This window comes from Flavobacterium azizsancarii (assembly GCF_027980145.1).
GTDB classification, from domain to species: Bacteria; Bacteroidota; Bacteroidia; order Flavobacteriales; family Flavobacteriaceae; genus Flavobacterium; species Flavobacterium azizsancarii.
The window spans coordinates 54,600-223,727 of record NZ_JAMZNK010000004.1; the positions used below are offsets into that span (position 1 = coordinate 54,600).

General features: G+C 33.1%; 152 protein-coding genes, 1 tRNA gene and 1 pseudogene. 113 read left to right on the top strand and 41 right to left on the bottom strand.

The genetic code is table 11. The annotated features are described in order from the left end of the window. Nucleotides 1-30: 30 nt before the first annotated feature. From NJT12_RS03620 to NJT12_RS03655, 8 genes are all read right to left on the bottom strand, one after another. The gene (locus tag NJT12_RS03620) at nt 31-939 is read right to left on the bottom strand and encodes a TIGR01777 family oxidoreductase (protein ID WP_271334567.1); all 909 of its coding nucleotides are present in this window, start codon (nt 937-939) and stop codon (nt 31-33) included. A gap of 71 nt (nt 940-1,010) precedes the next feature. Further along, nucleotides 1,011-1,397: a hypothetical protein gene (locus NJT12_RS03625; protein WP_271334568.1), complete on the bottom strand. Its 387-nt coding sequence runs from the start codon at nt 1,395-1,397 to the stop codon at nt 1,011-1,013. A gap of 401 nt (nt 1,398-1,798) precedes the next feature. Next, nucleotides 1,799-2,536, bottom strand: coding sequence for a YqjF family protein (locus NJT12_RS03630; protein ID WP_271334569.1), 738 nt, complete (start codon nt 2,534-2,536; stop codon nt 1,799-1,801). Next, on the bottom strand, nt 2,533-2,880 hold the full coding sequence (locus NJT12_RS03635; RefSeq protein WP_271334570.1) for a hypothetical protein: 348 nt from the start codon (nt 2,878-2,880) through the stop codon (nt 2,533-2,535). Before NJT12_RS03635 ends, NJT12_RS03630 begins: the two co-directional genes overlap by 4 nt. A 68-nt stretch (nt 2,881-2,948) precedes the next feature. Further along, on the bottom strand, nt 2,949-3,452 hold the full coding sequence (locus NJT12_RS03640) for a GbsR/MarR family transcriptional regulator (RefSeq protein WP_271334571.1): 504 nt from the start codon (nt 3,450-3,452) through the stop codon (nt 2,949-2,951). 101 nt (nt 3,453-3,553) lie between these two features. After that, nucleotides 3,554-4,042 (bottom strand): hypothetical protein, encoded by a 489-nt coding sequence (locus NJT12_RS03645; RefSeq protein WP_271334572.1) that lies wholly within the window; start codon nt 4,040-4,042, stop codon nt 3,554-3,556. 2 nt (nt 4,043-4,044) lie between these two features. Continuing rightward, entirely contained in the window at nt 4,045-5,211 is a 1,167-nt protein-coding gene (locus NJT12_RS03650; protein ID WP_271334573.1) for a hypothetical protein, read from the bottom strand. 16 nt (nt 5,212-5,227) lie between these two features. Then, a complete protein-coding gene (locus NJT12_RS03655; RefSeq protein ID WP_271334574.1) occupies nt 5,228-6,640 on the bottom strand; it encodes a hypothetical protein in 1,413 nt (470 codons plus the stop codon). A gap of 360 nt (nt 6,641-7,000) precedes the next feature. On the opposite strand from NJT12_RS03655, the gene NJT12_RS03660 reads away from it, so the two are divergent. After that, complete coding sequence (locus tag NJT12_RS03660) at nt 7,001-7,414, top strand: DUF1842 domain-containing protein (protein ID WP_271334575.1); 414 nt, start codon at nt 7,001-7,003, stop codon at nt 7,412-7,414. Nucleotides 7,415-7,756: 342 nt separating this feature from the next. Further along, nucleotides 7,757-9,019 (top strand): cation:proton antiporter, encoded by a 1,263-nt coding sequence (locus tag NJT12_RS03665; RefSeq protein WP_271334576.1) that lies wholly within the window; start codon nt 7,757-7,759, stop codon nt 9,017-9,019. 110 nt (nt 9,020-9,129) lie between these two features. Here the strand turns inward: NJT12_RS03665 and NJT12_RS03670 are convergent, their stop codons facing one another. Both NJT12_RS03670 and NJT12_RS03675 read right to left on the bottom strand, forming a co-directional pair. Next, a complete protein-coding gene (locus NJT12_RS03670) occupies nt 9,130-9,789 on the bottom strand; it encodes a SanA/YdcF family protein (RefSeq protein WP_271334577.1) in 660 nt (219 codons plus the stop codon). Nucleotides 9,790-9,919: 130 nt separating this feature from the next. After that, entirely contained in the window at nt 9,920-11,947 is a 2,028-nt protein-coding gene (locus tag NJT12_RS03675; RefSeq protein WP_271334578.1) for a M3 family metallopeptidase, read from the bottom strand. Nucleotides 11,948-12,180: 233 nt separating this feature from the next. On the opposite strand from NJT12_RS03675, the gene NJT12_RS03680 reads away from it, so the two are divergent. Further along, nucleotides 12,181-12,849: a hypothetical protein gene (locus tag NJT12_RS03680; protein WP_271334579.1), complete on the top strand. Its 669-nt coding sequence runs from the start codon at nt 12,181-12,183 to the stop codon at nt 12,847-12,849. 108 nt (nt 12,850-12,957) lie between these two features. Here the strand turns inward: NJT12_RS03680 and purE are convergent, their stop codons facing one another. Further along, nucleotides 12,958-13,440 carry a 5-(carboxyamino)imidazole ribonucleotide mutase gene (gene purE, locus NJT12_RS03685; RefSeq protein ID WP_271334580.1) on the bottom strand — a complete coding sequence of 161 codons (483 nt, stop codon included), beginning with the start codon at nt 13,438-13,440 and terminating at the stop codon, nt 12,958-12,960. A gap of 118 nt (nt 13,441-13,558) precedes the next feature. Further along, on the bottom strand, nt 13,559-14,713 hold the full coding sequence (locus NJT12_RS03690) for a 5-(carboxyamino)imidazole ribonucleotide synthase (protein WP_271334581.1): 1,155 nt from the start codon (nt 14,711-14,713) through the stop codon (nt 13,559-13,561). Between the two features lie 212 nt (nt 14,714-14,925). Here NJT12_RS03690 and NJT12_RS03695 point away from each other — a divergent pair, with 212 nt between their 5' ends. The 4 genes from NJT12_RS03695 (at nt 14,926) to NJT12_RS03710 (ending at nt 23,903) form a co-directional block, all read left to right on the top strand. Then, nucleotides 14,926-15,984, top strand: a complete 1,059-nt coding sequence (locus NJT12_RS03695; protein ID WP_271334582.1) for a helix-turn-helix domain-containing protein — start codon at nt 14,926-14,928, stop codon at nt 15,982-15,984. A gap of 16 nt (nt 15,985-16,000) precedes the next feature. Next, nucleotides 16,001-17,062, top strand: coding sequence for a helix-turn-helix domain-containing protein (locus tag NJT12_RS03700; RefSeq protein WP_271334583.1), 1,062 nt, complete (start codon nt 16,001-16,003; stop codon nt 17,060-17,062). A gap of 505 nt (nt 17,063-17,567) precedes the next feature. After that, nucleotides 17,568-22,991, top strand: a complete 5,424-nt coding sequence (locus tag NJT12_RS03705; RefSeq protein ID WP_271334584.1) for a T9SS type B sorting domain-containing protein — start codon at nt 17,568-17,570, stop codon at nt 22,989-22,991. Between the two features lie 24 nt (nt 22,992-23,015). Next, a complete protein-coding gene (locus NJT12_RS03710) occupies nt 23,016-23,903 on the top strand; it encodes a PorP/SprF family type IX secretion system membrane protein (RefSeq protein WP_271334585.1) in 888 nt (295 codons plus the stop codon). Between the two features lie 106 nt (nt 23,904-24,009). Here the strand turns inward: NJT12_RS03710 and NJT12_RS03715 are convergent, their stop codons facing one another. From NJT12_RS03715 to NJT12_RS03725, 3 genes are all read right to left on the bottom strand, one after another. Next, complete coding sequence (locus NJT12_RS03715; RefSeq protein WP_271334586.1) at nt 24,010-24,567, bottom strand: hypothetical protein; 558 nt, start codon at nt 24,565-24,567, stop codon at nt 24,010-24,012. 21 nt (nt 24,568-24,588) lie between these two features. Next, a complete protein-coding gene (locus tag NJT12_RS03720; protein ID WP_271334587.1) occupies nt 24,589-26,688 on the bottom strand; it encodes a TonB-dependent receptor in 2,100 nt (699 codons plus the stop codon). A 211-nt stretch (nt 26,689-26,899) separates the two neighbouring features. Further along, the gene (locus tag NJT12_RS03725; RefSeq protein ID WP_271334588.1) at nt 26,900-28,174 is read right to left on the bottom strand and encodes a PQQ-dependent sugar dehydrogenase; all 1,275 of its coding nucleotides are present in this window, start codon (nt 28,172-28,174) and stop codon (nt 26,900-26,902) included. 184 nt (nt 28,175-28,358) lie between these two features. On the opposite strand from NJT12_RS03725, the gene hpt reads away from it, so the two are divergent. The 5 genes from hpt (at nt 28,359) to NJT12_RS03750 (ending at nt 34,543) form a co-directional block, all read left to right on the top strand. After that, the gene (gene hpt, locus NJT12_RS03730) at nt 28,359-28,889 is read left to right on the top strand and encodes a hypoxanthine phosphoribosyltransferase (RefSeq protein ID WP_271334589.1); all 531 of its coding nucleotides are present in this window, start codon (nt 28,359-28,361) and stop codon (nt 28,887-28,889) included. Nucleotides 28,890-28,962: 73 nt separating this feature from the next. Next, nucleotides 28,963-29,535 (top strand): adenylate kinase, encoded by a 573-nt coding sequence (locus tag NJT12_RS03735; RefSeq protein ID WP_271334590.1) that lies wholly within the window; start codon nt 28,963-28,965, stop codon nt 29,533-29,535. A 229-nt stretch (nt 29,536-29,764) separates the two neighbouring features. Further along, on the top strand, nt 29,765-31,039 hold the full coding sequence (locus NJT12_RS03740; RefSeq protein WP_271334591.1) for a hemolysin family protein: 1,275 nt from the start codon (nt 29,765-29,767) through the stop codon (nt 31,037-31,039). 179 nt (nt 31,040-31,218) lie between these two features. Further along, on the top strand, nt 31,219-32,220 hold the full coding sequence (obgE, locus tag NJT12_RS03745) for a GTPase ObgE (protein WP_271334592.1): 1,002 nt from the start codon (nt 31,219-31,221) through the stop codon (nt 32,218-32,220). A gap of 178 nt (nt 32,221-32,398) precedes the next feature. Next, complete coding sequence (locus NJT12_RS03750; protein ID WP_271334593.1) at nt 32,399-34,543, top strand: S46 family peptidase; 2,145 nt, start codon at nt 32,399-32,401, stop codon at nt 34,541-34,543. Between the two features lie 160 nt (nt 34,544-34,703). Here NJT12_RS03750 and NJT12_RS03755 read toward each other — a convergent pair whose 3' ends face one another. Continuing rightward, nucleotides 34,704-41,078: an alpha-2-macroglobulin family protein gene (locus NJT12_RS03755; protein WP_271334594.1), complete on the bottom strand. Its 6,375-nt coding sequence runs from the start codon at nt 41,076-41,078 to the stop codon at nt 34,704-34,706. 204 nt (nt 41,079-41,282) lie between these two features. Between NJT12_RS03755 and NJT12_RS03760 the strand changes: the two genes are divergently transcribed. From NJT12_RS03760 to NJT12_RS03775, 4 genes and pseudogenes are all read left to right on the top strand, one after another. Then, nucleotides 41,283-42,638, top strand: coding sequence for a UDP-N-acetylmuramate--L-alanine ligase (locus tag NJT12_RS03760; RefSeq protein WP_271334595.1), 1,356 nt, complete (start codon nt 41,283-41,285; stop codon nt 42,636-42,638). A gap of 169 nt (nt 42,639-42,807) precedes the next feature. Then, a pseudogene (locus NJT12_RS03765) lies at nt 42,808-43,254 on the top strand (JAB domain-containing protein); the annotation flags it as partial. 3 nt (nt 43,255-43,257) lie between these two features. Then, nucleotides 43,258-43,944 carry a YjjG family noncanonical pyrimidine nucleotidase gene (locus tag NJT12_RS03770; RefSeq protein WP_271334596.1) on the top strand — a complete coding sequence of 229 codons (687 nt, stop codon included), beginning with the start codon at nt 43,258-43,260 and terminating at the stop codon, nt 43,942-43,944. A 2-nt stretch (nt 43,945-43,946) separates the two neighbouring features. Further along, nucleotides 43,947-44,687, top strand: coding sequence for a hypothetical protein (locus NJT12_RS03775; RefSeq protein WP_271334597.1), 741 nt, complete (start codon nt 43,947-43,949; stop codon nt 44,685-44,687). Nucleotides 44,688-44,702: 15 nt separating this feature from the next. Here the strand turns inward: NJT12_RS03775 and NJT12_RS03780 are convergent, their stop codons facing one another. Next, nucleotides 44,703-45,980 (bottom strand): replication-associated recombination protein A, encoded by a 1,278-nt coding sequence (locus NJT12_RS03780; RefSeq protein ID WP_271334598.1) that lies wholly within the window; start codon nt 45,978-45,980, stop codon nt 44,703-44,705. 227 nt (nt 45,981-46,207) lie between these two features. On the opposite strand from NJT12_RS03780, the gene NJT12_RS03785 reads away from it, so the two are divergent. Both NJT12_RS03785 and NJT12_RS03790 read left to right on the top strand, forming a co-directional pair. Continuing rightward, nucleotides 46,208-46,972, top strand: coding sequence for a rhomboid family intramembrane serine protease (locus NJT12_RS03785; RefSeq protein ID WP_271334599.1), 765 nt, complete (start codon nt 46,208-46,210; stop codon nt 46,970-46,972). 69 nt (nt 46,973-47,041) lie between these two features. Next, on the top strand, nt 47,042-47,548 hold the full coding sequence (locus NJT12_RS03790; RefSeq protein WP_271334600.1) for a hypothetical protein: 507 nt from the start codon (nt 47,042-47,044) through the stop codon (nt 47,546-47,548). A 3-nt stretch (nt 47,549-47,551) separates the two neighbouring features. Here NJT12_RS03790 and NJT12_RS03795 read toward each other — a convergent pair whose 3' ends face one another. The 9 genes from NJT12_RS03795 to NJT12_RS03835 form a co-directional block, all read right to left on the bottom strand. Continuing rightward, nucleotides 47,552-48,289 carry a DUF2490 domain-containing protein gene (locus NJT12_RS03795; protein WP_271334601.1) on the bottom strand — a complete coding sequence of 246 codons (738 nt, stop codon included), beginning with the start codon at nt 48,287-48,289 and terminating at the stop codon, nt 47,552-47,554. Between the two features lie 105 nt (nt 48,290-48,394). Further along, complete coding sequence (gene rlmB / locus NJT12_RS03800; protein ID WP_271334602.1) at nt 48,395-49,129, bottom strand: 23S rRNA (guanosine(2251)-2'-O)-methyltransferase RlmB; 735 nt, start codon at nt 49,127-49,129, stop codon at nt 48,395-48,397. 174 nt (nt 49,130-49,303) lie between these two features. Next, a complete protein-coding gene (locus NJT12_RS03805; RefSeq protein WP_271334603.1) occupies nt 49,304-50,737 on the bottom strand; it encodes a SusD/RagB family nutrient-binding outer membrane lipoprotein in 1,434 nt (477 codons plus the stop codon). A 16-nt stretch (nt 50,738-50,753) separates the two neighbouring features. Next, nucleotides 50,754-53,936, bottom strand: coding sequence for a SusC/RagA family TonB-linked outer membrane protein (locus tag NJT12_RS03810; protein ID WP_271334604.1), 3,183 nt, complete (start codon nt 53,934-53,936; stop codon nt 50,754-50,756). Between the two features lie 862 nt (nt 53,937-54,798). Then, complete coding sequence (locus tag NJT12_RS03815) at nt 54,799-55,683, bottom strand: hypothetical protein (RefSeq protein ID WP_271334605.1); 885 nt, start codon at nt 55,681-55,683, stop codon at nt 54,799-54,801. A 17-nt stretch (nt 55,684-55,700) separates the two neighbouring features. Next, nucleotides 55,701-57,410 carry a SusD/RagB family nutrient-binding outer membrane lipoprotein gene (locus NJT12_RS03820; RefSeq protein WP_271334606.1) on the bottom strand — a complete coding sequence of 570 codons (1,710 nt, stop codon included), beginning with the start codon at nt 57,408-57,410 and terminating at the stop codon, nt 55,701-55,703. Between the two features lie 10 nt (nt 57,411-57,420). Then, complete coding sequence (locus NJT12_RS03825) at nt 57,421-60,585, bottom strand: SusC/RagA family TonB-linked outer membrane protein (RefSeq protein ID WP_271334607.1); 3,165 nt, start codon at nt 60,583-60,585, stop codon at nt 57,421-57,423. 977 nt (nt 60,586-61,562) lie between these two features. Beyond that, the gene (locus tag NJT12_RS03830) at nt 61,563-63,065 is read right to left on the bottom strand and encodes a SusD/RagB family nutrient-binding outer membrane lipoprotein (protein ID WP_271334608.1); all 1,503 of its coding nucleotides are present in this window, start codon (nt 63,063-63,065) and stop codon (nt 61,563-61,565) included. Between the two features lie 11 nt (nt 63,066-63,076). After that, nucleotides 63,077-66,289: a SusC/RagA family TonB-linked outer membrane protein gene (locus NJT12_RS03835; RefSeq protein ID WP_271334609.1), complete on the bottom strand. Its 3,213-nt coding sequence runs from the start codon at nt 66,287-66,289 to the stop codon at nt 63,077-63,079. A gap of 1,283 nt (nt 66,290-67,572) precedes the next feature. Here NJT12_RS03835 and rpsL point away from each other — a divergent pair. From rpsL to ctlX, 37 genes are all read left to right on the top strand, one after another. Beyond that, complete coding sequence (gene rpsL / locus NJT12_RS03840; RefSeq protein WP_007136570.1) at nt 67,573-67,956, top strand: 30S ribosomal protein S12; 384 nt, start codon at nt 67,573-67,575, stop codon at nt 67,954-67,956. Between the two features lie 119 nt (nt 67,957-68,075). Beyond that, nucleotides 68,076-68,552 (top strand): 30S ribosomal protein S7, encoded by a 477-nt coding sequence (gene rpsG / locus NJT12_RS03845; protein ID WP_007803600.1) that lies wholly within the window; start codon nt 68,076-68,078, stop codon nt 68,550-68,552. Between the two features lie 10 nt (nt 68,553-68,562). Continuing rightward, a complete protein-coding gene (gene fusA, locus NJT12_RS03850) occupies nt 68,563-70,719 on the top strand; it encodes an elongation factor G (protein ID WP_271334610.1) in 2,157 nt (718 codons plus the stop codon). Between the two features lie 11 nt (nt 70,720-70,730). After that, complete coding sequence (gene rpsJ, locus NJT12_RS03855) at nt 70,731-71,036, top strand: 30S ribosomal protein S10 (RefSeq protein WP_007803605.1); 306 nt, start codon at nt 70,731-70,733, stop codon at nt 71,034-71,036. 405 nt (nt 71,037-71,441) lie between these two features. Continuing rightward, nucleotides 71,442-72,059, top strand: coding sequence for a 50S ribosomal protein L3 (rplC, locus tag NJT12_RS03860; RefSeq protein ID WP_007803612.1), 618 nt, complete (start codon nt 71,442-71,444; stop codon nt 72,057-72,059). Beyond that, nucleotides 72,059-72,688 (top strand): 50S ribosomal protein L4, encoded by a 630-nt coding sequence (rplD, locus tag NJT12_RS03865; protein WP_271334611.1) that lies wholly within the window; start codon nt 72,059-72,061, stop codon nt 72,686-72,688. The genes rplC and rplD overlap by 1 nt, the downstream gene beginning before the upstream one ends. Before the next feature lie 7 nt (nt 72,689-72,695). Further along, nucleotides 72,696-72,986 carry a 50S ribosomal protein L23 gene (gene rplW, locus NJT12_RS03870; RefSeq protein WP_007803621.1) on the top strand — a complete coding sequence of 97 codons (291 nt, stop codon included), beginning with the start codon at nt 72,696-72,698 and terminating at the stop codon, nt 72,984-72,986. A 9-nt stretch (nt 72,987-72,995) separates the two neighbouring features. Further along, a complete protein-coding gene (rplB, locus tag NJT12_RS03875) occupies nt 72,996-73,820 on the top strand; it encodes a 50S ribosomal protein L2 (RefSeq protein ID WP_007803623.1) in 825 nt (274 codons plus the stop codon). 6 nt (nt 73,821-73,826) lie between these two features. Next, a complete protein-coding gene (gene rpsS, locus NJT12_RS03880) occupies nt 73,827-74,105 on the top strand; it encodes a 30S ribosomal protein S19 (RefSeq protein ID WP_007803626.1) in 279 nt (92 codons plus the stop codon). A 6-nt stretch (nt 74,106-74,111) separates the two neighbouring features. Next, nucleotides 74,112-74,525: a 50S ribosomal protein L22 gene (gene rplV, locus NJT12_RS03885; RefSeq protein ID WP_007803631.1), complete on the top strand. Its 414-nt coding sequence runs from the start codon at nt 74,112-74,114 to the stop codon at nt 74,523-74,525. 5 nt (nt 74,526-74,530) lie between these two features. Then, the gene (gene rpsC / locus NJT12_RS03890; RefSeq protein WP_007803635.1) at nt 74,531-75,292 is read left to right on the top strand and encodes a 30S ribosomal protein S3; all 762 of its coding nucleotides are present in this window, start codon (nt 74,531-74,533) and stop codon (nt 75,290-75,292) included. A gap of 19 nt (nt 75,293-75,311) precedes the next feature. Continuing rightward, the gene (gene rplP / locus NJT12_RS03895) at nt 75,312-75,737 is read left to right on the top strand and encodes a 50S ribosomal protein L16 (RefSeq protein ID WP_007803637.1); all 426 of its coding nucleotides are present in this window, start codon (nt 75,312-75,314) and stop codon (nt 75,735-75,737) included. Nucleotides 75,738-75,750: 13 nt separating this feature from the next. Beyond that, entirely contained in the window at nt 75,751-75,942 is a 192-nt protein-coding gene (gene rpmC / locus NJT12_RS03900) for a 50S ribosomal protein L29 (RefSeq protein ID WP_007803639.1), read from the top strand. 17 nt (nt 75,943-75,959) lie between these two features. Next, entirely contained in the window at nt 75,960-76,220 is a 261-nt protein-coding gene (rpsQ, locus tag NJT12_RS03905) for a 30S ribosomal protein S17 (RefSeq protein ID WP_007803646.1), read from the top strand. A gap of 2 nt (nt 76,221-76,222) precedes the next feature. Further along, nucleotides 76,223-76,591 (top strand): 50S ribosomal protein L14, encoded by a 369-nt coding sequence (gene rplN / locus NJT12_RS03910; RefSeq protein ID WP_007803649.1) that lies wholly within the window; start codon nt 76,223-76,225, stop codon nt 76,589-76,591. A gap of 12 nt (nt 76,592-76,603) precedes the next feature. Continuing rightward, nucleotides 76,604-76,918, top strand: coding sequence for a 50S ribosomal protein L24 (rplX, locus tag NJT12_RS03915; protein ID WP_007803650.1), 315 nt, complete (start codon nt 76,604-76,606; stop codon nt 76,916-76,918). A 2-nt stretch (nt 76,919-76,920) separates the two neighbouring features. Beyond that, a complete protein-coding gene (gene rplE, locus NJT12_RS03920) occupies nt 76,921-77,472 on the top strand; it encodes a 50S ribosomal protein L5 (RefSeq protein ID WP_035619635.1) in 552 nt (183 codons plus the stop codon). Nucleotides 77,473-77,475: 3 nt separating this feature from the next. After that, complete coding sequence (gene rpsN, locus NJT12_RS03925) at nt 77,476-77,745, top strand: 30S ribosomal protein S14 (protein ID WP_007803655.1); 270 nt, start codon at nt 77,476-77,478, stop codon at nt 77,743-77,745. 104 nt (nt 77,746-77,849) lie between these two features. Then, nucleotides 77,850-78,248: a 30S ribosomal protein S8 gene (gene rpsH, locus NJT12_RS03930; protein WP_017495014.1), complete on the top strand. Its 399-nt coding sequence runs from the start codon at nt 77,850-77,852 to the stop codon at nt 78,246-78,248. A gap of 18 nt (nt 78,249-78,266) precedes the next feature. Beyond that, nucleotides 78,267-78,809 (top strand): 50S ribosomal protein L6, encoded by a 543-nt coding sequence (gene rplF, locus NJT12_RS03935; RefSeq protein ID WP_213300745.1) that lies wholly within the window; start codon nt 78,267-78,269, stop codon nt 78,807-78,809. A gap of 11 nt (nt 78,810-78,820) precedes the next feature. Further along, nucleotides 78,821-79,171, top strand: a complete 351-nt coding sequence (gene rplR / locus NJT12_RS03940) for a 50S ribosomal protein L18 (RefSeq protein WP_271334612.1) — start codon at nt 78,821-78,823, stop codon at nt 79,169-79,171. A 3-nt stretch (nt 79,172-79,174) separates the two neighbouring features. Further along, nucleotides 79,175-79,699, top strand: a complete 525-nt coding sequence (rpsE, locus tag NJT12_RS03945; RefSeq protein WP_140507259.1) for a 30S ribosomal protein S5 — start codon at nt 79,175-79,177, stop codon at nt 79,697-79,699. A 12-nt stretch (nt 79,700-79,711) separates the two neighbouring features. Continuing rightward, nucleotides 79,712-79,894, top strand: a complete 183-nt coding sequence (rpmD, locus tag NJT12_RS03950; protein WP_017495010.1) for a 50S ribosomal protein L30 — start codon at nt 79,712-79,714, stop codon at nt 79,892-79,894. A gap of 11 nt (nt 79,895-79,905) precedes the next feature. After that, nucleotides 79,906-80,358 carry a 50S ribosomal protein L15 gene (gene rplO, locus NJT12_RS03955; protein ID WP_007803667.1) on the top strand — a complete coding sequence of 151 codons (453 nt, stop codon included), beginning with the start codon at nt 79,906-79,908 and terminating at the stop codon, nt 80,356-80,358. Nucleotides 80,359-80,371: 13 nt separating this feature from the next. Further along, nucleotides 80,372-81,718 (top strand): preprotein translocase subunit SecY, encoded by a 1,347-nt coding sequence (gene secY / locus NJT12_RS03960; protein ID WP_072960632.1) that lies wholly within the window; start codon nt 80,372-80,374, stop codon nt 81,716-81,718. Nucleotides 81,719-81,725: 7 nt separating this feature from the next. Further along, complete coding sequence (infA, locus tag NJT12_RS03965) at nt 81,726-81,941, top strand: translation initiation factor IF-1 (RefSeq protein ID WP_007136545.1); 216 nt, start codon at nt 81,726-81,728, stop codon at nt 81,939-81,941. Nucleotides 81,942-81,953: 12 nt separating this feature from the next. Beyond that, the gene (ykgO, locus tag NJT12_RS03970; protein ID WP_072945378.1) at nt 81,954-82,070 is read left to right on the top strand and encodes a type B 50S ribosomal protein L36; all 117 of its coding nucleotides are present in this window, start codon (nt 81,954-81,956) and stop codon (nt 82,068-82,070) included. A 2-nt stretch (nt 82,071-82,072) separates the two neighbouring features. Beyond that, complete coding sequence (rpsM, locus tag NJT12_RS03975) at nt 82,073-82,447, top strand: 30S ribosomal protein S13 (RefSeq protein ID WP_056245953.1); 375 nt, start codon at nt 82,073-82,075, stop codon at nt 82,445-82,447. Nucleotides 82,448-82,455: 8 nt separating this feature from the next. Next, nucleotides 82,456-82,839: a 30S ribosomal protein S11 gene (gene rpsK / locus NJT12_RS03980; RefSeq protein WP_007803677.1), complete on the top strand. Its 384-nt coding sequence runs from the start codon at nt 82,456-82,458 to the stop codon at nt 82,837-82,839. A 94-nt stretch (nt 82,840-82,933) separates the two neighbouring features. After that, nucleotides 82,934-83,539, top strand: coding sequence for a 30S ribosomal protein S4 (gene rpsD, locus NJT12_RS03985; protein WP_026982953.1), 606 nt, complete (start codon nt 82,934-82,936; stop codon nt 83,537-83,539). A 21-nt stretch (nt 83,540-83,560) separates the two neighbouring features. Continuing rightward, entirely contained in the window at nt 83,561-84,553 is a 993-nt protein-coding gene (locus NJT12_RS03990; protein ID WP_026109818.1) for a DNA-directed RNA polymerase subunit alpha, read from the top strand. A 36-nt stretch (nt 84,554-84,589) separates the two neighbouring features. Then, nucleotides 84,590-85,078, top strand: a complete 489-nt coding sequence (rplQ, locus tag NJT12_RS03995; protein WP_271334613.1) for a 50S ribosomal protein L17 — start codon at nt 84,590-84,592, stop codon at nt 85,076-85,078. Between the two features lie 251 nt (nt 85,079-85,329). After that, nucleotides 85,330-86,448 carry a glutamine-hydrolyzing carbamoyl-phosphate synthase small subunit gene (gene carA / locus NJT12_RS04000; RefSeq protein WP_271334614.1) on the top strand — a complete coding sequence of 373 codons (1,119 nt, stop codon included), beginning with the start codon at nt 85,330-85,332 and terminating at the stop codon, nt 86,446-86,448. Between the two features lie 100 nt (nt 86,449-86,548). Continuing rightward, nucleotides 86,549-87,841 (top strand): phosphopyruvate hydratase, encoded by a 1,293-nt coding sequence (gene eno / locus NJT12_RS04005; protein ID WP_271334615.1) that lies wholly within the window; start codon nt 86,549-86,551, stop codon nt 87,839-87,841. A 157-nt stretch (nt 87,842-87,998) separates the two neighbouring features. Next, nucleotides 87,999-89,276, top strand: coding sequence for a citrate synthase (locus tag NJT12_RS04010; protein WP_072960644.1), 1,278 nt, complete (start codon nt 87,999-88,001; stop codon nt 89,274-89,276). Between the two features lie 65 nt (nt 89,277-89,341). After that, complete coding sequence (locus NJT12_RS04015) at nt 89,342-90,256, top strand: dimethylarginine dimethylaminohydrolase family protein (protein ID WP_271334616.1); 915 nt, start codon at nt 89,342-89,344, stop codon at nt 90,254-90,256. A gap of 79 nt (nt 90,257-90,335) precedes the next feature. Continuing rightward, the gene (ctlX, locus tag NJT12_RS04020; RefSeq protein WP_271334617.1) at nt 90,336-91,271 is read left to right on the top strand and encodes a citrulline utilization hydrolase CtlX; all 936 of its coding nucleotides are present in this window, start codon (nt 90,336-90,338) and stop codon (nt 91,269-91,271) included. 93 nt (nt 91,272-91,364) lie between these two features. Here ctlX and NJT12_RS04025 read toward each other — a convergent pair whose 3' ends face one another. Further along, nucleotides 91,365-91,994, bottom strand: a complete 630-nt coding sequence (locus NJT12_RS04025; protein ID WP_271334618.1) for a MarC family NAAT transporter — start codon at nt 91,992-91,994, stop codon at nt 91,365-91,367. A 152-nt stretch (nt 91,995-92,146) separates the two neighbouring features. On the opposite strand from NJT12_RS04025, the gene NJT12_RS04030 reads away from it, so the two are divergent. The 38 genes from NJT12_RS04030 to NJT12_RS04215 all read left to right on the top strand — a co-directional run bounded on the left by NJT12_RS04030 (nt 92,147) and on the right by NJT12_RS04215 (nt 133,085). Continuing rightward, nucleotides 92,147-92,512, top strand: a complete 366-nt coding sequence (locus tag NJT12_RS04030) for a CoA-binding protein (protein ID WP_271334619.1) — start codon at nt 92,147-92,149, stop codon at nt 92,510-92,512. A 156-nt stretch (nt 92,513-92,668) separates the two neighbouring features. Further along, on the top strand, nt 92,669-93,289 hold the full coding sequence (gene recR / locus NJT12_RS04035; RefSeq protein ID WP_271334620.1) for a recombination mediator RecR: 621 nt from the start codon (nt 92,669-92,671) through the stop codon (nt 93,287-93,289). 13 nt (nt 93,290-93,302) lie between these two features. After that, nucleotides 93,303-94,286 (top strand): SDR family oxidoreductase, encoded by a 984-nt coding sequence (locus NJT12_RS04040; protein ID WP_271334621.1) that lies wholly within the window; start codon nt 93,303-93,305, stop codon nt 94,284-94,286. A 22-nt stretch (nt 94,287-94,308) separates the two neighbouring features. Beyond that, complete coding sequence (locus NJT12_RS04045; RefSeq protein WP_271334622.1) at nt 94,309-95,700, top strand: UDP-glucose 6-dehydrogenase; 1,392 nt, start codon at nt 94,309-94,311, stop codon at nt 95,698-95,700. 80 nt (nt 95,701-95,780) lie between these two features. Next, nucleotides 95,781-96,248, top strand: coding sequence for a UpxY family transcription antiterminator (locus NJT12_RS04050; RefSeq protein WP_271334623.1), 468 nt, complete (start codon nt 95,781-95,783; stop codon nt 96,246-96,248). Nucleotides 96,249-96,518: 270 nt separating this feature from the next. Continuing rightward, nucleotides 96,519-97,832: a nucleotide sugar dehydrogenase gene (locus NJT12_RS04055; RefSeq protein WP_271334624.1), complete on the top strand. Its 1,314-nt coding sequence runs from the start codon at nt 96,519-96,521 to the stop codon at nt 97,830-97,832. Nucleotides 97,833-97,863: 31 nt separating this feature from the next. Then, on the top strand, nt 97,864-98,871 hold the full coding sequence (locus tag NJT12_RS04060; RefSeq protein WP_271334625.1) for a mannose-1-phosphate guanylyltransferase: 1,008 nt from the start codon (nt 97,864-97,866) through the stop codon (nt 98,869-98,871). 12 nt (nt 98,872-98,883) lie between these two features. Next, nucleotides 98,884-99,930, top strand: a complete 1,047-nt coding sequence (gene rfbB, locus NJT12_RS04065) for a dTDP-glucose 4,6-dehydratase (protein WP_271334626.1) — start codon at nt 98,884-98,886, stop codon at nt 99,928-99,930. A 46-nt stretch (nt 99,931-99,976) separates the two neighbouring features. Beyond that, the gene (locus NJT12_RS04070; RefSeq protein ID WP_271334627.1) at nt 99,977-102,415 is read left to right on the top strand and encodes an SLBB domain-containing protein; all 2,439 of its coding nucleotides are present in this window, start codon (nt 99,977-99,979) and stop codon (nt 102,413-102,415) included. A 6-nt stretch (nt 102,416-102,421) separates the two neighbouring features. Further along, nucleotides 102,422-103,492 carry a lipopolysaccharide biosynthesis protein gene (locus NJT12_RS04075; protein WP_271334628.1) on the top strand — a complete coding sequence of 357 codons (1,071 nt, stop codon included), beginning with the start codon at nt 102,422-102,424 and terminating at the stop codon, nt 103,490-103,492. An 18-nt stretch (nt 103,493-103,510) separates the two neighbouring features. Next, nucleotides 103,511-104,542 carry a ferredoxin--NADP reductase gene (locus tag NJT12_RS04080; protein ID WP_271334629.1) on the top strand — a complete coding sequence of 344 codons (1,032 nt, stop codon included), beginning with the start codon at nt 103,511-103,513 and terminating at the stop codon, nt 104,540-104,542. Nucleotides 104,543-104,564: 22 nt separating this feature from the next. Continuing rightward, the gene (gene rfbF / locus NJT12_RS04085) at nt 104,565-105,341 is read left to right on the top strand and encodes a glucose-1-phosphate cytidylyltransferase (RefSeq protein WP_271334630.1); all 777 of its coding nucleotides are present in this window, start codon (nt 104,565-104,567) and stop codon (nt 105,339-105,341) included. Continuing rightward, a complete protein-coding gene (gene rfbG, locus NJT12_RS04090; protein WP_271334631.1) occupies nt 105,335-106,426 on the top strand; it encodes a CDP-glucose 4,6-dehydratase in 1,092 nt (363 codons plus the stop codon). Before rfbF ends, rfbG begins: the two co-directional genes overlap by 7 nt. Continuing rightward, nucleotides 106,419-107,330 (top strand): NAD-dependent epimerase/dehydratase family protein, encoded by a 912-nt coding sequence (locus NJT12_RS04095; RefSeq protein WP_271334632.1) that lies wholly within the window; start codon nt 106,419-106,421, stop codon nt 107,328-107,330. The genes rfbG and NJT12_RS04095 overlap by 8 nt, the downstream gene beginning before the upstream one ends. Nucleotides 107,331-107,333: 3 nt before the next feature. Continuing rightward, complete coding sequence (locus tag NJT12_RS04100; RefSeq protein ID WP_271334633.1) at nt 107,334-109,052, top strand: thiamine pyrophosphate-binding protein; 1,719 nt, start codon at nt 107,334-107,336, stop codon at nt 109,050-109,052. A gap of 34 nt (nt 109,053-109,086) precedes the next feature. Continuing rightward, nucleotides 109,087-110,391, top strand: a complete 1,305-nt coding sequence (gene rfbH / locus NJT12_RS04105; protein ID WP_271334634.1) for a lipopolysaccharide biosynthesis protein RfbH — start codon at nt 109,087-109,089, stop codon at nt 110,389-110,391. Nucleotides 110,392-110,393: 2 nt separating this feature from the next. Then, a complete protein-coding gene (locus tag NJT12_RS04110; RefSeq protein ID WP_271334635.1) occupies nt 110,394-111,221 on the top strand; it encodes a glycosyltransferase in 828 nt (275 codons plus the stop codon). Nucleotides 111,222-111,279: 58 nt separating this feature from the next. Next, nucleotides 111,280-112,701, top strand: coding sequence for an O-unit flippase-like protein (gene wzx, locus NJT12_RS04115; RefSeq protein ID WP_271334636.1), 1,422 nt, complete (start codon nt 111,280-111,282; stop codon nt 112,699-112,701). A 120-nt stretch (nt 112,702-112,821) separates the two neighbouring features. After that, nucleotides 112,822-113,751: an O-fucosyltransferase family protein gene (locus NJT12_RS04120; RefSeq protein ID WP_271334637.1), complete on the top strand. Its 930-nt coding sequence runs from the start codon at nt 112,822-112,824 to the stop codon at nt 113,749-113,751. A gap of 392 nt (nt 113,752-114,143) precedes the next feature. Continuing rightward, entirely contained in the window at nt 114,144-114,884 is a 741-nt protein-coding gene (locus tag NJT12_RS04125) for a glycosyltransferase family 2 protein (protein ID WP_271334638.1), read from the top strand. A 4-nt stretch (nt 114,885-114,888) separates the two neighbouring features. Beyond that, nucleotides 114,889-115,704: a glycosyltransferase family 2 protein gene (locus NJT12_RS04130; protein ID WP_271334639.1), complete on the top strand. Its 816-nt coding sequence runs from the start codon at nt 114,889-114,891 to the stop codon at nt 115,702-115,704. A 1-nt stretch (nt 115,705) separates the two neighbouring features. Then, nucleotides 115,706-116,545 (top strand): glycosyltransferase, encoded by an 840-nt coding sequence (locus tag NJT12_RS04135; RefSeq protein ID WP_271334640.1) that lies wholly within the window; start codon nt 115,706-115,708, stop codon nt 116,543-116,545. 46 nt (nt 116,546-116,591) lie between these two features. Beyond that, nucleotides 116,592-117,905 carry an O-antigen polymerase gene (locus NJT12_RS04140; RefSeq protein WP_271334641.1) on the top strand — a complete coding sequence of 438 codons (1,314 nt, stop codon included), beginning with the start codon at nt 116,592-116,594 and terminating at the stop codon, nt 117,903-117,905. A 58-nt stretch (nt 117,906-117,963) separates the two neighbouring features. Then, on the top strand, nt 117,964-118,689 hold the full coding sequence (locus tag NJT12_RS04145; RefSeq protein WP_271334642.1) for a glycosyltransferase family 2 protein: 726 nt from the start codon (nt 117,964-117,966) through the stop codon (nt 118,687-118,689). Then, complete coding sequence (locus NJT12_RS04150) at nt 118,686-119,264, top strand: DapH/DapD/GlmU-related protein (RefSeq protein ID WP_271334643.1); 579 nt, start codon at nt 118,686-118,688, stop codon at nt 119,262-119,264. Before NJT12_RS04145 ends, NJT12_RS04150 begins: the two co-directional genes overlap by 4 nt. A gap of 10 nt (nt 119,265-119,274) precedes the next feature. Continuing rightward, nucleotides 119,275-120,408, top strand: coding sequence for an NAD-dependent epimerase/dehydratase family protein (locus NJT12_RS04155; protein WP_271334644.1), 1,134 nt, complete (start codon nt 119,275-119,277; stop codon nt 120,406-120,408). Next, nucleotides 120,405-121,445: a WaaS/CpsH family glycosyltransferase gene (locus NJT12_RS04160; protein WP_271334645.1), complete on the top strand. Its 1,041-nt coding sequence runs from the start codon at nt 120,405-120,407 to the stop codon at nt 121,443-121,445. Before NJT12_RS04155 ends, NJT12_RS04160 begins: the two co-directional genes overlap by 4 nt. Before the next feature lie 25 nt (nt 121,446-121,470). Beyond that, nucleotides 121,471-122,589 (top strand): GDP-mannose 4,6-dehydratase, encoded by a 1,119-nt coding sequence (gene gmd, locus NJT12_RS04165; RefSeq protein WP_271334646.1) that lies wholly within the window; start codon nt 121,471-121,473, stop codon nt 122,587-122,589. A gap of 46 nt (nt 122,590-122,635) precedes the next feature. Continuing rightward, nucleotides 122,636-123,568: a GDP-L-fucose synthase family protein gene (locus NJT12_RS04170; protein WP_271334647.1), complete on the top strand. Its 933-nt coding sequence runs from the start codon at nt 122,636-122,638 to the stop codon at nt 123,566-123,568. 11 nt (nt 123,569-123,579) lie between these two features. Beyond that, nucleotides 123,580-124,545, top strand: a complete 966-nt coding sequence (locus NJT12_RS04175) for an MraY family glycosyltransferase (protein WP_271334648.1) — start codon at nt 123,580-123,582, stop codon at nt 124,543-124,545. Continuing rightward, entirely contained in the window at nt 124,542-124,967 is a 426-nt protein-coding gene (locus tag NJT12_RS04180; RefSeq protein ID WP_271334649.1) for a WxcM-like domain-containing protein, read from the top strand. Before NJT12_RS04175 ends, NJT12_RS04180 begins: the two co-directional genes overlap by 4 nt. Continuing rightward, the gene (locus tag NJT12_RS04185) at nt 124,960-126,099 is read left to right on the top strand and encodes a DegT/DnrJ/EryC1/StrS family aminotransferase (RefSeq protein WP_271334687.1); all 1,140 of its coding nucleotides are present in this window, start codon (nt 124,960-124,962) and stop codon (nt 126,097-126,099) included. Before NJT12_RS04180 ends, NJT12_RS04185 begins: the two co-directional genes overlap by 8 nt. Before the next feature lie 14 nt (nt 126,100-126,113). Continuing rightward, on the top strand, nt 126,114-126,662 hold the full coding sequence (gene rfbC / locus NJT12_RS04190; protein WP_271334650.1) for a dTDP-4-dehydrorhamnose 3,5-epimerase: 549 nt from the start codon (nt 126,114-126,116) through the stop codon (nt 126,660-126,662). After that, nucleotides 126,662-127,507: a dTDP-4-dehydrorhamnose reductase gene (rfbD, locus tag NJT12_RS04195; protein WP_271334651.1), complete on the top strand. Its 846-nt coding sequence runs from the start codon at nt 126,662-126,664 to the stop codon at nt 127,505-127,507. Before rfbC ends, rfbD begins: the two co-directional genes overlap by 1 nt. An 89-nt stretch (nt 127,508-127,596) precedes the next feature. Beyond that, the gene (gene rfbA / locus NJT12_RS04200; protein WP_271334652.1) at nt 127,597-128,481 is read left to right on the top strand and encodes a glucose-1-phosphate thymidylyltransferase RfbA; all 885 of its coding nucleotides are present in this window, start codon (nt 127,597-127,599) and stop codon (nt 128,479-128,481) included. 84 nt (nt 128,482-128,565) lie between these two features. Then, on the top strand, nt 128,566-130,533 hold the full coding sequence (locus NJT12_RS04205; RefSeq protein ID WP_271334653.1) for a polysaccharide biosynthesis protein: 1,968 nt from the start codon (nt 128,566-128,568) through the stop codon (nt 130,531-130,533). A 234-nt stretch (nt 130,534-130,767) separates the two neighbouring features. Then, nucleotides 130,768-132,201 carry an MBOAT family O-acyltransferase gene (locus tag NJT12_RS04210; protein WP_271334654.1) on the top strand — a complete coding sequence of 478 codons (1,434 nt, stop codon included), beginning with the start codon at nt 130,768-130,770 and terminating at the stop codon, nt 132,199-132,201. Then, nucleotides 132,201-133,085 carry a hypothetical protein gene (locus NJT12_RS04215; protein ID WP_271334655.1) on the top strand — a complete coding sequence of 295 codons (885 nt, stop codon included), beginning with the start codon at nt 132,201-132,203 and terminating at the stop codon, nt 133,083-133,085. Before NJT12_RS04210 ends, NJT12_RS04215 begins: the two co-directional genes overlap by 1 nt. A 297-nt stretch (nt 133,086-133,382) precedes the next feature. Here NJT12_RS04215 and NJT12_RS04220 read toward each other — a convergent pair whose 3' ends face one another. Further along, a complete protein-coding gene (locus NJT12_RS04220; RefSeq protein ID WP_271334656.1) occupies nt 133,383-134,519 on the bottom strand; it encodes a lipoprotein N-acyltransferase Lnb domain-containing protein in 1,137 nt (378 codons plus the stop codon). A 292-nt stretch (nt 134,520-134,811) separates the two neighbouring features. Here NJT12_RS04220 and NJT12_RS04225 point away from each other — a divergent pair, with 292 nt between their 5' ends. Both NJT12_RS04225 and NJT12_RS04230 read left to right on the top strand, forming a co-directional pair. After that, complete coding sequence (locus tag NJT12_RS04225) at nt 134,812-135,534, top strand: CDP-alcohol phosphatidyltransferase family protein (protein ID WP_271334657.1); 723 nt, start codon at nt 134,812-134,814, stop codon at nt 135,532-135,534. A gap of 4 nt (nt 135,535-135,538) precedes the next feature. Beyond that, nucleotides 135,539-136,390 carry a glycoside hydrolase family 25 protein gene (locus NJT12_RS04230; RefSeq protein ID WP_271334658.1) on the top strand — a complete coding sequence of 284 codons (852 nt, stop codon included), beginning with the start codon at nt 135,539-135,541 and terminating at the stop codon, nt 136,388-136,390. Nucleotides 136,391-136,452: 62 nt separating this feature from the next. On the opposite strand, the gene NJT12_RS04235 is transcribed toward NJT12_RS04230, so the two are convergent. The 5 genes from NJT12_RS04235 to NJT12_RS04255 all read right to left on the bottom strand — a co-directional run bounded on the left by NJT12_RS04235 (nt 136,453) and on the right by NJT12_RS04255 (nt 139,700). Continuing rightward, a complete protein-coding gene (locus NJT12_RS04235; protein ID WP_072960800.1) occupies nt 136,453-136,674 on the bottom strand; it encodes a DUF5808 domain-containing protein in 222 nt (73 codons plus the stop codon). Nucleotides 136,675-136,745: 71 nt separating this feature from the next. Continuing rightward, a complete protein-coding gene (gene lptB, locus NJT12_RS04240) occupies nt 136,746-137,486 on the bottom strand; it encodes an LPS export ABC transporter ATP-binding protein (protein ID WP_271334659.1) in 741 nt (246 codons plus the stop codon). Between the two features lie 87 nt (nt 137,487-137,573). Continuing rightward, nucleotides 137,574-137,927 (bottom strand): carboxymuconolactone decarboxylase family protein, encoded by a 354-nt coding sequence (locus tag NJT12_RS04245; protein WP_271334660.1) that lies wholly within the window; start codon nt 137,925-137,927, stop codon nt 137,574-137,576. Next, the gene (gene tatC, locus NJT12_RS04250; protein ID WP_271334661.1) at nt 137,920-138,735 is read right to left on the bottom strand and encodes a twin-arginine translocase subunit TatC; all 816 of its coding nucleotides are present in this window, start codon (nt 138,733-138,735) and stop codon (nt 137,920-137,922) included. The genes NJT12_RS04245 and tatC overlap by 8 nt, the downstream gene beginning before the upstream one ends. Beyond that, a complete protein-coding gene (locus NJT12_RS04255) occupies nt 138,735-139,700 on the bottom strand; it encodes a KpsF/GutQ family sugar-phosphate isomerase (protein ID WP_271334662.1) in 966 nt (321 codons plus the stop codon). The genes tatC and NJT12_RS04255 overlap by 1 nt, the downstream gene beginning before the upstream one ends. A gap of 86 nt (nt 139,701-139,786) precedes the next feature. On the opposite strand from NJT12_RS04255, the gene recQ reads away from it, so the two are divergent. After that, on the top strand, nt 139,787-141,982 hold the full coding sequence (gene recQ / locus NJT12_RS04260) for a DNA helicase RecQ (RefSeq protein ID WP_271334663.1): 2,196 nt from the start codon (nt 139,787-139,789) through the stop codon (nt 141,980-141,982). Between the two features lie 102 nt (nt 141,983-142,084). Here the strand turns inward: recQ and NJT12_RS04265 are convergent, their stop codons facing one another. Next, complete coding sequence (locus NJT12_RS04265; protein WP_271334664.1) at nt 142,085-142,324, bottom strand: hypothetical protein; 240 nt, start codon at nt 142,322-142,324, stop codon at nt 142,085-142,087. Nucleotides 142,325-142,611: 287 nt separating this feature from the next. On the opposite strand from NJT12_RS04265, the gene NJT12_RS04270 reads away from it, so the two are divergent. The 3 genes from NJT12_RS04270 (at nt 142,612) to NJT12_RS04280 (ending at nt 146,057) form a co-directional block, all read left to right on the top strand. Then, on the top strand, nt 142,612-144,171 hold the full coding sequence (locus NJT12_RS04270; protein WP_271334665.1) for an NAD(P)/FAD-dependent oxidoreductase: 1,560 nt from the start codon (nt 142,612-142,614) through the stop codon (nt 144,169-144,171). A gap of 74 nt (nt 144,172-144,245) precedes the next feature. Continuing rightward, on the top strand, nt 144,246-144,944 hold the full coding sequence (locus tag NJT12_RS04275; protein ID WP_271334666.1) for an SMI1/KNR4 family protein: 699 nt from the start codon (nt 144,246-144,248) through the stop codon (nt 144,942-144,944). 21 nt (nt 144,945-144,965) lie between these two features. After that, nucleotides 144,966-146,057 carry a DUF6630 family protein gene (locus NJT12_RS04280; RefSeq protein WP_271334667.1) on the top strand — a complete coding sequence of 364 codons (1,092 nt, stop codon included), beginning with the start codon at nt 144,966-144,968 and terminating at the stop codon, nt 146,055-146,057. Nucleotides 146,058-146,440: 383 nt separating this feature from the next. On the opposite strand, the gene NJT12_RS04285 is transcribed toward NJT12_RS04280, so the two are convergent. From NJT12_RS04285 to msrB, 3 genes are all read right to left on the bottom strand, one after another. Beyond that, nucleotides 146,441-147,400, bottom strand: a complete 960-nt coding sequence (locus NJT12_RS04285) for a quinone oxidoreductase family protein (protein ID WP_271334668.1) — start codon at nt 147,398-147,400, stop codon at nt 146,441-146,443. 227 nt (nt 147,401-147,627) lie between these two features. After that, on the bottom strand, nt 147,628-148,245 hold the full coding sequence (msrA, locus tag NJT12_RS04290) for a peptide-methionine (S)-S-oxide reductase MsrA (RefSeq protein WP_271334669.1): 618 nt from the start codon (nt 148,243-148,245) through the stop codon (nt 147,628-147,630). 7 nt (nt 148,246-148,252) lie between these two features. Beyond that, nucleotides 148,253-148,807, bottom strand: a complete 555-nt coding sequence (msrB, locus tag NJT12_RS04295) for a peptide-methionine (R)-S-oxide reductase MsrB (protein WP_271334670.1) — start codon at nt 148,805-148,807, stop codon at nt 148,253-148,255. 293 nt (nt 148,808-149,100) lie between these two features. Here msrB and idi point away from each other — a divergent pair, with 293 nt between their 5' ends. The 7 genes from idi (at nt 149,101) to NJT12_RS04330 (ending at nt 152,896) form a co-directional block, all read left to right on the top strand. Further along, nucleotides 149,101-149,628 carry an isopentenyl-diphosphate Delta-isomerase gene (gene idi, locus NJT12_RS04300; protein WP_271334671.1) on the top strand — a complete coding sequence of 176 codons (528 nt, stop codon included), beginning with the start codon at nt 149,101-149,103 and terminating at the stop codon, nt 149,626-149,628. Between the two features lie 21 nt (nt 149,629-149,649). Further along, nucleotides 149,650-150,060: a 6-carboxytetrahydropterin synthase gene (locus NJT12_RS04305; RefSeq protein ID WP_271334672.1), complete on the top strand. Its 411-nt coding sequence runs from the start codon at nt 149,650-149,652 to the stop codon at nt 150,058-150,060. A 3-nt stretch (nt 150,061-150,063) separates the two neighbouring features. Beyond that, a complete protein-coding gene (locus tag NJT12_RS04310) occupies nt 150,064-150,522 on the top strand; it encodes a peroxiredoxin (protein ID WP_271334673.1) in 459 nt (152 codons plus the stop codon). A gap of 54 nt (nt 150,523-150,576) precedes the next feature. Next, nucleotides 150,577-151,545 (top strand): type I phosphomannose isomerase catalytic subunit, encoded by a 969-nt coding sequence (locus NJT12_RS04315; RefSeq protein WP_271334674.1) that lies wholly within the window; start codon nt 150,577-150,579, stop codon nt 151,543-151,545. Between the two features lie 56 nt (nt 151,546-151,601). Further along, nucleotides 151,602-151,868, top strand: coding sequence for a hypothetical protein (locus NJT12_RS04320; RefSeq protein WP_055093243.1), 267 nt, complete (start codon nt 151,602-151,604; stop codon nt 151,866-151,868). Between the two features lie 78 nt (nt 151,869-151,946). Then, a tRNA-Thr gene (locus NJT12_RS04325) sits at nt 151,947-152,020 on the top strand. A 417-nt stretch (nt 152,021-152,437) separates the two neighbouring features. Beyond that, nucleotides 152,438-152,896 carry a hypothetical protein gene (locus NJT12_RS04330; RefSeq protein WP_271334675.1) on the top strand — a complete coding sequence of 153 codons (459 nt, stop codon included), beginning with the start codon at nt 152,438-152,440 and terminating at the stop codon, nt 152,894-152,896. Nucleotides 152,897-153,055: 159 nt separating this feature from the next. Here NJT12_RS04330 and NJT12_RS04335 read toward each other — a convergent pair whose 3' ends face one another. Then, the gene (locus NJT12_RS04335) at nt 153,056-153,775 is read right to left on the bottom strand and encodes a DUF4369 domain-containing protein (protein ID WP_271334676.1); all 720 of its coding nucleotides are present in this window, start codon (nt 153,773-153,775) and stop codon (nt 153,056-153,058) included. 190 nt (nt 153,776-153,965) lie between these two features. Further along, nucleotides 153,966-155,864 carry a molecular chaperone HtpG gene (htpG, locus tag NJT12_RS04340; protein WP_271334677.1) on the bottom strand — a complete coding sequence of 633 codons (1,899 nt, stop codon included), beginning with the start codon at nt 155,862-155,864 and terminating at the stop codon, nt 153,966-153,968. A 202-nt stretch (nt 155,865-156,066) separates the two neighbouring features. Here htpG and NJT12_RS04345 point away from each other — a divergent pair, with 202 nt between their 5' ends. The 3 genes from NJT12_RS04345 (at nt 156,067) to NJT12_RS04355 (ending at nt 158,340) form a co-directional block, all read left to right on the top strand. Then, complete coding sequence (locus NJT12_RS04345; protein ID WP_271334678.1) at nt 156,067-156,570, top strand: lipocalin family protein; 504 nt, start codon at nt 156,067-156,069, stop codon at nt 156,568-156,570. An 18-nt stretch (nt 156,571-156,588) separates the two neighbouring features. Continuing rightward, entirely contained in the window at nt 156,589-157,284 is a 696-nt protein-coding gene (locus NJT12_RS04350) for a YiaD family glycine zipper/OmpA-like lipoprotein (protein ID WP_271334679.1), read from the top strand. A gap of 105 nt (nt 157,285-157,389) precedes the next feature. Beyond that, nucleotides 157,390-158,340 (top strand): ABC transporter ATP-binding protein, encoded by a 951-nt coding sequence (locus NJT12_RS04355; RefSeq protein WP_271334680.1) that lies wholly within the window; start codon nt 157,390-157,392, stop codon nt 158,338-158,340. Between the two features lie 191 nt (nt 158,341-158,531). Here NJT12_RS04355 and NJT12_RS04360 read toward each other — a convergent pair whose 3' ends face one another. Then, the gene (locus NJT12_RS04360; RefSeq protein ID WP_271334681.1) at nt 158,532-160,943 is read right to left on the bottom strand and encodes a S9 family peptidase; all 2,412 of its coding nucleotides are present in this window, start codon (nt 160,941-160,943) and stop codon (nt 158,532-158,534) included. Nucleotides 160,944-161,205: 262 nt separating this feature from the next. Here NJT12_RS04360 and NJT12_RS04365 point away from each other — a divergent pair, with 262 nt between their 5' ends. Together NJT12_RS04365 and NJT12_RS04370 are read left to right on the top strand one after the other, a co-directional pair. Then, entirely contained in the window at nt 161,206-162,213 is a 1,008-nt protein-coding gene (locus NJT12_RS04365; RefSeq protein WP_271334682.1) for a 3-oxoacyl-ACP synthase III family protein, read from the top strand. A gap of 296 nt (nt 162,214-162,509) precedes the next feature. Continuing rightward, a complete protein-coding gene (locus NJT12_RS04370; protein WP_271334683.1) occupies nt 162,510-163,181 on the top strand; it encodes a copper homeostasis protein CutC in 672 nt (223 codons plus the stop codon). A 92-nt stretch (nt 163,182-163,273) separates the two neighbouring features. Here NJT12_RS04370 and NJT12_RS04375 read toward each other — a convergent pair whose 3' ends face one another. Then, nucleotides 163,274-165,688, bottom strand: coding sequence for a TonB-dependent receptor (locus tag NJT12_RS04375; protein ID WP_271334684.1), 2,415 nt, complete (start codon nt 165,686-165,688; stop codon nt 163,274-163,276). Nucleotides 165,689-166,015: 327 nt separating this feature from the next. Between NJT12_RS04375 and argS the strand changes: the two genes are divergently transcribed. Further along, a complete protein-coding gene (gene argS / locus NJT12_RS04380) occupies nt 166,016-167,794 on the top strand; it encodes an arginine--tRNA ligase (RefSeq protein ID WP_271334685.1) in 1,779 nt (592 codons plus the stop codon). A gap of 350 nt (nt 167,795-168,144) precedes the next feature. Then, nucleotides 168,145-168,855, top strand: a complete 711-nt coding sequence (locus NJT12_RS04385; RefSeq protein ID WP_271334686.1) for a hypothetical protein — start codon at nt 168,145-168,147, stop codon at nt 168,853-168,855. Nucleotides 168,856-169,128 lie beyond the last annotated feature (273 nt).

Genomic DNA, 169,128 nt, shown 5'->3' on the forward strand with positions numbered 1-169,128 from the left:
TAAAAAAAATCCAATCTGAATTTTGTGCTTTCATTTGTGTAATAAATCTTTAAAAGCCTCATCAATATCTCCAAACTTAAATGTAAATCCATTTTCTAAAAGTTTTTTCGGAATCACATTTCTACTTTTCAACACTAATTCAGTTTCTGTTCGAATAAAGAAAGATCCGATTTCTAATAAAAATTTATTCACCGGAATCCCGAATGGGCAACCAACTGCTTTTCGAAGTTTTTTCATAAAGTCAGTATTACGAGCGGGTTTCGGAGAAACGACATTAATAACTCCTGTGATTTCTTTATCAATAACAAGACCAACTGCATTTGCAAAATCTTCTTCATGAATCCAGCTTATAAACTGATTTCCTTTTCCCTGTTTTCCTCCAAAGCCTATTTTTGCCAAAGTCTTTAAAGGAATAAAAGCGCCACCGTTTTTACCTAAAACGATCGAAGTTCGCAAAGCCGTTTTTAAAGTATTTGGAGTTTCGGTTTTAAAAAATGCTTTTTCCCAAGATAAAGCGACATTTATAGAAAAGTCATTCCCTATTTTACCATTAATTTCATCCATTTGTTTGTCTAAAGAAAATCGATATATGGTTGAGGTTGATGAATTCAGCCAATGTTTAGGAGGATTTTTACAATTTAAAACCGCTTTATTTAAAACTTTTGTACTTTCAATTCTGGATAAAAGAATCTCTTTTTTGTTTTCTTTAGTATAACGGCAATCGACAGATTTTCCTGCCAGATTAATCAAAACGGTACTATTTTCCAATTCATTTTCCCAGCCTGAAAAAGTCTTTGCATTCCAGTTTACGTATTTTATTCCGTCAATTGTTTGAGATTTTCCTCGCGTAAGAATTACAATTTCGTCAAACTTATCTTTGAAACGATGGACTAAAGTTTGTCCTAAAAAACCTGTTCCGGCTGCGATTATGAGTTTCATGGTTTTTTTTTTGATTTTGTGAGTATTAAAACCTAACAGGTTTTTAAAGCCTGTTAGGTTTAGGCTGAAAATTATGCGTTAAAAACCAATCGTTCTTCTTCCTGAGCTTCTTTTGCTTTTCTTTTCCCTCTAAAGAAGAAATATAAATTGAAGAATAGCATGATGCCAAGATAAATAGAAAAACCTCCAATTTTGTAACTCAGTCTTTCAATCAATTCCTGATAACTATTTTGCCCGATTTGCATTTTTAGGATCATTAGCGCAAAACCAATATTTAATAGATAAAATCCGGTTTCAAAAAGCTTATTTGTTGCTTCTGCAATATCTTCACGGCCTTTAAAAATGTCCAGCATAAATATTTTTCCGTTTTTGAAAAGAGTTTTAGAAACATAATAAGTAAGAAATAGGGCAATTGGTAAATAAACACTGTAACCGATTAAGATTTTTGTAGTTTCCATGATATTTAATTTAAGATGTTATTTAATTAATTTATGAATGTACTTGGTTAGAATTATAATGTTGAGGTAATGTAAAATTGAAATGATGAATATTATTATAGCTGTTTTGATTCCAATGGTTTCAATAAGTTGAGTTGATGACAGTATCTTTTGCCAGGAAATCAGAGTCATTGCACAATACCCAATATTTAAAAGATAGTAGCCTAAAAGTAAAACCTGATTGATTTTTTGACAGATATCAGCATGATTGGGAATTAGTTCTTAGACATAAATATTTCCGTTTTTATAGCAGATTTTTCCAACTTTTAGAATGATCAAAATTGTAATGCTGAGGTAAATAAAATACCCTATAATATTTAGATTCATAATTGCCGATTTATAAATTATTGATTGCGAATTTATTATGCCATTTCCTCTAATGCTTTTACAAATTCTAGTTTTCTTTTATTCTTGACTGTAATTTTTGAACCTTTTGCCAGAAAGACAGAAGCTGGTTTTATGTTTTGAAGAAATTTAAAATCCTCTCCATATGTTTTATCAAAATCAATATCAACGTTATGATTTAAAACTTCTAACTGTTCCCATCGTGGATGCTGAACTTCATATTCGAAAATTTTACCGGCATCAATTTTAGTATAACCAAAATAATGTTCTGTAATGAATTCAGCTTCAGAATCAACTTTAATTTCTAGTGGAGTTTTCTTTGTTTCTAATTGAATAGTATTCCACTTTTTATCATTTTTCCATTGATATATAAAAATGTTTGTGTTTTCATTTTCAATGATTTCATGTCGCATTTTCTGAGTTTCATAATGTTCCTGATACAAAGTATTTGCAATAAAAGTGATGGCACTTTTAGGAACAATTTCTTTGATGAAAACAACGCCGCGTTTCCATTCGCCATTTTCAAAACGTTTTACGTAGAATCTTAAATTCACTTCTTCAAAATCTACATGAAAAGGAACTTTAATTCCTAATACTTTTGTGTTTTTGAACATAAAACCAACCAGACTCACATAACATTTGTTGTTCCAGGTATCTATTTCAGTTCCGGCGGGAACATATTTTTCTAATATTCCGGCATCAACTTCATAATTGAAAAGTGCCAGGTTTTTCCATTCTGCTTTTAAGAAATTCATTGTTGTGCTTTTTTATAAGTTATAGTAGAGAAGTAGATTGCAAGAATTATTGGAATTGGAAACAAGATGAAGTAAATAAACTCAAAATGGAGTATTAGACCATTAACAAACCATAAAAGGAAAAAGAAAATGACGCCACTTATATAATGTTGAAGATCTTTATCTTCAGGTTCATCCAACAGCATTTTGATCCCAAAAATTAATTGAAATAAACCGGTAAGTATGGTTGATAAAACACCACAAAAAGCGAATTCGGCTCCATTATTAGGTATCACTGCTGCGATTAAAACTAGTAATATTGGCATACCAACAAAAAAATAATTAAGGTAATTTATGGCTTTCATAGTTATAGATTGTTTTAAACTTTCAGAAAAAAATGAAAGTTTTAATTAAATTTTTTTTGTTTGAAGATCTACTTCATGATTTTCATGACCAAACGTCCCAACCAGTTATCATTAAATTCAGTCATTTTGTCTAACATATTGTCTGCCTTTAATACGAAATCATATAATTTTGAGGTCTGATCTACAAAGTGTTTTTCTTCTGCAGAATCTTTTGCTTCGATTGTAGAAACTTCTTTTAAGATTTTAAGAGCAGGTTTAATTTCTCTTTTACTTCTTTCTTTTGCAATTTTTACAGCCAATTCATCTAAATCTTTTTCGGCAGTAAAAAACTCTCTTCTTTCTCCGGCTTTGTATTCTTTATATACAATTCCCCAATCCATTAAAGCTTTTAGATTCATGCTCGTATTTCCACGGGAAATTTGCAATTCGTCCATAATGTCTTCCATCGAAACAGGTTCGTTCGAGATCATTAATAAAGCATGGATCTGTGCCATGGTTTTATTAATTCCCCATTGAGAACCTAATGCTCCCCATGTTTGTACGAACTTATTTTTTGCTTCTTTGAATTCCATGAAACAAATGTAAGTAAAAGTTTTTAAACTTTCAAAAATAAATGAAAGTTTATTTTGAGTAAAAAAAGAATTGACAAAAATGGTTTCAAAAAATGATATTCTTACTTTCTTAAAACGATTGATATACCACTATTATAAAAGGAGTCAGAATCGGATTTTGTCAGCTTGAAATCAAATGTGTATTTGCCATCTTTTGGAGCAGTAAATTTTTTATTTTCAAGTTCAAATTCAAAATCTTTCTTGTGTATTATAGTGTCTTTTTCTTCAAAAGTCTTTTCAGTAATGATTTCAGAACTTGCCTTAGCATTTATTATGTGATTTGTTTCAGAAGAAAATCTAGTAATACTGTCAAATTCAACCGTTTTTTTGTTTTCTTGAATGAGATATTTAATAGTGTATTCAGGATATGGGGAATTGCTATTTATTTTCGTCCAGAATACGATGGTTTCTCCTTTTTTCAAACTAATCTCGCCTGAAGAGGTAATTTCATCTTTACCTACGGGTACTTCAATTAAATCTTCGCCAGCAGAATGGCAACCGTAGAATGTTAGCAGGGCTATTAATGCAATGATTTTTTGTATAATTTTCATATTTATTTTTTTATGGCAGGAATATCTAATGTCTTATTTTTTGAATAATAATTGAACATTTTAATGTAAAAGTCTCTTGTAAGATCTGAGATCTCATTTGTAGTCAAGTAAAAAATTTTCCCGTCATATTGTACTTTACAAATTAATTTTTCGAAAACACGATTATTATATCCTGAATCTGTAATTTTTAAATCTGTGACATTATCTATTTGGGAATAGCTATATTTATTTGCTAGTGAATATCTGTAACTAAAAAAAATCTTTTCAAAGTCTTTGCTGATTTTCTCCGGTATTTCGAAACTTTCTATTGTGTTTGTTTTTACAGCATTTAGAAAATTAAGATAAGTACGTTCTATCGCGTCATTTGCTCTGTAAAAGGTTACATAGTCGTAGTTTCCTTCTGATCTTGGCGAAACGTATTGATTAGGCTCTAAGAAAGCCTGCATTTCCTTATCTAATTTGTTAAAAATAGAACTGAACAAATTAATTTCAGCTTTAGGAGAATTCAAAACATATTCTTCCCAGGAGTTGAATGGAACTTTTATGAAATCCTTTTTTAATAAATTTTTACCATTTTTAAGCATGTGAAGAGCAAGATTTTCTTTTTCAGGAAATTTTGCAAAGTGATCGATTTCTCCATTGTAAATAATATAGCTTTTTGCGGCAGCATCGTACTCATAATGTATGACAGTAAAATTTTCGCCGTAAATAATACTATTAGAATCTTCAAAGTAAATATAATTTTCTTTTACAAGCTGTTTCTTGATTTCCGGGATGCTAATCAGGTTAGGGTTTTCTTCCTTGATGACATAAACGCTTTGTGAGCAAAGCCTTTCACGGGGAAACAAAGCGGTGGTTAACTCAATTGCTACTACATCTTTTCGATTTGCAAAATCTATTTTTCCAAACACCAAATCAATATTGCCTTCTTCATAGACTGTAACTTGATACATATAATTGTCCGGAATAGAAATGTTGTATTTACCTGCTTCAGATAAAGGAGTCAGGTTTACTTTTGAATTGAAAATCTTTTGAGCTTCTTGTTTGTTGATTTTTGTTTCTTGTGCAATTAATTCTGTATTGTCTTTATTTTCTTCGACATTATATCTTTTGCAACTTGATATTGATAAAAGCAATACCAGTAAATATATTATTTTGATATTTTTCATAAGGAGCATTTATTTGTTAATTAAACTTATCAATATTTACCGCTAAGTCTTCTTCGTTTTCAATGTCTGAGTACTCAACATAAAATGATTTATGCAAGACATAATAAAGAACATAATAAAGAATAAAAACGCCAAAGCTAGAGAGCCATAGAAAGGAGAAAATCTTGTCTTTGAAAAAAACGAGATAACCATCGGTAAAATCAAAAAAGAATTTTATGTGTTTAAAATATAAAAACAGAACTACTGCAAAAGGAACAATTTTGGTCATGATCTTATAATAGGCAACCAAAAGTATTGCTAGTATAAAAACGGGAATTTTTATGAGATCATTTATGGTTTTTACTTCATTTGTAAAATATTCATATACCAGAAAAGCGGTTAGTAAAAGGCAATAAATAGCTAAGTGAAGTTTTTTGTTTTTCTTTAGATTAAGAAAATATTGAGTTGCGTTTTCTGTTTTTTTTGTTAGAAGTAAAACAAAAAAAGTAAAAATATTTAATATAGGAGCAAGTGCAAAAACATTTATAACTCCAAAATATTTTTTTAAGGAATAACCTCGAAACTGGATTAGATTGCCTAAAAATCTTCCTGAGTAGAGTAATAAAAAATAGCTTGATATTAACTTGCAGATTTCAGCAAAATCAAATTTTGAAGAAAAAATCGAAATTGTAAGTATTGATTGAGCCAGATCTAAAACTGTCAGAATCAAAATAAAAAAGCTGATTATAAATCCCCACTTGAAGAAATTTTTATCAATAAATTGCTCGTCTATAGGCTTGCGGATACTTTTAATTCCTCCAAATCTATTGGTAATGTAGAAGAAACCAATCAGACCAAATAAAATTTTAAACGTATTGATAAACTCAATAATCGTTATCAATATATCCTGCATATAAGGTTCGCTGAAATTTAAAAATGCAAAATTTCCAAATGTATCCCTGGCTTCTATATCAATAACAATGAGTAAAACTATAGAAATTAGTACCGGAAAGAACCATTTTGTTTTTTTGGAAATATTAAAGTTTTCCAGTGCAAAATAGTATTTAACAAAATAAAAAAAAGGAATTATAAGCGTCAAAAAACTGATGATTTTGTTGATATAGATGCTTTCATACCAGGTGAAATTATAAAGGTAGTGTGTGAAATTATAATCTAAAAAAAATGAAATGTCATTTTTGAAAAAATATGGCAGACTCAATAATTGCAGGATGATACCGGTTTTTATTTTATTGTTTTTATAAAAATACCACGAAAGAATTAATGTGTTGAAAAACCAAAAAAGTACACGCCAAAGCTGTGTAAATATAAAAGTGTTCGGTGTAAAAACTTCGATGTAATAGAGAATCATACTTAGAGAGAAAAGTATAATTCCGAAAACCCAAATTTTATTAATCACATTATTTTGAGTTTCGCTAAAAATTGATTTCATAATAGTGGTTTTAAGTAAAAGCGTACAAACATATTATTTTTAAAACGATATCAAAGTTTTTATTTAACATTTATATTCTTCATAATTATTAGGAATAGGTGTTTTTACGTGTTTAATTTTCTTGTGGCATTCTTTTATCTTGTTCATAACTAGTAATTTCCGTTTTATAACATTTTATTCATAATGCCTATGTATTTGATATAGTTTTGAAATAGAAATAAATTTTAATGTATTATTTAAGATGTTTTTTTAGATGTTAAATAACACAGTGAAGAAGTCAAACATGTGGAGCAGAAACCACTTAAAAAAACGAGGCGTTCCCGAAAAGCCTTATGAGTAGGAAACCTAAATCAAAAAGTTATGTCAGATTTATTAGCAGGTGCTTATTTAGCGAAAGGCACAATTGGAAATGTTGGAACACCAGGTGCTCCAATAGCAACATTTAGTTTAGTAGTAGTACCATCACAAAATTCAGTGTCTGGTACTGTAGTAGTTACTCAGGCAATACAAGGTCCCGATAGCCATATTGTTGTTCAGGTAAAAGGAAGAATTCATTCGACCGGATTTGGAGAATTTACTAAAGTAGTTAGTCTGCACGGGCAATACATTCACTCTGTTCCTCCGCCGGCAATTGGTTCTTTTTTAGCTGATTTTGACGCTAACTTAGCGATCAATGATTCCTGGAATGGAACTGGAGGTTTTTCATACTACAAACATCAAATTGAAAAAGTGCCGGTAGCAGCAATAAAAAATCTAAAAGAAGAGTTAGTTTAGAAATTAATTTCTCCCCAAAAACAAATTCAACAGGATAATAAAAATTTCCTGACTCAATTAGAGTTTTGATTTAAAAAGATCGTCTGGTTAGGCGGTCTTTTTTGTTGGAAATATTCGTTGCCTAAATAATTAAACCTATAAAAAAATAAAATAACCATTTTTCAATTTTACAAATCATCAATAAAGTATAAAAATTTGATTCTTTGAGTTTATTGTTGAATAAAGTGGGAAATTTTAAGAATAATTCAAAGAGTTGTTTTAGGAATTGTAAAGTTATGTTAATTTAGGAAATGAAATTTTGTATTAGATAATGGAAATATATTTTTGTAAAAATCACTTTTTATGGAATTATACTATACTTTTTCGGTACTAATTGTACTGGCCTCTTTCTTCGCTTATTTAAATTTAAGATTTTTAAAACTCCCGGGAACTATTGGAATCATGATTATTGCAATGTTGGTTTCAGTAGGTATTCGTCTGTTGGGTGATTCTTATTTTCCAGATACAACCAAACATTTTTTTGAATTGATTAAAGAATTTGACTTCAACGAAATCTTAATGGGAGCGATGTTAAATTTTCTTTTGTTCGCAGGTGCTCTGCATGTTAATATGTCTGATCTTAAAGAGCAAAAAGTTCCTATTATGATTTATTCTACGGTTAGTGTGGTGTTGTCAGCATTAATCATTTCTGTACTTCTTTATTATATAGCACCAATTATGGGAATAAAGATTCCTTATATATTCTGCTTGGTTTTTGGTACATTAATTTCTCCAACCGATCCTATTGTGGTGTTGGGTGTTTTGAAACAGGCAAAAGTTCCTAAAAGAATTGAAACCAAAATTGTTGGTGAATCCTTGTTTAATGATGGGGTTGCAGTAGTAATGTTTGCTGTTGTTTTAAAAATGGCTACAGATCCAACATTTGATATGACTTTTGGTTCTATCGCCTTGTTATTTGCAGAAGAAGGATTAGGCGGACTTTTATTAGGAGCTGTTTTAGGATATACTGCATCAAGGGTTATGAAGAAAATTGACGATTATAAAGTTTCTGTTCTAATAACGCTTTCTATCGTTATGGGAGGATTTCTGATTGCACAGAGTTTACATGTTTCAAGTCCGTTGGCAATGGTAGTTGCAGGATTGATTATAGGTAATTATGGCAAAAAAGTAGCGATGAGTGAAGTAACAAAAGATTATTTAGGTAAATTCTGGGAACTTATCGATGAGATATTAAATGCTATTTTATTCTTGTTTATCGGCTTTGAGTTGTTATTATTGCCAGATTTAAACAAACAATTGCTAACTGGTTTTGTGGCTATTTTTATAGTGTTGTTTGCAAGAATTGCGTCTATAGTTTTACCTTGGAAATTCTTCGATATATTTAAGATTTTCGGTATAAAATCTGCCTATAGCAAAGGTTCTTTGATGGTGTTGGTTTGGGGAGGAATTCGAGGAGGAGTTTCTATTGCATTAGTGCTTTCTATGCCAGAAGGAGAATATAAAAACCTGTTGCTGGAAGTAACTTATATTGTCGTACTATTTTCAATTGTGGTACAAGGACTGACCGTTGGGAAATTAGCGAAAAAGGTTTTAGAGAAAGAGTAGAAAATAGAATAAAAAGAATAGAATAAAGAGTGAAAAATGAAGATTTTTTATCTTTAAAATTATTTGACCGGAAGAAAAAAAGCCTGCAAAAATATTTTTGCAGGCTTTTTTTATCGTTTGTCTTCTTTAGAATAGTTAGAAGGACCGTTGATATCAATGGGAGTTCCTAAAAAACGAGGTTCTCTATTTCTTAAAACATCAAAGAACGATTTAAAAATAGAACCATATTCTCTAAAAGTAACATATTGGTATCCCAAATACTCACCCTTATTAGCAGAGTATCCGGCAGATTTTATTCCAAGTTTTTGCCCGATATAAATGGCTCGGTTTAAATGGTATTCCTGAGAGATTAATGTCGCTTTTTTGATGTTGAAAATATGTTTGGCGCGATACATGGTTGAATAGGTGTCGAATCCGGCATAATCAATAAAAATCTTTGTAGTATCAACTCCGTGTTTATAACAATAGTTTTTCATTACCGTTAGTTCATCATATTCATCACGGCCGTTATCTCCCGAAAGTAAAATTTTATTAATACGGTTTGCTTTGTATAAAGAAATACCAGCATCCAAACGGTCTTTTAAATATTTGCTTGGCTGATCTCCATTTATTCCGGCACCAAAAATAATTCCAACATCATTCTTTGGGAATTTTTTCAGGGAATAATAGATGTTTTTTTTGGTAGAATACTTCACATAATAGTTTACGGAAATGATAGCGATCAATCCTAAAATGAAAAGATAAAGGATTATTTTGAAATATTTTTTCAAGATGTATTTGTAAGATTAAGATTTAAAAAGCGAAGATACTTAAAATTCCCGTTAGTCAAAATCAAATTAAAAAACCGAAGTATTTCCACTTCGGTTTTAAAATATCTAATAATCTAAGAAGTCCAATAATCTATAAAAGTCCCGCTCTTTTCAATAAAGCCTCCGGTTTAGGTTCCTGGCCTCTAAAACGTTTGTATAAAATCATAGGATGTTCTGTTCCTCCTTTTGAAAGTACATTGTCTTTGAATTTTGTTGCCACTTCGTGATTGAAAATTCCCTTTTCCTGAAAATATTCAAAAGCATCAGCGTCCAGAACTTCAGCCCATTTGTAACTGTAATATCCGGAAGAATATCCGCCTTGAAAAATATGAGAAAAAGCTGTACTCATTGCATTTTCTTTTACATCAGGATACAATTGCGTATTGGCAAATTGTTCTGTTTCGAAAGTTTTTAGATCCGTAATATTTGTTGGATCTTGTCCGTGCCACGCCATATCTAATAATCCAAAACTCAACTGGCGCAAAGTGGCCAAACCTTCCTGGAAACTCGCACTTTCTTTAATTTTCTGAACATACTCAATTGGGATAATTTCTCCGGTTTCGTAATGATTCGCAAACAAAGCCAAAGCTTCAGGCTCGTAACACCAGTTTTCCATAATCTGACTTGGTAATTCTACGAAATCCCAGAAAACGGAAGTTCCTGATAAACTTGGGTAAACCGTATTGGCTAACATACCGTGTAATCCGTGACCAAATTCGTGAAACAAAGTAGTTACTTCATTAAAAGTCAATAACGATGGTTTCGTTTCTGTTGGTTTGGTAAAATTACAAACGTTCGAAATGTGTGGTCTTTCGTTAACGCCGTCTTTTTTATATTGATGTTTGAATGAAGTCATCCAGGCGCCGTTTCTTTTTCCTTTTCTTGGAAAAAAATCTGCGTAGAAAATTGAAACTAGATTGTTTTCAGAATCTGTTACTTCATAAGTTGTTACTTCTTCGTGGTATTTGTCGATATCAAAAACTTCAGTAAACGTTAATCCGTATAATTTTTTGGCAACTGTAAAAGCGCCATTTAATACTTTTTCTATTTGAAAATAAGGTTTCAGTTTTTCATCGTCTAAATTAAAAAGCTGTTGTTTTAATTTTTCCGAATAATAAGCACCATCCCATTTTTGTAATTCTTCGATTCCGTCCAGTTCTTTTGCGAAAGCAGTTAATTGGGCGAATTCTTTTTGAGCTGCCGGTTTTGCTTTTGCTAATAAATCATTCAGGAAAGAGAAAACTTTCTCCGGGCTTTCGGCCATTCTTTCTTCTAACACAAAATTTGCATGGGTTTTATATCCTAACAAGTTGGCTCTTTCGAAACGTAATTTGGCAATTTTCAAGACATTTTCCTGATTGTCGAATTCATTATTCTGAAACGATCTTGCTCCAAAAGCGATTGCCATCTTTTTACGCAATTCGCGATTATCGGCATAAGTCAAAAACGGAAGATAACTTGGATGATCTAAAGTAAAAATCCAACCTTCTTTTTCCTGGTTTTTAGCCAATAACCTTGCCGCTTCGATGGTTCCTTCCGGCAAACCTGCTAAATCTTTTTCGTCAGTCAAATGCAATTCGAAGGCATTGGTTTCTGCCAAAATATTCTCTTCAAATTGTAACTTTATCTTCGATAATTCCTTGTCGATTTCGCGTAATTTATCTTTTTTGTCTTCAGGTAAATTGGCGCCATTTCGAGAGAAGCTTTTGTATTTTTTATCTAAAAGAGTAGTCTGCTCCGGATTTAGATTTAATGTTTCTTTTTGATCGTAAACAGTTTTTATTTTAGCAAATAAAGCAGCGTTTAGCGTAATATCATTCCCGAATTCTGATAACAAAGGCGAAACTTCCTGAGCGATATTTTGCATTTCGTCACTCGTTTCTGCTGAATTCAAATTGAAGAAAACACTTGATAGGCGATCTAAAATATCTCCTGAAAAATCCATAGCTACAACGGTATTTTCAAAAGTTGGTGCTTCAGGATTGTTTACGATAGCATCGATTTCGGCTTTAGCCAAAGTAATTCCCTCCTGAAAAGCAGGAAGATAATCTTCGATTTTAATTTGAGAAAAAGGAGCAGTATTATGTTTGGTTGTGAATTTTGAAAGTAAAACGTTCATTATGATGTAATTTATTTTTATTAATTGAAGTCGATATTTTCGAATCCCAAAGATAGCAATTTATAAAAATCCAACGACCTAAACAAGGTTGATTCTCAGTATTAAAACCTTCTTAAAATGTGTTATAGATATGTTATTTATTGGTGCAGGAGATTTAAAAATCTTAAATTGTGAAAAACAGGATTACAACTGAAAAAAAAACTAATCAAAAATAATTGTAAAATAAAAATAGGATGAACTACCAAGTTATAATAAAACGTATTGATACTGTGAATGAAGTTGAAGGATATTGGTCTGATGAAGATTTTGTTCAATTATTAGAAAAATTCAATTATCCTGAGGGAGCAACAGCAGACAAAGCGAGTTTACCGGAATTACTGGAAATGGCTATTTCTGATTATGAGCCTCATGAAGCTGCAGAAATCGTTTTGAAATATAAATTTGCTGATCGATTAGGCGATGGGCAAATAGAGCAAATAGCACACAACATGTTAATTGATAAGGTTTGCGAGGAATATCCTGAAATAGATATGCAGGGAACTTTGTTTCATATCAATCAATTGCTTTTTAAAGCATACAACGGAAAATTTCCAAACGCAAAAGCATCTATCGTTCATTTTTCAATGACGCCAACAAATGGTGAAGTACAAAAGCTGTCAGCTGAAAACGTGCTAAAATTATTGAACAATGGCTTGTCTGACAGAAATCTTATTAAGAGATTATTTGAAAATCAGATTTCAGGAAATATTCCATTTCCTGAAGCCGAAGGAATTGTTTGGGAATTAACAACAAAGGATAATATAAATTATGATCTGGTTACTTCAGAAAATTGGATAAATAACGATGATATTACGGATTCTGAATTTGAAGCTGTTCTCGAGGATATCGAAGAGGAAGCGTAATTTTAAAAAGCTATAAAGTAAGAAAGGCTTCCGTAACGGGAAGCCTTTCTTGTTTTGTATTCTATTCAGTGGCAGCTTATACTGAAAACTGCGACTGAAAACTGAAAACTATTTCAAACTTTCAGCCGCTTTGTTAACTGCTGCTTTCAGTTCTTCTTTATATGAAATAATAGTTTCTAAAACTTTTTTATCATGGCTTCCGATGATTTGTGCGGCTAAAATACCCGCATTTTTCGCTCCGTTTAAAGCTACAGTGGCAACTGGAACTCCGCCTGGCATTTGCAGAATCGACAAAACTGAATCCCAGCCATCTATAGAATTACTTGATTTTACAGGAACTCCAATTACAGGAAGCGGTGACATCGACGCGACCATTCCAGGTAAATGTGCAGCGCCTCCGGCTCCTGCAATAATTACCGAAATACCGCGAGTATGCGCGTTTTTACTGAAATCGAATAATTTTTCAGGTGTTCTGTGTGCCGAAACGATATCAACTTCGGTTTCGATATTAAATTGTTTTAGTATGTCGATGGCATCCTGCATGACTGGCATGTCTGAGATACTTCCCATTATAATGGCTACTTTGCTCATAGGTTTTTGTTTGTTTCAAGTTTCAAGTTTCAAGTTTGAGGTTTCACGTTTTTGGTGAGACTGAAAACTGCGACTGTTTATTTTGTTTCAGGTTTTAAACTGTTACTGCGACTGAAAACTATATACTAATCACTCTAATTGTATTCTTAACATCCTCAGCAATTCGTCTTGCTTCGGTCATGTCTTCATTAACAATCGTAACGTGACCCATTTTTCTAAACGGACGTGTTTGTTTTTTACCGTAAATGTGTGGTGTAACACCGTTCCAGCCTAAAATGGTTTCGATATTTTCGTAAACTACATCTCCCGAGAATCCTTCGGCGCCTACTAAATTTACCATAACTCCGGCAACTTTACTGTCTGTATTTCCTAACGGAAGATCAAGAATAGCGCGTAAATGATTTTCGAATTGTGAGGTATAACTGGCTTCGATAGAATAATGACCAGAATTGTGTGGGCGAGGAGCGACTTCGTTTACCAGGATTTCATCTTCATGGGTTTGAAACATTTCAACGGCAAGAAGACCGACATGATTAAATTTTTCCGAAACATTCAAGGCAATAGCTCTGGCTTTTTCGGCAACTTTTTCATCGATTCTGGCTGGGCAAATTACATATTCTACCTGATTGGCTTCAGGATGAAATTCCATCTCGACAACCGGATAAGTTTTAATCTCTCCTGAAGGGTTTCTTACTACAATAACGGCCAATTCATTCTTGAACGGAACCATTGTTTCAGCGATACATTCTACGTTTGGTAAATCATCCATGTCTGAAATCTGACGAATAACTTTTACGCCATTTCCGTCATAACCAAATTCGGTACATTTCCATACAAACGGAATGGTGATTTCATTATCTCCAACAGATTTTTGCAAATGTGCAGGACTGTCAAATCTTAAATAAGCGGCTGTTGGAATCTTACTTTCTGTATAAAAATCTTTCTGAACTCCTTTATTCTGAATTCCTTTTAGGGTTTTTGGAGAAGGATATACTTTTAGACCTTCTTTTTCAAGCTGCGTTAAAGCTTCAAGATTGACCAATTCGATTTCGAAAGTCAGAACGTCGACTTGTTTCCCAAAATTATAAACTGTTTCATAATCCATCAAATCGCCTTTGAAGAATTTATTGCAGGCAATTTTACTGGGAGCTTCGTCGCTTGGATCTAAAACATAAGTTTGTATGTCAAATTTTCGAGTGTCAGACAATAGCATTTTGCCTAATTGTCCGCCACCTAATATTCCCAATTTAAAATCAGAAGAAAAATAGTTCATTGTAGTTGTGTTTTTGCAAAGATACTTGATAAAATAGAAATGCCAATTTATTGTCTATTGAATTGCTATTTTTTCATATAAGTAAGGTTGAAAAAAAGGATTGATTCAAATGTTAAAATTTTTAAAATAACTGGTTTTAAAATTTTGTTTTGTGGATATGAATTGCGTAGGTTTGACCAGAATTTTAACATCCATACATTTTAATAAGGTACATGACCACAAACGATTGGGCAAAACATATTCAAAAGTTTCTTTTTCTGTTAAAAGATGACTTTTTCGAATTACCATACCTGTCAAATTCTCCTCAGGTGATGTTAGACAGTCTTATAAAAATCCCTATAATAAAACATAACGCTCTGAAGCAAGTAATTTCTTCAGACAATGCTTTTTGGAAAGGTAAAATGCGTTACAGAAAAATAGAAGAGGGTTTCTGGATTTTAGAAACGAACATTCATCTAAAAGAAAATGTTCTTGCAAAAGCAACTTATACAAAAGACCATCTAAGAGACTATTATATTTTATCGTTTTCAGTTTTTGAATATAAATTTCCTTTTAAGGATTCTGAACCTATTACTTTACTAAGTACATGTTGGACTTTTTATAAACCGGATACTGAGGTCGCTACTTATTTTTATAAAGGAACCGAGGGCAAATTTTTTAATATCGCCATAAATAAGGAATGGGTAGATCAAAATATTAAGTCTGGTAAATTCTGTGGGAAAGGAGTATTGGAAAGTTTTTTTAATGCTCAAAAAGGATTTTATACCTGGCTGGATATTGCTCCAAATGCACATGCTTTGTCAAAAAAAATATCGAAAATATTAGAAGCTGAAGATGATATTCAGTTTAATACTTTGGAGTTAAAAAAAAACTGCGTGAAATTGATTACGGAATTTTTCAATAACTCTTTTGAAGACAGTCGTATTACAGATAATATTTCGTTGAGTAACTTAGATTACTATAATGTAGCCAAAGCAGAGAAAATGATTCTGCACAATCTCCAGTCTTCTTTTATAGGAATAGATCAAATTGCGTATGAGGTAAATACATCGCCAACAAAATTAAAGACTAATTTTAAAATTGTATTTGGCTTCTCGATGCTGCAATACCATAAAGAAAAAAATATGCTTCTTGCCAAACAATTACTTCAAAACTCTGAAGTCGAAATTCAGATTATTGCGGCAATTACAGGTTATGAAAGTGCCAGTAAATTTACTGCTGCGTTTAAGAAACGATTTGCTGTATTACCTTCTGTTTTTAGGGAGAATTAAATTGGAGCAGCATAATATGAATATAGGTAGGTGGATTGATTTTATAAAAGGAAATAATGCCTTTTATAAAGATGGTTTTTTCGAATTGCCTTATTTGTATAATTCTCCTCAGATAGTCGTGCAAAGTATCGTGAACTCTCCTTCTGCTAAACATGTCGAAGAAGAACAGGCTGTTTATATCAATAATCCTTTTTTTAATGGAGTTATGCGATATCGTGAAATCGAAGAAGGTTTCTGGATTGTTGCTACAAGTATCACTTTTAAGAAAAATGTTATGCTTAAAGCTATTTATGATCGGGAATTTCCACTTGACTATTATATGCTTACATTTTCAGTTTTTGAAAGCAACGTAAAACTTCAAAATACATTTGCCGATAAAAGTCCTTTTTCAAGTAAATATTGGGGTTTCAAAAGACCGGGAACAGAACTTGGTGCTTATTTTTATAAAGGTTCTGTGTGCGAATTTTATTTGTACGGATTTAGCAAAGAATGGGCAGAACGCAATTTTTCTTTTGAAAGCTTACCGGTAGAGAATCAGATTAAAAAGGTTCTTACCTCTGATGAAGGTTTTATTACCTATCAGGATATTGTGCCTAATGCAGCAGAATTATCTAAAGAAATTTTGATTAATTTAGAAAAGAACAATCACGATTTGTTGAGTAAAGCAATTTTAAAAACGCAGACTTTTCAATTGATTTCTACCTTTTTTAAAAATGCTTACATAGAGCAACCTATTGGTAATTATACTCCAAAAGAAACTCCTGATTATAAAAAAATAGCTGAAGCCGAAAAGTTGCTTTTGGATACAGTAACAAATCCTTTTTTAGGAGTAGACTATATTGCCAAAAAGGTAGATATGTCTCCAACAAAACTCAAACTAACTTTTAAATTGGTTCACGGTATTTCGATGATGCAATACCATAAAGAGAAAAAATTACTTCTCGCCATGCAGCTGCTTCAAAATACCGATATGCAGATAAAAAATATCGCCTTGGCAACCGGTTATAAAAGTTCCAGCAAGTTTACGGCGAATTTCAAAAAACGTTTTGGAAAAATGCCTTCTGAAATTCGATTATAATCAGTGTAAAATTCTTTCTTTTCAGCTGTTTAAGTTTTCTTTTTTGTGTTTTTTTTATGTTTTTATTAACACCGTATTTATACCTGTTTTTGTTTTTAACTTGTTGTTTTATAGTTTTTTAATTGTGTTGTTCTTCAAGTTTTAAACATTGTTTTTTACATGGTAAATTGTGTTGGTCGTTTCGGGCTATAGATGTGTCCGAATGGGCTATTCGACGTTTGGATTTCGATATAATTTTGTTTGGTAATTCTAAACCAGTCAAATGATAACAAAACTACTTTACTTCGCGAATGTGTTTCGCAACTTTCAAAAAACTCTTTATTGCCAATTTGCATATTAAATGATGCGAATGATTTTTTCAGCAGTTTTTAATTTTCCTTTTAGTACATAATTTATCTCCTGATGAATAAAGATTCCATTGTTTTTAACAATTTGGAACAAATAAATATTGCTGTTTATCAAAAGTTTAAAATAAAGTGATAATAATTAATTAACCAAACAATTAATGAAAAAAAAGACAACTTATTGGTCAAAGATTTCTATAGAAAATTTACTAATAAAAAAAAATATGATACTTACGATGTTAGCGCTGCTATTTCCGTTAGTGTCTTTTTCGCAAACCATTTATACATTTACAAATGCTGGGGCAACCGGACGTTTTGGTCCAACACAGTCTCAAGTTACTACTGCTTATACAGCAACGACACTTGCCGGAGCAGTTACCGTTAACACTCAGGGGATTCAAGAATGGATTGTGCCTGTCACGGGTAATTATAGAATTAGAGTGGCGGGTGCATCTGGTCAAAATTCTAGTAATGGTGTTGGTGGACAAGGAATGATTGCTCAATCTGATTATCCGTTAACAGCTGGTACAGTTTTAAATATTGTTGTTGGGCAACAAGGTTTACCCACTGTTTTAACAGGCTCATATAACGGCGGAGCAGGAGGCGGGGGCTCATTTGTTTATACTGGTGCAATCGGTGGCGGTGGATTATTGTCTGCAGCTGGCGGCGGCGGCGGCGCTTTGGCGTCAATTTTAAATGTTGTTCCAAATACTAACAATGCAAATTTCGGACCTAATGGTTATGATATTACCGATGCTGGAGGATATTTGTCTTTAGGTGGTACTGCTGGCAATGGCGGTGGATTTTCAAATCGTAATATGTTATCTGGAGGACCTGGAGCTGGCTGGTTATCTGATTATAATCCTGCATTTGGAGGAGGTTCTGCTACGATTGGTGGGACTAGATTTGTAGGAGGTACAGCAACATCTAATGCTAAAGATGGTGGTTTTGGTGGTGGTGGTGCTTCTGGAGATAGTACTAATTCTGGTTATGCATGGGCAGGCGGCGGCGGCGGATATTCTGGAGGAGCTGGCGGACATAATGGAGGAAATGGCGATGGACAAGTTGGCGGCGGCGGTGGTTCCTTTTTAAGTGGGACCAGTAAAACAAACGTTGGCTTCAGTACTGGAAATGGATCTGTTGTGATAACAAGTTTATACTCCGCATCTATATCTCAAACTGCAAATGTTGTATGCAGTGGTGATTTAACAGGAGCACTTTCTGTTGCTGTAAGTGGAGGTACTGTGCCTTATACATATGCGTGGTCACCAAATGTCAGCAGCACTTCAACAGCTTCAGGTCTTGCAAAAGGGCCTTATAGTGTAACTGTTACCGATGGGAATAGTTTAACAACGACAGCGTCTTTTACCATTGTTGCTTCAGATAATACGGCTCCAGTTATTACTACAAACGGAGCTAAAAATGTAAATACAAGCCCAGGCGTTTGTGATGCAATTGTAACAGTTTCTGCAACAGCTACGGATAATTGTAGTGTTGGAACTCCAGTGGGAGTACGAAGTGATGCAAAATTACTTTCAGATGCTTATCCTTTGGGAATCACAACAATCACTTGGAATGTAACAGATACTAATGGAAATGCTGCAGTTGCGGTAAATCAAACAGTAACTGTAGTAGATAATGTAAAGCCAACTGCAATCTCGAAAAACATTACAGTGCAATTGAACGCAAGTGGAAGTGTAACTGTAAATGCGAGTCAGCTAAGTAATGGAAGTACCGATAATTGCGGAATTAATAATTACAAATTCTCTGCCGGAAGTGTAGGCACAGTTTGTAATGTTGCCGGTGAAGGAACTTTTTTAAGACTTAATGCACCTGCGGGAAGTGTTTTTAAAAATATAGTTTATGCTAATTATGGAAACTCTACAGGAACTTGTGGGAATTTTGTTAATGGTAGTTGTAGTGCATCAAATAGTTTAAGTTTAGTAACAGCTGCTTTCCTTAATAACAATAGCGGAATTATTTATTCTAGCAATGATACTTTTGGAGACCCTTGCAATGGAACACAAAAGCGACTAGCCGTACAAGCTAACTATGCTCCGGCAACGGCAGAAACGACTTCAATAACATACTCTTGTGCTGATGTAGGCGTAAAAAATGTTGTATTATTTGTTACTGATAATAGTGGAAATGTTTCGTCAGTGAATGCAACAATAACAATTCAGGACAATATTGTCCCTGTAATCACTTCGAACGGAAATAAAAGTGTAAATGCAGATTCAGGAGTTTGTGGGGCTAACATAATAGTTTCGGCATCTGCAACAGATAATTGTTCAGTAGGAACTCCAACGGGAGTAAGAAGTGATGCGAAAGCACTTACAGCTCTTTATCCTGTAGGAACAACAACAATAACTTGGAACATAACCGATGCTAATGGAAATGCAGCAACAGCAGTAACTCAAACGGTTACGGTAGCTGATAATCAAATTCCGGTACTTGCTTCAAACGGAGATCAAAATGTAAATACAGATTCAGGAGTTTGTGGTGCAAACGTAACCGTTTCTGCAACAGCTACAGATAATTGTACAGTTGCAACTCCAACAGGAGTAAGAAGCGATGCCCAATTGCTTACAGATGTTTATCCAATAGGAGTTACAACCATAACGTGGAATGTAAGTGATGCTAATGGAAATGCAGCAGTTACAGTAACTCAAACGGTAAGTGTAACAGATAATCAAATTCCGGTAATTGCTTCAAACGGAGATCAAAATGTAAATACAGATTCAGGAGTTTGTGGTGCAAACGTAACCGTTTCTGCAACAGCTACAGATAATTGTACAGTTGGAACTCCAAGTGGAGTAAGAAGTGATGCAAAATTATTGACAGATGTTTATCCTTTAGGAGCAACAACCATAACATGGGATGTAAACGATGCTAATGGAAATGCTGCAGTTACAGTAACTCAAACTGTAACAGTAACAGATAATGAAATTCCTGTAATTGCTTCAAACGGAGATCAAACAGTAAATGCTGATTCAGGTATTTGTGGCGCAGTTGTTTCAGTTTCAGCAACGGCTACTGATAATTGTACAGTTGGAACTCCAACAGGAGTAAGAAGTGATGCAAAATTATTGACAGATGTTTATCCTTTAGGAGCAACAACCATAACATGGGATGTAAACGATGCTAATGGAAATGCTGCAGTTACAGTAACTCAAACTGTAACAGTAACAGATAACGAAATTCCTGTAATTGCTTCAAACGGAGATCAAACAGTAAATGCTGATTCAGGTATTTGTGGCGCAGTTGTTTCAGTTTCAGCAACGGCTACTGATAATTGTACAGTTGCAAATCCAACAGGAGTACGAAGCGATGGAAAATTGCTTACAGATGTTTATCCTGTAGGAACTACAACAATCACTTGGAATGTAGTAGATGTGAATAGAAATACTGCTGCTGAAGTTATTCAAACTATAACAGTAACAGATAACGAAATTCCTGTAATTGCTTCAAACGGAGATCAAAATGTAAATACTGATATCAATGTTTGTGGTGCAAGCATAACGGTTTCGGCAACAGCAACGGATAATTGTACAGTTGGAACACCAACGGGAGTAAGAAATGATGGAAAATTACTTTCAGATGTTTATCCAGTTGGAAGTACAAAAATCAAATGGAATGTAAAAGACGTAAATAGTAATGATGCTGTTGAGGTAATTCAAACCGTAACAGTAATCGATAACCAAATGCCGGTGATTTCTTCAAATGGTGATCAAAACGTAAATGTTGATGTCGCTACTTGTGGTGCAAACGTAACAGTTTCGACAACGGCTACAGATAATTGCACAGTTGGAACTCCAATAGGAGTGAGAAATGACGCAAAATTACTTACAGATGTTTATCCTGTAGGAATTACAGAAATCAAATGGAATGTAAAAGATGTTAACGGAAATGATGCAGCTGAGGTAATTCAAATAGTAACAGTTGTAGATAATATTGTACCAACAGTAATTACAAAAAACATAACAGTTCAACTTGATGCAACAGGAAATGCTATAATTCTCGCTTCTGACCTTGATAATAATTCATCTGATAATTGTACAATCGATACAATCGAAATTGATAAAACATCATTTACTTGTGCTAATATTGGATCAAATATTGTAAAACTTACGGTAACAGATAAGAATGGGAATTTTGATACTAAAGAGGCAACTGTAATAGTTGAAGACAATATCAAACCAATCGTAATTACAAAAAATATCACCATTCTTCTTGATGCTTCTGGTGTTGCTACAATCCAGGCTTCTGATGTTGATGATAATTCAACTGATAATTGCGAAATCGCAGTAAGAGAGTTAGATAAGACAGAATTTACTTGTGCTAATATCGGACCTAATACGGTTAAACTAAAAGTTACCGACAAAAACGGAAACTTTGATGTTAAAGAAGCTATTATAACTGTAGAAAACAAAATTGTACCAAAAGTATTGACAAAGAATATTACACGACAACTTAGTACATTAGGAAATGTATCTATTGTTGCATCTGATATTGATAATGGATCAATATATGCTTGTGGAACTCCAACTTTGGTAGTTTTTCCAAATGTCTTTACCTGTGCTAATATTGGGATCAATAATGTCACGTTGACTGCTACAGATGCCTACGGTAATGTTTCAGTAAAAGCGGCAACAGTAACTATCGAAGATAAAGTTGCGGCGACTGTACTTACTAGAGATGTAACCGTTCAGCTGGATGCTTCCGGGAATGCGTCAATCACCGCAGCCCAAATCGATAACGGAAGTTTTGATTTTTGCGGAATTGCTTCACTTACAGTTAGTCCAAATAGTTTTAGTTGTAATGCTATCGGAGAAAATGAAGTAACGCTTACTGTTACTGATGTGCACGGAAATATTTCTACAGAAATCGCAATCGTGACGGTTCAGGATCATGTTCTCCCAACGGCTAAAACGAAAGATCTCACAGTAGAACTTGATGCGTCAGGCAATGCATCAATTACAGTGAATCAAATCAATAACGGAAGTTCTGATAATTGTGGTGTCGTATCAGTAAGTCTTGATAAGCTTTCTTTTGATTGTACCAATGTTGGTATCAACGCGGTTCTTCTGACTGTAAAAGACAAAGCTGGAAATACGGCAACAGCTACTGCGAAAGTTACAGTTGTAAATAAATTTGGAGATAATGATAATGACGGAATTTTAGACAATTGTGACGATGATGATGATAATGATGGAATCAAAGATTGGTTAGACAACTGTCCAATTACTGCTAATCCTTATCAGGAAGATCGCAATAATAATGGTATTGGTGATGCCTGCGATAAAGACCAGATGAATATTTCTGAAGCTTTTACTCCAAACGGAGATGGTATCAATGATACATGGGTTATTTCGAATATCGAAAATCATCCTAATTCAATTGTACGTGTTTTTAATCGTTGGGGAACAGAAGTGTTTGTTGCTAAAAATTACCAAAATGATTGGGATGGACATTACAAAGGAAGTTCCAGTTCTCTGCCAGAGTCAAGTTCATATTACTATCAAATTGATTTAGATGGTGATGGTACTATCGAAAGACAAGGATGGATCTATATTAACAGGTAATTGAAATAAAATAAAATTTTAGAAATGAAAATAATTAAAAATATATTGGCGGGAGCATTACTACTTTTTAGTAGTATGCTTTTTGCCCAGCAAGAAAGCCTTTTTACAACGTATCGTTACCATATGAATGTTGTAAATCCGGCTTATGCAGGTGTTGATGGAGAAACTGTTTTAATGAGCACAATTCGCCAGCAATGGACAGGGATTAAAGATGCACCGCAAACGCAAGCAGTCTCTTTTGGTACATCGGTAGGGAATCATTTGGGATTAGGGGTTTCTATGGTTTATGATAAAACTTTTATCGAAAAACAAACACAATTAGGAATTGACTTTTCATACAAAATTCAGGTTGGAGCTCTTACTGATTTGTATTTAGGAATAAAAGCAGGAGGTAATTTCTACAATGTAAATACCTCTGGACTTGAGACCTATTCGCCTCAATCAGATCCATCTTTGATTACGATAAATCATTTTAATCCAAACGTAGGTATTGGAGCTTTATTGAAAAATGATAAATTTTTTGTATCCCTTTCTGTTCCAAGAATGTTAAATACGGAGCGTGCAAAAAACAAAGACGGTTATACTTCTGTTGCAACAGACAGAGCACATGTTTATTTGAGTAGTGGTTATGATTATGATTTTAATACAGCTACAGAATTGGTGCTAAAACCATCATTTATGATGCGTTATGTAAATGGTTCGCCACTTTCAGTAGATGTTAATTTGATGCTTCAGATAGAGAAATTTTTGGAAATAGGAGGAAGTTACAGAGTTGATAACGCTTATGCCGCAATAGCAGGTTTAACAATTACTGACCATCTGACAATTGGTTATGCTTACGAAACCAGTACAGGTAAAGTAATGGCAAGTGCTAAACAATCAAACGAGTTTTTTCTTCGCTTTAAATTTTAATAAAAGGCAAATACAATAATCGAAACAACGTTTTTTTTATTTTTTTGAGTAGTAAAAAAGAGGACATCTATCTGCAGATGTCCTCTTTTGATTTTATATAAATCATTTAAGGTCTTTCTATTTTTCTTAAAACTTCTTTTGCGACAGCTTTATAAGCTGCAGAATGATCTGCATAATCTTTGTTTAGGATAATTTGCAATTCGGGATGAATCCAATCATAGTGATTTCCTAATATATATAAAGTTCTGATCGAATAGGCTTTTGTCGCCACTTTTACATCATTAATTAGCCAGTCAAAAGAAGCTTCAATACAATCTTGTAAATTTTCTCCTGACAGTAAAATGCTGTTTTCGTTTTTCTTATAATGTGATTTTACCAGAAGCTGAACCACTTTTGCAATTGGCCTGATAGAACTTTCATCTTTTAAAACCTTCAGATTAGAACAGAAAAAATTAAGATAAGGTTGCAGCCAGATTAATTCTTCGTAAGATATAAATTCTAAAATCCAGCATGCTTTATGATTGTTTTTATCTAAGGGAGAAAAACAAATTTGAACCAATTCATCAAATAAATGTTGATTTTCTAAAATGTACTGAGCTCCCATTAGCCGGTTTTCTCGGTAAGCATTTACATAATCCAGTTTTAGATGAAGTTCAGACGACATTTTTTTACATTTAATACACATCTAAAATAAATAATTTAATGCAATAGTTCCGTAATAATTTATTGGAAGTCCAGGATAATAATATCTTGGACTTGCGTTTCCAACCGCAACGGCATTAGGCAAAATCATAGAGGCATATTTTTCGTCAGTGACATTATTAATGCCAAAAGCCAGGTTTGTGTTTAGATTAGGAAGAATTTGAAAACGATAACCTGTTTTTAAATTAATGATATGATAAGAATCTGAATAAAGAGAATTAGCATCATTTAAGGGGATTTTATCTGTAAACTGAAAATCAGCAGAAAAATATAAACCCAAAACCATATTTAAAATTATTCCTGCATTTACTTTATTTGCGGCGACCCCGGTTAATTTATTTCCTGAATAATCATTTCCGTTATCGACAAAATCGTTAAACTCATATTTCCCCAGGGAAGCAGTGATGTAAGAGTTTAAATTGAAAAACCGATTAATAGGCCAATTGTGTTTTGCTAAAATTTCGATTCCTTCATGAAATGTTTTACCGGCATTTATACCTTCATACTGGTCATCACCAATTCTTTTTGCCACTAATAAATCTTTTATTTCCATTCGATAAACAGCAAATTCTGTATAGAGATTTTTATTGAAGAAATAGAATTTTCCACCCGCTTCAAAATTATAACCGCTTTCAGGTTTTATATCCGGATTAATATTGCCTGAACTTGTAAGTGTTTCTTCGGTGGCCGGCAATGAAAATCCCCTACTTATCGAAAAGTACAAAGTTTTTTGCTCATTGGGTTTAAAGAGAAAAGACAATTGTGGCGAAAAGATTCCGTCATAACTGTATTTTTCAGTTGAAGAAGTATTGTTAGGAAGAGAATTCGTTAGCTCAAAATGAGTTTCATTATAATTCAATCCGGCTTGTAATTCGAATTTATCCGAAAGCAAAGTTCTGATTTGAGAAAAAATATTATAAAAATGTCTTTTTTGGTCTGTTTCAGTAAGTTGATTGCCTTGTAAACTTCCTTGACCATTATTGGTTTTGTATAGATTTTCAAAAGTGTTTCCGTTATAATTATCTGTGAAATATTCAATTCCGGCAATAAATTGATTCTCGATTTTACTAATTTTAAAATCTCCCGAAAATTGCGTTCTTCCGCCAGTTCCAAAAGTATATTGACGTAAAATATCAAAAGGACGAGGTTCATTACTATCCTTATAATTAATAAAAACCGAAGTTGAATTGCGCAGATGATCATTAATTTTAAAATCATAAGCCAATCCACCTAAAGTCGATTTGTATTCCTTATATCCTTTTGAAGCCACCCATGTTGGAGCACCTAGTTTTGGATTATTATCAAAAACTTCTTTACTAATCGAACTTGGAATGAAAGCTTTCAAATATGTGTAATTCGAAAAATAGGTCAACTTGCTATTTTTCTTTTTAAATAATTCTCCGGCGAGCGTTATTCCTTCCCGATTATACGAACTGTTTTCTCGCCATCCGTCCGTTTTAAGATTATGATAACTGATATTCAAACTAGAACTTTTCTCATTCAGGCTGTAATTCAAGCTGTTTTTGAGTAATCCAAACGAACCAAAGACACTGCTGACACCGGCATTTTCTCCATTTGACTTTGAAAGTTGAGGTGAAATCAAAATTGCACCGCCCAAACCGGCTCCGTAAATACTAGAAAGCGGACCTTTGATAACTTCAATTTGTCCGATGTTTTCCAGATCAATATCATCAATAACCGTTTCGCTATTTCCGGAAGTCAGGGGAATACTGCCATAAAAAGCCCTGATTTTATTAGTTCCATAAGGAGATCTTGCGCCAATACCCCGAATCGAAATTCGGGTTGTAGTAAAATTAGAAGATTGCATAAAAACTCCTGGAATTGTATTAATGACAGTGCTAATATCTGTGGCATTATTTTGCAAAAGGTCTTTTTTAGATAAAATTCCAATAGAAGCAGGAGTGTTTTGCAATCGATCATTAACATGAAGTGAACTAATGACAACTTCATCCAGTTTTTGGGTTTTTAAAGAATCAATAGTTTTGTTTTCTCTTTTTTGTGCCTCGATGTTATGGAAACATAAAAACACAAGAAGAAGAAAACAATATTTTTTTAAAATCATAAAAGAGTTTGTTGAGCAGTTTCTGGATGAAAAAAAAATTAACCGCAAAGAACGTTAAGATTTATACCCTATGTTAACTTTATAAAACACAAAGTTCGCAAAGCTAGTTCGATACAAAGCTTTGCGAACTTTTCATTTTATAAAACTACAAAAAAACTTAGCGTTCTTTACGGTAAAATTAATTATGTTTCTAAGAAACCTAATTTGGAATTTATTTTTTAGCCGTTACCTTCCAAATTGTATTTCCGCTATCATCATTAACCAAAAGAGACCCGTCTTGCATGACAGTTACCGCAACCGGACGTCCGTAAACTTCAGCTTTGTCAGCATTAGAAATAAAACCAGTTAAGAAATCTTCCGGTTTCCCGGAAGGTTTTCCGTTAGCAAAAGGAACGAAAACAACTTTATATCCTGATATTTTAGCACGATTCCAGGAACCATGTTGTCCTACGAAAGCCCCGTTTCTATATTTTTCAGGAAAAGCAGTTTTGTTATAAAATGCCAATCCCAAAGATGCTGTATGAGCGCCAACCGGAACGTCAGGAACAATAGATTTGGCCGCAAGATCTTTGCGCTCACCTTTCATTCTTGGATCAAGATTGTTTCCGTAATAAGAATATGGCCAGCCATAAAAAGCATCTCGTTTTACACTTGTAATATAATCAGGAACCAAGTCATCACCCAATTCATCACGTTCGTTAACCGCAGTCCAAAGTTCCTTATTTACAGGATTCCAATCCATTCCAACAGGATTTCTAAGACCGGCAGCATAGATTTTTTCACCGATTCCGTCAGGATTAATTTCTAAGATATCAGCACGGCGCACCTCTTTGTCCATTCCGTTTTCACCAACATTACTTCCGGAACCTACCGAAACGTAAATTTTTGTTCCCTCAGGATTAGCAATTATATTTCTTGTCCAGTGATTGTTGTAGCCTCCGGCAGGAAGTTCAAGAATTTTGGTTCCTTTTGTTTCTAATTTTAAAGGAGCATTTTTATAAGGATAACGATATAAGCCGTCAGTATTGGCAACATAAAAAAAGTCTTTAAGAACTAACATTCCAAATGGTCTGTTGAGGTCTTTTAGAAAAACTTCACGAGTTTCAAATTTTCCGTCCTTGTCTTTATCGCGAAGAATTATAATTTGATTTTTACTTGTTCTCGTGCCGCTTTCCACAACAAAAATATCGTTGTTTGGTGCAATGTAGGTCCAACGTGGATTCTCAAAACCATCAGCAAATTTCGTAACTGTAAAACCTTCCGGTGCAATTGGTGTTTTGCCTTCCGGCCAGCCAATCACTTTGCTATTATTCGTTTTCGATTCGGTTGCGTACGGTGGAGGTAAAGTGAGATCGCCAATAGCAGTTTTTACAATAATATCAGGTTGTTTTGCCAGAGCTTCTTTTTCTTCTTTTTTTACCTGCCCGTTGCAGGCTGTCATTATTGCCAGTAGGGATATCGAAAATATTTGTGCAGTAGTTCTCATTTCGGTTTAGGGTTAAATGTTTATAGAACAACAATTTAGTAAAATTAAAAATAGTTGCAAGAAAATATTTGTAAATATTATGTGATATTTAACATTCTTAAAAAAATATGTGTCCAGCTTATTTTGATACTTACAGTTTGGTTGTAATTCTGTATCTTTGCGCATTATTTTAAACATAAAAATAATGATACAACTTCACGATAAACAATTTGTTCCGTTTATTTCGGCCAAAGAAATTGATTTTGCTTTAACTAAAATAGTTGCTCAGGTAGAAGATGATTTTGGAGACGATACCCCAATTTTTATTGGTGTCTTAAATGGTGCATTCATGGTTGTTGCCGATTTTCTGAAAAAATACAAAAGTCCTTGCGAGGTTTCATTTATAAAAATGGCATCTTATGAAGGAACTGAAACTACTAATGCTGTAAAAGAATTAATAGGGATTAATCAGGATTTGACAGGTAGAACCGTGATTATCATCGAAGATATTATCGATACCGGAAATACAATCGAAGAATTGAAACGCATATTTAAAGAACAAAATGTAAAACATTTTAAAATTGCAACTTTGTTTTTTAAACCGGATGCCTATAAAAAAGATATTAAAATAGATTATATCGGAATCAGGATTCCAAATAAATTTATCGTTGGTTACGGTTTGGACTACGATGGTTTGGGACGAAATTTAGCCGAAGTATATAAATTGGCAGAATAATTACAAACACACACAACTATATATTCATTTAAAACTTCTTGTAAAAACAGAAGTAACAACACTCACTCATATTATGATTAACATTGTTTTATTTGGAAAGCCGGGAGCAGGAAAAGGAACTCAGGCAGAATTTTTAAAAGAAAAATACAAATTAACACACCTTTCAACAGGAGATATTTTTCGTTTTAATTTAAAAAATGATACAGATTTAGGTAAGAAAGCAAGGGTTTTTATGGACAATGGAGAATTGGTTCCTTGCGAAGTTACAACTGCAATGTTAATAGATGAGGTAAATAAAAACCCTAATACACAAGGATTTTTGTTTGATGGTTATCCAAGAACTTTAGATCAGGCAGAAGCCCTGGATAAATTCTTGCCAACTATTGGGACAAGTGTTACGGCTACAATCGCATTAGAAGCTGATGATGAAATTCTTGTAGCGCGTTTGTTAGAAAGAGGAAAAACAAGTGGAAGAGTAGACGATCAGGACGAAGAAAAAATTCGTGTAAGATATCAGGAATACAATGAGAAAACTGCTCCGCTAATTGGATATTATAAAGAACAAAATAAGTTTCATGCTGTAAATGGTATCGGAACTATCGAAGAAATTACAGAACGATTAACGTCAGTTATAGATAATTTGTAGAAGCTTTTCCAGCTGCCGTTTCAAGTCCAAAACTAAAAAAATTATTTTTCTATCCCAATGTTTCGGGATAAAACAAAACTTCTTCTGATACTTTTAGGAGTCAATTGTTTTAAGAAATGAAAAATTAGTTTTTTTAGCTCCGGACTTTTTTCTTCTCCCAATGGGATTGGTATGAAATATTAAGAACAAATTGCATTAACGAACTATTAAATAACGAATAACCCTCAAATTGGAAATACTAATAATATTTTTTCTAATACTATTAAATGGAGTTTTCTCTATGTCTGAAATTGCACTTATTTCAGCAAGAAAAAACAGACTTGAAACTGCTGCAAAAAAAGGAAATAAAAGTGCGAAAATTGCACTTGATTTGGCTAATTCGCCAAATAAGTTTTTGTCTACGGTACAGATCGGAATTACTTTGATCGGGATTTTGACAGGTATTTACAGTGGGGATAAAATCACAATAGATGTAGAGGCATTTGTTAACGGATTTGCGATTTTCAGACCCTATGCACATTCAGTTGCAGTTGGGATTGTCGTAGTAGTTTTGACATTTTTCTCATTAGTTTTAGGAGAGCTATTACCAAAACGAATTGGTTTGAATTATCCAGAATCGATTGCAAAAATGGTAGCATTGCCAATGAAGATTGTTTCGATTATTACAGCGCCGTTTATATGGCTGCTTACCACTTCGACTGATTTTTTATTGAATGTTTTGCAAATCAAACCTTCGGCTGACGGTAAAGTAACCGAGGAAGAAATTAAAGCCATAATAAAAGAAGGAACTGAAGGCGGAGAAGTTCAGGAAATTGAACAAGATATCGTAGAGCGTGTTTTTCATATTGGAGACAGAAAAGTAAGTTCGTTAATGACACACCGCAAATCGGTAGATATGTTGCCTTTTAATGCAGACAAAGCAAAAATAAAAGAATTGGTTTTAATGGATTTACATACCATTTACCCGGTTTACAGAGATAATTATGACGATATAGTAGGGATTGTAACCTTAAAAAATATATTTGCGAATATCGAAAATGATCATTTCGATCTAGGAGCAATAATGATAGATGCTCCCTATTTAATGGAGCAGACAACAGCTTATAAAGCACTTGAAAATTTTAAAAGAACAGGCGTTCATTACGCCTTAGTATCTGATGAGTATGGTGTTTTTCAAGGGATAATTACATTAAATGACATTCTCGAAGCTCTGGTTGGAGATGCATCTGATTTTTATAAAGATGAATTTAAATTAGTAGAACGAGAAGATGGTTCGTGGTTGGTTGACGGACATTATTCATTACATGATTTTCTAACGTATTTTGAGTTAGACGAATTAACAAATGATTACGAAGTTAACACAGTAAGCGGAATGATTATGACTGAGCTTTCTCATATTCCGAAAGAAGGCGAAAAATTAATCTGGCAAAAATTTGTGTTAGAAGTCATCGATATGGATGGCGTAAAGATTGATAAAGTGCTGGTAAAAGCACTAAAAGAGTAAAAATAAAATAGTTTTCAGTTTCTGTTTTTAGTTGCAGTATGCATTAAAAACTGATACTGCGGCTGAGAATAAAAATTTGTTTCAGGTTTTATTCTGTTTCAGGTTTCAAGTTAAGTGTGTTGCGCCAACTTGAAATCTCAAACTTTAAACTTTAAACTATACATAAACAAAAAAAGAAAATGACAGAAGGAAATTTTGTAGATTATGTTAAGATATATGTTTCTTCCGGAAAGGGAGGAAAAGGATCTACGCATTTACATAGAGAGAAATTTATTGAAAAAGGAGGCCCGGACGGAGGTGATGGTGGTCGAGGCGGACACGTATATTTAGTTGGAAATAAAGGGCTTTGGACACTTTTTCATTTAAAATTTGCTCGTCATATTAAAGCTGGTCACGGTGGTGATGGAGGAGGAGATCGTAGTACAGGTGCTGATGGAGATGATAAATTTATCGAAGTGCCTTTAGGTACTGTTGTAAAAGATAAAGAAACCGGAGAAACCTTATTCGAAATTACCGAAGATGGCGAAAAACAGATTCTTTCAAGAGGTGGAAAGGGTGGATTAGGAAACTGGCATTTTAGAAGTTCAACGAATCAGACACCAAGATATGCTCAACCTGGTTTACCGGGTGTAGAGATGGATGTGATTCTTGAATTGAAAGTTTTGGCAGACGTTGGTTTAGTAGGTTTTCCTAATGCAGGAAAATCAACTTTATTATCTGTGTTGACTTCTGCAAAACCAAAAATTGCTGATTATCCTTTTACAACTCTAAAACCAAACTTAGGAATTGTAGCTTACAGAGATTTTCAATCTTTTGTAATCGCTGATATTCCTGGTATTATTGAAGGAGCTGCTGAAGGAAAAGGTTTAGGACATTATTTCCTGCGTCATATTGAGCGTAACTCAACATTGTTGTTTTTAGTTCCTGTTGATACGCCGGACATTAAAGGAGAATATGATATTTTGGTAAATGAACTTACTAAATACAATCCTGAAATGCTTGATAAAGAACGTTTATTAGTAATCTCAAAATGTGATATGCTGGATGACGAACTAAAAGCAGAACTGAAAGTTGAATTGGATGTCGCTTTCAAGGATATTCCTTATATGTTTATTTCGTCTGTTGCTCAACAAGGATTAACGGAGCTCAAGGATAAGCTTTGGAAAATGTTGAATGAATAATAAAATACTAGTTGTATACCAAAAGGTGTTCTTTAAATAGAGCACCTTTTTTTTGTTTTTCAAAATGTTAAATTCGTAATGAAATGCTAAAAATTCGGGATCATATTTATTTTTGATTATGATTAGAATGGTATAATTATGAAAATGAGTTATATTCGCAGAACTTAAACAAAATAACATGAAAAAAATAGTTTTATTCTTAACCATGTGCTTAATGGCTTTTCCTGTAAAAGCTGATGAAGGAATGTGGTTTTTGATGTTTATCGAAAGATTGAACCATAGAGATATGGAAAAAATGGGCTTACAATTAACGTCCGAAGAAATTTACAGCATTAATCATCATAGTTTAAAAGATGCGATTGTACAATTTAATGGAGGTTGTACGGCAGAAATTGTTTCTAAAAATGGTTTAGTTTTAACAAATCACCACTGTGGATATGATGCTATTGCAGAACTTTCTTCGGCAGAACGAAATTATCTGAAAGATGGTTTCTGGGCAAAAGAGAAAAGTGCTGAGATGAAACCAAAATCATTATATGTTCGTTTCTTCGTTCGTATGGATGATGTTTCTAAAAGAATTTTATCTAAAGTAAATGATAAAATGACTGAGACTGAAAGAAACAAAATCATTCAGCAAGAAATAAGCCTGATCGAAAAAGAAAATAATGAAGGTGGAAAATATACTGTCTCCGTTCGTCCTTTCTTTCAGGGAAATGAATATTATTATTTCGTTTATCAGGATTATACCGACGTTCGTTTAGTGGGAACACCGCCGGAAAGTGTTGGTAAATTTGGTGGAGACACTGATAACTGGGAATGGCCACGTCAAACCGGTGATTTTTCTATGTTTAGAGTATATGCTGATAAAGACGGAAATCCAGCAGCTTATTCTAAAGACAATGTGCCTTTGCAGCCTAAACATTACTTGCCTGTAAGTATTAAAGGTGTAAAAGAAAATGATTTTGCTATGATTTTAGGATATCCGGGTAGAACAAACCGTTGGATGCCAGCTGGCGGAATCGAACAAAACATTAAATATGCATATCCTGCATGGGTTGAAGGTGCTAAAGCCGGAATGGATGTAATGAAAAAGTACATGGACAAAGATGCAACAGTTCGTTTGCAATATGCGTCTAAATATGCTTCGACAGCAAACTATTGGAAAAACCGTCAGGGTATGATTGATGCTTTAACAAAAGCAGGAACAGTTGATGTTAAGACGGCACAAGAAGATAAATTCTATGAGTGGGCAACTAAACCGGCCAATAAAGAGAAGTACGAAAATGTAATTCCAACTATTAATGATTATTACAGATCAACAAATCTAAAAGCGACTCACGATAATTACTTAATGCAACTTTTGCGTACTTCAGGTTATGCTGCAGGACCGGCAAATTTAGGAAATGCATTGATAGCTTATTATAATGAGAATGATGCTAAAAAAGCTGAGATGCTTCCTAAGATTAACACATTGATCGATAACATTTACGGTGAATTTTATGCTCCGCTTGAAAAAGATATATTCGCAGCACAATTGAATTTATATACTTCAAAAGGTGCAGAATATGGTTTAGGTACGCAAATTACCAAAATGAAATCAGAGAATAATGGTAATTTTGCTGCTGATGTAGCAAAGGCAACTGAGATCAGTTACTTTACGACTAAAGAAAAAGTATTAGCATTTATGGCTGATCCAAAACCATTGGCAATTGTACACGATCCTTTGTATATTATTTCTAATGATTTAATGACAAAATACCGTTCTAAAACTGATGATCAGTCAAAAGCTGATGACGGATTTGCAACTGCTTACCGCGAATTGGTTGAAGGTTTAAGAGAGTCAAAATTAAATACGATTCAATATCCGGATGCAAACTCTACTTTGAGACTGACTTACGGAAAAGTTCGTGCTTTGCCTGCTGACCCTCGCAACGATGCGAAAATAAACAATTATACAACCATGGAAAGTATGGTAAAAAAGTATAAAGCAGGAGATCAGGAATTTGATTTGCCAAAACGTTTGTTAGAATTAAACAAGAAAAAAGATTACGGGCAATATGCTGACAAAGAAGGATATATGCCGGTAAATTTCCTTACAGACAATGATATTACAGGAGGGAATTCTGGTTCACCGGTTCTAAACGGAAAAGGAGAATTAATAGGTATTGCTTTTGACGGAAACATCGAAGCTATGGCCGGAGATGTTATTTTTGATCCTAAATTACAAAGAACGATTAACGTAGATATTCGTTACGTACTTTGGATTATTGACAAATACGCAGGAGCTAAGAATATTATTGATGAGTTGACTATTGTAAAATAATCTCAATTTATTTATAAAAGTAAACCCGATAGATTTTAGATCTGTCGGGTTTTTTTGTGCCTAAAATTAAGATATTCTCAACGTATGTGATTTCTCCTTGCGTCGAAATGAACAAAACGAAACGAAATAATGGTTCATTTTTGAATTTTATATACTGTTTTTAATTCACCTTTACCCGAATTCCTTTTGTATGACTTGCAAATTCTGGCGCATACATACTTTCAATAGTTGTAATTCCGTTTGAGAATTCACCACTGTTGTTTACCCTAATGACATATTCGATAACATAAGTTCCTTTGTTGACAGTATCAAAAAAGAAATGAGTTGCGGCATCTTTGGTACTCATATAATAACCCAGTCGATCTTTGTATTGATATTCTGAAAGTACATTGACAGGTTCAAAACACGAAGCTCTCATATCTTTCAGATGAACAAACTCCATATCTTCTTTAGATTTTATAATTAATCTTACCGTAACTAAATCTCCAATTTTCAAAGGATTTTTAGTTGTTATTCTTTCTAATTCATTCCCTTTTAAAGTATTCATTTTAAGGTATAATTCTTTTGAAACCGATAAAACTGCTCCCGAATTGGTTTTGATTTTATCCAAATCTTCAAAATACTGCCAATAAACTCCACCAAAACCAGGAACTTTCGATTTATTCTGAATGCTCACAGAGGCCATTTCTTTTTTGATTTCATCCGCTTTCCAGTTCAGTTTAATATAACCTGTTTCAGCTTCTTTTTCGTTTTCGGCTAACTTTTTGGTTAGGATTTTTTCGTTTCCAATTTTAATGATAGTATTGTCTTTTACGGATAACCAATCATTTCCTTGCATCAATAAAGCATAAATAGCTTCAGTCGTAGATTTTGTGGTTGGCCAGTTTTTGCTTTGCTTGTTTTTTAATAACCAGACTTTCATTGCCTCTACAGATTTTGTGTCGTGATTCACTTCGGCGAAAGCCTCAATCAATAAAGCCTGAGTTTCTATAGGCGCTTGATACCAATACCAGCCTGCTTTGTTGGCAATCCAGTACATGCCCCAATCTTCGTTGTTTGAAGAGGTTTCTTTTAGGCTTTCTATTATTTTTTTAGCCGTTTCAATTTCTCCAAAACGGTTTAAAGTCAAAGCAGCCAATCCTTTTTCGTAAAGAGAATACTTTAACCAATCTTTTTTGGCTGTTTCCAAATACAATTTAGTTGCTTTTTTCAAAGTATCTGATAACGGATATTTTTCTAAATAAAAACTTCTGGTATATAAAAAATGCAAATCAGAATAAGGATTATTCCAAATTAGTTTATCTGTTGTTTTTAAGTTTTTTGTCTGACCTTTATAGTATTCTAAGAATTTATTGTCCAGAAACGGAATTCCGGTTTTAGCAATTGCATCAATTTTATCCTCATTGTCTTTTGTTTTATTCAATTTCGATAGATGACCTAAACCAGCCAGAATATGTCTGGTAATATATTCGCTTTCATAGTTTCCTCCAAACCACGAAAAACCTCCTGATGGTAGTTGTTTTTGTTTCAGTTTTTCGAAAGTAGCTTCTTGAGAAGTTTTCATTTTTTCTAAATCAAATAAAAGTGCGAGATTATTTTTCTTTTCATCTTCGCTTTGAGCGTCATTTAACCAGGGAGTTTCTGCCAGAATGATCGATTTTAATTCTTCGTTCTCTTCTAATTTTGAATTTGGTTTTCCGTTCTTTCTCCAGTCTTCAAAAACAGTTGCAATCTTCGGATTACTTGAAATGATTTCTGAAGCTAAAGCATTGGCATAAAAACGCGCAAAAGTCTGTTCGGCACATTCGTGTTCATATTCCATTAAATAAGGCAAAGACTGAATTGCAATCCATGAAGGATTTGAAGTATATTCAAATGTTAGCTGATGATTTTTTAAAGTAGTAGAAGTGTTATTTTTTAAATTCTCAAACGTATATTCTTTAGTAGAATTTTCACGAACCCAGATTGGGATACTTTCTGTAATCAATATATTATTGGTAAGTACAGGAAGTATATTTTCTTCTCCGTCAGAAAAATTACCTGATTTAGCCAGAATTTTATATTGCACACCTTGTAAACCATCAGGGATAGAGATTGTCCAAGTTGCGGTTGTATTTCCAAAAGCTCCAACAGTAAAGTTTCTAACGTTTTTTGTGTTCAGGATTTTGGTATCAATAGGTTGCATTGTTACAGCATCAAAAAACTGTAAAATCGCAATTCCTGTTTTTGCCTGATCAGTGATATTCGAAATTTTAGCAGAGATTGCAATTGTATCTTTTTCTCTAAAGAAACGTGGGAAATTCGGCAAAAGCATTAACTCTTTTTGAGTCACAACACTTTTCTCTAAAAGACCGGAAACAGCCTTTTTATTATGCGCGAATAAACGAAGTTTCCAAGAAGTTAAAGCTTCCGGAGAAGTAAAATTGAAACTTACTTTTCCAGTTGCATCTGTTCTTAAATTAGGATAAAAGAAGGCAGTTTCTGAAAGATTTTTTCTTGCTTTGACTTGTGTTAAGACTTCTAGGGCTTTTTTGGTTGTAATGATTATTACCCCGTTTGAGCCTTTGCTCCCGTACAATGCTTTGCCTTTATCTCCAGTTAGAAACTCTATGTCTAAAAGATCATCAGGATTTATTTTTTTGAAATTACTTTCAGAAGAGATTTCTCCATCAATTATATATAAAGTTGATTCATTGACAACCATTGAGGTTAAGCCGCTGACGATTTTTTTTCCAGGTATAAATTTGATTTTATTTGTTTGAAAATAGTATTCAGCATCATTTGTAGTTTCTGAAGCTTTGGCTACCACAGGTTTTACAAATCGAACACTGTCTACTTTGGGTATTGCCGCGGTATTATAGACTTGATTATCTTCCTGAACTACCATAGCGGCAGCCCCAGCACCAACAGGAGAATCAACTGTTAAAACAGCATCAGGATCTCCTTTGATAGTTTCAGAACCTACTTTTTTGTCTTTAATTTCAGTTATAGAGTAATTAAGAGAATCACCATATCTACTATTGTAAAAGTCAAAACCAAACCAGTTTAATTTTGTTTCTTCTTTATAGAATTTATCTATAGACAGATCTTCATCTAAGTTTTCTAAAGAAGCGTTTATACTTTCAAAACCTAAACCAGATTTAAAATTGGAGGAGTTGTAATGGTAATTATTTATGTTTAAAATATTCCAATCTCTTATTGTAAACTGATCGAGAGAACTGTCATACATAGATGCCAACACTTCTGCTTCGGTTTTGGCATTGATTGATTTTAGTTTAAATGACCACTTTTCAGTACTTCCGGGTTCGATTTTATTTCTAAAACTCTCCACAGTGAATTCTAGTTTAGATTCTTCTGTTTTTAGTGGAACGTTTATTTCATCTTCAAAAATTTCGTTCTCAAAAATGCTTTGAAAACCCAAACGCATTGAATTTTCAAATTCATTTTTTAACGGAATTTTGATTGTGACTTCATTGTTTTGTAAATGATATGTGTTTTCAAAATAGGTTTGATTGCCATAATTTCCGTTTGTAATGATATAAAGATCCGGAATTACAGAAGATAGTTTGACTTCGACAAAACCATCTTTTTTAGGATTGCTATTAATTTGTTCTGCCGTAAATAATTTACTGGGATTAAACTTGTCTTTGCTTTGTTTGATTTCAAAAGTCGAAACAGATTCTATCGGAGTATTAAAAGTGTCTTTTGCTGAAAAAACAATTTTATAATTTCCGGATTTATAATTTGAAATAAAATCCAGCGCTATTTTTTTATCTTTTTCGGTATCTATTTTCTTTGAGAATAATAAAGTTTTGCTAGGTTTTTCGGTTTTAATTTCACGGATTTCATAAGGAAACAATCTTTCAAAATCAGCTGTCGAAATGGTTTCGATTTCTGGTTTTGGCCAAACTTGTTCTTTGAATTTATTAGAAAATGGGCGTACGAAATATAATTTAATTTCGCCTTTTGCTGCTAAAAACTCTCCGTTTAAATTGGTACTTGTAAGGGTGATTTCATTTTTGTTTTTAGTTTCAATACGACTTGGAATGCTTGCATTGATAATCAAATCATGATAACCTACTTTTATGATGGTTTCTGAGGTGTGAGTTTCTCCATTGATATCTATAACATCAGCCGTTATTCTGTAATTAAAGATGGGTAATTGTTCTTTGATTGCATTTTTCGAAGGTTCGGCTTTAAATTCAATTACAAATTTCCCTGAAGCATCTGTTTTGGTTTCACCAGTTGCTATAGTTTCATTTTGTTCCTGACCGTAATAATTTCTAAAATAACTTGTAAATCGATTCACAATATAAGTCACTTTTGCATCAGAAATATTGCTGCCTGCAAATGCTTTTGCAATTCCGTTTAGCTTAATAGACTGATTTACCTGAAAACTTTCTTTTTTAGGATCAAAATCTACTTTGAATTTTGGACGTTTGTATTCTTCAACTCTAAAATTAATTCCTGCGCTTTCAAGTATTACCGCTTTCCAGAAAGATTCATTTGGACTGTTTTTTATATCAAATTTTCCGTTTGTAGAATCTTCAGGTCTTACAGCATAAATATTATAATTACCAGTTAAACCGCTTTTTGGCAAAACAAATTCGCCTGAAAATGAGCCAAATTCATTTGTAGTAACTTCAAATTCTTTAAAATTCTGATAGTTAACATCTTTAATCATAATTTTAAAAGAAGTATTAGCAACGATGCTCGTTTTGTTTTCTTGCTTTTGAATTGCAATTCCTTTGTAGTAAACAGTTTGCCCGGGACGGTAAATAGAACGATCCAAATAAAATTCGACTTTTGCTTTTAAAGTCTTGTATTCGTTTGTATTGTATCGCTCTGTATATCGAATATAATTTTGGAGTGGCAAAATGGTATCGTTCTCTAATGAAAACTCAGTATGATCATTATAAGAATGATTGATACGTCCAACATAGGATGCAAGGCCGTTTGTATCTGTTTTAAGTGTATAATAGGACGATTTTATAGACACATTTTCCAGAGGCTTTCCTGTTTTTCGATCCAAAACCTGAAAGTTTTCTTTACTATCTCCTTGAGATGCCAGAATACTTAAGTTTGAAACCGTTATAGTTTCAAACGTAGAAGCTTTTTTGTCTTTTAATCCGGAATCGCTTTCGAAATAAACTAAATAACTTCCTGTTTCTAATTGCGGCAATAGAACTTCTGTGCTATAGTCAAAATAGTCATTTTTGTTTTGAAGTTTGTACTCGTTAGAGGCAATTGCACTTTGATTTTTTATAATTATCTCAGTTAAACTATCTTGTTTGTAGAAAACTTGTGAGTCTGAGAATTTTTTTAGGGTTTTTTGATCTATTTTATAGAATGATATTTTTAAGTTATCAATATTTTTATAGTTGATAAAAGCTCTGGTATTCTCTTTTATATAACTGTATTTTTTAAGTCGAATGTCCAATGATTTAGAAATAACATTTTGTTTTTGCTGTAAGGCGGTTTGGGATTCATTCGTTTTATCATTGATCATTATAATATCGTCATACATTTTGACAGCGTCAATTTTATAATTCGGATGTAATTCTTTTGAAGCTTGGGAAAGTAGAAGTTCGGCCTTTTTTAGCAGAATTTTTTGAGTAAGAATTTTGTCTTTTGTCTGTTGTTGAAGATCATTTAAATACTTCGTTAAAGCTTCCGTAGATTCTGGTATGAAATCACTACAGAATGTAACTCGGTTAAATTGATTTTCTAAAGAAGGATTGCTTGATTCTAACTTTTGATATAAAGCAATAACTTTTCTTAGGTTTTCATCTTTTATAAAACTTAAATCAAGTTTCAAAAATGCTTCCGAATTTCCTAAAAGTTCGTTTTTATGTACTGCTATTTCACTATTTTGAATTTGCCACCTTTGTATTTTTTCAGTAAAAAAACCGATGTTTTCTTTAACTAGATAATCATATAAGTTTTCCGTTTTTAATTTTTCTAAAGACAAAAAATCAAAAATAGCCTGATAATTTAAGAGTGGAGTATTTTTTAGAATTGATTCGTTTTCAAGTGTTTTTTCCATAACAGCAATAACTTCCTTTTCAGATGTAAATTCTGTTGATGGACTTTGATAATCCTCAGATGAAGGAACTTCAACACTATCTGCTACGGCATATGCTGCTTCGTCTACAACTGCGGCAGCACTATCAACAACTGTGACAGCATCATCATAATTAGAATAATTATTTAAGCATTTTGCATACACCAAATTCAAAATTGCTTTAGACGGTATTGAAACCCTATTAATATCGGTTTTAAGATTGCTTAAGATTTTAGTTTTTGCATTTTCATCAACTACCTGTAAATATTTAGAGTGATAAAAAAAACATTTTATCATTTGTACTTCATCTTTATTCGAAACAGCTTTTTTGTAGATTTTATATACTATCTCGTTAGCAGATTTTATTTTGCCTTCGTTTTCATAGGCAATAACCTTATTCCATTTCTTATCATTTTGTTGTGCAAATAATGCTGTTGAAAGCAAAAGGAAAACAAATAAAATATTTTTCATAAATCAATTTTAATATATTGAGTGTTATTTTTTGATAAAGGTTGGGAAGCTTTAAAAATAAATTTCGTACAAATTACTAATTTATCTCTAAAACCAAATGAGACATTTTATATTTCCTTATTTTTGAAAAATAATTAGCGGGTTTTATTAGTTATTTGCTATTTCGATTAACCGATTAAACAGTTTAACGATCAAACATTTTAAATGAGAACACATTTCATCGCAATAGGCGGAAGTGCCATGCACAATTTAGCATTAGCATTACATAATAAAGGATATAAGGTAACGGGTAGTGATGATGCTATTTTTGAACCATCAAAATCAAGATTGGATAAAAAAGGAATTTTGCCTGTTGAATTAGGTTGGTTTCCTGAAAAAATAACTGCTGATATTGATGCAATAATTTTAGGAATGCACGCAAAAGCAGATAATCCTGAATTGTTGAAGGCGCAGGAATTGGGTTTGAAGATTTACTCTTATCCTGAATTTTTATACGAACAGTCTAAAAATAAAACACGCGTTGTAATTGGAGGTTCTCACGGAAAAACAACAATTACTTCGATGATTTTGCATGTTATGCATTATCATAATATCGAAGTCGATTATATGGTAGGAGCACAGCTGGAAGGTTTTGATACCATGGTACATCTTACCGAAGAAAATGATTTTATGGTTTTGGAAGGCGATGAGTATTTGTCTTCTCCGATAGACAGACGTCCTAAATTTCATTTGTACCAACCTAATATTGCGTTAATTTCCGGAATTGCGTGGGACCATATTAATGTGTTTCCAACATATGAGAATTATGTGGAACAATTTGAAATTTTCATTGCTAAAATTACAAATGGTGGAATCCTGGTTTATAACGAAGAAGATCCTGAAGTAAAACGTGTTACTGAGGCTGCTACAAACCCAATTCGTAAATTGGCTTATACAACTCCAAAATATACTGTAAGCGATGGCGTAACTTTATTAGAAACTCCGGAAGGCGATATGCCAATCGAAGTTTTTGGGGCGCATAATTTAAATAATCTTGCCGGAGCAAAATGGATTTGCCAAAATATGGGGGTTGACGAAGCTGATTTCTACGAAGCAATTGCCAGTTTTAAAGGAGCCTCTAAACGACTAGAAAAAATAGCCGAAGGAAAAGGCAAAGTAGCTTATAAAGATTTCGCTCATTCGCCAAGTAAAGTAGCTGCAACAACAAAAGCAGTAAAAGAACAATACCCAAACAGAACATTAGTATCTTGTTTAGAGTTGCATACTTATAGTAGCTTAAATGCTGAGTTCCTCAAAGAATATGAAGGAGCATTAGAATATGCAGATGTTGCGGTCGTCTTTTATTCTCCGGATGCCATAAAAATTAAACAATTAGAAGAAGTTACATACGATCAGATTGCAACGGCTTTTAATCGTAAAGATTTAATTATTTACACCAATCCAACTGAATTCAAGGAGTATTTATTCAATTTAAATCTTGATAATTCGGCTTTGTTATTGATGAGTTCCGGAAATTACGGAGGCTTAAACTTTGATGAAGTTAAAGAATTAGTTCTTTAGAAAATTTGATAATTAAAAAATTTCTGAAATGCCAATTATAGTTTTGTGATTGGCATTTTTTTTTGAAATACTATTTTATTATTTATGAGTGATTTTTCTTATTTTTAGATATATTAGCCTTTTAGACTATAGAAAGATGAATTCAAAAATAAAAGTTGTAAAACAACGAGCGAAAGCTATAACAATTATTGCTGCCTTAGAATTAGGCCGCAGAAGAAGGACAGAGGATGCTTCGAAATTAGGGAAAATTACTTCCAGTAAAATGGTTTTTGAAATGATGCAGCCTATTAATGGCGAATTATCTCATGAGGAATTTTGGGCGCTTTTTCTTAATAATTCGAATAAAGTGATTTAAAAAGCACAATTAAGCAAGGGTGGTATCACAGGCACAATTGTCGATGTGCGTCATGTTTATAAATTAGGGCTTGAAATTGGCGCTACAAGCTTGATTTAGTGTCATAATCACCCTTCAGGTACATTGCAGCCAAGTGATGCTGACAAACTAATAACAAAGAAATTAAAAGCAGCGGGACATAGTTTAGATGTTAAAGTTTTAGATCATTTGATTATTACTGAAACAAAATATTATAGTTTTGTAGATGAAGGAATTTTTTAGCTTATGAATACCACTATTACCGACGTTTTTTTTGATTTGGATCACACACTTTGGGATTTTGATAAAAACTCTGAGATGGCTTTTGACCGAATTTTTAAAAGTAGGTTCCCCGAAATTAAAATAGAAGACTTTATTGCAAAGTACGCTCCAATAAATCAGGAGTGCTGGAAATTGTATCAACATGATAAAATCACGCATGTCGAACTGCGTTACAATAGATTGAAGTTTTCTTTTGATGCTTTAAATATTGAAATTTCTGATGAAGATATCAATCAGATTGCAATTGATTATATTGAGTTTTTGACAGATAATAATCATCTCTTTGATGGTGCTATAGAAGTTTTAGAATATTTAAAACCAAAATATAAATTACATATCATCACAAATGGTTTTGCAAACGCTCAGGATAAGAAAATTAATAACGCTGCACTTTCAGGTTATTTTGATACAATAACAAATTCTGAATTAGCAGGCGTAAAAAAGCCAAATAGTATTATCTTTGATTACGCTGTAGACTTGGCCAAGGCTTCAAAAGAGAATAGTATAATGATTGGCGATTGTCTTGATGCCGATATAAACGGTGCATTAAACGCTGGTTTGGATGCTATTTTTTTTAATGATAAAAAAGTTGAAGCTCCGGAAAATATTAAACAAATAAACCATTTATTAGAACTTAAAAAATATTTATAATTATGAGAATAAAATTTTTATTGATTGCGCTTCTTACTTCTATTATTGGATTCTCGCAATCTGTTAATGATTACAAAGCCGTTATTGTACCTTTAAAGTACGATTTTCTTAAGTCGGAAAATCAATATAGAACGGCAACAATGACTAAAGCAAATTTAGTAAAAGCGGGTTTTCAGGCTTTTTATGGTAATGAAGAAATTCCGGCGGGTTTGGGTGATCGTTGTGAATTTTTATACGTTGATGTAAAAAAAGACAATGGTTTTTTAGTTACTAAACTTTTCGTGGAATTTAAAGATTGCTACGGTAAAGTAATTTATACTTCAGATATAGGAAAAAGTAAAGAAAAAGAATATGAAGTAGCTTATAGAGAATGTCTTGATTTGGCATTTGCTTCTATCAACGCTTTGCATTATAAATATAATGGTAAAACTGTAAATTCTACAAAAGCACCAACCACTTCGATTCCGGCAGCTCAGATTGTACCTGCTACTGCAATTTCGACTCCAACTGCTGATTTGAAAGATCCTAACTTATTGTTTGCTCAGCCAACAGAAAATGGATATCAGTTAATCGATAAAACGCCAAAAGTGGTGATGAAATTGTTAAAAACATCACGTCCGGATTCGTTTATTGCTATAAAAGATGGTATTCAGGGATCATTAAATGCAAAAGACAATCAATGGTTTTTTGAGTATTATAAAAATGATCAATTAGTTTCTGAAAAAGTTTCAGTAAAATTCTAAAAATAAAATATGGTTTTAATAACCATATTTATCTTTCCAACGGTTCTTTAAAAATTCGCGGTTGCTGTTCTCTCGAGAGTTGCTTCCCGGATTATAAAGAACCGTTTCTTTTACAGCTTCAGGTAAAAATTCTTGCTCTGCAAAATTATTGGCATAATCGTGCGAATATTTGTATTCATCTCCATAACCTAATTCTTTCATCAGTTTGGTTGGTGCATTTCTTAAATGAATAGGAACAGGCAGATCGCCCGTTTGCTTTACCAGTTGCTGTGCATTACCAATCGCCATATAAGAAGCATTGCTTTTAGGAGAAGTCGCCAGATAAATAGCACATTGACTTAATATGATACGGCTTTCCGGATATCCAATAGTGGCCACAGCCTGAAACGTGTTATTAGCCATTATAAAAGCTGTTGGATTTGCATTTCCGATATCTTCACTGGATAGAATAAGCATTCTTCGGGCGATAAATTTTACATCTTCACCACCTTCAATCATTCTTGCTAACCAATAAACAGCTCCATTAGGATCGCTGCCTCGAATTGATTTTATAAATGCCGAAACGATATCATAATGTTGTTCGCCACTTTTGTCATACAAAACAGTATTTTGTTGCACCAATTCAAAAACACGATCGTTTGTAATGATGATTTCGTCTCCATCGGAAGCATTTATTACAAGTTCAAAAATATTCAATAATTTTCTGCCGTCTCCACCAGAAAGTCGGAGTAAAGCTTCCGTTTCCTTTAGGGTAATGTTTTTTGAAGCTAAATAGCTGTCCTTTTTCATAGCACGATGTAGCAAAGCTTCTAAGTCTGATTTTGTAAAAGCATTTAGAATGTAAACCTGGCAACGTGACAATAATGCAGGAATAACTTCAAAACTGGGATTTTCTGTTGTTGCTCCAATAAGAGTAATCCAGCCTTTTTCGACCGCTGCCAAAAGCGAATCTTGTTGCGATTTGCTAAAGCGATGAATCTCATCAATAAATAAAATAGGATTTTTGGCAGTAAACAATCCGCCGCTTTGCTTTGCTTTTTCAATTACATCACGTATGTCCTTAACGCCTGAATTTATGGCACTCAATATATAAAACGGACGTTTAGATTCCTGGGCAATAATTTGGGCCAGGGTTGTTTTTCCTGTTCCCGGCGGTCCCCAAAAGATCAATGAAGGAATAAGTCCTTTCGAAATTTGTTGGGTCAACGAACCGTTTGGTCCAACTAAATGGCTTTGACTAATGTAGTCTTCTAATTGCTGTGGGCGAATACGCTCGGCTAAAGGTGCTTCCATTTTGTAAAATTACTATTTTCAATTTTAAATCTATATTTTTAGAGTTAATTCGTGCTACCTGCTATGTTTTTTGTTGCTATTGATAACAATTCAGAGTGACTAAGAAAGATATTCCTTGCATCATTGTTAGAGTCGTATTGTGTAGTTTTTTCTTTTAGCTGACAAATTATCAGTAAATTGTAATTGGATAGTTTTTTGATAACTTCAAATAACTTATTTATAGCATTATGAACGACAACCACTTTAAATTTTCGAATACCGTTATTGGTCTTCCTGTCTTTTTTGTTCTTTTTTTGTGGATTGTTTATTGGGTACAAATCCGTTTCGATTACGACTTTTATCAATATGGAATTTATCCTCGTGATTTCTCAGGTTTACAAGGTGTTTTATTTAGTCCTTTTATTCATGAAAATTTAAGCCATTTATATAATAACTCCATTCCGCTTTTAGTATTATTGGCAGCGATGCAATTTTTTTATCCAAAGCAATCTTTGTCTGTGATTGTCTTCGGAATTTTGTTTTCAGGATTAATAACCTGGACTATTGGCCGCTCAAATTATCATATAGGTGCAAGTGGACTAATTTATGTGTTGGTGAGCTTTATTTTTTTTAAAGGAATTCGAACCAGGTATTATCGTTTGGTTGCACTTTCATTATCGGTTATTTTGCTATACGGAGGAATGATTTGGTATGTTTTTCCGGACGTTGACAAAACCATCTCTTGGGAAGGTCATTTGGCTGGTTTTATAACTGGACTTGTAATGTCTTTCTTTTATAAAACACCCGAATATGCTAAACCTATTGTTTATGAATGGCAGAAACCAGATTTTAATCCGGAGGAAGATGCGTTTATGAAACATTTTGATGAAGATGGAAACTTTGTAAACACAGAAATTGAAGATGAAGAATTTGTGACTGTTCCCACTTATTATAATTCAAATGTTTCTGTTAATTATACTGTAAGAAGAACAGAATCTGAAGACACGTTATAAACCTGTAAATTTCGATTTGATAATAATTGACTATTTTTGTTTGAACACCTTAATTTTAACTTGTTTGTTATGAAAAAGATAAGTTTGATAATCCTGCTTTTTATGTTTTTGTTTAATTCAAAAGCAATGGGACAATGTGATGTCAAAAATAAAATCCAGGCTGATGGATCTATGGTGTACTATTTTGATCCTGCTGTTTTTTATACAACAAAATCTAAATCTTTAAAAATTAATATAGTTACTGATAAAGAACATTATTTTGTTTCGTTGCAGCCAACGCCATTCCCGCCTAAAAAAGATGGGAAAAAGATCAAGAATGATTTAGTAATGCATCTTGCGGATAATAAAGTTTATAAGTTGGCACATTATGATACGCAATACATGCGTAACGATTCAGTGATGCAAGTTTTATATTTAATTGATGAGAAAGATCTTGCTTCATTTTCTAAATTTGAAGCTTTAATGGCTGAAATCAGTTTAGAAGAAACTGATTTTGTGCATAACTACATTTTCAAGCTGCATAAAGACGCTATCGTAAAACAGCTGGCTTGTTTTATGGAAAAGGAAGGTAAATAGTTGTTAATCCTCTTTAGTCGGTTCACTTTTATGTAATAATTTTTTATTTATATTTTTAAAAAGATTATTAAAAGTTACAGTCAATGATGCGGCATTTACAATTTGATTTTCCTCATCTCTTGGGAGGTATTCATTGGCATAAGTTAATTCAATTTGTATGTCATCAGTATATAAGTAACCAGCTCCAATGTTTAGTCTGTTTCGGTCAAAAAAGCTTAGGCCAGTTACTTTAGTTCCAGATTTAAAAAAAAGCTCATCTGAAGCGACCCCGTAAACTACACCTTCTCTTAGAACTTTACTGTTTATAGGTTGTAAGTATTTTATTTGTTGCCTATATCGTAATACATTGTCATACGTTCCGTCTTCACTTCGCATATGTCTTAGCTCCATTCTCATTCTGGTGCTTAAAGTATATCCTGTTTTATGAAAGTAGTAGATTCCCTGTAAAGCAAAACGAATTTCGGGAGATTTAAATTGTCCAATTTCAGGAACGTCCTTATTGAAATTGTAGGCTAAGAATGAAGAGAATTTCCAACGGGGAGAGTAGTAGTAATGTCCCCATAATCGTGCAGACCTTTGTATGTTTTGTTGAAAAATATTAGAGGAGGATTCCGTGCTGCTGTATGCAGCTGCTAAATCCAATTCAGTCGACCACTTTTCATTAATGGTTCGTGTGAACTGAACTTCATTCCAAAATTGATTATAAGTAGTAGTTTGTCCGTAGCTAATACTTGTAATCAAAAAAATTACAAGTATTAAACCAGGCTTTTTAAGAGATATGTTATGAGTAGGGTTTAAAGACATCAATTGTTATATTAATTTGTCATCCTAATTCCTCAATACTATTTAACTTCTTTGTCGAACGGTTTCGTATAAAAATGCTCCGCAAGCTACAGAAACGTTTAATGATCCTATTGATCCAAACATTGGCAATTTTGCTTTTTCATCAACGATTTTAAGTACAGAAGGGTTTATTCCTCTTTCTTCAGATCCCATGATAATGGCTAACGGTTCGTTTAGTGCGACGTCATAAATGTTTTGATCTGTTTTTTCAGTTGCAGCTACAGTTTTAATTCCTGATCCCTGAAGATAAAAAATTGCATCTTTAATATGTTCAACTTTACAAATAGGGACATTAAATACAGCTCCTGCAGAGGTCTTAACAGTATCTCCGTTTACAGGGGCAGAACCTGATTTCTGTACAATGATTCCGTTTACACCAGTACATTCTGCAGTTCTGATAATAGCTCCAAAATTACGGGCATCAGAAATCTGATCTAATATTAAGAATAATGGTTTTGTTCCGGAAGCAATAGTTGATTCAACTAAATGTTCCAGCTCTATAAATCCAATAGGGGATATAGTGGCAACTGCTCCCTGATGGTTGTTTGGTGTTAATCGATTTAATTTTTCTACAGGTACGTAAGAGAAATTAATGTTAGCGCGTTTCATCACTTTCATTAAGTCTTTCATTAATTCTCCCGAAATCTCTTTTTGTATAAATACTTTATCAACTTCTTTACCTGCTTGAATTGCTTCTATAATGGCTCTAATTCCAAATATTTGATGTTCTTTTTCCATGGGACAAATATAGGTATAATGTTTGCAAAAAAAAACCACTCTGAATGAACAGGATGGTTTAGCATTTGTTTTGTATCTTAATAAATAAGTTTGTTAAGTTTACTAATTGGAAAAAGGGCACTTATCGTGAGATAAGTGCCCTTTTTTAAGTTATTTTGGAATTAAAGAATACTATTATCTAGTACCTCCAGCCCACCAAACTTTTTCTTTATATACATAAGTACCGTCTCCGAATAGTTCTTTGATGTTAGCATTTGTACTAACGTCAGATAAGCCGTAAGCGAATCTTTGTGGGAACAATTCAGGTTTTGGATTTACCATAGGGATAAAGTCTCCATTACCCATTGCTTGTAAACGTCTGATATCATTATAAGATTCAACACCTTCGTTTTCATAGAAAGAAATATGTTTCTCTACCATTATTTTTTTCAATAATGCGTTACCAGTTAAAGTTGGTATAGAAGCAATGTATGTTTGTGCTTGAGCAGCTGTAAATTTAACTACTTGTTTTTTTGTGTAAGCAGCTGTTATCGCAGCATTCATAGTTGCTTGCGCCTCAGGTAAACCTAATCTCGCTTGTGCTTCAGCTTTCAAGAACAATAATTCGTGGTAGCTTAACAAGTAAATAGGGTTCTGTTCACTGATAAGAGCTGATATAGAATAGATATCCTGTCCTTCGATATCTGCTTTTGAATTGTCAAAAGGAACAACTTCACCCTCTATTTTTGTAAAGAATGCATCAGTACGAGCGTCAGCAGTACCATTAGCTACCATGGTGTCGTAAAAACTTTTAGCTAGAGAAATAGCACGTCTATCTAATTGGAATCGAGCATAAGGATTTGGAACACTAGTATTAACAAGTCTTAATTCATCATCAACATCAGCAAATGAAGCGTTTACATAGTTGATTACACCTTGATAATCTGCTTTTCTAAGAGATAATCTCATTGTGTATCTGGCTAATAAACCATTGGCTGCCTTTATCCATTTTGCAGAATTCCCTTCATAGATCACGTCCTGATTTCCTAAGCTTGGGTACGTTGTTGTTGTTTTCAGATTTGCAATACCTTCATTTAGTCTTTTGAAGACGTCAGCATAAATAATCTCTTGTTTGTCTACCTTTGGTTGATAGATTACACCTGGTTTTCCAGCTTCTGTGTAAGGAACATCTCCGTAAAGATCTGTAAGAACAGCTAAATTATAAGCTGTTAAGATTTGAGCGATACCTAAAGTCTGGTAGTTTCCTTTTTCTTCACCTGTAGAACATTTGTCTATAATTATTGCTAATGTTCTTAGTTGCTCGTAAAGATTATCCCAACCATTACTATAAGTTGATGCTAATGTTGGATCATTACGTCTAATCTGTGCATTATACATTTGGTTGTGATTTCCTGCATTTAATTCAGAGTAGATTCCTCCGTAAAAAGATGCGTCAGAACCAGTTACAGTGAAGGCAGAGTTTACCATCACATTTGTAATGATTAGTCGGCTAACTATATCCGCAGGATTGTTTACATTCTTATTTATGTCATCCATCTTGTCTTCAGAACAAGATTGGAATAAGAATAAAGCCATTAAAGCTGTTATTGTTATTTTTATATTCTTCATTTGATTTTTTTTTAAATTAAAATGTAAAGTTCAATCCAAAACCAATGCTCTTAGTTTGTGGCATTGACCATTGTTCGAATCCACCAGAAAAGTTATTGTTTCCTTGTGATGCTTCTGGATCAAGGTTTGGCATTTTAGACCATAATAAGATGTTTCTTGCGAAAACAGAAGCTCTAAGGTCTACACTGTTGTTTAGTAATTTAGGAAATTGGTATCCTAAAGTAACCTCTCTTAATTTTACAAAACTTGCATCAAAAACAGAAGCCTCGGCAATTCCATTTAATGCTCCCTGTAAATCTTGTTGTACTGCATTTGAGCCTCCAATTACAATGTCATTTTTAGTTCCGTCTTCTTTAACACCTGGATATACAAATTCAGAAGTTCTGTCTGCTGTTCTGGCATCTACACCGTAGTAGGCCATTAAGTTGTTTGATCCACTATACATTTTACCACCATTTTTCCAATCAACAACAGCTCCTAATGAAACTCTTTTGTATGTTAATTGAGTAGAACCTCCTAAAGTAAATTTAGGTGCAACTTCTCCTAGTGCTTTTAACTCACCAGCCATAGGAAGACCATCTTCGTCTACTATAATGTTGTTGTTGTTGTCTCTTGCAAAACTTGTACCGTAAATTACAGGGAAACGATCTCCAACACTAGCTCTAAGTTGTGGTGTTGAAAAACCACCTAAAAAGATATTGTCTACACCATCTTTTAATGCTAATACAGTAGCGTCTATTTGAGAGAAGTTCACATTGAATGTCCAGTTGAAATCTGCAGTACGTATAGGGTTAACGCTTAAAGTTAACTCGTGTACTTTGTTAAGCATTTTTCCTCCATTTGTCGTGAATGCAGCTGCTCCTGTAGAACCTGCTAATGGAACATCGAAAATCTGATCTGTCGAATTTTGTTCAGAGTAAGTATAGTCAATTCCAACTCTATTATTGAAAAACTTCAAGTCAACCCCAACTTCATAAGATTTTGTATTTTGTGGTTTCAAATTGTCGTCATATAATCCGTTACTAGGAATAAATGAACTAGTACCTCCTGCTAATGGATAGTTTATAGGAGATCCAGACCAGAATCCACCTGTGTAAGAAGGGCTTGTGTAGTAATTACCTATATAATTACCTGATTGTCCAACTTCAGCAATCGATCCTCTAAGTTTAGCATAAGAAAGAAAAGATTTTCCTTTTAATCCTTCTAATTCTGTTACTACAAAACCTAAAGAGGCTGATGGGTATACGAAATCTCTATTTCCTCTTGGCATATTAGATGCAATATCCTTACGAATAGTACCGCCTAAGAAAATCATGTTTTTGTATGAGAATTCAACGTTGCTAAAAAAACCAACAGTACGTATTTGTCTGCGGTATTCTTCTGCTGTTACTGATCTTGCGTTGGCAATTGTAGGCCATCCGCCAATGTTAAGAGCAGTTCCAAGATCATCATATTCTTTAGTGTTTTGATGATTGTATTCATTTCCAACTAAAACATTGACATTAAAATCATCAGTAATATTTAAGTTGTAGTTGATAGTGAATAACGAGTTGATTACATCATTTGTTGTACCGTAAAGGTGGGCACTACTACTTTGTCCTGTTAAATCAAGTTTGTTTCCAAACTCAAAAATATCTCTGTAGCTAGTTGTCCATGAGTCAACACCGGCCTGATATTTAACAGTTAGTTTCTGTCTTCCGCTTTCGCTTATGATAGGAGAGTATTGAATATATCCATTTCCGTAAAAACGATTGGTTTTCTCGCTAAATTCATTGTGTTTAGCAGCCCAGTAAGGGTTGTTGAAAGTACTTGGTCTGAAATAAATTTGGTCATAATCATTAAATGGATTAGAGTATCCATTTCCTTTTAAATCATAACTTCTTGGGGCAGCGAATACACCTGCTATAGCAGCATCATTTGCAGCTGTACTTTTGTCAATTTTAGTTTGTACATAGTTTACAGAGAAACCAGTTTTCCACTCGTTGTTTAATTTTGTGTCTACAACTGCTTTTGCAGTATATCTGTTCATTCCTGTTGAAGGAATGATACCATCTTGTTTTGAATTTCCTATACCGAAAGAGTAATTCGTTTTTTCAGTTGCTTGTGCAATGTTTAAGGAATTATTAATCGTGATTCCAGTATTGAAAAAGTCATCAATATTGTCATGAGCCTGAGGAGTAACCCATGGGTCTAGACCGGCTTTTACTCTTTGTGGTACAAAATATTTACCAGGTCTTAGTACTCCGCCATTATTTGCATTGGCAACATTTCCTCCGTAAACAGGATTATTTGGCAATTCTGAGATTTTTGGTCCCCAGTTCATTGAAGAGTTTGGATTGAATTGTCCATAAGTGCCTTGTGCATACTCATTTTGAGTTTGTGGCTTTTTTGAAATTGTTTCAAAACTTGTAGAAGTGTTGAAAGTAATAACTGGCTTTCCGCTTTGAGCTAAGTTTTTTCCACTTTTCGTTGTAATTAAAATTACACCATTAGAAGCTCTTAAACCGTATAAGGCAGATGCAGCTTGTCCTTTTAAAACGTTGATCGACTCAATTTCGTTCGGGTCAATATCGACAGCTCTGTTAGCAACGTCAGATCCGGTAACACCATTTTGTGTACTGAAATCTGGTTGTGATGCTACAGGCATTCCATCAATAACATACAATGGTGTGTTGTTTCCTGAAAAAGAACGGGCACCACGAATAACGATCTGAGACGAAGCTCCAGGAGCACCACTAGAAGGAGTGATCGATACACCAGCTAACTTACCTTGCAAAGCACCAGAAAGACTGTTGTTGTTTGCTCTTGTAATGTCCGCTGCTTTTACTTCTTGTGTCGCATATCCAAGTGCACGTGTACTTTTCTTAACACCTAATGCTGTTACTACAACGCTTTCCAGTTCTACTGAATCGTTTTTTAGCTTTGCATTAACACTAGCTGAACTAGCTGGAAGCTCTTGGGCTTTCATCCCAATGTAGCTAAATATTAATATTTGATTTGGTGCTGCTTTGATAGAATATTTTCCGTCAAAATCAGTTTGTGTTCCTGTTTTTGTTCCTTTAACTAATACACTAACACCCGGTAAAGGCATTCCTGTATTGTCAGAAACTGTTCCAGAAACAGCTCTTTCTTGCGCGAAAGTAAGTTGCGCAACTAGTACTAATAAAAGCACTAAGAATCCATTAAACTTTAGTTTCATTTTTAAATATTTTGAATTAGTGTGACAAAACTCTTAATTATTCGTTAACTTTCCTAATGGATTTGATGCTTTTTTTGATGATAGTTTAAACTTTAACATTATTCTCGTTATAATGTTAGTTGCAAATTTTTCTGGATTTAGCAGTGTTTTTAACGTGATTTTTAAGTTTTTATGGATTTTTTTTTACTCTTTAAGTTTTTGAATTTGAGAGTTTTAATATCTGTGATTTATGTGTTTTTTTAGCGGGATATTTTGTTTTTTTTTTGAGGTAAGATTCGAGTGTTTTTAAGATTTATAACATTTTGCCACTTAATTGTTAATTAATTAAAAATTAGCAATTTCTTATCTTTTTTAACAAAAACAATTGTTAACGAAGGGGATGGTGTTATGTGTAAATTGGTTAAAAAATAAAAATCACGTAAATTTTAGTTCTTTTTTATATTTTAAGTGGCGTTTAAAAATGTGGTAATTTAAAGATGGGTTAAGAATAAAATACTTAATTAATTGTTCTCTTTGAATGTGAGTATTTTTTAAGTTGGTTATTGTTTTGTTTACTACCGTATTAATACTTTATCGGGGATGTTTTGTCTTCTTTATTGAGCTAAATGTTTAGCGATTTTGCTTTTACTCATCTTAAAAAAAAACTATAGTCGATTCGGCTTCTCTTGGTCTTTTCTTATGTTTGTTAATTGTTTGTTTTTCTTTCTAAGTTTTTTATAATAATGCGCTAAAGTAATTGTAGTTTCTGGAAAATTTAAATGCGCTTTTGTTTTGTAATATTATTTCAATATTTATGCAATAAAAAAACCATCCCAAATAAATGGGATGGTTTAGTAAATGTTGAGCTTTAAATCTCTTTTGCTTAATTAGATTTTACTAAATCAAAATTTAAGGCTGATCGACCAAATCCTGGAAAATTTAATTTTAAGTTAATGTCTCCAGTACATGAACCTACAGTTCCTGTTCCGGTTACAGGTGTTGTGTCACCTCCGTAATCGAAATCTATATTTGATTTTACTGTAATGGCATTAGTTGCAGGATTTATAGTAACTAATAAATATGCGGTTGTTGGATTATCTATAGCTGGGTTTTTGGTTTCTAAAATTCTAAATGTGTATGTTCCGTCTGTCCCATTGTACACTACAGGAATTATAGTCCCTGGTTTATAGTCCTCCCAATCATCAGCAATAACTTCGTAATTGCCATTAAATAGAGACGCATCGTCTAAAGGGCAAAGAGCAGTGTAGGTTTGTGAAACTTTCCATATCGTTGAATTTGCGATATCGGCACCATAATTTGGTGTTCCGTCATCATTAAATATTTTAATTACGGTACCATTTGTAAGTGTTAGGTCGGCGCTAATTGTTAGTTTGTCATTAAGTCCGAAACTTGTAAAAGTGGGAAAGACTTTAACTAAATCAGCAGTTTTGTAGTTTAACTTTGCAGGGAAGGAAGATACATTTGATTGTATTACTGCTTTTGTGACTACCCCATTTTGGGTAAAATAACCTAAAATGTTCATTGATTTAACCTGTCCTGTTGCTACTTTTAAATTTAGGCCTATATTTATGTCTTCGTTATTTTGAAGTGCAATAATATTTATTCCTTGATCTGTTGTGGGTTCTTTTCGGAAATCTGGAGTAGCTCCTTCAATTACATCAATAACCGAAGTTCCTCCATCGTTATCACAGGATGCTGCTATTAGTATAAATAGCAATGAAGTGAATAATATTTTTATGTTTTTCATTTTATCAGTTTTAATTATTAATTATCCCAAAAGATTTTATAGGTCGCTGGGTTTTTTTGTGCTGGCGCATTTTTATTAGCGTTCAATTCGTTTTGTGGCCAGAACATTGATATTTGAAAAGGATTTGTTAGTACCGTTTGGGAATCATTTAAAGGAAAGGCATCGCCGTTATTTAATTGATATTCTTTAGTGGTGCTATTTGGATTTGCTAGTACAGGGTATCCTGTTCTTCTGTAGTCAGTGTACTGATCTGTTGGGTCTCCAAAAGTACCAACCCATTTTTGAGTCATAATAATTTCTAATTTTTTCTCTGGACTCGCACTGTTGAATTCTGCCGCTAATTTTGTCATAAAAGTATTTACGCCAGGTGAGCCAATTAGTGTTGGAATTCCTATTTGTTGTGATTTATTGTTGGAGACAACCTGATCAACTTTAGCGAAACTGGCTCTTACGGCTTCATCTAGTTTGGCAGCAGCGCTTCCTGCTAATTTACCTACTTGAATTAATTCTGCCTGAATGTATAAAAATTCATCATAGGTTAATATACGTTTGGGCGAAATACCTGTGCCTGACGCTAAGGATAAAGTGGATAAATCTGCACCTTTTCCATCGTCATAACGTCCTCCTGATGGGAAAATCCCTGGGTATGTGTATGATGTTTCTGTGCTCTTGTCTCGGTCTGGGCCAGTACTTCCGAATCTTATACTGAAGAATCCAGTTGATTCGTCCCAATAGTCTGCAAGTGGATTTTGTGTTGTGGTATTACCATCCTTAGGAAATTCGCCAGCTTTTAATTGATTAAAATAGTAAAATTTCATTCTGGGATCTGGATTTCCGTTGTGAATTAGAGGGTTTACACCTTTTAAAATTTCATACATCCATGGACTTTGATAAGTTCCAAATTGGGTGCTTTCATAAGATTCTCTAAACAATCTGTTTTTTTCATTTGTAGGAGAGATGTTATTGAATCTGTCCAGTTGAAAATCATCTGCATTTGATGTGAAGAAATTGTTTTCGTTGATTAATGCATTAAAACCTGTTTGGTCAAAATCTGAGGTAAGTCTGGTTTGATTATAAAGTTTTAACTTCAACGTATTTGCAAATCGAATCCATTTGCTGATGTTACCTTTGTAGATAAGGTCATCAGTTCCTGGTTTTTGTGTTCCGGTGTTAAGTTTTAGATTGACTTTTGCTTTATCAATCAATTCGAAAACACTTGCGTAAATAGCTTTTTGATTGTCGAATTTTGGTGCAATTACACCTGTTGCTAATTGTGTTGCTTCTGTATATGGCACATCTCCCCACATGTCAACAGCATATGCCATAACATAAGCTTTTTGTAATTGACCAATGCCTGCGTAAGCTAAATCGCCACTTTCGAGTGCTTGTTTGATTAATGTTTCAATATCTGTTAAAGATAAATAAATAGAAGTCCAATCATTGTTTAGAGCTATGTTGTCTACTTTTACTCCATACTGATCCTGTTCTTCCCTTGAAGTCATTTGGTGAGTATAGGTGGCGTATATGCTGCCTGTACCTGTGTTAAAGTCGCCTATTTCTGCAATGTTAGTTTCGATATTGGTTAATAGGTAGTTCAAAGGGGCGATAGTAGGGTCATCAGTATCTTTGTCGACATCCAGGTAATTGCTGCAACTACTGAAAATGGTAGTTAGGGATAATAAAACTAATACGGTTTTATTATTTTTTATGTTGTTGTATAGTTTCATGTCTTTTGTGTTAAAATGTTAAATTGATCTTGAATCCCCATCTTTTTGCTGTTGGTGCAGCAGATGTTTCGATACCTTGTAATGTAGATTTTCCATAACTTGTTGTTTCAGGATCAAAGTTGGTGTATTTAGGAACGTTAGGTGCGTAATACCATAAGTTGCTTCCTAAAAGGCTAAAGCTAATTTTTCCAAATGGTGTTTTTTCTAAAATTTTAGAAGGAACGTCGTATGTTAAATTTACCTCTCTTAATCTAAAAGTTGTACCGTCATAAACAGAAGCTTCGTTAACTCCGTTTATTGCGAAAGTACTTCCTGCCCCAGATGGTGAGAAATACATTTCAAACATTGATATTTGAGTACTATTTGGGATTTGGTTTCCGCTTGCGTCCAAAATTGGCGTTCCGTCTGCGTTGTTTCCATAATACCCTGGAATAATAAAAGTTTTTTCTCTGTCTTCAGTATCTCTGGTTACTCCTCTACCTAATAATTGTTGAATTGTAGAAGATGAAATGTCTCCACCTTGCTTCCAATCAAATTGGGTTCTTAAGCTCCATGCTTTATAGATAAAAGTATTTGCAAAACTTAGCTTGAACTTTGCATTAGGGTCTCCAATTATGCCTGGTGAAGGGTCTATAATTACGGCTCCATTTGGTTTGTTTATTAGGTAGTTACCATTAGCATCTCGTGCAAACCTTGTTCCGTAAAACACGCCAAAAGGTTGTCCCGGAATAGCATAGGCAATTGAGTTAGGGTCCAATTGAAGTCTTTCTTGACCAGCATTTAAGCTTAGTACCTCATTTTCATTTTTTGTAAATTGAGTTAATAAAGTCCATTTGAAATTATTAGTTTTTACTGGAACTATTGTTAGTCCAAGCTCTATACCTTTGTTTCTAATTGAACCTGCATTTGTGTTAAATTCAGTAAAACCTGATGAAGCAGGTGTGTTTGCAGGGGTAATCAAATCCTTAGTTTTTTTGTTGTATAAACTTAAGTCTACAATTACACGTTTGTTGAAGAATTCTAAATCTGTACCTACTTCAAATTCTTCAGAGAATTCTGGTTTTACATTTTGATCTCCTAGAAAGGTGTTGTTTCCTATACGTGGATTCCCATTGTAGGGTTGCTCTTGAAAGAAAGATATTTTTAGGAATTCTGCCGGGACATCTCTACCTACTTTTGCGAAACTGGCTCTTAGTTTTGCAAATGTTAATACATCGTTTTTAATGTTGAAAGCCTCTGTTATGATTGCGGAAGCGCTCACTGATGGATAGAAATACGAGTTGTTGGCTTTTGGTAAAGAAGAACTCCAGTCGTTTCTAGCTGTAGCATTTAAAAATAAATAGTCTTTGTATGATAAAGTTACATCGGCAAAAACACCTACATTTCTTTTTATTGCTCTTTGATCTATTAGGTTAGAGATGTTTTTAACGTTGTGGAATGTGAAAATATCAGGTACGATAAATTCTTTTCCTTCATTTTGAATTTGTGTGTATTCATTTTGTAGAACGTTGTTACCTAAGATGGCAACTAAATTAAAGTCATCATTTAAATTGTAGTTAAAGTTCAGTAAAAAAGTAGATTCTATATCTTGGTTTGTATAGTTGTCACTTAATAAATCTCCTAAACCATTATTTGCTCTTGAATTAAGATCACGAATTTGAATTCTATTTAATGAATATTTATTTAGACCTGCTCTGTAAGATGCTGAAATGTTATCGTTGAAAGCATAATTTAAATTGATACCAGTCACAATTCTTTCTGTATTGGTGATAATCTGATCATGTTGCCAAGACCAAAGCGGGTGATCGAATTGTGTTCCGTTTGGAGTAACTGAAGCACCAGTAACTGGATTTACATATGGTAAATTTAAATCCCAGTTTCTTGCCAGAAATAAAGTCCTCGCAAATGAAGAAGAAGCTCCGTCGAATTGATTTTCTCCAAAAAATGCTCCAACTTGTTTTGTTTTTGAGTAGGATAAATTTGCGCCTACTGTGAATTTTTTACTCAATTTAAAATTTCCTCCTGCAGACATTGATGTTCTGTCGTATGTGTTGTAAGGAATGTAGCCGTCTTGACGCAGGTCTGAAACAGTGGCATTAAAAGTACCGTCTGGTCCAGCGTAATTAAAACCAATAGTTTTGTCAAGTACAGTTCCTGTTCTAAAAAGATCTTTTACATTGTTTGGTTTTGCAACATAAGGAACAGTTGCGCCAAATTGATCAGGAAAAGCTGCTAAAAGTGTCGGCCAGGTTGGAATTGTTTGTATAGTGCCGAAACGTGGTCCCCAAGAACCATTTGCATTTGAGTATTCAAAGTTTGATCCTGCTCCATAAGAGTTTTGGTAATCTGGTAAATTCGCAATGGTTTCAAAATAGGTTCCGATACCAACATTTACGCTGAGCTTTTCTGCTCGAGATGTTTTTGAAGATCCTGATTTTGTGGTTACCACAATAACACCATTCATCGCTCTGGAGCCATAAAGTGCAGCGGCAGCAGTACTTTTAAGTACGCTGATGTTGGCAATGTCATTTGGATCTAATGAAGATAATGCTGATTCGTAACCACCACCACCAGTTATTTGGCTTGTACTAGTTACTGATACATTGCTGTAGGCAATACCGTCAACAATAATCAAAGGATCTGTTTCTCCTGTTAAGGAATTTACACCCCTAATTGTAATTTGATTGGCAGCTCCTGCTACACCTGTTGATGTATTAATGTTTACCCCTGCAACTTTACCAGCTAGGGCTCTTGATAAATCTGGCTCAGAATTTTGTGTGATTTCTTCTGCTTTTATGGTGCTTACAGAATATCCTAGTTTTTTAGGATTTCTTTTAATTCCAAATGCAGTAGTTACAACAACGGCATCTAGTTCTTGTGCGCCTGAATCTAGTAATTTTACATTCAGTTTTGCGGTACTTGCTTGTATTTCTTGGGTTTTCATCCCGATGTAGCTAAATACCAAAACTTGTGTTGAAGATGCTTTGATGGAGAATTTACCGTCAAAATCTGTTTGTGTTCCGGTTTTTGTTCCTTTGACTAACACGCTAACGCCTGGTAGGGGCATTCCGCTATTGTCGGAAACTGTTCCTGAAACAACTCTTTCTTGCGCAAAGGTTACTTGCGCAACTAGTACTAATACTAGTACTAAGAATTCATTGAACTTTAGTTTCATTTTTAAATATTTTGAATTAGTCCAACAAAAATCTTAATAAATTGTTAATATACCTAATAAGTAGAGTATTTTTTTTAGTTAAATTATGTTTTTTGTGTGTGATATATTATGTTTATTGTTAAATATATTGGTGAATTTAGTTAATTTGTGTTTTTAGTATACGTTATTCGTTTTTTTATATTTCTCACTTTTTATGATATAATTATGAATATAGTTAATTTTTGTTAAATTTTTTAATAGCTAAATTATGAATAATTACTTTTTTATGAGGTTTTTTCTTTACTTGGTAATTAGTTAAATAGTTCTTTTTGTTTTTAATTTTTCTAGACGAAAAGTGTTAATATATTACTTCTGAATATCTTTTTTTTGTTCTGTCTTTTTAATAATTGAATGTTAATTTCTGCGTAATTGGTGTAGGTATGTCAAAATTATTGGAATAACCAGTGTTTCAATGTTTAAGTTTAGGGGTTCTATTTATGATCGGGTTCTTTGAAATTGAATTTTTTTTATGTTTTCTTGTTGTTGATTTTTAAAGTCTTCTCTGGAAAGGATCTTTAAGTTGTTGTAAGGGCATAAAAAACATTGGCCCCTGTTCTTAATTATTTTGAGGTAGTAGTATGTGTGCTGGTTGAAGATGATTAGTTTGTTGCGTTTATGGATAGAGTTTTATATTTAATAGTACATGATAGAATTAAAATATTTTTGTAGGTATTATTTCTTTTTATTTTTTTATTTTTTACGTCTGTTTGTAATATTTTTTTTCAAAAAAACAATTTGTTAGCGTTCTTGTACTGTAAAATAAAAGAATTTAGTCTTTCAAATCGAAATGGTTTATTTTGAAATATAACTTCTACTATTTAAATACAGATTCTGGGAATTAATAAAAGAGTGTTTTTTTTTTTTTTTTTACTTATGTATAAAAAAACCACTCTTTTTTACGGAGTGGTTTTCTGTTAAATTATGTTAGGATTAACGTTTTATTTGTCCCAAAATATTTTGGTGCTTAATTTGTCGCCTCCAATTGAAGTAGAAGCAGCATTATAATTTGTAGCATTTAGTGTTTGCTCTCTTATAGGATATGCCATTCTTGATGGCACTTGTCCTTCGGCAGCGGGATCTGCATTTGATGGAGCTACCAATACAGGGAAGTTTAATCTTCTGGTGGATGTCCATCCTTCGAAACCTCTATTGAATAAGGCATACCATGCTTGTTCTCCAACTTTTTGCTGCCAGGTTCCTGGTGCTGTAGCATATGCTACACTAGGTTGAAGTAAGTATGTGTCAATTTTTGCTGTCGCTACGCCCCAGTCCTCCATAGATGCTCTGATTCCCGCTTCGTAATGTGAGGCAATAGATCCTACGGCAACGCCTCTTCCGGCAGCTTCTGCTAATAAAAATTCCACTTCGGCATAATCTAATATAGTTCCGCTGAAATCCGGAGCTTTAATTTTATCGCTCATGTGGGTGAATCTCGCGTAAATGTTTTTTGCTCCAACCGGCGCGCCAAGATATCCTGTAACTATTGTTGTCGCTCCGGTTACTGGGTCAACAGCTCTGTAAGTTGGAAAAAAATAAGCTTCTTTTCGTGGGTCGTTTAAGGCTACTAATGCGTCAACAATTGGTTTTGTGGCAACGAAATCATTTCGACCTGAGAATACCATATCTACATAAAGAGGGTTGGTATTTGGTAGGTTTAGCATGTATGGTAGTTTGGCATTGTCACTATTAGATGTAAATCCTCCTGCTGCACCAGATATAATTGCGGCGTCAGCGATTGCGCTTTCTAAACCAGATGCTTTTAAATTTACGCCTAATTTAAGTTTAATGCTATTGGCGAATTTAACCCAGGCGTTTAAGTCGTCTTTATATATAACTTCTGCGGTTCCAAATCCAGGATATGAAGTGTCGATTCCTGCAATATCTGCATTTAAACGAACAATTAGATCTTTATAGATGTCAATCGCTTTGTCGTATTTTGGAAGATAATTCGCTGATCCTTTTAGAGCATCACTATAAGGAACATCTCCGTAGGTGTCAACTAATATCTGATAGGTATAAACTGTTAAGATGTCAATTAGTATTAATTGGTTTTTCTTAGTGATAGTTTTTTGGGTGAATTCTACATCAGTAGGTGATATTACTTCTTTCTCAATAAATTTCTTGGCATCCGTTAAACTGGCTAATGGTCCTGCGTAAAGTCTGTCCCAATGATTGTCTGAAATTTTACGGGATACCCATTGATAGAAAGATTCGTCAGGATAAGTTGTCTCAGTCCATTGCTGATTTACCAGTCTGAATATGTTTTTGTTTACGTCCGTATTAATGAGTTGTTCCGTAAGGTCTTTTTCAGCATTAGTAAATAATGTGCTTGCAGGAACTACAGAGGGGTTTTTTTCGTCGACGTTTAAATCTGTTAGGCTATTATCGTCACAAGAAACTGTGAGGATGAAGATTCCTAAAACGTATATTAATTTTTTCATTTTCTTTTGTATTAAAATTTGAAAGTTAAGTTAAATCCAATATCTCTTGTGGTTGGAAGAGATCCTACAGAATAACCTCTTGAGCTGTTTCCTGAAGATAATCCACTTTCAGGATCTGCGTAAGGGAGGTTTTTACTGATTATCCATAGATTGGAACCTAAGATACTTAGTGAAGCTGCATTGATGAATGTATTTTCGAACATGCTTTTAGGGAAATTATATGTTATGGAAACTTCTCTTAATTTTACAAAAGAGGCATCATAAACAAAAGCTTTGTTAGGGGCAGCTTTGTATCCAAAACTGTTTTCAGTATTTCCTCCTCCTGTTTTTACAGTATTTGGGGTTCCGTCTGGAGCAACTCCAGTGTTTAAGACTCCATTCTCTCTAATATCGCCTACTGCTGTCTCTTTGTATAATCCTGTAGAAAGTCCGTAATACATATCTAATGAGAAAATATCTCCTCCTTTTTGAGTGTCAATTAAAAATCCTAAAGAGATGTTTTTGTAATTGAATTTATTTCTAAGTCCACCAATCCAATCCGGAGTAACATTTCCGATTGTGTTAGTTGCAGAAGTAGTTATCATATACTTCCCGGTAGCCTGGTCGATTGTTGGCTGGCCATTTGTGTAAACGTAATCTGTTCCTTTAAGCGCTCCGTATGCCTCACCAGGTGCTGCATTTACAGTTACTCCTCCTTGGAATGAGCCTAATTGAAGGTTGTCTAGTCCATTTGGTAAAGAGATAACTTTACTTTTATTATTTGACCAGTTTACGATAATTTCCCAGCTGAAGTCTTTTGTTTTTATTGGTGTTCCGTATAATTGAATCTCTAGACCTCTGTTTTCGATATCTCCACCATTTACAACTCCATTAGTGTATCCGGATGCGGAAGAAACTGCGGCCGAAACAATTTGGTCAACGGAGTTTGTTTTATAGTAAGTAACATCAAACCCTAAGCGTCTGTCAAGTAAACTTGCTTCCAGACCTACTTCGAATGATTTAGTTCTTTCTGGTTTAAGGTCTGGATTTTTGTTGATACTGCGGAATGGGTTAAGTAATGCATTCGTGTATAAAGGTTGTCCTTGAAAGTTTGAAGCTCTTGTGTAAGTATTGTTGAGTTGTAAGGCATCAGCGTCATTTCCAACTTCAGCGTAATTGATTCTGAATTTTCCTAAATTTAACCAACTGGCTTTAACTAGGTTTGAGAATAAGAAAGATCCTGAAACCGCTGGATAAACGTAAGAGTTATTGTCTGATGGTAATGTCGATGAAACGTCTCTTCTAACAGAGGCATCTAGAAAATAAGTGTCTAGGTAGCCAATTGATCCCTGAGCATATAAACCGTTAACGCCGGAAGATATTTTGGCTTCTTTAGGAAAAGGTAAATCTAAACGAGAGTTTGATAATGCATATATTCCAGGAACTACTAAACCACCTACTGTAGAGGATAGAACATTGTCCCTGTCATTTCTTCTTATGTTCATACCAACGACTCCGTTTAAGCTGATGTCATCTCCAAATTTTTTGTTGAAATTCAACATTACATCATAGTTGATTTCTTGAAAGTTGATGTCATTTCTTTGGTAGCCTGATGCTTCGTTTACTGGTGAAAGACCAAATCCGGTTGCAACAGATCCTATTGCTCTTCGTTCTTCCTGAAGTTGTTTGTAAGTATCTAGAGAGACTCTTCCTAAGGCGCTTAACCAAGGAGTGATTTCATAGTTTAAGGAGGCGTAGCTAAATAGACGTGTTCTGTCATCTGAGGAATAATTTTGATAACGTGTAAAGTATGGATTGTCCCAATATGCTGGTACAAGGCCTTCGGGGGTTGTTGGGTCAGCCCAGTTCCATGTTATGTTTTGACCGCCCGAAGCGAAATAAACGTCTTTCTGGGCTTGGACGTCAGTATTGGTTTGCCACCATTGTCTAAAATTACCAAGTACATTGTCGTTATATCCGGTAGAGTTTCGTCCTATTGTGCTTTGTAGAGTAACGGAAGCATACGCGTTTGCTGTTAATTTGTCATTTACTTTTTGGCTAAATCTTGCGCTTATCTGATTTTTCTTCAATTGGCTATTTGGTAAAATACCAGTTTGATCTGTATTTACATACGTCATGGAAAGACTAGATCTGTCTGTAGATTTTTCTAAAGAGATGCTGTTGATAAATGTATTGGCGTGATTAAAGAATGTAATTGGGCCATTTTTAGCCGCTGTCCAAGGCGTTGCTTTGTTGAAATTTGGAGAATAGGGAGTAAAAGCGTCCCATTGGTAAACTAATTGGTTGTCAAATATATCTCCATTTGATGCGTCATTTGAGGTATCTACAGTATCAGGTGTTCCGGTTCCTAAAAATGAAGATCCAAATCCATATCCTGAACCGTATCGATTTTGATATTCTGGAAAAGTTGATTTATCGACAGTTCCATTAGTGTAGCCACTTGAGAAAGAAAATCCTATTTTATTATCTGATTTACCCTTTTTTGTAGTTACCATTACAACACCATTTGCTGCTCTAGATCCGTATAATGCGGTTGCAGCTGCCCCCTTTAAGATGTTGATGCTTTCAATATCTTCTTGGTTGATATCTGATGCATTGTTACCATAATCGTAACCGCCGCGCCCAACTTGTTGAGAAGAGGTGTTTGAGTTTGAATTGTCTATTGGTACCCCGTCAATTACCCATAGCGCCTGATTGTTTCCTGTAAGAGATTTGCTTCCTCTGATTACAACATTTGTAGATCCTCCAAAATTGGTATTTCTTGAAACTTCGACCCCCGCAGCTTTACCAGATAATAGATTAGCAACGTTTGTGTTTCCGGCACCACCGTTTAAATCTTTACCTGCGATTTGTTGTGAAGCATATCCGAGAGATTTTTTTTCTCTTTTGATACCCATTGCAGTTGTTACCACAACGCCTTCGAGTTGTTGTGCATCTCCTGATAATTTAGTATTGACTTGAGAGGAGCTCGCGGCGCTTTCTTGGGTTCTCATTCCAATGTAGCTAAAAACTAAAATTTGACTAGGTGCTGCTTTAATGGAGTATTTACCATCAAAATCGGTTTGAGTTCCAGTTTTTGTCCCCTTAATTAATACACTTACGCCTGGTAGTGGCAGACCTGCATCATCGGTAACTGTACCCGAAACGACTCTTTCCTGCGCAAAGGTTAGTTGCGCGAATAGTACTATTAACAGTACTAAAAATCCATTGAACTTTGGTTTCATTTTCTCAATTATTTTGAATTAGTATTACAATATTCATAATAATAAGTTAATAAACCTAGGGTTGTGTTAATGAATTTTGATGAATAGTTAAAATTTAACATTTTAACATAAATTTAAAAAACTGTTATAAAAATCTATTTTCTCTTTGTTTATGCGCCCTGTTGGGGGTGATTATTCTAAAAAAACTACTTTTATTAAGTGGTTTTAATCTTTCATTTTTTGCGAGTTAAATTTTTTATTTTTTATTATTATTGTTCGAATTGGTTTATTATTTGGTTAGTTTTATAAACAGGTATTTCAGTGGGGATCTTTTTTTTATGTTGATTTTTTGACATATTAAAATCATTTGCGCTATAAGAGGAATTTGTTAATATGGTATTTGAATGCTTGTGTTCGTATTTTTTTATTGTGGCTTTTTTTTTGGGGAATTCTAATATGATTTATTGAGAAAATGTTTTTTTTAATAGTTTTTTTGCGATTACTTGATTCAAAGTTTTATTCGTCCGTTTTTTTTGTGGTGATGGTTTGAAGTTTTCTTGTGCATCATTCTTTTCATTGAGTTAATTTGACTTAGAATAATTGAATTTATGTCGCCTTTTTTTTTCGAATTTAAAATGTAAGGCAGTTTAAAATACTATATTCTTTCTTTTTGTATTGTCAAATTATGTTTTATTTAGAGCGAGTATTATTGTTTGAATTTGTGATGCTTCGATTTAAAGTACTATTGTATCACGGAAAAAGGTGTGATTGTAATTTGTTTTTATTTCAGGCAGATAGTAAAGAAAGGATTATTTTCTACCTATATATGTATACCTCTTTTTATGTTCTTTTTTTTTGTTTGGAGTAGCGGGTATTTTTTTTTTTTTTTTTTTTTTTAAAATTTCTAAGTTTTTGATTTAAAAGTTAAGTTGTTTGTCTTTGAGAAGTTCGTTTTCTTGTTTTTTTTTTTTTTTTTATAACAATTTGTTGGTTTGGCAAATTATCGCGTTGTATAGGTGTAATTGTTTGATTATTGATTTTATTTGAATGTTGTTTTGAATAGATGTGCTTTAGGTATGAGGAAGTGACTGGGTTAAAATGAATTGATACAAAATTGTTTTAAAACTAATCGTTTGCCTTTTAAAGTGTTGGAAATGTTAATTGTTTGTTTGTAAAATGATAAGCTTAAATAATGTTATTGAAAATTAATGAATTAACGTTTGTATAGTGAAAATTATTTTATACATTTGCAACCCCGTAAAAAGCGGGAATTTAATATACATAATAAATTTTTAGTATTAATTATGCCAACAATTCAACAATTAGTAAGAACAGGAAGAACTCAGATAACTAAGAAGAGTAAATCGGTTGCTTTAGATTCTTGTCCTCAAAGAAGAGGGGTTTGTACGCGTGTTTACACTACTACACCAAAAAAACCAAACTCTGCAATGCGTAAAGTTGCGCGTGTACGTTTGACAAATGGTAATGAGGTGAATGCTTACATCCCTGGAGAAGGACACAATCTACAAGAGCACTCGATAGTATTAGTTAGAGGTGGAAGGGTAAAAGATTTACCAGGTGTTAGATATCATATCGTTCGTGGAGCGCTTGACACGTCAGGAGTTGCAGGAAGAACGCAAAGAAGATCTAAGTACGGTGCTAAACGCCCAAAAGAAGCAAAAAAGTAATTTAAAACGTTAAGAGTTGGAGGTTAGGAGTTAAGGGTTGGAAATTTAAAGCGTAAGCTGAAAAAAGATAACACATAACATTTAACGGATAACCTATAACTTTTTATTAAAAAAAAGACATGAGAAAAAGAGCGGCAAAGAAAAGACCACTTTTACCAGATCCAAGGTTTAATGATCAATTGGTAACACGTTTTGTGAACAACTTAATGTGGGATGGTAAGAAGTCTACAGCTTTCAAAGTATTTTATGATGCAATTGACATCATTGAGTCTAAAAAGCAAGATTCAGAGAAATCTTCATTAGAAATTTGGAAAGATGCTTTAACAAACGTTATGCCTCACGTAGAAGTACGTAGTCGTAGAGTTGGTGGAGCTACATTTCAAATTCCAATGCAAATTAGACCAGACAGAAAAATTTCTATGGCAATGAAGTGGTTGATACTTTATTCTAGAAGAAGAAATGAAAAATCTATGGCACAACGTTTAGCGTCAGAATGTTTAGCTGCTGCTAAAGAAGAAGGTGCTGCGGTTAAGAAAAGAATGGATACTCACAAGATGGCAGAGGCTAATAAAGCTTTCTCTCACTTTAGATTTTAATTCGTAAGAAATGGCTAGAGATTTAAAATATACAAGAAATATTGGAATTGCTGCTCATATTGATGCTGGTAAAACAACAACAACAGAGCGTATTCTTTTTTATACTGGTAAAACTCATAAAATTGGAGAGGTGCATAATGGTGCTTCTACAATGGACTGGATGGAGCAGGAAGCGGAAAGAGGTATTACAATTACTTCTGCAGCGACTACTTGTGAGTGGAATTTTCCAACTCAGCAAGGTAAAATTTTGCCAGAGACATTGCCTTATCACTTTAATATTATTGATACTCCTGGACACGTTGATTTTACTGTAGAGGTAAATCGTTCTTTGCGTGTACTTGATGGATTGGTTTTCTTGTTTAGTGCGGTTGATGGTGTTGAGCCTCAGTCTGAAACTAACTGGAGACTTGCTGATCAATATAGAGTTCCTCGTATGGGATTCGTTAATAAAATGGACAGACAAGGTTCTAACTTTTTGAACGTATGTCAGCAAGTTAGAGATATGTTGAAATCTAATGCAGTTGCAATTACTTTGCCAATTGGTGAAGAAAATGATTTCAAAGGTGTAGTTGATTTAGTGAAAAATCAAGCTATTATATGGCATGATGAAACTTTAGGGGCTACTTTTGATATTGTGGCTATTCCTGAGGATATGCTTGCAGAGGTAAAAGAATATAGATCTATCCTTATTGAGGCGGTTGCTGATTATGATGAGAATCTTTTGGAGAAATTCATGGAAGATGAAAATTCTATTACAGAAGAGGAAATAAATAAAGCTTTAAGAGCTGCTACTATAGATATGGCAATTATTCCAATGCTTGCTGGTTCTTCTTTCAAAAACAAAGGGGTTCAGTTTATGTTGGATGCTGTATGTAAGTATTTGCCATCTCCAATGGATAAAGAAGGTATCGAAGGAATTCATCCTGATGATGCTGAGTTATTAGAGGAGGATCAAACTAAAATCTTGCGTAAGCCAGATGTAAAAGAGCCGTTCGCTGCTTTGGCATTTAAAATTGCTACTGATCCATTCGTGGGGCGTTTAGCTTTCTTCCGTGCTTACTCTGGTCGTTTAGATGCGGGTTCTTATGTTCTGAATACTCGTTCAGGAAATAAAGAAAGAATTTCTCGTATCTACCAAATGCACGCAAACAAACAAAATCCAATCGATTTTATTGAGGCTGGAGATATTGGAGCTGCTGTTGGATTTAAAGATATTAAAACTGGGGATACATTGTGTGATGAAAAACACCCAATCATTCTTGAGTCTATGAAATTCCCTGCACCGGTAATTGGTATTGCAATTGAGCCTAAAACTAAAGCTGACGTGGATAAAATGGGTATGGCTTTGGCTAAATTAGCTGAAGAAGATCCTACGTTTACAGTTAGAACAGATGAGGCTTCAGGGCAAACGATTATCTCTGGTATGGGTGAGCTTCACTTAGATATCTTGGTAGATCGTATGAAACGTGAATTTAAAGTTGAAGTGAACCAAGGTGAGCCTCAAGTTGAATATAAAGAAGCGTTTACTAGAAGTGCAACACATAGAGAAACTTATAAGAAACAATCAGGAGGTCGTGGTAAATTCGGTGATATCGTATTTACACTTGAGCCAGCTGACGAAGTTGATGGTAAAGTGCCTGTAGGATTGCAGTTTGTTAATGCTGTAAAAGGTGGTAACGTTCCTAAGGAATATATTCCATCTGTAGAAAAAGGTTTCCGTGAAGCTATGAAAACTGGTCCTTTAGCAGGATACCAGGTAGATAGTTTGAAAGTAACTTTAACTGACGGATCTTTCCACCCTGTCGATTCTGATGCTCTTTCTTTTGAATTAGCTGCAAGAATGGGGTATAGAGAAGTTGCTAAAGCTGCTGGAGCGGTAATTCTTGAGCCTATCATGAAAATGGAGGTTATTACTCCTGAAGAAAACATGGGGGATATCGTAGGTGATATCAACCGTCGTAGAGGTCAGGTTAATGACATGGGTGATAGAAATGGTGCTAAAACTATTAAAGCTGATGTGCCATTATCAGAAATGTTTGGATATGTAACAACATTAAGAACATTATCTTCTGGTAGAGCTACTTCAACAATGGAGTTTTCTCACTATGCAGAAACACCTTCTAATATTTCAGAAGCTGTAATTAAAAAAGCAAAAGGTAACGCTTAATTCTTAAGAAAATGAGTCAAAAAATCAGAATAAAACTAAAATCTTACGATCACATGTTGGTAGATAAGTCTGCTGAAAAGATCGTAAAAACAGTAAAAACTACTGGAGCAGTTGTAACAGGTCCAATTCCGTTACCAACTCACAAAAAACTTTTCACTGTGTTGCGTTCTCCGCACGTTAATAAAAAAGCGAGAGAGCAATTTGAAGTAATGTCATACAAGAGATTGATTGATATTTATTCATCTTCATCTAAAACTATTGACGCTTTAATGAAACTTGAATTGCCAAGTGGGGTTGAAGTAGAAATAAAAGTATAATTTTTTTATTATATTTATATATATAAAGCGAGGCATTTTTGTCTCGCTTTTTTTGTGGTTAAAAGTTTTTGGTTTTTAATTTTTTTTGAAGATGTTTAATGTTATGATTGTTTTTTGATTTGAGTAAATGGTCTCTTGTTTAGGTTGTTATGTAAATTTTTCTTTAATTGAATTAAGTAAATGTTAAGGTGTTTGTTGTTGCGGGTTAAAATGATGCAATTGGTTTTTTTGAAGAAATGTGTTGTTGGTGGTGGTGATATTAATGCTTTGATTTTGATAATGAGCTATTTAATTTTTCTAACTGTTTGGTATATTCAATTTTAATGTATACTTTTGCACTCCCTGTTTGGAAATTTTTGTTATTTTCAAATTGAAGGGAATTTTAGTAATTAATAATTAATATTTATGTCTGGGTTAATTGGTAAAAAAATCGGCATGACTAGTATTTTCGACGAAAACGGGAAAAACATTCCTTGTACAGTAATCGAGGCTGGGCCATGTGTTGTTACCCAAGTCAGAACCAAAGGTGTTGACGGGTACGAAGCGTTGCAACTTGGTTTCGATGACAAAAACGAGAAACATTCCACTAAAGCGGCTTTAGGTCACTTTAAGAAAGCTGGAACTGTAGCTAAGAAAAAAGTCGTTGAATTTCAAGATTTTGCAACTGAACAAAAATTAGGGGATCTTATTGATGTTTCTATTTTTGCTGAAGGAGAATTTGTAGATGTGCAAGGTGTGTCTAAAGGTAAAGGTTTTCAAGGAGTTGTTAAACGTCACGGATTTGGTGGTGTTGGACAGGCAACTCACGGTCAACACAACCGTTTAAGAGCGCCAGGTTCTGTGGGAGCTTCTTCTTATCCATCTAGAGTATTCAAAGGAATGCGTATGGCTGGAAGAATGGGAGGAGACAATGTAAAAGTTCAAAACCTTAGAGTTTTAAAAGTGGTTGCTGAAAAGAACCTACTTGTTATTAAAGGATGTGTTCCTGGACATAAAAACTCTTATGTAATCATTCAGAAGTAATGGAAGTAAAAGTATTAGATTTCAACGGAAAAGATACTGGAAGAAAAGTTCAACTTTCTGATTCAGTATTCGCAATTGAACCAAACAATCACGCTGTATACCTTGATGTAAAGCAATATCTTGCTAATCAAAGACAAGGAACTCATAAGGCTAAAGAAAGAGCTGAAGTGACAGGAAGTACACGTAAGATTAAAAAACAAAAAGGAACTGGTACGGCTCGTGCGGGAAGTATCAAAAATCCATTGTTTAAAGGTGGTGGAACAATTTTCGGACCAAGACCAAGAAGCTATTCATTTAAATTGAATAAAGCTGTAAAGAGATTGGCAAGAAAATCAGCTTTCTCTATCAAAGCAAAAGAGGCGAATATCATCGTTCTTGAAGACTTTGGTTTTGAAGCGCCAAACACTAAAAATTTCATTAACGTTTTGAAAGCTTTAGGGTTAGAAAATAAAAAATCTCTATTTGTGTTGGGAGAGTCGAATAAAAATGTATATTTGTCCTCACGCAATTTAAAGGCTTCTAATGTCGTAACTAGCTCAGAATTAAGCACTTACGCTATTTTAAACACTAATAATTTAGTGCTTTTAGAAGGTTCTTTGGAGTTAATCGAAGAAAATTTAAGCAAATAATAGGAATATGAGTATCATAATTAGACCTATAGTAACAGAAAAAGTAACCAAAGAAAGTGAAGTTTTAAACCGCTTCGGATTCGTTGTTGACAAAAAAGCAAACAAAGTTCAAATTAAGAAAGCTATTGAAGCTGCTTATGGAGTAACTATCGTTTCAGTTAACACGATGAACGTAAGACCGGATAGAACTACAAAATACACTAAAAGTGGTTTGATCAGTGGAAAGACAAATGCAATTAAGAAAGCGATTGTTCAAGTACAAGAAGGAGAAACAATTGATTTTTACAACAATATCTAAGATAGAAAAATGTCAGTAAGAAAATTAAAACCTATTACCCCAGGTCAGCGATTTAGAGTTGTGAATGGTTATGACGCCATTACAACTGATAAGCCGGAACGCTCTTTGATAGCGCCGATAAAAAACTCTGGAGGTAGAAATAGTCAAGGAAAGATGACCATGCGTTATACGGGTGGTGGTCACAAGCAGAGATATCGTATCATTGATTTCAAAAGAACTAAAGACGGAATTCCGGCTACTGTGAAATCAATTGAATATGATCCAAATCGTACTGCATTTATCGCTTTATTAGCTTATGCTGATGGAGAGAAAACATACGTTATTGCTCAAAACGGATTGAAAGTTGGTCAGAAATTAGTTTCTGGTCCAGAATCTCAACCTGAAATTGGTAATACATTGCCTTTAAGCAGAATTCCTTTAGGAACTGTAATCTCTTGTATTGAGTTACGTCCAGGTCAAGGAGCGGTAATCGCTCGTTCAGCTGGTACATTTGCTCAGTTAATGGCAAGAGATGGAAAATATGCTACAATTAAAATGCCATCTGGTGAAACAAGATTGATCTTGTTAACTTGTTCGGCTACAATTGGAGCTGTTTCTAATTCAGACCACCAATTAGTTGTATCTGGTAAAGCAGGTAGAACAAGATGGTTAGGAAGAAGACCTAGAACAAGACCTGTTGCAATGAACCCTGTTGATCACCCAATGGGTGGTGGAGAAGGACGTTCTTCTGGTGGACATCCACGTTCAAGAAATGGAATACCAGCAAAAGGTTATAGAACTCGTTCTAAGAAAAACCCGAGTAACAAGTATATCGTAGAACGTAGAAAGAAATAATAAGATATGGCACGTTCATTAAAAAAAGGACCTTTCGTTCATTATAAGTTAGACAAGAAAGTTCAGGAAAACATTGAAAATGGTAATAAAGGAGTAGTAAAGACTTGGTCTAGAGCTTCTATGATTACTCCAGACTTTGTTGGACAAACTATCGCAGTTCATAACGGTCGTCAATTTGTACCAGTTTACGTAACAGAAAACATGGTAGGTCACAAATTAGGAGAGTTTTCACCAACTAGATCTTTTAGAGGTCATGCTGGAGCAAAAAATAAAGGTAAAAAATAAGAAGCAATGGGAGTTCGTAAAAGAGAAACAGCAGATGCGAGAAAAGAGGCTAATAAGTCTATTGCTTTCGCAAAATTGAATAACTGCCCTACTTCACCTAGAAAAATGCGCTTAGTAGCGGACTTGGTAAGAGGTCAGAAGGTAGAAAGAGCACTTAACATCTTAAGATTTAGTTCTAAAGAAGCTTCAAGAAAATTAGAGAAACTATTATTATCTGCAATCAACAACTGGGAGCAAAAAAATAGTGAAGGTAATTTAGAAGAAGCTGGATTATTTGTTAAGGAGATCAGAGTAGATGGTGGAATGATGTTGAAAAGACTTCGTCCAGCTCCACAAGGTCGTGCACACAGAATAAGAAAACGTTCTAATCACGTTACAATCGTGCTTGGAGCTATCAATAACACACAAAGCAATTCTTAAGCAGCATGGGACAAAAGACAAATCCAATTGGAAATAGACTTGGTATCATCAGAGGGTGGGACTCAAACTGGTATGGTGGAAATGATTACGGTGATAAACTTGCCGAAGATCACAAAATCAGAAAGTATATCCACGCTCGTTTATCAAAAGCTAGTGTATCTAAAGTAATCATCGAGAGAACTTTGAAACTTGTAACCGTTACTATCACTACTGCTAGACCTGGTATCATTATCGGAAAAGGTGGACAAGAGGTAGACAAGTTGAAAGAAGAACTTAAGAAAGTTACTGACAAAGAGGTTCAAATCAACATCTTTGAAATCAAAAGACCTGAATTAGATGCTTATCTTGTGGCGACAAGCATCGCTCGTCAAATCGAAAGCCGTATTTCTTACAGACGTGCAATCAAAATGGCTATTGCTGCTTCTATGCGTATGAACGCTGAGGGTATCAAAGTTTTGATTTCTGGTCGTTTGAATGGTGCTGAGATGGCGCGTTCAGAAGGTTTCAAAGAAGGTAGAATTCCTCTATCAACTTTCAGAGCTGATATTGATTATGCTTTGGCTGAAGCTCACACTACTTACGGTAGAATGGGTATCAAAGTATGGATCATGAAAGGTGAAGTTTATGGAAAGAGAGATCTTTCTCCGCTTGCAGGAATGGATAAAAAACAATCTGGAACTGGTGGTGGTAAAGGTGGCGATTCTCCTAGAGGAGATAGAAAGCCTTTTAATAAAGGTGGAAAACCAGACGCTCGTAAACGAAAGTAAATTTTTAAACTAAAGAAAAATGTTACAGCCTAAAAGAACAAAATACCGTAAGGTACAAAAAGGTAAAATGAAAGGTAACTCTCAAAGAGGGCATGAACTTTCTAATGGAATGTTTGGTATTAAATCTGTACATGAAGATGGAATGTTCTTAACTTCTCGTCAAATCGAAGCTGCGCGTATTGCTGCAACTCGTTTTATGAAGAGAGAGGGACAATTATGGATCAAAATATTTCCAGACAAACCAATTACTAAGAAGCCTCTTGAGGTACGTATGGGTAAAGGTAAAGGTGCCGTTGAATATTGGGCTGCCGTTGTTAAACCCGGAAGAATTATGTTTGAAGTTGGAGGAGTTCCTTTATCAGTTGCAAAAGAGGCTTTACGTCTTGCAGCTCAAAAGCTTCCAGTAAAAACTAAATTCGTCGTTGCTAGAGATTTCGAAGCATAATTAAATTTATATTATGAAACAATCAGAAATAAAAGATCTTTCTGCAGCGGAGTTGCAAGAAAAACTTAGTCAAACTAAGAAAATATATGCTGACCTAAAAATGGCTCACGCTATTTCTCCAATTGAGAACCCACTTCAAATTAGAAGTGTAAGAAGAACAGTTGCAAGATTGGCTACAGAGTTAACTAAAAGAGAGTTACAATAATTGTATTCTGCTGAAAGATGGAAGAAAAAAGAAATTTAAGAAAAGAAAGAATAGGTGTTGTTACTTCAAATAAAATGGATAAGTCTATTGTTATTGCTGAAGTAAGAAAAGTAAAACACCCGTTATACGGTAAGTTCGTGTTGAAAACAAAGAAATACGTTGCACACGACGAAACAAACGACTGTAACATTGGAGATACTGTAAGAATTAGCGAAACGCGTCCTTTAAGTAAAACAAAATGTTGGAGATTAGTTGAAATCTTAGAAAGAGCTAAATAATTATGGTACAACAGGAATCAAGACTAAAAGTAGCAGATAACACGGGAGCAAAAGAAGTTTTAACTATCCGTGTTTTAGGAGGTACCAAAAGAAGGTATGCCTCTGTTGGTGACAAGATTGTAGTATCTATTAAAGATGCAACTCCTAACGGTAACGTTAAAAAAGGAGCTGTTTCAACTGCAGTTGTTGTACGTACCAAAAAAGAAGTGAGAAGAGCTGATGGTTCTTATATCCGTTTCGATGATAATGCATGTGTTCTTTTGAACGCTGCAGGGGAAATGAGAGGAACTCGTGTTTTTGGTCCGGTAGCAAGAGAACTTCGTGAAAAACAATTCATGAAAATTGTATCATTAGCACCAGAAGTGCTTTAATTCGTTTTTAAGATGATAAAGCTAAAAATAAAATCAGGAGATATCGTAAGAGTTATTGCTGGAGACCATAAAGGTGCTGAAGGTAAAGTTCTACGTGTTTACCGTGAGAAAAATAAAGCGATAGTTGAAGGTGTAAACATGGTTTCGAAACATACAAAACCAAGTGCTAAAAACCCTCAAGGTGGTATCGTTAAGAAAGAAGCTTCTATACAAATATCTAACATTTCACTAATTGATCCTAAAACTAAGGAAACAACTAGAGTTGGTATTAGAGTAGAAGGAGATAAGAAAGTAAGATTTTCAAAAAAATCTAATCAAGTACTATAGTAATGGCATATACACCTAGACTAAAAGAAGAATATAAGAGTAGGGTAATCTCTGCTCTTAAAGAGGAATTCGGATATACAAACGTAATGCAAGTTCCAAAACTTGAAAAAATCGTTTTGAGCCGTGGAGTTGGTGCAGCTGTATCTGATAAAAAACTTATTGACTATGCAGTTGATGAGTTGACAAAGATCACTGGACAAAAAGCAGTATCTACAATTTCAAAGAAAGACGTTGCGTCATTCAAATTGAGAAAAGGGATGCCTATTGGAGCAAAAGTTACTTTACGTGGTGAAAGAATGTATGAGTTTTTAGATAGACTTATTACTTCTGCTTTACCACGCGTTAGAGATTTTAGTGGTATCAAAGCTACTGGTTTCGACGGAAGAGGTAATTACAACCTTGGAGTTTTAGAGCAAATCATTTTCCCAGAAATTGATATTGACAAAGTAAACAAAATTTCAGGAATGGATATTACATTTGTTACTACTGCTCAAACAGACAAGGAAGCAAAGTCATTATTGGCTGAATTAGGATTACCTTTTAAAAAGAATTAAGACATGGCTAAAGAATCAATGAAAGCCCGTGAGGTGAAAAGAGAGAAAACGGTAGCTAAGTATGCTGAGAAAAGAAAAGCTTTGAAAGAAGCTGGAGATTTTGAAGGTTTACAAAAATTACCTAAAAATGCTTCACCAGTTCGTTTGCACAATCGTTGTAAATTAACAGGTAGACCAAGAGGTTATATTCGTCAGTTTGGTATTTCACGTGTAACTTTCCGTGAGATGGCTAATAATGGATTAATTCCTGGAGTTAAAAAGGCGTCTTGGTAATCTCGCAATAAGTTACTACTTTTGCAAACCAAAAAATAATTTTAATTGATTAAAGGTTCGGGAGGCGAGTGCCTCCCGAAAACCATAGTCGCAATCAAATACATATGTATACAGATCCTATTGCAGATTATTTGACTAGAGTTCGTAACGCTGTGGCTGCAAACCACAAAGTTGTTGAAATTCCAGCTTCTAATCTAAAAAAAGAAATAACTAAGATCTTATTTGATCAAGGTTATATCTTGAGTTACAAATTTGAAGACAACTCTGTACAGGGTTCGATCAAAATTGCTTTGAAGTATGATAAAGATACTAAAGAGCCTGTAATTAAAGATATCCAAAGAATTAGTAAACCTGGTTTACGTAAATATGCAGGTGCTGCCAAATTACCAAGAATCCTTAACGGATTAGGAATTGCTATTGTTTCAACTTCAAAAGGTCTTATGACTGGAAAGCAAGCGAAACAATTAAATGTAGGTGGTGAAGTAATTTGTTACGTATACTAATTTTAAAGACTAAATAAGATGTCAAGAATAGGTAAAAGCCCAGTTGTAATCGTTGCGGGAGTAACTGTTGAAGTTAAGGACGGTATCGTTACAGTAAAAGGAAAAAAAGGTCAACTAACTCAGGAGTTTTCGGACATTACTGTAAAAGTTGAAGGCGATCAGGTTTTATTAGAGAGATCGTCTGATCATAAAGACCAAAGAGCAAAACACGGATTATACAGATCATTAATCAATAACATGATTATTGGTGTATCTGAAGGTTTTACTAAAGAACTTGAATTAGTTGGAGTTGGTTATAGAGCTTCAAACCAAGGTCAAAAGCTAGATTTAGCTCTTGGATATTCTCACAATATTGTTTTGGAAATTGCTCCGGAAGTAGCTTTAGAAACAATATCTGAAAAAGGTAAAAACCCTATCGTAAAATTAACATCATTTGACAAACAACTTTTAGGACAGGTTGCTGCGAAAATCAGAGGTTTCCGTAAGCCTGAGCCATACAAAGGAAAAGGTGTTAAATTTGTGGGTGAAGTATTAAGAAGAAAAGCAGGTAAATCAGCTTAAAAAATAAGATTATGTCATTAACAAAATCTGATAGAAGACAGAGAATTAGATTCAGAATTAGAAAATCGATTAGTGGTACTGCTACTAACCCAAGACTATCTGTATTTAGAAGTAACAAAGAAATTTACGCTCAAATTATTGATGACGTGAATGGAGTTACTTTATTAGCTGCATCTTCAAGAGAAAAAGAAATAGGAAAAGGTACTAACGTTGAAGTAGCTGCTGCTGTTGGAAAATTAGTTGCAGAGAAAGCGTTAAAAGCCGGGATTGATACCATCACTTTTGATAGAGGTGGATATTTGTATCACGGTCGTATTAAATCATTAGCAGAAGGCGCAAGAGCGGCTGGACTTAAATTCTAATATATTATGTCTAAATACAAAAATGTAGAATTGGTAAAACCAAGTGGTCTTGAACTTAAAGATCGTCTGGTAAGTGTTAATCGTGTTACTAAGGTTACAAAAGGTGGTAGAGCTTTCGGTTTTTCTGCTATTGTAGTTGTAGGTGATGAAAATGGAGTAGTTGGTCATGGATTAGGAAAATCTAAAGACGTTTCTGAAGCAATTGCGAAAGCAGTAGAAGATGCTAAGAAAAATTTAGTAAAAATTCCTTTGAACGGACAATCTGTTCCTCACGAACAAAAAGGTAAATTTGGTGGTGCACGTGTATACTTAATTCCTGCCTCTCATGGTACAGGAGTTATTGCTGGTGGAGCTGTTCGTTCAGTTCTTGAGTCAGTAGGTATTCATGATGTATTATCTAAATCTCAAGGATCATCAAATCCTCATAACGTGGTAAAAGCAACTTTTGATGCTTTATTACAAATGAGAAGCGCTTACACTGTTGCAAAACAAAGAGGTGTTTCTTTAGAAAAAGTTTTTAAAGGTTAATTCAAGGAAATTATGGCTAAATTATTAGTAAAACAAGTAAGAAGCAAAATCAACTGTCCTCTTTCTCAAAAGAGAGGTTTGGAAGCTTTAGGTCTACGTAAAATGGGACAAGTTGTAGAGCATGATTCAAATCCTGCTATCCTTGGGATGATAAACAAAGTTAAACACTTAGTTTCTGTCGAAGAAGCTAAATAACAAATACTGTTATGAATTTAAGTAACTTACAACCAGCTGAAGGGTCAACACACAATCAAAATAAAAGATTAGGTAGAGGAGAAGGTTCTGGAAAAGGTGGTACTTCTGCAAGAGGTCACAAAGGAGCAAAATCTCGTTCTGGTTATTCTAAAAAGATTGGTTTTGAGGGAGGGCAAATGCCACTTCAAAGACGTGTGCCTAAGTTTGGTTTCACAAACATCAATCGTAAAGAATACGAAGGTGTTAATTTAGATACGCTTCAATTACTAGTAGACAATGGTGTGATTACTGATTCTGTTTCTATGACAGATTACGTAGCAAATCGTCTAGCTACCAAAAATGAAATCGTTAAGATTTTAGGTAGAGGAGAATTGAAAGCAAAATTAAAAGTAACTGCCCACAAATTTACCGCTACTGCAAAAGCTGCTATTGAAGCTGCTGGTGGAGAAGCTGTAACTATATAACTTATCTACTAAGATGAAGAAATTTATTGAATCAATAAGTAATGTTTGGAAAATCGAAGAACTGAAAAACAGAATCTTAATTACATTAGGATTGCTTTTAGTATATCGTTTTGGTGCACACGTAACGCTACCTGGAATTGACGCAACTCAATTAACAGGTTTAGCGGGACAAACTAAACAAGGTTTAGGATCAATCCTGGACATGTTTACAGGAGGTGCTTTCTCTAAAGCTTCAGTTTTTGCTTTAGGTATTATGCCTTATATTTCTGCATCTATTGTTGTTCAGTTAATGGGAATTGCTATTCCTTATTTGCAAAAACTTCAAAACGATGGAGAGAGTGGTAGAAAAAAGATTAATCAAATCACTCGTTGGTTGACTATAGCTATTACACTGGTTCAAGGTCCAACTTATATTTATAATTTATACAGAACGTTACCTGGAAGTGCATTCTTACTAGGCTTTAATTCACCTGAATTTTTGTTTTCGTCTGTTATCATCTTGGTTACTGGTACTATTTTTGCTATGTGGCTTGGGGAAAAAATTACAGATAAAGGTATTGGAAATGGAATTTCATTATTGATTATGGTTGGTATTTTGGCGCGTTTACCGCAAGCTTTTATTCAAGAGTTTACAACCAGAGTTACCAATAACAATGGTGGTCCAATGTTGTTAGTTATTGAAATTATTGTTTGGTTATTAGTAATCATTTCTTGTGTATTGCTTACAATGGCAGTACGTAGAATTCCTGTTCAATACGCTCGTCGTACAACAAGTGGGGATTATGAACAAGATTTAGCAGGTGGTAATAGACAGTGGATTCCTCTTAAGCTTAATGCTTCTGGGGTTATGCCAATCATTTTTGCTCAGGCAATTATGTTTATACCTGCAGCTGTAGCTGGATTGTCTAAATCAGACACATCACAATCTATTGTTGGCGCGTTTAGTAATATGTTCGGATTTTGGTATAACTTTGTATTTGCAACTTTAATTATTGTATTTACATTTTTCTATACTGCGATCACTGTACCTACTAACAAAATGGCCGATGATTTGAAAAGAAGTGGTGGTTTTATTCCTGGCGTTCGTCCGGGAGCTGAAACTTCTGAATTTCTTGATAAAGTGATGTCTTTAATAACTTTCCCAGGATCTTTATTCCTTGCTTTGATTGCTGTGTTCCCAGCTATTGTTGTAAGTATTATGGATGTACAACAATCTTGGGCAATGTTTTTTGGAGGTACCTCGTTAATAATTATGGTTGGAGTTGCAATAGATACTATTCAACAAATCAATTCATACTTGTTAAACAAACATTATGATGGTTTAATGAAGACTGGTAAAAATAGAAAAGCAGTAGCTTAATTTTTATATGGCAAAACAATCAGCAATAGAACAAGACGGATCAATCATCGAAGCATTATCAAATGCGATGTTCCGTGTGGAGTTAGAAAATGGACATATCGTAATTGCTCATATTTCTGGAAAAATGCGTATGCATTACATCAAGTTATTACCTGGTGATAAAGTGAAACTAGAAATGAGTCCTTATGATTTGTCAAAAGCAAGAATTACTTATCGATATTAAAGGATATTCACTATGAAAGTTAGAGCATCAGTAAAAAAGAGAAGTCCCGAGTGCATCATTGTGCGTAGAAAAGGGAGATTGTACGTAATAAACAAAAAGAATCCTAGATTTAAACAAAGACAAGGATAATTATGGCAAGAATAGCAGGGGTAGATATCCCAAAAAATAAAAGAGGTGTTATAGCACTTACCTATATCTTTGGATTAGGAAGAAGTAGAGCTATTGAGATTTTAGAAAAAGCTCAAGTTAGCCAAGACAAAAAAGTTCAAGATTGGAATGATGACGAGATCGGAGCAATTCGTGAAGCTGTTGGAGCATTCAAAATTGAAGGAGAATTACGTTCTGAAGTTTCTTTAAACATCAAACGTTTAATGGATATTGGTTGTTACAGAGGTATCCGTCATAGATCTGGTCTTCCGTTAAGAGGGCAAAGAACTAAAAACAACTCTAGAACAAGAAAAGGTAAAAGAAAAACTGTTGCTAACAAGAAAAAAGCAACTAAATAATAAGTAATATGGCTAAAGCAACTGCAAAAAAACGTAAAGTTATCGTTGAATCAACGGGAGAAGCTCATATTTCTGCTACCTTCAATAACATCATCATTTCTTTGACTAACAAAAAAGGTGAAGTTATTTCTTGGTCTTCAGCTGGTAAAATGGGTTTTAGAGGTTCTAAAAAGAATACTCCATACGCAGCCCAAATGGCAGCAGAAGATTGTAGTAAAGTAGCTCTTGAAGCTGGACTTAAAAAAGTGAAAGTTTATGTAAAAGGACCAGGAAACGGACGTGAGTCTGCTATCCGTTCTATTCATAACGGTGGAATTGAAGTTACAGAGATTATCGATGTTACTCCAATGCCTCACAACGGATGTCGTCCTCCAAAAAGACGTAGAGTTTAATTTATTTATTATAGTATAACAAGGTAGAATATAGATTATCGAAGGATTTGACCTGAATTCATAATCTCTACCTTAAATTTAAATTTTTTTAGAAATGGCAAGATATACTGGTCCAAAAACTAGAATTGCTCGTAAATTTGGCGAAGCAATCTTCGGAGATGATAAATCTTTCGAAAAAAGAAATTACCCACCTGGACAACACGGGATGGCTAAAAAAAGAGGTAAAAAATCTGAGTACGCTGTTCAGTTAATGGAAAAGCAAAAAGCTAAATATTCTTACGGAATTTTAGAAAAACAATTCAGAAATTTATTCAAAAAAGCATCAGCTACTAAAGGTGTTACTGGTGAAGTTCTTTTACAATTATGTGAAGCAAGATTAGATAACGTTGTTTTTAGAATGGGTATCGCTCCTTCTAGAAGAGGTGCTAGACAATTAGTTTCTCACAGACACGTTACTGTTAATGGTGAAGTTGTAAATATCGCTTCTTACCACCTTAAGCCTGGTGATAAAGTTGCAGTTCGTGAAAAATCTAAATCTTTAGAAGCTATCGAACGTTCTTTATCAAATTCAAGTCATGTTTATGAATGGATTACATGGAACAATGATCTTAAAGAAGGAACTTTCGTTTCTGTACCTGCAAGACTTCAAATTCCAGAAAACATTAAAGAACAATTAATCGTAGAGTTGTACAACAAATAATAATTGACTTAGTCGAAATTTATGGCAATATTTAATTTTCAAAAGCCCGATAAAGTTATCATGATCGATTCAACCGATTTTGAAGGTAAATTCGAATTTAGACCTTTAGAACCTGGTTATGGATTGACAGTTGGTAATGCACTTAGAAGAGTTTTGCTTTCAGCATTAGAAGGTTATGCAATTACATCTGTTCGTATCGAAGGTGTAGATCATGAGTTTTCTACTATTTCAGGTGTTGTTGAAGATGTTACCGAAATTATCCTTAATCTAAAACAAGTACGTTTCAAACGTCAAATTGAAGATATCGATAATGAAGCAGTTACAATTTCTGTTTCTGGTAAAGATCAATTAACAGCAGGTGATTTTCAGAAATTTATTTCAGGTTTCCAAGTTCTGAATCCAGACTTAGTTATCTGTAATTTAGATTCTAAAATCAAATTGAACTTCGATTTAACAATCGAAAAAGGTAGAGGATATGTTCCTGCTGAGGAGAACAAAAAACAGAACGCTGCAATTGGTACCATTTTTACAGACTCTATTTTTACTCCGGTAAAAAATGTAAAATATGCAATTGAAAACTTCCGTGTTGAGCAAAAGACAGATTATGAGAAATTAGTTTTTGAAATCAAAACTGATGGATCTATTAATCCAAAAGATGCTCTTACTGAAGCTGCTAAAGTTTTAATTCACCACTTCATGTTATTTTCTGACGAAAGAATTACACTCGAGGCTGACGAAATTGCACAAACAGAATCGTATGATGAAGAGTCATTGCATATGAGACAATTGCTTAAAACTAAGCTTGTTGATATGGATTTATCTGTGAGAGCATTAAATTGCTTGAAAGCGGCTGAAGTTGATACACTTGGTGATTTAGTATCGTTCAATAAAAATGACCTAATGAAATTCCGTAATTTTGGTAAAAAATCTTTAACTGAGCTAGATGAACTTGTAGCGGTTAAGAATTTAACTTTCGGAATGGACTTAGCTAAATACAAATTAGATAAAGAATAATTCAATCCGCCACGGCGGATTAAATTTAAAATAGCAATGAGACACGGAAAAAAATTCAATCACTTAAGCAGACAGACTGGACATAGAAAAGCTATGTTAGCTAATATGGCTTGTTCTCTTATTGAGCACAAACGTATTAACACTACTGTTGCTAAGGCTAAAGCGCTTAAACAATTCGTTGAGCCTTTAATCACAAAATCAAAAGAAGATACGACTCACAATCGTCGTATTGTTTTTGCTTACTTACGTAGTAAATATGCGGTAACTGACTTGTTCAGAGACGTAGCTGCTAAAGTTGGAGACCGTCCAGGTGGATACACTCGTATCATTAAAGTTGGAAATCGTTTGGGAGATAATGCTGATATGGCAATGATCGAACTTGTAGATTTCAATGAACTTTACAATGGAGGTAAAAAAGAAGTTAAAAAAGCAAAAAGCCGTCGTGGTGGTAAAGCAAAAAAAGCTGATGAGACTTCTGAGGCTCCAGCTGCTGAGTCAGAAACGACTACTGAAGCTTCTGAATAATTATGAAAGTAATGATTCTATAGAAATCAAGGATAAGCTAATTTTTAGTTTATCCTTTTTTTTTAGATTTTTTTTAAAAATTAGTTTGAAATATAACTTATTTCGAAACTTAGGTTTTAATTTTATCAATGAAATTTTTAAAAAATCTTGGAAGCACTGTTTTAAAGAAGTAAATTTGCAAAATATCTAATTACAAATAAAGCAAGCTTTACTGGTTTTATAGGACGATTAAAAACAATAGAAATTAAATAATGAAATACACTACACGACAAAGCGCCATTTTATTACTAAGTGATGGGACTATTTTTCACGGAAAATCTATCGGTATTAGCGGTAAAACTTTTGGTGAAGTTTGTTTTAATACTGGAATGACCGGATATCAGGAGATTTTTACAGATCCTTCCTATTTTGGTCAAATTATGGTTGCAACTAATCCTCATATTGGAAATTATGGTGTTAATGATTTAGAAATTGAATCAGATAGCATCAAAATTTCAGGTTTAGTTTGTAAAAACTTTAGTTTTAATTATTCAAGAGAAGATTCTTCCGGAAGTTTAGAAGATTATTTTATAAAAGAAAATCTAATCTGTATTTCTGATGTTGATACCCGTGCATTGGTAAGTTATATCCGTGATAATGGAGCTATGAATGCTGTTATTTGTACAGATGGTACTTCTATTGAAGATTTGAAAAAAGAGTTGGCCAATGTGCCAAACATGGAAGGTCTGGAGTTGGCGTCGAAAGTATCAACTACTGAACCTTATTTTTTTGGTGATCAAAATGCTACCTATAAAATTTCTGCCTTAGATTTAGGGATCAAAAAGAATATTCTAAGAAACCTGGCTAAGAGAGATTGTTATATTAAAGTGTTTCCATATAACTCAACTTATAAAGATTTAGCTGAGTTTAACCCGGATGGTTATTTCTTGTCAAATGGTCCTGGAGATCCGGATCCCCTTTTTGGTGCTATTGAAGTAGCAAAAGAAATTTTAGCTAATGATAATCCTTTGTTTGGTATTTGTTTGGGGCACCAAGTAATTGCTTTGGCAAATGGTGTTCAGACTTACAAAATGTTCAATGGTCACAGAGGTATCAATCATCCTGTTAAAAATCTAATAACAGGGAAAGGTGAGATTACTTCGCAAAATCATGGTTTTGCTGTTAATAAAGAAGCATTGGATAATCACCCGGATTTAGAGATAACACATCTTCATTTAAATGATGGGACTGTAGCGGGTATGCGTATGAAAAATAAGAATTGTTTTTCAGTGCAGTATCACCCCGAAGCAAGTCCTGGACCTCATGATTCATCTTATTTGTTTGATCAGTTTGTTGAGAATATAAAACTAGCTACTGCTAAAACGATATAGTTAATAAATAAAGCTGTTTAATGGTTAAAATGCATTTTTACTATTAAAAATTTTTATAATTTCGAAAAAAAATATAATTTATTAATAAAAAACAAAAATAATGAGTATTATAATTAAAGTTCACGCAAGACAAATTTTTGATTCCAGAGGTAATCCTACTATTGAGGTTGATGTAATTACTGAAAATGGAGTTTTAGGAAGAGCTGCTGTTCCTTCTGGGGCATCAACTGGAGAACATGAGGCTGTTGAATTACGTGACGGAGGAAAAGCTTTCTTAGGAAAAGGAGTTTTGAATGCAGTGAACAATGTAAATACTGTTATTGCTGAAGAATTAGTTGGAACTTCTGTTTTCGAACAAAATACAATTGATCAATTAATGATCGATTTAGATGGTACACCAAACAAATCTAAATTGGGAGCTAACGCTATCTTGGGGGTTTCTTTGGCTGCTGCAAAAGCTGCTGCTAACGAACTTGGATTGCCTTTATACAGATATGTAGGTGGAGTTTCTGCTAATACATTACCTGTACCAATGATGAATATCATCAATGGAGGTTCTCACTCTGATGCGCCTATTGCATTTCAAGAGTTTATGATTTTCCCTGTAAAGGCAACTTCTTTCTCTCACTCTATGCAAATGGGAACTGAGATTTTTCACAGCTTGAAAAAAGTTTTACACGACAGGGGTTTAAGTACTGCTGTTGGTGACGAAGGTGGTTTTGCTCCAAACTTAGCTGGTGGAACTGAAGATGCTTTAGATACTATCAAAAAAGCAGTTGAAAATGCTGGTTATACTTTTGGTGACGAAATTATGATTGCTCTTGACTGTGCTTCTGCTGAATTTTATGTAAACGGTAAATACGATTACTCTAAATTTGAAGGAGAAACTGGTAAAGTAAGGTCTTCTGCAGAGCAAGTTGAGTACTTAGCTGAATTAGTGGCTAAATACCCAATTATCTCAATCGAAGACGGAATGGATGAAAATGACTGGGATGGTTGGAAACTTCTTACTGAAAAAATTGGACACAAAGTTCAATTAGTAGGTGATGATTTATTCGTTACAAATGTGGAACGTCTTTCAACTGGAATTGAAAAAGGAATTGCTAATTCAATTTTAGTAAAAGTAAATCAAATTGGTACTTTAACAGAAACTATCGCAGCTGTTAATATGGCTAAAAATGCAGGATATACTTCAGTAATGTCTCACCGTTCAGGAGAAACAGAAGATAATACAATTGCTGATTTAGCTGTAGCATTAAACTGTGGTCAAATTAAAACAGGTTCTGCTTCTCGTTCTGATCGTATGGCAAAATACAATCAATTATTAAGAATCGAAGAAGAGTTAGGAAGTACTGCTTATTTCCCGGGATTAAATGCTTTTAAGATTAAATAATTTTGTAAGACTTATGTCTTAAATTTAAACCATTCGCTTGCGCGAATGGTTTTTTTTTGGAGTTTTAACAAATTCATAGCAGGATTCTTTTTTTAATTAGTCTTAAATTCATTAGATTTGATAAATTATTATTTTAAAGATTTATTTCCGATATATTATGTCAAAAATAGCTACATTAGAAGTAGATGGTCAAAAAATTGAACTTCCGGTAATTACGGGGAGCGAAAATGAATCAGCTATCGATATTAACAAATTACGTGATTTAACTGGTATAATTACTCTTGATCCGGGATACAAAAATTCTGGTTCTTGCAAAAGTGAAATCACATTCTTAGACGGAGAATTAGGAATTTTGCGTTACAGAGGATATTCAATTGAAGATTTAGCTGAAAAAGCTAATTTCTTAGAAGTATCTTATCTTTTAATTTTTGGTGAATTGCCAACAGCTCAACAATTAGAGCAGTTTGAAAATGGTATTAAAAAGCATACTTTGGTAAACGAAGAGATGAAAAATATCATTGATGGTTTTCCTAAAACAGCTCACCCAATGGGTGTTTTATCAGCTTTGACAAGTGCTTTAACAGCATTTAATCCAAAAGCGGTAAATGTTGAAAATGAAAAAGAAATGTATGAGGCCATTTGTAAAACAATGGGTAAATTTCTTGTAATTGCTACCTGGACCTATAGAAAAACTATGGGTTATCCGTTGAACTATTACGACAATACACAAGGGTATGTAGAGAACTTTATGCAGTTAATGTTTAAATTGCCTACAGGACCTTATGCTGCTAATCCAGTTATTGTAGATGCATTGGATAAATTATTTATCCTTCATGCAGATCACGAACAAAACTGTTCTACATCTACAGTAAGAATGGTGGGTTCATCTCATGCGGGTTTATTTGCTTCTATCTCTGCAGGAGTTTCTGCTCTTTGGGGGCCACTTCACGGAGGGGCAAACCAGGCAGTGCTTGAAATGCTTGAAGAAATAAATAAAGACGGTGGTGATACTGAGAAGTTTTTAGCTAAAGCAAAAGACAAAAATGATCCTTTCCGTTTAATGGGGTTTGGTCATAGAGTTTATAAAAACTTTGATCCAAGAGCAAGAATAATCAAAAAAGCAGCTAAAGAAGTATTAGAGACATTAGGTGTTGAAGATCCTATTTTAGAAATAGCTAAAAAATTAGAAACAGCAGCTCTGGAAGATGAGTATTTCAAATCAAGAAATTTATATCCAAATGTAGATTTCTATTCTGGAATTATTTACAGAGCATTAGGGATTCCTACAGATATGTTTACAGTAATGTTTGCTATTGGTAGATTACCAGGTTGGATTGCGCAATGGAAAGAAATGCGTGAGAATAAAGAGCCAATCGGTAGACCAAGACAAATCTATACAGGGCATCCGTTGAGAGACTTTAAGTCGAACAAATAAAAATATTTTAAAGCTTCACTTAACTGTGAAGCTTTTTTTATCTTTGGCCAAAATATAATAAAGTTATGTTGCAATTAAATGTAAAGAACGAAACATCAAGACTGCGCGCCGTAGTTTTGGGTTCTGCTGTTCATAATGGTCCGACTCCATCTTTAGACGAAGTCTATGATCCTAAATCATTGGAACATATTATAGCGGGAACGTATCCTGTCGAAAAAGATATGATCGCTGAAATGGAAGCTTTTAATGCCGTTTTTCAAAAATACGATGTAAAAGTATATCGCCCTGAAATGATTGAGAATTACAATCAGATTTTTGCCAGAGACATTGGCTTTGTAATAGATGATATTTTTGTAAAGTCAAATATACTTCCTGACAGAGAACGTGAGTTAGATGCTATTGGGTACATAATTGATCAGATAGATCCGTTGAAAGTAGTTCGTCCTCCAGAGGAAGTTCATATCGAAGGTGGAGATGTTATGCTTTGGAATGATCATATTTTTATAGGGACTTATAAAGGAAGTGATTATAAAGATTACATCACAGCAAGAACAAATATGCAAGGTGTTAATTTTATTAAAAAATTGTTCCCTAATAAAATTGTCAAAGAATTTGATTTGGTTAAATCCAAAATTGAAGCTCGTGATAATGCATTGCACTTAGATTGTTGTTTTCAGCCTGTTGGAAAAGATAAAGGAATTATTTATAAAAGAGGTTTCCGTGAAGAGGCTGATTATATGTATTTGGTGAATCTTTTTGGGAAAGAAAACTTATTTCATATCGAAAGAAACGAAATGTACAACATGTTCTCGAATGTATTTTCTATTGATGAAAATGTAGTTGTTTCGGAGAAAAACTTTACGAGATTAAACAATTGGCTGCGTGCAAATGGTTTTACAGTAGAAGAAATTCCGTATGCCGAAATTGCAAAGCAAGAAGGTTTATTAAGATGTTCGACACTTCCATTAATTAGAGACTAAAAAAAAGAGTTTCAGGTTTAAAATTTCAAGTTGCTGTAACCAAAAACTTTAAACCAGAAACAGAAAAAAATATATAAAAATGAAACAAACAACAAATGCAATTTTAATGATTCGGCCAGTTGCCTTCAGAATGAATGAGCAAACTGCTGTGAATAATTATTACCAAAAAGTATTAGACGGACTTTTGCCAAGTACTGTGAATGCGAAGGCACAACATGAGTTTGATGCTTTTGTCGAAAAACTAAGAGCTGTTGGGGTTGATGTGACAGTTGTCGATGATACTTTAGAAACAGATACGCCGGACAGTATTTTTCCAAACAACTGGGTTTCTTTTCATGAAAATGGAGATGTCGCCCTTTATCCTATGTTTGCTGAGAATCGTCGTTCAGAACGTCGCGAAGATATTTTAGATATACTTGAAGACAAAGGTTTTGAAATTGCTAACATAATGGATTATACATCTGCAGAAGAAGATGGTTTTTTCTTAGAAGGAACCGGAAGTTTGCTTTTAGATAGAGCGAATGCCAAAGCATATTGCGCTTTGTCGCCTCGCGCTGATGAAGAATTGTTTATTGAATTCTGCGAAGATTTTGATTATGCTCCCGTTATTTTTGAAGCTTTTCAAACCGTTGATGCAGAGCGTAAATTAATCTATCATACCAATGTTATGATGTGTCTGGGAGAAACTTTTGCAGTGATTTGTGCAGACTGTATCGATGACAAAAAAGAACGCAAAATGATTCTTGAGAATTTAAAAGCTGATAAAAAAGAAATTATTCTGATTACAGAAGCGCAGGTGAATAACTTTGCCGGTAATATGCTGGAAGTTCGAGGTACAGATGATAGGAAATATATCGTCATGAGTGCAGCTGCACATCAGAGTTTGACTCCAAAACAAATTGCTCAGTTAGAAAATCACGCTGAAATCTTAAGTTCAAGCCTGGATACTATAGAAGCTTGCGGAGGCGGAAGCGCAAGATGCATGATGGCTGAAATATTTTTGCCAAGAAATTAAGTTTTAGAAGCTTTAAATAAAAATCCAAATTCCATACTGAAATACTCAGCTTTTAGAATTTGGATTTTTTATTTATTTAAAATATTGAATAAGTTACATCAAATTTACTTTTACAATATTAATTATTGAGCTTACAATATATTGTATTCCGATGGAGATAACAATAAAACCAACAATTCTTGAAATGGCTACAATTCCTGAAGCGCCTAAAATTCGGGCTAAGTAATGGGCGCTCTTAAGAATAGCAAAAATTGCTACTGCAATGGCAAAGATTGCTAAAGATGAGAAAGCCATTTCTTTCATTGTACTGTGTTCCTGATGAAAAGCAATTAACAAAGAGATGGAGCCAGGACCTGCGAGCATTGGTATCGCTAGCGGTGTAAGGGCAATGTCATTTCTTTGTTGTACTTCATTTTCAATTTTTTTATTGATTCCTCGTTTTTTATTGAATTTTCCGGAAAGTAATGAGAATCCTGAATTTACGATTATAATTCCGCCCGCAATTCGAAGCGCATCAATACTAATTCCAAAAAAGGATAAGACATATTGACCAATAAAAAAGGAAACGATCAAAATGATAAAGACATTTATAGCGGTCCAAAGCGAAATGCGTGATCGTTCTTTTTGAGAGTCATGTTGGGTCAATCCAACAAAAATTGGCACAGTGCCAATTGGGTTTAATACCGAAAAAAGAGCGGCAAATAAGTAAATGAATATATCCATACTGTTTTAGTTAGTGAAGTAAAAATAGTCAATTTTTAATATTTCAGAGTAAATTCATATTAGGATATTGTTTTTTGATGCTATTAATTCTATATCAATAACCTAAAGTAAGCTCATTCTTTTTGATTACTTTTGTAGCATATTTTAAAATGATGAAAAACAAAAAAACTTTAGTTCTGGGTGCTACCACAAAACCAGACCGTTACGCTTTTAAAGCTATAAATATGTTGGTTGAAAAAGGACATACTGTTTTAGCAATTGGTCAAAATACAGGTGAAGTTGCAGGTGTAAAAATTTATACCAAAGCAATTCCGGTAAAAAACATTGATACAGTAACGCTATATTTAAATCCTGCCCGCCAACGTGATTATTATAATTACATCATAGAAGCGCAGCCTAAAAGAGTGGTTTTTAATCCTGGGACAGAAAATCCGGAATTTTATCAATTGCTGGAATTAAACAATATTAAGGCTGAAGTAGCTTGTACTTTGGTTTTATTAGCTACAAATCAATATTAAACTTTTTTAGGAGCTAATTCGCGCACCCGAGCCTGAAAGTGCGAATTGGCGAAGCAATTCGTTGCAATCTTTTTGTTTTTTAAAGAAAAAAAACAAAAAGGATTTCCACTTCTATCGGGGCTAAAAAAGAAACATTAAAATAGTATTTTTGTCGTCATGGAATTTTCATCAAAACTAATAGAAAAGGCAGTCAACGAAATGTCTCAATTACCAGGGATTGGTAAGCGTACTGCATTGCGATTGGTTTTGCATTTATTAAAGCAGCCCAAAGAACAAACAGGTTTTTTATCTCAGGCATTACTCAATATGCGTGCGGATATAAAATTTTGCGAAAGCTGTCATAATATTTCAGACACAAAAGTGTGCGAAATCTGTGCAAATGCAGCGAGAAATCATCAGACTATTTGTGTAGTTGAAGATATTCGTGATGTAATGGCGATTGAAAATACAGGACAGTACAAAGGGATTTATCACGTTTTAGGAGGGAAAATTTCTCCAATAGAAGGCGTGGGTCCAAGTCAGTTAAATATTTCAACTTTAGTCGAAAAAGTAAAATACGGAAAGGTTGTAGAAATTATTTTTGCACTTAGTTCTACAATGGAAGGAGATACAACGAATTTTTATATTTATAAACAAATTGCTGAATCAGAAATTATAATCTCTACAATTGCAAGAGGGATTTCTGTGGGTGATGAGTTAGAATATGCAGATGAAATTACACTGGGAAGAAGTATTTTGCATCGGGTTCCTTTTGAAAAAACTTTCAAAAATAATTAGATAGATTATATAAATGAAAACATCAACACAGAATACAATTTTAATTACAGGCGGAGCTGGTTTTATTGGCTCCAATTTGTCGGAGTACTTTTTAGGATTAGGTCATAAAGTAGTCTGTCTCGATAATTTTGCGACAGGACACCGTCATAATTTAAAAGATTTTATAGAAAATCCTAATTATAAATTAATTGAAGGAGATATTCGAAATATAGGCGATTGTGTTTTTGCAGTCGAAGGTGTTGATTATGTTTTGCACCAGGCAGCTTTAGGATCAGTTCCAAGGTCAATTAACGATCCAATTACAACAAACGATGTAAATGTTTCAGGTTTTTTGAATATGCTGGTAGCTTCTCGTGATGCAAAAGTGAAACGATTTATATATGCAGCAAGTTCTTCTACGTACGGAGATTCGCAAGGGCTGCCAAAAGTTGAAGATGTTATTGGTAAGCCATTATCGCCTTATGCTATTACAAAATATGTAAACGAATTATATGCTGAAATTTTCAGTAGAACCTACGGATTGAAAACTATAGGATTGCGTTATTTTAATGTTTTTGGAAGAAAACAAGATCCTAATGGTGCGTATGCAGCTGTAATTCCAAAATTTGTAATGCAATTGATGAAACATGAAAGTCCTGTAATTAATGGTGACGGAAATTATTCCCGTGATTTTACTTATATCGATAACGTAATACAGATGAATGAATTGGCAATGACAAGTCAGAATTCGGAAGCTGTAAATACAGTTTATAATACGGCATACGGAGATCGAAATACCTTGAACGATTTGGTTGGGTATTTAAAAGAATATTTAGCTGAATTTGATTCAAAAATTGCTGATGTCGAAATTATTTATGGAGCCAATAGGGCGGGTGACATTCCACATTCACTGGCAAGTATAGATAAAGCGAAAACAATATTAGGTTATAATCCTAAGTATTCTTTACAAGAAGGATTGAAAGAGGCGGTCAGCTGGTATTGGAATAATTTAAAATAAGGATCAAGATAATAATAAATAGATGAAAATTACAAAAATTTGTTGCATTGGTGCAGGTTATGTTGGAGGACCAACAATGGCAGTAATTGCTCAAAAGTGTCCACATATACAAGTGACTGTTGTCGATTTGAACGAACAAAGAATTAAAGACTGGAATGATCCCAATACAGAAAATATTCCTATTTATGAACCGGGACTTTCAGAAATAGTCGCTGAGGCAAGAGGGCGAAATCTTTTCTTTTCGACAGAAGTAGAAAAAGCTATTGATGAAGCACAGGTGATTTTTATATCAGTAAACACGCCAACCAAAACTTACGGAAAAGGAAAAGGTATGGCCGCTGATTTAAAATATATTGAACTTTGCGCCAGACAAATTGCCAAAGTAGCCAAGCAAAATAAAATTGTAGTAGAAAAATCAACTTTACCAGTTCGTACAGCGGAGGCTATAAAAAGCATTCTGGATAATACAGGAAATGGAGTTCAGTTCCAAATCTTGTCAAATCCTGAATTTTTAGCTGAAGGAACTGCGGTTACCGATTTATTAAATCCGGATAGAATTTTAATTGGAGGAGATACAACGCCGGAAGGTGAAGAAGCTATTAATGCTTTAGTTGACGTTTATGCAAATTGGGTAAGCAAAGATAAAATCCTAACGACAAATGTTTGGTCTTCTGAACTTTCTAAGCTAACTGCTAATGCATTTTTGGCACAACGAATTTCATCTATAAATGCCATGTCTGAATTATGCGAAAAAACAGGAGCTGATGTAAATGAAGTAGCTAAAGCAATTGGGATGGATAGTAGAATTGGGCCTAAATTTCTAAAAGCATCAGTTGGTTTTGGAGGTTCTTGTTTTCAAAAAGACATTCTGAATCTAGTCTATATTGCAAAATCATACGGACTAAATGAGGTTGCCGATTATTGGGAACAGGTAATTATAATGAATGATCATCAGAAAAGAAGATTTTCTAATAAAATTGTTCAGACTCTATACAACACAGTTGCTGATAAGAAAATCACATTTTTAGGATGGGCTTTCAAGAAAGATACAAACGATACCAGAGAATCTGCTGCGATCTATGTAGCGGATGATTTGATTAACGAACAGGCCAAAATTGCTGTTTATGATCCCAAAGTTTCAAGAAATAAAATGTTAAGTGATTTAGATTATTTAGAAACCAGAACAGGTGAAGAAAATAGTAATGCATTAACGATATTAGATGATCCTTACGAAGCATGCAAAGAAGCACATGCGATTGCTATTCTTACAGAATGGGATGAGTTCACGACTTACGACTGGCAAAAAATTTACGATTCGATGCACAAGCCTGCTTTTCTTTTTGATGGAAGAAATATTTTGAATGCAAAAGAACTGGAATCAATTGGATTTATTTACAGAGGGATAGGTTCTTAATTGAGGAAGATATTGAGATGAGATCTAATATGAAATGTAAAGAAGGTGGGTTTGTAATTTTGTTTCAATAAAAAGAAAAAATGAAGAATTGGTATGTAGTTTATACAAAACCCAAATGGGAGAAAAAAGTTGCAGAAAAACTTACGGAGATCGGTATAGAATGTTATTGCCCATTAATTACTCAAATTAAGCAATGGTCGGACAGAAAAAAGGCTGTCGAGGTACCTCTTTTTAATTCCTATGTATTTGTTCAGTTAGAAGACGGGAATCGGAATTCTGTTTTTCAGGTTTCCGGTGTGGTCCGCTATTTGTTTTGGTTAGGGAAACCTGCAATTGTTAAAGACGGAGAAATCGAAATTATAAAAACAAGTCTTAAAGCTTCAAATATTAGTGATATTTCGGTGACTTCCATTCAGGTTGGAGATCGGATAAAATTAGAGACAGGGGCATTTAGTAATCAGGATGCAATTGTTCAGGAAATATCAAATACTTATTATACGTTAGTTTTAGAATCTTTAGGGTGTGTCCTTAAAATAAAATATAAATAATTTAGTTATATTGAGTAGCTATTGGCATTAAACAGAAGGTAAAATTTCTCCAAATAGAAATTTTATTGTCTGTTTTTTTATTATAGGTGTTTTTTATGTGTTGATTGGTAAGGGGTTGGCATTCCTTATTTTTTATTATTTGTTAGTTTTTTCTGTATTACGGGAAACCGTATTGAATAAATTGACTTAATATGTTATATTTGCCGAAAATGAATTTAGAGTAGCTGTGTCAAATCTTTGTGACTCAGAAGGGCGAAGCCGTGAATTGTTATGACTGAAATAGATAAAAAAGAGTACAAATTGATCGAAAATATAAAAATAGCTATTGTTGGCTTAGGTTATGTTGGCCTGCCTTTGGCCAGATTATTTGCTACGAAATATTCAGTAATAGGTTTTGATATTAATGAAGCACGAGTAACTTCTTTAAAATCAGGAACCGATACAACCTTAGAAGTTGATGATGCTACTTTGCAAGCTGTTTTAGTGGATAATTCTACTGCTGAAGCCGGATTGTATTGCACGACTTCTTTAAGTGATTTAGCCGATTGTAATTATTTTATAGTTACAGTTCCTACGCCAGTAGATAAAAATAATCGCCCTGATTTGACTCCATTATATAAATCGAGCGAGTCCGTTGGTAAAATATTAAAAAAAGGAGATATCGTAATTTACGAATCTACAGTTTATCCGGGAGTAACAGAAGAACAATGTGTTCCTGTTTTAGAAAAGGTTTCAGGATTAAAATTTAACGAGGATTTCTATGCAGGATATTCACCGGAAAGAATAAATCCGGGAGACAAAGAGCATACAGTCGAAAAAATACTAAAAGTTACTTCAGGTTCAACACCAGAAATTGGTTTAAAAGTTGATGCTTTGTACAAGTCGGTAATTACAGCCGGTACACATTTAGCACCAAGTATAAAAGTTGCAGAAGCAGCTAAGGTTATTGAGAATTCACAAAGAGATATTAATATTGCTTTTGTAAATGAACTGGCTAAAATATTCAACTTAATGAATATTGATACTCAGCAAGTTTTAGAAGCAGCATCAACAAAATGGAACTTTTTACCATTTAAACCAGGATTAGTCGGAGGACACTGTATTGGCGTTGATCCATACTATTTAGCACAAAGAGCCCAGGAATTCGGATATCATCCCGAAATAATTTTAGCGGGAAGACGTTTGAATGACAGCATGGGAGAGTACGTCGCTTCTCAAATAGTAAAGCTCATGATTAAAAAAGGAATTTCTGTTAATGGAGCAAATCTGTTAATGCTTGGAATTACTTTTAAAGAAAATTGTCCTGATGTTCGCAATACAAAAATTGTAGATGTTGTAAAAGCATTAAAAGAATACGGAATTTTAGTAACCATATTTGACCCATTAGCTAATGCGAATGATGTAAAAAAAGAATATAATCTCGTAACAATAAACTCTATTCCTGATAATAAATTTGATGCAATTGTTCTGGGAGTTGCACATGCTGAATTTTTAGAATTAAATTTCTCAGAACTTCAAAAAGAAGATAGTTTAATATATGATGTCAAAGGGGTTTTAGGAGCTATAGCTGATAATAGATTATAGTAACTAAAGGTCTTTTTTTATTTTAAGAAAAATGGAAACAAAGAATTCAATTATACATGTCATTTTAACTGGTGGAGTTGGTAGTAGATTATGGCCACTATCGCGAAAAAGTCAACCAAAACAATATTTAGAAATATTTGAAAATAAATCTTTATTCGAAATAACTGTAGATCGTAACAGTCATTTAGCAAATAAAGTAATGGTAGTGGGTAATGTCGATAATCATCACCTAAGTGGTAAAGTTATGGATAAAACCAAAACTTCTTATGTGAATATAGTCGAAGCAACACCTCGTAACACGGCAGCTGCAATTGCTTTTGCGGCATTTGCTTCAAATCCTGATGATATACTAATAGTAACACCTTCAGATCACATTATTGATAAAATAGAGGATTATAATAAAGCAATTAATGAGGCTGTATCAAAAGCTGAGGATGGTTTTATTGTAACTTTCGGGATTATCCCTACCAAGCCGGAAACTGGATACGGTTACATAGAGTCTAAAGGAGATAACGTAATTTCATTTCGTGAAAAACCAAATCAAACTACAGCTAAAGAATTCATTGCTAAAGGAAATTTTTTGTGGAATAGCGGAATGTTTTGTTTTAAAGCCAGTGTTCTTTTGGACGAACTAAAACAGTTTCAGCCGGATGTTTATGAAAAATCAAAGGCTGTGTGGGAAGCAAGTAAAAATGGATTCTTAGATTTAGATTTGTCATTAGAGATTCCATCCATCAGTATTGATTATGCTGTTATGGAGCGCAGTAAAAAAATTAAAGTAGTTCCTGCTGCGTTTTCGTGGTCAGATTTAGGCTCATTTGAATCGGTTTACGACTATTTGGTTTTAAAAAATCATCCCGTCGATAAAAATGGAAATATGGTAATTGGATCTGGTAAGCACACTACATTTTTAGGATTAAAAAATACTATTTTTGTATATACAGATACAGCAAATTTAATTTTGCAGAAAGAAAACTCACAAGATGTAAAGGATATTTACAGTGAGTTGGAAAAAATAAATTCAGATTTATTAAATTAATTGAAATTTAAAATGAAAAAAATTCTTATAACCGGTGGAGCTGGTTTTATTGGTTCGCACGTAGTAAGACGTTTTGTAAACAAATATCCCGAATATCAAATCTTCAATTTAGATGCTTTGACTTATGCCGGTAATCTGGAGAATATTAAAGATATAGAAAATCAATCCAACTATACCTTTATAAAAGGAGATATTGTTGATGAAGCTTTTATCAATGAGCTTTTTTCATTACATAATTTTGATGGTGTTTTGCATTTAGCAGCAGAATCTCATGTCGATCGTTCTATTGAAGATCCATTAGCGTTTGTAAGAACCAATGTAATTGGAACTATGAATTTATTGAATGCTGCAAAAAATCAATGGAAAAATAATTTTGAAGGCAAACGTTTCTATCATATTAGTACTGATGAAGTGTATGGTTCTCTGGGAGCAGAGGGGCTATTCACAGAAACTACTTCTTATGATCCTAATTCGCCTTATTCAGCTTCTAAGGCAAGTTCAGATCATTTTGTGAGAGCTTACGGAGAAACTTATGGTTTGCCATATGTTCTGACCAATTGTTCAAATAATTATGGATCATATCATTTTCCTGAAAAATTGATTCCTCTTTTTATAAATAACATCATCAATAATAAACCATTGCCTGTTTATGGAGATGGAAATTATACACGTGACTGGCTTTTTGTTGAAGATCATGCTATTGCAATAGACTTAGTTTTTCATGAAGGAAAAAATCATGAAACCTATAATATTGGAGGTTTCAATGAATGGAAGAATATCGACTTGGTGAAATTATTGTGCCAAATTATGGATCAAAAATTAGGCAGATCTACAGGAACTTCTCAACAATTGATTACGTACGTAAAAGACAGACCAGGGCATGATTTACGCTATGCGATAGATGCTTCAAAAATAAATAAAGAATTGGGTTGGAAACCTTCTGTTACTTTCGAAGAAGGCTTAGAAAAAACAATAAATTGGTATCTCAATAACGAAGAATGGTTACAAAATGTCACTTCTGGTTCTTATAAAGAGTATTACCAAAAACAATATTCATAAAAGCAAGTAATTTATTTAAACCAAATAGGTTAAATTATAATTTCATATGAAAAAAATAACATACGTTCTTACGCTCCTTTTTATTTTTGTAGTGTCATTTAATGCAAATGCTCAGGACATACTCAAATCAAAGGATTTAAGTACTGTTAAAGTCGATTATTTATCTGATGATGATTTGGCTAAAATTAGTGCACAATTAAAAAGCAATAATGCAACAATTGAGAGTGTAGAGCCAATGGCTTTATCAAAAGGGATGACGCAAACTGAGTTTAATAAGCTTAGAATTAAGCTTACTGAATATGAAAAGAAAAATGCTAAAGGAGGAGGTGCAAATGATAATAGTAAGCCAAAAATAGTAGATAAGGATTCTGAGTTTGGAAGAAAACAAGAGAAAATTAGAAACGATAAAGTAAAAGATTCAACCAATGCCTTAATTTTCGGTTCTGAATTATTTGATAATCCGACATTAAATTTTGAACCGGATTTGAAATTAGCCACTCCTATGAATTATGTTCTTGGACCTGGAGACGAATTGCAGGTAAGTGTATATGGCGTTCAGGAATACAATGCCAGTATCCCTGTCAGTGTAGAAGGAAAAATAACTATTGATTATGTAGGACAAATTTCTGTTTCAGGAATGTCAATAGAAGCGGCTACTCAAAAAATAAAGGCAGCTATTGCAAGAGTATACAGTACCGTTAGCTCCGGGCAATCTCAGGTTAGTGTAAGTTTAAGCCGAATTCGTACCATTAAAATCACTATTGTAGGAGGAAAACAGCCAGGCAATTATTCTATTTCTTCTTTGGCAACCGTATATAATGCGCTGCATTTGGCTGGAGGACCAGGGAAAAATGGAAGTTACAGAAACATAGAATTAATTAGAAATAATAAAGTCTATAAAAATATTGACATTTATAAGTTTTTGGTTAAAGGAGATCAATCTGATAATGTGAGTTTGAAAGATAATGATGTTATTCGAATTCCTGCCTATAGCCAAAGAGTTACAGTTGAAGGAGAAGTGAAACGTCCGGGAATTTTCGAAATGAAAAAAGGAGAAAATTTTTCTGATCTCTTAAATTTCGCCTCTGGTTTTAATGAATTTGCCTATACTGCATCTGTAAATGTAATGCAGAAGACAGGAAAAGAATTTAAAGTACATGATATAAATGAGAGTGAGTATAATTCTTATTTTCCGCAATCAGGTGATGTCTTTAAAGTGACTAAAATTTTAAATCGCTTTGAAAATCGTATTAAAATTGAGGGTGCAGTTTTTAGACCAGACTATTATTCATATAGTGAAGGAATGAGGATTTCTGATCTTATTGCAAGAGCAGAAGGCCTTAAAGAAGATGCTTATACAAAAAGAGCAAGGATTATTCGTTTAAAAACAGATTTAACTACAGAAATTGTAAATGTTGATTTAAGTGCTGCTCTATCCGGAGATCTAAGTGCTGATTTAGAATTAAAAAGAGAAGATATTGTAACAGTATATTCTATTCTGGATTTTAGAGAAGAATATAAAGTTACTATTGATGGTGAAGTTAAAAATCCTGGCGAATATGAATATTTTGAAAATTTAACTTTAAATGATTTAGTAGTTCAGGTGGGTGGTTTAACAGGTTCTGCTTCTAAAAGAGTCGAAATTGCAAGAATGATTAAGTCTGATGTAATCGATGATGCTGATCCAAAACGTATTGAATTGGTAGAACTTGAAATTACTGCAGGCAATAATGAACAGATAAAAACCTTTGTTTTAAAACCTTTTGATGTTATTAATATTCGCAGAATGGCTGTTTATGAGAAACCGGAGATGGTGTCAGTATTGGGTGCAGTAAGTTATCCTGGTAAGTATGTTTTAGCGAATAAAAAAGAGACAGTTTATAACGTTGTAATGCGAGCAGGAGGATTAACTTCGATTGCCAATTTAGATGGTATGAAAATTAAGAGGCCAATCAAGCAAGATCAAATTGATCAGTTGGAGCGTATAGACCTGAATTTATCTAAAAATGATACGCTTAAAGAGAAATTGAGTAAAAAGTTAAAAGACGATTTAAAATATGTTACAATTCCTGTAAATTGGGAAAAAATTGTAAAAGATAAAAATCATTATTCCAATGTGACATTATTTCCTGGTGATGAAATTGAAGTTGCGATTTATAATGAAGGTGTTAAAGTAACTGGAAATGTATTGTTGACTTCTGAAATTCCATACAGAAGTGGAAAAGGATTTAAATATTACATTAACTCAGTTGGGGGAGTAGATAGTAAAGGATGGAAGAGGAAAGCTTATATCATTTATCCTAATGGGAAGGCTGATGTAACAACTTCATTTTTGTTTTTTAGATCTTACCCTAAGGTTGAACCAGATTCACAGATTGTAGTTCCGGAAAAACCTGAAAGGAAAAAAATGAGTGCTGGTGAGTGGGCTGGTTTAGGAACTGCTTTTGCTAGTTTAGCATTGTTAATTGTTACTGCTTTTAAATAATATTTAATGAAGAATTTACCAATTGAAAGCGATGAAATATCGTTAAAAGAATTATTAATTAAAGCAGGAGAATGGTGGAAATACTTGCTTTCGCAATGGAAAATTATTTTGTTAGCAGGAATAATTGGCGCTTGTTCCGGATTATTTTATTCAATAAGTAAAAAACCAATATATAAGGCAACATTATCTTTTGCATTAGAAGATGAAAAGGGTGGTGGAGGATTAGGAGGTGCAATTGGTCTGGCTGGTTCATTTGGATTGGATTTAGGAGGAAGTGGAGGAGGAATTTTTACAGGTTCTAATTTAACTGAATTGTTTAAATCACGATCAATGGTTGAAAAAACATTGTTATCTCCAGTTAATATCAATGGTAAAAAAATTTCTTTAGCGGAAATGTATATTCAGAATAATGAATGGCGCAAAAATTGGAAAGAAAAGCCAAAATTTGCTTCGTTACAATTCTTACCTAACGCTAATCGTAAAATTTTCACAAGAGTTCAAGATAGTATTATTGGAGTTATTTATCAAAATTTATCAAGCGGCAGTTTATCAGTCGGTCAAAAAGACAAAAAGATTTCGATTATAAGTATTGATGTGTCTTCGACTAATGAATTGTTTGCAAAATATTTTTGTGAAGCTTTAGCTAAACAAGTTGGAACATTCTACGTTACAACAAAAAGTAAAAAGGCAAGAATAAATATGGATATTTTAGAACGCCAAGTTGATTCTATTCGTGGAGAACTTAATGGTGCAATTACAGGAGTAGCAATAGCCAACGACAATACTTTTAATTTAAATCCAGCTCTGAATGTTCGTCGAGCGCCTTCCGCTAGAAGACAAGTTGATGTCCAGGCAAATACAGCGATACTTACAGAATTAGTCAAGCAGGCGGAGCTGGCTAAGGTTACTTTACGAAAAGAAACTCCGTTAATTCAAGTTATTGATAAACCAATTTTACCGTTACCAAAAGAACGTTTTGGGAAGGCTAAAGGAATATTATGTGGAGGGATTTTAGCAGGATTTTTAACTGTATTCTTTTTGATTATTAGAAGACTATTTAAAACAATTCTTGAATAATCTTTGTTTGCGTAAAAAATGAAAAATTATACTTTAAAAATTCAGGAAGTTAGAAAAGAAACTGATGATACAGTTACTTTATTTTTCAAACAACCTGGATTAAAAAAAATCAAATATTTAGCGGGTCAATATCTTACTCTTCAATTTAGAATTAATGGAAGAAGATATATTCGGCCTTATTCATTTTCTTCTACACCTTTAATAGATACTACACTTAATGTTACAATAAAAAGAGTGCCAGGAGGTATTGTTTCGAATTACATCAATGACCATATAAAAGTCGGTGATGTAATTGAAGTTCAAGAACCGCTTGGTGATTTTGTTTTTGAAGCAAAAGAAACAGTATATTCTGTTGTTTTTTGGGGAGTTGGAAGCGGAATTACACCACTTTTTTCGATGATAAAAGACTTATTGAATGTTAATCAAACAATAAATATTTATTTGGTTTATGGCAATAAATCTAAAACATCAGTAATTTTTTATGATGAATTAGAAAAACTTAAATCCATTTATCCAGAACGTTTTAAAATATATTATTTTTACTCAAGAGAAGAGTTTTTTGATGATGAGTCTCACAATTTTAAAGGAAGAATTAATTCTGACTTTGTTGCTGATTTAATAAAAAAAATTGATGAACCTACAAAGCATTATCTGTGTGGTCCAATAGGATTAAAAAACACAATTAAAGATTCATTATTAAATCTATCAGGAAATCTGGATAATTTATTTTCTGAAGATTTTGAAATTGTTAAAAACCCCGAAGATTTTAAAGAGATATATGATCAGGAAATTGTATTACATTTTCAAGGTATAGAAAATAAAATCGTTATTAGTAAAGGGAATTCGATACTAGAAGAAGCATTGGAAATTGGTTTAGAATTACCTTATTCCTGTCAAACTGGAAATTGTAGTACTTGCAAAGCAACTCTGAAGTCTGGTGAGATAAAAATGATCGGATTAAGCAAGCCCAGACCAGATTTGAATGAAAATGAATATTTATTATGTTGCAGTTATCCTGTAACAAATAATGTTTCTGTTGAAATAGAATAATCATAATTAACAATATAAAATAATGAAAGTAGTAATTTTTGCGGGTGGTTTTGGAACTCGTCTTATGGAAGAGACGGAGGCAAGACCTAAACCAATGGTTGAAATTGGTGGTAAACCTATTTTATGGCATATTTTGAAAATGTTTGAACAACATGGTTACAATGAATTCATAATTTGTTTAGGTTATAAAGCTACTTATATCAAAGAATACTTCTATAATTATTATTTGCATAATTCTGATGTAACAATTGAATTAGCCAACAATAATATCAATGTTCATTATTCAGAAACAGAATCTTTCAAAGTTACATTGATAGATACAGGCTTGTATACAAATACAGCAGGAAGGCTCAAACGTATTCAAAAATATGTTAAAGATGAAACTTTTATGCTTACTTATGGAGATGGAGTAGCAGATGTTAATTTATCAGAATTACTTCAATTTCATAAATCTCATGGGAGATTAGCAACCTTAACAAGTGTTCAGGTTCCGGGACGTTTTGGTAATTTAGAAATTGGCAGTAATGGTGAAGTTGATAGTTTTGTTGAAAAACCGGCTGGTGATGGCATGTGGATAAACGGTGGTTTTTTCGTGCTGGAACCAGGTATTTTTAAATATCTTGAAGACGATGTTGAAGATATTCAGTGGGAAAAAGAGCCTCTGGGAGCTATCGCAAAAGATCAACAATTGGCAGCGTATAAACACAATGGATTTTGGAAATGTATGGATGCACTGAGAGATAGAGTAGAACTTGAAGCAATGTGGAGTTCCGGAAATGCAAAATGGAAGACATGGTAGATTCATTATTTGAAAAATTAAAAAAAACATATAAAGGTAAAAAAGTTTTCTTAACTGGACATACTGGCTTTAAGGGCGCCTGGATGTTAAAAACTTTATCTGTATTAGGGGCTGAAGTAAAAGGTTACGCTTTAGAACCTCAAACGGCAAATGATTTATTTTGTCTTATCAATGGGGAAAATATATGTGATTCGGTTATTGCCGATCTAAGAGATAAAAAACGTTTAGAAAAAGAAGTGGTAGATTTTCAGCCAGATTTTGTTTTTCATTTGGCTGCGCAACCTTTAGTTCGTTTGTCATATGATATTCCTGCAGAAACTTTTGAAGTAAATGTTATTGGTACAGCAAATATTTTAGACGCTATTCGTCTATTAGAAAAGAAGTGTGATGTAGTATTAATTACAACGGACAAAGTATATCATAATAATGAATGGATATATCCATATCGCGAATGTGATAGATTAGGAGGATACGATCCGTACAGCGCTAGTAAAGCATGTGCTGAATTGGTAATCGACTCTTACAGAAATTCATTTTTTAATAGTAAAACATATAATTTGCACCAAAAAGCAATTGCTGTAGCAAGGGCTGGTAATGTTATTGGTGGTGGAGATTGGTCAAAAGATCGCTTGATTCCTGATATCGCAAGAGCTTTTGCTGCTGATAAAGCAGTGATAATAAGAAATCCTAAATCAGTTAGACCTTGGCAACATGTTCTGGAGCCAGTAATTGGTTATTTATTGTTAGGAGCTAACTTATTTGAAAACCCATTGCAATTTAATCAAGCTTATAATTTTGGCCCTCATTTATCTGATGCACTTCCAGTAGAAGAAATGCTTAAACTAGCGATTCATAGTTGGGGAAAAGCAGAATATATTTTAGAAATAAATGAAAATCAGCCTCATGAGGCTGGATTATTGAAACTTGATATTAGCAAAGTTATTAGTGAATTAAATTGGGAACCAAAACTTAATGCAGCAAAAGCTGTTAGCATGTCTATGGATTGGTACAAACAATTTAATAATAGAAAAACTGAGATCGATTTTTTTACAGAATCTCAAGTAAATTCTTTTCTAAATGCGTAAAGTTTTAATAACTGGAATTACTGGTTTTTTAGGCTCTCATATTGCAGAAAGTTTAATTTCTAATAATATAAATGTAGTAGGTTTAAAACGGAAAAATTCTGATATATGGAGATGTGAAGAGTTTAAAGGAAAAATTGATTGGATAGATATTGCTGATGACGGATCTTTTAAAAATCAATTAATCAATCATTCATTTGATACAATTATACATGCCGCATGGATTGGAGTTGAATCAAATGATAGAGACAATTGGTCTGAACAAATTAAAAATATTATTTTTTTTGTCGAGTTATTAGAATTAGCTAAAATTTTAGAAATAAAAAAAATAATATTTTTAGGCTCACAAGCCGAGTATGGAATTATACATAATAAAATATCAGAAGATTTTGAAACAAATGCACTAAATGCATATGCAGCTACTAAACTGGCTTGTTTAGAAATTTTGAAGAGTTTTTCGTCTATAAATAATATAAATTGGATTTGGCTCAGATTATTTTCTGTTTTTGGCGAAAAAGAAAATTCGAATTGGTTAATACCCTCTTTGATAAATTCGATGTTAAGTAAACAGGAGATGGATTTTACTTTAGGAGAGCAAAAGTATGCGTACCTATATGTAAAAGACTATGCAGATATAATGAAGAGAATTGTGTTAAACGATTTAGAGTCTGGAATTTATAATATTTCTTCTAATGAAATTAGAACCATTAGAACTTTAATTGAGGATATAAAAAATATTGTCAATCCGGAATTTGTTTTAAATTTTGGAGCTTTAAGTTACAGATCCGGGCAATCAATGCATATGGAGGGCGATATGCTAAAATTGAGTGCTCAAATTGGAAAAATTCTATTTTCTAATTATAATAGTGCTTTGCAAAATACTTTAAATTATTATTTAAAAAAATAAATTATGAAAGCATCTGACTTTATTGCAGAGTTTTTAGAAAAAAAAGGAATTAAAAGTGTTTTTGAATTATCAGGTGGAATGATAACTCATATTTTGGACTCTTTAAATCAAAAAACAAGTATTAATATAATTACAATGCATCACGAGCAAGCGGCTGCATTTGCTGCTGAAGGTTATGCCAGAATTACCGGTTTGCCGGGAATTGCTTTGGCAACTTCTGGACCTGGAGCTACTAATTTGCTGACAGGAATTGGTAGTTGTTTTTTTGATTCAACTCCTGCAATCTTTATTACCGGCCAAGTCAATAGACATGAATTAAAAGGAGATAGAGAGATCAGACAATTAGGTTTTCAGGAAACGGACATTGTTTCTATGGCCAAACCTATTACTAAAGCTTGTTTTCATGTTAATGATCCTAATGATATTCCAACTATTTTTGAAAATGCCTTTAAAATTGCATTAGAAGGAAGACCAGGTCCGGTTCTTATTGATATTCCAATGGATGTTCAACGAGTACAGATCGAGGATAATTTTCTTGTTGAAGATTCTTTAGAATTTTCAAAAATTGATGCTACTGTTTTGAATAGCTTAATTGAAGATATCAAAAAGGCTAAAAAACCGCTTGTATTATCAGGAAGAGGGATTAAGGCAAGTAAAAGTCAGGAATTGTTTGACAAGTTTATTTTAAAAACGCAGTTGCCCGTTATTACAACTCTTTTAGGATTAGATACAATTAAATACGATAATTATCAACGTGCTGGATTTATTGGTAGTTATGGAAACAGATGGGCTAATATTGCATTTGGAGAATGTGATTTGCTGATTGTTTTAGGAAGTCGCCTGGACATTCGACAAACAGGTGCTGATACTAAATTTATTGAGAATAGAAAGATTTATCATATTGATTGTGAAAAAGGCGAAATCAACAATCGTGTGAAGGGTTGTGAATCAATTGTAACAGATTTGAAATCATTTTTTAATGAATTTAAAAAAGATACAATTAATGATTCTTTTATTATAAAACAAGAATGGTTCAATCAAATCAATGACTTGAAGAAAACTTGGCCAGATACAAAAGAGTTAGATCCAAAAGGTATAAATCCTAATGTTTTTATGCATTTACTTTCTAACAAATCTAAAAAAGCTAAAGCTTATTTAGCAGATGTAGGAAGTCATCAAATGTGGGCAGCACAATCTCTGGAGCTTTACAACGATCAACACTTTTTAACCTCAGGTGGAATGGGTGCAATGGGATTTTCGTTACCAGCAGGAATAGGTGCAAGTATTGCGCTTGACAAACAACCTGTTGTTGTTTTAATAGGAGATGGCTGCATGCAGATTAATATTCAGGAACTGCAAACAATTGTTAGGAATAAACTTCCTGTAAAAATTGTTATTTTGAATAATAAAACTTTAGGTATGATTCGACAATTTCAGGATAGTTATTTCGAATCACGCTATCAGTCTACTTATTGGGGTTATGATGCTCCTGATTTTGCTAAAGTCGCAATTGCATATGGAATAGATGCAAAAACAATTGAAAATTCAAATGAAATAGAAAATGCGGTAGATTGGTTTTGGAGTACTGAAAATGAAAATAAGGCGCAACTACTACAGGTAATGATTGATCCTCATACAAATACGTATCCAAAAATTGCTTTTGGTAGACCAATTACTGAAATGGAACCATTTGCAAAACCAATAGCTATGGAAGCTACATAAATTATTAAAAAATTACTGTTAAAGATAACCTTATATGTTACAAAATTTAAAAGAAGAGTCTCTACTAAATATTTTAAGAGAAATTGCAAGAAAGAAATCAACGCAAATTATTATTGCTGGAGAAAACTACATTCCTGTTACCGGAAAAGTATTAGATGAGGAAGATATTTTAATGGGAGTTGATGCCGCTCTTGATGGTTGGTTAACAGCTGGCCGTTTTGCTAATAAATTTGAAGCAGATTTTGCAGCTTATTTTGGAGCCCACAGATCACTTTTGGTAAATTCTGGTTCTTCAGCAAACTTAGTGGCATTTTATGCTTTAACTTCTCCAAAATTAGGAGAAAGAGCGATCAAGCCTGGCGACGAGGTTATTACTGTTGCCGCAGGTTTTCCAACAACTATTAATCCAATCATTCAGTTTGGAGCTATTCCGGTTTTTATCGATGTAGATATTGCTACACACAATGTGAAAGCGGATATGATTGAGGCGGCAGTAAGCCCTAAAACAAAAGCGATCATGATTGCACATTCATTAGGAAATCCTTTTGATTTAGATGAAGTGATGCGTGTTGCAAAAAAATACAATCTGTGGGTAGTAGAAGACGATTGTGACTCTTTGGGAGCTACTTATAATGGAAAGAAAACGGGAACGTTTGGAGATATCTCTACGTTTTCATTTTATCCGGCACATCATATTACAATGGGAGAAGGCGGAGCAGTATTAATTAACAATCCTGTTTTGTCAAAATTAGCAGAAAGTTTCCGTGATTGGGGACGAGATTGCTATTGTGAACCGGGTAAAGATGATACTTGTGGATGCCGTTTTGGTCAACAATTAGGAACATTACCTTATGGTTATGATCATAAATATACGTATTCTCATATTGGTTTCAATTTGAAAGTAACTGATATGCAGGCTGCATTCGGAGTTTCACAAATTAAAAAAATTGATCAATTTGTTCAACGTCGAAAAGAAAATTATGCTGCATTGTACGCACGTATGAAAGAATTTGAAGAAGTTTTTATTCTTCCAGAGCCAACTCCAAATTCAGAGCCATCTTGGTTTGGATTCTTATTGACATTAAGAGAAGGAGATGCAAATGACCGCCACATGCTAGTACAACATTTAGAAAAAAATAAAATTGGTACACGTTTATTATTTGGAGGTAACTTATTAAGACAGCCTGCTTATGCAAATATTGAACACCGTGTTGTAGGTGATTTGTCTAATACTGACACAATCATGAATCAATCGTTCTGGCTTGGCGTATGGCCGGGATTAAATGAAAGTCACTATGACTATATTGCAAATGTGATTCGAGATTATTTAAATTCATAAAAATGACAATAGGTGCTTTTTTACCAGTTTTTAATGAGGAGAATAGAATTCGTTCTGTTATAGAGTCTTTGTTATGGTGTGATGAAATAATTTTGGTTGATAAAAATAGTACAGATAAAACTGTTGAAATAGCTTTAACTTATGGAGATAAAATAAAAGTACACTATTTGCAAAATACAGATGCGTATAGTTCGTCTGAATGGGATGTTTTCTTAGATAATTGCTCATCAAAATGGGTAACTTTTTTTACAGCTAGTGATGTGATTCATCCAAAATTAGTTGAGGAGATTTTAAAAATTATTCAAGAATATGATGATGAATATGATATTATAAATATACCTTTTAGAAGATATGTTTTAGGATTAGAATCAAAAAGATCACCTTGGTATTCTGAACTAAGTCCTAAAATAGTAAAGAAAAATGCAATGGTACTTAATAGTGATGGAGTACATGATGCGGTTAGTTTTAAAGGTAAAGAATACAATATGAAAAATCATGATTCATATTGTATGTTTCATCTAACTCATGAGTCAGTTGATAAAATGATGAGTAATCATACTAGATACTGGAGAGGAGAAGCTAATGAATTAAATATAAATTTAAAGCAATCGTCATTTATTGTTTTTAGAGAATTTATCAAAGTTACATTAAGGAGAAAAACGTTTTTAATGGGGATGGATGGTATTATGCTAAGTTTTGCTTATTTAACTTATTTTATGATGTCTTTTGTTTATAAGTGGGAGAAAAAGCGTAGTGAATCTTCAGTAAAATATCAAGAAATTCGAAGAAATATATCAAATGAATGGAATAATTCCAGTTCTAAAATATAAACTAGATTCATATTATATTTAAATATACTAGTACTTCGTAAAAAAAATAATGTAACGTATGATTGTTATAACTAAAAAAGATGTCGCTTGGAATTTTATTGCAACCTTTTTAAAAACTGCTTCAAGTATAATTTTGTTGCCACTTATACTAAAGTGCCTTTCTGCCCAAGAAATTGGTATTTGGACAATATTTATTTCTATTGGAGGATTAGCTAGTATTGCAGATTTTGGATTCTCACCTTCATTTTCTAGAAATATTACTTTTATTTTTAGCGGCGTTAATAAATTATCTAAAGTTGGATTTAATAACGAAAGTAATACTGGAGTAATAAATTATGTTTTGTTGAAAACTGCACTAAAAGCAATGAAATATTTTTATTCACGTGTTGCTATTTTTGTTTTTTTATTTTTGTCTATTTTTGGTACTTATTACATAAAATATGTTCTAAAAGACTATCAAGGTTCGAATGATAGTATTTACTTGGCTTGGCTTATATTTATTTGCTATATTTCATTTAACATGTATACGATTTACTTTGAATCATTACTGATAGGGAAAGGATCGATAAAAGAAAGTAAACAAATAGATATTATTGCTCAAATTATATATTTGTGTTTAGCTACTATTTTATTATTGTTAGGATACGGATTAGTTGGTTTTTTTGGCGCTCAACTTTTTTCAAGTATCTTGACGAGATATTTTTCTCAAAAAAAATTTTATACAGCGGAACTTAAAGAGAAACTTAAAAATTCACATGTTGATGATTATAAAGATATAATCAGAACAATATTTCCTAACGCTATAAAAGGAGGTATAAGTAGTATGGGAAGTTTATTCATTTATAGATCTCCTTTATTAATAGGATCAATGTTTTTAAGTCTTCAAGATATTGGAAGCTACGGCTTAACACGTCAAATATTTGATGTAATTTATTTAGTAGCGAGTACCTACTCGATAACTTATTTTTCAAAATTATCAAGCAATTGGGCGATAAATGATATAAATGCAAATAGAATTATATATGTAAAGTCTTTGTTAGTAACATTTTTTCTTTATTTGTTAGCAATTCCTGCGTTAGTATTTGTTGCAAATCCATTTTTAACATTATATGGAAGTAACACATTGTTACTTGAAGGCTTGCCGCTTTACGTTTTAATAGCACATTATTTTTTTAATCTATTTCATGGTCAATCAATTCCTATTGTGGTTTCACGCAATCATCTGCCCTTATATTATGTTGGATTTATCGGTGGTGTAATAGTTATAATATTGACATTTGTTATGTTAAAATATTTTTCATTTGGAGTTTTAGCACTTGTAATCAGTCCAACAGTCGTTTATATGGCATATGAAAATTGGAAATGGCCTAGTTATGCCTTTAAAGTTTTAGAATTAAATTTTAAAACTTTTTTAGACATAAATAAATTGGTAATATCTAATTTTTATAGAAGTCTTAAATTTAAATTGACTAGCGTTTAAATAGCTATAAATTATTTACAATAATCTCTTACCTTAATAAAGCATTAATTATCTGATAAAAATAAATTGATTCTAAGAATCAATATTGTTTAAAACTTTTTCACTACAATACTAAAATAAATGTTACAAAAATATAGACAAAATTATAAGTTAAAAAACAAATCCTTCAATGAAAAAAAAATAATATATCCACTTAGTAATAGAGGTTTTTTTTCTGAAGTAAATAATTTAGCTCTGGCAGTTTTATACTGTCTTGAAAATGATATTAATTTAAAATTATATTCAAAAAAATGGGTTGGCGGAAATTGGAAAGATTTCTTTATACCCTTAATTGATGAATATAATGGGTTTGTACCAGTACCTGTTAATGTATTTGCAGAAGGCAGAAAAGACAAATGTTTCAAAGCGTATCATAAATTTTTTAAAAAGAGACTTATTATACAAGATACAATTTGGGATGATATGAGAAGTGAAAATTTTACAAATAGACATTTTTATTATCCAGATTTAGGAATTGATGGTAGTATTTTTGATGCGAAAAGCCAGATTTTAAAATTAATATTAGAACCTAACCTGGTAACATATTCCGAAATCACTTTAGATAATAATTTATCTAAGTTAATTAAAGATAGCTGTGGTCTTCATATACGAAGAGGAGACAAGGTTTCAGGAGAAAGTAAGGAGGCAGAGTTTGTTAACTTAGAGACCTATGTAAACAAAGCATTACAAATAGATCAAAACCTTACCACTTTTACGTTGTGTACAGATGATTTTCAGGTAGTTGAAGAATTTAAAAATAAATATCCTGCATTCAATATAATAACTTTCTGTCCTTCTTATAGAAATGGATATTCTCAAAAAGAATATAATTCCAGAAGAAAAAAACAAGAAAAAAGAGATGAAGTGATTAATATTTTAAAAGACTGTAATTTACTTATAGAATCAAAAATATTTGTAGGAGCTTTTTCTAGTAATGTTGCCAGATATATAGTTTTAATGAAGAATAATGACAAATGCTATAGTATTGATGATGATTGGAGTCCGATTTAAAAAGTTAAATCGAAGTTTTTTTAAAAGTAATCAATCTCTCTTTTATTAATTAATTCGACGACTTAATTCGCGTTAAGTCATAGTCAAATAAAGTTCTCTAATTTTACATTTTTTTGAATGTAAAAAAAGGTGATTTTTTGAATTTTGATACTTCTAAAATTAACTAATCTTTTTGAAGAATCTAAATTTGTCTATCTAGCAGTTTTTATCTGAAATGTACTTAAAAGATTATTTTGCAGAACCTGTTTTTATATTTTTTGATTTTAATACTTACAGCATCAGCTTCGAATCTATAGTATTAAAATATTTAATGTTTGCATTAAAATAAATTTAGAAGTTACTTTTAGTTATTTTACAATTCTCTTTTGCAGATATTGTCAGAAAATAATATTATGGATTTAAAAAATAAACCACTCATTTCTATTATTACAGTGTGCTATAATGCTGTTAATACCATTGAGCAAACAATATTAAGTGTAATTAATCAGGGTTATGAAGATTATGAATACATTATAATAGATGGAGTAAGTACAGATGGAACAATTGATATTATTAAAAAATATGAAGATAAAATTTCTTACTGGGTTTCGGAGCCAGATAAAGGGATCTATGATGCAATGAATAAAGGTATTTCTAAAGCTTCTGGAGTGTTAATCGGTATGATCAATGCTGATGACTGGTATGAAAATAACGCAATAGAAAAAATTGCAAATAAATATTTGGAATATCCAGATATTGGTGTGTTCCATGGTCTGATTAGGTATGTGAATAGTGATAATGTTATTAGCGCTGTAATTGGATTTAATTCAATTACATTAGGCGAAAAAATGATTCAACACCCCACTTGTTTTGTAAATAAAAGTATATACGATCTATATGGCACATATAGTTTAGCATATAAATATGCATCTGATTATGAATTTATGCTTAAAATTTACGAAAACTCAGTTAAGTTTTATTTTATAGATGAAATTATAGCCAATTTCCGAGAAGGTGGTGTTTCTTATTCTATACAAGGTCAAAAAGAAGATTATTTGATAAAGTATAAGTATAATAAAATTTCCTATTATCGTTATTTTATTCTCTCTTCTTATTTAAATATCAAAAAAATCATTTCATATAAATTCAATTAATTTCTTGGAAAATATTATATTTCATAAAGTATCTGTCATAATTCCTTGCTATAATCAAGGTAAATACCTCAAAGAAACTATTGCTAGCGTTCTAACCCAAACCTATACAAATTTTGAAATTATTATAGTAAATGATGGTTCGACAGATACAAAAACAATAGAAATTTTGGAAGATTCTAATTGGCCAAAAACATCTATTATAAATATTCAAAACTCTGGAGTTTGTGTTGCTAGAAATATGGCTATTAATCAAGCAAAAGGAGAATATATATTGCCCTTGGATGGGGATGACTTAATCGCACCAACATTTTTAGAAAAAGCTGTAGCCATATTAAATAATAGTGATGTTGCATTAGTAACTTGTGATGTTAAGTTTTTTGGTAAAAAAAAAGGAATTTATCAATTATCCAAATATAGTTTGGAAGCATTATTAGGACAAAATTTAATGATATGTACTTCTATGTTTCGAAAAAAAGATTTTGATGAAACAGTAGGATACAACCCAAATATGAATGAGGGTTTAGAAGATTGGGATTTTTGGTTAAGTTTGTTGAAAAATGGTGGTAAAGTCCATAAAATTGAAGAAGTTTTGTTTTATTATAGAATTAAATCCGTATCAAGAACCACAACAGTAAATTTAGAGAAACAATCCCGATTGAGAAGACAAGTTTATGAAAATCATAAAGAACTTTATGCATCTCATTTTTTTGACCCTAAAAATTCATTTGAATATAATAATTTATTGAATTCTAGAGAGTACAGGCTAGGTAAAATATTACTTAATCCAGTTAGGAAATTAATGAAATTATTATCATTTTAATATGTTGGATAAATTATTTATTGTTCTAGTATTATATAAAACCAGTTTAGAGGAATCTAAAACAATTAGATCTCTATGTGAAGTCCTAGATTATCCTATAGATTTATTGGTTTATGACAACAGTCCTACCAGACAGTACCAAGAGGAATATTTTCAATATGATAAGTTTAAAGTTCATTATCGTCACGATAAACTAAATTTAGGTCTTAGTACAGCTTATAACTTCGCATTAGAATTTGCGATGTTAGCAAATAAACCATGGTTGTTATTATTAGATCAAGATACAACGTTTACTAGAGAATATATTCTCCAACTTTCAGGTTTAGAAATTGAAAAGCTTTCGGAGAATGTTGTGGCAATTATACCTAAAGTAATTTCATTAGAGCATAATCAAATGATATCCCCTAGTAAAATGTTGATAGGAGGAATCTGTAGGCCAATAAATGTTTCTGCTGGAATACTTGATAAACCTATTAGTGGGATAAACTCTGGTTCAATATTGAGTGTTTCTTATTTAAAATCGATGGAAGGATTTGACTTAAAATATTCTTTAGACATGTTAGATCATTGGTATTTTAGAAAAATTTATCGTGATGCAAAGAATGTTACTTTATTGAATAGTACAATTTATCAAGATCTTTCTATTTTGGGTGATTTTGAAGCAAACGTTTCTTTTGAAAGGTATAAACAAATGCTTACTGCAGAAATGCATTTTATTAGTGAGGATGGTTTTTTGAGTAAGTTTGTTTTTAAAGTTAGATTGTTAGTTAGGGTAATAAAGCAAATGAGGTATAAAGACAGTAGATATTATAAAGTAACGATAAAACAAATCTTTAGCTGAGATTCGTATTGTAAGATATTATTTAAATTAAAATAAAAAGAAATTAATGAAAATAAATGTAACAACTGTGAAAATTGGTTTTTTTCTTGGTTTTCTTGGTTTGTTTTTGGCTAGCCACTTTGAAGATATTGATATTCCATCGGACCAAATCATTAGTTTTTTAGGCTATTATTGTCTTGCAACAACGATGCTTTTATTCTCTTTAAATAAATATCAGGAACCTATAAATCCAATTTCTGTCTATTCAGTTTTTATTTTCTTACTTTCTTACAGTTTTATCAGACTTGCTGATGCACAAATTGGTTATTCCTTTAATACTCTCTTGGTTATAAATATTTCAATTTTTTCTTATTTTTTAGGAACTTGTTTTAAAGTTGATTACAAGCCTATTAAGCTCTTTAAAATAAACAATAAACTTAGAAGAACATTTATTTATGGAATTTGTATTCTAGCTTTTTTTACTTTTATTTTAGAATGTATGCGATTTGGATACATACCTGTTTTACAAATAGGAAGTGTTGATATATACAATGAAACTAATGATAAGCTAATTCCTTTTTTGCATTATTTTATTATTCTACTAGGCTTTGTACCTGCATGGTCTTACATTTTATTTAAGCAAGAAATAGTCTCAAAGAAGGAATTTCATTTTTTTTGTTTTTTAACATTAATTGTATTAATCAATTACCTTAGCCGACAACTCTATTTGATGACTGGTTTTTCTTTTTTTGTTGCTTATAGTTTTTACAATGTAGTTAATTTTAAAAGAATAATTATTTCTGCTGTTTCTGTAATTGTAATATTTTTTAGTATAGGTTATTTAAGATTTAAAAGTGATAGTCCGGTAAGTTATTCAGAATTTAGTAGAGCATATGCTGGTATAGACAATAAAGAAGTAAATTTTTTTGAATCAATAATTGTGGAATACGCATCAAAACGTTTTTCAGCACTCAACGAAGCGGTTAATTATGGTGATCGAATTAATTATTTGGGTAAAGGGATGTATACATTTCGTCCTTTAACGTCATTACTTTTATTAGAAAAAACTGGGGTAATAAAACGGGATGATAATTTAGATACTGAAAATTTAGTTGCCACTTATGCAATTGATCCTTATCTAGATTTTTGGTTTTTTGGAGTTGTTTTTCTGAATGTATTTTATGGATTTATTTTGTCGCGCTATTTTGCTCAATTTAGGAATAATTATAATGAAGCTATAGTTAAATTTAGCATTGTCTTTTTTTGTATCATTATGGCAATGTTCGTAAATTATTTTAATACCATGTTAGTATGGCTGGGTTTGGTATTTAATAAAATTTTAATAGGAGGAATAATAACTAATAAATTAGAATCAGAGTAGTAAACAGTCTTTAGTTGAAATTTTAAATCAATAGTAATTCGATAAAATCATAAATTGTATGGTCTCAGTTTGCATAGCAACTTATAATGGAGGAAAATATATCAAAGAACAGTTAGATTCTATTTTAATTCAATTGGCTGATAGTGATGAGGTAATTATTTCGGATGACTATTCAACAGATGATACTTTATCTGTAATAAAAGCGCTGAATGATAGTAGAATTAGGATTTTTTCAAATTCTTTAAAGAAAGGAGTTAATCATAATTTTGAAAATGCTATTAAAAATGCTAATGGTGATTTAATTTTTCTAGCAGATCAGGATGATATTTGGTTGTCGAATAAAATTGAGATTTGTGTTAAAGAATTAATTGAATATGATCTGGTAGTTTCTAATTGTAAAGTTGTTGATGAGAGTGAAAATATTATTGAAAAATCTTATTTTAATGTTGTAAAGTCGGGTAAAGGATTTTTTAAAAATTTTTATAAAAGTACTTATCTTGGTTGTTGTTTAGCTTTTAAAAAGGAAATTTTAAAAGATGTTCTACCTATGCCTTCGAATTTATTATTGTTTCATGATTGGTGGTTTGGTTTTATTTCGGAATTATGTTATAAAGTTAAGTTTATAGATACACCCTGTATGTTGTACAGAAGACATACTGCGACTAATTCAAACACTATGTCAACCTCTAAATATTCGTTATTTCAAAAAATTGAGTTTAGATTTCAATTACTCTATTATGGATTAATTCGAGTTTTTAAAATCAGATCTAAATTTAAACTATGATAGCTAAATTTTTTTGGACAATTAGAGCCATTTTATATTTTCCTTTTTTTGGAACTATAAAGTTTCCCAGTTACATTGGTAAGCCTATTATAATAAAAGGATGTAAGAATATTTTTATTGGCAAACATGTTAGAATTTTTCCTCAAATACGATTGGAAACTCATGGGGTAAACGGAAGTATAACAATTAACGATGATGTTTCAGTTGGACAAAACGTTCATATCACATCAGGATCTAATTTAATAATTGGCAAATCAACAACAATATTAGCTAATGTTTTTATAACTAATATCGATCATGATTATCAAGAAATAGGTGTTCATATTTTGAAACAAAAATATTTGATTAATGAAACTTTAGTTGGAGAAAATTGCTTTATAGGTATAGGCGCCTGTATACAAGCTGGAACTATTTTAGGGAAGCAATGTATAGTAGGTGCTAATAGTGTTGTAAAAGGAATTTACCCTGATTATTGCGTTATAGCAGGAGTACCAGCGAAAATTTTAAAGAGATATAATTTCAATAGCAAAGTTTGGGAACGTACTTATCCAGATGGCACATTTTTAGAAAAATAAAAAATAGATTATGAAAAACATTTTAATTACTGGAGGAGCTGGTTTTATAGGAAGTAATTTAGCTCTTAAATTAATGGAAAAAGGGCATAGAATTACTGTTCTGGATAATCTTTCCAAACAAATACATGGCGAAGATCCAGCATTTACATCTCCATTATTTAAAAGTATAAAAGACAAAGTTAACTTTATTCACGGTACTGTTACGTCAAGAGAAGATTGGAAAAAGGCATTAGAAAATCAAAATGTAATTGTACATTTTGCTGCTGAAACAGGAACAGGACAATCTATGTATTGTATTGAAAAATATACAGAAGTCAATATTCAAGGAACTGCAATTATGCTGGATATATTAGCTAATAACGAAAATTCTGTAGAAAAAATTGTAATTGCGTCGTCAAGATCGATTTACGGAGAAGGAAAATATAAACATCCTACAAAAGGAATTGTATACCCTTCACATAGAAAAGAACAAAATATGTTAGCAGGAAACTTCGAGCTTACGTACGAAGATGAAGCTATATTAGAATTAATGGCGACAGATGAAAATTCTAAAATTCATCCTTCATCAGTTTATGGAATTACAAAGCAGAATCAGGAGCAAATGATTATGACAGTTTGTCCTACACTCGGTATTTCGCCTGTTGCTTTCAGATATCAAAATGTTTATGGTCCAGGGCAGTCATTGTCAAATCCTTATACTGGAATTCTATCTATTTTTTCAACACAAATTAGAAATAATAATCCTATCCAGATTTTTGAAGATGGGAAAGAAACAAGAGATTTTGTTTTTATAGATGATGTTGTTGATGCAACTATACTTGGAATAGAAAAAGAAGCTGCAAACGGTCAAGTTTTTAATGTGGGAACAGGTGTAGCCACTGATGTTCTTGAAGTAGCCAATTCATTAATTCTAGCTTATGATATCAATGTTCCTGTAACGGTGACTGGACGATTTAGATTGGGTGATATACGTCATAATTACGCTGATTTAACTAAAATTAAAAGCCTTTTAGGCTTTGAGCCCAAAGTCTATTTTAAAGAAGGAATAGAAAAGTTTTCAAACTGGGTTTTGAAGCAAGCAATTCAGGAAGATCATTTAGGTAAATCCCTGGAAGAAATGCAAAAGAAAGGACTTTTAAAATGATAATTCAAGAAGTTCTTAAAAATAAAAATGTTTTGTTTTTTTCTGTTCAAACTTTTGATCTTGAAAAAGAAATAAAAAATAAACTTATTAGTTTAGGGGCAAATGTTGATTATTTCGATGAAAGGCCTCGGAATAATAATCTGACCAAGGGACTAATAAGAATAAAAAGAAGTTTAGTTCAAAATAGAATAGATAAATATTACCGCGAAATATTACAGTTTACAAATAAAAAGCATTACGATTTTTTGTTTGTTAATAAAGGAGAGGTTATCCCAGAATTCTTTTTAGATAATTTTAAAAAATCACAACCTGAATGTCAATGTATCTTTTACACTTGGGACTCGTTCTCAAATAATAAGCATGCATTAAGTATTTTAAAATATTTCCATAAAAAATTCACTTTTGATTCTGATGATGCGGTAAATTATGGACTAGATTTTAGACCCTTATTTTATTTAGATCTTTATACAGAGATCAAAGCAATTTCAAACGTAAATAAAAAGAATGATTTACTTTTTTTAGGTACAGCACATTCTGATCGTTATAAAATTAGCAGTAGAATTGCAAAATGGTGTGAAAGTAATGCACTTAATACATATTGCTATTATTTCATGCAAGGAAAACTGGTTTATTTTTATAAAAAACTGTTTGATAAAACTTTTCAAGAATTTGATTATAAAAAGTTAAGTTTTGTAAGTTTAAAATCACAAGATTTGTTTAATCTATATAACGAATCTAAAGTTATTTTGGATATAAATCACCCTTGGCAGAAAGGATTGACAATGAGAACTTTCGAAACTATCGGTGCTAGAAGAAAAATGATTACCACTAATGAAGAGATTACTAAATATAGTTTTTACAATCCGAATAATATTTTGATAATTAGTAGGGATGACGTACATATTGATGTATCATTTTTTGAATCTGATTATCAAGAAATAGATGCAGTTCTATATGAAAAAATGTCCTTAAAAGGATGGTTATCATGCCTTTTTATGGCAACAGAACCGAATGTTTGGATAAGAGGAATTAATTAAAAAATAATAATATAGTACATAAATAATGAAAACAGCACTAATAACAGGAATTACAGGACAAGATGGTTCATACCTTGCAGAATTATTATTAGAGAAGGGTTATAAGGTTCATGGGGTGAAAAGAAGAGCCTCCTCTTTCAATACACAACGTATTGATCATATTTATCAAGATCAACACCAGGCTCACGTGAATTTTACTTTACACTATGGAGATTTAACTGATTCCACAAATATTATTCGAATTGTTCAAGAGGTACAGCCTGATGAAATCTATAATTTAGGTGCGATGAGTCATGTGAAGGTTTCTTTTGATTCGCCGGAATATGTTGCTAATGTTGATGGTATTGGTACATTAAGAATTTTAGAAGCAGTGCGTATTTTAGGTTTAGAAAAGAAAACACGTATTTATCAGGCATCAACATCGGAATTGTACGGTGGTTTAGCTGAGAATAAAAATGAGAAAGGTTTGTATGATGAGCATTCTCCTTTTTACCCGCGTTCTCCTTATGGAGCAGCTAAAATTTACGGTTTCTGGATTACCAAAAATTATCGTGAAGCTTATAATATGTTTGCATGTAATGGAATTTTATTCAATCACGAATCACCACGTCGTGGAGAAACTTTTGTTACTCGTAAAATTACAATGGCTACAGCTGCAATTGCTTTAGGAGAACAAGAATGTTTGTATTTAGGAAATTTAGATGCACAACGCGATTGGGGGCATGCTAAAGATTATGTAGAAGCGATGTGGCGTATTTTGCAACAAGATGTTGCCGAAGACTATGTTATTGCTATGGGACAAACTACCTACGTACGTGATTTTGTTAAAATGGCATTTGCAGAAGTAGGAATAGATATCGAATTTAAGGGAGAAGGAGTAAATGAAAAAGGATATGTTGCTTCTTGTAGTAATCCTGCTCATCAGATTGAGTTAGGGAAACAGGTCATTGCTATTGATCCGCAATATTTCCGTCCAACAGAAGTGGACTTACTTATTGGAGATCCTACTAAATCAAAAACGCAATTAGGTTGGGTGCCTAAATATGATTTGGCTGGATTGGTAAAAGAAATGATGGCGTCTGATATTCTGTATGTTAAAAAAGAAAAGATGTTAAAAGAGGTAAGATCATCGATTAATTATTAATTAAGAAAAACAAAATAATTTTATTCTTGAAATAGAAATTAGCACTATGAATTTAGAAGATAAAATATACATAGCTGGACACCGCGGAATGGTGGGTTCAGCTATTTTACGTCAATTAAAAGCTGAAGGTTACACGAACTTTATTTTAAAAACATCTTCGGAGCTGGATTTAAGCAATCAACAAGCTGTTGCTGACTTTTTTCTAAAAGAAAAACCTGACTATGTTTTTTTAGCTGCAGCAAAAGTAGGTGGGATTATAGCTAACAATACGTACAGAGGAGATTTTATATATGAAAATCTGATGATACAAAATAATGTTATTCATCAATCGTACGTAAATGAGGTGAAAAAATTAATGTTTTTAGGTTCCTCCTGTATTTACCCAAAAATGGCACCGCAGCCGTTAAAAGAAGAATATATGCTTACAGGAGAACTTGAACCTACAAACGAACCGTATGCAATTGCAAAAATTGCGGGTATCAAAATGTGCGATGCCTATAGAGATCAGTTTGGGTGCAATTTTATTTCAGTAATGCCAACAAATTTATATGGCCCAAATGATAATTATGATTTAAAAAACTCACATGTATTGCCTGCAATGCTTAGAAAATTTATTACTGCTAAGCGTAATAATGATAGCTCAGTTACTATATGGGGTACAGGGAGTCCTAAAAGAGAATTTTTACATGCTGATGATCTTGCTGAAGCGTGTGTCTTTTTAATGGAAAATTATAATGAATCTGGATTAGTTAATATTGGAGTTGGTGAAGATATTTCAATTTTAGATCTGGCAATTTTAGTTAAAAAAGTAGTTGGTTTCGAAGGCGAAATTCTAACAGATACAACCAAGCCAGATGGTACTCCACGTAAATTGATGGACGTATCTAAACTAAGCAGTTTTGGATGGAAAGCAAAAACCACTTTAGAAGAAGGAATTCAAAAAGTTTACAATGAAATAAAAGATACTAATTGGGAGTAACCTCATAAATAATGCAATACACAATATTAGGAATAATTTTAATGATTTTGATGTTACTTTATTTTAAAGTTGCTGATCGTTATAATATTATTGACAAACCCAACCAAAGAAGTTCACATACTGAAATCACTTTAAGAGGCGGCGGAATTATTTTTTGGTTTTCTGCCCTAATTTATTTTTCGCAAAATATTCAGACGAATTATTTTTTCTTTACCGGGATAACTTTGGTCAGTTTAGTGAGCTTTTGGGATGACATTCAGAGTTTGTCTAACAAAATCAGGATTTCAATTCACTTTTTAGCCATAACATTGATTTTTTATGATTTAGAAGTATTTACCCTAATGCCTTTTTATGGAGTTGCTATTGCATATATCCTGGCAATAGGATTGATCAATGCCTATAACTTTATGGATGGAATTAATGGTATAACAGGATTGTATACTTTGGTTGTGATGGGCGCACTATTATACGTGAACAAAAACATTCAATTTTTCTTTGACGCTGTTTTTATAAAGTATGCGATGATCGCCAGTTTAGTTTTCTTATTTTTTAACTATAGAAAAAAGGCAAAATGTTTTGCAGGTGATATTGGCAGTATCGCTATTGCTTTTTGGGTTATTTATTTGGTTTTGAAATTGATATTAGTAACCGGTTCTCTCGTATGGCTTTTGTTCTTAGCAATATATGGTGTTGATGCCATTTGCACCATTATGCATCGATTGTACTTAAAACAAAATATTTTTGAAGCACATCGTCTTCATTTGTATCAGGTTTTAAGTAATGAATATAAAATACAACATCGTTTGGTGTCTTTATACTACGCCATTGCTCAAAGTGCAGTTTCAGCTTCAGTTATCTTTTTATATCAAAAGGTTAGTGATATAGTACTATTTGTGATTGTGATATCACCATTACTTTTATTATATACCCTTAAGTTTTATTTGTTAAATAAAAGTGATTTAAAATTAAAGGTATGATTCCAAAAATAATTCAAGGAGGTAATTTTTCCGATCATCGCGGAACTATTTCGTATGTTAATGATTTTAAGTTTAAGGATATCGAGAGATTCTACATCATTAGTAATTCTGAAGAGAATCCTATTCGTGCCTGGCAAGGGCATAAATTAGATAACAAAAACTTTTATTGTTTAACTGGTTCTTTCAATATTCATTTTATAAAAATTGATAATTGGGAAAATCCTTCGAAATATTTAATAGTGGAAACTATTTTTGTTTCTGCTAATGATAATAAGATAGTGCATATTCCTGCAGGTTATGCGAATGCTATAGAATCTTTAGAAAAAGATTCAAAACTAATTTCTTTTTCAACATTACTGCTTGCAAATGTTGGTGACGATGATGTTCGTTATCCTTCAGATTATTGGAAAATTAATGGATAATAAACGAATTTATTTATCCTTATCGGAACAAAGTGGTTTTGAACAAGAGTATATTCAAAAAGCTTTACAAACAAATTGGATCACTTCCGGAAGGCCAAATGTTGATGAATTTGAAAGTGTTTTAGAAAATTATCTAAATGAGAAATCATTTGTTTCGGCACTCAATTCAGGTACATCAGCTATTCATTTAGCATTGGTTTTATTAGGAGTAAAGGAAGGAGATGAGGTTATTTGTCAAACTATGACTTTTTCGGCTTCGGCTAATCCAATTTTATATCAGGGAGCAATCCCAATTTTTGTAGATAGCGAATTAGATACCTGGAATATTTGTCCTGAATATTTAGAAGCTGCTATTAAAGATAGAATTAAAAAAGGAAAAAAGCCCAAAGCGATTATAGCAGTGCATCTTTATGGGAACCCTTATAAAGTGGATGAAATTCATGCTATTGCAGATAAGTATGGTATTTCAATTATTGAAGACAGTGCTGAAGCATTAGGAAGTTCTTATAAAGGAAAAAAATGCGGGAGTTTTGGAGATTTTGGAATATTTTCATTCAATGGAAATAAAATAATTACCACTTCAAGTGGAGGCGCTTTAATCAATAATTCAAAAGAATTAAAGAATAGAGCCATTTTTTATGCAACACAATCTAAAGATGATGCGGTGCACTACCAACATAGTCAGATAGGGTATAATTACCGAATGAGTAATATTTGTGCCGGAGTGGGATTGGGGCAGATGAAAATTTTAGATAAAAATTTAGATTCCAGAAGAAAGATAAATAGTTTTTATAGGGAGATATTTAGGGATATTGAAGGAGTAAATGTTTTTGAGAATATAAATGAAAATTATTTTTCGAACTATTGGTTAAGTACTGTTCTGGTTGAATCATATGATAATATAACTAGAGAAAGTCTGAGAATTGCTTTTGAAAAGGCAAATATAGAAAGTCGTCCACTTTGGAAACCAATGCATTTGCAGCCAATTTTCAAGAAATATCCTTATTACGGTAGTATGATTGCCGAAAATTTATTTAAAAAGGGATTTTGCTTACCGTCAGGATCAAATTTGTCAAGAGAAGATAAAAATAGAATTAAAGAAGTTATAGTGAACTTTTTTAAAAATAAATAATAATTGATTTTAATATGAAAATTGAAGAAACGTTTATAAAAGATTTAGTGGTTGTAGAGCCAACAGTTTTTGGTGACGAAAGAGGTTATTTTTTTGAATCGTATAGTAAAACTAAATTTGAAGATTTAGGCATTAATATAGAGTTTGTTCAGGACAATCAATCTTTTTCGAAAAAAGGAACCTTAAGAGGTTTGCACTACCAAAATCCGCCATTTGCGCAAACAAAATTAGTTCGTGTTTTGGAAGGAGAAATTATTGATGTAGCTGTAGATTTAAGAAAAGATTCACCTACTTACGGAAAAGCATTTAGTGTTCTGTTATCAGCAGAAAATAAAAAGCAATTATTAGTTCCTCAGGGATTTGCTCATGGATTTTCAGTTATTAGTGAAACAGCATCTGTAATGTATAAATGTGATCAATTTTATAATAAAGCCTCTGAAGGCGGAATTAAATTTGATGATCCCTCTTTGAATATTGATTGGGGAATGGATTTAGAGGAAGCTATCGTTTCTGAAAAAGATCAAATACTTCCTTTTATTGATAATTGTAATAGTTTATTTTAATGATGAGAATACTTGTAACAGGAGCAACCGGACAATTAGGTTCTGAATTAGCTGTTTTATCATCAAATTATTCGCAATATAAATGGATTTTTGCTGATAGAACTCAAATCACTTTAGATGATTTAGATATTCTTGAAGTTCAACTCCATCAAATTCAACCTGATGTAATTTTTAATTGTGGAGCCTACACAGCAGTAGATAAAGCAGAAACTGAAAAAGAACTAGCTTTTAAAATAAATCATAGAGCAGTAGAATTAATTGCAAAATATACACAAGAGCATAATGCAAAATTAATTCATATTTCTACAGATTATGTTTTTGATGGGACTTCTTCAGTTGCATTAAACGAAGAAGAGGAAACTAATCCTATAAATGTTTACGGGGCAAGTAAAAGAGCGGGTGAAATTGCTTGTTTGAAAGAAAATCCAACTTCAATTATTATAAGGACTTCTTGGGTTTATAGTAAATTCGGAAATAATTTCGTGAAAACGATGCAACGCTTGATGCGGGAAAGAGAGGCTATTAACGTCGTAAACGATCAAATTGGATCACCAACGTATGCAGCTGATTTAGCTCAGGCAATGGTTGCTATTTTGGAATTTCCGGAATGGATTCCAGGGATTTACAATTATTCTAATGAAGGTGAAATAAGTTGGTATGAATTTGCGTTGAGCATAAAAGAATTTGGAGGGTATAGTTGTAATCTTGGAGGAATACCATCAGCATCATATCCAACTCCTGCAAAACGTCCCGAGTTTTCATTATTAGATAAGAAAAAAATTAAAACTATTTATAAGCTTGATATTCCAAATTATAAAGAAGGTTTAAAAAAAATGTTTGTATAAAATAAGTAAAGATAGTTTTAAGATTCGGTTGTAGCATTTCAGTAATAAAGAAATCTAAAATCTAAAATTAAAGTCTAAAATCAAAATATATGAAAGGAATTATTTTAGCCGGAGGTTCTGGCACACGTTTACATCCATTGACTCTTGCTATGAGTAAACAAATGATGCCGGTGTATGATAAGCCAATGATTTATTATCCGTTGTCTACTTTGATGATGTCAGGGATAAGTGAAATATTAATTATTTCTACTCCGCATGACTTACCTAATTTTAAAAAATTGTTAGGAGATGGCGCTAGTTTAGGTTGTAAATTCAGTTATGCAGAACAGGCTATTCCTAACGGTTTAGCTCAGGCTTTTGTTATTGGAGAAGAATTTATCGGTGATGATGATGTAGCTTTGATACTAGGAGATAATATCTTTTTTGGATCTAATATGCAGGAGCTTTTAAAATCAAATACAAAACCAAATGGAGGTGTTGTATTTGCATATCATGTTTCAGATCCGGAACGATATGGAGTAGTGGAGTTTGACGAAAATTTTAAAGCGATTTCTATCGAAGAAAAGCCAGAAGAACCAAAATCGAGTTTTGCAGTTCCGGGATTATATTTCTACGATAACTCGGTTGTAGAAATTGCCAAAAACATTAAGGCAAGTGCTCGTGGTGAATATGAAATTACTGATGTTAATAAAGTGTACTTAGAAAAAGAAGCGTTAAAAGTGGGTATTTTAAGCAGAGGAACGGCCTGGCTGGATACAGGGACTTTTAACAGTCTGATGCAAGCAGGACAATTTGTTCAGGTCCTGGAAGAAAGACAAGGATTAAAAGTGGGTTGTATTGAAGAAATTGCCTGGAGACAGGAATTTATAAATGATACCCAGCTTGAAGAATTAGCTTTACCTTTAGTAAAATCGGGATATGGTACTTATTTGCTTGAATTTTTGAAACAAAAGAAAAAAGGTGTTAAAATATAATTTAGATCAGGAAATAATTTTTTAAAACCTTTAATTTGTATTTTTGTAAGACATACCAAGTTTACAAAATTAAACTATACCAAATTGGATACAGATAAACAAACCAAAATAGCTTCTTTGTTTCATAACTTTCTCTCACCAAGAAATCTAAGGACGAGTATTAATAATCTTAGCTATTTGCCGAGATGGATTATCATTGCTATAGATGTAATGGTACTGATTTTTTCGTTTACGTTTACTTATATGTTGTTCGAAGGAACTGCATTGGGGTACATCATTACGTCTCATCAGTTTTATTTTGTCTCTAGTCTAATTGTTATAAACGTATTTTTCTTTTGGTTGTTTAGGACCTATTCAGGTATTATTAGGCACTCTTCTTATATTGATGCTATAAAATTGTTGTTTTCTCAAATGTCCGTTTTGGTGTTTTTTTTATTTTTCAATTTAGTTTTTGAATTGTATACCGGACATAAGGCTTTTTTGAATACCGCTCTTTTTATCAATTTAGTGTTGTCATTTTGTGGTTTGTTTCTATATCGAGTGATAGTAAAACAAACTTTTGAGTTATACTTCTCTGAGAAAACAAATTCTAAATTAATAAGAACAGTAATTTACGGAACGGATGCTAATGCTATTTCGGTAGCCAATGCATTGAAATTCGAAACTCCTTCACGTTTTAAAATTGTTGGTTTTGTAGATAAAAATAATCAGAATGCATCGAAGCGAATGTTAGATCTGCCTATTCTGATTTTAAGAAAAAAATTACCGGCATTGATGCGATCTGTAGCTGCAGAAGGTGTTATTATAGCAGACAAAAGTTTGTCTAAAGAAGAACAGTTAATTATAGTTGATCAATGTTTAGAATTTAATTATAGAGTCTATACAGTCCCATTAATTTCGGATTGGGAGAACCAAAAAGAAATTTCTCAAAAAGTAAAAAATATTCAGATTGAGGATTTACTGGAAAGAAAACCTATAGTTTTGGATAGTAAATCGATTTCGAAACAATTAAAAGATAAAACTGTTCTTATTACCGGAGCTGCCGGATCAATTGGTAGTGAAATAGTAAGACAGGTTTTAGGGTTTAATCCTAAAATGGTTATTATATTAGACCATGCAGAGACACCACTTCATAATCTATGTTTAGAAACAGTAACAATTGGTTCTGAATCAAAAATTGTAGCAGTGATTGCTGATGTAAGAAGTAAAAAAGCTTTGGAAAAAGTTTTCAAAAATTACAGTCCGCATGTCGTTTTCCACGCTGCAGCATACAAACATGTTCCTTTGATGGAAGAGAATCCGTCACAGGCTATCCAGACCAATATTAAGGGGACTAAGAATCTGGCTGATTTATCCTGTAAATATCATGTAAAGAAATTTGTTATGGTATCTACTGATAAAGCGGTGAATCCTAGTAATGTTATGGGAGCCAGTAAGCGAATAGCAGAGAAATATGTTCAATCTCTATTTTTGAAAAATCAAAGAGAGAACATTGATGGAGCAACTAAATTTATTACAACCCGTTTTGGAAATGTTTTAGGGTCAAACGGATCAGTTGTTCCTTTATTTACAAAACAAATTGCTGAAGGCGGACCTGTTACTATAACGCATCAGGATATTATTCGTTATTTTATGACTATTCCTGAAGCATGTCAATTGGTTCTGGAAGCTGGTGCCATGGGTAACGGAGGTGAGATTTACATTTTTGATATGGGTAAACCAGTAAAAATTATAGATCTGGCCAAGAAAATGATTAAACTGGCAGGATTTATTCCTGATAAAGAGATAAAGATTAAAATTGTTGGATTAAGACCTGGAGAAAAACTTTACGAAGAGTTATTAAATGATACTTCAAAGACATTACCAACCTATCATAATAAAATTATGATTGCTCAGGAAATACAAGACGAGTATGAGAACTTGCATATTGAAATCGATGAGCTTATTGGTATCGCTGATTTCTATGATAATGATGATATTGTTACCAAAATGAAAAAAATTGTTCCGGAATTTAAAAGTATGAATTCCGCTTTTGAAGTTTTGGATAAGTAGTTTCTTATTATAAATTGAATTTAGATTCAAATGATATTAAAAGGTGTTTTTTTAGGAAAACGCCTTTTTTGTTTTTTATATTAAATCTTAAAGAGGTTTGGTAGTATAGTTTTTAAATTAGTGTCTCTGTAAATGAGACAAATAAATAAAGCTACCCAGATTGCGATAAAAGAATTATTTGTAAAGAATTATTCTTTTCTTTGCAGCTTCAAATTCCATTTTTTAAAGTAAAATATGTTTTTTAATTCTTTAGCATTTGCTGTTTTTTTGCCAATCGTATTCTTTCTGTATTGGTTTGTTTTTAATAAAACAAAAAGCACTCAAAATGCTCTGTTAATTGTTGCCAGCTACTACTTCTATTCTTGTTGGGATTGGCGATTTTTGTTCTTATTGCTCTTTTCGACTTTTCTGGATTATTATACCGGAATACAGATTGAAAAAGGAAAGTCAGACATAAGCAGAAAGTTTTGGTTTTGGCTGAGTGTATTAACCAATTTAGGTTTTCTTGGAGTTTTTAAATACTACAATTTTTTTGCGGCATCTTTTTCAGAATTATTAAACTCGGTTGGAATACAAGCAAGTCCAATATTATTAAATGTAATTCTTCCTGTCGGAATTTCGTTTTATACGTTTCATGGATTATCTTATGTCATTGATATTTATTTAAAGCGTATAAAAGCCGAATATAACTTTGTAGATTATTCCTTATTTGTGAGCTATTTTCCTCTTTTGGTTGCCGGACCAATAGAAAGAGCAACACATTTGTTGCCTCAGGTAAAAGTAAAAAGAGTATTTAATTTTCAAACTGCTAAAGAAGGGGTTTATCAAATTATCTGGGGATTGGTTAAGAAAGTGGTAATTGCTGATACATGTGCTACTTATGCTAATGCTATTTTTGACAACTATACTTCTATGAATTCGTTTTCATTAATTCTTGGAGCGGTATATTTTGCTTTTCAGATTTATGGCGATTTTTCAGGATATTCAGATATCGCTTTGGGAGTATCAAAATTGTTTGGTTTAGACTTATTGCGTAATTTCAATTACCCCTATTTTTCGAGAGATATTGCTGAGTTTTGGCGACGTTGGCACATTTCGCTTTCGTCCTGGTTCCGCGATTACTTATATATCCCTTTAGGTGGAAGTAAAGGAGGGATCTGGATGAAAATTCGAAACACGTTTATCATCTTTATAGTAAGCGGATTTTGGCATGGTGCCAATTGGACCTATTTGGCCTGGGGATTCATAAACGCAATTTATTTTTTACCGTTACTGTTATCAAATAGTAATCGGAATAATATTGACGTATTTAAGGTTTCCTGGAATTTTGATTCGATAAAAGTGATCGTTAATATTCTGATTACTTTCTCTATAACTTGTATCGCCTGGGTGTTTTTTAGAGCTAGAACCATTACGGATGCTGTTTTGTTTTTAAAACGTATGATTGTGAATCGGGATTTTAGTTTTCAATATTTGGATAATGAGCATTACAGTTATGAATTGTTGTTTGTAATTGGTCTGTTTGTTTTAGTCGAGTGGAATAATAGAACCAAGGTTGAGCCTCTTTCAGGTAAAAGAAGTATGCTAAAAGTAGCTTTGGCAATAACAGCGATTATAGCTCTTGGAACTTATTCAGATTATAAAGAATTTATATATTTTCAGTTTTAATGAAACAGTTTTTATTTTATGCGCTTCGAATCATAATCATCACGCTTTTGATAGCTGTTGTATTGGACGGTCTTTATACCTATGTTTTTTTGCATTCTAAAAACAGAGGAAAAATTGAAACGGTCTTGAATTCTAAAGCAAAAAAGTTGGATGTAGTGATCTTGGGTTCGTCCCGTGCAAATAATCATTTCGTCTCGCAAATGTTCGAAGACAAAGGACTAAAAACATTTAATTACGGAATGAGCGGTGGACATCTGTTTGAAGCATCATTAATGCTCAAGCTAATGATCGAAAAAAAATATGAAATTAAGAATGTTATTCTTGAGGCTGATTTGAACCTTTCTAATGATAAGGAATCAGACGGAATTGCTGCAAAATTTTTACCGTACATTCATAATTCAAAAGTTATCGAAAAGCATTTCTCAGATCAGGATAACTTTAATGAATTGTATTATCTGCCTTTCTACAGATATATAAAATACGATTCTAAAATAGGTTTTAGAGAGGTTTATAAGATAATAAAAGGCGAGTCGACAAATGCTTTAGACAATTTAGGATATTATCCCCTGGTGAAGCATAAGAACGGAAATATGAAGAATAATATAGTTAATCTTAATCCGCTGCCGAAGAATAAATATTACGAAGAAATTAAAAATATCTGCAAAGCGAATAATATTAATTTTATAGCAGTAATGACACCGATGTGTGAGAATGTAAAAGGAATGAATTATTTTGATAAAGTAAAAAAAGCATATCCGGAAATTCACAATTATGAAAATGTTGTTCAGGAAGATAAATATTTTTCTTCTTGCGGACATATGAATGATACCGGAGCGAGAATTTTTACAGGACGAATATTGTCTGATTTTTTTGGAAAGAAGTAAACTTTTTAATTTTAGAAAATCAGTATTAATCCGTGTTTGTTAGTTGTATTAAGCTGATAGGAAGTTTAGAGTACTATAATAATAAATGCTTAATTAGACACATATAAATATAGGTTTTGCGTGTAAAAAAAGAATGCGAAAAAAGAAATATATTTCTTTCACATAGTATGCTTTGTGTATTTTAAACAAGTGAAACGCCTCATTTTTAGCTACAAAAAAAGCTATGTTTCTATGTGTTAAAGCGATTACACACAATTGGTGATTTTAAAAGTTTATTCTGCCAAAGCCATAAAGGGTTTAGATAATTATCGGAATACGTTTTTTGTTTCGAATCGCTACTCTTACTAAAACAAATCCACTTGTAATGATCATTGGTAAAACAATCAGAAAATGTGCTTTGTTGATCAGGAAAATGGTGTAAAATAGTAAAAACAGCAGATGTAAAACTGCAAAACGATATGTCCATCTTTTATTTTTTATAGCAGAAAAGAAAATCAAAATTAGTAATAATGGACTAAATAAAAGAACATTATAATTCATCGCCAGTTCCTGGTGTAATGAATAAAATCCAACTGTAACAAAAAATATTCCGATAAGAGATAAAATCAAAAGATAGATTTTGTCTACTATTTTGTTGTGAACCAAAACTACAAAACCTAGTATAATTAAGTACGTGTAAATGTTGTTCCACCATGAACGTGGAGTTTCTTTTTTGAAACTTAGTAAAGTTTGAGTTTTCGAAACTAAAGGGTGATTTTGATAAGTAGTTTTTTCTAAGCTATTCTTTAATTCAAACGGTAAAAAAATTCTAGTGCCTAATTGATCTACCTTAGTTCCAAAAATAATACTTGTTCCCAATTGATCGTAAAAGTGTCCATTGAAATAAGGGAATAAAATCGAACGGTATGTTTTATCTGTGTCGCCTTTTTTTGTAATTACTTCTCCATCTAATGATTTATTGATAATGTCTACTACCATTGAAGTGCAGTTTTTATCAATAAATTTATAAGTATAATAGCGGTCTTCAGAGGCTAAAGTGGTGTTTAGATTGTCGAAAAGCTTTTGCTTTGAATCTTGAGAAATAAGAAGTTCTTGTTCAAAAATGCTTCTTTTTTCAGCTGTGTAATCGTTTATGAAATCAGAGAAAGAATGAACAACTACAAAATATTGTAAATCACCTTTTGCAAATTTCGCGACGAAGTTAGGTGTCGAAAAATCAAAAGCGCCATAATTGTATACAACATCAATGTTATTTCCGGGATCTGCGACGCGTATGGCAGTGTGGCCAAAGTACGAATAGGTTTCGTTGCCTAGCCCGCAAGTGAGGACATTTATTTTTGCTTCTTTCGATAAAGGTAAATTTTGGCTAAAACCAATAAAACCTAGTAATAATAGTAAACTAAAAACTGTTTTTTTGAAAATGACATTTTTCATGATTTAAAATTTTAAGAGGTTATGGTTTTGTAATTTTTAGCTAAAGATACTTAAAGCTGTTTTTATTTTAATTTTTATCAAAAATATAATATTTTACTCAGCAAAGTTATTCCTTTCAACAAATATTGTGAAAGTTGAAATTTCAAATAAAAAACTCTAAAATATAAAAAAGGTTTTAATCAAATCAAGTAATAAAGGCAGTATTATTTTAGTATGATTATTTTAGAGAATAGTATGAATTGTTCATATAATTATGCGAAATTTGTTGTTTCAATTTTCAAAACTATAAATCATGAATATTAAAAAGCACATTCCTAATTTAATCACATTAATCAATTTGTTTTGTGGTTGTGTTGCCATTGTTTTTGTTTCACAAGCTGATTACCTGATGGCTTTTTACATGGTTTGTTTAGGAATCTTTTTTGATTTTTTTGATGGTTTTTTTGCCAGATTGTTTAAAGTTTCCAGTCCACTTGGTTTGCAATTAGATTCTTTGGCAGATATGGTTACCAGTGGGGTTGTACCAGGTTATATTATGTATACTATGTTTCTGAAAAGCGCTAACCCACATGAAGTAATTGGATCTGTTTTTATCCCTCTTTTAGGATTTATTGTAACTTTGGGTTCTTGCTATAGACTGGCAAATTTTAATATTGATACGCGTCAGACCGATTCTTTTATTGGTTTACCAACTCCTGCAAATGCTTTGTTTATTTTGAGCCTCCCTTTGGTTTTAAAGTTTTCAGATTCTTTAATCATATTCGAAATTTTAAGTAATCGTTGGGTTTTATTAGGTATAACAGTATGTAGTGCTTATATCCTGAATGCCGAAATTCCTTTGTTTGCTTTAAAAATCAAAAAATTTACGGTAAAAGATAATGTTCTTCAAATCTTATTTTTGCTGGTTTCATTACTGTTAGTAATTACACTTCAATATCTTGCAATTCCGTTAATCATCATTTTTTACGTGTTGTTATCAGTTGTGAATAATATATTTTTGAAAAAGCAGTCTTAATTTAATGGCAAGAAAAACGACAAGACGAACTCCATATTCTCGAAAACCTCAGAAATCGATTTTATGCAGAGTAATTCGTTTCATTATTTATTCTTTTTTTGTATTGCTGTTTTTAGCTGCGGTTTATCATTATCGTGATGGACTGGCGTATTATTTGGGCTTTAAATCAGATAAAGTTTTAGATGAAGATGCGGTTGATAAACATCTTTCAGATGTTCGTAATATTCAGGTTCTCGAAAATCATAAAGGCAAAGTAATAGGGATTGATGTATCTGAATTTCAGGGAAAAGTGCAATGGGATGAAGTGGAGGTTCTGGAAGAGAAATATCCTGTGAAATTTGTATTTATCAGAGCGACTGCAGGAAATGATAAAGTTGACAGGCAGTTTAAAAGAAATTGGGAGGGAGCAAAAGAACATAAAATTATGCGTGGGGCATATCATTATTACCGACCAAATGAAAATTCTATTGAGCAGGCAAATCTTTTTATTAAAACTGTAAAATTGCAAAAGGGTGATTTGCCTCCTGTTTTAGATATCGAAAGATTGCCTAAGAATCAATCTTTAGATAGTTTGAAAAAAGGCTTAAAACGTTGGTTGAATAAAGTGGAAACGCATTATCAGGTACGTCCGATAATTTATACGGGCGAACGTTACTATGATGATTTTTTGAAAGAAGAATTTGGACAATATTTATTTTGGATAGCCAACTACAATTTTTATAGAGAAAAAATCGAAGACGATTGGCTTTTTTGGCAATTTACAGAAAAAGGATCATTGCCGGGAATTAAACATCGTGTAGATGTGAATATTTATAACGGTGATTTGCAACAATTGCAATTCATAACAGTGGATTAATTTAGTATTCAGTCTCAGTTTGCAGTTTTCACTGAGACCGTAAACTGAGACTGAAAACTTTTTTATTTAAGCTGAGTAAGCGTATATAGGAAAAAAAGAAATGCAATTGTAATGAGGATCGCTTTCTGATTTGCAAAATTAATAGTGAAGCCAGCCCATTTCAATTTCTTGGGAACAAACATTCTTTTATCTTGTTTGTTGTGATAAAACATTCCCAAATGCCAGTTGTTCGGGTCATTATGCCAATTGTTGTAATCTTGCTGAGTTGGTTTTTGTGGTATCATTTTTTGTGATTTTCAGTCACTATTTTCAATTTCAGAAAACTGTAAACTAAAAACTGCGACTGTATGCTGATTTAGAATTCAAGTTTCTTTTTACGAAGTTCAAAGTTTTGTCCAAGATATACACGGCGAACCATTTCATCTTCAACCAATTCCTCCGGAATTCCTGCTTTCAGAATTCCTCCTTCAAACATTAAGTATGTTTTGTCTGTAATAGCTAAGGTTTCCTGAACGTTGTGATCCGTAATTAAGATTCCAATGTTTTTATTTTTCAATTGTGCGACAATTCTCTGAATGTCCTCAACTGCAACAGGGTCAACTCCTGCAAAAGGTTCATCTAATAAAATAAATTTAGGATCTGTTGCTAAAGCACGTGCAATTTCAGTACGACGACGTTCTCCTCCTGAAAGTAAATCTCCTCTGTTAGTACGAATATGTTCTAAGCTGAACTCTTCAATTAAGCTTTCCATTTTTGAGATTTGCTCTTCTTTAGAAAGTTTTGTCAATTGCAGAACGCTAAGGATATTGTCTTCGATGCTTAGTTTTCTAAAGACCGAAGCTTCCTGAGCTAAGTATCCAATTCCTTGTTGGGCACGTTTGTACATCGGATAGTCGGTAATATCCAGATCGTCCAGGTAGATGTTTCCTGAATTTGGTTTAACCAATCCTACGATCATGTAAAAAGAAGTTGTCTTTCCGGCACCATTTGGTCCCAAAAGTCCAACAATTTCTCCTTGATTAACCTCAACAGATATTCCTTTTACAACACTACGGCCTTTGTAGGTTTTGATTAAATTATCAGCTCTTAATTTCATTTTCTTGGTTTAATTCTTTAAACGTTTGAATCGTTTATTCGTCACAAATTAACGAATAAACGATTCAACAAATAAATGTATTAACAATTATTTAGTTCCAGCTTCTTCCAGTGCTTCCCAGAATTCATAAGCTCTACGTAAATGAGGTACTACAATAGTTCCTCCAACAAGAGTTGCGATTCCCATTGCTTCCATCATTTCTTCTTTGGTAACGCCTTCTTTATGGCTTGTTTCCAGGTGGTATTTTACGCAATCATCACAGCGTAAAACTGCCGATGCTACTAATCCTAGAAGTTCTTTTGTTTTTACATCAAGAGCTCCGGGAGCGTAAGCATTAGTATCAAGATTAAAAATTCGCTTTACAATTTTGTTATTGTCAGCTAATAATTTTTCGTTCATTTTAGAACGATAATCGTTAAATTCCTGTATGATATCAGACATTTTCTTTCATTTTATTTTTATAGACCATCTTCGAAATCAGTATGCTTATCTCGTAAATAATCAGCATTGGTATTGCTACAATAGTTTGACTTACTACATCCGGAGGAGTTACAATAGCGGCAACAATTAAAATAATTACTACAGCATATTTCCAGTATTTTCTTAAGAAGGCAGGTGTAACCAGGCCTAATTTGGTAAGAAAGTAAATAATGATTGGTAATTCAAAAAACAATCCACTCGCCAGAATACTTGTTTTTACCATTCCCATATACGATTCAAGCGTAAATTGATTTTTTACAACATCACTTACAGAGAAAGTAGCTACGAAATTTACTGACATCGGTATTACAACATAATATCCAAACAGTACTCCTAGAAAGAAAAGCAAGGAAGAAGTGAATATGAAAAATTTAGCATTTTTTCTCTCTTTCTCGTATAGAGCAGGGCTGATAAATTTCCAAAGTTCCCATAAAATGTAAGGAAAACTTAAGATAAAACCTGCTAGAAGACACATCCAGACAAAGATATTTACCTGTCCTTCCATTTCTGTATTCTGAATGATAAAATTCAGTTCAGTGATACAAATACTGTCGGCAAAGCCCAATGAATGGGATAAGTCGCAAAACCATACATAGGTAAAAAATGTAGGGCGTATTGGCCCTAAAATGATTTGATCAAATAAATAGTCACTGATAAAATAAGTAAAAAATGCCATGATGCATATTGCAATTGTGCTTCTTACTAATAACCATCTTAATTCTTCAAGATGGTCTAAAAACGACATCTCGCCAAGGTTCTTTTTTGCCATTATACGATTCCTTCTTTTAAAATGTCATGTAAATGTAATACTCCTTTGTACTCACCATTATCTGCAACAATCAGTTGCGTAATCGAAAAATCTTCTAAAATATTTAAGGCGTCAACCGCCATAGTCTCCGAAGATACTAATTTAGGATTTTTTGACATAATATCTCTTGCAGTTAAGTAAGCAATAGTATCTACGTCATTTAGCATTCTTCGGATGTCTCCATCGGTAATAATTCCAATTATTTTATCATCTTCGATTACCGCTGTTACGCCAAGTCGTTTTTCAGAGATCTCAAAAATAACTTTTTTAACTGACGTATCGGGAGTAACCATTGGTTTTAACGAATGTTCAATCATGTCTTTTACGCGAAGCAATAATTTTTTTCCTAAAGCTCCGCCCGGATGATAAACCGCAAAATCTTCAGGTTTAAAATTCCTTATTTCCATCAAACAAACTGCAAGAGCATCGCCCATAACAAGTTGAGCCGTTGTGCTGTTTGTTGGTGCCAGATTTATAGGGCAGGCTTCGGTTTCAACTGTTGTGTTTAAAACATAGTTGGAACCTTTTGCCAGAAATGAAGTTATGTTTCCTGTTATTGCAATTAATGTGTTTCCAAAGCGTGTTAATAAGGGAACCAAAGCTTTTATTTCAGGACTATTCCCACTTTTTGAAATACATATAATGATATCTTCGTTTTGTATCATTCCTAGGTCGCCATGAATGGCTTCTGAAGCATGTAGAAACATAGATGGTGTTCCGGTAGAGTTAAAAGTAGCTACCATTTTTTGAGCGATAATGGCGCTTTTTCCGATGCCTGTAACGATCAGCCGACCTTTAGTTTCGTAAATGCGTTGAGTCGCTTCGTAAAAATTTTCGTCCAAAAAATCAATTAACTTTATAATCGCTTCACTTTCAGAGAGTATGGTTTTCTTGGCAATAGCCAATATATTTTCTTTTGTGATCAAAACAGGATATTTTAAATTTGTGTGTATAAAAGAAAGTTGTATCTTTATGTGTTGCAAATTTATACAAAATACCATTAATATAAAGAATGAATTCAAACGAAATTGAAATACACAAGGAATTAAAGAAGTATTTCGGCTTTAGCCAATTTAAGGGCTTGCAGGAGCAAGTCATTACAAGTATTTTAAGTCAAACGAATACTTTTGTAATTATGCCTACTGGCGGAGGAAAGTCTCTTTGTTATCAATTACCCGCTTTAATTCAGGACGGAACAGCTATCGTTGTTTCGCCTTTGATTGCTTTGATGAAAAATCAGGTTGATGCTATTAGAAGCCTTTCTTCAGAAAACGGAATTGCGCATGTGCTAAATTCCTCCCTTACTAAAACAGAAATTGCCCAGGTGAAAAAAGATATTACTTCTGGTTTGACCAAGCTCTTGTATGTGGCACCTGAATCTTTGACTAAGGAAGAGTATGTGGCTTTTTTGCAAAGTGTGCCTATTTCGTTTGTCGCTATTGATGAGGCGCATTGTATTTCAGAATGGGGTCATGATTTCAGGCCGGAGTACCGAAACCTTAAAAACATTATCAAACAATTAGGACAGGTACCTATTATTGGACTTACTGCAACTGCAACCCCAAAAGTGCAGGAAGATATTCTTAAAAACCTGGATATGTCTGATGCAAATACTTTTAAAGCATCATTCAACAGACCAAATTTATACTACGAAGTTCGTACAAAAACTAAAAATATAGAATCGGATATTATTCGATTTATCAAACAGCATAAAGGCAAATCCGGAATTATTTACTGCTTAAGCCGTAAAAAAGTAGAGGCGATTGCCGAAGTTTTACAAGTGAACGGAATCAGTGCCGTTCCTTACCATGCAGGTTTAGATGCTAAAACCCGAGCCAAACATCAGGATATGTTTTTGATGGAAGACGTAGATGTGGTTGTGGCAACAATCGCTTTCGGTATGGGAATTGACAAACCCGATGTTCGTTTTGTAATTCATCATGATATTCCAAAATCACTCGAAAGTTATTATCAGGAAACCGGTCGCGCGGGACGTGATGGAGGAGAAGGGCATTGTCTGGCATATTACTCTTATAAAGATGTAGAAAAGCTGGAAAAATTCATGTCCGGAAAACCAGTTGCGGAACAAGAAATTGGTTTTGCTTTATTGCAGGAAGTTGTTGCTTATGCTGAAACCTCAATGTCGCGCAGGAAATTCTTATTGCATTATTTTGGAGAAGAATTTGATAGCGAAACCGGTGAAGGTGCAGATATGGATGACAACGTTCGTAATCCTAAAACTAAAGTCGAGGCGAAAGATCAGGCGGTTAAATTGCTTGAAATTGTTCGCGATACCAAGCATATTTACAAATCAAAAGAAATTGTCTTTACTTTAATAGGTAGAGTTAATGCCGTAATTAAAGCGCATAAAACAGATACACAATCCTTTTTTGGATCAGGTTCAGATCATGACGAGAAATATTGGATGGCATTATTGAGACAAGTTCTTGTTGCGGGTTATCTGTCTAAAGATATTGAGACTTATGGTGTGGTGAAAATCACTAAAGAAGGTTTGAACTTTATCAAAAAACCAGTTTCATTTATGATGTCTGAAGATCATGAATACAATGAATCCGAAGATGAAGCAATCGTAACAGCATCAAAATCATCAGGAACTGCTGATGAAGTTTTAATGGGAATGTTGCGTGAATTACGTAAAAAAGTCGCCAAAAAATTGGGAGTTCCTCCTTTTGTTGTTTTTCAGGATCCTTCTCTTGAAGATATGGCTTTAAAATATCCAATTACTTTAACCGAGCTATATAATATTCATGGTGTTGGAGAAGGAAAAGCCAAGAAATACGGTAATGAGTTTATTACTTTGATAAACCGTTATGTGGAGGATAATGATATTACTCGTCCTGATGATCTGGTGGTGAAATCTACCGGAGTTAATTCAGTAAATAAATTATACATCATCCAGAATATAGACAGAAAATTACCATTAAGTGATATTGCATCTGCAAAAGGACTTTCGATGGATGCTTTAATAAAAGAGATGGAGCAAATTGTCTACGCCGGAACAAAACTGAATATCAAATATTGGGTCGATGATATGCTTGATGAAGATCAGCAGGAAGAAATTCATGATTATTTCATGGAATCAGAATCGGATAAAATCGAAGACGCCCTTAAAGAATTTGATGGCGATTATGATATTGATGAATTGCGTTTGATGCGTATTAAATTTATCAGTGAAGTAGCGAATTAAAAAAGTTTACAGTCTCAGTTTTTAGTTTTCAGTTTTTGCTGAGAATGAAAACTGAGACTGAAATAAAAATAGTTTTTACTGAGACTGAAAACTGCGACTGACTTACTCTTCAAATATTTCCCCTCGATGCGGTTTCAAAGCATCTCTTACCGGAATCATATTTTCATCGGTTACAACCATAAATGCTGTGGCGTGCATGTCGTTTATGATTTTAAATCCTGTAATATTTAAAGGAAGCTTTTCTATGGCGATATATTCTTTTAAATGAATTTCATGATGCTCAGCTGTTTTTGCCGAAGCCAGACCACGAAAATCCCAAATCAATTTTATTTTTCTAGACATTTTTTTAAGGTACAAAGGTTGAGAGTACAAAGGTACAAAGTCTTTCTTAACAGGATTAATAACTTATTGTAGAATTAAGCGCAATTTTTTTTTTTAAGGTGGTGTTTAAGACACGAATTTCGCAAAGCTAGATCAACATAAAGCTTTACGAACTTTGTGTTTTTATAAAACCATACCTTTAAAAAATCTTTGCGCACTTTGCGGTTAATTATATAAAGTCAGTTCAAAATACTATTTTTGTATATTCTTTTCATAAATAGAAAAGCTAATTGAATAAATAAAACAAAATGCCAAGAGAACTTTTACTTCAGGTAACTCCGGAAATAGCTGCAAACGAATTGTTGCTAAAAGACTATTTGTCTAAACAAATAAAAGTTTCTCCTAAGGAAATTCAACATATCACTATTTTAAAACGATCAATTGATGCGCGCCAAAAAGCGATAAAAATCAATATGAAAGTAATCATTTATCTGCAAGGCGAACCCTTTCAGGAAACTAAAATAGAGCTACCTATATATAAGGACGTTTCTTCGGCTCAGGAAGTAATTGTTGTTGGGGCTGGTCCGGCCGGACTTTTTGCTGCTTTGCAATTAATAGAATTAGGTTTAAAACCAATCGTTATCGAACGTGGGAAAGATGTTCGTGGGCGTAGACGTGACCTAAAAGCAATAAATGTAGATCATCTGGTTAACGAAGATTCTAATTATTGTTTTGGTGAAGGCGGAGCAGGAACTTATTCAGATGGTAAATTATATACGCGTTCTAAAAAACGTGGAGATGTAACCAGAATCCTGGAACTTTTAGTTGCTTTTGGAGCTTCTGAAGATATTTTGGTAGAAGCGCATCCACATATCGGGACTAATAAATTGCCAAAAATCATAGAAGATATTCGAAATAAAATAATCGAATTTGGAGGTCAGGTTTTATTTGACACCCGAGTGACGGATATCTTAGTTAAAAATAACGAAGTTGAGGGAATTGTAACTCAAAACGGAGATAAGATTTTGTCTAATAAACTGATCTTGGCAACCGGACATTCGGCGCGAGATATTTTTGAATTATTAGATAAGAAGAAAATTTTTATCGAAGCCAAACCTTTTGCTTTGGGAGTTCGCGCAGAACACTCACAGGAATTAATCGATAGTATTCAATACAGTTGTGATTACCGCGGAGAACATTTACCACCCGCACCATATTCTATCGTAAAACAAGTAAACGGTCGCGGAATGTATTCGTTCTGTATGTGTCCAGGCGGTGTAATTGCACCTTGCGCGACAAGTCCTGGAGAAGTAGTGACAAACGGCTGGTCTCCATCGAAGCGTGATCAGGTTACGGCAAATTCAGGAATTGTAATCGAGTTGAAATTAGAAGATTTTAAACCTTTTGAAAAATTTGGTGCTTTGGCCGGAATGGAATTCCAAAAAAGTATCGAACAAAAAGCGTGGCATTTGGCTGGAGAGACTCAAAAAGTTCCTGCACAACGAATGATCGATTTTACCCAAAACAAAGTTTCGGCAGATATTCCTAAAACATCTTACGTTCCGGGAACGACTTCGGTAGAAATGGGACAGGTTTTTCCTGGGTTTTTATCACAGATTCTGCGTGAAGGATTTAAGGAATTCGGAAAATCCATGCGTGGTTATTTGACTAATGAAGCAATTTTGCATGCACCGGAAAGCAGAACTTCATCACCGGTTCGTATTCCCAGAGATCCAATAACTTATGAGCATTTGCAAATAAAAGGATTGTATCCGTGTGGAGAAGGAGCAGGATATGCTGGCGGAATTATATCTGCGGCAATAGATGGTGAAAAATGTGCGCTAATGATTGCAGAAACTTTGAAATAGTTAGCCTTTTTTTGTGGTAAAAATAATACTATATTTGATATTCAGGTTATAGTATTATTCCACAATTTTTAAAAATGACACTACAAGACATAGAAATAAAATACGGATTTCAATTTCCACATTTATACAAACAATTAGATGTTGACGGGATGCTTAATATTGGAGAATACGGACCTAAATGGTATGCCGAAGTTTATCCAACATTAAAAGAAAATCCGCCTTTGCTTTTGCACTCTTATGATTTTGAATTATTGAATTTGAAATCTGTAGACGAAGAAATAGGAGATTTGTCTGATCCTGAAGATTATCGGAACATTGATAAACAATTTAAATTTATTGCTTTTGCAAAAAGTGGTGCAGCAGATCATTATTGTTTTTTCCTGAATGAAGAAAATGATGGTGAATATCCTATCGTTTATCTTTGGCATGATTCAAATGAGGCGGATTATCTGGCAGGAAACCTGCAGGATTTTATTTTTAAAATGTTATTGACAGATATGTCTAATCAGGATATTTATAATGAAATCAGTGATGAAGAATTTAGAAGTGATATAGCATCAGTATTTAAGTCTCACAAAAAGTATTTAACGAGCCAACAAATCAATATTCTTGAAGATATTTTAACTCGTGAAATCATAGATTACGAAATTGTACTTCCCAGAATGAAAGAGCCTGCAAGGGGTTTATTGACAGATCTTGAACTCAAATCGCTGTTAGATAAAAACATTCCTTTTGAAAAAATGGATCAAAGTTTTAAATATTCTAATTTTTAGATTGAAGTAATATACAGTTAAATGAAAGACTTTTTTTTGAATTTGTTTGGCAGAAATAATGACCCAAAATCGATTGTTTCTTTTGATGTTATAGATAAGGTTTATTCTCATTTGTATAATGAGAAAAATAGTTTTGAGTTTAAAATGAAAGGAGTTCATGATACTATTTCTGTAAGTCTGTATTCTTTTCCAAGTTCTTTTGATCATGACGAAGGAAGAGCTGAGATAAAGAAAAGCGGATTCAAAAATGCTTACGAAGTTTTGAATGAAATATATAAAAAGATAAATGTAGGACCTGTTTCTGAGGAGCAAATGCTTCAGGAATTAGAGTACGACTATATTCATATTCAATTTTATACAGAGCCAACTCCGGAAGGGAAAAAGTATTTGAAGCACGTTTTGCATAATTTTGTTATCTTTTTTTGTTGTACGAATAGCTTAGAAACTAATGATTTTAAGATGTTATACAACAATAGTTATTTCCTTGATTATACTAGAGGAATACTGGATACAGAATCTATAGATATAAACGAACCAAAAAATGATATTCAGAAAATAGGTTTCAAAGAATTTGAAAGGATTTTACAGGGAATTTGTCAATATCTAAATATCGAATTGCCAGAAAGTATTGAGCTTCCTTCGCAGGAAAATTTATTACCTGAAGAGGTTGAGGTTACGCAGGGGACTTTTGAAGAATTTATAAAATTAGTTTCAAGAGGCGATGTCGACGAAAAATTAGTTCAAAAGCAATCTAAGAAACTTTTGAAGAATTTTAAAAAAGGTCATACAGAATATCATGAGATAGTGCAAGAACAATGGGATTTCTTCGAAAGTATCGATGCCTGGAGCAGCGACTGGAAATTTGATCCTGAAGATGCTGAATGTTTTATCTCAGAAATGATAGGCGAAGATCTCAATTTCGATTATCCGGAAGAAACATATAGTCATGATTTGTTTCCTTACATTCAGTCAGCTTTAGAAAAACGAGGTTTTGAATTAATGAGTTACGATACTCATGGAGATAACTATTTGTTTTTTGTGGCCAATAAAAAGGATGTTCTCCGAATTTTGGAATTATCTGAATTGACTAAAATTGAGGTTGATCGTTTGTAAAATTGGATTGAATTTTACCGCAAAGGTCGCAATCCCGATGGTTATCGGGATACGTAAAGTATGTGTATTTGGTTTGCTTTGAGATTGCAAAGGGATCATAGGGAAAGTACGCGGATAAAACGGATTAGCTTCGCGAAAACGCGGATAAAAACAGATTTTATATTATTTTTTACTCAATCTTGCCATTTCGACGAAGGAGACCCAAGCGATAGCGAACAGGCGAAGTAAATCACACTCGTAAATCGACAAAGATTGGCGATTTTGATTGCGGAGCTTCTAATGTGATTTCTCCTTCGTCGAAATGATAAGATCTAGTTGAAACTGAAAACTGAGACTGGTACTGGTACTGAAAACTGTTCAAACTATCACGCTCAGTTTATTATTTACGGAATCAAAATAATTTTTCCCGTACTTTTTCGGCTTTCCAGATAATCGTGCGCTAGTTTTCCTTCGGATAGTTTAAAAGAAGTTGGTTCAGAAAGTTTGATTTTTCCTTCAATAATCCAGGTAAATAATTGATTGGCTCTTTTGATTCTTTCTTCTTTAGAATTTAAGTAGCTCCATAAATCTCCCCCGGTTAAGGTTTTTGAAGTATCCATTAGCATTCTCGGGTCTACAGGTTCAGGATCGCCGCCCGCCATTCCGAAGAAAACGACTTGCCCGCATTCTTTAGTAACTTCAAAACTATCCTTTAAAGTGCTTCCGATACTATCGTAAACGATATCAACGCCATTTGGAATCGTTTTAAAAATATCTGATTTCCAATCTTCATTATATAAAAAAACATGATCAGCTCCTTGTTCGATGGCGACTTTTGCTTTCTCAGAAGATGAGGTTAAGCCAATGACATTTGCACCTAATGATTTACTGATCTGAGTCAGGAATTGCCCCACTCCGCCGGCAACAGCATGAATTAATACCGTTTCTCCTTTTGTGGTTTTGTGACTGTCGGTTGCTAAATAATGAGCTGTTAAGCCCTGCAATAAGATAGAGGCAGCAGTTTCGAAAGTAATGGCTTGCGGTAAAGGAAGTACATGATTTATGTTTACCGCAACCAGTTCTGCGTTCGCAAAAGGAACATCGGCAAAAGCCACACGATCTCCAATTTTATATTCGGGATGATTGTTAGTATCGACTATGATTCCTGCGCCTTCATAACCTGCAATAAAAGGTGGGTTTCCTTTTAAATGATAGTTTCCTTTTCGTCTGTAAACATCGGCAAAGTTTAGCCCGATGGCTTTCATTTCTACTAGAATTTCATCGCTTTTTAATTCAGGATTGGGAATTTCGATATATTCTAAAACATCAGAATTTCCGAAAGAAGAAAAGGTAAGTGCTTTCATTTTGAATTGTTTTGATAATGCAAAGTAAGTTAAAATTCTTTAGTGATATAAAGAGGTATAATGATAAAAAATGGTTTGTCACGAATTTCGCTAATTCTCACTAATTTTTTTCTTCCTGATGTTTAATTTTAATTTGTGCAAATTGTTGTAATTCGTGGCAAAAAAAAACACAAAAAAACCGTTCATTTTCATGAACGGCAACTATTATTAACCAATATAAAAGTCTATTATTTCTTTTTTAGTTTGTCTTTGAATACTTTCTCAAACTTCTCGATTTTTGGCTGAATGACCATTTTGCAATACGGTTGGTTTTTGTTGTTTGCATAATAATTCTGATGGTAATCTTCGGCTTTATAAAATGCTTTAAAAGGTTCTACTTTTGTTACAATCGGGCTGTTGTATACTTTTGCTTTATTCAATTCAGCAATAATACTTTCTGCGGCATTTTTTTGTTCTGCATTTTTATAAAAAATTACAGAACGATATTGAGTTCCCACATCTGCACCTTGTCGGTTTAGCGTTGTAGGATCGTGAACAGTAAAGAAAACCTTAAATATTTCATTAATATCGGTCACATTTTTATCAAAAGTTATCTGGACTACTTCAGCATGACCGGTTGTTCCTGTGCAAACCTCTTCATAGGTTGGGTTAGCGACCTTTCCTCCGGAGAAGCCGGAAACTACAGATTTTACTCCGTCCAGATTTTCGTACACTGCTTCAACGCACCAGTAACAGCCTCCGCCAAGGGTGATAGTTTCTAAATTTGAGGTGGTTTTCGTTTTATTGCTTTGTGCAAATCCGTTTAGGGATAGTGCCAAAATACAAATAAGGGCTATATTTTTCATCTTAATTTTATTTATTGTCAGGAACAAAGTCAAGTGCAATCGAATTCATGCAATATCGTTTTCCGGTTGGCGCGGGTCCGTCATCGAATAAATGACCTAAGTGTCCGCCGCAACGACCGCATAATGCTTCGAGTCTTTCCATTCCAAGAGAGTTATCTTTTTTATAAACTACGCTATTTTTGTTTTCTTGCTCAAAAAAACTTGGCCATCCGCAGCTGCTCGAAAATTTGGCGCCAGAACGAAAAAGTAAGTTTCCGCATGAAGCACAGTAATAAGTGCCTTTTTCATCCGTATTCCAGTATTTGCCTGTAAAAGGTCTTTCTGTGTCTGCATTTCGCATTACGTCATAAACATCTTCTGGGAGTACTTTTTTCCATTCAGCATTACTCACATTGAGTTTTGTTGTATCTGTATTAGAGTAATAAGGATTTCCGGGTTTAGTGATTTTGTTTTCCATAACTACTGTTTTTGTATTTTGTTTTTTTGCGTTTTGTCCGCATGCCTGTAAAATAAAGAGCGGAATTAAAAAGCAAAGGCTGAGAATTTGGGTTTTCGTTTTCATTATTTCTATGTGCTTTAATTCTGTTTTTCAAAGATACGACTTGATTTCGCCTTGAAATGTCGTCTGCTTTACAATTCAGATTTTTTTAAGTATGTTTTAACTTTTATTATGTACGTAAAATATATAGTTTTAGTTTTAAGTCTCGTTTTTAAAGGATTTTTGAGTTTTAATTAGGTGTATTTTGTTGTTAGTCAGATTTTTGCAAAATATCAAGCTCGTTAAACTTTTCACAATCTCCGTTGAAATTTTCAAGCCATTTCTTTTTTCGTATTTTTGTTTGATCAATAAGCCCTATGATAGAAGAAAACGTAATATTAGTAAATCAAGACGATGAGCAAATTGGCTTAATGCCAAAACTAGAAGCACATGAAAAAGCAGTTTTACATCGCGCTTTTTCAGTTTTTATTTTAAATGATAAAAATGAGATAATGCTGCAGCAACGTGCTCATCACAAATACCATTCGCCTTTACTCTGGACTAATACATGTTGTAGCCATCAGCGCGAAGGAGAGACAAATGTCGAAGCAGGAAGCAGAAGATTGTTTGAAGAAATGGGTTTTAAAGCAGATTTGAAAGAGCTTTTTCATTTTATTTATAAAGCACCTTTCGATAACGGTTTAACAGAGCATGAGTTAGATCATGTTATGATAGGATACTATAATAATGATCCGGCCATAAATCCTGAAGAAGTAGAAGATTGGAAATGGATGAAAATCGAAGATGTAAAAGCTGACATTGAGAAAAATCCTGAAATTTATACCGTGTGGTTTAAAATAATTTTTGATGAATTTGATCATTATTTAGAAGATCACAAACTTTAACCAGACTAACCAACCACCCAAATGAAAGTAACCATATCAAGAAAAGCACATTTTAATGCTGCACATCGATTGCACAGAAAAGATTGGACATTCGAAAAGAACAATGCTGTTTTTGGAAAATGTAATAATCCCAATTTTCATGGTCATAATTATGGTTTAACAGTTAGTGTTACAGGAAAAATTGACCCCGAAACTGGTTTTGTTGTAGATGTGAAAGTATTGGCGGATATTATACACGAAGAAGTGGAGATTCCGTTTGATCACAAAAATTTGAATCTGGATGTTCCGGAATTTCAAGATTTGAATCCAACAGCCGAAAATATTGCTGTTGTGATATGGAATAAAATTAGAAAAAGAATTCAGGCAGATTTCGACTTAGAAATCGTTCTGAATGAAACGGACCGCAATTTTGTAACTTATAAAGGAGAATAATAAATGTCACTAAAAATAGGAGATATAGTTCCGAATTTTACTGCAAAAGATAGTCATGGAGAAGTTTTTGAAAGCCAAAGTGTTTTGGGGCGAAAACCTCTGGTGATTTATTTTTACCCAAAAGATAATACACCAGGATGTACTACTGAAGCTTGTAGTTTTAGAGATCAATACGAAGATTTTAAGGATCTTGGTGCTGAGGTTATTGGTATAAGCAGCGATAGTGTAAAATCGCATGAGACATTTGCGAACAAACATCAATTGCCTTTTATACTCTTGTCTGATGAAGACAAAAAATTACGACACATTTTTGGCGTTCGCGACACTTTATTTGGTCTTTTGCCAGGAAGGGTAACGTATGTAATTGATAAAAATGGAGTTGTTATCTTGATTTTTGACAGTATGAATGCAGGAAAACATATTCCGAAAGCACTTGAAACAGTCAAAGAATTAGTATTGTAATATTAGAAAATAGTAGCAATCTGCTGTTGATTTAAGAAACTAGCCTTAAAAAACATGAAACCAAAATCATACCCATTACAATTTGAACCCATCTTGAAAGATAGAATCTGGGGCGGAGAAAAACTAAAGACAATTTTGAATAAACCAATCTCTTCTAAGATAACTGGAGAAAGCTGGGAATTGTCTACGGTAGAAGGTGATGTAAGTGTTGTGTCAAACGGATTGCTGAAAGGTAAATCATTGATGGAACTCATTGATGAAATGCCAAATGAAATTCTGGGAACAAAAGTTTACAGTCGTTTTGGAAAACAGTTTCCGTTGCTTTTTAAATATTTAGATGCCCGTGAAGATCTGTCGATACAGGTACATCCTAATGATAAATTGGCAAAAGAACGTCATAACTCTTTTGGTAAAACCGAAATGTGGTATGTAATGCAGGCCGATGCTGATGCAAGAATCATTGTAGGTTTTAAGGAAAATTCAAGCAAGGAAGAATATCTGAAACATTTGAATGATAAAACACTTGTTTCGATTTTAGATGATGTAAAAGCAAAAGCAGGCGATGTTTTCTTTTTAGAAACGGGAACGGTTCATGCTATTGGGGCAGGATTAGTAGTGGCCGAGATTCAGCAAACATCAGATATTACGTATCGTTTGTATGATTTTGACAGAATAGATGCTCAGGGAAATACAAGAGAACTTCATGTAGACCTGGCGCTCGATGCTATTAACTATAATAAGGTAGAGACGCAAAAGAAATACGAGACAAAAGCGAACAGTTCTAACGTAGTGGTTGATTGTCCTTATTTTACCACTAACTTTATTCCGTTAGAAGGTAAAGTTGAGGTTTCTAAGTCAGGCGAAACTTTTACTGTTTATATGTGTATCGAGGGAAGTTTTGAAATTGAATTTGATGGTTTCAAACAATCGTATATAAAGGGAGATACCGTTTTAGTTCCGGCTGAGATAAATGCATTTATTTTAAGCGGAAAAGCTTCTATTTTAGAAATTTACATTTCATAGCACTTAATAGAAAGATTATGTGTATTTTTGCAGTCGCAAATTAAAATAAAAATAAAATGGCAAACGTTAAAAATTTAAAGAAAGACATCAACTTCGTATTAGGAGATATTATTGAGGCAATTTACTTATTCGAAATGTCTACTTCAGGAAATCCTACTCCAGAAACGAATGCTTTGATCGATCAGGCTATCGCTGCATTTGATACTTTGATCACAAAAGTGAATGCTAAGAATGTTGAAAACAAAAAAGCACACTTCAAACAAATCAATGTTGAATTGGAAGAAACTGCTAATCAATTGATTGCTAAAATCAACGAATTGTAAGCAAAAAAAAGTATAAAAAAGTGCAAATTTATTTTGGTAAAACGAAAAACCGCTTTATATTTGCACCCGTAATGAGTCGCCAGCGTAGCTCAGTTGGCTAGAGCAGCTGATTTGTAATCAGCAGGTCGTGGGTTCGAGTCCCTCCGCCGGCTCAACGGAAAACCATCACTTTTTAGTGGTGGTTTTTTTTTTGCTTTATAAGTATAGTAAAATATTTAAATTTTGAAAAATGGGTTAAAACTTTCGAGATTGTAGTAGGTCGGGAAATTGTTAAATCAGTACTTTGTCATTCTTTTGAAAATTAGAATAGCTCACTTACGAAATATCCGTTTTTAAAATAATTCCGTCTTTAACAACTTTATTTTTTCTAAAATAAAAAATTAAGGCTAAAATATTGGTTAGCCAGGAAGGAAAATACATCTTTTTGTAATATTAAAATATGGAAGTACATCTGAGTCTTTTCTTTTATAAAATAATTACTTGGAATTTAAAATCGGGAATCCACTTTAATAAAAATTGTAACAATATTTTTCTTATGTTTGTTTCTTAACCAAAAACATAAATTAAACATGGAAGAAAATTCAGTTTTCGAGAAATTTGAGTTACAGCTCGATCAATCTTCAAAAGATTTTTTGAAGGAAACCGTTAAATGGGCATATTTTTTAGGAATAGTAGGATTCGTTGGCATTGGATTAATATTGGTGTTTGCAATTTTTGCAAGTGCAATTTTTGCTACACTAGGAAGTTCGATACCAGGAATGGCGGCTTATGGCAGTTCTTTTGGCGTAGTGATAACTTTTATATATATTATATTTGGTGCAATTTATTTCTTTCCGGTTTACTATCTTTTTAAATTTGGTGCAAATGGAAAAAAAGCTTTTAGAGACAATGATAATGTAGCATTAACGGCTTCTTTTGGTTACTTAAAATCGCATTATAAATTCATTGGGATTTTTATGATTGCAATTCTCGTATTGTACGGATTACTATTTGTACTTTCTATGTTTGGAGCTTTATTAGGAAGATAAAATGAAATAAAAATCAAACTTTAAAAATTCCAAATTCCAAACAATTGATAGAATCAATACTATTGGTTTAATTGGGATTTAGAATTCTAAAAAGTTGGAATTTGCTATAAAACAAAAAAAGTCCTGAGATTCTCAGGACTTTTCGTTTTATGTAGTTGTCTATTGCTTTTGTTCTTCTTTTTTAATATCGGCAACATACTTGGTTAGTTTTTTTCCGTAAAGCGACTGTGCAACTTTTGGGGTCATCGATTTCTGGATTGTATCAAGGAATTTAACATTGATATCGTAGATCTCAGATAAAGCAATATAAGGTGCTATTTCGTGATCTTTATTGTTGAGTGCAAAGTTTGTTGCGTACAGGTATTTTCTTTTAGTGTTAGACTCTTGTTTTTTGTCTATACTGTCAATAGCTTTTTGGTCTTGTCTTTTTATTGCCTTAAACCTTGACTCAACCATAGAAAGGCTTTCGTCATTAAAACGAGAATTTATTTTTTTGTATTCATTATATAATTCCTGATTTTTAGATCCGGTAATTTTTGCACCGTAAATAAAGTTATCTAAGTTGGTGTCGATATTGATATTTCCGGGCTCAGCAAAAAATAAAATATTATTGTCTAATGAATTGGTAACTCCGCGGTCAAGATATAAATAAAGTACTTCTGGAGACTCTAATTTTATGTTACTTTCAAAAGATGAATCTCCGTCTATTTTAATGCTGTCGATAGCTACAAGAGAAGTGTCAACGATTCTTTGAATGTATAAAGTTCCGTTTTTTAACCCTTTTATATTTCCTGTAAGGTGCAAACTGTCGGTTGATTCTTTTTTGCTACAAGAGGCTAATAGTGCGAGAGTAACAAAAGCAATAATTGATTTTTTCATTGGTTTTTTAGATTTTGCTGCAAAATAAAGAAAATAGTTTGAATGTAATGATGTAGTGTTTAAATTTTGCGAAAAATAAATTCCAGTCAATTTTACAACAGAGATTCTTTTGTTTATAAAGTAAAAGCATAAAAAAAATCCTGTAAGCAATGCCTACAGGATTTTAGAATATTTATTAGATAAAAAAAAATTATTTAATCATCTCAAAACTTCTTTTTACAAAAGCAGTTAAAGCTTCTCCTTTTAATAGGTTTTGCGATAATTTTGCTAAGTCTAAAGCTTGTTTTACCAGGTGTTCCTGATGTGTTTTGTCTTCAGTGTTCAAAATGCTGGTTGCCAAATCTGAATTGGTGTTTACAATCAGATTGTACATTTCCGGCATATTTCCCATTCCAAACATTCCGCCACCACCAGATTGACTCATTTCTTTCATTCTACGCATAAATTCTGGTTGCGTGATGATAAACGGAGCCGCCTGACTGTCCATAGCTTCCAGTTGAACACTGTATGCTTTAGGAATATAAGCTTCTAATGAAGTTTTTAGTGTTTCTTTTTCTTCATCAGATAATTTAGAAATCGTGTTTTCGTCCTTTTTGATTAAGTTATCAATATGGTCAGAATCGACACGAACAAAAGTTACATCTTTATTATCACCTTCAATTTTTTGAATCAAATGTGAGATAATCGGAGAATCTAAAAGTAATACTTCGTATCCTTTTTCTTTTGCTGTTTCAATATAAGAGTGCTGTGCATCTTTGTTTCCAGCATAAAGAACCACTAATTTTCCGTCTTTATCCGTTTGGTTTTCTTTCAGTTTCTCTTTTAATTCTTCAAGAGTAAAGTAAGTGTCATCAACCGTTGGATACAGTACAAATGCGCCGGCTTTTTCGTAGAATTTATCGTCAGAAAGCATTCCGTATTCTAAAACAATTTTAATATCATTCCATTTAGCTTCAAAATCCGCACGATTTTCGCTGAACAATGTTTTTAATTTATCTGCTACTTTACGGGTAATGTAGTTTGAGATTTTCTTCACTGCACCATCAGCCTGTAATCCAGAACGAGAAACGTTCAAAGGAATGTCCGGTGAATCAATAACTCCTTTTAACATCGTCAAGAATTCAGGTACAATTCCTTCTACGTTATCGGTAACGTAAACCTGGTTTTGGTACAATTGAATTTTGTCTTTCTGAATTTGCATATCAGATCCTAACTTAGGGAAATATAAAATTCCTGTTAAGTTAAATGGGTAATCTACATTTAAATGAATGTGGAATAACGCATCTTCAAATTGCATTGGATACAACTCTCTGTAGAAGCTTTTGTAATCTTCATCAGATAATTCAGTCGGCTGTTTAGTCCACGCTGGATTAGGGTTGTTGATGATATTATCTACTTCAACTTCAGTAAAAATATTATCTACATCTTCAGGAGCAACTTCTTCTCCCTTTTTTTGTTCTATTTTTTCTTTTCTTGTTCCGAATTTAATCGGAATAGGCATAAACTTGTTGTATTTGTTTAATAATCCGCTGATTTTTGAATCTTCAAGAAATTCAAGAGAATCTTCGGCAATGTGCAAGATGATTTCTGTACCACGTGAAGTTTTGTCAGCCGGCTCTAAAGTAAATTCAGGGCTTCCGTCACAAGTCCAGTGTGCAGCTGGCTCATCTTTGTATGATTTAGTAATAATTTCTACTTTTTCTGCAACCATAAACGCAGAATAGAATCCCAGACCAAAATGACCAATGATTCCGGAATCTTTAGCAGAATCTTTGTATTTATCAAGGAACTCTTCGGCTCCTGAAAAAGCAACCTGGTTAATGTATTTTTCAACTTCATCAGCTGTCATACCTAATCCCTGGTCGATAATGTGAATCTTTTTTCCCTCTTTGTCAATTTTGATTTCAATAACAGGGTTTCCGAATTCTACTTTGGCTTCGCCAATGCTTATTAAGTGTTTTAATTTTAAAGTAGCATCAGTTCCGTTCGAAATCAATTCACGTAAGAAAATTTCGTGATCGCTATACAAGAACTTTTTGATTAAGGGAAAGATGTTTTCTACTGAAACATTAATTTTACCTGTTGTCATATTTTTATATTTTTTTAGTTTAATGTGATGAGTATCATTTCTTCAAATAGAATACCAATTGTTTTTTGAGTGACAAAATGGCGTAAGTGTTAATTTTGAAAGAAAATAATCGGATTCTGGAACAAAAGATATTCCTATGAATTGTATCTTTGTGGTATAATAATTGTTAAATGGGTAAGTATTAACTTAAATAATGTACAAAATGAAGAAAATTATTTTCATTTGCATGATTGCCACAATGTTTTTTGCGTGCAAATCAGCTTCGTCTACAACAGCTTCAACAGAAGCAACTACGCTATCGACTAAACTTGACAGACCAAGTCAGGTTGCTCTTAAAGGAAATTGGGTTTTAACCAATGTATCTTATCCTGGTTCTGAGTATATCAAAGTAAACTCTTTTGATCTTGCAGATTCTAAATGTTTTATTGGTAGTACCTGGAATTTTATTTCAAATAATAATAAGGGAAGTATGGCTCTGACAGCGCCAAGTTGTACTGCATTTAATTCTCCTATTGTATGGAGTATTAACAATCAGGGTATGTTTGTACTTAAAATTCTTGATGCTGGTATAAAAGCAAAAAAAGTTAGAGACGGATACTTACTTAAAGTAGCGGGATTGACTGATAATTCATTTCAATTGATCGATAACATCAATGTTGGTGGACAAGTTAAGGATGTAACTTACCAGTTTCAGAGAGCTAATTAATATTAAAAAGATAAAAACATGAGAAAAATAACAGTTTTAGGTTTGAGTAGTTTACTTGTATTAGTAAGTTTCTTTACAAGTTGCGATTCAGTGAAAAACGCTAATAATACACAAAAAGGTGCCGGAATTGGAGTAGTTGCCGGTGGTCTTATTGGTGGTATTTTAGGAAATAATTTAGGACGCGGTGGAAATGCTGCTTTAGGAGCTGCTATTGGAGCTGCTGTAGGTGGTGGAACTGGTGCTCTTATTGGAAACAAAATGGATAAACAAGCCCGTGAAATCGATCAGGCTTTACCAGGTGCATCTGTAGAAAGAGTAGGAGAGGGTATTCACTTAACTTTAAATGAGAATTCTGTTCGTTTTGATACTAATAAATCCACTTTGACTCCTCAGGCAAAAGCAAATTTAGACAAATTAGTACCTGTATTCAATGAATACGGAGATACTGATATTCAAATTTTTGGTTATACTGATAATACAGGAAAACCAGAATATAACCTGACGCTTTCAGGACAAAGAGCTGCTTCTGTGCAAGCTTATTTAGTTGCAAAAGGATTAAAATCAAGCCGTTTCAAAACTTCAGGTTTAGGAATCGCTGATCCAATTGCTACAAATGATACTCCGGAAGGAAGAGCTCAAAACCGTCGTGTAGAATTTTCTATTACTGCAAATGACAAAATGGTAAATGATGCAAAATCTGAAGCTGGAAAATAAGTTTCAAACGCAATAAAATTTCTTAAAAGCTGTTTCATAATTGAAGCAGCTTTTTTTTGACTTTAGAAATTAAACATTGTAAATTTGTGCTTTCAAATACAACCCATGCTCGACATTCAAAATATCTCTTTTACGTATACCGACAGCCCTGTTATAAAAAACGTTTCTTTTACCATAAATAAAGGCGAAAATATTGCTATTATTGGCGAAAGCGGCTGCGGGAAAAGTACGCTCCTTAAACTTATTTATGGTTTGTATAACTTAGATGATGGCAAGATTTTTTATAATGAAAAGCCAATTTTAGGTCCTAAGTACAATTTGATTCCCGGAATGCCTTATATGAAATATCTGGCCCAGGATTTTGATTTGTCTCCTTTTGAAACGGTAGCTGAAAATGTTGGAAAATTTCTTTCGAATGGTTTTGCGAATATGAAAAAACTTCGCGTTCAGGAATTGCTGGAAATGGTCGAAATGGAAGCATTCTCGAATGTAAAAGCAAAATTTTTAAGTGGAGGTCAACAACAAAGAGTGGCATTGGTAAGAGTTTTGGCTTTAGAGCCGGAAATAATTTTACTGGATGAACCTTTTAGCCAAATTGATGCTTTTCGTAAAAATGCTTTACGAAGAAACTTGTTCAGGTACTTAAAACAAAAAGGGATTACGTGTATTATTGCAACACACGATAGTACAGATGCATTATCATTTGCAGATGAGGCAATCGTCATGCGAAACGGAGAACTCCTTGTAAAAGGAGATCCGGTAAAAATCTATGAAGATCCGGAAACTAAATATGTAGCATCACTTTTTGGAGAAGTAAATGAAGTTCCTACTCATTTGATGCTTTCTTATGAAGATCAAACCCATAAAACTTTAGTTTATCCGCATCAGTTCAAAATGGTTGCAGAATCAAATTTGCAGGTAAAAATAAGAAGAACTTATTTTAGAGGAAATCATTTTCTAATCGAAACTGTTTATAAAAGACAGCTAATATTTTTTGAAAGTGAAATTGATTTGCCTTTAGATCAGGAGATATTTTTAGGATTAAATTATTTATAATTAGAGAATTTGCCAATTAGAAAATTAGAGAATTGGTTTAACTATAAAAATGAGAAACCCCACAGATTTTGGAAATCTGTGGGGTTTCTCATTTATGCTGATTAATCGTTTATAGTAATTGAAACCAGATAACGTTTACATAATAAATCCGACAGGTTTTAGAAACCTGTCGAATTTGATATCAGTAAGAATTAGTTTTTTAAATACTTTTCTAAAAACTGATCTTGTTCCCAAAGTAAGTGCAGGATATTTTCTTTTGCTACATAACTATGTGCTTCTTTAGGTAAAATTACCATTCTGGCAGTTGCTCCCAAACCTTTTAGTGCCTGATAATAGCGTTCTGTCTGCAAAGTAAAAGTTCCCGGGTTATTATCAGCTTCACCGTGAACTAATAACATAGGTGTTTTCATCTTATCTGCATTCATAAAAGGAGACATTGCGGTGTAAACTTCTGGAGCTTCCCAATAATTGCGTTGCTCTGTCTGGAAACCAAATGGAGTCAGAGTTCTGTTGTACGCGCCACTTCTGGCAATTCCGCAAGCAAAAAGATCAGAATGTGTTAGTAAATTAGCAGTCATAAAAGCGCCATAAGAATGTCCTCCAACCGCAACTTTTTTACGATTGATATATCCCAAAGCATCAACAGCGTCAATTGCAGCTGCAGCATTGTCTACTAATTGAGAAATAAAGTTATCATTAGGTTCAGTTGTTCCTTCACCAATAATAGGGAAAGCCGCATCATCAAGAACAACATATCCTTTGGTTACCCAATATACAAACGATCCGTAGTAAGGAAAAGTAAATTCATTTGAATTTTGAGTCGATTGTCCTGCGCTGTTTCTGTCTTTATATTCAGCAGGATAGGCCCAGATCAACAACGGTAATTTCTCTTTTTTTACTTTGTCATAACCAGCAGGCAGGTATAAAGTTCCTGAAAGTTCAACACCATCTTTACGTTTGTATTTGATGACTTCTTTGCTGACATTTTTAATGCTCTCAAACGGATTTTTGAAAGAAGTGATTGGTGTCAGGCTGTTTTGTTTTTTAATATTTCTGAAATAATAATTCGGATATTCACTTTTAGACTGAATCTGAACTAAAACTTTACCGGTTTTGAAATCTTCAATTCCTAACAAATCTTCTTTTTTGTCTTTATAAGTTGAAGTGTAAATGCGTTTTGATTGTAATGTTTTCAAATTGAATTCAGAAATAAAAGGAAATTGTCCTTCTTTAGTATATCCTTCACCAATAAGGAAAGCATTATCTTTCTCGATCGCTAAAACGTATTTGTTGTATTGATTCTTCTTAGTTTCAAAAACTCCCGGATCAGAATAAACATCTTGCTGATTTCTATCAGTAATTACTTTTGGCTGCTGTGCAGGATTTGACGGATTGATCAAATATGTTTTTGTATTACGCGTATCGTACCATTCATCCGTAAGAAATGCAGTAGTATCATTACCCCAAACAATATCGCTGTAACGCTGCGGTATTTTGGCTAATGAAGTTGCATTGTTTGCAAATGGAGCATCCCAAAGATAAACTTCGTCTCTAAAATCGACTTTGTTTGCCGGGTCTCCTTCGTCTAATGCTACAACATAAGATAATGTTGCCGGTTTGTCATTTCTCCAGCTCATTTCTCTTTTTCCTTTGCGAACGGCCATAAAACCTTTTGGGATTACTTCGTTTAACGGAACTTCGTTAACAGTTTTAACTTCTTTTCCTTTAGAGTCATAAACGATTGTTTTAGAAGGAAATCTGTTTAAGGGAACAACGTACGAAAACGGTTTTTGAATTGTAGTTACCATAATAAAATTGCCATCTGGCGAAATTCTTTCTCCGGCATACATTGCCGCATCTTTGAATAAAGTAGCTGTTCCGTTAAGGTTGACTTTATACAATTCAGACGTGATGATGTTTTCAAAATTGATTTCATCATTCTGATTTTTCAGCATATCAGGATACGTTCTGTTTTGAGATTTTGCTCCTGCTGTACTGGAAATAATTGGCCCGGTTGGTAAATCTTTTTTAGAATCTAATAAAGGCTTCCTGTTTTTTGGAAGCATTTTTACCAAAATAGTTTCGTTGTCTAAAAACCAGCTAAACGGATTGCCAAGGTTTGCATTTACAGTTGCATCAGTAAGTTTTGTTGCTTTTGCAGTTGCTATATCCAATACCCAAAGTTCAACACCTGAATTTGTAGTATGCGAAAACAAAATTTTCTTATCGTTTGGAGACCATAGAATATTGCTTATTTTAGGGTTTTGAGGTAAACCTGAAACTTGTATTTCTTCTTTTCCACTAATTTTTCTTAATTTAAGATTGATAGTGTAAGTTACTGTACTGGAAATATTCGTTACCGGATTAATTCGTAAACCACCCAAACGAAGTTCTTCCTGATTTAGATCGTCTAATGTTTTATAAGTACTTCTGTACAACAACAACATGTTCTCTTTTTTTGTATCCATAGATACTGTAGGAGCTCTTTCGTAATCAGCTAAATCTAAAATAGATTTAGAAGGTTTTTGATAGGTTAAGTTTTCTTGGGCAAAGGCAAAAAAGCCAATGTTAAGAAATAAGAGGAGTGTAACCTTTAATTTCATAATTTGAATTTTAGGAGTTTAAAAATGGTATTTGTAATGTTTGACTAAAGTACTTTAAACTTGTTACATATTATGCGTTATTTTTCATACTTTTCAGTGTTTTGATCTGAAAACTGTTTTTTTGCAATATAAAAAGCTCTAATTGACCGTATAATTAAAGTATATTGAATTGCTAATAACGAAAAAAACACTAATTTGTACACTAATGTTTTAAAGTATACTTAGATTTGCAATCCAATTTTTTAATAAATAATAAAAGAATATGTATCATTCAAAAATAACGGGCTTAGGATATTATGTTCCTTCAAATGTTGTGACCAACGACGATTTGTCTAAGATTATTGATACCAATGATGAGTGGATTCAGGAGCGTACGGGAATTCAGGAGCGCAGGCATATTATTCGTGGAGAAGATACCACAACTACAATGGGAGTAAAAGCAGCTAAAATTGCTATAGAACGTTCCGGCGTAGCCAAAGAAGATATCGATTTTGTAGTTTTTGCTACATTAAGTCCGGATTACTATTTTCCAGGACCCGGAGTTTTAGTACAACGCGATTTAGGATTAAGAACCGTAGGAGCATTAGATGTCAGAAATCAATGTTCTGGTTTTGTTTATGCTATTTCTGTTGCTGATCAATACATTAAAACGGGAATGTATAAAAACATTTTGGTTATTGGATCTGAAGTACATTCAACAGGATTAGATATGACTACTCGTGGTCGTGGAGTTTCGGTTATTTTTGGAGATGGAGCAGGAGCAGCTGTTTTAAGCCGTGAAGAAGATTTGACAAAAGGAATTTTATCAACTCACCTGCATTCAGAAGGACAACACGCAGAAGAATTATCTTTGCAGGCACCAGGAATGGGAGCACGCTGGGTAACTGATATTCTGGCTGATAATGACCCAAATGACGAAAGTTATTATCCGTACATGAATGGGCAATTTGTATTTAAAAATGCAGTAGTTCGTTTCGCTGAGGTAATCAATGAAGGTCTGGAAGCAAATGGTTTACAAGTTTCAGATATAGATATGTTGATTCCGCATCAGGCGAATTTGAGAATTTCACAATTCATTCAAAACAAATTCAAATTAAGAGATGATCAGGTTCATAATAATATCCAGAAATACGGAAATACAACCGCAGCATCTATTCCAATTGCCTTAACAGAAGCTTGGGAACAAGGAAAAATTAAATCAGGAGACACAGTTGTTCTGGCTGCTTTTGGTAGTGGTTTTACCTGGGCAAGCGCAATTATTAAATGGTAAATTAATTCATCTTGCATTATATTTTTAAAACCTGCTCTTTTTTGAAGCAGGTTTTTTTATACCAATTTGTCAGGCTGAGCGGAGTCGAAGCCAACGTTCCAATTGGGATGCCCTTCGACTTCGCTCAGGGTGACACTTGGGTTCTTCAAGTATTATTTTTTTTATATTGTATTGTCAGGCTGAGCGGAGTCGAAGCCCACTGCAATTGGCAAGTCTTTTATTTTGAGGATGAGATTTCGATTTTAATTAATATTTTTGTTAAGTCAGACAAATGATCAAACATCTCTCAAATAAAAATGAAAAAAAATCAACTGGAAATAGCCTGTTTCAATTATGAATCGGCGATAATAGCACAGGAAAGTGGTGCAGACAGAATCGAATTGTGTGACAATATGCAACTTGGCGGAACAACACCAAATACTGTTCTTGCTGCACGGGTTCGTGAAAAGTTATCTATTAAAATGCATGTTATTATCAGGCCTCGAGGTGGGGATTTTGTTTATAACGACGAGGAATTTATCGAAATGAAACAAGACATAAAATCCTTTAAAAAACTAGGTGTTGATGGTTTTGTTTTTGGGATTTTAAATTCGGACGGAAGTGTCAATAAAAAACAAAATCAGGAATTAGTTCATTTGGCAAGTCCGCTTTCTTGTACTTTTCACCGTGCTTTTGATGTTGTTGATTCTATAGAGAAAGGTCTTGATGATGTTATAGAATGCGGTTTTCAAACTATTCTGACTTCCGGTAGAGGAAAAAATGTCGAAGAAGGAATTGATGATCTGATACAGATTCAAAAGCTAGCTAAAAACCGAATAGAAATTATGCCGGGCGGAGGTTTACGATCTTCGAATATTAAATTATTACAAGAAAAACTAGAGCCTACTTTTTATCATTCGTCAGCAATTACAAATAATACCCAAACAGCAAATCCGGAAGAAATAAAAGAATTGCGCAATTTTTTATAAGTAATAGATATAAACTAAAAAAGCCTGGAGTTGGCAAACTCCAAGCTTTTCTTTTCTACAAGAACTATTAAAATCTACTATTAAAAGTGGGATTAAAACATTCCGCCACCACCTTTGCTAGTGTTATCTTCTCTTTGTTTACGTTCTAAGTTTTTGATTTTTGCTCCACCAAAATTATACGTTAAACCTAAATAAACGGTTTGACTCTCCCATTTAAACTGGCCTTCATGCGCGTAAGGATACATAGCATCAAAAGAATATTTCATAGTATTGAAAACGTCATTGAAACGTAAACTTATGTTCATCTTGTTGTCTAACAATGTATAACGTGAACCCATGTCCATTTTGTACATTTCATGACTGTTATTTTGAAGTCCGTCAACTCCACCTCTGTAAAAACCAAATAATAAAAAGCTTAAACGTTTGTTTACTTTAAAGTTGGAATTCATACGTCCATTAAATGCTGCAACAGTAACTTTTCTTTCAATCGGACTACTTGTTTGTGTTACAGGATCGTATGCGAATACAACTCCTTGTTGATTGATGCTTGAGAAATCAATAGATGGCGCGATATCCCACCATTTTGTGATTTTGTAATTAAAAGAAACCTCAAATCCATAAGAAGTATTATGATCATAATTGGTATAAGTCAGGATTTGTTTGTTACCTGTTGGATCTGTATCATCAGGATATAAAATTCTGCTAATCTGATCGTTGATGCTTCTGTAGAAAACACCAGTTGTAAAACTTCCTTTTGTAAAAGTTTTAGTGTAATTTACTTCAACAGAGTTGGTGAATTGTGGTCGCAATTCAGGATTTCCTATTGATGTTACTAATGGGGTCGAAAACTCACGGATAGGTTTGGTTTGCTCTAAACTTGGACGGTCTACACGACGGCTATAGCTAAATTGCAATGTGTTTTTCTCATTCAGGTTGTACGTTAAATAAGCTGATGGATATAAAGTAATATAATCATCATTAAATTTTTCAAGACCATGATTTAAATTAGCTGCTACTTTATAGCTTTCAAAACGTGCTCCTAATTGGTAACTGAATTTTTTAAATTTTTGACCAAATGTTACATAAGCCGAATAAATATCAGTGTCATAAGTATAATTAGAAACAGGTATTGCTGCAAGCGGATTTCCTGTAATATAATCATTGTCTGTTTTAGTGATTCTTGCTTCTGCACCAGCTTCAAGAGTTGTTTTCTCGTTTAAAGGATTTACGTAATCAACGTTTAAAGTAGTCAGTTTACGTGTTCCTTTTATAAAGTCATCATAAATAACATTGTTTTGAGTATTGTCAGTATTTATGGTTTGAGTATCAAAAGAGGAATACTGAGTTTCTTTATTGTCGCTATAATTTCCTTCGAAATCTAAAGTATGTCCTTCTTTTTTAAAGATATGTTTGTACGCTAAATTATATGTACCAACCTGGTCTGGTCCCGAATATTTAGATTTTTGAAAGATTTTTGAAACGTCAGCATCAGTTACATTATTATAATCAATAGCAGTATTTACAAAACCTTTTCCGTTTGATTTATTCTGATTGGTGTAGAATGATAAAGTATTGTGATCATCGATTAAATAATCCATTCCAATTTTATATAAATAAGAATCATTATCATTCAAAACATCAATTTTTTGAATAACTTCAGGATCGAATCTTTTGATGAAACCGTCGTTTTGATACGTTCCGAAGTTTTGTCCTGCGTTTCCAAAGAAATTTACTTTACCTGTTTTGTAATTCAAGTTTAAAGATTGATTGTATTTAGCCGTTTCTCCAAAGGTGATTCCTCCACTGTAACTTCCGTTGAAACCGGTATTTGTGTTTTTATGCAAAACGATATTGATAATTCCGGACATTCCTTCGGGATTGTATTTTGCACTTGGATTGGTGATCAACTCAATTTTTTTGATAGAAGTCGAAGGAATTTGTTTTAGCAATTGAGCAGGATCAATATTTGATGGTCTTCCGTCAATTAATACACGAACATTGTCATTTCCGCGAAGCGAAAGTTTTCCGTCCTGATCCACATTTACTGATGGAATGTTGTTCATGATATCAGATGCAGAAGCTCCTGCAGTAGTCAAATCTTTACCAACGGTAATTACTTTTCGGTCAATTTTTTGTTCTATTGTCGAGCGGTCACTTACTATGTTTACTCCTTTAAGTTGCGTTGCTTCTTCTTCTAGGGAAACATTAATCGTAGCTGTTTTTTTATTATCGCCTAAAACAATCGTACCAGTATATTTTTTGAATCCAATGTATTGAATTTCGATCGTATAACTTTTTAAAGCTAAGTTTTTAATGGTAAAACCTCCATTGTCGTCTGTATTAACTCCTGTAACTGCTTTTCCGTTGTCTTTGATCGAGACTGTTGCGTAAGAGATAGGTGCGTTATTCGATTTTTCGGTAATTTTTCCGGAAACTGATCCGGTGTTCTGGGCCTGAGCTGTTGCAAATACCCCCAGTAATGCGAACAGAAAAAAATTTAATTTCATAATGTTAGTATCGATTATTTTGATTTGATTGATGATGATTGTTTTTTTTGTTTTTTGTTAGTTTCTTTTTTTTCTTCAAACGAATTCAAAGTTCTTATTAAGACTCTTTTATCACCGATATGTTACACAAAAAAACAAAAAAGATTATGTTTTTTTTAAGAGAGTCTGTTTTTTAATAGATTAGCGTTTTAATTTTTTGATAATTTTAACATTCAAAACAAAATACTTTTTACATATATCGAAGAGTTTTGTTGTATTTTATATGTTTTTCATTTTCTGTAATTGCTGAATAAGCAGTATCTTTGCTCACTTTAAAAATAAGTTTACATGTCATTATCACAAATTCTTACTCCTTCTATACAAAAAGCAATACAAGCATTATTTGATGTTACTGTTGATAAAATCGAATTTCAAACTACACGAAAAGAGTTTGAAGGCGATATTACTATGGTCATTTTTCCTTTACTAAAAGTGATCAAAAGCAATCCCGTAGAATTAGGAAATAAAATAGGAAATTATTTAGTAGAGAATCTTCCTGAGGTATCACGTTTCAATGTTGTTTCGGGTTTTTTGAATATTGTAATTGCCGATAGTTATTATTTGAGTTTCTTTAATGAAATAAGAGAAAATCAAAAATTTGGATATTTTACTCCAAATCCTGATGAGAAAGCCATTATGGTCGAATACTCTTCGCCAAATACCAATAAACCTTTGCACTTAGGTCACGTTCGTAACAATTTATTAGGATATTCTGTTGCTGAGATTATTAAAGCTTCAGGAAAAAAAGTATACAAAACGCAGATTATCAATGACCGTGGTATTCATATTTGTAAATCGATGCTGGCTTGGCAGAAATTTGGAAATGGTGAAACTCCGGAAAGTTCAAACCTAAAAGGAGATAAATTAGTTGGTAAATATTATGTTGAGTTTGATAAAGCTTATAAAGCTGAAATTTCTCAACTAATGGAAGCTGGAAAAACCGAAGAAGAAGCTAAAAAACAAGCCCCAATTATTATTGAAGCACAAGAAATGCTTAAAAAATGGGAAGCCGGTGACGAAGAAGTTATTTCTCTATGGAAAAAAATGAACCAATGGGTTTATGATGGTTTTGCAATAACATACAAAAATTTAGGAGTCAATTTTGATAAATACTATTACGAAAGTAATACCTACTTATTAGGAAAAGATGTTGTTCAGATAGGTCTGGATAGTGGTGTTTTCGAAAAAGATCCTGATGGTTCAGTTTGGATTGATTTAACAGATGAAGGCCTGGATCGTAAAATTGTATTGCGTTCAGACGGAACTGCTGTTTATATGACACAAGATATAGGAACTGCAATTCAGCGTGTAAAAGATATGCCTGATGTTGGCGGAATGGTTTATACAGTAGGTAACGAACAAGATTATCACTTTAAAGTATTGTTCCTGATCCTGAAAAAATTAGGTTTTGACTGGGCTTCAAGTTTGTATCATTTATCATACGGAATGGTTGATTTACCATCAGGAAAAATGAAAAGCCGTGAAGGTACTGTTGTAGATGCTGATGATTTAATGCAGGATATGACAGATACTGCACAACAAATCTCAGAAGATCTGGGGAAACTAGATAGTTATTCTGCAGAGGAAAAAGCTAAATTGTATAAAACAATTGGTCTGGGAGCTTTAAAATATTACATTTTAAAAGTAGATCCTAAAAAACGTATTTTGTTTAATCCGGAAGAATCTGTTGATTTTGCAGGAAATACAGGTCCGTTTATTCAATATACTTATGCAAGAATTCAGTCAATTATCCGTAAAGCCGATTTCGATTTTTCGGCACAAACCAATACGGAAGAATTGCATGAAAAAGAAAAAGAATTGGTAAAACAAATCGAACTTTTTCCGGAAGTAATTCAAAATGCTGCTCAAAATCATAGTCCTGCGTTAATTGCCAACTATACGTATGATTTGGTAAAAGAATATAACTCTTTCTATCAGTCAGTTCATATATTAGGAGAAGTAGATCAAACAAAGAAAATATTCAGAGTACAGCTTTCTCAAAAAGTGGCTGAGGTAATAAAGAGTGCTTTTACTTTACTAGGAATCGAAGTTCCCGAGAGAATGTAAGTGTAATAAATAAAAAATAAAGTCTTAAAAATTTAGGAGTCGATGATTGTAAAATTATCGGCTCTTTTTTTTTTTTGAAAAAAGTCTATAATTTACGATTAGTGAGTTCCTGAAAAATGAAATAATTATTATGAAATGGTTAACGATTTTGCTTGAAAATTTTCTTGTAAAAAAAATAAATTAACATTTGCAAATGTCGTTTTTATAGCTAAGTTTACGGTAAGAAAATGATTTATAAAAATAGCCTAAAAAGCCAGTAAATATAGGAGATGAGCTAATTTTTTTTCTCTTTTAAGATAAGCGAGGAAGCTGAAAATCGTAAGAGTAAGCAAAACTAAAAACCCAAAACAATGATTAAAAACCCTTTTTTATTACTAGCACTTCTTCTAGTATGTTGTACAATTAATGCACAAGATTTAATTTCGCCTTCTTATGGATTTTCTCATAGTAAAACGGCTTACATTACTTTAGCTGACGGAACTGAAATCAACGGAACTATCAAAGATATTGATAGAGACAAAGGATTAATTGAGTACATAAAATTACAAGACGGAGCTGGAAAAAAACACAAACTAAAACCAGAAGATATTAAGTTTATGTACTTACCTCCAAGTGGACTTGACAACTTAGGTAAGAAACTTAATTTCCTTGAAGACTTTAAAAAATGGAATGACACTAAGTTAAACCAGGATTTTTTAAATCAAGGTTATGCTTATTTCGAAACAGCTGATGTAAAAATCAAAAAGAAAAACAGCAAATTATTAATGCAATTGCTTAATCCTTCATTCAGTAAAGATTTTAAAGTTTATTGTGATCCTTATGCAAAAGAAACTACTTCATTAGGAGTTGGTGGAGTTAAATTTATTGGTGGAGATGCAAAATCTTACTATGTAGCTAAAAAAGATTCACCGGCATTCTTGTTAAAGAAAAAAGATTACAAAAAAGAGTTTGCTCCATTATGGGGAAGCTGTGAAAAAGTAATTTCTGGAAATCCTGAGCCTAAATGGACAGATTTAACAAAACATATTGTTGCTTATTCTGAGTGTGTAGATCCAAGCTAATACGTAACAAGATAGTCTATATTTGATCTTGATATTCTTTAATAGATTTTTAGCTAAATATAGCAAACAAAAAAAGCCGATAGTTCTGGAAGAGGGCACTGAAAAAGTCCTTTTCAGGAATAATTGTTAATTAAAGGAGTAGAAGCTAAAAGTTTTCTACTCTTTTTTTTGTATCTTTTGGGTGTAATCATAAGGCTTTTTAGATGTTAATTCAACAGCAACAAATTCAGTTTAGTCCCTATTCTTCATTATATGATTTAATCGTTCCAAAGG

Coding starts and splice junctions, on each gene's coding strand:
- NJT12_RS04360 (WP_271334681.1), bottom strand. CDS start 160,943: ATGAAATTAAAGGTTACACTCCTCTTATTTCTTAACATTGGCTTTTTT.
- NJT12_RS04185 (WP_271334687.1), top strand. CDS start 124,960: ATGGATAATAAACGAATTTATTTATCCTTATCGGAACAAAGTGGTTTT.
- NJT12_RS04080 (WP_271334629.1), top strand. CDS start 103,511: ATGAAAAATTATACTTTAAAAATTCAGGAAGTTAGAAAAGAAACTGAT.
- idi (WP_271334671.1), top strand. CDS start 149,101: ATGATAGAAGAAAACGTAATATTAGTAAATCAAGACGATGAGCAAATT.
- NJT12_RS04160 (WP_271334645.1), top strand. CDS start 120,405: ATGATAATTCAAGAAGTTCTTAAAAATAAAAATGTTTTGTTTTTTTCT.
- NJT12_RS04225 (WP_271334657.1), top strand. CDS start 134,812: ATGAATATTAAAAAGCACATTCCTAATTTAATCACATTAATCAATTTG.
- infA (WP_007136545.1), top strand. CDS start 81,726: ATGGCAAAACAATCAGCAATAGAACAAGACGGATCAATCATCGAAGCA.
- NJT12_RS04320 (WP_055093243.1), top strand. CDS start 151,602: ATGGCAAACGTTAAAAATTTAAAGAAAGACATCAACTTCGTATTAGGA.
- NJT12_RS04355 (WP_271334680.1), top strand. CDS start 157,390: ATGCTCGACATTCAAAATATCTCTTTTACGTATACCGACAGCCCTGTT.
- NJT12_RS03625 (WP_271334568.1), bottom strand. CDS start 1,397: ATGGAAACTACAAAAATCTTAATCGGTTACAGTGTTTATTTACCAATT.
- NJT12_RS04285 (WP_271334668.1), bottom strand. CDS start 147,400: ATGAAAGCACTTACCTTTTCTTCTTTCGGAAATTCTGATGTTTTAGAA.
- rfbC (WP_271334650.1), top strand. CDS start 126,114: ATGAAAATTGAAGAAACGTTTATAAAAGATTTAGTGGTTGTAGAGCCA.
- rpsD (WP_026982953.1), top strand. CDS start 82,934: ATGGCAAGATATACTGGTCCAAAAACTAGAATTGCTCGTAAATTTGGC.
- NJT12_RS04370 (WP_271334683.1), top strand. CDS start 162,510: ATGAAAAAAAATCAACTGGAAATAGCCTGTTTCAATTATGAATCGGCG.
- NJT12_RS03755 (WP_271334594.1), bottom strand. CDS start 41,078: ATGAAAAATATTTTATTTGTTTTCCTTTTGCTTTCAACAGCATTATTT.
- NJT12_RS04170 (WP_271334647.1), top strand. CDS start 122,636: ATGAATTTAGAAGATAAAATATACATAGCTGGACACCGCGGAATGGTG.
- msrA (WP_271334669.1), bottom strand. CDS start 148,245: ATGAAAAATATAGCCCTTATTTGTATTTTGGCACTATCCCTAAACGGA.
- rfbB (WP_271334626.1), top strand. CDS start 98,884: ATGAAAAAAATTCTTATAACCGGTGGAGCTGGTTTTATTGGTTCGCAC.
- rpsN (WP_007803655.1), top strand. CDS start 77,476: ATGGCTAAAGAATCAATGAAAGCCCGTGAGGTGAAAAGAGAGAAAACG.
- rplC (WP_007803612.1), top strand. CDS start 71,442: ATGTCTGGGTTAATTGGTAAAAAAATCGGCATGACTAGTATTTTCGAC.
- NJT12_RS03695 (WP_271334582.1), top strand. CDS start 14,926: ATGACCACAAACGATTGGGCAAAACATATTCAAAAGTTTCTTTTTCTG.
- NJT12_RS04145 (WP_271334642.1), top strand. CDS start 117,964: ATGGTCTCAGTTTGCATAGCAACTTATAATGGAGGAAAATATATCAAA.
- rplQ (WP_271334613.1), top strand. CDS start 84,590: ATGAGACACGGAAAAAAATTCAATCACTTAAGCAGACAGACTGGACAT.
- secY (WP_072960632.1), top strand. CDS start 80,372: ATGAAGAAATTTATTGAATCAATAAGTAATGTTTGGAAAATCGAAGAA.
- rpsQ (WP_007803646.1), top strand. CDS start 75,960: ATGGAAGAAAAAAGAAATTTAAGAAAAGAAAGAATAGGTGTTGTTACT.
- NJT12_RS04315 (WP_271334674.1), top strand. CDS start 150,577: ATGAAACCAAAATCATACCCATTACAATTTGAACCCATCTTGAAAGAT.
- NJT12_RS04040 (WP_271334621.1), top strand. CDS start 93,303: ATGAAAACATCAACACAGAATACAATTTTAATTACAGGCGGAGCTGGT.
- rpmD (WP_017495010.1), top strand. CDS start 79,712: ATGGCTAAATTATTAGTAAAACAAGTAAGAAGCAAAATCAACTGTCCT.
- NJT12_RS03790 (WP_271334600.1), top strand. CDS start 47,042: ATGAAAAAGATAAGTTTGATAATCCTGCTTTTTATGTTTTTGTTTAAT.
- NJT12_RS03775 (WP_271334597.1), top strand. CDS start 43,947: ATGAGAATAAAATTTTTATTGATTGCGCTTCTTACTTCTATTATTGGA.
- NJT12_RS03630 (WP_271334569.1), bottom strand. CDS start 2,536: ATGAATTTCTTAAAAGCAGAATGGAAAAACCTGGCACTTTTCAATTAT.
- NJT12_RS04350 (WP_271334679.1), top strand. CDS start 156,589: ATGAGAAAAATAACAGTTTTAGGTTTGAGTAGTTTACTTGTATTAGTA.
- NJT12_RS04155 (WP_271334644.1), top strand. CDS start 119,275: ATGAAAAACATTTTAATTACTGGAGGAGCTGGTTTTATAGGAAGTAAT.
- rplN (WP_007803649.1), top strand. CDS start 76,223: ATGGTACAACAGGAATCAAGACTAAAAGTAGCAGATAACACGGGAGCA.
- NJT12_RS04075 (WP_271334628.1), top strand. CDS start 102,422: ATGAAGAATTTACCAATTGAAAGCGATGAAATATCGTTAAAAGAATTA.
- rpsM (WP_056245953.1), top strand. CDS start 82,073: ATGGCAAGAATAGCAGGGGTAGATATCCCAAAAAATAAAAGAGGTGTT.
- ykgO (WP_072945378.1), top strand. CDS start 81,954: ATGAAAGTTAGAGCATCAGTAAAAAAGAGAAGTCCCGAGTGCATCATT.
- NJT12_RS03680 (WP_271334579.1), top strand. CDS start 12,181: ATGAACTACCAAGTTATAATAAAACGTATTGATACTGTGAATGAAGTT.
- NJT12_RS04050 (WP_271334623.1), top strand. CDS start 95,781: ATGAAGAATTGGTATGTAGTTTATACAAAACCCAAATGGGAGAAAAAA.
- NJT12_RS03720 (WP_271334587.1), bottom strand. CDS start 26,688: ATGATTTTAAAAAAATATTGTTTTCTTCTTCTTGTGTTTTTATGTTTC.
- NJT12_RS04095 (WP_271334632.1), top strand. CDS start 106,419: ATGCGTAAAGTTTTAATAACTGGAATTACTGGTTTTTTAGGCTCTCAT.
- NJT12_RS04245 (WP_271334660.1), bottom strand. CDS start 137,927: ATGTCTGATATCATACAGGAATTTAACGATTATCGTTCTAAAATGAAC.
- NJT12_RS04345 (WP_271334678.1), top strand. CDS start 156,067: ATGAAGAAAATTATTTTCATTTGCATGATTGCCACAATGTTTTTTGCG.
- rpmC (WP_007803639.1), top strand. CDS start 75,751: ATGAAACAATCAGAAATAAAAGATCTTTCTGCAGCGGAGTTGCAAGAA.
- NJT12_RS03725 (WP_271334588.1), bottom strand. CDS start 28,174: ATGAGAACTACTGCACAAATATTTTCGATATCCCTACTGGCAATAATG.
- NJT12_RS03820 (WP_271334606.1), bottom strand. CDS start 57,410: ATGAAACTATACAACAACATAAAAAATAATAAAACCGTATTAGTTTTA.
- NJT12_RS03805 (WP_271334603.1), bottom strand. CDS start 50,737: ATGAAGAATATAAAAATAACAATAACAGCTTTAATGGCTTTATTCTTA.
- rpsJ (WP_007803605.1), top strand. CDS start 70,731: ATGAGTCAAAAAATCAGAATAAAACTAAAATCTTACGATCACATGTTG.
- NJT12_RS03835 (WP_271334609.1), bottom strand. CDS start 66,289: ATGAAACCAAAGTTCAATGGATTTTTAGTACTGTTAATAGTACTATTC.
- NJT12_RS04235 (WP_072960800.1), bottom strand. CDS start 136,674: ATGATACCACAAAAACCAACTCAGCAAGATTACAACAATTGGCATAAT.
- rpsK (WP_007803677.1), top strand. CDS start 82,456: ATGGCTAAAGCAACTGCAAAAAAACGTAAAGTTATCGTTGAATCAACG.
- NJT12_RS04045 (WP_271334622.1), top strand. CDS start 94,309: ATGAAAATTACAAAAATTTGTTGCATTGGTGCAGGTTATGTTGGAGGA.
- rplV (WP_007803631.1), top strand. CDS start 74,112: ATGGGAGTTCGTAAAAGAGAAACAGCAGATGCGAGAAAAGAGGCTAAT.
- NJT12_RS04305 (WP_271334672.1), top strand. CDS start 149,650: ATGAAAGTAACCATATCAAGAAAAGCACATTTTAATGCTGCACATCGA.
- rfbG (WP_271334631.1), top strand. CDS start 105,335: ATGGTAGATTCATTATTTGAAAAATTAAAAAAAACATATAAAGGTAAA.
- NJT12_RS03780 (WP_271334598.1), bottom strand. CDS start 45,980: ATGGAAGCACCTTTAGCCGAGCGTATTCGCCCACAGCAATTAGAAGAC.
- NJT12_RS03815 (WP_271334605.1), bottom strand. CDS start 55,683: ATGAAAAACATAAAAATATTATTCACTTCATTGCTATTTATACTAATA.
- NJT12_RS04215 (WP_271334655.1), top strand. CDS start 132,201: ATGAAACAGTTTTTATTTTATGCGCTTCGAATCATAATCATCACGCTT.
- hpt (WP_271334589.1), top strand. CDS start 28,359: ATGATACAACTTCACGATAAACAATTTGTTCCGTTTATTTCGGCCAAA.
- NJT12_RS04335 (WP_271334676.1), bottom strand. CDS start 153,775: ATGAAAAAATCAATTATTGCTTTTGTTACTCTCGCACTATTAGCCTCT.
- NJT12_RS03660 (WP_271334575.1), top strand. CDS start 7,001: ATGTCAGATTTATTAGCAGGTGCTTATTTAGCGAAAGGCACAATTGGA.
- NJT12_RS04135 (WP_271334640.1), top strand. CDS start 115,706: ATGTTGGATAAATTATTTATTGTTCTAGTATTATATAAAACCAGTTTA.
- NJT12_RS04375 (WP_271334684.1), bottom strand. CDS start 165,688: ATGAAATTAAATTTTTTTCTGTTCGCATTACTGGGGGTATTTGCAACA.
- lptB (WP_271334659.1), bottom strand. CDS start 137,486: ATGAAATTAAGAGCTGATAATTTAATCAAAACCTACAAAGGCCGTAGT.
- NJT12_RS04330 (WP_271334675.1), top strand. CDS start 152,438: ATGGAAGAAAATTCAGTTTTCGAGAAATTTGAGTTACAGCTCGATCAA.
- NJT12_RS03710 (WP_271334585.1), top strand. CDS start 23,016: ATGAAAATAATTAAAAATATATTGGCGGGAGCATTACTACTTTTTAGT.
- NJT12_RS03990 (WP_026109818.1), top strand. CDS start 83,561: ATGGCAATATTTAATTTTCAAAAGCCCGATAAAGTTATCATGATCGAT.
- NJT12_RS04070 (WP_271334627.1), top strand. CDS start 99,977: ATGAAAAAAATAACATACGTTCTTACGCTCCTTTTTATTTTTGTAGTG.
- NJT12_RS04060 (WP_271334625.1), top strand. CDS start 97,864: ATGGAAACAAAGAATTCAATTATACATGTCATTTTAACTGGTGGAGTT.
- NJT12_RS04120 (WP_271334637.1), top strand. CDS start 112,822: ATGTTACAAAAATATAGACAAAATTATAAGTTAAAAAACAAATCCTTC.
- NJT12_RS04150 (WP_271334643.1), top strand. CDS start 118,686: ATGATAGCTAAATTTTTTTGGACAATTAGAGCCATTTTATATTTTCCT.
- NJT12_RS03785 (WP_271334599.1), top strand. CDS start 46,208: ATGAACGACAACCACTTTAAATTTTCGAATACCGTTATTGGTCTTCCT.
- NJT12_RS04270 (WP_271334665.1), top strand. CDS start 142,612: ATGCCAAGAGAACTTTTACTTCAGGTAACTCCGGAAATAGCTGCAAAC.
- rpsL (WP_007136570.1), top strand. CDS start 67,573: ATGCCAACAATTCAACAATTAGTAAGAACAGGAAGAACTCAGATAACT.
- rlmB (WP_271334602.1), bottom strand. CDS start 49,129: ATGGAAAAAGAACATCAAATATTTGGAATTAGAGCCATTATAGAAGCA.
- NJT12_RS04015 (WP_271334616.1), top strand. CDS start 89,342: ATGTTGCAATTAAATGTAAAGAACGAAACATCAAGACTGCGCGCCGTA.
- NJT12_RS04210 (WP_271334654.1), top strand. CDS start 130,768: ATGTTTTTTAATTCTTTAGCATTTGCTGTTTTTTTGCCAATCGTATTC.
- carA (WP_271334614.1), top strand. CDS start 85,330: ATGAAATACACTACACGACAAAGCGCCATTTTATTACTAAGTGATGGG.
- rpsC (WP_007803635.1), top strand. CDS start 74,531: ATGGGACAAAAGACAAATCCAATTGGAAATAGACTTGGTATCATCAGA.
- NJT12_RS03700 (WP_271334583.1), top strand. CDS start 16,001: ATGAATATAGGTAGGTGGATTGATTTTATAAAAGGAAATAATGCCTTT.
- NJT12_RS03825 (WP_271334607.1), bottom strand. CDS start 60,585: ATGAAACTAAAGTTCAATGAATTCTTAGTACTAGTATTAGTACTAGTT.
- wzx (WP_271334636.1), top strand. CDS start 111,280: ATGATTGTTATAACTAAAAAAGATGTCGCTTGGAATTTTATTGCAACC.
- NJT12_RS03665 (WP_271334576.1), top strand. CDS start 7,757: ATGGAATTATACTATACTTTTTCGGTACTAATTGTACTGGCCTCTTTC.
- NJT12_RS04140 (WP_271334641.1), top strand. CDS start 116,592: ATGAAAATAAATGTAACAACTGTGAAAATTGGTTTTTTTCTTGGTTTT.
- NJT12_RS04125 (WP_271334638.1), top strand. CDS start 114,144: ATGGATTTAAAAAATAAACCACTCATTTCTATTATTACAGTGTGCTAT.
- msrB (WP_271334670.1), bottom strand. CDS start 148,807: ATGAAAACGAAAACCCAAATTCTCAGCCTTTGCTTTTTAATTCCGCTC.
- gmd (WP_271334646.1), top strand. CDS start 121,471: ATGAAAACAGCACTAATAACAGGAATTACAGGACAAGATGGTTCATAC.
- rpsG (WP_007803600.1), top strand. CDS start 68,076: ATGAGAAAAAGAGCGGCAAAGAAAAGACCACTTTTACCAGATCCAAGG.
- purE (WP_271334580.1), bottom strand. CDS start 13,440: ATGAGCAAAGTAGCCATTATAATGGGAAGTATCTCAGACATGCCAGTC.
- obgE (WP_271334592.1), top strand. CDS start 31,219: ATGACAGAAGGAAATTTTGTAGATTATGTTAAGATATATGTTTCTTCC.
- NJT12_RS04180 (WP_271334649.1), top strand. CDS start 124,542: ATGATTCCAAAAATAATTCAAGGAGGTAATTTTTCCGATCATCGCGGA.
- NJT12_RS03750 (WP_271334593.1), top strand. CDS start 32,399: ATGAAAAAAATAGTTTTATTCTTAACCATGTGCTTAATGGCTTTTCCT.
- rplE (WP_035619635.1), top strand. CDS start 76,921: ATGGCATATACACCTAGACTAAAAGAAGAATATAAGAGTAGGGTAATC.
- NJT12_RS03635 (WP_271334570.1), bottom strand. CDS start 2,880: ATGAAAGCCATAAATTACCTTAATTATTTTTTTGTTGGTATGCCAATA.
- NJT12_RS03655 (WP_271334574.1), bottom strand. CDS start 6,640: ATGAAATCAATTTTTAGCGAAACTCAAAATAATGTGATTAATAAAATT.
- rfbD (WP_271334651.1), top strand. CDS start 126,662: ATGATGAGAATACTTGTAACAGGAGCAACCGGACAATTAGGTTCTGAA.
- rplP (WP_007803637.1), top strand. CDS start 75,312: ATGTTACAGCCTAAAAGAACAAAATACCGTAAGGTACAAAAAGGTAAA.
- rplX (WP_007803650.1), top strand. CDS start 76,604: ATGATAAAGCTAAAAATAAAATCAGGAGATATCGTAAGAGTTATTGCT.
- rplD (WP_271334611.1), top strand. CDS start 72,059: ATGGAAGTAAAAGTATTAGATTTCAACGGAAAAGATACTGGAAGAAAA.
- rpsH (WP_017495014.1), top strand. CDS start 77,850: ATGTATACAGATCCTATTGCAGATTATTTGACTAGAGTTCGTAACGCT.
- NJT12_RS03620 (WP_271334567.1), bottom strand. CDS start 939: ATGAAACTCATAATCGCAGCCGGAACAGGTTTTTTAGGACAAACTTTA.
- NJT12_RS03830 (WP_271334608.1), bottom strand. CDS start 63,065: ATGAAAAAATTAATATACGTTTTAGGAATCTTCATCCTCACAGTTTCT.
- rfbA (WP_271334652.1), top strand. CDS start 127,597: ATGAAAGGAATTATTTTAGCCGGAGGTTCTGGCACACGTTTACATCCA.
- NJT12_RS04025 (WP_271334618.1), bottom strand. CDS start 91,994: ATGGATATATTCATTTACTTATTTGCCGCTCTTTTTTCGGTATTAAAC.
- NJT12_RS04280 (WP_271334667.1), top strand. CDS start 144,966: ATGAAAGACTTTTTTTTGAATTTGTTTGGCAGAAATAATGACCCAAAA.
- NJT12_RS03705 (WP_271334584.1), top strand. CDS start 17,568: ATGAAAAAAAAGACAACTTATTGGTCAAAGATTTCTATAGAAAATTTA.
- NJT12_RS04365 (WP_271334682.1), top strand. CDS start 161,206: ATGTATCATTCAAAAATAACGGGCTTAGGATATTATGTTCCTTCAAAT.
- recQ (WP_271334663.1), top strand. CDS start 139,787: ATGAATTCAAACGAAATTGAAATACACAAGGAATTAAAGAAGTATTTC.
- NJT12_RS04230 (WP_271334658.1), top strand. CDS start 135,539: ATGGCAAGAAAAACGACAAGACGAACTCCATATTCTCGAAAACCTCAG.
- rplR (WP_271334612.1), top strand. CDS start 78,821: ATGTCATTAACAAAATCTGATAGAAGACAGAGAATTAGATTCAGAATT.
- NJT12_RS04055 (WP_271334624.1), top strand. CDS start 96,519: ATGACTGAAATAGATAAAAAAGAGTACAAATTGATCGAAAATATAAAA.
- rfbF (WP_271334630.1), top strand. CDS start 104,565: ATGAAAGTAGTAATTTTTGCGGGTGGTTTTGGAACTCGTCTTATGGAA.
- NJT12_RS04385 (WP_271334686.1), top strand. CDS start 168,145: ATGATTAAAAACCCTTTTTTATTACTAGCACTTCTTCTAGTATGTTGT.
- NJT12_RS04110 (WP_271334635.1), top strand. CDS start 110,394: ATGACAATAGGTGCTTTTTTACCAGTTTTTAATGAGGAGAATAGAATT.
- rfbH (WP_271334634.1), top strand. CDS start 109,087: ATGTTACAAAATTTAAAAGAAGAGTCTCTACTAAATATTTTAAGAGAA.
- NJT12_RS04265 (WP_271334664.1), bottom strand. CDS start 142,324: ATGTCTAGAAAAATAAAATTGATTTGGGATTTTCGTGGTCTGGCTTCG.
- ctlX (WP_271334617.1), top strand. CDS start 90,336: ATGAAACAAACAACAAATGCAATTTTAATGATTCGGCCAGTTGCCTTC.
- htpG (WP_271334677.1), bottom strand. CDS start 155,864: ATGACAACAGGTAAAATTAATGTTTCAGTAGAAAACATCTTTCCCTTA.
- rplO (WP_007803667.1), top strand. CDS start 79,906: ATGAATTTAAGTAACTTACAACCAGCTGAAGGGTCAACACACAATCAA.
- NJT12_RS03645 (WP_271334572.1), bottom strand. CDS start 4,042: ATGAAAATTATACAAAAAATCATTGCATTAATAGCCCTGCTAACATTC.
- rplW (WP_007803621.1), top strand. CDS start 72,696: ATGAGTATCATAATTAGACCTATAGTAACAGAAAAAGTAACCAAAGAA.
- NJT12_RS03650 (WP_271334573.1), bottom strand. CDS start 5,211: ATGAAAAATATCAAAATAATATATTTACTGGTATTGCTTTTATCAATA.
- tatC (WP_271334661.1), bottom strand. CDS start 138,735: ATGGCAAAAAAGAACCTTGGCGAGATGTCGTTTTTAGACCATCTTGAA.
- recR (WP_271334620.1), top strand. CDS start 92,669: ATGGAATTTTCATCAAAACTAATAGAAAAGGCAGTCAACGAAATGTCT.
- rplF (WP_213300745.1), top strand. CDS start 78,267: ATGTCAAGAATAGGTAAAAGCCCAGTTGTAATCGTTGCGGGAGTAACT.
- argS (WP_271334685.1), top strand. CDS start 166,016: ATGTCATTATCACAAATTCTTACTCCTTCTATACAAAAAGCAATACAA.
- rpsS (WP_007803626.1), top strand. CDS start 73,827: ATGGCACGTTCATTAAAAAAAGGACCTTTCGTTCATTATAAGTTAGAC.
- NJT12_RS04175 (WP_271334648.1), top strand. CDS start 123,580: ATGCAATACACAATATTAGGAATAATTTTAATGATTTTGATGTTACTT.
- NJT12_RS03770 (WP_271334596.1), top strand. CDS start 43,258: ATGAATACCACTATTACCGACGTTTTTTTTGATTTGGATCACACACTT.
- NJT12_RS04310 (WP_271334673.1), top strand. CDS start 150,064: ATGTCACTAAAAATAGGAGATATAGTTCCGAATTTTACTGCAAAAGAT.
- eno (WP_271334615.1), top strand. CDS start 86,549: ATGAGTATTATAATTAAAGTTCACGCAAGACAAATTTTTGATTCCAGA.
- rplB (WP_007803623.1), top strand. CDS start 72,996: ATGTCAGTAAGAAAATTAAAACCTATTACCCCAGGTCAGCGATTTAGA.
- NJT12_RS04100 (WP_271334633.1), top strand. CDS start 107,334: ATGAAAGCATCTGACTTTATTGCAGAGTTTTTAGAAAAAAAAGGAATT.
- NJT12_RS03810 (WP_271334604.1), bottom strand. CDS start 53,936: ATGAAACTAAAGTTTAATGGATTCTTAGTGCTTTTATTAGTACTAGTT.
- NJT12_RS03640 (WP_271334571.1), bottom strand. CDS start 3,452: ATGGAATTCAAAGAAGCAAAAAATAAGTTCGTACAAACATGGGGAGCA.
- NJT12_RS03760 (WP_271334595.1), top strand. CDS start 41,283: ATGAGAACACATTTCATCGCAATAGGCGGAAGTGCCATGCACAATTTA.
- NJT12_RS04220 (WP_271334656.1), bottom strand. CDS start 134,519: ATGAAAAATGTCATTTTCAAAAAAACAGTTTTTAGTTTACTATTATTA.
- NJT12_RS03735 (WP_271334590.1), top strand. CDS start 28,963: ATGATTAACATTGTTTTATTTGGAAAGCCGGGAGCAGGAAAAGGAACT.
- NJT12_RS03690 (WP_271334581.1), bottom strand. CDS start 14,713: ATGAACTATTTTTCTTCTGATTTTAAATTGGGAATATTAGGTGGCGGA.
- NJT12_RS03675 (WP_271334578.1), bottom strand. CDS start 11,947: ATGAACGTTTTACTTTCAAAATTCACAACCAAACATAATACTGCTCCT.
- NJT12_RS04275 (WP_271334666.1), top strand. CDS start 144,246: ATGACACTACAAGACATAGAAATAAAATACGGATTTCAATTTCCACAT.
- NJT12_RS03715 (WP_271334586.1), bottom strand. CDS start 24,567: ATGTCGTCTGAACTTCATCTAAAACTGGATTATGTAAATGCTTACCGA.
- NJT12_RS04030 (WP_271334619.1), top strand. CDS start 92,147: ATGAAAAACAAAAAAACTTTAGTTCTGGGTGCTACCACAAAACCAGAC.
- fusA (WP_271334610.1), top strand. CDS start 68,563: ATGGCTAGAGATTTAAAATATACAAGAAATATTGGAATTGCTGCTCAT.
- NJT12_RS04010 (WP_072960644.1), top strand. CDS start 87,999: ATGTCAAAAATAGCTACATTAGAAGTAGATGGTCAAAAAATTGAACTT.